Source organism: Hoeflea algicola (genome assembly GCF_026619415.1).
GTDB classification, from domain to species: Bacteria; Pseudomonadota; Alphaproteobacteria; order Rhizobiales; family Rhizobiaceae; genus Hoeflea; species Hoeflea algicola.
Genome location: NZ_JAOVZR010000003.1, coordinates 1 through 227,328, shown reverse-complemented (window position 1 = coordinate 227,328; position 227,328 = coordinate 1). Strand labels below are relative to the sequence as shown.

Here is a 227,328-nt window from a genome sequence, read left to right as displayed (position 1 = left end):
CGGCGTCGTTCTCTGGCAAGGACGGCAAGCTGGTGTCAGTCACGGACACGCTGGATGGTTGCGAAACGATATTGAATCAGACCGAGTTCAACCTCCCCGAAAGCGCCTATTACATGATTGGCGGACTTCAGGATCTGGAGGCCGTATCATGAGCATGGCCGCGGATATGCAGGTTACCTTGCGATTGCCGACGCGGACCTTGTTCGACGGGCGTGCAATAGAACTGGCCGCGGTGGCACAAGACGGGGCCTTCGGGATGTTGCCGAACCACACGGATTTCGTGACGGCGCTGGTGCCCTCTGTGCTGACGTTGACGGTACCGGGCGGAGAGGAACTGTTTTTTGGGATCGATGAGGGGCTATTGGTCAAGAAAGGGCATTCGGTTGATGTCGCGATTCGGCGCGGTGTTCAGGGTGAAAGCCTCGAGACGCTACGCGAAACCGTTGAAAACACGTTCGTCCAGATCGATGAGGATGAGCGTGTGGCGCGCACTGCACTGTCACAGCTTGAGGCCAATATCGTACGCCGTTTTGCCGATCTACGGAGGCCGCAACCATGATTGAAAAACCCGACAAGACAGCAGAAGACATCGCGCGGCGGGCTAAGAGGATGAAAAACACGCGCGATCATCCGGCGCCCAGCCCGCTGCGTGGGCTCGGTGCGTTCGGCATGATCGGCTGGTCGGTCGCCGTTCCGACGGTCGGAGGCGCGTTTCTGGGCATTTGGCTGGACCGTGTGGCACCACAGGATTTCTCGTGGACCATCGCACTGATCCTTTGCGGAGTCGTTGTGGGCGGTCTGATCGCATGGACATGGATCGAAAAGGAGGGAGACGGCGAATGACGGGTATGGACTGGGGAGCGTTGACGACCGGGCTGGCCATCGGGGCGGCGATGGGTGCGTTCTACTTTGCCGGGCTGGCCTTTGGCATGCGGGTAGCCCTTGCTTCGGCAGGGCCAACGACGACCCTGATGCTCAGCGCGGCGATGCGGATCGCACTTTTGTTAGCCGCTGGCTGGGCGGTCGGACAGACCGGTACATGGACCCTTGTCGGCTATGCGCTGGCATTCCTCATTGTGCGCCTTGTCGTCGTGACCTTGGCCCGCCGCCTGCCTATGGAGCCTAAAGGATGGAATTGACACCCGATAGCACGATTGTCTTTGAAGCATGGGGAATTCCCGTCAATGCCACGATCGTCAACACCTAGATTATCATGGCGGTGCTAACCGGCATATCCATGTTGATCACCCGCAAGCTGTGCCCGGATGTGCCGCCGAACCGATGGCGCACCATGCTGGAAGTCATCGTGCAGGGTATCCAGAGCCAGATCGAGGAAATTTCCAGACGGCCGTCGCGCAACCTGCTTTACTTCGTAGGCACGCTTTTCCTGTTCATCGCCACATCGAACCTGATGCTCGTGATGCCAGGCTTTGATCCGCCGACCGCTTCGCTTTCGACAACGGCAGCACTTGCGTTCTCAGTCCTGATTGCGGTTCCGCTTTTTGGTATGACAAGCCGGGGCGTCGGCGGGTATCTGAAGACCTACATGCAACCTTCGGTCATCATGCTGCCCTTCAACATCATCAGCGAGTTTTCCCGCGGCATATCGCTCGCCATCCGGCTTTATGGAAATATCATGAGCGGTGCAGTCATCGCGGCAATCCTGCTCAGCGTGGCGCCGTTTTTCTTCCCCGTGGTGATGGACGTGCTGGGCCTGCTGACCGGGCTGATCCAGGCCTACATCTTTGCCATCCTCGCGACGGTCTACATTTCTTCGGCGACAGCGGACCCGAGCACATCCAAGACAGAAAAGAAAACCCAATGACCGATCTTGCCATTATTGCCGCCATTTCGATTTTCACTGCCGGACTTACTGTTGCATTCGGCGCGATCGGCCCCGCGCTGGGTGAGGGCCGTGCGGCGGCTCAGGCGCTGAGCGCAATTGCGCAGCAGCCAGACGCCGGGCCAACGCTTTCGCGGACGTTGTTTGTCAGTCTCGCGATGATCGAATCGACCGCTATCTATTGCTTTGTGGTGGCCATGATCCTGATCTTCGCCAACCCGTTCTGGAACGCGGCGCTCGAACTTGCAAAGACCGCAGGTCAATAGGCCATGTCTATTGACTGGATCACCATTGCCGCCCAGCTCATCAATTTTCTGGTGCTGGTGTGGCTGTTGAAGCGGTTTCTGTACCGCCCAATCCTGAGTGGCATCGATGCCCGTGAGACCGAGATCGCCGAACGGATGTTGGAAGCGTCCAGAGCAAGGGAAAAGGCCGAAGCCGCAGAAACCCGCTACAACGACTTGGCGGCCGATTTTCGCACCAACGAGGCCACACTGATCGACAACCAGCGCCAAAAAGCCGAGGCGGAACGGGATACCCTTATAGCGGAGGCGCGCGCGAGGCTGGAACAAGAGAGAAAAGACTGGGAAGCGCATCTGGCCCAGGAAAAGCGCAAATATATCGCGCATCTGCATCGGTCAGGGGCAGCGTTGCTGATGTCGCTGACCGGAAAGGCGCTGCATGATCTGGCCGATGAGACGCTGGAGGAACGCGTTGTCACCCATGTTGCGCGTCAGTTGAAGCCAATGGCGGCAGATTTGCGCAAGGCGGCTAATGCCGGCACTCCGGCTGTTGTGACGACACACTACGTCCTGCCCGATGCTGCCCGCGCGAAGCTGGTGGCGAATATGAAGGGCTTGATTCCGGGTCAGAAGTTGCAGTTTGAAACCGACCCCGCGCAGTCAGCCGGCCTGGTCTTGCGCATGGGTGCCGTGCATGTCGCATGGACCGTGGACAGCTACATCGAGGAGTTGGACACCATGCTGGAAGAACGACTGGTCCAAGATCCCATCGTGAAGGTGGATAGCGATGGGCATTGAAAGTACCTATACCAACACAGATCACGACATTCTGCTGAAGGCGCTGCTGGACGGGCCCTCTCCGACTCCTGTGCTGACCGAAATCGGCCGGGTCAGCGAGGTGGGCGACGGGATTGCCATCGTGACCGGCCTTGCCCGTGCGCTGTCCGATGAATTGCTGGAATTCGCGTCCGGTGTGCGCGGGGTCGTCTTTGATCTCGAACCCGACCGTCTGGGGGTTGTCTTGCTTGGCGCTTCCGACCGAATAACAGTCGGCGAAGGTGTACGGCGTACACGGCACGTTGTCAGCGTGCCGGTGGGACCGGCTCTGTTGGGCCGTGTCGTCGATGCGCTTGGCCGGGCCCGTGACGGAGACGGCCTGATCACCGCCGTTGCAAGGCGCCCGATCGAGGCGGAAGCTACCGAAATCCTCAACCGTTCCGCCATCACACGCCCGCTGGCAACAGGGATAAAGGCGATTGACGCGGCGGTGCCTGTGGGCTTGGGCCAACGCGAACTGATCGTTGGTGACCGGCAAACCGGCAAGACGTCGATCGCCGTGGACGCGATCCTCAATCAGCAGAAAACCGGTGTCATCTGCATCTATTGCGCCATCGGTCAACGCGGCGATGCGGTGGCCAAGGTCATCGGGGCCATCAAGGCTGGCGACATGACGCAGAACACCATCGTTATTTCTGCTGGGGACGAGGATCCGCCGGGCCTATCGTTCATCGCGCCTTTCGCCGCCATGACCATGGCTGAGTATTTCGCCGATCAGGGCCGCGATGTTCTTGTGGTGATGGACGACCTGACCCATCACGCGCGTTCTTATCGTGAACTGTCGCTGCTGCTGCGGCGTCCGCCAGGGCGCGAAGCCTTTCCCGGCGACATTTTCTATTTGCATGCCCGGCTCCTGGAGCGTGCCGGAAATTTCACGGAACAGGCGGGCGGCGGCTCGATCACGGCGCTACCGGTGGTCGAAACCCAAGCCGAGAATCTGTCCGCTTACATCCCCACTAACCTAATCTCTATTACCGACGGCCAAATCTATCTGTCGCCGCGACTGGTGCGGAAGAACCAGTTTCCCGCGGTCGATCTGGGGGTGTCGGTGTCGCGTGTCGGCGGCAAGGCGCAATTGCGCGCGTTTCGGGACGTGGCTGGCAACCTGCGGGTCACGCTTTCACAATTTGAAGAGCTGGAGGACTTTGCCCGGTTCGGTACGCGGCTCGACGATGCGACAACGGCGCGCCTGGCACGCGGTGCCGCAGTCCGCGCAGCCCTCAGGCAGCCCGAGCGCGATCCGATTGCGGCTGCCGAACAATTGGCGGTTCTGATCGCGGCTATGGAGGGGCTGTTTGATGGTCTGCCAGAGGCCGAAGCAATTGCCGCGATGGGACGTGTGAGAGCGGCTGCAGCAGGCGCGCTTGGCGATATTGCAACGCGGATCGCTGCCAATGAACCCCTGCGTGACGAAGACCGCGAGCGGATCATCGAACTTGCGCGCGGGGCGGGCGAGGCGATCGGAGGCGGAGATGGCCCAGACGCTTGAGATCCTTTCACACCGCACGGACACGCTGACCAGCATTCGCGGGATCGTTCACACGATGAAGACCCTGTCCGCCATCAACGCTTTGCCTTACGAACATGCCGCCCAGGCCATCGAAGTGTATCATCGGACCATTCTGGAAGGCTTCCGGGCGTTTGTTCACCACAACAGCGCGCTATTGCTTTCCACGAAAATACCAGCGAAGCGCGCGGTTGTTGTGTTCGGTTCCGATCACGGCCTGTGCGGAGGCTACAATGAACGGCTGGCTGACGAATTGTTCAAGCAGCTCGAAAGGCATGGCCCTGATGCGATCCCTGCTCGTGTTTTGTGTGTCGGCACACGGATGAAATATGCGCTGGTCGCGCGGGGCATTTTGACAGAGCAAACATCGTTGCCACCCGCGTCGGCCGATGGCATTGGCCGGCTTGCCGGCATTCTTGCCACCCAAATTGAGGACATCACGCGCCAATCAGGGCCGGATCCAATCGCAGTCGATCTTGCCTTTACAGAGCGGACCGCGGGTTCTGCGCAAGAACCTGTATTACGAAGGCTGCTGCCCCTCGATTCAAAAATGATTGCGGACCTTGTGGATCAACCATGGGTTTCGAGGTCCCTGCCTTGCTTCACGATGCCTGCCTCGGATCTGCTTGCCGAACTGGTTATTGGGCATCTTTTCTCAAGCCTCTTCCGCGCCTCGGCCGAGGCAATGGTGACCGAGAACGCCGCCCGGCTTGCCTTGATGCAACAGGCCGAACAATCGATCGATGACAGGCTTGAGGAACTGAAAGCAGAGACCAGATCAGTTCGGCAATCCGAAATCACAACTGAACTTCTCGACATCATCGCTGGGTTCGAAGCCCTGAGCAAGCGGCGCCCAAGGCCGGCGATGGCGTCAAATTATCCAACGCAACGTTGAATACCTCTGCTTCGAAAGAAAGGGCGAGCATTGTCGCGACCGCGATTTTCGGGCATCGGCGAAATCAACGACAAGTTCTTTATGCTATCTGTGTCATTCGAATTCACAATCCACTCAACTACCATCACGACAGGATGGACACGATTCTTCATGTCACTTAGAACTTAATTGTAAGAATACGCTGATTCGGCTTGGCCTGCCTCCGAGGTGTGATCCGGATTCAATGTTATTGCATGCTCGGCCCATTACGAGCCAACGAACGGTCGGAGCCTGGCATTCGTCAGTGACGACTTCACCAATGGACGCACGTTCTGCCAATCAGCCGATAAATGTCGCGGCAAAAAGCCCCCCGCCGGGTGCTTATGACCTGCCCGAATTTGGTAATGAGTGTCACGTGTTCTCGCGCGAACGGCTCCGAAGCGCGATGATCATCGACTAGGTCTTGTGGACTCTTGGGATTCTCAAGGGTGAGCAAATCCGATTCAAGACTGTCTTTTGGAGGCAGTCATGGGTGTATTGGATCGTCTGATCCTTCGGGATGAGCAGTGGGAGCGGATTTCGCCCTATATTATTGGTGACGATCGCACACGCGGCTCGTCTGGCCGGGACAACCGCATGTTTGTGGAAGCTGTGCTCTGGATTGTCCGCACTGGCTCGCCCTGGCGTGATCTGCCCGACGTGTTCGGCGATTGGAACAGTGTCTTCCGGCGGTTCAGCCGCTGGAGCCAGAAGGGCATCTGGTGGCGCATATTCGCGGTGATGTCGGACGATCCGGATTTTGAATACCTGATAGTCGATTCCATCATCATTCGCGCCCACCAGCACGCCGCTGGTGCAAAAAGGGGCTGGAGATCAAGCCCTTGGCCGTTCTCGCGGCGGCCTGAGCACCAAGATTCACATGGCTGTCCGTGGTCTGGGCTGTCCGGTCCACTTCACGTTGACTGCAGGCCAGTGGGGCGACGCGCCACAAGCCGAACTGCTGATCAAGGGGCTGCCAGCCGATGTCGTTATGGCCGATACCGCCTATGACAGCGACCGGCTGCGCAATCTCATTGCTGAAAAAGGAGCCATTGCGGTTATCCCGAACAACCCGTCACGTGCGAAAAAGTATCCGCTGGATAAACAGCTCTACGCCCAGCGCCACCTGGTCGAATGCTGCTTCTCAAGACTCAAGCAGTTCCGCAGGGTCGCGACACGCTTCGAGAAAACCGCAAGAAACTACCTCGCAGTCGTTACAATCGCCGCAATTGCCCTATGGATCAGATAACTGTCCACACTACCTAAAGGGTCATAGCGCCAAAGAGCGCGTATTTCCCGGATCAAAGATGCTAGGATTTCTACGAGTCGAGCGGTGCCTGAGTAAATGGTCATCTCAATTGCCACTTTTGTAGACCTGGCTATGATTGCGACACGAGTTATCTGAGGAAGATATGAGTCCCGCAAGATGAATACGCCTACACATATGATCATCGGCGGTGCACTTTGGGCAAAACAAGATAGGCCAGGATCGCTGATCGCTGCATTTGCGGGAGGCCTTGCCCCCGACCTGCCCATGATCGCCATGGTACTCTTTGCGACCAAAGTGACGGGAGTGCCGGCACAGGACGTGTACGGTATCCTTTATTTCTCTGATGGGTGGCAACGAGTCTTCGCCATCGATCACAGCTTCTTGGTTTGGGGACTTGTCTTGGCTGCCGGGTATCTGCTTCGCGTGTTTACACTGACCGCCTTTGCCGGGTCGGGACTTGCGCATGCGGCTGTGGATTTTCTGACCCACCACGACGATGCGCGACAGCAATTGTGGCCCTTCACCGACTGGAAATTTGCGAGCCCATTTTCATATTGGGATCCTGCATATTTTGGAAGTATTGTTGCGCCGCTCGAGGCGCTGCTCGTTTTCGTCTTGACAATAATGCTGGTATTTCAATTGCCACGCCTGTGGGAAAAGGCGTTGACCCTGGCAATTTCGGCTATATTCCTCGTACCGATCGTTGTGACTGGCGGATTTCATGGCCTGCACGGAATGTGATGAACTGTTCCATACAATAGCCCGTGCCGGATTTCTCCAAAGACCCAACAAAAAATCGGGGACAAGATTAGTCACGATGCTTTGGTCTCAATGCCGGAAATGTCCATACGGGTTTCCGGTAATATTTCTTTAAGAGCGGCAATAGAGTCCGCCAGCGTCAGATAGTCTATAATCGTTGCTAGACCGACTCGCGATACGTTGCCACTCATGATTGTGTTGAGGGTAGCCAGAATCATTGTCGCCGTTGCGTCAGCCTGATCGCCAGTCGTCACGCGCGCATACGCAGTTGGCATTCCATCGTCACACAAACCTTCCACAATCATACGCGTGCGGATTTGCCCAATTCCTGGAAACCGTGACAATTGCCGGGATAGCCATTGAGCATTGCGGGCAATCCAAGGCCCAAGCCCGAGGCTAAGTGCCCAACTCAGCGAACGGGTAACAAGAGGTGGGTCAATAGCCACAAAATACCTCCTACCTGATAAAGCGCCCGCTGGTTTTCCCGTCAATATCTCCCGTCCGGCGAAACCGAAACCAAGGGCAAGGCGCCCACTTTCAGAAGCATCAAAGACGAAGAGCCGTTGCAAGGCTCCCGCAGGCGTCTGCACCAGGCTTCCATTGTGGAAAAGCGAATAATTCGTGCCCGCGGTTGCTAGAAACCACTCTGTCGCCGCCGCTCCATAATGCCGGCCCAATCCCATCTCGATTCCGATATCAACGGCGTTAACATGTTCGTTCCGCGCAATAAACTCAGCCATCAAGTCGATCAGGCCCGGCGCCATGCCAACGCAGGTAATCAAAACGCCGCCGACATCGCGGCCTCGAATACCGTCGCGGAGGGCGTTTACATAAGCAGGAGAGGCCGAAGTCTCGAGAAATGTACAGCCATTTGCGACCATTTCGGCCACAAGTTCCGGCGGTGTTGCCTCCGTAAGGTTAACCACCAGCGCTTTGGGAGGGATCATCCTTGCCGCACCTTTGGTTCGGATATCGACAGTACGAAAGCAAAGGCGATCCGGATTCTGACCACCGGAATTTCTATCCGAGCGAGAGATGATAGTAATTGCAGCCTTCGTACGGTCCAAAAGGAGCGAGGTCAGACGGCTGCCAACATCACCCGCTCCCCCAATTAGCCAGATTTCAGGGCCAGCCCTTCTTTGCCCCTTTGGTGCAATTTGTGGCTCATTTGGAATGGGCATCACCTTCTGCTCCCATATGTTCCATCATCTCGGCGATCTGTTTGGGAACATCGTCCTTTGAGAACAGGCGCTGCTCCTCGGAATCGTGAACGAAAGCGATGATGTTGGCCAGTTCCTCGCCGGTAAACACGATCTGCTCACCGAGCTCATTTTGCTGCGCTTCAATCATCGCTGGGGCGCCGAGCCACATTCTGGCAACAAAATCAAAGGGGTTCATCGGCAATTCCATGAATTCAGCATCCAGTGCTGCGGCGTCTTCGCCGCCCACGCCGTTGACCGAGTGGCAGACAACGCAGCCTTTGGAAGCAAACAGTTTGCGCCCGGCAATTGCGTCCATCCGGGGCAAGAGCAGTCCGCCGGACATCATCGACATGTCCCGTTCAGTTTGCTGTGCATTGGCCGGCGACATGCCTGCCAATACAGTAGCCGTGATCATCAGTAGAGTTGCAGGTTTCATTGGGTTGCCTCCATTTTGGTTCAGTTTGAGTCTGAATAAACGGGATGCATCTAACGTCTCATGTCTCATGGGCTGCCGGAAAGCGGGCACTCGATGGGCGCGACAGTCCCCAGTATCTCCGAAGCGATTACGGGTATCACGGCCGTCTAATGTCCTCAGATACATTTCATTTTGTGAATCGCTCCTTCAGATTTTTGCACTACGTAGTCTGAGCGCATTAAGCACTACCGAAATTGATGAAGCGCTCATTGCAAAGGCCGCAAACATCGGGCTGATCAAAATGCCGAAAAATGGAAACAACAGACCGGCTGCTACAGGGACCCCGGAAGCGTTGTAGACGAGCGCGAAGAAGAGGTTCTGGCGGATATTTCCCATAGTGGCGCGTGCGAGGCGGCGGGCACGCACGATACCATCGAGATTACCCTTGACCAAGGTGATGCCGGCACTCTCTATAGCGACATCAGCGCCTGTGCCCATCGCTATCCCGACATCCGCCTGTGCGAGTGCCGGCGCATCGTTCACGCCGTCGCCAGCCATGGCGACTTTACGACCCTGAGCCTGCAACTCTTTTATGATTCGCGCCTTGTCCTCGGGAAGTACATCGGCGCGTATTTCGTCAATTCCGAGCTGCGCTCCGATTGCTTTCGCGGTCCGCTCGTTGTCGCCGGTCGCCATGATGATGCGAAATCCGAGCATACACAACGCTTTGAGCGCCTCTCGGGTCGTCTCCTTGACTGGATCGGCGACGCTGACAAGTCCGGCGACTGCATCGTCCAGCACCACAAACATAACTGTTTCACCTGCGTCTCTACGGGCATTGGCCTTTACTGCAAGGTCACCGCCGTCCAACCCCATGTCGGAAATCAGGGCGAGGTTGCCCAGGGCAACAGACCTGCCGTCAACCTTTCCCTTTACACCCTTGCCCGTCACCGCCTCAAAGTCGGTCGCATCGGTCATGTTAACATTTCGTTCCACGGCACCGCGAACGATAGCCTCGGCAAGCGGATGTTCTGAACCCCGTTCGAGCGATGCCGCAAGTCTGAGCACTTCCGCTTCATCGTGGCCGACTTCCGGCAGGACTGCGACCAGCTTCGGCTTACCCTCTGTTAGCGTCCCCGTCTTGTCGACGATGAGCGTGTCCACCTTTTCAAACAGCTCCAGCGCCTCAGCATTCTTGATTAGGACACCCGCCTGAGCGCCGCGCCCCGTCGCAGTCATAATGGACATGGGCGTGGCGAGGCCTAGCGCACAGGGGCATGCAATGATCAGTACTGCCACAGCCGCGATCAGCGCGTAGGACAATGCCGGCGCGGGTCCCCAGATCGCCCAGGCGATAAATGACAGAACAGCGATGCCAATGACCACCGGGACGAAGAAGCCCGCTACTTGGTCTGCATATTTTTGTATTGGCGCGCGCGAACGTTGTGCATTTGAGACCATTTGGACGATCTGGCTGAGCATAGTATCTGAACCGACACGTTTGGCCTCCATGATCATGCTGCCAGTGCCATTAATCGTGGCTCCGGTCAGCATATCGCCGAGTGTTTTTTCCACCGGTACCGGTTCCCCGGAAATCATGCTTTCATCAACCGACGAGCGCCCATCCACAACGACACCGTCCACAGGTACTTTGTCGCCGGGCCTAACGCGCAAGCGGTCTCCAACTTGCACATCTTCAAGTGGTATCTCCTCTTCAGATCCGTCCTTGCGGATCACCCTGGCAGTCTTCGCTGCCATATCCAGAAGAGCACGGATTGCTTTGCCGGTGCCCTCACGCGCACGGAGCTCCATTATCTGACCTAGCAATACGAGTGTGACGATTACTGCCGCCGCCTCGAAATAGACTCCAACATGGCCTTCGCTGTCTCGGAACCCTTCGGGGAAAATGGAAGGGAACAGCACTGCCACGATGCTGAAAAGCCAGGCCGCGAGCACTCCCATGCTGATTAGCGAGAACATATTGAGGTTCATGTGGCGGAAGGAATTCCAACCGCGCACCAGGAAGGGCCAGCCGCACCACAGGACAACTGGCGTCCCGAGCACTAGCTCGATCCACAGTGTCATGCGCTCGCCAAAGATGTCGCGCACGCTGCCGAACCCCAGATAGGGTCCCATCGTAAAAACCAGCAACGGGATCGTCAAAACGGTACCAACCCAGAACCGACGAGTGAAATCCACCAGCTCAGGGTTAGGCCCGTCCTCGGCCATCGCCGCAGTTTCCAATTCCAGTCCCATACCGCAAATCGGGCACGAGCCGGGACGGGTTTGACGTACCTGTGCGTGCATGGGACATGTATAGACCGCGCCAGAATGGTTCGCAGGCACTGTGTCATACTTCCCGTTCATGGCGGCAGGGCGGTGTGTATGCGCGTGCTGGGAATGTTGATCACTGTGCTTATGATGATGGCCGGACGACCCCGCAACCTCCCCCTCTGGCACAAGGTGCATGCCGCATTTCGGGCAGTCGCCGGGGCCTGCCTGCCTGACTTCAGGATGCATCGGGCAGACGAACCACTTCGGAGAGCCTGCAGGTGAAGAATGGGCGGCGGCAGCAGCGGTGGGATGATGATCTGGCATGGAAGCACCTACATTTTGTGTTGACGGTAAGCGATACCGTTAGCGGACTGCAGTTCCCGGACATATGTTACGATTTTCGCGACATCATCCCGACTGACTTGCGCCTGGGCGGGCATATCGCCATAGGGCCAATGATGCTGACGCACCCCGTTTTGGACCGCAAAGAAAAAAGCGTCGTCGGAATGGTGGCCTGGATTATATATGTCATGAATAAAGGGTGGCCCTTTTTCGGTACCAAGGGCGTTTTGCCCATGACAGGCGGCGCAGGTTTTGTTGAACAGGGCCTCCCCTTCCTGCGCGGCCGCTGACAACGTTGGCTCGACAAATTGACTGGCAATCGATCCAGACATAGGGGCACTTGACGGCGCGAATGTCTTGTATAACCCGACCACTGCGGCGATACCGAAAAACCCGAGAACCAGGTTTCTCGCCATATTGCTTGATTTTTTCAAGAGTTCTGCTCCGTTATAGATGTGCTAAGTATCGATTGCATCTCGTGCGCCACTAATGTTGCGACCGATACACCGTTTGACGGGTGCGGTATGGTGTCGGTAGTAACCACTTGGGCGGCACCCGCAGCAAGAATGTCTTCATATGCGCTGCCTGCAAATACCGCGTGAATGATGATGCAAACCGGTGGGCGGGTGCCTGTAGCAGCAAGCCGTTCGATGGCGCGCACCATGGTCCGGCCCGAAGAGGCAATATCGTCCAGGATAACCGGTGTACCCTGATGCAGCGTGATACTCCTCGGCACACTGACTTCAACACTCTTGTCGCCCGTTCGAGTCTTGCGCAAGACTTCGTAGGGCCGATCGGCCAGCCTCGCCACCTCAGCCACCCATTGCTGGCTTTCACTATCGGGGCCTAAAAGAACGGCGTCAGGCAGGTTCGCCCTGATCCAGTCTGCGAGCAGTGGAGCTGAGGCCACACGGATCGTTGGCATCGGAAACACTTCGTCGAGCCGAGCGATACGATGTAGATGCGGATCGACTGTCATCAGCCAATCGAAACTTTCGCCGAGAAACTTTGCGAAGAGTTGCGCACTGACTGCTTGACCAACTTGAAATCGGCGATCCTGACGCATGTAACCGAGATAGGGCGCGATTAGCCCGACACGACGTGCGCCCATTTCCCGCGCTGTTGTCGCGGCAAAGCGCAGCGGTAATGCAAACCGGTCAGGGTCGCGGAGGGTGGCGAGCAGCGCAATATCGCTTCCATCCAGATCACCTGGCAGGGTCAAGAGGCTCTCGCCATCGGGGAAACGGTGCCAGTCGAGATGACGTAACTCGCCGCCAAGTTCTGGTGCAAGCGCTTGCGCGAGCGACAACATCTCAGGGAAGGGGATCAGGATCATTTTGCCGCCTCCGAAAGCGTCAGGACATTGGAGTGGCTTTCCGCATAGCCGGCCGAATAAGCAAGTTCGCCGGGTGTCTCGGCATGGATTTCATAGAGCGGTTGCCCCTTGATGACCTGGTCGCCAGTTCGTGCAAGCAACCGAACACCAGCGCTCTTTTGGCGGGGTGCGCCGGCCAGTTTTGCGATCCGGGCAATCAGGCGGTTGTCGATAGCGATAAGTTGCCCCGATACCCCTGCGGTTATTTCGATGCGATGCGCTGCAGCGTCAGGTTCGCGGAATCCACCTTGCGCGGTACAGATAGCCAAGAACTTAGCTTCTGCGGCCCCGCTATCAAGAAGCGCTTCTGCCTCTCTGCGGCCCCGCCCGGCGCGGGCACCGGGTGCTAGATCGAGGAGTTTGCCTGCCAAATCTAGCGCGCGTCCGCGCAAATCCAGCGGCGCTTCCTGCGCGCGCCTGAGTACAGCCAACACGTCCCGTGCCTCGAGCGAAGGGCCGATGCCACGTCCAACCGGGGAGGAGCCGTCACTTTGATGCAGCGTAACATTGAGGCCGATTGCCGCTCCCACCAATTTCAGTCTTACGCCCAGCGCCGCGGCGGCCTCGGTTGAGCGGACCTTGGCTGTTGGACCCACCGGCATGTCGATAAGCACGTGCGTTGCGCCGACTGCCGCCTTTTTGGACAACACACTCGCAACCATTTGTCCGGTGCTATCGAAATCGAGTGGCCGTTCGATGCGAATGAAATGATCATCGGCAGGACTGAGGTTCAACCCGCCCCCCCATACGATGCATCCACCTTCGAGCTCTACTACCTTTCGCAAAGCGTCGGCGTCGAGCGCCACGGGCGCCATTACCTCCATCGTATCTGCGGTTCCGGCAGGTGACGTAATCGCACGGCTCGAGGTTTTTGGAATAAGCTGCCCTGCTGCGGCTATTATGGCAACGACAATGGGCGTCGTCCGATTTCCTGGCAGGCCGCCCACGCAATGCTTATCAAGAACCACTGCTCCGCCCCAGTCAAGCGTTTCGCCTGCAGTCTGCATGGCACGGGTCAAAGCTACTGTCTCGCTCTCACTCAGGCGGTCACCTGCACAAGAGGTGATGAAAGCGGCAAGGTGAAGATCCGAAAGCCGATTGTCGAGTGTGTCTTGGATGATGGCAGAAAAGCTGTTCTGATCAAGACGGCGGCCGTAAGCCTTGGCGCGTATGGACGAGGCAGAAAAAGGCACGTCGGCATGGGAAAAATGCCCGCGGGCACCCAGCTGCGCGCCCAGCGCCTCCCAGCCCGAAGTTGAGAGCGCAGCCTCGTCGACCGCCAACCACCCGCCTCGCGCCACCACATTCAACGTCGCGATTATCCAGCGGTCACTCAGATCAATACGAATACGTGCTTGGGCTGAGAAGCCCTCCGCACGGCAAATATGGCAATCCTCGTTCATGTAAACGACTGCCTGACGATACGTATCAATACCCGATGGGATGAGTGACAGGGTGTTGGTCATCGGGGTCGATCCAGATTGACGGTTTCTAGGTGTTCCGGGGCACGCACTTTCCAGCTCAGTTCGTCTTGAACGCGCGATCGCAAGGTATCCGACGCGGATGGTTCCCCGTGCGTCAGATAGGTCATTTGAGGCGGACGGTCAGCGTGGCGCATCCAGTCAAGTATTTCACCTACATCAGCGTGGCCTGAGAACGCAGTCAACTGAACCACTTCAGCTTCAATTGCGAATTCACGCCCAAACATTTTAAGCGTCTTGGCACCCTCGGCTAGCGCAGCGCCACGCGTACCGCCCGCTTGAAAGCCTGAGAGCAAGATTGCGTTGCGCCGGTCGCCGCCGAAGCTTGCGATATGATGCAAAATGCGCCCTCCAGTCAGCATTCCGCTGGCAGAAACGATGATCATTGGTCCCTGGCGGGTGTTCAGTTCCTTTGATTGCTCGACCGAGTTAACTCGCTCGGCGATATCGAACATCGCCTTGCAATCTTCCCATGTGACATGATGCTCTTCGTGGTGACGGTGGTAGATGGCAGTGGCGTTAACCGACATCGGACTATTCAGGAAGACCGGAACGTGGGGGATTTCACCGCGTTTCATCAGCCGGGCTACATGATAGAGAATTCCCTGAGCGCGTCCGACAGCGAAAGCGGGAATCAGCACCGTACCCCCGCGGGCAAAAGTGCGCTTTAGAAATGGGGCGAGTTCGGCTTCCGCGTCGATTTTCGCGTGAGCCCGGTTGCCATAAGTTGACTCGCAAACCAGTACATCTGCACCGTGAAAAGGCTCGGGGGGGCCATCATCGGATCGGCTTGGCGACCAAGGTCGCCACTGAAGTGCACAATTCTGTCGCCAAGTTCCAACCGGATCTGTGCGGCACCAAGCAGATGGCCAGCAGGGATAAAAGTGGCAGTGATGCCGTCACCAAGATCGATCCGCCGTCCGAAAGGGTGCGGGGTCAGTCTTTTGAGTGCGGCTTTAGCATCGTTCAGCGTATAAAGAGGGGTCGGGTTTTTATGTTTGGCGTATCCTTTGCGTTTCGCGTAGCGCGCCTCTTCTTCCTGGATATGTCCGCTGTCAGGCAGGATCAGACCGCACAGGTCTTCGGTAGCCTGAGTACAATGAACCTTTCCGGAAAAGCCAGCACGAACAAGTGCTGGAAGATAGCCGGAATGATCCAGATGAGCATGAGTGAGAAGAACGGTGTCGATCGACGCGGGACGTACCGGAAACGGTTTGCGATTGCGATCTCGAAGAGACTTGAAGCCTTGAAACAATCCGCAATCGACAAGAATGCGGCGCTTCCCCGCTTCGACCAGATACCGCGAGCCAGTGACGGTCCCTGCAGCACCGAGGAAACGAAGCGATTTCTTATAGTTTGCTGACATCATCTTGGTCCTCTTCGATGCAACGCTACCCAATGATAACCGTGCCGGATGACGCCAATCGATAGGGCGGGACAACCAGGTTTTTTGGCGCTGGACCCTTTCGAATGCGTCCGGATGTATCATAATGAGACCCGTGACAGGGACAAAACCAACCACCCCACTGACCTTGCGGATCACCCTTCCGTTGCCCTAAAGGCACACACCCCAAATGCGTGCAAATACCAACAACGATTAACCATTCAGCGTCTTGGACCCTTTCGCTGTCCGTTTGCGGGTCGCGCAATTCGGCTGAATCATCTGCAACGGCGGAAGCAATCTGGGAAGGTGTACGTCGGTCGATAAAAATTGGTTGGCCGCGCCATTTGACAGTTACGCGCTGTCCCACCTCGATAGACCCTAGCGATACTTCAATGCTAGCTTGCCCCAGGACGTCGGCCGATGGGTTTAGGCTATCGATAAATGGCCACATCGCCGCAACTACACCAACTACACCCGCAGTTCCGGTCGCCACATAGAGAAAATCACGTCTGCTCGATTTTGCTTTGTCGTCCCAAATTGTGGACATACCCGTTTTCCTTTTTCTTTAACTATACTCACTGTTAAAAGTGCGAATGATCAAGCAATTTTGCAAATTCTGTTAGAGTTATTATGTAGTCTTTGACTATAATTATCTCAATATTAAATTGGTGAAATATTTAGATAGCTATTGCATGTCGTATTTGTAATATGGAATCTTCATGATTCATCGCGAAGAATCGTCGAAAAGGCAATAATATTCTAATTACTGTAAAATCTAATCGACAAGGCCATAATGATTGTCTGTCCATTTTGGATAGGTGCTGGCCAAAGGTCGAGTTTAGCCGCTCATAATTTGGTTCCCGTCATCACCCATTGTTTCGTTTGAATCATCGCTCCTCAAACCTAATTGGCCTTCTGCTGACGATCCGTTGATGTCTGCTACTGCGCACCTTGGCTGTGATCGGCCTGTGCTGTTGCAATGTCCGTCCAATTTTTCCTTGGAACCGTGTTCGGTTTAGTTCGCAGGTTTCAGATCCATGATGACCTCCTTTGCTGTGGGTTTCACGCTTTAGACGTTGCTGGTGGCAAACCATTACAGATTGACCGCAATCGTTCGTTGGCCCGCTCTCAGAGCGGTAACAAGGGGAATGCTGCCGACCTCTGAAAGCGGCTAGGCCTGCGACAGGCGGTTTGCGCGGGGACGGAGCAAACCAGACGTTCGTGATGACGCAAACCAGTCAGGGGCTATTTCAAACGGTTCATTCAATGATGCAAACCCAAAGAACCGTTTCCCATACCGGCAAAAGCGCAGTATGGCGGCCAGGAATTGACTGGCAATGATTGACCCAGTCTTGGTCGGAACTGACCGCCGCAATACCGACCTCACCAGTCTGCACAATCCCAAGAGCTTGTGCGTACGGGACGCCATCTTTCAAACGAAAGTCGAATTCCGCCGAAAGCACAAACATCGGCACTGCGGTGCCAGAGCGAACATGCCCGTGACAAAAAGGCAATATTGTTCAGACAAGCTTTCGACAGGAGACGCCTTTTCTGTCTCTTCATGCAAACAATTCAGGCAGGATCGTTCTTGTGATCCAGGTCAATTGGGCACTCCTTAGAAAAACACCGCCGACGTCTTCAGGACCGGGTTGTAGCTCCCACCCATCTTCGATTGTAGTTGGCGCCGGCACACGGCCCGTTCTCAGATCCCATAATAAGCCCAGGTAGGTGCAAGCCCCAACTGCAGGTGCACATTTTGCACTCCCTGCACATTCTCGATGGCAACACGGATCGCGTTTTCTTCTGCCCGACTGTCTACCAAGCCACTCACGGATACTTTTCCGTTTTCAACCGAATAGTTAATGAGATTGGACCACGCGACTGGCACTTCCTTCAGCGCAGCGTCAATTCTGATACGCAATTCACGATCATCGTCTGACGGCTCAGGAAGTCCGCGTTGGTCAGCCCTGGACAGGGCGTGGAGCAGGTTTGCGCGGCTCACTATTCCGACCAGCAGGCCTCCACGCAACACCGGGACGCGCTTGATTCGATGTGTCTCAAGGAGTTTCGCAATTTCACTGACTGGCGTTTCTTCATCTACCGATAAGACTTTTCGCGTCATGACGTCCGCGACGTGTTGACTACGCAGTTTGACGAATTCCTCGACGTTTTCAGACGCTCGAGCGAAAATCTCGAGCCACCACGATCGGCGTACGTCGCCCGTATTGCGGACCCTTCGCATCAGATCCCCCTCGCTAATGAGGCCGATCACCTCTCCCTCAGCATCCAGCACAGGTAAGGCGCTGACGTGATGAGCGAGCATCAGACGCACTGCCTCCTCAACAGTTTCATTGGATGAGAGCGAGATCACCGTCGTTGTCATGATGTCTTTTGCGAGCATGTGGAATTTCCTTTTCAAGTTCGCGGCGGCGGTATTCCCCACCGTTATCAGCGCGGGCGGGGACAGGGCACACTGCATCCGAGCCGGACTTCGTTACTTTTTGGGGCGCTCCGCGACGATTGCGGTCCAAAATGCCTCTTGTAGCTTTAAGGACAAGCCGTCATGCGCCCGAAGCATCCTTGAAGGCGCCTTCTAGCGGGAGAGTTTCGAGCGCACATCAGACAGGCTCCTCCTGCCGGTTCAGAAGGTCCGGTTTTCGACCAGTCAGTAGTGTCAACGCGAAATCGACCGCAACGTCTTGGCGCAAACCAGCCAGCAAATAGGCACCGTCCCCCACATCGATCCCAAGCGATCCGGCAGCGGCGTCCAAGGTCTGGCCGCGTTCCTCGACGCTTTGAAACATTGCCCGTGCCAGGGGTGCATCGTCATAATTCGTGCATTTCGCACATCGGCACGCCATCTGGCTTACAAGCGCAGATAGTTCCGCATCGGTCGCACGCAAACTGCCTCGTTGCCGAATCCGAGCCTCTGTCTTCTGTCCCATCGAATACTCCCGCGTTGTCACCCAAAGGGCAGGTTCACATAGGGAGACGTCGCAGAGCGACTATTCTTACACGGTTGGGCGGATATGGTCGGACGGCTTGATTTCTGTAACGCAACTCGAGCCGTGTTCTTCGTTCTCGCAGCCTTCTGGCGCGCAATAACAGTCGTTGCGGGAAGTTTCGCAACACGTGCCGCAATGTACGACGAGTGCTTCGCGTAGCGCCATACGGGCCCGGTGCAAGCGCACGCCCAGCGCGTTACGGCTAATCTTCAAATCTGCAGCGACAGCAATGCGATCATCCTCACCAAAGTCGACCCGCTGGATCAATTGGGCATCGGTGGGGCGGAGATCCGAGATCAATCCACCCGGGCAAGTGCAAAGTTTGCCCAATTGTTCGGGGGCCTCTTGTATCCACGCCGCGGGCTCGCGGGCGACAGCGTCGGTCAAGCGGTTCAGCCGTTTCGACCTCCGGTAGTGATCGTTCAGGGTCGAGCGCAAAATGGCATAGAGCCAAGCATCCATACGGTCTGCTTCGCGCAGTTGATCTTTGCGAGCGAGCACCCGAATGGAAAACTCTTGCAACACGTCCTCCGCATCGGCCCGATTGCCGAGACGTTTCATCAAAAAACCGAAGAATGCACTACGCCCTTCCAGCAAAGAATGCTCAGGTCCTGCATCCAGGTTCAATGTCTTAGCTTTTTCCTTTTTGACCATTACAATACCGTCTTTCGCATTTTGAGGCTTGTTACGACTCCGATTTACACCGCGAAATATGATTGCACATGACGGTTGAACGGTAGGATAGGCGGACTGGCACAGCCCACTATTATCGACCCGTGTTCGACCGATGCTGTTTCTACGTCAGGAAGACGAAGGGGCGACAACTTCATAACCCGCATCGCGGATCGCCACCGAGATCGCACGGTCGGTTAGAAAGCTTTCTACCGAAACAGTGTGCGAAGCCACCTCGCACAAAACGCTTGCTGTTGGGTCAATTGCCTTGATCGCATTTTCGATTGCTGCAGTGCAGTGTCCACAACTCATGCTTGGGATATAATAGCTCGTCATGTCTTTCTCCTTCATTCAACCGTTCACATGAGTGCTTCCAGTACGGGAAGGTCAAGGGCCAAACAAAAACAATCTGACAGGCTTGACCTTCCAGCGAGTGGAAGCTCTAGCTATGTTGCGAGCTATAAGGAGATCTTCATGCCCGCCACACAAAATCTGCGGCTTTCTGTCCAGAACATGTCATGCGCATCCTGCGTCGGGCGAGTCGAACGCACGCTATTGGCTATCCCCGGTGTTGAAGAGGTTAATGTGAACCTGGCGGCCGAGACTGCACTGATCCGGCTTGGTTCTTCCGCGGTCATCCCAGATGTTGTCGAGGCGCTGGAACGAGCTGGTTATCCCGCCCGGACCCGGAGCATCCGCCTGAATGTGTCGTCCATGTCCTGCGCGTCGTGCGTGGGACGTGTGGGCCAAGCACTTGCGGCAGTGTCTGGTGTGCTCAACGTAAACGTCAATCTCGCGACGGAGACCGCGAAAGTGACCGTTGCAGAGGGTGTGGTCGAATTGTCAGACTTGCTGAAGGCGGCCGCAGATGCAGGCTACCCTGCCCAGAGCGCAGACGACTCGGTGATCGAGGACCGCAGCACCCGCAAGGAAAGCGAGGCGCGGGAGTTTGCCAAAAGGACAGCGTTCGCTGCGGCAATCGCGCTTCCCGTCTTCTTGCTGGAAATGGGTGCGCATATTGTGCCGGGCATGCACGAACTTATCGGGCGAGCGATCGGGCATCAAACCAGCTGGATGATCCAATTCGTTCTGACTACTATCGTACTTGCATGGCCTGGCCGCCATTTCTACACAGCAGGTTTTCCAGCCCTCCTGAAGGGCGCACCAGACATGAACAGCCTCGTCGCAATGGGAACTGGGGCAGCCTATCTCTATTCCATCGTCGCACTCTTTGCCCCCTCTTTGCTGCCCGATGGCACGCGGGCCGTCTATTTTGAGGCGGCAGCGGTGATAGTGGTGCTGATCCTACTGGGACGATGGATGGAGGCGCGCGCCAAGGGCCGAACCGGTGCTGCCATCCAGAAGCTAATGGGGTTGCAGGCACGGACAGCGCGGGCTCTTGTGGACGGCGAACCGCAGGACGTGCCCATCGAGAGGATTCGAACCGGTGACATTCTTGTGGTGCGCCCCGGTGAACGCATCGCAGTGGACGGCGAGGTGACCCAAGGCAGTGCCCATGTGGATGAAAGCATGATCACCGGGGAGCCGGTTCCTGCAAGCAAAGTACCCGGCGATCCCGTCACTGGTGGAACAGTCAACGGTGCCGGCAGCTTTCAGTTCCGCGCCACACGCGTTGGTGCCGAGACGACGCTGGCGCAGATCATTCGAATGGTCGAGGAGGCCCAGGGGGCCAAACTGCCGATTCAGGGTATGGTGGATCGGATCACACTTTGGTTCGTACCTGCGGTGATGGCGCTCGCAGCGTTCACGGTGCTGGTCTGGATGGTCGTCGGGCCGTCGCCCGCACTTTCCTACGCACTGGTGGCAGGCGTATCTGTGCTGATCATCGCCTGTCCCTGCGCGATGGGCCTGGCCACGCCCACCTCGATCATGGTTGGAACCGGCCGCGCGGCGGAAATGGGAGTGCTGTTCCGCAAGGGCGATGCATTGCAACAATTGACCGGCGTGGACGTGGTCGCGCTCGACAAGACCGGCACGGTGACCGAGGGCCGCCCGGAATTGACCGACCTCGTGTTGGCCGATGGCTTCGAACACGGAGAGGTGTTGGCGTTGGTCGCGGCGGTCGAGGCACGCTCGGAACATCCTATCGCTGAAGCGATCGTACGCGCTGGGCGTGCCGAAGGGTCTGTTTCGCAGGACGTCCAAGGCTTCGAGTCCATCACGGGCTATGGTGTGCGGGCACGTGTTGCCGGTCGGGAGATTCTGGTCGGTGCGGATCGGCTGATGACCCGGGAGGGGCTTTCCGTTGGCGCACTCGCGGATGCCGAAACGCGCCTTGCCGTTAGTGGGCGAACGGCACTGTACGTCGCGGTGGACGGGCTGGTCGCCGCCGTAATCGGAGTTGCGGACCCTGTTAAACCGGCCAGCCGTGCAGCAGTCGCCGCCCTCCACAATCTGGGCCTGAAAGTCGCCATGATAACCGGTGACAAGCGCGAGACAGCAGAAGTCATTGCCCGCGAGACTGGCATCGATCACGTAATCGCCGGGGTGTTGCCCGACGGCAAGGTGGAAGCGTTGGACGAGCTACGCGGCGCCAAGATGCGGATTGCCTTTGTCGGGGACGGTATCAACGATGCGCCGGCATTGGCCCATGCGGACGTGGGCATCGCCATCGGTACAGGTACAGACGTTGCGATCGAGTCAGCCGACGTCGTCCTGATGTCAGGTGACCTGCGTGGCGTGGTCAATGCCTTTGAGATTTCCGACCGCACCATGCGCAACATCCGTCAGAATCTGTTTTGGGCTTTTGGATACAATGTTGCCCTCATTCCCTTAGCAGCAGGAGCGCTATTTCCCGTCTTTGGCTTGATGCTGTCGCCGGTGCTGGCTGCCGGGGCGATGGCTCTCAGCTCGATCTTCGTGCTGACGAACGCTCTGCGCTTGCGTTGGGTCAGGCCGGCAATGGATGAATCCAATTTAATAGATTCAGGTGTTGAGAGGGCTGTCCCCGCTACCCTCGTTGTCGCTGAATACGGAGGAAAGGTGCAATGAATATCGGAGATGTCGCTATCCTGTCGGGGCTGCCTGCCAAGACGATCCGCTATTACGAGGATATAGGTCTCGTGAAGCCCTTGCGCAGTTCGAACGGCTATCGCACCTTCTGCGAAAGAGATGCACACAGGTTGGCCTTCCTGGGCCGCGCGCGTGCGCTTGGATTCAGTATAGAAGATTGCCGTAGTTTGCTCGCACTTTATGGAGATGAGAAACGCGCCAGTGCCGAGGTCAAGGAGATCGCCGAGCAGCATCTCCAACGGATCGACAAAAAGATCGCAGAACTGACGGAAATGCGGGTGACGCTTTCGTTTCTTGTTGACGCCTGCACGGGTGATCATCGTCCGGATTGTCCAATACTAGCCGACCTGGCTATGAAACAAAGCGACGAGGAACAACCAAACCAATAAGCTTAGAGTCGGTCCGGAAAGTTGTTCATTTTGAACAGAGCCTTCGCAGCATGAGGCGGATAGACGCGAGTTTGAGAAAGGCGAGCGCGTTGCGCGACAGGTTCTCGAAGTCCTTGGCTAGCCTGCGGCATCGCCCAAGCCACGCGAAAGTCCGTTCGACCACCCAGCGTCTCGGCAGAACCTCAAAACCCTTGACGATGTCGGATCGCTTGATGATCTTGATCGCCAGCCCGGGCATGGCCTTCTTCTGACCCTTGGCGAAGACAGGTCCCTGATAGCCACCGTCCGCAAAGAGTTTCTTCAAAAACGGATAGCGCCCGAACAACGTCTTGATGACCAGCAGACCGCCGTCGCGGTCCTGGATGTCGGCTGGATGAACCAGCGCATGCAGCAGCAGACCTACCGTGTCGACAAGGATATGCCGCTTCTTACCCTTGACCTTCTTCCCCGCATCATACCCGCTCGGGTCGATACAAGCCCCCTTTTTCCGCGCCTTTGACGCTCTGGCTGTCGATGACCGCCGCCGTCGGGCTAGCCTCGCGTCCCATCGCCTCGCGGCATTTCACATAAAGCTCCTGATGAATACGGCCGAGTGTGCCGTCCCAGTTCCAAAGGTCGAAATAGCTGAACAGGGTGCTCTTCGGCGGCAAGTCCTTCGGAACAGCCCGCCATTGGCAGCCGGTGCTGAGAACATAAAGCAGGCCGTTAAGAACCTCGCGCACATTGACCTCACGCCTGCGGCCACCCCGCTTGGCAGGAGGTATCAAAGGCTCGACCAGCGCCCATTCCGCATCCGTCAGATCGCTGGGATAGCGCAGACCATCCCGATTGTATTTCCCACGGTTCGCTTTCGTCCACATAGCCTCCATCCCATCGTCGAATCAAATCAACGGCATCGAATCACAAACGATTCATATCATTCAACTTCTTTGCGGACCGACACTTAAAAGGGGTCAGCAAAGTTGGCTTGGATAGTCGTGTTTGCAGTACTGCTATTCGGATTGAGCGGGCTCGTCCATGTTCGCGCTATGAGCCTCGTGATGGCGGTCACCAAACAGATCTCTCTTTCGCGGTCTGGCAATCTTCTATTTGCCCTATATTCTCTGGCGACTGCCCACATCCTTGAAGCAGGACTCTACGCTGTTGGGTTCAACTTGGGCGAGATCATGGGCATCGGTGGTTTTGCTCAAGGGAATGTCAGTTCTTTTATGGATGTCTTCTATTTCTCCGTTGTCAATTACTCGTCATTGGGGCTTGGAGATATTTATCCCACGGGTCATTTGCGTTTTCTTGCAGGCATTGAAGCACTGAACGGCTTCCTGCTGATTAGGGGCTGTTGACGTTTACCGTGTGTGAATGAGCGTTGCGGCAATTGAGATGAAGGCTTTGAAACTCTGGTCGGTTTTGCAAGAGCGCATTGCTATCCCTCTGTTTTCCTTCAGTTTGCCAAAGTAGTTTTCGATCAAATGCCGCCATTTGTAGGTTTCCTTGTCGAACTCTGCCGGGAACCTCCGGTTGGATTTTGGCGGTATGACCGGGGTTATGCCGCGATCCAGCAGGCCATTGCGCAGCCAATCCGCGTCAAAGGCCCTGTCCGCCAGCAAATATCCGGCGGACAAGCCGCTGATCAACGCATCGGTCTCGCGCAGATCATGAGCTTGGCCTGGCATCAGACAGAAATCGACGAGATTACCGAGCGCATCCGTCAGAGCCAGTATCTTCGACGTTATGCCCCCCGAGAGCGTCCAATGGCCTGGCAAAGAGTCCCCCTTTTGCGCCTTGTCCTGAACGATGGACCTTGACGATCGTACCGTCGATCATCGCGTATTCCAGGTCGGTGTCTGAGGCTAATACCTTGAACATACGATAGAAAGCATCCGCTTTGACCCATCTGCGGAACCGCTTGAATACAGAATTCCATTTGCCAAACTCACCCGGCAATTCGCGCCATTGCGCGCCCGTGCGGACGATCCAGAGGACTGCCTCCACGAAAAGCCGTGGGTCACGTCCGGTTTGTCCGGGATCGGTGGTTTTACCCAGGCAGTAAGGTTCGATGATCGCCCATTGCGAATTGGATAGGACTCTTCGGGTCAAGGTTGCTCTCCTCCGTTTGCAACCTTGAATCAGAAGTCAGGTGATTTGGGAATCCCGAACGTCAACAGCCCCTAGTTGCTCGGCTTCCACCATCTTTCACGTCGTCACGAGAGATGCAGATTAAGAAGGCAACGCTTGTTGGCTTGTTTTTTTGGAACCTTCCAGCGCTGGAAGGTCGTTTATTCACTACCTTTTTGACAACCTAGTTGAAGGAGTGAGCTATGTCATATTGGAGATTCGCCGCGATGATCGCGACCTCGACGGTCGTGATGTTCGGATTAATGTACCTCAACACCTACCTTGTTTCCCACATTTTCTGGTCAGAGACCCGCGCCTACATGGCGCTTTTGATGGGCGCGGCAATGGCGATCATCATGCTGGGTTTCATGCTGTCGATGTACTCCAGAAAAGTGATCAATGCCGCAATCTTCGGTGCTGCGGTCATCGGTAAGCGGTGTTCTGCCCCCACGTTGCCCTGTCATCGCTGATCTGTGATCGGCTTCCATGGATTAGCGAGGGGAGTTTCTCCATGGACACTACACTGGAGATACTGACGACTGGGAAGACCGGGCGTGAGCGACATCGCCGTTGGCCTGATGAGATGAAGGCCAGGATCGTTTCCGAGAGCCTGAGGCCAGGCGTGACAGTGAACGAGGTTGCGGGCCGCTATGGGCTGCAGCCGAACCGCCTGTCGTCGTGGCGCACGATGGCACGGCAGGGCAAGTTGGTGTTGCCTGCGCCCGAAGATGCGATGGAATTCGCAGCGATGGTCGTTGAGACCCCTGCCGCCGAACCGCCGGCCAAAGAAGTCAGCCGTCCCGAGATCATTGTCGGCCCTGTCACGATCCGCCTGGAGGAAGGTGCATCGACCGCTCGGGTCGTGGCTGTTGCACGTGCGCTTGCGACCTCGGCATGATCTTTCCATCAAACCGCGTACGGATCATGGTGGCGACGAAGCCTGTGGACTTCCGCAAGGGCCATGACGGCTTGGCTGCGCTGGTGAAGAACGAGTTGCGCAAAGACCCGTTCACTGGAACGGTGTTCGTGTTCCGGTCACGCAGGGCGGATCGGTTGAAGCTGATCTACTGGGATGGCAGCGGTCTTGTGATGGCCTACAAGCGACTGGAAGATCACACCTTCACTTGGCCGGGTATCAGAGATGGCCTGATGACATTGGGCCATGCTCAGTTCGAAGCGCTGTTTGCGGGTCTCGACTGGCGACGCGTTCGTTCCGTGGAAACGAGAGCACCGGAGGCCATCGAATAGCTGCGGCACGATGACTCAGGGCTGCAAATACCAAAGGCAATTCGAAGCGGGATTTGGTAGATTCCGGCCATGCTGAACGCCGCCGATCTTCCCGATGATGTTGCCGCCCTGAAGGCGATGCTGATTGCGGCGCAGGCACGCGAGGCAGGCAAGGACGCGCAGATTGTCCGCAAAGATGAGCGGATCGAACGGCTGGAGAAACTGGTTGCCGCCTTCAAGCAAACGGCCTTCGGGCGCAAGTCCGAGAAGACCGATCCCGACCAATTCGATCTGGCACTTGAAGACCTGGAAACGGCAATGGCCGCGATCCATGCCGAGGATGAGGCGGACGCCCCCTCGGGCAAGCGGTTCACCAAGCCACGAGCGACCAATCGCGGCTCTCTTCCAAAGCATCTTCCTCGCGTCGAAGAGGTGATCAAGCCGGAAAGCCTGGTCTGCGCCTGCGGCGGTTGCCTGCATTGCATTGGTGAGGATGTCTCCGAGCGGTTGGACGTGATTCCGGCCCAGTTCCGCGTCATCGTCATCCGTCGCCCAAAATATGCCTGCCGCGCCTGCACCGACGGCGTCATTCAGGCCCCAGCTCCTGCACGTCTGATCCAGGCTGGGTTGCCGACGGAAGCAACGGTAGCTCATGTGCTGGTGTCCAAATATGCTGATCATCTTCCCTTGTATCGGCAGGCTCAGATCATGAGCCGCCAGGGCATTGATCTCGACAGGTCCACACTTGCCGATTGGGTCGGCCGGGCCGCCTTCGAATTGCGTCCCGTCTTTGATGCGCTGATCTCCGACCTGAAACGCTCGACCAAGCTCTTCATGGACGAGACCCGTGCCCCTGTCCTCGATCCCGGTTCCCGTAAAACCAAGACTGGATACTTTTGGGCACTGGCCCGTGATGACCGTCCATGGGGCGGTGGTGCGCCACCAGGCGTTGCCTTCACCTATGCTCCCGGCCGCGGGGGCATCCATGCCGAGCGAATATTGCATGGGTTCTCGGGTATCCTGCAGGTGGATGGCTATGCGGGTTACAACAGGCTGATCGCGCCCGATCGCGTGGGCCCAGACATCCGGCTTGCCTATTGCTGGGCCCACGCTCGCCGCAAGCTGGTGGAAATCACCCGCAACGGAACAGCACCGATAGCCGAGGACGGTGTCAAACGGATCGGTGAACTTTATCGGGTTGAGGCGGAACTTCGTGGCCTTGATCCGGAGGATCGCCTTGCCAAGCGACAGGAACGATCTGCACCGCTGGTCGCCGACATACAGACCTGGCTCGTCCATCACCGTGCCCGTGTCGCTGCTAAATCGCCGCTTGGCGAGGCCTTGGCCTACATTGCCAAATACTGGGAGGGGCTACGGCTCTTCCTGACCGACGGACGCATCGAGATCGACAACAACAGCGTGGAGCGAACCATCCGGCCGATAGCCCTCAATCGGAAGAATGCACTCTTCGCCGGCCATGACGCCGGAGCCGAAAACTGGGCCACCATCGCCTCGCTCGTTGAGACCTGCAAACTCAACGCCGTTGATCCGCAGGGCTATCTGACCAGGACACTTACCGCCATCGTCAACGGTCATAAACAGAGCCGGATCGATGAGCTGCTTCCTTGGAATTATCCTGCCAAGGTGTGAGCGGAACACCGCTTACTTGAGATTTCCGACCGCAGCATGCGCAACATCCGTCAAAATCTGTTTTGGACTTCAGCAATATCAACGTGAAAGAAGCCGATGGGGTAGCGCTTAAACTTCTGGCGCTTCGGCTTGTCCCCCTCGATTTCAGGCAAACGAGAGATGCCATGCCGCAGGCAGCCCCTCTCGGCGGCGCTACGCTTGCCTGCCGGGCCATGGATGCAGCGCTGATCGCGTCAGATGCGGGATCGACGACTACAGGGCGTAAAAACAATCGTCCAGCGGAAACAGCGTTTGGCGACGGAACGCCACGATTGCCGCTTCTTCGGCTTCGGTCAGGATCGTTGAGCGAGGGTCTTTCGGGCCAGTCTTCATATCCTCAATCGTCGTCCGCTTCTGCCATTTTGCTACGGTCTTGGGGTTAATCCCCAACTCCCGGCTCAGGTGAGCGCGCGAAGTTTGCGATCGCTGTATTGCAGCTCTGACGGCGTGCGTGGTCGTAGCGCTCCCGTAACGAACTTGTCACATAACGCTTCCACCCATTCCTTCGAAAGGATCGCACATCAAACCATGGGATCAAACGCCTAGTCATTTTACGACGCGCTCGACAACAGCGCGTAGGCTCAAGCCTTGAATGACGACGGTAAAGAGAACGAGTGCATATGTGGCGGCGAGAATGACGGATTTTTCGGCGACCTCCGGAATTGAAAGCGCGAGTGCAATGGAAATGCCACCCCGCAACCCTCCCCATGTCAGAACAGGAATTGTACCCCGTATGAAAGTATAATTCGTACTCAATGCAATCACCGGAATGGCTACGGCTAGCAGGCGAGCGCACAGGACGAGTGGTACCGCCAACGCGACCAACCAACTGAAAGACGGGTCGAGGCGGAGAACGAGTACTTCAAGGCCGATAAGAAGAAAAAGCACCGAATTGAGTATCTCATCGATGAGCGTCCAGAACCCGAAGAGATACTGCTCTGTCTGGTCGCTCATCGCATCTTGTGGGCCGCGATTGCCAATAAGCACACCCGCCACGACGACTGCAATGGGACCGCTCATTTGCAGTTTGGCCGCAAGTGTATAAGTGCCGGCTACCAGCGCAAGCGAGATCAGGACTTCGATCGGATAATCGTCGATCGCACGCATTGCCCTGTAGGCAATGTAGCCGGTGGCAAGCCCGAGCACAGCGCCTCCCAATGCCTCGATGAAGAAAAGTTCGCTGATCTCAATGACATCGACACCGCCGCCGCCGGCTCCGATTGCGGTCGCCATGAGGACGGTAAATATTACGACTCCGACTCCAACGTTGAACAGCGATTCGCCGATCATTTCTGCCTTGAGTATCTCGGGAACACGAACTGTCTTAAGAGTTGACAGGACCGCCACCGGATCGGTTGGACTGATAAGTGCGCCAAACACCAAGGCCCACGAAAGGGCAATGGGAACGCCAAGCGCCCCTGCTGCAAACCAGAAGCCGACACCGATAATCCCTGTGGAGACCAAGACCCCCACCGTTGCCATCGAGCCAACAACCCAGGCACGGTCACGCAGCTGACCGAGATCGACATGCAAAGCGCCCGCAAACAACAGAAATGCTAGCATGCCGTCCAGCACCGTTTTCTGAAAGTCGATTTGCCGGATGATCCCTGCGAGATTTTCGTATGGAAGCACTCCGGGAAAAATGAGTTCGACACAAATTAGACCGAGCGACGCTACCAGTCCCATGACGAGCAGGCCGATCGTGTGCGGCAGACGAATGAGGCGGTGATTGATCCAAGCGAACGTTGCCGTCAGCACAAGGAACACTGCAATCAAATCGTAAATCGTCATCATGATGAAAAATATCCAAGAAGGTGAGTTCTGCGATGAAGCAATACAATTTCCTTTTGAGGTAGTCGTGTTTGGGTTTGTGTACGACGCACAAAACCCATGGTGTAGGCCAATTCTGGGCTGGTGATGGTAATTTGTTCACTCAGTTATGCACATCGCATCCTGCTCGACGCTTGGATACGGCGCCCTTTCCGAGCGTCGAAAACAAACGAACGTATAGGCAATGACGTCGTTGAAGAATTGATCGGTGTCGCGCCTTTTAATCTGGCCCCTGTCATAGATTTCAGTATGACATTGTCCGTGTTTGCGATAACTGGCTTTGTGTGGGGTAGGCAGGTGACGTTGTCAGCATCCTCACGCTCCGATCCGCAATGTCTTTCGCCATCCAGCCTTCTGGCTCGTTGCTAGTTCGGGTCGTCACTTAGTCAGGAATTCACCGCCCGTACTGAAGATCGGGCGGCCCTCCAATTCGGATGTTATCCTGAGCACGGCCTTATGAGGGATTAAGGCAGCACAACCATCTGATGGCCCTCGCCGGAAACTGCGATTTCGCCGATAACCGCGAGATCGATCTGGTTGATGATCCAAATCTTGGGTTCGTCGCGGCTCGATACGTAAATCTTGCCAGTGCCGTCGATCGTTGTCAGATGATACGGAGCGGGCGACAATGAAGCGGTCCGCATCGCACCGGATTGCAGATCGATCGCGACAAGCTTGTCTTCGCTCTTTCCGCTGACGAAGAGCGTGCTCCCGTCGTCCGACAAGTCGAGCCCGTGCAACTCTCCTCCAATCTCGAATGAGCGTAGAATGGCACCATCGGACACAGCAATCTCATGGATTTTGCCGATATCTGCGTCGGCCACATATAGCGTTGCCCCGTCGTCGGAGATGACCACATGCTCGGGAGCTGTACCAACAAGCAAATTGCGTCTGACAAATCCCTTCTCGACATCGACTTCACTGATTGTGCCGTTGCCTGAATTCGTTACGAAAACCGAAGCGCTGTCTTCGGAAAATACGGCATAATTCGGTGCCGATCCAGTTGGAACAAAGGCCTTGAAAACCAAGGTTTCGAGATCGATTATGCTTATCCCGTCACCTGATGGATGAGTAGCTGCAGCGTAACGACCGTCGGGCGAAACAGCAGTATGATGGACCGCGCCGGGCACTTCGATCCGACGCAGTATCTCACCAGACTTTGAGTCGAGGATAGTAAGAATACTGATCGCGGCATCCTTGGGCATCGCCCCCGCTGCGGGTTTGGCGTGATGGGCTGCATGTTCGTCCTCCGACACGCCTTCTGGCTTAGCGAGTGCCGGGGCCTCGGTGCCTTCGACCTCAGAATAGCTACCGGCGACGAGATACCGAACACCAGGTGCACCAGAAAGGCCGTGAATGGCATCCAGGCCGGTGATCCTGCGTTCGACCGTGCCAGTGTCTGTATCGACGACGATGATTTGATCCGCGCTGCCATCAGCAATGTAGACCGTCGCGGCCGTCGCTGATGCCGAAGTCAGGAGAACGGCGAGGATTGCCGAAAGAGAGAGCTTCAAGGGTGACGTCATAGTTGAGTTCCTTTTGTTGTGCTTTGCATCAACGTGCCCAACGGGCAGAGAAATAATTGAATAGCGGCGCGAATATCAGCGCGACGAACCAGCCATAGGCAAAGGCCTCCACTCCGCCGAGCAGAAAGCTTGACCAAGTCAACCAAGAGAAACCGGGAAGCAGTTTCAGCCACGTCTGGTACATGGCCTGTCCGGGGAAGATGAGATCGAAGCCGACACACAGCGCAAACGTCACCACGAGAAAAATGCCCAAGCTCATGCCGAGTACTGCGACTGGGATATGTGGTGGACGGTTCACGGACAGAGGCACGCCTGCCCGGTGAGGTTGATCAGATCTGGTCAGATTAGCGATCAGCTTGCTCCCTCATGTCTAGGCTGGCTGGAACAGCTGCAGCGAGGTAGGAATCTGGCGCGGCCTCGAAGCGCTCGCGGCATTCCCGAGAGCAGAAGTAGTAGACGTGGCCGTCATGGACGGCCGATTTTGCGGTTCGGGTCTGAACGGTAATTCCGCACACGGGGTCAGTGTCAGTCTCCGGGGCAGTCCAGCGAGCATCGCTCGCCGAGCCGCTGGGCTCGCCGCGGCTTGCTCCTGACTTGCCGTGACCCATGACGTGAGAGCCACAGCCAAACCTCATCATGATGAATATGAGGCCGGCCCAAAAGAGAAAATAGATTATGGATTCCATTGCATGCTCCATGCGCAATATTGAATGCGCCTTCGCCGTTTTCGGTTATGTCCGAATCGGGCCTGGTCCAAAGCAGGTGACTGGGGATGGCGAACAGGGGTTGGTGAGCGTTTAGACTCTACCCCAAATATCTAATGCCATTCCGTTCGCCGCCATGCTCGCGTGGGAAAAGTTGAACTGCCAAAAGTGGCAGACACCTCAACTCACGCCGCTGGAACAAGCTCAGCCGGAAGAACGAATTCGTCGCGTCAGGAAATTTTGGGAGGGGGGCAGGAAACGGGGAAAACTGTTGCTTTGTGAATGCCTGGGTGGAAAAGATTTGGCCGACCGCGCCACCTTTATGGCTCCCCACTTCGCACGGCAAGATCGCCGCGGAATGGCAATGCATTTGATCAGTGCACTGTGATGCTTGCGACGACATATCACGTGTGGTGTTTCCAGAGTCAGGCACGTGCGTCGTAACTACAACCGTCTGCATGCCGGAGAACTCACTGGCATGAGTTTGGTGCAGGGAAATGGCGGAGAAATACAGAGCCACGACGACCGCAAGCGTCAGGGCTTGCCAGCTGAGCTGGCTTCCTTGCAGACTGCGATTTCGATGTATTTGCACGTTATCAAATCCCTACTGAGCGTCATTATTATCACATCGAATCCCATGCCTTCATTGACATGGGTCAAGTTGGTATCAAGGCTATGATGTTTACCGGCCTGCAATTTGCGACACGTTGTGGTGTATGCCCGCAAGCCAGCCGCGGCCGAGCCCTGCAGAACGTTCAAGCCGCATTCCTGGTTTTCGCTGGTAAGAAAGACAAACATAAAGCGTATGTGAGCCAGGTCACACGGCAACCAGAGTTCGGTGTTGTAAAATTTTGTGCTCATTGGATTTCGTTTGGGAGCATCCCAGAGTTGTCCACCTGTACAGGCATCATGGCATTGCCCAATTAGGAAGGCGTCGAACCACACGTGGTTCTCCCTCACTGCGTGATCTGCAGCAAACTACCAATAACGTTCATGGATGGCCCTGGGTCGACGGCACTGAAACGCGTCTCACGTTAAAGCGGTATCCCGCGCTGAGAATGTCATTCTCCGGGCGTGTGGGGATCCGCCAGTGCAGCATCCGGTCGACTGACCGGCACGTTTTTCAATGATGCTGTCTGGGCAAGCACCTCTGCGCCGCGGCTTTTGAGAAGCTTTCGGAAGCTTGGATGCATGCCGCCATCCGAATATGCATGGGCCGATATAACCGTCCCGGAGGCAAGTATTGCTTCCATCTTGCGTTCATCTGAAACGCGCCGAGCAGCTACGACATCGTTCTCCGCGCTCAGCAGCGGTGGACATGAAGCAAGCGGGTTGCGAGGATTTCCACCCTCAAAGGTCGCGTCGAAGACATACCGTCTGCCGCAATAGGACAACTGGGGTTGCCGGCCTGTGACCTCCAAAATGTCATAGCCCTGTTTCAGGTTTGTCCAAAAATCGAAATTAGGATCATTTCGATTTCGCGCCATGTTCTCGGGCGTCATCCGGAATGGAAAAGCCTGCACCTGAAAGGAAGACTGTCCGCTCCTGATGGCTTCACGCACGATCGCATAGATTTGCGCGACGCCAGCGTCCGTGAGCGCGTAGCATCCTGCCGATGTACAGGCGCCATGAACCATCAAGGCGTCGCCGGTGTAGCCGAGTGCGCTTTCCAGCTTGTTTGGGTAGCCGAGATTGAAAGAGAGATAATATTGTGAGTTGGGATTCAGCATACCGGCGGAGACATGGTAAAACCCTTCTGGAGCTTGCCGATCTCCTTCCTTGGTCTTTGGGCCGAGCTTGCCGGACCAGCGACACATGGGAAAGGTCTTCAAAAGCGCGTAACGCCCAGTACGGTCACGTTTCCAGATCTCGAGCTCGCTCTCATCCTTGAAGATCCGGACCAGTATGGGATCAGCCGGGGTCATCTTGCGTTTTTTCATATCGCTGACGAGGTTGGCGGCAATCGGTTGATTTGCCTTGTTGTCGACATCAAGAACCGTCGATACGCAAGCTGTCATAGACACGGCCAATGCGAGCAAGATCGAAGTGTTGAGCAGCTTTTGAAACAAATTCATCTCTGTCCCTTGTGGATCGGAGAGCTGGCGCAGCCGTCGCCGTTGAGAGCGCGATGTTGCTTTTCATGTAAACAGCGTAGCAGATTTGTTCATCTGCGTGGGTAACGAAAATTTGAAACGCGTGGATGGGTACGCGACTGACGTAGCAGGAGTGCAAGTCGAGGCCGACCTGAATGTGTGCAAGCGTGACCAAACCTTTTAGTCCCGCTTGCATGTGAATGTGTACGGTTTCGTTTCGCGGACTTCGGCATGAAAGATCAAATCGCTGAAACAACCTCCTGAAGCATCTTCCGGACCTGGCCGGCGACTTCGCCGAGCTCCTGATTGTTGATCCCGGTCATCGAGATCACCGGATCGACCGCCGACACTTCCACACCTTCGGCTGTCTCCCGCACAATCACGTTGCACGGAAGCATGGCCCCGACTTTCGGCTCCATGCCGATGGCCTGCCAGGCCATGTTCGGATTGCAGGCACCAAGGATGCGATACCCCGGCAGGTTCTTGTCAATTTTCTTCTTCATTGTCGCCTTGACGTCGATTTCGGTCAGGACCCCAAAGCCGGCTGCAGCCAAGGCAGCACGCGTGCGGGCGTCGATATCTTCGATATCAGCCCCGGGAAATATTTTGTCTATAGTGTAGTTCATCTGATTGCTATCCTTTCGCACAGGCTTCATTTTCTCAGATACTTGATCAGCGCGGCGATCGCGAGGCCGACAAGGACCAGGATCAGAATCATCCAAAGCCCGCCGAATCCCATGCCATATCCGTTCATCATTCATTCAATCCCTTGTTATGAAGTGGCGAAGGCGTTGCCTCCGCCACTTGTTCGTTCAATCGACACAACGCTCAATTGTCCTGTTTTGTTTCGCTCTGCGCGTCGTTCTGCATCATGCTCCCCGGTTGCTCGCCGTCCATCATGCCGCCGTCCTGACCTGGCATATTGCCCGAACGCATCATCATCATCCGCTTCATCCTGTCTGCGGGCGCTGCAAATTCCTCGGAAGTGACTTGCCCGTCTCCATCCGCGTCAAAGGCTTGAAAGCGGTCGACCGTATGTTCCCTGATATGGGCGGCGTGAAGCGTTTCGAATTCGGCGAGCGACAGCATTCCATTGCCGTCTGCGTCGTAGGTTTTCAGCTCGTCAAGCAGACCAGTGCGAAGTTCCTCGGGCGAGACTGTTCCGTCGTCATTGGCGTCGAACAAGCGTTGCATATGGTCGGTGTCACCCATCATCGATCCGCCCATGCCCATCATTCCCGCGCCCATGCCGCCGGTTTCGCCATCCATGCCCATCATGCCCGATTGTCCACCGTGCATCATCTTCATCATGCGCATCATGGATCCCATTTCGCCGCCCATCATTCCTTGCATCATGTTGGCGTTGCCACCCGCCATGGCCGCTGCAGAACCGGAATTCGACGTTGCTTGTCGTTGGCCATGGCCATGATCGGAATCGGCGAGGGCGAATGTTGGCAAAGCGGCCGAAATGAGCAGCGCTGTTGCGATGGTCGTGAACTTGTACATCTTACAATCTCCTGGTTGGTTGCACATTCAGTATATGGGCATAAAGAACCCAATCTGAATGGATTGCATCCACCGGTTTGTACCGGCATGTCGCAGGATGCGGGTTCTGTTACATTCGGTGACAAAACAATCACTGACGCATTGTGTCGGTTTTCGATAGAAGAGCTCATGTCCGATGCTCCGCACATTCTCGTCGTCGACGATCACAAGGAAATCCGTGAAAGCGTAAAGCGCTTTCTTGAGAAGAACGGCATGCGCGCCGGCACCGCCAGGGATGCGCATGATGCCGAAGCAAAACTTGCCATCGGCAATTATGACTTGATGGTGCTGGATGTCATGATGCCCGGCGAAAGCGGCCTTTCCCTGTGCCAGCGGCTGTCCGCCGAGCGCGCGTTGCCAATCATCATGCTGACAGCGCTGGGCGATGACACGGACCGGATCGTCGGGCTCGAAATCGGAGCCGATGACTATCTTGCGAAACCGTTCAATCCGCGGGAGTTGCTGGCCCGGATCAAGGCGGTTCTTCGACGTTCGGAACGGAAGGAAAAGCTTGCGGGCGGCTTCGCGGGAAAGCGGCTTCGTTTTGCCCACCTCGTGCTTGATTCCGACAGCCGGGTGCTGGCGGACGAATCCGGAAACGAAACGCGCTTGACGAGCGCAGACTTCAAGCTGCTGATCGTACTGCTGGAGCGCGCGCGAGTGGTTCTGAGCCGCGAGCAGCTTCTGGACCTCACGGCTGGCCGTTCAGCCGGGCCGTTGGACCGCACCATCGACAACCAGATCAGCCGCCTCAGGCGCAAGATCGAACCCGATATTCTTCAGCCAAAGATCATTGCGACCGTCAGAAACGGCGGCTATTGCCTGTCGGCGGACGTGGAGGTGTTGGGTTGAGTTGGGGGCCGTTGACAAGCCTCAGGGCTCAACTCGTGCTTCTTGTTGTCGCCGCGCTTGTCGCCGCACAAGTCGTGAGCCTGTGGTTGTTTGTCGATGAGAGGAGCCTCGCGGTTCGGGCTGCGCTCGGCTTCGAAGCCGCAGGCCGCGCCGCAAACGTGGCGAGACTGATTGAAGAGGCGCCGGACAATCTCCAGGACTCGATCCTGCGCGCGGCCAATTCTCCGCTTGTCCGATTTGACCTGTCGGGTGAAGCGACAGCCGGAAATTCAGACGGCTCGGATGGTGGTCTGATCGAATCCCGAGTGCGTGCGCTTCTGGGTGGCAGTTACAGCGGTGACATCCGTGTCGAATTGCATGCAATCGAGGGCCAAATCCTGCCAATGCCGCACCTTTCAGCTGAAATGGCTGAGATGCATCGGAAAATGATGCATGGCGCGGTCTTTGCGCTTGAAATGAACCTGTCTATCGCGCTTTCTGACGGACGTTGGCTCAATGTCGGCACACGGTTCGAGCGCCCGCCCTTCCAGTGGCCGTTTTACTCCATGCTGACATTTATTCTGACCGCGACGATTATCCTGATCGCTGTTTTCTGGTTTCTCATGACACGCTTTACCGGTCCGTTGAGGCGGCTGGTCGGCGCGGTGGACAGGCTGGGACGGGGCGAAGAGATTTCTGAATTGCCCGCCGTGGGCCCGAGCGAAGTCCGGGAACTTACCTCGACCTTCAACAGAATGCAGGATCGCCTGACCCGGTTTGTGGCCGACCGAACACGTTTGCTGGCTTCGTTGGGACACGATCTCAGGTCTCCGCTTACGGCAATTCGTGTTCGTGCCGAGATGGTCGACGACGAGGAAACACGAAACAGTCTGGTGACCTCGGTCGAGGAAATGCAGACCATGGTCGAGGAGACGCTAACCTTCGCCCGCGGGATGTCCGCATCCGAGGCCTCTCAATCTGTCGACATTGGCGCCCTGCTCGAAGACCTGAGAACGGGCTCCCCAGTTCCCTTCCTCCTGGATAGCGGCCCGCCAATATGTGTTCGCATCCGCCCGACCGCAATGCGCCGAGCGCTTCGCAACGTGATCGAAAACGCCGTGCGTTACAGTGGAAACGCACACGTGGCATATTCAGTTCGTGACGGCCATCTCATGATTACGGTCGAAGATGACGGACCGGGCATCCCGGAAACCGAGCTTGAACGGGTTTTCGATCCGTTTTTCAGGCTCGAAGAATCGAGATCATTGGAAACCGGTGGGCACGGGCTTGGTCTGTCAATTGCACGTACAATCATCACGGCCCATGGCGGCGACATCTGGCTGGCCAATCGGGAGGAGGGTGGGTTGTGCGTCTCGATACTGGTTCCTTTGGAGGCAACTCCGCATGAAACCGCTGAGGACAACCGCATGCAGTGGATCAACTCTTCCGCTTGAGTCGTTGGCTCGCAGTTTACCTACTATCTCGCAGTCCGTCTGATGAAGGGGTCTCCGTTGATTGTCTCATTCTGCATGACGTGGCCAACACGAACGAAGCAGTTCAGAATTCGGGACGAATGTAGTTGGCCTTCTGATGGTTTTGCTGACCCCCTATCGACTTTATGGGTAGAGCGATCGGGAGTTTTCTGGCTTGACCTTCCTGTAGGTGGAACCGCTATCAGTGGCAAATGGACGACCGAAACAAAGATCGTTAGGTCGATTACCGGGATCTGTAATCACGGCAATCCGCGTTCTGTTCAGACGTCGGCCGGGAATACAGGTGAGAGAAGACCTTGGTGATATGTTTATTGGTATGGGCGCCCGATGCGAGAGTTCTCTCGCGAAGGCGCGTTGGAACTGCGCAAGTTTGGCTTCACACTAAGGTAACGCATCTTCTGGAACCTGAAGAATGATGATCAATAGACACCGTTCCATCATCAGGGCAGAGTTTTTTGTTTCTGAGGTTCAGTTTCCGTCGTCGGATGAGACCCGAGCAGACGACGGAAATAGCCTCTGTCGCCAACTATCCAGGGAAATGGTTCTGCCATTGCTACATGCTTGAACATGCTACTGCAGGCATGACGACCTGGTTCACGGTTGCGTGATGGTCACGTTCTTGTGGTTTTCTTTAACGTTTTCGGGTAATTGGGTAGATATGCGCAGTTTCATCATTTCGATTGTTTTCTTGCTGTTTACAAACGGTGCACTCGTGGCCTCGACGCAGGGTGCGCAAACTGCAGATGCAGTTGGCCAAATGATGACCATGCAAAGCCTACCCGAGGCCGTCATGATGAACTGCTGCGACAAGACCGACAGCATGATGGGCCATGGGCACATGAATTGTGGCATGGACTGCCATTACCTTGCGCCCCATGTGGTTTCAGATCTCCGGTGGACAGGCCCGGTGAAAGTAAGTACATATCCGGTTTTGCCCACGTCTTCGGTCGAAGTCCACCTCATGAGACCCCCCATCGTGTCCTGATCACGGATAGCCGCGCCAACGGGCGCTTCCGGAATTTGATCAGTCACGAGGTAGTCATGATCTCCAAACGAAAATTTATGTTGGGCTTTGCTGCTTTGGCATTGATGCCGGCATCCCAGACGCACGCGCATGTAAAACCGTTCAAGCTGGATCCGAAGTTCGAGCCACAATCAGTGGCGTTCTCGGGATATTCGCCCGGCACGGTTATTGTCGACCCCCGCAACCACTTTCTCTACTTGCAGTTGAGCAATGGAATCGCGCGCCGCTACGGCGTGGGCGTTGGCAAAGCGGGCCTTACTTTCAAAGGGACTGCCAGCATAGCTCGCAAGGCAAAATGGCCGAGCTGGACGCCGACGAAGAATATGATCCGACGCCAACCCGGCAAGTACGCCAAATATGCAAAAGGTGTCCCCGGCGGTCCAGGCAATCCGCTCGGATCGCGTGCGCTTTATCTCTACAAGAACGGGCGCGACACCTACTATCGAATCCACGGCACGACACAGCCGTCGTCCATAGGGCGCTCAGTCTCCAACGGCTGTATTCGCATGATCAATCTACATGTCGAAGACCTTTATGAAAGGGTGCCTGTCGGCGGACAGGTGGTGGTTTTGTGATGCATCGGCAAACACACAAACCTTCACCGTGCTCCGGCGCCTCCAGCATCCCTCGGATCCAAACATGCGGCGTCGGCAAAGCCGATTCGGGCACCCGGGTAAGTGGATAAAATCCACAAGCTGGTTGTCGATGGTCGCGGGTGCCGGACTGATCCTTTTGGCGGTGCCGTAGGAAACTCCATTTGTGGAAATGCTGTGACGCTTGCTGCTTTGGACCTATGCCCCGGTGCTCACCTGTTCATGCCCAAAACCGAGGGCCATGCTTGCCATGACCAATCTCTCACGAATACGAAAGACATCTTAAATGACCAAAATTCTCACATCATTAGCCGGCGTGTTTGCCATTGGGCTTTCCATAACGGCCACGTTTGCATTCGCCGAAACACCCGATACTGACAGCCAGATCATCGTGTTCAAGTCGCCATGGTGCGGGTGCTGTCAAGCCTGGGTTGAAGCCATGGAACAGGCTGACTACCACGTCAAGACGACAGACGTCGAGGACCTGACGGCGATCAAGACGCGGGCCGGCGTGCCCGGCAATCTTGAGGCCTGCCATACTGCGATGATCGGCGGCGAAACCAAATACGTGCTTGAAGGTCACGTGCCCATCCAGGCGGTCGAAAAGCTGATGACCGAACGACCCGATATCCGGGGAGTTTCGACCCCGGGCATGCCGATGGGGTCACTCGGCATGGGCGATGACCCAGAGGCAAACTACACGGTATATGCATTCACTGGTCGATCCGGTGAAGAACCTGCGGTTTACTTCGAGGTTGGCAAACAATGAACCGGCGCCAATTCATTACGGGGGTGGGAAGTCTGTCGGCTTTAACCTTACAAGGATGTTCGACAACTGAAACACTGCAGACGACGCCAGAGCCGCAAGGGCCACCGCCTGCCTATCTTGCCATGTACGGACCGATGCCGGGTGAAAGGTTTCCCATTCCAGCGGTAGACCTGACAAAAGTACCGGAAAAATTTTGGCGTAGACAGGTCGATTACGTCGGCCCGCACCCAGTCGGGACTGTCGTGGTCAACACAAACACGTTCTACCTTCATCTTGTCCAGGAAGGCGGCAAGGCTATGCGCTATGGGGTTGGCCTTGGCCGGCAAGGCTTTGAATGGTCGGGCGAGGGCCGCATACAATGGAAGCAGCAGTGGCCAAAATGGACGCCGCCCGCGGAGATGATCGCGCGGAAACCGGAGCTGGAGCAATGGAGCGCGGACAATGGTGGCATGCCACCTGGGCTCGATAACCCTTTGGGTGCACGCGCGCTCTACATCTTCCAGAATGGTGAAGACACGCTCTACCGTATCCATGGCTCCCCCGAATACTGGACGATTGGAAAGGCGGTATCGAGCGGCTGCGTCCGGCTGATAAACCAGGACATCATTGACCTATACAACCGCGTGCCTTCGGGCTCTCGGTTGATCGTGGTGTGAGACGGCCATGCGTAAGAAATCTTTGTATGTCGCGGCCTTTGCCACAATCGCGGGGTTAGTAGTCGTCGCGATTGTTGTGATGGTGCAACAGGATGAAGTAAGAGCGGGTCTTCTTAGACCAGAGGACCAGCGGGTCTTGGCATTAGGGAAAACCTTGTATGCCGCAAATTGCGCATCCTGCCATGGTGTGAAATTGGAGGGGCAAGTCGAGGATTGGCGTTCGCCGGGTCCCGACGGCCTGATGCCGGCGCCGCCCCATGACGAGACGGGCCATACTTGGCATCACACGGATCAAATTCTCTTCGAGATCACAAAGTACGGAATTGTAGCCGCAGCAAATCTGAAGAACTACACTTCGGCAATGCCGGTCTATGAAGGAGTGCTCACCGATGCAGAAATCATCGCAGTGCTTTCCTACATCAAGAGCACATGGCCGGACGAAATCCGCAGCGGACATGATGAGATGAATACGCGCTATGCCCTGGAACCAAAATGACCAGTTCGAAGCGTTTGGCTTGGGTGGATCTGGCAAAGGGCATGTCGATAATCTTGGTCGTGATGATGTATGCGGCCTACAACACCGGTACACATACCGGTAGCGTCGGTTTCCTTCATTACGTGATCGCGTTCGCGACGCCCTTTCGCATGCCGGAATTCTTCCTCATTTCCGGCCTGTTTCTTTCGACCGTGATTGCGCGTCCCTGGCAGCGATACGCTGATCGCCGTTTTGTACATTACATGTATTTCTATGTTTTGTGGGCATTCATCATGATCGCTTTGAAGGTGGGCATTTTCGCTCGCGATCCGATCGCCATGGTGGCGGATCTTGCCCGCGCCATTGTCCAGCCCTATGGCGTGCTGTGGTTTGTCTACATGCTCGGCTTGTTTGCCATAGCCGCAAAGCTGCTTTGGCAATTCCGGACTCCGCACTGGCTTGTGATTGCTGTTGCGACGGGTTTGCAGATCGCTTCGATCAACGTTTCAAGTTACATTGTGACGCAATTCACCGCCTATTTCGTATTTTTCTACATTGGTTATGCATTCGCTGCGCAGATTTTCAGGGTGGCGGGCTGGGTAGCCGAAAACCGGGGGAAAGGAATTGCGGCGCTTGTTGCCTGGTTATTTGTCAACGGACTTTTGGTGTTTCTGCCAAGTTTCGAACTGATGCCGGGCGAAACTCGCATGGGATTTGCTGCATTTCCACCGCTGCATTTCCTGCTTGGTGTTGCGGGCGCGGTGGCGCTTTGTGCCTTCAGTGTGGTCTTGATGGATCGGCCGTATACTGGCTGGTTGCGATGGATCGGCGCGCATTCGCTTGTCATCTATCTTGCTTTCACCATTCCCATGTCGGTTTTTCGCGAGATAGCTATGAATACCGGGCTGATCACGCAAACTGGGCCACTCAGCCTTGCGGTCTTCGTTGTAGCCCTGACGACTCCGATCATACTCTATTTCGCTATCGGCTTGACCGGTTTCGGGCGCTTCCTTTTCGATCGACCGGGATGGGCGCGCATCAGTCCTGAGTAGGTCCGGCGAAACGCATTTAGGGTGCTGAGAGATTCGAAACGGATGGTGAGGGTCAGCCTGTTTAGCCCACCCAGTGCAGCGGTGAGCCCTGCCAGCAGGGCCGATTCCGTGCGCTTATGGCAATCAAATTCGGGTTCACCATGCAGCCACGATACAGTGGATTATGGCCTCCAGAAGTCGCTTCAACGTGTTGCCGTAATTCTCGATTGATCCGCTTTGAACAAGCATCAGTGCTCGCGATGACCGCATCAAACACGCACCCTGTATCAAACAACCGATGCTGGAAATAGGCTCACAGGTGCTGTCCAAAACTGGCACCTCTCACCTCGTCTAGAAGGTGTCAGTTCGTTTTCACGCGAAATCTTGCGTGGCAGGAAGTGCAGGTTTGAAGCATCATATGAAAGGCGTGTTCGGCGGGCATTGACGAAATTTCTGTGGTGGGGTCAACTTTCTTGCCGAATGGTCCGAGGCCTATAACGTCTCCCGCTCTCATCCGCATGTCCGGGGTCAACGCATCAGGATGGCTCTCAGCAGCAGAAGCGAGGGAATTCGCATACACACCAAGGTCATTCGCCAATGCGGCGAACTCTGCGTGCTCGGTCATGATGGTCGAGCTGGCCCCTGAACCGGCAATGACGGGATTGCCTCCGAAGTGGGCTACCAAGGCACTGCCAGACATCTCATATATCGTTTCTGCGGCTGCTTTGAACAACCCGGAATTGTATGAACGGCTGCCTTTGAACATACCGTCGATCAGCTTCGCTGCCTCGGCCATCGATTTCATGTCCAATTGCCGCGCGACGACTGTGTTTTCAGTCTCTTGAACATGTTCCGTGGCCTGAGCGGCGAAATTTGCCAGAGTGATCATGGATATCAATACCGCACATAACTTCAAGCTCATGAAGTGCCCCTTTCGGGCCAGGTGTTTAACGTTAAACACGGCTCCAATTTCATTTCCAAAAGGAGATGATCCAAGGTCAGGCTCAAATCAGTGCTAACTTCGGCATTTTTCTCTTGGCTTTTAAGGGTGCCACAGAAAGGACAGTTTTCTGCAATCATGTCCGCTTCATACAACACGTTTTGATGGCATGGGAAGCTCCCAAATGTTAACAAAACGTTAATAAAATAAGTAAATTCAATGGCTTGATGCCGAGTCGGTTTAGAGCTATATGTTGGACATGAGTGTGATGTATCGAACCATATGCAGAAAACTGCTGGTTCTCATCAGGTTGGCGATCATCGTGTCGCTAGCCGGATACTCTTTGTCAAATCCTGCCATGGCTATGCACGTCGGTCCATTGGACAATCATCAAACGAGTTTATCCCAGACGATGGATCAGGTGGATGCCTCGATCATGTCGGACGAAAGTGCTCGCTACTTCACCACAGACAGCGAAGATTCGACGCTTACCTTGCAGGAATGCAACGATGACTTCTGTGCAGGTTTCGTACTTGTCACGTTTCAGGATGACTCCGGTGGTCCGGTCGTATCGGTCGTCCGCGAGTTCATAGACGAAAGCGGCGTTTACCGAGAACTTCACGGCCTTCACCGCCCTCCCAGTATCTGAATTGGGCCACCCGTTCTGCGGGTCTGATTGTGCGCATTCGAGCTTAACTTGCTCGTCGCGCCGCTCATAGCTCCTACTCCCATTACACCATACAAATACCATATCTGATGGCAGCAGCGCCGCTCTTTGCGAGCGGGTTCACAGCCGCATTGCGTCCTGGGATCATTGATTCGGGCAAAGCCGTGGACAGTTCCACGACTCCCGATGTGATGATGCAGGTCACTCCCCGGACGATGTGCCTTTCAACAACCATAGGACTGGATAAATGAAAACTGTAACTTTCGCACTCATGCTTGCAGCCCTGGCTTCTCCAGCGCTTGCTTCGGGTACACACTCAGACGGTCATTCCGATGCAATGGCCGTCGGTGAGCCTGGCAAAAAGGCCAAAGCCACCCAGACAATCCGGGTCACCATGAAAGAGACCGACGATGGCCAAATGATTTTCACCCCGAGCAACTTCAAGGTCCGCAAGGGTCAGACCGTTGTCTTCGCCATCAAGAATGCAGGTGAACTGGATCACGAATTCGTCCTCGATCAAGAGGACAAGGTCATGGAGCACAAGGCGATGATGGAGAAGTTCCCGGAGATGGAACACGACGATCCCAATGCAATTCGACTGGCACCAGGCAAATCCGGGGAAGTCGTCTGGAAGTTCACCAATGATGGCACATTTAAAGTCGCCTGCCTTGTCCCTGGCCACTACGCCTCAGGAATGCACGGCAGCGTCATTGTAGCCAGGAAATAGGACCCGGAACAAAAGTATCCCGGCAAAAGCAACCTCCCAAAGGAAACAGATATGAAAACAGTTCTCAAAATTGCATCCGCTGCCATCCTCACTCTCGGCCTCGCTTCGGGCGCACTGGCAGCCGAATATACAAAGGGCGTGGTCAAGAAGGTCGACACCAAGGCCAAGAAGGTCACGCTCATCCATGAGGAACTGAAAAATCTCGACATGCCGGCCATGACAATGGTGTTCCGAGATCAAGGACGACACCTTGCTGGCCAAACTGAAGCAAGGCGCAAACGTCGAATTCGTTGCCGACCGGGTCGAGGGCAAGCTGACGGTTGTCGAACTGAAATAGAGTGCATCTGTGCGGCCCAGCCTCGAACTTGGGCCGCTCGTGACATCGGTGCATTCCCTGCCGATCTAAGACTCAAACTGAAGCCAATCAGGACTGAAAGCGTGGAGCCACCCCAGCGGTCGACTTCCCGTCTTTCAGCTACTGGCGGAGCTGTGACCGCCCCGTCAGACATGATTAACCAACCAACGTCCCAGAAAGGACCATACCATGAAAAAATTTCTTATCACTCTAGGCCTGACACTCGCAGCCGCCACCGGCGCATTTGCCCAATCTTCTGCACTCGACACCTATCAGGCTCCTGCCAGCCATGGCTCCGGCAACTACGTCGTTGGTGTCAGCAATGACCTGGTCAGCTACGACCGCGCCGGAAATGACAGCTCACCCAGCTTCGCAGCATCGCGGGGCGGGATCGACTACACATCCACCAGCTCCATCGGCGGTGTGTCAAATGAACAGGTTATCTATGACCGCGCCGACAATGATGGCTCACCGACTTTCGTTCGCTGAGACCACACCTGAAGCGGGGCCAGCTTTCTCCCGGCCGGCCCCGTTCAGCTTCCCAACCTCATCACATTCAATCCGTTTCAAGGAACACGACCATGAACAAGATTTTTATCGCTCTCGGCCTGACACTCGCAACCACCACCGGCGCATTTGCCCAGTCCTCAGCGCTCGACGCCTATCAGGCTCCTGCCAGCCATGGCTCCGGCAACTACGTTGTTGGTGTCAGCAATGACCTGGTCAGCTACGACCGCGCCGGAAATGACGGCTCACCGAACTTCGCAGCACCACAGGGTGGTATCGACTACACATCCTCCAGCTCCATCGGCAGCGTGTCAAATGATCAGATTATCTATGGCCGCGCCGACAATGATGGCTCACCGACTTTCGTTCGCTGAGACCACACCTGAAGCGGGGCCAGCTTTCTCCCGGCCGGCCCCGTTCAGCTTCCCAACCTCATCACATTCAATCCGTTTCAAGGAACACGACCATGAACAAGATTTTTATCGCTCTCGGCCTGACTCTCGCAACCGCCACTGGTGCATTTGCCCAGTCCTCAGCGGTCGACGCCTACGCCCCGCGGGCCTTCGACGCGGCGGAAGTCACCGCAGCCGCTCCGGCAACCACGCCGGACCTGGTCGTCTACGATCGCCCCGGCAATGACGGCTCGCCGACCTTCTCGGCTCCGCAGGGCGGCATCGACTACACCGCCACGGCCTCGATCGGCAGCGTGTCGGAAGACCAGATCGTTTACGACCGCGGCTTCATGGATGGCTCGCCGAGCTTCGAGTAAGCCGGTACCGGGGGCGGGCGTACCGCAGCCCGCTCCCTAAAAAGGTTGGATCTGGACCGCAAAAAAAACAGACTTCGCACAAAACGAACAGGCTCACCGACCAGGCATCACAAAAATTGGTTTCACAAAACTGCAGGCTTACGCAATTCTGAATATTTCATGACATAGGTGTCTTGCAAATGGCTGCCCAAAGATCGCGCTTCCAGTCGACCCCTGCAGAATCTCTGTAATCGATATTATAATTGGTTCCACCAACTTTAACGATTGCAGGCGCACCGCACTTTATGCTTGCAAGATGTCTTGACCAGTCGATATACAAAATTTTCCCGTTAGCGTTTTTCTCCAAAATGGTAATCACTACATCAATATCAAAATCTCGATCTCGGGCAACATCATTGCTTAGAAGATTCAGACTGATCGTTCTGTGCCCGTCAATACGCGCAGTATGAAATATTTGATGCTCGGTCGCATTGGCAGGGAGCGTGAGATAAGAAAACACGATTGCTGGAATAACAAACATACGCATTGCAACCTCCCGTGGATTACACGAAAAGAGGATTTTAGCACAAAGGAACATGGGTAGCGAATCGGCGGGTAACCCCAGTTTTTATAGATGCTTTTCGGCATAGTTCACGCGGATCTTTTCTAGCCTCAAAAATGTGTGGGCCATTCTCGACACGCAATGATCAACGAAATAATACATTGCACGGGCCTATCGTCGGTTTCTCGTTAGAAGGGCCCGCCATTATCTGCATCAAGCCTTAGTGAATGAATTTGCTATTGTTTTGACCTCGACGTTGCGGTAAATCTCTTCGAGATGAAGATGCCGAATCGCCACAAATCCCGTCTCGGGCGCATGCTTCTGGTCTTGATGTTTGTTTTTACATCCATCGTACCGGGGTCTCTGCATGCGTTCGCTATGACTGAGGCTCAGACAGTCAACGGCGGTGGACATCATACGATGATGGGCCATCTGTCTGGTGGGCAACCAACGGCAACCCATCACCAATCCCAGGGCAATTCAGCAGATTTCGCGCAAGAATCGATCCCCACGGGTCAAGACACGGTCATAGATCGCTGCTGTCCTGCAAGCTGTTTCGTTGCCCTCTGTTATTTTGCCGCGGTGGCGTTGGAAAACTTCATTCCCGAGAGTTTCGAGATCGGGGCGACTCCTGAATTTGTGGTCGTGGTCATGGCGTTGGCGGAGCGGCCGCCGCGAGCCTGAAGTGTGATCTGAGCCCTTTTGTGGCGTCGGGGCCGAGTATCATCGGTCAAATCCACTTCTTATCGCAGTAGGACAATCATGTTTCGTTTTCTCTTGGCGGCTGCCATGCCGCTAACTCTTGCTGGCTGTGCGTCGGCGAGTGGCCCCGCCGACGTCATGTCGGTGAGTTCGCCCGCAGATACCAGTGCAGGTATTCGTAATATCCATCATCACACGGTTCTGGACGGTTACACCCATCGAATTCCCGTGGAACCGAAGCCTTGGCGTCAACAAAACGACAGCCAGGCCCCTGGCGCGGGGGTAGGCTCATGAGCATCTCCCGCACTACAATATCCTTCATTGTCGTGTCATCCGCAGGGTTGTTTCTAGCTGGTTGTGTTAGCGACCAGGAGCTCGCCGGATACTCGGCGAAAGAGGCCGGTTTTGGCGTCGTCGCAGCATCCGTTTCCATCGGCACCAGAGGCAAAGAGGCGGTTTGGCTTCAAAACAAGGATCAGGCAAAAGCGGTTTCCGAACGCGTACACGGCCTGGTGCACAAGAAATCCATCAATGCCGACACCGCTGTTCAGGTAGCACTTCTGAACAACAAGGGCCTGCAGGCAGCCTATGCCGATATCGGCATGAACGCTGCAGAAGCCTGGCAGCAAAGCTTACCTGAAAACCCAAGGGTTTCGGTCGGCCTCTTAGGAATTGGGGCGCCAGAGCTTGGGGCCTATCGCGCCATCGAAGGAATGATCGCGGCCAACATTCTGTCGCTTGCAACCCGGAAGGCTCGCGTTGATATCGCCGACACGCGGTTCAGGCAATCCCAGATGCGGGCGGTTGACGCAACCTTGAAGGTTGCCAATGACACGCGCCGGGCCTGGGTAAATGCAGTTTCAGCATTTGAAACAGTTGCCTATCTCAATCAAGCCAAGGTCGCAGCCGACGCAGCTTCTGAACTTGCTCAGAAACTGGGTGAAAGCGGAGCGCTTGCAAAGGGCGGTCAGGCGCGAGAACACGCGTTCTACGCCGAACTTACCGGGCAAATGGCCGAAGCCCGGTTGGCGTCACGGCTGGCCAAGGAAGAGCTGACACGGATTATGGGGCTGTGGGGAAGCGAGGTTGATTACTATGTTCCCGACAAATTGCCGCGGCTACCGCGTGGAGTCATCAAGAAAAACGAGATTGAGCGGGAGGCGCTTGAGAACCGGATTGATCTTCGCGTCGCAAAAATCGAGCTGGAGGCTGTTGCCAAAAGTTATGGCCTGACTGAAGCCACGCGCTTTGTCACCGATCTGGAGATCATTTCAGGTGTTGAAGCCGAGCGAGAAATCGAGACCGAGTATGAGATTGTAGGTGGCAATCTGGAAGAGACCAAAACCCGAAAAACGGTTGTCACGCCGCAACTTGAGCTGGAGTTCGTTATCCCGATCTTCGACAGTGGCAAGGCCCGCCTCCGCAAGGCCGAACTCGCCTACATGCAGGCAGCCAATCAACTTGCAGAAAAGGCGGTCAACATCCGCTCCGAAGCCCGTTCGGCCCACACTGCCTACAGCTCAACCCACGAGATCGCCCGGCACTACCTCAATGCCGTGGTGCCGTTGCGCACGGCGATCGAGTCGGAAGGCCTACTGACCTACAACGGCATGATTTCAAACACCTTCGAACTTCTCGCCGACACCCGCGCCAAGATTGGAACCCTGATGTTGGCGATCAACGCCAAACGCGAGTTCTGGCTGGCCGATGTCAATCTTTCGGCGGCGATCTATGGCGGCGGAGCCGGAGCAGGCAGATCAGCTGCAGCACCATCAGTTGGCGATGCCGGCGGCGGCGGCCACTAACTTTCCGGAAAGGAAAAGACCATGATGAACAGACGTCAATTGCTCGGTGCGGGTGCTGCAGGCGCCACCCTAGTCTCCACGGCCGCCTGGTCGAAGACCACCAATATGGGCTTGCCTGATGCGGCGCTTATGGATAGTCCGCTGACTCAGTCACCGGTCATGCCTTCGACAGGCCGGGACTACAATCCGGTTGTGACGCTCAACGGCTGGACCTTGCCATTCCGGATGAACAACGGAGTGAAAGAATTCCACCTCGTGGCCGAGCCGGTGGAGCGTGAACTCGCAGACGGCATGACCGCCTATCTGTGGGGTTACAACGGCCAATCCATCGGCCCGACCATCGAAGCCGTGGAAGGTGACCGGGTCCGGATCTACGTCACCAACAAGCTTCCCGAGCACACAACGGTGCATTGGCACGGCTTGATTCTGCCGTCAGGCATGGACGGCGTGGGAGGCTTGTCGCATCCGGCGATTCCATCCGGCAAAACCTACATCTACGAGTTTGATCTGGTGAAATCGGGGACCTTCATGTACCACCCGCACGGCGACGAAATGGTCCAGATGGCCATGGGGATGATGGGCTTCTTCATTGTCCACCCGAAAGACCCGGCTTTCATGCCGGTCGATCGCGACTTCCTGATCATGCTCAACGCCTTCGATATCGATCCCGGCTCCTACGTACCGAAAATCATGACCATGACCGACTTCAACCTGTGGACATGGAACAGCCGCATATTCCCCGATATCGATCCGCTGGTTGTGTCGAAAAATGATCGCGTAAGGGTGCGCGTCGGCAACTTGACCATGACGAACCACCCGATCCATATGCATGGCTATGATTTCGAGGTGACCTGCACGGATGGTGGATGGGTGCGGCCTGAAGCGCGCTGGCCGGAAGTGTCGGTTGATATTCCGGTCGGGGCAATGCGGGCTTATGAATTTGACGCCAAGCATCTGGGTGACTGGGCAATACACTGCCACAAGTCTCACCATACGATGAACGCCATGGGGCACGATGTGCCGACCTTCATCGGTGTCGACAAGTCCAAGGTTACCAAGAAGATCCGGATGGTGCAGCCCGAATACATGCCGATGGGTACGAACGGCATGGCTGACATGGCGGAAATGGCGATGGAGCTTCCGGCCAACACCATTCCAATGATGGCCGGCTGGGGGCCCTACGGACCCTTGGAAATGGGCGGCATGTTCTCCGTCGTCAAGGTCCGCGAAGGCATTTCTGCCGGCGATTACAGTGATCCCGGCTGGTACGAAAACCCTCCCGGAACCCAGGCCTATGAATGGACCGGAGAGCTGCCGGAGTTCGCCAAGGCAACTGACGCTTCAACGACGATAACGCCAGCACCGGTGAAAACCGGCGACAACGGCTAAACCCTTCAACCCAAAGAGTTCACAACAACGAACGAGACACATGAAAAAGCTTTCAATCGCACTCGCAGGTTTTCTGGCCATGACCGGGCTGGCGGCCGCCAGTGGCACCCATTCCGGAGGACATGACGACAGCATGATGGCCATCGGCAATCCGGGCAAGGCATCCGAGGTTGGACGCACAATCGAAGTGATCATGAAGGAAACCGACGACGGCGAAATGATTTTCGAGCCCAAGGAAATCAACGTCAAGAAGGGCGAGACCATCCGCTTTATGGTGATGAACAAGGGCGAACTGGAGCATGAGTTCGTGCTCGACAATCATGAGGGCGTGATGGAGCACAAGGAAATGATGGAGCGGATGCCAGAAATGGAGCATGACGATCCCAATTCCGTGCGTCTCGATCCGGGCATGGACGGCGAAGTGATCTGGAGCTTTGCGAACGCCGGACCCTTCGAGTTCGCCTGCCTGATCCCCGGCCACTACGATTCCGGCATGAAGGGTATGCTCACCGTTACCGGCCATTGATCTAACGAACGGAACACGACAAAATAGAGGTACAAAAATGCGAAAACTTACAACACTCATGATTGCTGCCATGATTGCCGTTACCGGCAGCGCTGCAGCTTTTGCAACCGAATACACCAAAGGCACCGTCAAGAAAATCGACATGAAGGCCGGCAAGGTCACCATCATTCATGAGGAACTGACCAATCTCGATATGCCTGCCATGACCATGGTGTTTCGCACCGCCGACCCGGCCATGCTGGAGAAAATCAAGGAAGGCGACGCAATCGAATTCGTCGCCGACCGGGTGAAGGGCAAACTGACCGTCGTTGAGCTGAAATAACGGCCAAAAAGCTAGTTGCGGGGAGTTGGCGCTTCCCGCAACTCCTTATCTGCGGTCGTGCTGTTAACAACCATGTTCGGTCAATTGGGATAAAAGATCTCACATGAAAATCTCCCGTCGTCGCTTGCTCGCCGGTTTCTCTTGCGGTGTTTTGACCTCTCAACTGCCGAGCCTGTCACTCGCGGAGTCTGAGGATGGTATGTTTGATCTCGTTGCCGGACCATCCAGGCAGCGGCTTTACCTGCCCGATGCGCCTTCATCGGAGCTGTGGACCTACAACGGTTACGCACCCGGGCCGGAAATCCGGGTGAAAAAGGGCGAGCGTGTCCAGGTTCGCTTTACCAACAAGCTTGAGGAACCGACATCTGTCCACTGGCACGGCATTCGAATTGAGAATTCCATGGACGGCGTTTCGGGGCTCACCCAGGAACCGGTCGAGCCCGGCGATACATTTGTGTATGACTTTGTTGCTCCCGATGCAGGCACCTTCTGGTACCACGCCCATAACAAAAGCTGGAACCAGGTCGCGCGCGGCCTTTATGGACCACTTATTGTTGATGAGGTTGAGCCCGTTTTCGAGCGTTCAAACGACATTACGCTTGTTCTTGATGATTGGCGGCTGGCGGGCGAAGGTGTGCTGGACGTTGCGAGCCTTGGATCGATGATGGAATGGGCGCATGGTGGGCGGCTGGGCAACTGGCTGACCGTGAACGGCCAGAGCCGTCCGGTGACTGACCTTGTCCGCGGCCAGACCTATCGCCTCCGGCTCATCAATGCGGCCAATGCACGTGTCTTCGAAATTGATCCAAACCGTTTCGGCGCAACCCTCATCGGCTTTGATGGCCAATCATTCACCGAGCCTGCCAAGCTTGATTATGCGCCTCTCATGCTGGGGCCAGCCCAGCGCGTGGATTTGATGGTCGTGGCCAAAAGTGATTTCACCATTGAGGAAGTCTCGGGGGACACGCCTTACCCTATCGCGGGGTTCTCGGTCAGTGATTCTGAGACCACGGAAGCGTCGAGATCCGACAAAAAGCTGCAGCCCAATGTTCTGCCCTCAGCTGACCTCGCCAAGGCCCGACGCATCCGCCTGCAAATGACAGGCGGTGCGATGGGAGGCATGATTGACATCATCTACAAGGGAAAAAAGCTTCAGGGAGATGATTTCCGCACCGCAAGACAGGCCTGGGCCTTTAACGGAGTGGCCAATCTCGCCGAGGAACCGTTTTTCGAGGCCCGGCAGGGCGAAACCATTCTTGTTGAAACCGTAAACCGGACCGCCTGGGTTCATGCCATGCATGTCCATGGTCATCATTTCCAGATTCTCAACAGATCCGGATCTGATGTCGATGAGGGCAAACCATGGCGGGATACGTTTCTGATCGGGCCAGATCAGACGACCGAGATAGCATTCGTGGCAGACAATCCCGGCAAATGGCTGTTCCATTGTCATATGCTCGAACATGCGGCGGCCGGCATGAACACTTGGTTTCAGGTAACCTGATCCGAACTCTGCCGTTTCGGAGAAGGCAGTGCCGTTGGTCTTTGTCTTCTTCGCTTACCGCTGGTTCAATCACACGTTGGCGAGATGGACGAAGATCCGCTTCAACAACGAACTAGGTCCTGTCGTTCTTGGTTGTAATGGGGCAACAACGCGAGCGTCTGTAGTTTTGACCGCTATCCAAATGTGCGGATAGCCGCGTATTTAGACCACAACTAGAACCCAACGGAGAAACATCATGGCCACATCAACCAAAACACGTGTCGCCGTCAATGGATATGGGGTCATCGGCAAACGTGTTGCCGAAGCCGTGACGCGTCAGGATGACATGATATTGGCGGGTGTGTGCGATGTCACCACCGACTGGCGCCTGCATATAGCCGCAGAACGGGGCTATCGCCTGTTCGGTGCCACTCCCGACAGCGCGGCGGCCATGCGCACGGCTGGACTGGCCATCCGGGGCGGACTTGACGACCTCCTGGCGGTATCGGATATCATAGTTGATTGTACACCCAAGAAAATCGCGGCGCAAAATATCACGACCTATCGGCGGCAAGGCGTCAAGTTCATCCTTCAGGGTGGCGAAAAGCACGAGGTAACGGGGCATTCTTTCGTGGCGGAAGCCAATTTTGCCAGCGCGGTAGGGCGCGATGCCACACGCGTGGTCTCGTGCAATACAACCTCGATGGTGCGCACGCTCACCGCCCTCAAGCAGGCAGGGTTGCTCCGCAAGGCGCGCGGCACACTCCTGCGCCGCGCGACCGATCCCTGGGAAAGCCATTTGGGCGGCATCATGAACACTCTGGTGCCCGAGCCAAACATACCAAGTCACCAAGGGCCGGACGCGCAAAGCGTCGATCCGGAGCTTGACGTTGTGACCATGGCGGTCAAGGTGCCTGAGACCTTGGGCCATCTACACTACTGGTCGGTCGAACTCACCAGGCCGGTCGGCAAGGACGACATCCTAGACGCCTTCAGGACCTCCTCGCGCATCGCGCTTATCCGAATGGATTCCGGCCTTTCTGCACTCAACGCCGTCAAGGAGTGGATTGCCGACCTTGGACGGCCGCATGGTGACCTCTATGAAGTGGCGTTGTGGGAGGACATGCTCACGGTGCAGGGCAATGAGCTGTTCTATGCGTATATGGTTGACAATCAGGCGATTGTCATTCCCGAAACGATTGACGCCATCCGTGCGCTTACGGGAATGGAGAAAAACGCGTCGGCATCGATTGAAAAAACCAACAAAGCCTTGGGAATCGGCATATCTCCGACAGGGCGCGGTGCGGGAGGAAATGCACACCTATAGCGATGGCAGTGGCCTCGGTATTTTCGCCGGGAACACCGCGTTGTTTGGATTGCTACAGCGCTTTGGAGGCCCTCTACCCAATGCTTGAGGCAGTGGGGTGACATTTTCAAGCCATGCTTTGACTTGCGATGCAGGAACTGACGGTTTTTTGTCGAAGACTTGCCAATTTTGAATATGCATTGGTCGAAGAAAGTCGCCAGAAACTTGTAGCGGCGACGTCCATGTTCAAACTCTTCCAAAGAGCTCCGGACATTCGCGCGCGCATTTGTTGGTTAGGATAATGTAGACAAGATGCAGTGTAGCCAATCCTGCCAGCAGGCAGAAGAACGAGATGTAAGCGAATTGCAGGAACGCAAAATCGACAACAACAACCGCTATCAGTGTCAGCGCAAAGTGGCGCACATGCTTGTAGTGCGACAGAGCCGGTGGCAAAATGATCAGGGTCACGTATATCGTGTTGGTTAGCCAGCGCGGCATCATGAAGTCGAGCCACATCGACTTTTCATAGGCTAGGGACTGGTTGTTGATTTCGACCACGACCATGCTGCTGTTCAGCCCGTGGGGGATATAGAGCAAGAGGCCAAAGCCCAGCCCGATCAGAGACATGATTAGAAACATGCGCTTGCGGGGGCTATAGTTCGGTTCCAGAGCATAGACTGAAAAGGGAATCCAGACCGGCCACATGAACCATGTGAAAAAGATGAACCCCATCGCGCCCCATAGGACTGTGAACGGATCGTCTCCAGTCATGCCCAACCAAACACTTCCCTCCATAAACTGCTGCAATCCGGCAAAAAGCGGCATCAAGGCGATCGGAAAATATCGTTTATTGCGGCGCCAGGCGACGACGGAAATTGCTGTGCCTCCCCCGACAAGAAAGACGCTGGCGGCAAAGCTTACCGGAGCGGACAGACACATCAAATGGCCTTTCTGAGTGAAATTGTTACCCGACTAAAGCCCGTGCAAGCCGGCGATCTCAAATCAGCGTACTTAAATGCCCCAAGCATAATTGGGAAGCCGCCCAATATTGACGGAAACTTCTCCTAAACCCTCGATGTTGGCCAAAGCAACTCTGACTGCGGCCTCTTCGGCGTCTGATGCGGCAATACCCCAAACATCTACACGTCCACCTTCGACCACCACATTCAGTTGGGCAATGCTCAGCCTCGGCGCTTCGGCTAGCGCGCCCAATATTATATCGCGTTTTTCCTGATCATCAGAACTGGACTCAAATCTGATCACCGGTACTGCCGCCATTGCGTGCAACAGGTTTGCCCGACTTACGATACCGACCAGTTCACCATCATCCAAGACTGGAACCCGCTTAAAATGCTTTTTCTCCAGTAGTCTCGCGATCTCTCCAACCGGCATATCGGAAGGTATGGTCACTACATTTGTGGTCATAATATCTTTGGCACGGCGACCATGAAGGGCAACATATTCAGATGCCTCCAAGTCCGGGTTGGCAAAAACGGATAGCCACCAGGATCTGTGCTTTTCGACGGCACCTTCGACCTTTAGCATCAGATCGCCCTCACTGACCAGCCCTACGACCCTACCTTTTTCAACGATGGGAACTGCACTGATGTGATGCTTCATCATCAGGGCAGCGATCTGTTCCACGGACGTATCTCGCTCGGCGGTAATTACTTTGTTTGTCATAATATCATGCGCTTGCATATCGTCTTCCTTTTCATGCTGCGGTCACTATCGCCTACATCCCGCCTGTATGGGCGGCGTTTCCGTGTTGTAATATTGGTGTCATCTCGCATGAAGTCTCCCTGTTCGCAGCTGGATTGCATCATGCGGAGGGCCATAGCGTCATAGGGCAATTCGTGTTCCCGCACCTCCGTTGAGCAATTGGACTGCGTCTTGCAATCGTCCAATGGCGGCGATTTTTTTGCCTGTAACAAAACCGGCCGCGGCCGAGAGTTTGGGCGCCATGGACCCAGCCGGTGCATCGAGAAGTCGCGCTTCATCCGGTGTAACAACCGGAATAGCGCGTGCGGTATCCGTGCCGAAGTCGCGGTATACCGCATCGACATCGGTCAAGAGCAGTAGGGCATCTGCACCAAGCGATGTTGCAAGAAGAGCACTGGACGCATCTTTGTCTACCACTGCCTCGACGCCCATCAGGCTTCCGTCGGCCCGACGCAGCACCGGGATGCCGCCGCCGCCGGTGCAGATGACAATGACGCCTGCCTCCAATAGAAGCTGGATGACTCGCGTATCCGGGATTTCGAGTGGCTTGGGTGACGCGACGACGCGCCGCCACCGATCACCGTCTGGCGCAATTGCCCAGCCGCCGGCCTTTGCCAACGCCTCAGCCTGCATTTGTTCGTATACCGGCCCCACAAACTTGGTTGGTTTGCCAAAAGCCGGGTCATCGCCATCCACAATCACCTGCGTCAACAAAGTTGCCACTGGCCTGTCATGATTCAGAGCGTTTTCCAGTTCCTGTTCGATCAGATAGCCGATCATCCCAGCAGTTTCTGCCCCCAGAACGTCCAGTGGATAGGCTTCGTCGGGCTTGTAGGCCGCACCCTGCAAAGCCAGCAATCCAACCTGCGGGCCGTTGCCATGGGTGATGACCAACCGGTGTCCGGCGCGCACGATACCGGCCAGCGCCAGAGCGGCGGTTGCCACATTGGTACGCTGCATGTCCGCAGTCAACGGCTCGCCCCGGCGTAAAAGGGCATTGCCCCCCAAAGCTGCGACAACCAGCATCTCTAGCTCCCCAATGTGGCGACGAGAACGGCCTTAATCGTGTGCATCCGGTTCTCAGCTTGGTCAAAGACAATCGATGCGGAGCTCTCAAACACTTCGTCCGTCACCTCCATCGCAGAGATGCCGAATTTTGCCTCGATGTCCTTGCCGACAGCGGTTTCGGTGTTGTGGAACGCAGGCAGGCAATGCATGAATTTGGCGCGCGGATTGCCGGTCTTCTGCATCACGTCGGCGTTGACCTGATAGGGCATCAGCAACTCAATCCGCTCGGCCCATTTTTCCTTGGCCTCGCCCATGGACAGCCAGACATCGGTATAGACAAAATCGACGCCCAGGACGGCCTTGTCCACATCATCGGTGAGTGTGATCCGAGCGCCGGTCTCAGAGGCAATAGCCTGCGCTTCCGCTTGGATCTCTTTTGTGGGCCAGCAGGCCTTGGGCGCACAAAGCCGCACATCCATACCCATCTTGGCCCCACCAATAAGCAGACTGTCGCCCATGTTGTTCTTTGCGTCACCCAGAAACGCGTAGGATATTTCGCGCATCGGCTTGTCACTGTGTTCCGACATGGTCAGAAAATCAGCCAGGATCTGCGTTGGGTGAAATTCGTCCGTAAGGCCATTGTAAACCGGTACACCTGAAAACTCGGCCAGCTGCTCGACGATCTGCTGACCGAAACCTCGATATTCGATGGCATCATAGACCCGGCCCAGCACGCGGGCGGTGTCCTTGACGCTTTCCTTGTGGCCGATATGGCTGCCTGATGGTCCGAGATAGGTGACCGTCGCGCCCTGATCATGCGCCGCGACTTCGAACCCGACACGAGTTCGGGTGCTGTCTTTCTCAAAAATCAAAGCAATTTCCTTGCCTTTCAAGCCCGGCTGCTCGGTGCCTGTATATTTAGCGGCCTTCAGGTCGGCGGCGAGTTTCAAGAGAAACCCGATCTCGGCGGGTTTGAAGTCACGCAAAGTCAGGAAACTGCGGTTCTTGAGATTAAAGCTCATTGTGTAATCCTTTCACGTGGTCATTCGGCATCACGGATGGTAGGGCAGCTCATGCAATGGCTGCCGCCCCGGCCCCGACCAAGTTCGGCGCCGGGGATCGCCAGAACCTCGATCCCGGCGGCCTTCAACGCTGCATTGGTATCGTCGTTGCGGTCATAGCCGACGACGACGCCTGGCCGCAGCGCCAGCACATTGTTGCCGTCGTTCCATTGTTCGCGCGAACGCTCGGCCTGGTCATGGCCGCCGGTGGGAACGACCGTCAGTTTCGGCAGGTGCAAGACCTCCGCAACCACCTCGAACAGAGGCCGGTCGTCACGCCGGAATTGAAGCGGCGCTTTGCTCTCGGTTGGACGCAGATCAAAACAGGTTATTTCGTCGGCAACCTCTTTGAAGCTTGTCACCACATCGCCCCCACACAGCGTGAACACCGTGTCCAGATGCATGGCGGAACGGCTCTTTGGCAACTGACAGGCAATCACACGCTCTGCTACGCCTTTGGCAAACAGCGCCGTGGCCAAAAGGCCGATGCCCTGTGGCGAGGATCGCTCACCCATGCCGATCAGCACAGTTCCATTGCCCACCGGCATCACGTCGCCGCCTTCGACGGTGGCAAGCCCGTGATCCACCGTCGGATCGCCCCAATGCACCGTGGTCTTGTCTGCAAATTTAGGGTGGAACCGGTAAACTGCAGCGGTCAGCAATGTTTCGGGCTTGCGTGCGGGCCAAAACATTGGGTTCAAAGACACGCCGCCATAGATCCAGGCGCTGTTGTCGCGGGTAAACAGAAAGTTGGGTAGCGGCGGCAGGATGAATCCATTCGGCCCCAGATAGCTGCCGAACAGACCGGACGGTTCGAACGGCAGGTCGCCAACTTCGAGCCCGCCGATCAGATGCTCGGCCAGCTTTGCGCCCGGCAACTCGTTCATCCAGGCCCGAAGTTCGTCCAGCATCCCGGTGCCAACATCATTAGTGCTGATCCGGTGGTCCAGCACCCAGGCCCGAGCTTCCGGAATATCCAGAACCTCGGCAAGCAAGACGTTCACATCCAGAACCTCGATGCCTTCGTTGCGCATTGTTGTTGAGAAGACATCGTGGTCCTTCTGCGCCTGCTTGACCCAGAAGACATCGTCAAACAGCAGCGATTGTGCATTCGAAGGCGTCAATCGGCGATGCGCAAGGCCGGGGCGGCAGACAATAACCTGCCGCAACCTGCCGGTTTCGGAATGGACGCCAAGAGCGTGGGTTGTCATGTTGGAAACTCCGATTATATCATAGGATTGCGGCGATGCTGAGCACGGCCGAGATAAAGATCGTCAGGATCAGCAGAAGCGGCCACACAAAAACAATCCAGCGGTCATAAGGAACGCGCCCGATAGCCAGCCCGCCGATGACCACGGCCGAGGTCGGCGTGATCAGGTTCACCAGGCCGCTGGCCGATTGATAGGCGGTGACCACCAGATCGCGGGAAACTCCGGCGAAGTCTGCAAGCGGCGCCATGATCGGCATCGACAGAACCGCGAGGCCCGACGAGGATGGGACCAGAAAGCTCATCGCGACCTCGATCCAGAACATCAGGTTGATGAAGGCCAGTTCCGGCAACCCACCTACGGTTTGCGCCGCACTGTTCAAAATCGTGTCGGCAATCAGGCCCTGTTCCATTATAACGACGATGCCGCGGGCTAGACCGATGATTAGTGCCACACCCAGAAGGTCGCGTGCGCCATCGACAAAGTTCGCGGTCAGGCGCTTCTCGCCCATCCGCGCAATCAGCCCAATTAGAATGGCCATGCCCAGGAATAGCGCACCCATCTGCGCCATCCACCAGCCTTGCGAGGAAACACCCCAGATCAACGCGACAAAAGTCGCCGCGAACAGGATCAGGATCACCGATTGCGTGCCGCTGAGCCGGTCCGCCTCGGTCTCATTACCGCCGGACAGAAAGGCCTGTTTGTTACCATCGGCCTGGGCTGCAACGACAGAACGGGCCGGATCAGCCTTCACCCGCATCGCGTAGCGCATGACATAGGCCACACAGATCGCAAGCCCGCCGAGCAGCAATACCAAGCGCACGACCAGACCATCTGTAAATGCCACACCCGCCGCGTTCGACGCTATCACGGTGGCGAAGGGATTGATCGTGGACCCCAGCGTGCCGATCCCTGCGCCAATCAGGATGATCGAAACCCCGGTCAGCGCGTCGAACCCTGCAACCATCATTACCGGGATCAACAGCGCATAGAAGGCCAGCGTTTCCTCGGCCATGCCATAAGTGGTGCCGCCAAGTGCAAAGAGCGACATCAGGATCGGAATCATCCAGACCTCGCGCCCTGTCATTTTGCGCATTGCAGCCCTGATCCCGACATCAATTGATCCGGTGGCGTTTACGACTCCCAGAAAGCCACCCAGAAACAAAACGAATAGCGCCACATCGATGGCGTTGGCGGCATAGCTGCCCGGGTTGTAGAACCCTGCCGTCGGGGCGAGCAGGACATCAAAGAAGCCTTGAGGATTGGCCTCGACAGTTTTGTAGGTTCCTGCCACGGCGACTTCACGCCCCACGGCATCGTTCATCACTCTATCGTATTTGCCCGCGGGAATGATCCAAGTCAGCGCTGCTACCAATACGATGAGCAGGAACAAAATGGTGTAGGCTGTCGGGAAACGGGACGCGAGATTTCCGGACTGTTGTTCTGTCTTGGCTGGTTCGGTTACCATTGCTTTGTCCTCGTTTGTCAATGTGATTGTCTGGGCGTTGACCCCAGAGCCGGAAAAAGGCCGGGACGCGCCGGGCATAGTCCTCGAAGACCGTGCCAAACCGCTCGCGGGTTTCCTGCTCCTCCGTGCGGGCCAGGCGGGCGTACATCCAGATCAAGAAGGGATACATCGCCAGTGTCAGGAGCGTCGGCCACTGCACCAAGAATCCGGTCAAGACCAAGGCAAAGCCCGCATATTGTGGATGGCGCATGCGGGCATAAAGCCCAGTCGTGGCGAGTTCGCCTTTGCGCTGTGCCGCATACAGCACTGGCCATGCGGCGGAAATCAGCCAGAAGCCGCCGCCGATCAACACAAAACTGAGAAAATGGAACGGCCCGAAATGCGGATTTGCCTGCCAGCCGAACATCATCTCCGGCAGATGTCCTGCATCGTGTGAGAACCAGTCGACGCCAGGATAGCTGGTCTGCAACCAGCCCGACAGCAAATAAATGGTCAGAGGGAAGCCATACATTTCGGAGAACAACGCCACCAGGAAGGCGCTGAACGCACCAAAGCTGCGCCAGTCGCGGGTGGTCTGCGGCTTGAAGAAGCTGAAGGCAAAAATGATGAATATGGCAGCGTTGAGGAAGGCAAAGAACCATAGACCGTATGAGGAGGAGACATCGCTCATGACTTATCGCCACCGTGCTTGCCGCCATGCCCGCCTCCCCCGTGGCCGCCATGCATGAAGAAGTGCATCACGATAGAGCCAAGCAAAAAAGTGACAATCAGGCCATTACCCGTAAAGATATGGAGGCGGTGTTCAAAACCGAGCAGTACTGCCGCGATCGCCAGAAATACGATCAATGTAGCGCCTACGCGTGATTTCCAGAAGCTTGGCGCCGGCGCTGGTTTGTGCTTTGAATGGTCAGGGTCGGTCATCCCAAATTACCTCCCCATACAGACGATGCGCTCTGTTCATGCTCGAAATTCGTACTTCCGTGCGGGCAAGATGACCAACTATAGGCACTCGATTTCATCCTCAATTTCTCCATTTGCGTGGCACAACAAATCCGGTTCAACGGTTCCTGTATTAGATAGACGCCGACAGCAGCCGAACCTTACAGATAGTCCGACAGGCAAAGCCACGCGGTGACGGTGACCTGTTCTCTGAGATGTTCTCATCCTTTGGGTAGCCGGTACCTAAAGAAAGGAGTCAGGCAATGAAGCGATCACGGTTCACCGAAGAACAGTTCCTCGGCATGACGCGAAATGGAGGAGGAGGGCTGCCAACCTCCATGCCGCTTGCGTACGTCGGCCGGCAAGGGAAGCTGGCGCCGCGCCTGGCTGTATCTGACGATCCCGGCACAAATGCCGGCTTGCCAGCCGCGCCCTTGTCCTGCCTTGCTCTTCGCGGCCTCCGGGTCCCGCCCCCAAAACTGAGGGCACGGAAACCTGAACAGAGGACCGCACGAAACGCGGAGAGCGAATGGAAAAAGCTGAACTTGAAGAGCTGAGGGACAAGGTGGCATGCGCGGCTGTGCTGGAAACCGCCGGCTTTGCCGTCGATCTGAAGGAGAGCACTCGAAAAGCGGTCAAGTACCGCCGCAGCGGCGACATCATCATCGTCATTCATGACGGCAAGGGCTGGTTCGATCCTCTGTCGGACGCCAAGGGTGACGTGTTCGGCCTTGTTGAACATCTCGACGGACTCCCGTTTGCCGCCGCCCTCTATGTCGTCGCCGATCTCATCGGCTTCACGCCGTCCGTGCCCGCCTGGACCCGTCATGCGAAGGAGCGGGCGCCGGACCAGACGGTCGCGGAACTCTGGCAGAACCGCCGCAAGCCGTGGCGTGGGTCGGCAACATGGCGCTATCTGCGCGACCAGCGCGGCATACCCGAACCGGTTCTAAGGCAAGCCATCGCCCTGGATATCCTTCGCGAAGGCCCGAGAGGCAGCATGTGGGCTGGTCATATCGACGAGGCCGGTCGCATCACCGGCTGGGAAGAACGGGGGCCCGATTGGCGTGGTTTTGCGACCGGCGGGGCCAAGGTCCTCTTTCGGCTTGGCCCCCCCGATGCGCAGCGGCTTTGCGTAACCGAGGCGGCGATCGACGCCATGAGCCTTGCGGCGATCGAACGTTCGTCGCCCGGAACGCTTTATCTCAGCACCGGCGGTGGCTGGTCGCCATCGACCGAAGCCGCCCTTCGCGGGCTTGCCGCCCGCCCGGACGTTCTCTTGGTCGCCGCCACCGACGCCAACAGCCAGGGCGAGACGTTTGCCGAACGTCTGCGGGGCCTCGCCGATGAGAAAGGCTGCAACTGGCAGCGCCTCAGACCGCCGACAGATGACTGGAACGCCAGTCTGAAAAAGAGGGGATGAGAAGAAGAGAGAGGAAGAAGGCGGCGTGCCGCATGCCCGCCGTCCGCCTCAAGGGTGAAGCTCCGCCCGGCTGAAGCCGGCCCTTGACCCGGCCGGACGGAGAGACGGCCGCGGAAAGGGGTCCGGAAGGGCTGAAGAAGATGGTGATGCCGACAGGGTGCACCGCGCTCCAGCCCGGGACAGGCCCCGAAGGAGCCCGCCATGACCTCTCCCATCCGCAAGATCTATTTCGGAATCGCCGACCGCCAGCAGATGTTCAGACTCTTCGACCGCCATGCCCAACGGCCCAATCGCCGGCAGAACGACGACAGCGCGCTTTACGCTGGCGAATGGTTCGAAATCGCCCGTGCCGAGCATGACTATATGCTCGAAATCATCCCGCCGCTCTGGATGCGCGGCGAGATGTTCGCCATGCGCGAATTCCTGACCGGCAGCATCACCAGCGTCTTCTATACGCTCGGTATCAATGGCGTGACCCGGTTCTTCCACGCCTATTGCGACCTGTCCGATCCGCGCTCGCCCTACGAAATGCGTGATGCCATCGTTGAGCGCGAGCGCCGGCCGGTCACGGCGATGACCCGCGACGAGCGCATCGAGCATATCTGGAGCGACACTCATGACGATTACCGCGGCTATGCCGGCGCGGACTTCCGTCCCGAACATCGCGGCAAACGCAAGGTCGTCGTTTATGGTCGCCCGGGGACCAGCTTTCAGCTGCTCGACCACCTGACCGACGCGCAGATCGCGGAAAAGCTGCCCGTTCATTTGCGGCACCTTCCGCTGCCAGTCGCCGCGTGAGGTTCGCTATGTTCACATTTCCAATAATTGCGGTGCGCAAGGTCATCGCGCGCGGCGAAGAAGATGCGGCCGCCAATGGCGGCTTCCGCAATCCGTATTACGGCACCAGGCTAGGCGAGGGCGAAAAGTCCGGTTTCTGGCTCGTTGGCGACGAGGGCGTCTACATCATCTCCAACGGCAAGCTCGCCGAGGGTGAGACACCGCTCGTCATCTATTCGACCGAGTGCCATCCCAAGGGCGATGCGGACTGGTGGGATTACAAGAGCCGGCATTTCGGCGGAGATGACGGCATCGAGTTCATCGATGCCGACCTCGTAGTTCCGTGCTTCGCCCGGAACTTCGCCGCGTCCTATCTCGGGATCGAGCTCACCGAGAACGAGATCTCGTTCTCGCTGATCACCCGCTAACTCCGCTTTCAAATCCGCACGCTGGCAACGCCGCTGGGTCCCCTGGCGGCGCGGCTTCGTTCGCCCTCAATCCAGGAGAAACCATCAATGTCGGACCACGACCGCTTCGCCCTCGACATGTTCGGCAGTTCGCAGAACGCCTTGTCCTCCGGGCTTGGCTTCGGCGTCACCGCTTTTGCCGATAGTCCAGAAATCGAACCCGACAGGGGCGTACCGCCGCCGGCGGCAGCGGCCAACCGGTCCAAGAGCCAGCAGCCTGCGGAACGACATGCCGCCGAAGCGCCCGAGCGCGGCAGCAATTTTCATCTTTCCGGTCGCCGGAACCTCGCCAAGGGCTGGAGAGCCCGGGCGCGCGACAATCTCGCCGCCATCTCGCTCGCTGCGACAATCGCGGCCGAGGACAGGCCCGCGACGCCGGAGGAACAGGCTCGTCTTGTTCGCTTCACAGGCTTTGGCGCCTCCGATCTTGCCAACGCGATCTTCTCCCGGCCCTGCGAGGACGGTTTCCGCAAGGGGTGGGAAGACCTTGGTGAAGAGCTGCAGGAGGCCGTGAACGAGGCCGATTACGCCTCGCTTGCCCGCTGCACGCAATATGCCCATTTCACGCCGGAGTTCATCGTCCGGACGATCTGGAAGGGCCTTGAACGACTCGGATGGCGTGGTGGCCGCGTCCTCGAACCGGGCATCGGCACGGGCCTCTTCCCGGCCCTGATGCCTGAGCCGTTTCGCGCATCCTCATTCGTCACCGGCGTCGAGCTCGATCCAGTGACAGCCCGGATTGCCGGGTTCCTGCAGCCGGTCGCCCGCATCATCGAAGGCGATTTCGCGCGTACCGATCTGCCGGCGCATTTCGATCTCGCCATCGGCAATCCGCCCTTCTCGGACAGGACCGTGCGGTCAGACCGTGCCTATCGGTCGTTGGGACTGCGGCTGCACGACTATTTCATCGCGCGGTCGATCGATCTTTTGAAACCCGGTGCGCTCGCCGCCTTCGTCACATCGTCGGGCGCGATGGACAAGGCAGACGCCACAGCGCGTGGACATATCGTCAAATCCGCCGATCTGATCGCGGCGATCCGCCTGCCCGAGGGCAGCTTCCGGCAGGATGCGGGAACGGACGTCGTCGTCGACATCCTGTTCTTCCGCAAGCGCAAGCCCGGCGAGCTGCAGGGCAACGCGAGCTGGCTGGACCTGGCAGAGATTGCACCCGCCAGCGAGGACGGCGAGGCCATCAGGGTCAACCGCTGGTTCGCCGATCACCCCGATCATGTGCTCGGCCACCACGCAACCACATCCGGTCCTTTCGGCGAAACCTATACCTGCCTGGCAGGTGAGGGCGATCTCAAAGCTGCGTTGGACGCCGCAATCTATCTTCTTCCGGAAGCGCTCTATGACGGCGAACCCGGAGAGATCGATTTCGATCTCGAAGTCGGTGCGACGCCGACCGATGTCGCCAGACCTGGGGACGCCCATGTCCGCGAGGGGAGTTTCTTCTTCGACACACCGAAAGGGCTGATGCAGATACTCGACGGCATGCCCGCGCCGGTTCCCGTCCGCAAGGGCCGTTCCGGAGATGGCTTCTCGGAAAAGCAGGTCAACATCGTCAGGAAGCTGATCCCGGTCCGCGATGCGGTGCGCGCGGTTCTCAAGGCTCAAGAGATCGATCAGCCGTGGCGCGGTCTTCAGGTGAAGCTGCGTATCGCCTGGTCGAGCTTCGTGCGCGATTTCGGGCCGATCAACCACACCAGGGTGTCGATCTCGGAGAATGAGGAGACCGGCGAAACCCGGGAAACACATCGCCGGCCGAACTTGCATCCCTTCCTCGACGATCCGGACTGCTGGCTGGTCGCCTCCATAGAAAATTACGATCTCGATACCGACACCGCCAAGCCCGGCCCGATCTTTTCTGAACGGGTGATTGCGCCGCCATCACCGCCAGTGATCACCAGCGCCGCCGACGCTCTGGCCGTCGTCCTCAACGAACGCGGCCATGTCGATATTGACCATATCGCCGAGCTTTTGCATGAGAATCGCGACACGGTCATCGAGGGACTTGGCAGCGCGATCTATCGCGATCCGGCGGATGAGTCCTGGCAGACCGCAGACGCCTATCTGTCCGGCCAGGTGCGCGACAAACTGGCGATCGCGGAAGCGGCCGCTGAGCTGGACCCGGCCTACAGGCGCAATGTCGAGGCGCTGGAGGCGGTGCAGCCGGCCGATCTCAGCCCGTCCGAGATCACCGCCCGACTCGGTGCGCCCTGGATTCCCGCCAGTGATGTCGCCGACTTCGTCAAGGAAACGATGGGGCCCGAAATCCGGATTCGCCACATGCCGGAACTCGCTTCATGGACGGTCGATGCACGCATGCTGGCCTACCGCGCCGAAGGCACCTCCGAATGGGGCACGAAGCGCCGGCATGCCGGCGAACTCATCGCAGACGCCCTCAATAGCCGTATCCCGCAGATCTTCGACACGGTGAAGGACGGCGACAGCGAGCGCCGGGTCCTCAATGTCGTCGACACCGAGGCGGCCAAGGAGAAGCTCACCAAGATCAAGACCGCCTTTCAGACCTGGGTCTGGTCCGATCCGGACCGTACCGACCGGCTGGCGCGGGTCTATAACGACCGCTTCAACAATATCGCGCCCCGATCCTTCAACGGGGATCATCTCCAGCTACCGGGCGCCTCAGGCGCCTTTTCGCTTTATGGGCACCAGAAACGCGGCATCTGGCGGATCATCTCGTCCGGCGCGACCTATCTTGCCCACGCCGTCGGCGCCGGCAAGACCATGACGATGGCGGCCGCCATCATGGAACAGCGCCGCCTCGGCCTGATCTCGAAAGCCATGTTGGTCGTACCCGGACACTGCCTGGCCCAGGCCGCCCGCGAATTCCTGGCGCTTTATCCGACTGCGCGGATACTCGTCGCCGACGAGACGAATTTTTCCAAAGACAAACGTCACCGCTTCCTGTCGCGCGCCGCGACGGCCACCTGGGACGCGATCATCATCACGCATTCCGCCTTCAAGTTCATCGCCGTACCGGCAGTCTTCGAAAAGCAGATGATCGAGGATGAGCTCGCGCTTTATGAAGACATGCTCACCAGGGTCGAAAGCGACGATCGGGTGTCGCGCAAACGCCTTGAACGGCTGAAAGAGGGCCTGAAGGATCGGCTGGAATCGCTGGCGACCGTCAAGGACGATCTCTTGACCATTTCCGAGATCGGCGTCGATCAGATCATCGTCGACGAGGCGCAGGAGTTCCGGAAACTCTCCTTCGCCACCAACATGTCGACCTTAAAAGGCGTCGATCCGAACGGCTCGCAGCGGGCCTGGGACCTCTACGTGAAATCCCGATTCATCGAGACAAAGAACCCGGGTCGGGCACTGGTGCTGGCCTCGGGTACGCCGATCACCAATACGCTTGGTGAAATGTTCTCGGTTCAGCGCTTCCTCGGCTTCGACGCGCTCAAGGAACGCGGTCTGCACGAATTCGACGCCTGGGCCTCGACTTTCGGCGATGTGACGACCGAACTCGAATTGCAGCCCTCGGGCAAATACAAGCCCGTCTCGCGCTTTGCGACCTTCGTCAATGTGCCGGAACTGATCGCCATGTTCCGCTGCTTCGCCGATGTCGTGTTGCCGGAGGATCTGAAGCAATATGTGAAAATCCCCGCTGTCTCGACGGGCAAACGACAGATCGTCACCGCCAAGCCGACCGACGACTTCAAGCTCTATCAGCACGTGCTGGAGGCGCGCATCAAGGCCATTGAGAAACGCGAAGGTCCGGCCAAGCCCGGTGACGACATCCTGCTTTCGGTCATCACCGATGGCCGCCACGCGGCAATCGATCTCCGTCTGGTCGATCCCGACAATGACAATGAGCCGGACAACAAGCTCAACAAGCTGATCGAGAACAGCTTCCGCATCTGGCGCAAGACCGGCTCCAACACCTATCTGACCCGTGAGGGCAAGCCCTTCGATCTGCCGGGCGCGGCGCAGATGATCTTTTCCGATCTCGGCACGATCAGCGTCGAGAAAAGCAGAGGCTTTTCCGCCTATCGCTGGATCCGCGACGAGCTCGTTCGTCTCGGCGTTCCGGCGTCCGAAATCGCCTTCATGCAAGATTACAAGAAGACCGAGGCCAAGCATCGCCTCTTCGCCGATGTCAATGCGGGCAAGGTCCGCTTCCTGATTGGTTCCTCGGAAACCATGGGCACAGGCGTCAACGCCCAGCTTCGCTTGAAGGCCCTTCATCATCTCGACGTGCCCTGGCTTCCCTCTCAGATCGAGCAGCGCGAGGGCCGCATTGAGCGGCAGGGCAATCAGCATGACGAGATCGACATTTTCGCTTACGCCACCGAAGGCTCGATGGATGCGCAGATGTGGCAGAACAACGAGCGCAAGGCCCGGTTCATCGCTGCGGCCCTCTCCGGCGACACATCCGTTCGCCGGCTCGAAGATCTGGGCGAGGGGCAGGCCAACCAGTTCGCCATGGCCAAAGCGATCGCTTCCGGCGACCAGCGCCTGATGCAGAAGGCAGGCCTCGAAGCCGACATTGCCCGGCTCGAACGCTTGCGCGCCGCGCATCGAGACGATCTCTTCGCCGTTCGCCGCCAGATCCGCAATGCCGAGCGCGATATCGAGCACGACACGCGGCGGATCGTCGAGATAGGTAAGGACATCGAGCGTCGGATTCCGACCGCCGGCGATGCCTTTGCCATGACCGTTGCCGGGCAATCCTTCACCGAGCGCAAGCCTGCCGGCCGTGCCCTGATGAAGGAAATCATGACGCTCGTGCATCTTCGCGAGGAGGATGAAAAGACGATCGCCACGATTGGCGGCTTCGATCTCGTTTTCTCGGGCCAGCGTGTCGGTCAGGACGATTTCCAGTACGACGTAACGATTGCGCGGACTGGCGCGGAAACGGAGATCGACCTGGCGCTGACCGTCACTCCGCTCGGCGCCGTGTCGCGCATCGAGCATGTGCTTTCCGGTTTCGAGGACGAGCGGTCGCAATATCGCTTCCGACTCGATGATGCCAAGCGCCGGTGGGCCTCCTATCAATCCCGCCAGGGCGGGGAATTCGGCTTCGAAGACGAGCTTGCAGAGAAGCGCCAACAACTCGCCAAAATCGAAGCCGATCTGGCGGATGAGGTATTGAAGGAGCGGGAGAATGCCGGGGAGGCGGCCTGAAGAAGAAGGAGGAAGGGGACCGGTCGCAGATCGGTTGGGCCCGGCGACGCTGTCGCTCAACCGCCGCCTGCGCCATCCCGGCCCGTCGTCCTTCGCAGGTCTTGTCAGCCCCGCTTGTCCGGCCGGGCAGGGACGCTCGACCGCAGTTGCACCGGCCCGCCCGCTCCGCAGTCCCGGGGATGTCTTCGAGAAGAAGACGAAAAAGGGAACCGGTGGCGTGCCGGGTCCTCAATCCCCAACCAGGAGCTTCCAATGCATATCATCAAGATCGACCCGCGCGCTCTGAAGGACAATCCCGACGATGCCCGCAAATCCAAATCCACACCGCAGGGCGATGCGCTGCTGGCCGCGACCATCAAGGCCGTCGGCATCATCCAGCCGCCAGTCGTTTCCCCCGAAGCCGATGGTGGCAACGGCTTCATCATCCAGGCCGGCCATCGCCGTACCAGAGGCGCGATCGCCGCGGAGCTCGAGGAGATCGAGGTCATCGTGACCGATCCGGCCGAGGACGGCGGCGCCATGCGCTCCATGGTCGAAAACATCGCCCGTGAGCCGCTCAACCCCGTGGACCAGTGGCGCGCCATTGAGCGCCTGGTCGCGCTTGGCTGGACCGAGGAAGGCATCGCCGCGGCGCTGTCGCTTTCGGTGCGCCAGATCAAGAAGCTCCGGCTTCTCGCCAATGTGCTTCCCGCCATGCTGGACCAGATGGCCAAGGGCGACATGCCGGACGAACGGCAGCTCAGGACAATCGCCGCGGCCTCGATTGCGGAGCAGAAGGAGGTCTGGAAGGCCCACAAGCCCAAGAAGAATGAAACGACGTCCTGGTGGTCGGTTGCCAATGGCCTGTCCAAGACCCGCATGTATGCCCGCGACGCCAGCTTCGACGATGAGCTCGCGCAGGCTTACGGCATCGCTTGGGTCGAGGACCTCTTTGCGCCCGCCGACGAAGACAGCCGTTACACGACGGATGTCGAGGCCTTTCTCGGCGCCCAGCAGGAATGGATGACCAACAATCTGCCCAATAATGGCATGATCACCGAGTCCAACAATTGGGGGCAGCCGGAATTGCCCAAGAAGGCCGAGCGGATCTACGGCAAGCCGAAGAAGTCCGATTGCACGGCCATGTATCTCGACCGTGAGGGAAAGGTGCAGTCCGTCGTCTACCGGATGCCGGAGCCGAAAGCCGCCAAGGGCAAGGCAGCGGACGGCGGCGCTGTCGCGTCGGCGCAGCGCCCCGATGTCACCCAGAAAGGCCAGGACATGATCGGCGACTTCCGCACCGACGCGCTGCACGAGGCGCTTCAACGCGCACCGATCGAGGACGATACGCTGATGGCGCTGCTCGTCATCGCCTTTGCCGGTCAGAACGTCCGCGTCGATACCGGGTCGGGCAATACGGGTTCGTTCCGCAGCCAGATCGCGCCCCATGCCGCGACCCTGGTCGATAAAGCCGGCAATCTTGCCTTCGACAAGGACACGCTCCGCATTGCCGTGCGCTCGGTGCTGATCGAGGTGCTGTCGTGCCGCCGCAACATGTCGAACAGCGGCATTGTCTCGCGGATCGCCGGCGCCGTTGTCGGAGCTGACGGCTTCCTGCCCAATATGGGGACGGAAGACTTCCTTCTATGCCTCTCCCGGCAGGCGCTCGAGGCCGCATGCGCGGACACCTCGGTGTTGCCGCGCAACAAGGTTCGCGACACCCGCGCTGCGCTCGTCGAGCATTTCAAGGAGGAACGCTTCGTCCACGCTTCGGCGCTCTTCGCGCCGGAGGCAAACGAACTCGCTGGCTGGAAGGCCCGCAACGAGCTCACCGAGGACGAGGAAGCCGGGGATGCCGACGGCTCCATCGACGAGCCGGATGAGGGCGACATCGACCCGGACGCGGTGTCCGAAGGCTTCCGCGAGGCCGCCGAATAGCGGTCTTCTTTCTTCCGAACGCAAATCACGCCGCCGGCATCGTCCGGCGGCGTTTCCATTTCCAATCCGTCCAACAGGAGGACATCACCATGTCCGCACAACTGATCTACGACCAGGCGCCGCTCGGCGCGATCATTCGCTATTCCGACGGCACGCCGCGCCCACCGGAACGGCACCGCCGCAAGCTCCAGGCCTGGGAGAACCGCAACAATAGGGGCCGACTGGTCAAGAAGACGGCCGGTCGCCACACTGGCGAGATCACCTTTCCCGGCAGTTTCAGCCTTCACGAGGGCGATTTCGCCAGCTTGGCCGTCATCGTGCTGCGGGTTTTCAGGACGTTCTCGGTCGACAGCGCTCTCGAGTTCTCGGTCGTTGAGCAGCCCGCCCCAGGCTCGATCCTGGTGCTGGATCGTCCCGGTGAAGCCAGCGAGCTGGTCCATGTCGCCCAGAACCGGCAGGCGGCCGATGAATGGCTGTCGCGCCACGGCTACCCCGATGCAGTGCTGCAAGAGGTGACCGCTGACCAGGCGGCGGCCGATCATGTTGAGGGAGGGCAGCATGACTCCTTCCACCCAGACCCTCCCTTCCGCTTCACAGATCCCGGACATTTCCGGGGTTGAGTTCGGGACCAGCGCCGAGGGATTTCCCGTGGCGCGCGTCGATGACGCCGCCTACGCCATGCTGCCGGCGCGGGACGGGACACACCACCTCGCCATGGCGTGGTTCGTGCGCCGCCCATTGCCGGAGCTCGTCCGCGCCGACTTCTTCGGTCATAGCGGCCAGCTTGCCGACGAGGCCGCGTTCCGTGCCAAGGTGTTCGAACAGGCCGAGCACGCACGCGAAAAGCATGACCTCGGCCGCCGCGAGATCAGCTTCCATGCACATACGCCTTGGGGGTTGTCGCAGGGCGCGACAGTGTTTGCCGAAGGCGTCGTTTGCCACTCTACTGCGGGCCATGGCGGGTTCCACCTGTCGACCGAGCGCAACGCGAAGGTCGACCGAAGGCTTCGGACGACCAACGGCTGGTATGAAGAGGATGTCGAGTGGGCGATTGTCGCCCTGACCTTCCCGGATCTGTTCACCACATTCGAGCGGCGCAGTGCCGAGCAGGCGATCAAGGACAGCTGGCCGGACGCCTGGGAGGCGATCTCAGGAGCTGTGCTCGAAGCCGGCCAATCCCGGGAAAAGGATCGCCGGGCCTTCCAGTCTCGCCATGTCGGCGACTGGATCGTGATCTCCGCCATCAGGTCGAATCATCACGGCGGCATTGTCGAGGTCATCGCAACGCCCGGCGGCAATCGCGACCAAGGAGCCGACGAACGCCGATTTCTGGTCCCGTCCGCGGAATACACGGTCGGCCCACTTGGTTTCGTCGTCGATCCAGTCCGCCATGCAATCTACGAGGGTCCGTCGAGCTTTGACGGATGGGAGCGGTGATTGCCGTCCCCTGGAAACTCATCGCCACGGCGTTCGGCTGGCGCGCCAGCTTCCGGATGGAAGGCGCCCATCCGAAGCTCATCATCCATCACAGGAGGTACAGCACTCGGTTTGCGGGGGTCGACGCGTGGAAGCGCGCGGTTCTGACCTCGATCCACGCACCCCGCTTCATCACCCCGAAAAGGAAACCCAGACCATGACCACATGGATCGTTGCAGTCCATATTCTAGTGACGCCGATACCACCAATCCCCGTGCGGACATCGCCGAAACGCTCGAAGTCCTCCTTGATGGAACCGCATCATTTACGGGTCCGGCCAATGTCGCCATCATCGACTGGGCCGTCGCCGGCGAGGACCTTGCGGCGTCCATGGCCCCTGCCGCCATCCCGCCAGACTATGAACCCGGAAGCATGCCCTTCCCGCAATGGCTGGTAGGCAAGGTTTAGCGCAGCGATCTCCCGAACCGCATCGGCAGACGCAGCGGTGGTTTGGTCGGGTGAGCGGTCCGGTTGGCGATCGTCATTTCCTTCACACATCGCCGCCAGTGGAGCGCCATGTCTGCCGGCCTTCCCTTCGGGACAGGCTGCGGTCGTAAACCGGCGGCCGGAGCCTTCAAGGCCGCTGACGCGCCGCGGTGCGGCCGCGCGGACCATCCTCGCCAAGCCGGTCCCGCGGTATGGCGCAAGGGCTGAAAGCCCTGCTGACCCGCAGGACAGGTTCGCTCGGCCCGGTCCGCGCGGACCCTGAAGCCTCCGTCTTTCCACCGGTTTTTCCTGACCGCGCCCGAAGGGAAGGCCGGCAGTCCGGCTTGAGCCTTCGGCCATACCGTGAAGGAAAGGAAACTCACATGACCAGTACCGCTCGTTCTTCCCGTCAATCCGCCAAGGTTACCCAGCTTCGCAAGGGCGCTTCGCTCGAAATGGTCCGACTTGCCTGCCCCGATAGCGCTCAGGCCTCCCTCATCTCCGAAAGCTTCGGTCTTCCCGTGATCGACAGCGACGGCATTCGCGACCTCCACCACAAGATCATCGTCGATACGGCCGATTCCCTGAACGAGGGTCTCGGCGAACGGGCGATGCAGATCCACCTGCAGCGCATCGTCGGTTCGTTTGTCGGCTCCGCCCACGGGGCCGGACAATTCTACAGCCGCGCCGTGACCGAGGCCCGCGATGCCACGGCCAAGGGATCCAATGACACTCGGGACGAGGACATCGATGGCCCGGTCGGCTTCGATGGGGCAGCCCAACGCAAGCGCGAATTCGCAGCCGATATGGGCCTGCAAGCCCACGCGCTCCGCTGCGCCGCCGAAGGCGTCGTGACCGCTTACGAAGAGGTGGTCGGCGAGGCCTGGAAGCCCTTCCAGCGCCCGATCGACAACCCCGGCCAGACGGTCGATCGCAAGGCGGCCGAACTGCAGATGGCCGCACTCAGCTAGGCCATACGGGCGGATCTTCGGCTCCGCCCCTTTTTTGTCGACACGAAGACTCGAATTGACAAAACAACGTAAAATACCTATTTTAGGTGAAACGCTGGAGCCGCAGGATGAAGCATTACACGTTCTCCGACATGAATCGCGCCTCGGGCGAAATCCTCGAGGCGGCGATGATCGAACCGGTCGTGCTCACCAAGCACGGCAAGGAGAAGCTCTTTGTTCTCTCCGCGCGCGACTATCACCGCATGCGTGGCGAGCCGAGCCCGACGAAGTCCTATTCCCTGCACGATGTGCCAGACGATGTCCATGAGGAGCTGATGTCCGGCATAGACGCCATCCTTGAGCCTGCAAAAGAAGATGTTTGAACAGGGCGACGTCGCCGAGTTCCATTATCTGTGGCATCGTGAGGCGGAAAAGGGCGAGGAATCCGGCCGGAAGCCTCGCCCTGTCTGCGTCGTCATCAAGACACCCGGCAATCCGGATGTCGTGTTTCTCTTTCCATTTACATCCAGGCAGCCCCCTGCCGATCAGACCGCTTTGAGCGTGCCGGAGATCGAATGCCGCCGCATTGGCCTTGCCGCGCCCTGCTGGATCATTCTCGACGAGTTCAATCGCGTCGAGATGGACAAGGACTACGATTTCGTTTCCACCGAGCCCATCGGTTCGGTTAGCGCCGCGTTTTTGCGCGAGATCGCCGCGACCATTCGGCAAGCAGCACGCCGCGCCGGAGTAAGAGCCGTCAAAAGGACCTGACACTCCGCTTCGGCGGCTGGCGTGCTTTCCCTCTCATCGCGACATTCCAGGATTGATCTGGACGGGGCGGAGCGCTCCGGAGCTGTCCCTTCCTGGGCGGTCAATGCCGTGCGCCACAGGGCTCTCAATCCGGGGAGGTCCAATCTCGCTCTTTTTGGGATGGCATTCCTGGTGCGGCGCGGACTTCCACGATCAACCCGCATGGGGTCCGCTCGCAAGCGGCGGCCGCTTGGCTTTGGCCTGCGCGGTGATCGCGTCCGCTGGGCCGCACACTGACGGAGCCATCAGAGCGGGATTGGCCCGCTCCAACGATGGAGCCCTCAAATGTCGCACGATCTTTCCCTCGCCCAGAAACACGCCTGGAACCTCGCACGCATCCTCATGACCCCAGTCGTCCTCTTCCAGTCCGACGACGAATACGGGGTTCTGCCCGCTGATGAATTCGAGGACGCGGACGTCATCGGCCTTTACCTCTACGATCCTTATTCCGGCGGCGAGGCTCTTCACTGAGCCAACCAACTCCTGCCACTCGACGGGCGGCGCTCAGGCGCCGCCTTATTCGCTTCGACAGGGCGCCGATTCCTGTCCGTCCCGGGCAAGGTCCGGGCGGAGCCGGCAGGTCCGGCAACGGCTTCGCCGTCCTCCACTTCGTTCCGGCCCTGACCACCCCTCTATCGCGGGGCCCCGGTCGGGTGCCGATCCAGCCTCCATGCTCCGCCTTTTGCGGACCCGTGACGGACCGCGATCGGCGCGGTCCTGAATTCAGGAGGTCTGAAAATGAAAAGGAAAGAGAAAAGCCCGCGCGTCGATATCTATGCGCGGATCACCGAGACGATCGTCACTGAACTGGAAAAAGGTGTCCGGCCCTGGATGAAACCCTGGAGCGCGGGACGGCTCGAAGGCCGGATTACGCGACCGCTCCGGCACACCGGCGAGCCGTACACTGGCATCAATGTCCTCCTGCTCTGGTCGGAAAGCCTCGCCCGAGGCTTCGAAGCGCCACTCTGGATGACCTACCGGCAAGCCGGTCAGATCGGGGCACAAGTCCGCAAGGGCGAGACCGGCGCAACCGTTGTCTATGCCAGCCGCTTCACCAAGACCGAAACGGATTCCCGTGGCGACGAGGTCGAGCGGGATATCCCGTTCCTCAAGACCTACACCGTCTTCAATTGCGATCAGATCGATGGATTGCCTGAGCACTTTTATCACCGGCCGGACAAGATCACCGATCCGATATCGCGGATCGAGCACGCGGACCGCTTCTTCGAGAATACCGGCGCTGTGATCCGCCATGGCGGCCCGAGAGCCTTCTTCGCTCCCGCAAGCGATCACATACAGATGCCGCCCTTCGAGAGCTTCCGGGATGCGGAATCCTACGTGGCTGTCCTCTGCCATGAAGCAACCCATTGGACTGCGCCAGCGCACCGCGTGGGTCGCGATCTCTCACGCTATCATAGGGATCGCTCCGAACGTGCGAGGGAAGAGCTTATTGCCGAACTCGGAAGCTGCTTCTTATGTGCCGATCTCGGTGTTGTGCCTGAGCTGGAGCCCCGGCCGGATCACGCCAGCTACCTTCAGTCGTGGTTGCGGATCCTGAAGGACGACAGACGGGCGATCTTTCAGGCGGCGGCGCATGCACAACGCGCCGTGACCTATCTTCATGGTCTTCAACCGGCTCAGCTTACTGAAGAGCAAGAGGCGGCGTAATGCATTCCTTCCGAATGACCCTGGCGGAGTGCGATCAGCTCTCCGCCGGCTGTATCCCGGCTTTGCAGTGCTCGTGTCTACCACAGCAATGATACCGCTTCCTCATCGGCTATATCGAGGTTGTGAATAAGGGATCAAAAGGCTTTGGTCATCACGGCCCTTGCGTCGATGTACCTGCTCATTCCCTTTCGATCGCCACAACATCCAAACTTAGTTCAACGCACTGTGGGGGATGAGAGCGGTGTCGCATTCTGTGAGAAAGGCTCGACAGCGCCACGTGGTAACCTCGTCGTTGGCAAGGGCTTCATGTTATGCTGTCCGATCATATTTCGGATCGGGGGTTGCGATACGACGGTTGCCGGTCTTCACTCCCGTTCAAATGTCACCAACGCGCCGCCCAATGCGGTCTCGATTGAGGCATGTCTGACCGGAAAACGGCTTCGCCTCGCTCGGCCTGACGCAACGGCGCTTCGAAACTTTCTTCCCCTTCGAACTTCATTCGAATTCCTCGCGAGCCAAGAAAGTGTCTCCCCGCCGTCCTCCATTTCATTTCGTCCCCTTTGGGGTGCGCGCCGATCGCTCCCGGTCTCCTGACAGCCATCGAGGCCGCGATAGGCGCGGCCCGAAACATCGAAAGGATGAAGACAATGGCAAACATCGGCACTTTCACCACCGCGAAGAACGGTTTCACCGGTCAGATCAAGACCCTCGCCCTAAACGTCAAGGCCCGCCTCGAACGCGTCGAAACCCCTTCCGAGAACGGCCCGCAGTTCCGCATCTTCTCCGGTGCCGCCGAACTGGGTGCCGGGTGGCAGAAGCAGGCAAAGGGAACCGAGCGGGATTACATCTCGGTCAAGCTGGATGACCCGAGCTTCCCTGCTCCGATCTACGCAACCCTGATCGAGGTGGACGGCCAGGAAGGGTTGCAGCTGATCTGGTCCCGCCCGAACGGCAATCGCGACTAACCGTCGGAGGAGGGCCTCGTCGCAAGACGGGGCCTTCCGCGCGATGGGGTGTATTGAACTTCGGCTGCAAATGAACTAAGTTGAATGGACTAAGCAGGAGCACCGCTATGCACACCGTCAATATCCACGAGGCCAAGACACACCTGTCGCGTCTGATAGAGAAGGCCGCGAAGGGCGAACCCTTTATCATCGCCAAAGCGGGCAAACCGCTTGTGAAAGTCATGGCGCTGGATGCACCGATGCCCGGCGCAACAAAGCGCACCGGCTTCATGGCCGGTCAGTTCACCGTGCCTGATGACTTTGATTGCATGGGTGACGAAGACATCGAAGCAATGTTTGGAGGCGATGCGTGAGGTTCCTTCTCGATACCCATCTTCTTTTGTGGGCCGCAAGCAATCCAGAGCAGTTGCCCGCACAAGCGCGTGCCGAAATCGAGAACTCCGACAACGATTTGATCTTTAGCGCGGCGAGTCTTTGGGAAGTCGCTATCAAGACAGGCCTGGGACGCCCGGATTTCGCGGTCGATCCACGGTTACTGAGGCGTGGGTTGGTGGACAATGGCTATCATGAACTGGCGATCACCGGTGAACATGCGATCGGCCTTTTGGTGCTTCCTCCCATACACAAGGATCCTTTCGATCGTATTCTGATTTCGCAGGCCGTTGCCGAGGAAATTGTCCTGATGACCGTGGACGAGAAGATCGCGCGATATCCGGCGCCGGTCCGGTGCTTTTGATTGTTCGCAACATCGGTGGGCGTCAAAGCTATCAGCGCCGCTGTACTGCCGCATCGCGATATCCGCGGCGCCTTTTGCTACGCTCAAGACGGTGCAGCGCGGACCCTGCATCGGCGTTCGTATCGAATGTTTCCATCATCGTCTGACCGCGTCTTCCAATCCTTCCCCAGTCGCGAATGAGCGACGCGCCGCCGAACAGCGTGGGCTGAAGGCTCAGGCTGTAGAAGCGGCGCATATTCTGGGCCGGGTCGATGCGACGAAGATGAACCTGGTCGGGAGTGAATGTCTGCATGCGAAGAGTCTCTTCGACACCGCAACCCAAGTCCAATGAGTTGTGTGAATCAAAGCAGGACAATTGATTCACAACGTTGATACACATTCCTCGCGATCAGCGATGGAACCGGTTCTTGCCAACGACGCTTTTCATGTCATTGCGCCGAAACCAGATGGCGCGTCCGCATCTGAGCGGCGGATTACCCGAGGTGAAAACGATCTGCTCGTCGCCGCGCATGCGCAGCACTTCTTCCGGTAATATCAGAGGCCGTGCCGCCAACTGCTTGGAGCGCGTTCGCGACGACCCCGACATCTGCAATGTGCGGCTCAACTGGTCGACCTCCACCGTGGTATTGCCGCAGCGTCGCGAGATGTAGTCCGCGGTCTCGGGATCGTTGATTGCGGCGAAGGATACCCATGAGGCGCTCTCGAACCATTTCGATGCGGCGTCACGACCGCCATAGGTTTCGCGCATCTGGCCGATCGACTGGAAAAGCAGAAGCAGGCTGATGCCGTATTTACGACCGGCATCGCGCGCGGTTTCCAGAATGCGCAGGTAACCGAGCCGAGCCACCTCATCGAGCAGGAACAGGGTGCGGCCGCCGATCTCGCCGCTCCGGTTGTAGATGGCGTTGAGAAGCGCGCCGATGATGGTGCGGGCCAACCCCGGATGGGCCTCCAGTGTTTTAAGGTCGAGGTTGACGAAGATGTCGGTCTTGCCGCCGGCGATGTCATCGGTCGAGAAACTCGAACCTGAAACGAGTGCAGCATAGTTCGGGTAGCTCAGCCAGTGTGTTTCCTTGATCGCGTTGGCGTAAACACCGGAGAAGGTTTCCGGCGTCATGTTGACGAAGGCGGCGACGTTCTCTCGAACGAATGCGGTTTCTGAATTGTCGTGGATCCTCTGCAATCGCTCGCGCAATTTGGGCTCAGGTTCGGACAGGTTCATGCGCATCTGGCGCAGCGTCTGGTTTTCCGTTTCCGTATGCCCTGACAGGCAGACGTCGGCGATCAGAGCGGTGATAAGTTGCAGGGCGGAGGCGCGGAAGAAGTCGTCGCGCATCGAAGTCTGACGTCCGGTATCGGTCACCACCCAACTTGCGACCGCAACGACATCCTCCTCCTTGGTACCGCCGAACCTGCCGATCCAGTCGAGCACATTGAACCCGACCGAGGCGTCCTTGGGGCTGAGCACGAAAACCTCATGTCCAGCACGCCGCCGCTGATCGATCACCATGGGTGCGGCCTCGTTTGATGGATCGAGCGCAACGAGCCCTCCACCCCATTTGAGCGCAGTAGGGATCGTCACCGAAGTGGTCTTGAACCCGCCCGATCCGGCAAAGACCAGTCCGTGCGTCGATCCGAACGAGGCGTCGAAGCAGAGCAGCGATGACCTCCCTCCATTGCCCCACGTATCATTGACATCAGTACGGAATGGTCGGTTCGCCACACTGTCCTGGTCGACGCGATATGCCTCGCCAAGGACAATGCCGCCACCCTCACCGAACATATTCTTGGCGGCGGCGACGGACATCCAGTCGGCTGATCCGTGGATTGCGCGCTTTCCCGTCACCCGCCGCGGCTTCATTGTCGCGAACGCCGCATCACCATTGAGAGCGACGCGGAGCGCAAACATGCCAGCCACAAAACAAAGTATTGCGCCGATGCCGGTCGAAGGATCGGCATATTCGAGCAGGCTGTGTCCCGCCGGAACCGCGTCTGCAAAACCGCTGAGGCGTGTAGTTTCCCGCGTCGCGGCAATGGCGATCACGGCAATTGCACCGGTAAGAACACCGTATCCGGCGAACCTGATCGCCATTGCTCCGCGCGCTGCAAACAGGAAAACGATGCCGAGACCCGCGGCTAGGCCATAGGGTATGGCGATGCCGATCCGCCCAAACGTCTGTTGCGTCTCAACCGAATTTCCAAATTGCGCCAACCAGGCTTCGGAACCTTTTAACCCGATGCAGACGGCGATCATCATGCCGACGGGCGCAAGCAGAAGAATGAGCTTACTCGGTGTCATCGGAAAACGCCTCCGCTCCGATCGCCGTCAGCCGTTCTCGCTCATTCTCGTCGCCTTTGATCCGCCGCGTGCCGTCGATCAGAAGGCCAAGCAGGAGCGCGCGCTTCTCGTAGCGCAAGCCTGCCTTGGCAATCAGGCCGCCGAGCTGAATTTTCTCGCGCGTGTCTTTCCTGCGCTTTTCCGATTGGCTTGCTTGTCGCATGCGCTCAAGCCTCGCTATTTGCGCGCGAAGCCGCGCCAGACGGGTTTTGCGCGGGAGGGACTTTCCGGGTCTCGCCGCCGCGCTCACGAAACCGTTTGGCCAGGTCCTCAAACGCCGTCAGCAGCTTACCCTCGTCGGCTTCGACTTCGCCAATCCCGGCCTTGAGCGCGATCCGGCCGATCCGTTCGGCCTCACGCGTCTCTGCGGCCTTCAGCTGCTCCTGGAGTTTGGCGATCTCTTCTTTGATTCTGGATGATGGCTTCTTCATTCCGTTTGCTCCCGATTGTCACGAATGCCCCGAAGGCATGAGGAGAATCGCCCGGGAGCGCGTGAAGCGCATCCCGGCAGAAATGCCGGGTCGGCAGATCCGACGCTTTGAGAGATCATCCCTGCGTTCCGAAGGAATGCGTCCAAGGGCGCAGTAATACGTCGCTGGGGCGACGTGGCTCGCTGCGGTCCCAGTCGGGCCGGGGCGGCAGCCTGCGGAACAAGGATGAACTTGTCTCGCAGGAGCCTGATGAACCGTGGCGATCACGCATTTTACACCCCAGCTTATTTCCCGTGGAAATGGCCGCAGCGCCGTTCTGTCCGCAGCCTATCGCCATTGCGCGAAGATGAGCCACGAGGCGGAAGCGCGCACAGTCGACTATTCCAACAAGAAGAACCTCGCCCACGAAGAATTCCTGCTGCCCCCCGATGCGCCGAAATGGGTGCGGGAGATGATCGCCGATCGTTCGGTTGCCGGGGCAGCGGAAGCCTTCTGGAACAAGGTAGAGGCATTCGAAAAACGCAACGACGCCCAGCTCGCCAAGGAATTCATTGTCGCTTTGCCCGTCGAGCTTACTCGCGACCAGAACATCGCGCTCGTCCAGCAGTTCGTCTCAGAGCAGGTGCTCGCTCGCGGGCAAGTGGCCGATTGGGTCTTCCATAACGATCGCGGCAATCCGCATATCCATCTGATGACGACATTGCGTTCGCTCACCCAGGACGGGTTCGGTTCCAAGAAGGTCGCGGTGATTGGCCCGGATGGAAACCCGGTTCGAACCAAAACCGGGAAAATCCAATACAAACTTTGGTCCGGCGAGAAGGCGGAATTCCTCGAACAGCGGCAGAGATGGCTCGATCTCCAAAACCATCACCTCGCAATGGCCGGTCTCGAAATCCGTGTCGATGGCCGGTCCTACGCCGAACGCAGCATCGACATCGAGCCGACAACCCATATCGGCGTTGCGGCAAAGGCGCTGCAGCGCAAGGCAAGCGATGCGGGAACCAGGATCGATCTCGAACGGCTGGCATTGCATGAGGCCCAACGGAAAAGGAACGCTGCCCGGATCGAGCACAGGCCTGAACTCGTTTTCGATATACTGACGTCAGAACGAAGCGTCTTCGATCAGCGCGACATCGCCAAGGTCTTGCATCGCTATGTCGACGATCCCGAGCGCTTCCGGCGGCTTCTCACTCGGATTACGGAAAGCCCGGAGTGCCTGAAACTCACTGACGAGACAATCGACTTTGCGACCGGGGCACGGGTTCCGGCGCGCCTCACGACCCGTGCGATGATCAGGCTCGAAGCCGAAATGATTTCCCGCGCAAACTGGCTTTCGGGAAGGGACGGGTTCGCGGTTGCGGCGAAAGTCCTGGAAACCGTCTTTTCCCGGCATGACCGGCTGTCGGAAGAGCAGCGGACGGCCATCGAACATGTGGCGGGAGCCGAGCGCATAGCAACCGTGGTGGGCCGCGCAGGGGCCGGCAAGACCACGATGATGAAGGCTGCCCGCGAAGCCTGGGAATTGGCCGGATACAACGTTGTTGGTGGCGCGCTTGCAGGCAAGGCGGCGGAGGGTTTGGAGAAAGAGGCGGGCATTCCCTCCCGTACGCTGGCGTCGTGGGAACTCAATTGGAAACAGGGACGCCGGCGTCTCGATGGCAAGACGATATTCGTGCTCGATGAAGCGGGCATGGTGTCGTCCCGGCAGATGGCGACCTTCGTCGAAGCCATCACCAAAGCCGGCGCCAAACTCGTCCTGGTCGGAGATGCCGAGCAGCTCCAGCCCATCGAGGCGGGTGCCGCCTTCCGTGCCATCGTGGAACGCACCGGATATGCCGAGCTCGAAACCATCTATCGCCAGAAAGAAGACTGGATGCGCGCCGCCTCGCTCGACCTGGCGCGCGGGCGCGTTGCCGAAGCGCTCGCTGCTTACGGCGGGAAGGGCCGGTTGATCGCAAAAACGCTGAAGGCTGAGGCACTGGAAACCCTCATTGCCGACTGGAACCGCGATTACGATCCGGAGAAGTCGACACTGATCCTCGCGCATGTGCGCCGCGATGTGCGTCAACTCAATTCGATGGCGCGCGAAAAGCTGGTTGAGCGGGGTCTGATCGAAGAAGGCCACGCCTTCAAGACCGAGGATGGACCCCGGCGATTCGCCGTTGGCGACCAGATCGTGTTCCTTAAGAATGAAGGCTCGCTTGGCGTCAAGAACGGCATGATCGGCAAGGTCGTCGAGGCAGCGCCCGGCAGGATCGCCGTGGCCGTCGGCGAGGGGGAGGGCGTGCACCGCGTGGACGTCGATCAGCGATTCTATCGCAATCTCGATCATGGCTATGCGACGACGATCCACAAATCGCAAGGTGCAACCGTCGACCGCGTAAAGGTGCTCGCCTCGCTCTCGCTCGACCGGCATCTTACCTATGTCGCGATGACCCGGCACCGGGAGGGCTTGGCCCTCTACTACGGCAGCCGACCCTTCCACCTTGCAGGTGGACTTGAGAAGATCCTCTCCCGCAAGAACGCCAAGGAAGTGACCCTCGATTATGCAAGCGGCCGGTTCTATGCCCAGGCGCTCCGCTTCGCCAACAATCGCGGCCTGCATCTCGTTCGCGTTGCCCGGACGCTATTGCGTGACCGGGTGCAATGGACCATCCGGCAGAAACAGAGACTCGTCGATCTTAGCGTCCGGCTTCGCACCGCCGGCGCGCAGCTCGGCCTTGTCGATCATCCACTTCACCAATCCAGTCAAACAGCCAGAAAGGCCGGGCCAATGGTCAAAGGCGTCTCAAGTTTTACAATGTCGATCACCAACGCGGTCGCCGAAAAGCTGCAGTCCGATCCGGCCCTGCAAAAGCAGTGGGACAATCTCTCTGACCGTATTCGTCTTGTCTATGCGGATCCAGGAACCGCCTTCAAGGCGATGCGTATGGAGACCGTTCTGGAAGACGCGAGCGTTGCCCGCCAGCGTCTTGGCGAAATCGAACAAAACGCCGCGGGCTTCGGCGCGCTGCGCGGTCGGGAAGGACTGTTGGCGAGCCGAGCGGACCGGGAGGACCGTCGTGTGGCGGAGGTCAACGTGCCGGCGCTCCGTCGTGACCTTGAGCGCTACCTCGACATGCGCCAGAAGGCGGTCGCGAATTACAGGTTGGAAGAAGAGGGACACCGCAAGCGAACCTCGATCGAGATTCCGTCCCTGTCGCCGGCCGCGGCCCGGGCAATTGAAAAGATCCGCAACGCCATAGATCGCAACGATCTGCCGGCAGCAGTTGGGTTTGCACTGGCCGACCGCATGGTGAAGGCCGAGCTTGATAGCTTCAACCGGGCCGTTTCCGAACGGTTCGGGGAACGGACGCTGCTCAGCAATGGAGCCAAGGACCTATCGGGTTCGATCTTTGAGAAGGCAGCCCAAGGCATGTCGCCGGGCGAAAGGGAAAAGCTTGCAGTCGCCTGGCCGCTGATGCGGGCCGGCCAGCAGTTGGCCGCTCAGGAGCGGACCCAGCAGGCACTGAAGGAATCGGAAGCGTTGCGGCAAACGCAGAGTAAGAGCCTGGGGCTCAAGCAATGACACGGAGGCGACGTATTGCCATAGTGACGGCACTTCTTTTCCTTCCGGTAGCCCTTTTTGTCGCAGCCTATGGGATGGGGCTGCGGATTAATCTGACACCGAGCTATCCGCTCGGGATCTGGCGCATAGAGATGCTGAGCCGCGCCATTAGCATTGGGGATCGCATCTTCATCTGTCCGCCGTTAACGCACGAGTTTCGACGGGCCCGTGAGCGCGGATATCTGCGCCGCGGCATTTGCCCAGGCTGGCTTAGTCCGTTGATCAAGACCGTTGTTGCACTCCCCGGACAGTCGATTGAAATCGGCGCGTCTGTCGTGATCGACGGAGTGGATTTGCCGCGATCCGCGGTCCAGCCACACGATGGTTCGGGCAGGCCGATAACGCCCTACGCCGGTGGTGCAGTGCCGCCGGGTTTTCTGTTTCTCCACTCACCATTCAAAGGTTCCTATGACTCACGATATTTCGGGCCGATCCCGGCCGCCGGTGTTCTCGGGCTGGCGACACCCGTCCTCACCTTCGTTCCGTGAAGGCTTGATCAGCATCGGTCTTGTTGCAGGCAGCGCCACTGTCGGTGCAATTGCCTGGAGTGGCGCGGTGCTGGCCTTGCCCGCCGCTGTCCTGTTTCCAACGTTCTGGGCGTTAGCACCCAACCGGTTGGTCGCGGGGCTGGTGGCGCTGGCCTATTTCCTTGCAGCATCGCACGGGCTGCCTGTTGGCGTCTCAATCTTCTACGCGAGTGATATGTGGCTCGGGCTTGCCCTGTGGCTCGCGGCCTCGTTTCTGTTCGTACTCGTGCACAGCATGCTTTGGACTTCAAAATCTGGATGGCACCGATCGTTGCGCTACGCGCTTGCATGGATCCTGATGAGCGTTCCGCCCTTTGGCATCATCGGGTGGGCAAACCCAATCACGGCCGCAGGCGTCTTGTTTCCAGATCTGGGCTGGTTTGGATTGATTGCCATGGCTCACGCTTTATCTGCGATGACAACGCGGGCATGGCCGATCGTTGCTCTTGTCATAGGAGCTGTTTTCGCCTTGTCGTCCTTAGACTGGAGCGAACCGCATCCACCGGAAGGCTGGATCGGCATCGACACGCACTTTAACTATGCCTCTCCCGGTGAACACGCAGATTATGCGCAGCATCTCGCCACGTTGGCATTGGTTCAGGATGCGGCGAAAGCCAGCGCGAAGAACATCGTCCTTCCCGAAAGCGCCTTCGGGATCTGGACGCCGACTACCGAACACCTCTGGGTCCGCGCACTTCAGGACCTTGATGTGACGGTGAACGGAGGTGCGATCATTATTGGAGCTGTGGGCTATGACAATGCGATGATCGAGGTGTCTGGGAAAGGCGCGCACATCGTCTACCGCGAGCGCATGCCGGTGCCGGTTTCGATGTGGCAACCTTGGACATCGGGTGGCGCAACGGCCCATGTCTTTGGAAAGCCTGCCGGCAGTTTTGCCGGGACGCTCATCGCTCCTCTGATCTGCTACGAGCAGCTCCTGGTTTGGCCGATCCTGCAATCGATGATCTACAAACCGAGCGTCATCGTGGCAACCGGCAATGGCTGGTGGACCGGCGACACCAACATCGTTGCAATCCAGAAGGCGGCCGCCCTGGCCTGGGCGTCGCTGTTCGGCGTGCCGCTCGTCATCGCCTTTAATACCTGACAGGATTCCCCATCAAACAACGCCCGGAAGCTGACGATCTAGAATTTGTCCAGTTCGACAACTATGCATTGCATATGCGACTCATAATGGAAATATTGCGTCCGAATCTCAGGTTCCGGGAAAGGTAGGACGTTGGAGAATATCGCAGATTCCGATCTGATGGACGCACTCTCAAAAATTTCAGATGTTGCTGACCGGAATTCAACTATCCGGTTTTTGAAAGACGTGGCATCCCAATACGCATTGAATACCATTGCTTATTTTGGTGTCAGCGTTACCGGTCAAAATGAGACCGATCCCTACCTCGCCGTAACCTATCCTCCCGAGTGGGTCGCGCACTACAAGAACCGGCAGTATGTCGATGTCGATCCTGTTGTTCGTCTTGGATTTCACCGTATGCTTCCCCTTGATTGGGACGAGTTCGGAAAGCCTACGGGGCGGTTGAAGACCTTTTTTGGTGAAGCCGGCGAATTCGGTATCGGGAGCCGCGGACTGACAGTTCCGGTGCACGGCCGCCGCGGCGATCGTGCCTTGTTCTCCGTGACGTCAGATCTTTCCGCCCGGGACTGGGCGAGCGCGAAATTACTCTATATGCGCGACTTTCAGGTCCTTGCGATGCACATCCATGATCGTGTGCTCAGCATTAAGGGGCATGCGAACGAACCGGTCAGTCTTTCTCCGCGTGAATTGGAATGCTTGCAATGGATCGCCGAGGGCAAGACGGCCTGGGAATGTGCTGTCATTCTGGGCCTTTCGCAGCACACCGTGCGCTGTTATCTGGAGAGCGCCCGCCACAAGCTCCATGCCACGAGCAATACTCATGCGGTTTCGATAGCTCATAGAGCCGGGCTGCTTTTCGATCCCTTGTAAACTCCGCTGTTGGACCGGATGTTCGTCTCAGAACCCAGCCGGTAACTGGTGTCTCCGTCATCAATCAATGAACGGAGACCACCATCATGATATTCGCAATCGAAAGTGCCGATCAGGACAAGTATCCCGACCTATTTGACGCAATGTTTCGTATGCGGGCCGAAGTCTTTTCTGGTCGCCTCGGCTGGGACGTCACAGTCGAAAACGGCCGGGAGATCGACCGGTTCGATTCCGAAACCCCTCTCTACCTTCTGTCGCTCGATGAGAGATCAGGACAACTCCGTGGCGCTGTACGTCTGCTCCCCACGACTGGCCCCAACATGCTCAGGGACGTATTTTCCGTGCTGATGCCTGGTGGTACGGTCGAAAGCCCGTTGATCTGGGAAAGCTCACGATTCGCGGTCAATCCGCGGATCTTCGAGGCGAGGGATCGTGCAGAAGCGAACCACCTGGTCAACCGAATCACCGTCGAGCTTTTGTGCGGGATGGTTGAAGCCGCCCAGCGGGCCGGTATCGAACACATCGTATCGGTCTTCGACGCCCGAATGGCTCGCATTTTCAGGTCGATCGATTGCCGCTTCGAACAAGTGGGCACGCCAGTGCGGATCGGGAAGACCATGACCTATGCTGGTCTGTTCGATATGAGTGATGCCATGCGGTCACGGCTTGGAGCGGTGGGCAGTTTTCGTTCATCAGTTCTCGCTGATGGTGCAATCCCTCCAGCGTCGGCAACCGCACTTTTTGCGAGTGTCGAATAAATTCAATGCAAACATGCGGGTTGGCGTCTGGCGTTCGCTAGCCTGATGAAATATGCTTTTCCCCGAGGCGGGACGCGCTGCCTCGGGGCGTAGAAACCCCACCACAGCGGTTTGGTGTCGGCCGACCCGACACCGAGGATCCTCTGGCCATTGGCCGGGGGCCTGCGACGTATGTCCAGGTGCCTCGGTGCTAAAGGTCGCAGGGACCGTCTGTGGCGGTTTTCTAACCCCCGGCTTGGGGTCAAGATCTTGTTTGTTCGCGGGGGCGCACCGCGGACCAAGCCGAAGGGGTGGTGCAATATTGCCGGATATCCGCAGCCTTGAACTCAAACCCGATTGCTCAAAGAATGCCATCGAAACGATTCTCGCGGAACTCGAGCAAGACGAGCTTGAGCGACTTGCGATCGACATCATTCGCGAACAACGGTGTCGGTTGGCAAAAGCGCAAGAGCTCTATGAACTGCTCGATACCCTTGAACAAAGGAGTGGTGAGGATTCCCTGGTTGACCAACGCCGACATGAATATCGCCTGGCGCTCGTCATGATGAAGGCCCACCATCCGATCGCTGCGACCGTCATCAACAAGCTGGGTTATATGCCGCCACTCCCGGAAGACATGACCCGCCAGTAGCCGCCCCGCTCAAGTCTGAACGTTAGTGGATTGACCCAAACGGAAGAGTCCGAATTGGGATTCCCATCTGGTTTCGTCCGTCCGGATCTTTGTCATGCGCACGGGGTTGCCATGATTGTTTCGGTTTCGAACCACCATAGGTTTGAAGCACTCGATCTCTGATCGGGACGCAGCCCGGAAGCATGTCTGGCGGGCGCGGATCATCCTCCTGACCTACGAGGGGCTCGGCACCCACGCCATCACGACCCCTTCGGGCAAGTTGAAGACAACCGCTTGGGGCTGGCAGGAGTGATTTGCGGAGGCAGGGATCGAGGGCCTGCAGTCCCACAAGACCCGGCTGCGGGACAAGGCGCGGATCTCTACCGGCAGGATTGCCGAGATAATCCGGATGACACAAGTGGCGCCGAAGTTCTCTTTAAGCCGGACGAGATCATGCGCCTTTCGCACGACCGTGTGATCCTGATAAGACTGGACAGCCAGCGGCATTCGCCCGAAGGCTGCGATTCTATGACGAATTGGATTTGAAGGACTTTTCGATGAACATCGACAGGCTGACACACCTGCCAGAGCGCAAGCAGCGCGAACTGCAGCGCGTCGCCGCAATATTGTTCGATGAATTCGAAGAAGTCCAGAAAACCAAGCTGTCCGAGAAGAGCAAGCGCGGACGGATTCTCAAGCTCATCCTATTCGGCTCCTATGCCCGCGGGGACTGGGTAGAGGACCGCAAAAGTGGCTATCTGTCGGATTACGATCTACTGGTGATCGTTAATTACAGTCATTTTGCCGATCAGTATGAAGCCTGGGAGAAAGCGGGCGAACGCTTTGTGCAGGAACTGGCGATCACCCATCATGTGACTGCGCCCGTAAACTTCATCGTTCACACCTATGAGGAGGTGAACTCGCAACTCGCGCAGGGGCGCCCCTTCTTCATCGATATCGCCCGCGACGGAATCGTCCTTTGTGAACTGCAAGGTTATCCCCTTGCGTCGCCAAAATCGCTTGAGCCAGACGAGGCGCGCGCGGAGGCAAGACGGTATTACGAGCACTGGTTTCCGAGCGCTGGTGCTTTTCAGGCCGCCTCCGCATTCCTTGCCGAGCGCGGAAACCTGCCTGAAGCAGCCTTTCAGCTCCATCAGGCCGCAGAACGGTTGTATCACTGCGTTCTTCTGGTTACGGCCCTCTACAGCCCCAAATCTCACAAACTGAAGTTCCTGCGCTCGCAGGCCGAGCGGATAGCACCGCAGTTGATAGGCGTATGGCCGAATGACACCAAGTTCGCAAAGCGCGCATTTGCTCGCCTCGATCGCGCCTATGTCGATGCACGCTATTCGCCTGCATACGAAATCACAGTTGAGGAACTCACGTGGCTGCTGGACCATGTTAGAGCGCTGCAGGAAGCTGTCGCCGCAATCTGTGCCGAGCGCATTGCATCCTAACCTGCCATCACGCGGTCATGTGATCGGCTTCGAGACCTTGGACTTTTCGGACCAACCGCCACTCACGGCCCGATGTCGACGTCAAAGACCGATTCATTTAACGATTGTTTTGCGCCCTCACGCACCTTCACGCGTAGCGGGCTCGCGTATGGGGTGGCTACGCAACGAGAGCTGCCCTCCACCTGTCCGACGAGCTTTGGCAGCAGCCCGCGTCCGTGCCGATCGTAGAGACGAAGTCTGCCTTCATCTGGAAGCAGAGACTGTGGGAGCCTGTTAAAGGCCGAAACTGTATCCCAAGATGCTAGTGGGGAATACGGCGGTATTTGCCGGCGACTTGTTGGCTGTGTCAGCGAAGCATCGTCGGAATAGCGGGTAACTTCGCATCGTTCTTCCACCATCCTTCGGCCAGCAATCCAGCATCTGGCCCGAGCTTGGCCTTGACGCGCACTATTTGGCCAGATCTACCCCAGTCATATCGCAATCTCAGGCACGCCCGCATCAGTCAGAAGCTGATAGAGTTCAGCCACATTGTTTCGCTGTCCGCGTTGTTGGCAGAAGGCGAAGATGGCGCGTTGTTTCGCCCGCGAGAGGGCGACGAAAAACGCTGCGACGCCTTCGGGGTCGCCTGGGGTGTGGGCCCACCAAGCACGGTCGTCGAGGCCAACGAAGATGATGGTGTCGTATTCGAGCCCCTTGCTCTTATGGACGGTCATCATCGGAATCTGATTGACCCCCTCGAATGCATCTAGGCAGGCCATCCAGTTCGGGGCGCCATCGGCGGAAGCGAAGAAGTGGATGCAAAAAGCTTCAAGGATGATCTGAAGCATGTCGCCAACGCCATATTCGGCATAGGTTCGTGCGATCGCCCCGAGATCCAGATACTCGAAAACCCGTCTGACGAAATCGAGAGCACTTTGCCGCGACGGGGCGGTGGCCGCCATGTCGGTGCGTAAGGAAGTGAGAAATGCGCTGAGTTCCACCTCGACCTTGGCCGCGCGCGCATCATCGTCTTGCCCAGTAGCGCGCAACGCCAGGACAGAAGACGAGACCAGCTGCCATGCGGCCGGCGCGCGGCGTGTCGCGCCCAGGCGGAAGACCGCAATCGCGAGCCGGCTCAGGTCATCAGATAGCAAATCCTGAAGCGAGGTTTTGCCGAGAGTATGGCTCTCATTGCGAATCCGCAGGCCATGAACGGCGAAGGCTCCAGCGAGTTCATGCTCATAATCATCGGACTTCTGTTTCACTAGGAGCGCGTAGTCGCGCGGTGCCCGGCCGCGGGTGGCAATGTCATTGGCGATCCATTGCGCCAGGTGGGCGGCTTCCGCCGCAATGGTCTGGCTGGACCAAACCTGAGCCACGTCGCCATCGACCTGACGGGCGGTCTGAGCGACCGTGGGGACGGTGTTCGGATCGAGAGCGCGCGCGACGATGTGCTGGATCGCGACCAGGTCCGGCGAGGAACGGAAGTTGAAAAGGAGGGGGAACCTTGCTCCGCCGAAATCGGCCTGCAGCCGCTGAAAGGCGTCCTGACGCGCACCGGCGAAGACCATGATCCGCTGCTTGTCGTCACCTACGCCGGTGATGATGGTTTGCCCGCCAGAGAACGCCGAATGCAGGAAGTCGTACTGCGCGTAGGTCGTGTCCTGGAATTCGTCGACGAACACGAAGGGATAGGTGGCGACGAGCGCCCGGCGGATGTGGGGATTGGCCCGGAGCAGCAGCTCCGCGAGCCGGTTGATGCCGACGAAGGTAAGTGCAGAGGGCTGGTCTGGCCGTAGTTGCGTTGCCCACCAGCGGGCGATGGCGAACTCGGCGGCGTTCTGGGGCGCGATAGGTCCCATGGGCAGCCGATAGCTACCGACGATCTTGGGTTCAAAGTCGCTCGCGCTGTAGCCGGCGATTTCCGCCTGCCATTCCGGCGGCGCACTGAGCCGGGCGAGGGTGAGGAAGCCCTCTATCGCCTTGCGCTTTGGGAAGGAGATTTCGTAGGGCCGGGTCGGGCGCCAGTCGGCGGGGATGGCGTTGAGAAAGCGGTCGACGAGGCTCTTGGTGAAGGCGTCGAAGGTGACCGACACGAACCGGTTGGCGAACTCTGGCGGGCACCGCTGGCGGACGCGCGACCCGAGATTGTTGGCTGCATCTGTTTTGAACGAAATCGCCAGCACGCGGTGCGGCGCTCGGCAGAGGCCCGTCTCAAGCAAATAGACGGCGCGCTGGGCCAGAAACTCGGTCTTGCCGGCGCCGGGGCCTGCGACCACACACGCCGAGCCGGCGTGGCGCAGGGCATTCCACGCCACCGGTTCGAGATCGTTAATGCCGCTCGGGCGCCAGTCCTCTGGCCGAATAAGGCGCATGATCAGGCACCCGCAGGAGGCGGCGGGGTGAGACGAGCGACAATTGAGGTCAGGAGTGCGCGCAGTTCTTCGGGAGCGGTGGCTGCGAGGGCAGCCGGATCTTGTGCACTCAACACCCGAACGTGGGTGCTGGGCTTGCCGCGCCCCAGGAATAGATACCGATACCAGCGCATCAAACCGTCATGGTCGGCAGCGTACAGGTGAGGCAGACCGTCGTCGCCGAGAACCGCCGTGCGCGGCTCTCCTGCAGGCGAGGGCCCCTGGCGGCCGGGTTCGACGATCTGATAGGCGAGCGGGAGAGCCTTCAGCATCGAGTAGTCGAGGTCGAGGGGCGTGCAGAAAAAGACATTGAACTGGCGCAGCCAATTCATCCAGTTTGTGATATTCGCAGTGTCCTCGATCGGCAGAGTGTTGATTTCCACCCAGAAGTGACCCGGGTAGCGGCCTAATTTCCATTGAGAATTGACCCATGTGACCCTTCCCCCTGCGCCATGCGCAACGGGGGACATTGGAGTGATACACATGGGACTTTTGAACATCATCCGACGTATGGCTTTGCGAGAGAAGTTGCCTCTGCGCGAGATTGCGCGGCGGACCGGAATGTCGCGCAACACCATCAAGAAGTATTTGAACTCGGGCATGATCGAGCCTCTGTTCGCGACGCCAGAGCGGCAAAGCAAGCTCGATCCGTTCGCCGAGAAGCTGGCCGGCTGGCTGAAGACGGAGGCGGGGAAGTCTCGCAAACAGCGGCTGACGCTGAAGCAAATGCATGCCGATCTGGTGGTTCTCGGCTTTGACGGGTCCTACAATCGGGTTGCGGCTTTTGCACGTGACTGGCGGGCCGATCGGCAGCGAGATCAGCAGACGACAGGCCGCGGCACCTTCGTCCCCCTGTTGTTTCGTCCGGGCGAGGCGTTCCAGTTTGACTGGAGCGAGGATTTTGCAGTTCTCGGCGGCGAACGCACCAAGCTGCAAGTTGCCCACATCAAGCTGTCGCACAGCCGGGCCTTTCTGGTCCGGGCGTATCTGCTGCAAACCCATGAGATGCTGTTTGATGCCCACTGGCACGGGTTCAGGGTCTTCGGCGGTGTCCCGGAGCGCGGCATCTACGACAACATGCGCACCGCGGTTGACCGCGTCGGTCGCGGGAAGGACCGACAGGTCAACATGCGGTTCCTTGCGATGGCAAACCACTACTTATTCGAGGCCGCGTTCTGCAATCCCGCTGCCGGCTGGGAGAAGGGACAGGTCGAGAAGAACGTGCAGGACGCCCGACATCGTCTATGGCAACTCATGCCGAGCTTTCCTGATCTCGCAGCACTGAATGACTGGCTGGAACAGCGCTGTGTCGCGCTGTGGACTGAGATTCCGCATGCAGCGCTGCCGGGCAGCGTTGCCGACGTCTGGGTCGCAGAACAAGCCGCGCTGATGCCATTGCCCCCTGCCTTCGATGGCTTCGTCGAACTGAGCAAGCGGGTGTCCCCGACCTGCCTGATCAGCTTTGAGCGCAATCGCTACAGCGTCCCGGCGTCATTTGCGAACCGCCCTGTCAGTCTGCGCGTCTATCCGGACAGGCTGGTAGTTGCCGCCGAAGGACAGATCCTGTGTGAGCATACGCGCGTGATCCAGCGCAGTCATCAACTCCCACCACGCACGATTTACGACTGGCACCACTACTTGGCCGTCCTTCAGCGCAAGCCCGGCGCATTGAGGAACGGTGCCCCCTTTGCCGAATTCCCTCCGGCATTCAAACAGCTGCAAGATCTCATGCTGCGCAAACCTGGCGGTGACAGGGAGATGGTCGACATCTTGGCGCTGGTTCTGCATCACGATGAACAGGCCGTGCTGGTCGCCGTGGAAATGGCGCTGGCTGAGGGGGTCGCAACCAAAACTCACGTGCTGAACCTTCTGCATCGTCTGATCGACGGAAAGACGATCGGCGCGCCCGACATCGACACCCCACAGGCCCTTGCTCTGCGCCGTGAGCCAAAGGCCAATGTCGAACGCTATGATGGCCTGCGGGCCCGGACCGCCGGAGGCCGCCATGCGTCATGATCCCGCCAGCGGTGCCATTATCATCATGCTGCGAAGTCTGAAGATGCATGGGATGGCCCAGGCCGTCACCGACCTCATGGAACAAGGCGCACCGGCATTTGATGCCGCGGTGCCAATGCTCACCCAGTTGCTGAAGGCCGAAGTGGCTGAGCGGGAGGTCCGGTCCATTGCCTACCACATGAAGGCTGCCCGCTTCCCGGCTTATAAAGATCTGTCCGGCTTCAACTTCGCGGCCAGTGAGATCAACGAGGCCACGGTGCGCCAACTTCATCGCGTCGAGTTCACGGACGGCGCACAGAACGTCGTGCTGATCGGCGGCCCCGGGACTGGCAAAACGCATGTCGCGACAGCCCTTGGCGTGCAGGCCGTCGAACATCACCGCCGCAAGGTCCGCTTCTTCTCGACTATTGAGCTCGTCAACGCGCTCGAACAGGAGAAGGCAAAAGGCAAAGCCGGACAGCTTGCCGAAAGCCTCACCCGCCTCGATCTCGTGATCCTGGACGAGCTTGGCTATCTGCCATTCAGCGCGTCAGGCGGCGCATTACTCTTCCATTTGCTGAGCAAGCTTTACGAACGCACCAGCGTCGTCATCACCACGAACCTGAGCTTCAGCGAATGGGCCACGGTCTTCGGTGATGCAAAGATGACAACCGCGCTGCTCGATCGGCTCACTCACCGCTGCCACATCCTGGAGACCGGAAACGACAGCTTCCGCTTCAAGGCCAGTTCGGCCGCAGCTGCGGGGAAAACCAAGGAGTAAACTAATGCCTTGACCAAAGCCTGACCCACGAAACATAACCTAAAGGTGGGTCAGTTCTCGATGGAAAATCCGGGTCACTTCTGGGTGGAAATCAACAGGCAGAGCATCGAAAGCCGCCAGATTGGCGGCTGGCCCTTGGGGGTTGAGATGCTGTCCGAAGATGGCCTGTGGCGTGACGTTGTTTGCGAGCAGTTGCGTGCAGGCCGTTTTGATACGTCCCCACCCACCCCCAGAACGTCCCCAGTCGAGATCCAGCAAGGTGGCGTAGGGGATGTCGAGATCGGTCAGCAGTCGCCAGAGGTGGTTCACATGCCGACCGCCCAGCGGAACGACCGCGACAAAGGATCGATCGATGTCGAGCCCCATCGCCTCGGCGAGACGGGGAAGAACGACCTCCTCGGACGCACCTTCTCCCAGCACGACGAAGCGCGCGAAATAGAGTTCGGGATAGGTCCGCACGGCCTCGCGAATGAATTTCGATGCCTCTTCCTCGCCGACGGGGAGGTTGATCGGGCGGATTCGGGCCGTTCGATCGTGCGGATCGAGCCGGAAGTGCCGGACCTGCGTCGGATCAACCCGGGCGAGGATGCTCGGGGAATGGCTGGAGACTACGGCCTGCGCCTGCGGCGACTTCGTCAGGTCCTGTATCTGCCGAACGATGCGGGAGAGATAGAAGGGAGCGAGATTGTTCTCGGGCTCTTCGATCGCGATGAGCGTGAGCGCCGGTAACGGTACGCCGCCAGCCTGGAAACCGGCTCCAGCAGGATCGGCGACGATCCCGGCTTCAACGTCCAGTGTCGCTGCGGTCATCGCCAAATGGAAGAGCGACCTCTGGCCGTCGCTCAGATCATCAAGGGCTCGCTCCCGGCCGACCTCGTCGGGGCGGAAGACCACCTCTACCTTCCGGATGAAATGCTCAAAACGCAGATCGAGCGGGCGGAAGAGCGGCGTCGTGTCGGTCCCGGCTGTGTACACTTCCTGCCACCGCCGCGTCACCGCTGCGGAAATCACATCGACGGCCGGCTCCCCGGCGAAAGCGCCGTTCAAGGCGGCGCCGGCGTTTGTGAACGTGTCGCGGACTCCTGCGACCAGTTGATGGCGCGCCACAGCCTGCCGCGCAGAAAGGCCGTCACCTGGGAGGCGCCGTCCCGCGTCGCTGGAACGTAGATCATTTGGATCCGCGCCCGGTCGGGGGCTTTCAACTCGGTGCAATCAGGGTCGGTGAACGCCCCGAAAGTCCGGATCGCCCAGTATTTCTGTTCAATCGCACCATCGAGCGAACCGTCATCGGTCCAGGTCGCTTCGAGACGCAGGCGACATTTCAGCTTGCCCGCCTCTTCAGCGGCCATCTGATGGAAGAATTCCGGAATTGCCGCGCCACCGGCGCCGTCGGCGTCTAGTTCTGGAAAGGCGATCATTGCCTCTAAGACGAAGTGTCTCTGGGGTGGCGCAACAAGCTCGGTGGAAGGGACGTGAAAATCCTGACGCCGCAGTCGTCGCTGATCGCCCGTCACGCCGAAGAGGCGCTGCAGGGCCTGCATCAGGGCGGTCTTGCCCGCGCCGTTGACGCCGACAAAGGTGGTGAGGCCGGAGGTTAGATCGACGCTTGTCGCAACTGGTCCGAAGCAACGGAAATTCGTCAGACTGAGCCGCTCAATAAACATTTTAGCCGACCTCCCGTTATTGGTGGCCGATCGCGTCAAGTTTCCCTTGATTGGCAGTCGCGGCCTTCCATGATTTCGTCTCTTATACTTCATCGATCAGTACAAGGCGCGCTGAAGCTTCAAGAATCGAGAGGCCCCTAAGCACGCCTTCCTCAAGCGTTTGTCGCGACCGCTGACGGCTTCGAAAATAGCGCGTGGCGAAGTTCGATCTGTGATCCGGTTTGGCGGGTGTGCCTTGTGTGGAAGCGCTCGATCGCTTCGATCGCGGCAAGGGGTGTAGGCCCCTCAGCGAGGGCGAGAGGGACATGGCTGCCGATGACGTCGGCAATCCGTGAATTGGCAAAGGGCACGTCGCCGTCGAGCACGTAACCGAGCATGCACCCCACAGGCAGCTGCTCGGCATACTGCTCGGTGAGAAAACGCATCATGCCTTGTGTGACGTACACGGTGGCCAGGGAACTGCGGCTTCCGCCGTTGATCACGTTGAGCCGCTTGCACTCATAAGCCAGGTATCTCTCCCGATCCCAGTCGAAGAGTACGGCGATGTCGATGATGCCCTTGCTGTATTTCGACCCGTCAGCCGCTAGGCCGAACGGCTCGAACTGATACTCGACCCAATGGCATAACCGACGCACCACAACGTCCTTGGCGAGGCGATCGACGAGGTTGATGGTGATGTCATCTTCCCCTGGCTGTTCGGGAAGAACCGCCATGCACTCTGGCCACGCTGCCGCGATCCTCTCGAGGAAGCGGTCGTCAAACGAAACGAAGTTGTCGACCCATCCCTGCACATCACCGATCAGCATCACTCCGCGCCCCGCTGTTGCGGCGCGGCGGCAGCTTGCTGGAGGTCGAGCGCTATTCCATCCGCATCGGCGAGCGCCGTGGAGCGCAGCCAGAAGCGCATCTGCATAGGCTTGATGAGGTAGAGGCAGTCACCGACGAAAACGCGCAGATCCGGCATGAGCTGGAAGTTGCCGTCGAGGGGCCTGTGGATGTGGGCTGCAAGTTGCTCGAGTACGTCGCTGAGCTCGCCGGCCGCATCTTCGGCATAGTCTTCATGGCCGCCCAGCTGAAGGCGAAGGATCGCCAGGTCAGCGCCGCGCGCGACAAGGCGCGCATCGATCTTTTTGCCTTTGAACCAGACCGAGAGGCTGGCCGACAATGTGTGCGCGTATTGAGCGCGTTGCGGTTCGTCAGGCGCGCGCCAGAGTTTCGGGAAATGGCCCTCATGGGGCTGAAGGGCAGGAAGGATCGCCTCAACGGTATCGTCGATCAGCGCGATTTCATCGGGCGACAGGCAGAAGTATTGGTACGAGAGTCGGTCGATTGTCCGCAGGATCTCGCCGTCGCCGACCTGCATCGAGAAAGGCTCGTTGGAGCGTTCGCGTGCGTCGTCCACAATTGCGATCAGCTTCAGCGCGGCTTGGGCGGCTGCGGCGTGATCGGGGACATCGTCGGGTGATGGAAATGGCAATCGTAGCAGGTCGGCTTGCTGGACTTCGGGTCGATCCGACCCGAACGAAGCGGTGCCGTGAAAAGCATACCAAACCGCTATGCGACTATTGAGTATCGCGGTCAGGAGCTTGGCACGGTCGCTCTCGCCCTCCGGCACCACGATCGCCTGGAAGATATGCTGGAAGGTCAGAGGTCGATCGCAATAGGCGGCGCGAAGACGGTTCTGCGACGTCTCGACCCCACGCGGAATAAGGATCCGCGAGCCATCGAACCCGGCCTCGAACCCGCGACGACGAACCGTCGACGATGCGGCCGGTATTAAGCCTTCCACAGTTTGGGCTAGGCGTGAGTAGGCCGCAATGGGTAGGTCCGGCAGCCGGCCGACATACGCGCTTTCGAGTGGAGGCGCATCGCTATCGCTGTCTTCATTGAAGGGCTGATAGCCTTGCCCGATCACCCAGCGATTGCCCGGCTCTTCGCGGCGACGGCTTAGGCCGCCAAAATCATTGACGAAGGCCTGTAGCTTGGGAAGCCGTGCGAGGTAGCCGAACAGTTTGGCGTCCGGTTCGCGCATCCAAAGGCGCTGCTTGAAGATGAGCGGGTTATCGAGAACCGCGCCTACCCCGAGCGAGGCCTTGTCCGCGCTGCTCAGCGTGATGACACGCTTGATGCGCAGGTTGAGGTCGGCCTTCGGCGCCCAGTAGTCGAAGCGATACGGGAAATTACCCGCATTCGCGCTGCCGTAGATGATCAGAGCTGTCGGGCGATGGGCTTTCTCGAAAAGCTGAAAGCGAAGGTCGGCGAAGTTGATGACGCGGCGGACTTGGGATTTCCGGAAGAACGCATCACGCGCTTCGACCGTCTTTTGGGCGTGGTTATGCAAAAATCCCATCGCCGGCAGCAGGAACGCGATCAGTCCGCCGTCGGCGAGATGCGACAGCGCTTTCCAGCTGAATGCCCAGGCGTCCTCGCCACCGGGCATGGGATGGCCGTTTTTTTTGCTCCACTGCACAGACGAACGGGCCGGACCGCGGCGGCTGGTCCATGGCGGATTGCCGATGATAACCTCGTATCGGGCGCCGTCAGGTGACACTTCGAAGAAGTCGCAGCAGACGAGGTTCTTGCCCCAAAGTTCCGGGAGGAATTTCCCGCGAGTGATGAGCTTGCGGATGTCGCGTGGCGACACCTCTTCGAGCAAGGCGATGTAGAGCGAAAACACGGCAACCCGAACGGCGCCGCCATTCAAGTCCCAGCCATGGATTTGGCTGAGCAAGGACAGCAGCGTTTTCCAGGAAATCGACTGCGTCTTGTGCTTGGCGCGCCAGTGTTCGCATAGCCGCTGGAACGAGCGGACGAGGAAAACGCCTGAACCGCAGGCAGGGTCGAGGAAGTTCCCTGTCGTCTTTGTCGCATCCGGCAACATCTCCCACGCTTGGGAAACGACGGTGTCGGCGAGGAACATGGGCGTGTAGTAAGCACCGTTGGCGCGGCGTTCGGTCTCGCGTTCACCCAGGAACCGATCGTAGACGGCGCTGACGAGCTCGATCGGGATATAGCGGAAGTCATAGCCCCAGAACCGCTGCTGTCCGGAACACGCCATTTCTTCACGGCCTGACCGGAACCGCGCCAAGATCGCCAGATGCGCAGGCGTGACTTCTGGCGCCTCGCCCGTGGCCTCGAAGGAGCACGGCGCGACGAACAGATCGCCGTTGAAATCCGCGTGGAGGGTCCGGAAGAGGGACCGGAAGAGATTAACGTCGCCGGTTTCCAGCAGCGCCGAAAAACTCTCCGCGCTCTTCTCGGAAACGGCGGCAAAGTAGGTGGGCGTTACGATCTCCCGGTCCTCAAGGTAGGCGATAAACATCGCCTGTATGAGCAGGGCCTGGGCCGCATCGGGAGCGAGCGCGGTCTTTTGCAGGAGGTCATGGGACGCATTCAGATTGTCGAGGAGAACCTGATCGATGCGTTCTTTCGGGGGAAAATACTCACCGTAATCCTTCCAGAGACGCCCGGATTCTGCGCCGTAGATAAGGTTCTGAAACCGCAGCGCTTCGGTCGTCAGGCTGAGGCTATCGATGAGGCAGCGGGTCTCGAAGGCGTCGCCTGGATCGCTCAACGGAGTACGGGCGAGCGAAAACGCTCTGAGCGTATCGTCGGCGATAACCAGCAACAGGCTGGCCAGGCCCTGATTCCAGAGTGCGCCGTGAAGATCAGTAATAGCGGCGCGGTCGTAGTGATCGGCTTCCAGGATCGCGACCGTCGGGACGCCCTGGACGCAGAAGATCGCCGATAGACCCATTTCATTGAGGGCGGCTCGGATAGCCGCTGCGTGCGGCACGTCGCTGACGGCCTCGGCCGACTCGTAGAGTTCAGGCGAGCGCCGATGTGTGAGCCCCAAGCGGTCTTTCCACTCTGGCGCCAATGCGGATGCCAGAGTGGGGGTCATGCTCGCTTCTCGCGCCGTTCCGGCTGCACAGCCACTGAGGTGGGGGGAAACTGCAGATGGCCCTGCTCTTGGTCGACTTCAGTCGCAGTGAGGGCCGAGCGTAGTCGTGCTATTATTGGCGCGCACGGCACGCAGAGGCTTGAGGCGTCCGGCGAACAGCGGTGGGCTACACTTGCGTCGACAAGGCGGAAATTGTCGATTTCGATCAAAGCGACGCAGCTTTCAAGCGAGCGCCAAGACTTTCCCCGGCACTCCTTGAACAGCAGATCGAAACGATCCCCGACCGTTCCGACGCGTACGCCGAAATGTCTGACAAGTTCGGCGACTATCGCTATCGCGACAACGTCCCCCGGCGTGAAGCTAGGGGCATGCCCTTTGTGTAGGCTCAGTGCCGGAATAGCATTCCGCCATGTGCGAAAAGCATCCACTGAAATGGAAATCAATTCGCGAATCTGGCTCTGAGTATACTGCATTAGTGCACCTTAGTGCGGAGTCGGCGCCAGATCAATGCGGGGCGCACCCCAATTGCGTTCGCTCTATGTTTGCGTACGGCGGATACTTGCATTCGGTTTCGGAACTCTCGGATGGCAGGGGGAGCAATGATTATGCGACCATTGCCGATCAAGTCCTGACTGACGTCAGCAAACTCAGGACACCGGGGTATACCGCATAGTCGGTTCCCGACCCCAATCTCGCCGTTCATGCATTCCGCAGCGAAGTCTGCTCTCCGCCCAGCTTTCCGATTTGAGACACGATGAAACAGGCCAGCTTGTCTCCATTGTGGCCATCCCAACATTGCTCGCGTGGGGGTTCGAAGCGTCGGAGCCAGACCGCTAGATCAGCCCCAGCCGGATCGCGATCGAGGCGGCTTGCCGGCTGTTGGCCGCTCCAAGCTTTCGCGTTGCCTCGTCGAGATAGGAACGCACGGACCGATATCCTATCCCGATCGTTTCTGCGATGTCCGGCATCGACATGCCGTCTGCGAACCAGCGCAGGCATTCGGCCTCGCGCGGTGAAAGTCGGATGTCTGAAGCCAGGGCAGCATCCTGGGTCGCCGAGGCGAGATGGGAATGGATAAATGCGAGCGCCATCGCTGCAGTGACTGGATCGGGGTCCTCGTCGATGCACACAATGGACTTACCGGAGGCCAGTGTGAACACCATCCTGTTCTTGAAGCCGACAGGAACCGAGACCGACAGGCCTGAGCGGATTCCGAACCGATCCGCATCCTTGTAGAATTGCCTTACATCGAGCCTTCCAATTCGTCTGGCTTCGTCCGCCGACCACTGAAATATCGGCGGCCCATGTTTGGCCTTGGTGACGACTGGATCAACTCGAATGTAGTTCTTCTGGACGTAGTGCTCCTGCCATTCCCTGGGATAGTTCGACACAGCAAAGCTCTCTTGCCCACGCAGATGCAGGTAAGCGAAATAGTCGAAACCGGCGCTCTCGGCGAAATCCCGCAAGGCGCGCCGTGCTGCCCGCTCCTCAAGCGGCAATGAAAGCATATCGATCAATTGCAGGAGGAGCTCGTTCAAGATGATAAAATTCCGGCATGGTGGTGAGCTGCGGAAACAAGCTCCGCCACGTTGAGGTGTCGGGATTTCCGACCTCAGATTCATTGATAGGCTTTTGGGAAAACGATGTCCTGATCGACCAGAACGTTGAAGCGATAACCCGGCCTGATTTCGAGCGTGGGCTGGACATTGAGGCTTTTCGACACGGTTTGCTGCGAGATCTGCCCGAAGGTCTGGGCAAAGGACCGCCTGGCCGCATCCGCCGCGCTGTCTGTCGTTGTCGCGGTGCTGGTGTCTTTCGGGAGCAGCATGTCCGTCCCTGCGCCAATCAGGGCGACGAGGATCGCCGAGCCAAATGTCTCGAGATAGTGATTGTTGACCTTGTCGTTGAACCCGCCATAGCCGGCGGCATCGGTGCCAGCCATACCGCCGATCTGCAGAGCTGATCCGTTCGGAAAGATGATATCGGTCCAGACGACAAGCACCCGGTTTTGCCCGAAGGAGACGTTGGAATCGTAGCGACCAAACAGTTTTGTTCCTTGCGGGATGAGCAGTCGCCGGCCGGTCGCGCTGTCATAGACGTTTTGCGATACCTGGGCAGTGATGCGACCGGGAAGATCGGAGTTGATACCGGTAACGAGCGTCGCCGGAATGACCGATCCCCGTTTAAGTTCAAAGGGCGACATTTGCGGAACAACCGAATTCGGCAGGTATCCGAGATCGGCGATATCCTGGTTGAAGAACTGTGCCTTCCCAACCTGCCCGTTCGGATCGGCAACCTGTCCACCAATGCCGGCCTGCAACGCAGTGCCATATAGATCCATTGCACTGCCTGACCTTCCCGCAGGTGAAACGGACTGTTGTGATGCTGCGACCGGCATAGCATTCTCGTTATTGAGGCCCTTGAGATTGACGGCTGTCGGCGAGTTGGCAGCGGCTTCCCCAGCCTGAATGCTTGCCATCTGCTGGCGATGATATTCGCGGAGCATCTGTTCTTCCTGCTCGCGCTGCAACCGGGCGCGCCACACAGCCTCGGGCTCGATAGCTGGGGTTTGCGGCGGTGTTGTCTTCTGAAAATTCTGGTCGGGTGGAGTGAACGGGTTACGAGTGGGTTCTTCACTTTCGACCGCTGGCGTCGGTTGCATCGAAATGACCTTCGGCTCGCCGATGATCCCGTCGGGTACGCCCTGTTTGAGCCTTTCGGCATCATTGGAGGCTGGTTGCGACGAAGACGTGTCGATCTGCCGGTCCCCGAAATGCAATCCCCTCGAGGAGAGGCCAAAGAAAATCGCCGCCAGAAAGACCACGATGAGGATGATCGCAACGATGATCGGCACACGATTCAGTCTTCGGATTCTTGGCCCACTCTCGGCACCGGCGCCACCAAGCTTTAGCGATTGTGTCATGAGCCGCCCGCCAATCTCCGCTGCATGACGGACAAGGGACTTGCGGGCACCGCTCCGGTCGTGCCGAGCGTGTACATCCGTGTGAGCTCGACCTTCAAGGTCGAGATCCGCACAAGCATACCGTCCTCGAACGGATCGACGCTATAGGCCAGCGGTTCCACAGCCGTTTGATTTGTCGCCTGGTCGGTCACAACGGCATAGCCTTTTTCCCGCAGGCTCGTCTCGAGCACTGGGCCGAACACCGCGTCGTTGCCACGTAGCGCAATTGTCGTATTTCCGGGTCCGACATGCTCCGCGAGCCGCGCCACCATGTCTGCGGCAATCGAAATTGCGGCTTCGGTTGAGAGTTCGGCGGTGACTTCGCTTTGAATCAATCCGGCTCCGCCCATCGTCTGGCAAGCCGCAAGCAGAAAGAGGCAAAGGAAGGCGGCGGGAATACGCACATAAGAGAATAGGCCCAACATCCCCTACCCTCCCCGCCGGATTGTGATTTTCTGCTGTTGGCGCCCGACGCCCGAGACGAGGATCGCTCGATCGATATTGTAGTCGACCACCATCATTGTTCCCTTCATCCGGTAGTTGACGATCCGGTTTTCGCCACCGGAGACGACGAACAGCACCGGTGCATCCTGACCGGAGAGCGAAGACGGAAACTGGATGAAGGTCTTCATGCCGTCGCTATAGATCCGGGTCGGCCGCCAGCGGGCCGAGCCGCTGACATGGAAGGAGAAGTCGAGCTGGTCGGCGGGAACGCCGGCGCCGGGCACGACGCTCGCCTCAATCCGTGCGTTGATCTCGGCGAAGCGTGCATTGATGTCCTCGGGGTAGTCGAAGCCGACACGGGCCATGTACTGGGTCGGATGAGACTTGAGCTGAATGTGATAGGTCCGCCGCGAGGTGGTCACGACCATCGACGTCATGAGCCCTGCCTCGGCAGGTTTGACGATCAGATGCACTGCCTGACCGTTCGGCGCGCCGGATGTCGCCGGATCGACCTTCCACCGCACCGTGTCGCCGACAAGGACGTCCCGAACGATCTCGCCGGCCTGAAGTTCGATGTCGCAGACCTGTAACGGCGAGCAGACGACCGAGGGCTGGACCTCGCCATAGAGGAAGATCACCTTCCCGTCCGGCCCGCGCGTCACAACGCCCCGGCTGTGCTGCCACTGTCCGGAAAGCTGTGTCCCGCGGGTTTCATTGCTGCTCAACTGCTGTGCGGAGACCGGCAGGCTTGTCACCGAGACCATGACGCCGGCGCAAAGTGCGATGGCGGGGGGCATGCTTTTCTTCATGTTTCTATCCTTGCGCGCGCTCACAACTGCGCTGTCCAGTCAAAATCCTTGAGGTAGAGGCCGATGGGGTTGAGCCGTATCACCGCCTCGTCCTGTGGCGGGGTCAACGCCACCGTGGCGACGCCACGGAACCGCCTCGTTGAAATCTCTTTGCCTTGCCGGTCGCGCTCATATTCCGTCCAGTCGATCTGATAGCTCTGGTTGGAAAGCGGCACGATGTTGGTGACCTCGATGGCGACCGTCTTCGATCTTGCCCTGTCAAAGGGCGAGTTGTTCCGAAACCAGGCATTTACCTTTTCGGTCGCCGGGTCCGACGATCTGAGTAGCGCATAGGTGCGGTCGATATATTGTTTTTGCACCACGGCATCGGGTGTGACGGAGCGGAAGTTCGATAAGAAACTTCCAAGCGCCGCACGCACCACTCTGGCGTCGGCATATTCAATCTGTTGCGGAAACCCGATGGTCGCGGCGGTCCCGAGCTTGTCGACTTCCACGATGTAGGGAACGAGCTTGACCTGAGTGCTCTGGTAAAGCGCGTAGGAGAAGCCGATCACCGCCATAAGCATGCCGGTGACACCAACGATCCGCCAGGCAGCCGCCGCCTTGACATAGGAGCCGTAACGCTCGTTCCATTCCTGACGTGCGGCGAGATAGGGGTTTTCGGGGGGATGTGTTTTGGCCATGGTCTCTGTCACGCTTTCTCGTCACGGTTCGGGCTTGGACCTGGACGACCCTGACCCTGATCAAGCTTGGCGTTGGCAAGACCAAGCGTCGACGCGCCCCAGGTGCCGGGCACCCCGATCGCCTTGTCACGCGAAGCGGATGCAACGGCACCACCGGCCGCGCCGACACCGCTTGCCATGCCCTTGAGTGCGGCCGCACCGAACGAGCTGCCGCCGGCGCGGGCATTGGAATAGGCCGCGGCCCCTGCCCTCGCCCCGCCCGTGGCGAGCGCAGCACCTCCGGCGGCAAAGCTCGCGGCTTGCCCGCCATGGCGTATGGCTTCCATGCCGCCCGTTACGGAAACGCCCTGCACCATCCCTTGCACAATGTTCGGCACATACATGGCGATGACAAACACCACGACGGAGATGCCGGCGATCGCCAGTGTGGATAGGAACTCGTCGCTGTTTGACGGCGTATTGGCGAGGCCGATCAGAACTTCCGAGCCGATCCTCGCGATCATCACGAGCGCCATCAGTTTCATGCCAACGGAGAAAGCGTAGACGAGATAGCGGACCGAAAAATCCTTGGTGTAGCTCGACCCGCCGAGCCCGAGCATGATCATGCCGGCGAGCAGGCCGACATACATTTCCGCCATGACGGCAACGAAGATTGCCGCGACGAGGCTGAATGCGATCACCACGACCACCATCGCGAAAACCGCGGCGATCGCCAGAGCGTTATCCTCGAACAGGCCGAACTGGGCCTTGGCTGACATGGCGCTTGCCACCTGCAGACCGGCATTGAAGACATTGGCGGGCGATGCCGAGCCGCCGCCGGCGCCGATCTGGTAGAGGCTGTCAACCACGGCCTTTGCAAAGTCGGGCCCTTGCTCAAGCATGAAAACGAAGAGCCCGATGAACATGATGCGGCGGACAAGCTCTGCGAACCATGTATCGAGCGAGGCGGCGGCGATCGCCAACCAGACGGCTGCAATCCCGACCTCGATTCCAGCGAGGATCCAGAACAGCGACCGCGCCGCATTCAAGATCGTGGATTGCCAGCCTTGGGCAGCGTTAGCAATCTCGTTTTCCAGCGTCGTCAGCAGCGTGCCTTCCTGGGCAAACGCGGGCCCCGCGAACAGACCGAGTGCGAGCGCAGCTGCAAAGAAGACCTTAGTTTTCCGCCTCATCGCCCTCACCTTCACCTGTCTTCCAGCGCGGACGCATCTCCTGCCCACCCGTCGTGTCAAATTTCTGTGGCGCCGGCGCTGATGTGCTGACATGCGAAGTGGGATCAGAGGACATCACGATCTGCCAAACGACGATGCCGCCGATTCCGATGACTGCGAGGACGATCGCAATGAAAATAGTGGACCTGTTCACCAGCGCGGCTCCATTTCCTGCCCACCCGAGGTGGAGGGCGTGGTCGACTTGAAGAATTCCTCGCGACGGTTCTGGGCGAGGTCTTTGGCCGCTTGTTCGGACTGATACCAGGTGCCCATCATTGTCACTTGCTGGGAGACGAGTCCCCGCAGCTTCTGGGCCTGGGCGACCTGCTGGGCTGCAATCTGGTGGCCGAGCTGAAGCGCCTGCATCTGACCGACCGCGCTTTGCGACATCGACCGCAACTGGCTCATCGTCGATTCCTCGGAGCTGAACTGGTCCGCAGTCAGTCCGGCCGCCTTAAGCGTTGCGGCAATCGTGTCGCGATTGGTGTCCGACCAGGTCTGATAATTTGCGGAAAACGTCTCGCCGCTGGTGAGCCCCGACTTGAAATCGGCAAAACTTTGGAACCGCTGCCGAAGCACATCGTCAGCATTGCCCATCGAGAAAGCAATTGACTGACCCTGATTGACGAGGCCGCGTAGCCTGTTGAGATCGCTTTCCACCTGACCCCAGACCTGGTTCGGAAGCGTCAGCGTGTTCTGGAGCATGTTTTCGTAGATCTTCAGCTGGTTCTGGATCTGCTCCGCCAACTGCGTGATCTGCGTCACCTGATTGCCGATCTGCTCGGTCGACTGCCCGACGAGACTGACAAGCTCGGTATTGTTCAGGATCTGCGTCCATTCGGTCGCCCCGCCCGTCACGGTGCCGGCATCGGCATGAACGATCGGCAACCACGCGGCCACCGTCAGAGCTGCGACGGCAATTTTAGTTGATCGAGAGAATGCGTTTCGCATTGTCCACTCCCCTTGTCCGCAACCAGTGCATGGGCCATTCAGGTCCATGCTGTTGGCTGAGTTCATTGATGTGCTTGAGATCTTGCCTGCCCGACACGCCGACAAAGGCGAGTGCGACGGGTCCAAGTGTCATATCGAACAGACGCCGCCCTTCTGGAGACGCGACGTAGTATTCCCGCTTCGGAATGGCGGTTGTGACGATCTCGATCTGCCGCTCGTTGAAGCCGATCCGTTCGTAGAATTCGCGGGTTCCGGATTCACGCGCGGCGCCATTCGGCAGGCATATCTTGGTCGGGCAGCTTTCCTTGAGCACGTCGATAATCCCGGACTTCTCGGCATCCGAGATCGACTGTGTGGCGAGAACGACGGCGCAATTGGCCTTTCGCAGGACCTTGAGCCATTCCCTGATCTTGTCACGGAACGTTGCGTGGCCAAGCATCAGCCAGGCCTCGTCGAGGATTATCAGGCTTGGCTTTCCGGTCAGGCGCTTCTCGATCCTGCGGAAGAGATAGAGAAGGACGGGGACGAGATTGCGCTCGCCCATATTCATGAGTTCCTCGACCTCGAAGGTCTGGAACATCCCAAGCGTCAACCCGTCTTGCTCGGCATCGAGGAGCTGTCCCATCGGACCGTCGACCGTGTAATGGTGAAGCGCGGTCTTGATCTCGCGCATTTGAACGCCACTCACGAAGTCCGAGAGCGATCGGCCGCGCGCCTCGGCCATCAGGGCGATCTGACGGGCGATCGCGTTGCGGTGGTCGGGTGTGATGGTCACTCCCTGCATGGAAACAAGCGTTTCGACCCATTCGGCCGCCCATGCCCGGTCCCCGTCGGTCGAAAGCTCGGCCAGCGGGCAGAACGCGAGCGCACCCTCCCCTGCCCCGATCTCGTAGTGATCGCCGCCGGCGGCCTTGGTCAGCGGGTAGAGCGACTTGCCTTTATCAAAGGAGAAGATTTGCGCCGCTTCGTACCGGCGGAACTGAGCCGCGATCAGCGCCAGCAAGGTCGACTTTCCCGACCCCGTCGGCCCGAAGATCAGCGTATGGCCGACATCGTCGACATGCAGGTTCAACCGGAAGGGAGACGAGCCGCTGGCGACCTGCATCAGCGGCGGGGCATTGGGCGGGTAGAAGGGGCAAGGTGCCACGGCGCTGCCCGCCCATACGGAATTGACCGGAATGAGATCAGCGAGATTGCTTGTGTTTATGAGAGGTTCGCGGATATTGGCGTAGGTATTGCCGGGCAGGCTGCCGAGATAGGCCTCAGTCGCATTGAGCGTCTCGATCCGGGCGCCGAAGCCTTCGGCCTGGATGAGCCGTCGGACCGCCTCTGCCTGATCGCGCAGACGAGCTTCGTCGGTGTCGAACATGATTATGACCGGCGTGTAATAGCCATAGGCGACCAGCTGCGACGAGGCGGCGGCAATCGCGTCCTCGGTTTCGGCCACCATCGTCATGGCGTCCTGATCGACCGAGCTGGTTTGGGTCTGGAAGAGCTGATCGAAGAACGGCCGGACTTTCTGCTGCCACTTTTTGCGGGTGCGCTCGAGCTTCTGGCGTGCCTCCTGATCGTCGAGAAAGAGAAAGCGGCTCGACCATCGATAGGTGAGCGGCATCAGGTCGAGCGAATTGAGGATTCCAGGAAAACTCTCGGCTGGAAAGCCGTCGATGCCGACCACGGCCAGATATCTGCCGTCGACCATGGGGGAGAGCCCATGATGGAATTCTGCCGTGACCAGCCAGTCGAGATACATCGGGATCGCCGGCAGGCGGACTGGATAATTCTCACCGAGGATACAGAAGCGGATGAACTGGAAGAGCTCGTCATAGCGCGCCCCGCTTCCTGTCTCCGGATCGATAACCGTGCGTGTTACCATGCGCCGGATCGACAGCACGTTGCCGAGATACTGTTCGACCTCACGGATCGAGGTCTGGAACGAATTGAGGACGCGGTTCGCATAGGTCTCCGATCGGCTTGCCTCGTCGGAATAGACATATCGCGCCATGGCCGACCGGCGAGGTTCCGGTGGCCGATAGGTGAGGATAAGGGCGTGCAGGCTCTCGTAGTGGCCGCGCTCCGCCTCGAAATGTGCGCGACGCTCTTCGTCGATCGCCCGTGTGACCGGATCGGGGAAATGGCAGGCGTCACGAGCCGGATAGGCCGTCGTCGGCACGCGCACGGCCTCGACCTGGATCATCCAGCCGGTCCCGAGCCGCGAAAGGACGGCGTTGATCTGGCGCGACACCTCGTTTCGCTCGACATTGGTCGAGCTCTCCGAATCCGGTCCCGCAAAATACCAGCCAGCCATCAGCGAGCCGTCCTTCAACAGAATGATCCCGTCAGCGACCAGGCCCGCATAGGGCAAGAGGTCGGAGAAGGACGGTTTTGAGTTTCGGAATTGCTTGAGCGCCACCATGAGAGCTCAGTACCTCCGCCATGGCGACGATGTCGGCCGATAAGTCGGTCGATAGCCGATGTGGCGCAGATAAACCTGCCGCATCATCGGATCGGCCTTGGCCATAATCCGGAGGATCCCGACAACGGCGATCCAGATAGCAATGCCCAGCAACACCGAGAACCAGGTCAGCACCACGAAGATGAGAATGACCGTGGCAAGCCCGGTCAGAAGCACGAGTTCACGATCGGCGCCCATCAGATGGTTTGACCGCGACAATGCGCGATGGATGGGCGAGCGGGAAAGGGGTGCGCCGGCTTCAGCCATCAGTCCCCTCCCCTCGCCCGCCTGGTGCAACCTGATCTGGGAGGCCGATCGAGGCGCCCGATGCGCCGAACAGTCCGACGATCTGGGTCGCACCAAGCAGAATGCCTGCGACAAGGACGACATACATCAGCCGCCGCGCGAAGTCGTTGAGTTCGCCGCCGAAGATCAGCATGCCGCCGGCGACAGCGACGGCGGCGAGCGCGATAAAGCCGGCAACCGGGCCGGTGATCGATTCCTGGATCTGCTGGAGCGGCCCCTCCCATGGGAGGCCGCCACCGGAACTTGCGAGAGCTGGAGACGCGACTGCCACGCAAAGCAAGGCAACTATGGCTCCCATCGAGGCGTTTCGGCGGAAATTATGCGGCATGGCTGTCCTCGTCGGTCTGGGAATTGTGGTCTGTTTCGTAGGTCGCGCCGTCGAAACCGGTAACGCGCATCACGTCGCGCACACGCCGGCCGGTCGCCGTTCGTTCGATGGAGACGACGAGATCAACAGCTTCGCCGATCACTTCTCTCATCGGCTGCTGGCTCACCTCGGCGGTCAGCTGCTCGAGGCGCCGCAGCGCGGAATGCGCGGTGTTGGCGTGTATGGTGGTGATCCCGCCCGGGTGGCCTGTGTTCCACGCCTTGAGAAGGGTCAACGCGGCGCCGTCCCGAACTTCGCCGACTATGATGCGATCGGGGCGCAAACGCATCGTACTTTTTAGAAGCCGCGCCATGTCGGTACTGTCGGTTGTGTGCAGGCAAACTGCGTTCTCGGCCGCGCATTGGATCTCGGCCGTGTCTTCCAGAATGAGCAACCGATGCGATGGAGCGGACTGGGCGATTTCGGCGATGACTGCGTTGGCCAATGTCGTCTTGCCCGATCCCGTTCCGCCGGAGACGACTATATTCAGCCGTTCCTGAATGGCGCGTCGAATGAGGCTTGCCTGAAGCCTGGTCATCACGCCGCCGCTCACATAGTCCGCAAGCGGGATCAGACGGGATACGCGCCGGCGAATGGTGAAGCTGGGTGCCCTCACCACCGGGGGAAGCAGACCCTCGAACCGATGCCCGCCTATCGGCAGTTCACCGGAAATAATAGGCTGTTCGTCGTCTGCCTCGGTCTGCAGGGCGTGTGCAACGCTGCCAATGATGATCTCGGCCGCGCCCACCTGCAGCGCGCCAATCCTTGCCATCCCTTCGCCCAGCCGCTCGACAAACAGCCGTCCGTCCGGGTTGAGCATGATTTCAACGACATCGTCGTCTTCGAGTGCCGCGCAGATCACATCTCCGAGCGCTTCACGTAGTTTGCGGACCAACCGGGAATGGGAGGAACTCGTGCTCATGGATCCTCTCCAATTGGCGAATTTAGGTGCCGCTGGTCGTGGTCAAATCTTGTATGCATCGCATCCACCGTTGCTACTTGCGGGTGAGTTGCGGTTTTGATCGAATGAGAGAAGCCGGTCACCCCGGCAGATCTGCCGGGGTGGTTAGATGAGTGTTCGCGCGGTATCCGCTGAGCGGGGCTTGAGTTCGACTCAGATCACTGAGTCGGGGTGATAATCGGTGGGATTGGGCTGGAACTTGCGCTCTACATAGTTTTCGAACGACGGCGTGCGAAGTCGCCCCGGCAGATGTGCCGGGACAGCAAATATCCATAAAGGCATTCGTGGCGTCAAATAAGTATTGGAAAACACTGGATAAATTCTGCTTTTCCAGAGAATCTGGAGGCCGATGGTTTGGCCCGTGTTAAGAAACCGTTAACCAAAAACCGCTTGCGCCGGAACCGGAATCGCCCATAGTAATAACGCTTTCCCGCATGTTGCTTGGGAAAAAGCGTTATTTCGATGGAAGTGAGATGTTGGTGTCAACAGTCGATGAGCAAAATGCGATGGATTTCGACGAGGAGATCATCCAGCAGGGTGAATTGATCTCCGATCGTCTGAATATGCTCCGTCTCGAGCAGTACCCGCCTGACGCGCAAAAGGGTCTGCGTTTGTTCTCGTTGGCCGAGGTTGCAGACTTCATTGGCGTTACCCAGAACCACGTGAAAAAATTGCACTTGGATGGGAAAGGTCCTGTTCCAACGGTCTCATCGTCGGGGAGGCGCTCCTACACCGCAGAACAAATGCTGGAGTTGCGCGAGTATCTCGATAAGCACGGACGTAGCGGCGTGAAGGACTATGTCCCACGTCGACGTGAGGGTGACCATTTGCAGGTCATCTCTGTGGTCAATTTCAAGGGTGGATCTGGTAAGACGACCACCACAGCCCATCTGGCACAGTACCTGGCTCTTACGGGGCACCGTGTTCTTGCTATTGATCTCGATCCGCAAGCATCGCTCACTGCTCTTCATGGCGTTCAACCCGAGCTCGATAAGAATCCTTCCCTTTTCGACGCTTTGCGATACGACAACGAACGCTGTTCGATTAAAGAAGTCATTCGTACTACCAATTTTCCCGGATTGGATATCGTCCCGGCGAACTTGGAGCTCCAAGAGTACGAATACGAAACGCCACTTGCCGCATCTGATCGGAGCTCACCTGAGGGTCGGCTTTTTTCACGCGCATCTCCAATGCGCTAAAAGAGGTTGATGACCGCTATGATATCGTCGTTATCGATTGTCCGCCTCAATTGGGATATCTCACACTGACGGCACTTACGGCTTCGACGGGCGTTCTCATCACTGTGCATCCGCAAATGCTCGACATCATGAGCATGAGCCAATTCCTGCTTATGCTCGGGGGCATTCTGCAATCGATTAAAGGAGTTGGTGCCAAGGTTCGACTTGATTGGTTTAGATACCTCGTGACTCGCTACGAAGCGACAGACGGGCCCCAAGCGCAGATGGTGGGCTTCATGCAGGCAATGTTTGGTAAGAGAATGCTGAACAACCAGATGGTCAAGTCAACCGCAATCTCCGATGCGGGCATAACCAAGCAGACGGTCTATGAGGTCGAGCGAGCGTTGTTCGTTCGCTCGACCTATGACCGGGCCATTGAGTCCCTCAATGCAGTGAACGGAGAAATAACTTCTCTCATCCACTCGGCATGGAGGCGCAAATGAAGGCCATTTTGACAGCCGTGCAGATTGCGGAAAAAAGGTTAGAGAACAATACGATATCTCCCATTTTAGGTGAATATCATGGCTAGAAAGCACCTGCTTGCTAATATTGGAGATCGTCCGGCAAAACCCGTCGAGCAGGACGGAGTGGCGGAATCGCGTGTGGAATATGCGCGCCGCGGCGCTTCACGATCTATGATGCAGTCCCTCGACGACCTTGCTGAGAGCTCGATGCGCGTTCTGGAAGGCGACATTGTGGTATCGCTGGATCCAGATAAACTCGACCCCTCCCCTTATGCGGATAGAATTGGCGAGGACGAAGAAAAGGACGGCGAACTCCTACAGGCCATCAAAAATGCCGGACAGCATTCTCCTGTTCTGGTTCGGCCGCATCCCCAGACAAGCGGCCGCTACATTGTAGTATTCGGCCACCGGCGAGTTAGGGTGGCCCGAAAGCTTGGGCAGGAAGTTCGAGCAGTCATCAAGCCGCTTGAAGATATTGCCCACGTCATCGCTCAGGGTCAGGAGAACTCAGCCAGGGACGATCTGAGCTTCATTGAGAAGGCGCTTTATGCACGGCGCTTGCTCGAGTCCGGAATCGACAAGGCTACCATCAAGACAGCTTTGACGATTGACGACACTTTGCTTTCTCGAATGCTCTCCGTCGCTGATGTCGTGCCAGAAGCCGTCCTCGAGGCGCTCGGCGCCGCGAAGGGTGTTGGCCGGGACCGTTGGGAAGAACTGAAGAAACTCGTTCAAATGCCGGCAAATGCTGAAACTGCGCTGGAGCTGGTTCAGAGTGAGGCATTCGTTGAGGCAGAGGGGAGCCAACAATTCACTGTCCTTATCGATGGCCTCAAGTCTTCTCGAACAAAGAAGGCCAAACCGAAGCAGGCGGCGGAAAAGGTGTGGAGTCTGTCCGAAGCTGCCGTCAAAGTGACGACAAAGGATAGCGGCCGGACCTTCACTCTTGCCTTGAAATCCAAGGATGCATCTCAGTTTGGCGCGTTCCTCTCGGGACAATTGAAGCGCCTTTACGAAGAATTTCAGCAAAACAAAGAGGAGGGCGGTGAGTGAATCAACGGCCGTAAACGGGCGGCCATGGCAGAAATTGGCAAAGAAAAAGGCCACCGAAATCGCTTCCGGAAGCCCTCTCTTAGTGTGGTAGCTAGAGAATCGCACTTCCCGGAATCACAGTCAAGGCTCTTTTGAGTCATGAGCGCCGTTTCGGCGAGCAGTTTTCTATTGCCTAGCAATAGGTGAAAGAAAATGCAGACGCATATCTCCACGACGCCCTTTGGGCGGCGGCCGATGACGCTTGGCCAAATGGCAAGCCAAGTCACCGCGAAATCCATACCCGAGGGAACAACGGTCGAGAAGTGGAAGGTCTTCCGCTCGATTCGTGAAGCTCGGGACCTTCTGGGCGCCACAGACCGGTCCCTGGCCATTCTCAACGCGCTCCTGTCATTCCATCGGGACAGCGAGCTTTCGGGCGACGGGACGCTGGTCGTTTGGCCGTCGAATGAACAACTCATGGCACGCGCGAATGGCATGCCGCCCACGACGCTGCGCCGGCATCTAGCCGTCCTGGTCGATTGCGGACTGATCATTCGTAGAGACAGTCCGAATGGAAAGCGCTTCGCGCGCAAGGGCCGGGGAGGAGAGGTCGAACAGGCCTATGGCTTCGACCTCTCACCGATCGTGGCCCGCGCCGAGGAGTTCGAGCAACTCGCGGAAGCGGTTCAGGCCGAGAAGAAATCCTTCAAGGTCTCCAAGGAACGCCTGACACTGCTTCGTCGGGATGTTGTGAAGATGATTGATGCCGGCGTCGAGGAGGGCGTTCCAGGTAACTGGGGTCGTATTAGCCAGATCTACCAGGAGATTATCGGGCGCCTTCCGCGCACGGCACCGCGCCAGGTCGTCGAAAGCCTTTGTGACGAGCTCCAGGAGTTGTGGACCGAGGTGCATGACATGCTGGAACTATTCACGAAAACACAGAATATGGATGCCAATGAGTCCCAATATGGACGCCACATACAGAATTCAAATCCAGACTCCATATTTGAATCTGAAAACGGCTCTCGAAAAAGAAGGAAGCGGGCGGCAGCGCCGATGAAAACGACAACCTGCGGAGTTTGCCGAAGCGGGAGCTGCCCTTGGGGATCGTGCTTGACGCTTGCCCGGACCTGATGGACTTGGCTCAGGGTGGTCGAATACGCCACTGGAGCGATTTTTTGGCGGCCGTGGAGGTGGCCCGGCCGATGCTGGGGGTCAGTCCGAGTGCGTGGCGAGAAGCTTGCGACGCCATGGGCGAGGTTCAGGCGGCGATCACGCTGGCCGCAATCCTGCAGCGGTCCGATCAGATCAACAGCGCTGGGGGATATCTGCGCAGCCTCACCGACAAGGCGAGAGAGGGCCGTTTCTCGACCTGGCCGATGGTGATGGCCTTACTGCGGTCCAAGCTGGATGCAGACAAGGCGGCAGCCACGACCGATAGGGAGCCGCCAAACGGCGACAAGGGCGGGGAAGGACAGTATGAGGTCTCGGAAGCGCTTCTGAAATCCCTAAACAAGCCCAGATCGTGATGGTGAGCGCTTTGGCTATTGCTGGATTGGCTGTGGTTTCAGCATCGATCAGGCGGGAACGGCGCGCTCGGTCGATAAGGTTCTTGACAAAAGAGGGCGACTATTCCGAATTACCCGCTGTGTCCACTCACGAAACCACCCAAGCTGACCGGCGATTTCGCGATAGGTGAGAACCGGATTGGACGCATGAAATTCCCCGCGTCCAGCGTCATCTCAGGTGCTGCCTGGCGTTCGGGCGTTTCATTGGTTGTGCCGAGCCGGGCGTTGCTCGCTCAGGAGCGCAAGTAGCGCCGGATTGATGTAAAGATTTTCCCGGCCCGCCTTCATTTCCTGCAGCAGGCCCACTTCGGTGAGGGCCTTGAGATAGACCGACGCTGCCTGTCGCTTTGCGATGCCGGCCGTCACAAGGTCGCCGATTCGGCAATAAGGGTTCACGAAGATTACCTCTGCCAACTCGCGCGAATAGATTTTGGGCAGATCGCGTCGGATATGCTCCGCGGTTTGATCCAGCAGGTCGCGGATGGCGCGAATTTGCGCTGTCGACCAGTTTGCCGTTTCGCGCACAGCCTCCAGCATGTAGAGGATCCAGTCCTCCCACGCCTCCTGAGTTGTGACGGCCAGGAGCCGATCATAGTAGGCGCGTTTGTTCCCGATGATGTAGCGGCTCAGATAGAGTATCGGGATGTCCAGCAGGCCTTTGTCGACGAGGAACAGCAGATTCAGCACTCGGCCTGTCCGGCCATTGCCGTCGGTAAACGGGTGGATCGCCTCAAACTGGTAGTGCATCACAGAGAGTCGGATCAGCGGGTCGATGTCCTCGGATTCGTGAATATAGCGCTCCCAATTAGCGAGCTTGTCGCGCAAAAGTGCCTGGCCCTCGGGTGGCGTGTAAATTACTGAGCCCGTTGCCTCGTTCATTAATGCCGTTCCCGGTGTCGCCCGGATATCCAGTTCAAAGCCCTTGATGGTTTGACAGACAGTGATCGCCGTCGACGTCGACACAGGTCGCTGCTTGAGCGTCTGAAAGCCCTCGCTGAGGGCTGTGCGATAGCGTAATGCTTCCTTCGTCGCAGGATCAGCGTGATTGCCGGCTTCGTTGGCGAAGCGGAACAGCCTGTCGGTGGTAGTGACGATGTTTTCGATCTCCGAGCTCGCCTGCGCCTCAAGCAGTGGAATCGAGTTGATCAGAACTGCTTGGTTCGGAATGAGCTGGCCAGATATACGAAGCTCGGCCAGTGCTGCACGAGCCTCGATACAGGCTTTCAGGACTGCCTTTGTCTCAACATCTTTGTGCGGGGGAAGGGGAGGGAGGTCATTGTAGGGGCGATCCGGGCGAAACGACATGTCGATCAATCCTTCTTCGAACGACATGTCGGGCGGACATGTCGTCGTTATCGACATATGGCTAATTTGTGTCGATGGAATTGCATTCTATCGACATATAATAAGTGCTACAAGCCGGTTGTTCAGAAGCATAGGCTAGTCGTAATCGACCGTCTGCTGCCGTTTGACGGGTAGTCGACGATCCAGGGCTTGAAATTCGACCGACTCAGTAATACTCTGTTGAAATCAGGTATTACCGTGGAGCGAACATGACCACCACCGTTACGGCAAAGGGACAAGTGACCATACCGAAAGCTGTCCGTGATCTGCTGGGGATAGTTCCAGGCAGCAAGGTTGATTTCCGCCGCGCCGCCGATGGCAGCGTGGTGCTTGCGCGCACTGATAAAGATCAGCCGGCGACCCGTTTCGCAAAGTTGCGCGGCCATGCCGGCAAGGGCCTAGACACTGACGCGATCATGGCGCTGACGCGTGGCGAAGCGTGACACTCATAGATACCAACGTTCTGCTCGACCTCGTCACCGACGATCCGAACTGGGCCGACTGGTCGATTGCCCAGCTTGAGGTAGCAAGCCTCACCGGGACGCTATTGATCAACGATGTTGTCTACGCCGAGCTGGCGGTTCGTTACGACCGCATCGAGCTTCTTGAAGCGTTTGTCGATGAGGCAGGCCTCGTACTCGCTCCGATGCCACGAGCGGCACTCTTCCTGGCCGGTAAAGTGTTCACGCAATATCGCAGGTCGGGTGGATCCCGGACCGGAGTCCTGCCCGACTTCTTCATCGGCGCCCATGCGGCTGTCAACGTACTTCCGCTGCTCACCCGCGACGTTGGCCGGTACCGCACATATTTTCCCTCGCTAAAGCTGATTTCGCCGGACGCCTAAGCGAACACCCCGTCAGACTGGCTGGATTCCCGGTTCAAGTGGGACCGAGGAGGGGACTTTTCCCCTCAACAGCCCGATGGCCCTGGTGAGATTGACATGGAACGGGCCGCGGCGGCGCTGGTAACGGATAACCGATCGTTTGTCCGTATATCTGGAGGAATTCCCCCATTGCCTCGAGTGGAGTGGTCGACTATATATCCCGAAGCATCTATATCTTACAGGATATGAAATGACGGAATGGAAGGTCGAGTTTCATGACCGCTTCAAAGGCGAGATTACAGACCTTCCAGCCGATGTTCGGGTCGAATTGCTCGCGCATCTGGTGCTGCTTCGCGAGAAGGGCTTTCGATTGGGACGACCTGAAGTCGACACACTCGAAGGCTCCAAACATGCGAACATGAAGGAACTGCGCGTCAAGGTGTTGAAGGTGCAATGGCGGTTCGCCTTTGCCTTCGATCCGGAACGAAAGGCTGTGGTTCTCTGCGGTGGTGCGAAGAGTGGCGTCAGCCAGAAACTCTTCTACAAGCGGCTGATCGATCTGGCGGACAAACGGTATGACGAGCATTTGAGCGAGTTGGAGAAGAAACATGGATGATCTCGATAAGCTGATGCAGACGCTTCCTGAGGATGAACGGCGCGCTGTTGCAAAGCGTGCCGACGAGCTTGTTGCGGCGCATAATCTGCGGGAATTGCGGGCACTCGCTGGACGGACGCAGGAAGACGTGTCCGCCGGGACTGGTTTCAAGCAAACCAATGTCTCAAGACTGGAGAAGCGCGCCGACATGAAACTATCGACGCTTCGCGATTATGTCGAATCCCTCGGCGGCACGTTGAAGATCGTCGCGGATATCGCAGGCAAGAAAGTCGATATTTCCGGTATAGCGGAGCGCTCTCGGCACAGTCCCAAACTCTGAGCGAGCCACCGGCAGGGGAGGGGCTACAGCCCCGCCGCTTTCGTCAGGTTCACCCGGAACCGATCGCGCCGTCTCTGATACCGACGGGTCATTTCGGCAGATGTGTGGCCGAGTTGTTTTTGGACGTAACGCTCATCGACTTCGGCCGATGAGGCAAGTCCCGCGCGCAACGAGTGTCCGGCGAATTTTTGCCCGCGTTCAACTTCCGAAAGATCGCCGCGAACGCCTGCGGCAAGCGCTGCGCGCTTAACCAGGCGCGCCACTTCCTGGTCGTTCAGGCGCTCCGGCCCGACATCCTTGCCCTTACCCCTCACGCGGCGGAAGAGGGAGCCTTTGGCGAGTTTTGCGAATTTGATCCAGGTCTCGGTGGCAACGACCGGGCAGGTGGAATCAGATGAACCGCGGCCGATCTCCACCTCGCGCCAGCCGGTCTTGCCGCGTAGGGTGATCAGCAGGCCTTTGTCGAGTATCTCGATCCAGCCACGCCCGTCCTCCGTTTCGTCGCGGCCAAGGTCAAGGCCAGTGATTTCTGAACGGCGGAGGCCACCAGCAAATCCTATCAACAGCATCGCCCGGTCGCGCAAGCCACGCAGTGAACCACGATCAAGCGTTTCCAGCATTGCGATCAGATCTTCGGGCAAAAGCGCTTCTTTCTGACGTGGCGGTGCGGCGTGGGTGTTGCGGATGCCAGCCATCACGGTGGCAATGGCGCGATCCTTGCGGTCGAGCGTCATGCCGCGCTGGGTACAGTTCCAGCCGATGGCAGCCAGGCGCCGCTCGATCGTCGAAACGGAGTTTGGCTTGCCGCCGCGCGTCGCCGTGCCAATGGCACTGCCAGAGGCGCAGGCGGTGATGTAAAGGCCAACGACCTGCGGATCCGGGGGGAGGGGAGACAGATTCTGACGGCGGCACCAGGCGGAAAAATGCTTCCAGTCGGAAGCATAGGCTTTGCGGGTGTTGGCGGAGCTGGCTGCCTCGACATAGACGCGGGCACGATCGGTAAGGTCTTTCAGGTGCGCCGGCAGGCCAGTGGTGGTCTCCGCAAGAGGGGAGGGGAGCCCGGCCGACATCCCGGCTGCGGAAACATCACCGGAAACCGCCGTGCTGTGAGGCGGCGCTGAGTGCTCCTGAGGGGCATTTTCCGGGTTCTGGTCGATGATTTGGGCCATTCCCTCTATAAAGAGCATAATGAACGATAATGCAATCTTATCAATCATACTAACTTGAGGACAGGCAGTGCGGTTTGTGCTGAATTTAATGGCCTAAACCGCACGGGCGTTGTAGTGTCGCCGGCATGGAATCGCCACCGTCTGTTCCGCCATCAACTCCGATCCGGTTGTCCGGCCTGCCTGGGTGGGCGCGGACGCGTGGTCGTGATCTGGCCGAAGCCGATGTGGCGTTCATGGCGGGTATTGCCTTGAAATCGCTTGATGATCTGGTTCAGTCCGACCCCGCATGGGCGGGATGCTGGCGGTCCCGGCAGGCGCTGAAATGTGCCGGTGTCGCGGTCCGTATGACAGGCCGGAACGAGGACGAACACGCGTTGCGTGACGCGGTTTTGCTGACCTCATCAGGAGACGATTCCGGGCCGGCGGGAAAGCTGCTTCTGGCCATGCAAAAGGTGGCGGGGAGATCCGCAACAGTCAGCACGGCTTTCATCAGGGAGCTTGCGGAGTTGATGGCTCTGCGCTGGGATGACGACCTCACGACCGCTGCCGATATGGCCGATGCTGCTTGCCAGTCTGCACGGGCGGTCCCGTTTGCGGTGACGGATCTTGTCGCCTCGATCACTGCGTTGCGCCCGGATGCGGAAGCTCTGGCATTTGTGCTGGCCGACTGTGTTCTGGCGCAAAAGCTCAAGTGGCCGTCGCCCGTGCCGCTCTTGGTGTCGGAACGTTACGGCCCGGCCTTCCGCACGATCGGGGGCCGGGGGCGGGTGCGCCCCGGCGAGGCGGGTTTTGCCCGGGCCATCTGCCTTGCAATGGTTGACGCGACCGAGGCTGCCTTGCGGTCGGCGGGGGAGATTGCCCGGCGCGCCGACCAGCTTCTGGCTGTTGCTCCAAAAGTTCGGACCAAGGGGGCCGATGCTGTCATCGCCAAGCTGCTCGATGAAGATGCTATCCCGGCATCCGCGCCGGGAAGCCACCTGTCGCGCTGGGCCAGCGCGCGGCTGTTTGAACGGCTTGAGAATTTTGGCGCCGTGCGCGAACTCTCCGGCCGCTCCTCGTTCCGGATTTACGGGTTGTGACGATGAGAGAAGCAAGTTCTGCAAAATCATCCGGCGGAAAAGCCCGAAAACCGCAATCGAATGGGGCAAGCGAAGGCTTGCTTGATCGGGAGTTGGTGGATCTGCCTGCCGAGTTGCGCTGGCGGGAATGGATGATGCGGGTCGAGGCGGTGATCTTTGCCTCCGCCGTGCCGGTCGGCCGCGAGGTTCTGGCGCGTGTCGTGGGCAAGGATTGCAGCATTGATCTGCTGATCGACGACCTGGTTGAGGAATTGCGCGACAGGCCTTACGAGCTGGTGAGCGTTGCGGGCGGCTGGCAGCACCGAAGCCGTGTCCGTTACGCGGACGCGATCCGGGCATCGCAGGCACCGACGCGGGGCGGGGCGGCGGCGCTGTCTGAATTTGAAGCCACGGTGCTGATGTCGATTGCCTATTTCCAGCCGCTGACGCGAAGCGAGCTGTCGAAGATTTTCGGCAAGGAAGTCAGCCGTGACGTGATCGGGTCGCTGCGCGGCACGGGATTTATTGCGTCGGGGCCGCGCAGCCCGACGCCGGGCGCGCCCTATAGCTATGTGACGACAAAACATTTCCTCTCGGCCTTCGGCATGGAGACGTTGCGCGATCTGCCCGATATTGAGGCGCTGGAAGATGCGGGATTGCTCAGCCGCGATGCGGAGCATTCCGAACCGTTCCCGGTGGGTCAGGAGGATAACAGCGAGGGTGTGTTGTAACTGAAGCATTCACTGTTGAAGGGCTGGATCTGGCATCGTAAAGTTAAAGAACCCCGGTCAACAAAAGCCTCGCCTGCCGCTCTCGCTTATGCTGCCTGCAGGCGTGCGATCTTATTCCACACCTGCATGGCTGCGGCTCTCAGTTCGCGGTGATGATCGGATGGAATATTGTCGCGTGGAATGTGAAAGAGATTTGCGACAGGTGTCGATTTACACTTCAAACTGGGACTCGGACAATTTCTGGAAAAACGTTACACTTCAATTGAGACTTTTGCGGCCTGAGTCTCAATTGAGGTGTAACGTTTCGTTGGCTATGCGAATGCTGCCTCTTTTTCCAAAGCGGGCTTCCAGGATTCGATGTTTTCATCGGTGATCCGCTCTGTGCCGTCTTGGATCGCCTCGATTGCAAGTTCGTTCAGTATCCCGAATACGCGAGCGGTTATGCCGTCGCCGAGGCGGGAAAGGTGTCGCAAACTCTGGCTGGACAATGCGGACGGAAGTTTGAGCGGTAGACTTCGGAGGATCGCCGTCACCAGTTCCTGGAATTCCTCATCCGCCTTCCATCTTGGCAGTACAAACTGATCCAGGCGTCGTGCCAGTTGAGTGTCGCCGGCAATCGCGTCGCGGGCTTCGGAAACGCCAAGACAGACGAGCGAAGCTTTGATCTCATTGCTAAGATATCGCAGCAGCTGCAGGATCACGCGCTGCTCTCTCGGGGTTCCAGCAAGAAGATTGTGGACCTCGTCAAATACCAGAACACGAACATTGTTGCTTTTCAGGAGGAGGACGGTCCTGATCTCAAGTTCCATGAGTGTCAGGCGTTCATTGATGCTGGCTCCCATGGCCATCAGCAATTGACCGTATATCCTGCGTTCTGTCGGGCGTGATGTCAGCGTAATTGCCAGGACCGGCATGCTTTCCACACCGGTACTGTGATCGATAATTGGCGGATGATTACGCTTGAACTTTTCCACGAGCATCGTCTTGCCCATGCCGCTGTGGCCATAAATCGCGAGGCCCGGCGGACGCGTTGATGGCGGATGGTCGCAAAGCCCATCGAGATGCCGAAGAACCCGACGAGCGCGATCAAAGCCGACCCAACGATCGGATCGAATGGCACGAATCCGTGTTTCGTTTGGCGAGTTGGCAAGTGCCGCGGCGCCAGACGCCAAATGCGGGAGTTCAATCATCAATCCCAAAATTCCGTGTCGTCATCTGAATGAACCGATTTCGCCAAATCTATAGCCGTAACGTGGCCGCTTTCCTTTTGGTCCTGTTTAGTAGGCCTTCGAGCAGCACTCCGGCGCGCTTTTGCGCTTGAGGATGCGGCAATGTCTTCAATCTGCCTTTGTTTTGCGATCGCTGCAAAGATAACATCTTCTTGCAACTCACGCCGTCCTTGGTCTCGAAGCCTTTTCTTGGCATGTTTCCATTCCCACCATGAGACGGGCGGATATGCGAGATTTCGGTACCGCGCTTCTACAAACCGGCCGTCGGACTGGCGAACGAATATTCGAGAAAGGTCTCGTGGATCATATTTGATCTCAAGCTCAGCACCCCGGCCGACATCACGTGATAGGGCGTCCGACCAGTAGCGAATCTTTTCCAGATGAATGCCGTCCTTCAGCAAGCGGCGCCGGTCACCAGGCAAAAAGCTGGTCCAGAACGCCATCCGGTCTGGCGGTAGGTCGAAATCGACTTCACCTTGCCGTTCGCGCCACACGGCCAGGGGAGGGCGCAATAGTGAGGCGTGGATACGCTGATGGTATTTGCCGACGATTTCCAGTGCGATCCACTTTTCTAGTTCGCGTAATGTAAAGGTCGCACGGCCCTCGGAATCGTAGTCACCCCTGATCTTCACATTGCTGAACGTTGTGCCAGGCAGCAGATGAACAGCTCCCATCATGGTTCCGATCAGCCGCTCGACGTGTCCGCCGAAGCGGGGCGTTGCTGGCGGTCTGAACAGGAGCTTGATGCCATATTCCTTGCAAGCGCCGGCGAGCGCTCGCGATCTGAATTCGGCGCCATTGTCGCAATGAAGAACAGCTGGCAGTCCGGCGACAGGCCAAGGAATATCAATCCCCCGTTCGTCTAGCCATGCTGTTTTGTCGTAAACCGCGTGCAGGAGGCAAAGGCCAACCGACGTTCTCGATGGGGCTGCCAATGACAAATGGAAACCCGCGACCATTCTGGTGCAAACATCGATGGCAATCGTCAGCACTGGCCGTCCGATGGGTTGGCGATATTGTTCATCGACAACGACGACATCGACAATAGTATGATCGATCTGCCAAAGGGCATTCGGCTTCGCGACAGAAAGCTGGCCAGGGCTCGGTGTCGAGGCAGCTTCGATCTCGCGCTCCCCGCGCTTGCGGGCCGCGGCAATCGGGATCAATTCTGACACTCTACGCTGCACAGTGCTGCGATGTGGAAGTGATAGCCCCTCTGTGAGGCAGACTTCACCAATGCGCCGCATCAGTGCGGCAAAGCTCGGCTTTTCCTTTTTGAGCCAGAAGCCCTCCACTTGTTCGGCGATAATGCGCTCGGTTCTGGGATCCAGCCTAACCATTCCTTCTTGCGTGCCGCGTTTTCTAGGTTTGAGGCTTGAAGTGCGTTGTGTCTTTCTAAACCTCGCAACGAGTCGAAATAGCGTCGAACGCGGGATCCCATATTCCTCACGCGCAGCTGCGACTACCTCAGCTGTCACTTTCCCATCACTGCCGCGGAGCAGATATCGAAGAAACTCTTCCGGACCTACATCATCGGGGGCTTCTGGGGATGAAATCATACGGCGACATTATGGTCGATCGACCGGTCGATCAATCCCATTTGGAGTGTAATAAGATCCCATTGATGTCTCATTTGAAGTGTAATGCGTTACACTTTAGTCTCACGCAAATCATTGAAAACACTCAATGCGCGAGTCTCGGTTTCAAACATAAATCGACACCGTCACCGCCGGACAGCCGGTTCTCGTAATCGATGCAATGAAACTTTTGCAAACCCTGACCGCGCCCTGTGCGGGCGTCATCGTCCAGATCAATTATGCAGCCGGAGAAAGCGTCGATATGGACGCCGTTCTGATCACCATCGATCCCGAGGAATGACCATGATCAACCCATACTTTTCCGACGAACTGACCATGCTGCGTGACCAGATCCGCCGCTTTGTCGAGGCCGAGATCGTGCCGCACGGCGACGCCTGGGAAGAAGCAGGCAAAGTTCCGCGCGAGGTCTTCGCCAAAATGGGCGAACTGGGCTTTCTTGGTATGCGCTACCCCGAGCAATATGGCGGAGCCGATCTGGATACGATGGCCAGCGTCGTGCTGGCTGAAGAGCTGGGCCGCTGCACATTCGGTGGCTTCTCGGCTGACCTGCTGGTGCACACGGATATGGCCAGTCCGCATCTGGCCAATGTAGGCACACCCGAACAGATGGCACGCTGGATGCCGGGCATCACGTCAGGCAAAAGCATTTGTGCCGTTGCCGTAACCGAACCCGGCGCCGGGTCTGACGTGGCGGGAATGCGTACACGCGCGATCCGTGACGGCAATGGCTGGCTGATTAACGGCACCAAGATGTTCATCACCAATGGGGTGCATGGCGATCTGTTTTTCGTCGCCGCCAAGACCAATACCGAGGCAAAAGGTTCGCGCGGAGTGACGATCTTTGCTGTTGAACAAGGCACATCGGGCTTTTCGGTCGGCAAGAAGCTGAACAAGACCGGGTGGCTGTGCTCGGACACCGCAGAGTTGGTCTTTGACAACGTCCGTGTCACCGGCGACCAGATCCTGGGAGAGGTTGACCAGGGGTTCTACGCCATCATGAAGAACTTCCAGAACGAAAGAACGGTTCTGGGGGCGATGGCCATGGGCGAGGCGCAGAAAGCCATAGAACTGACGTTGGATTATGTGAGAGATCGCCCCGCCTTTGGCGGTGTTCTGTGGGATAAACAGGTGATCCGCCAACGTCTTGCCGAACGCGCCGCCCAGGTCGAGGCCGGACGCCAACTGGTCTACAGCGCGGCCTGGAAGGATGCGCGGGGGATGGAGTGCGTCAAAGAGGTTTCGATGGTTAAGGCCTATTGCGGCGATCTGGTCAACAAAGTGCTGTATGATTGCGTTCAGTTCCATGGCGGCATGGGATACATGCGCGAAACTCCGGTTGAACGCATGTCTCGCGACGCACGGATCCACGCCATCGGCGGTGGCGCGACCGAGGTGATGCTGGAAGAAATTGCCAAGCGGTTGTGACCCCCGTCTCAGGCCGATTTATGGGCGGCAAACTTGTTGTAGCGATGGGCGAAGAATTCCTTTCTGCCGCCACGTCCTACGATGTGACATTTTTCCTCCAGCCGACCGAGACTTGGCTCCAAGCTCGTAAATAGAATGTTAGATAACAACGAAGGTCCAGAAGAAAGGAATGATATGGTACTCATCGACCACCTCATCGAACTGGCTGCCTTGCCTGCAGAAAAACTCTCCGTCCGCGCACTTATCCTAGCTCGCTTCTCGCTCCTTGACTGGATGACCTGCGGTATAGCGGGCGTCAACGAGCCGGTAGCCGAAAAACTGCGCATGTTGGCCGAACAAGAAGTCGGCCGGGGCGCTGCTTCCGTCTTCGGAGGCGACGCCGCGCCTGCCCGCATGGCGGCCCTTGTCAACGGCGCAACCAGCCATGCGCTCGATTATGACGACACACATTTCGGCCACGTCGGCCATCTGTCCGTGGGAATCTATTCAGCCGCCCTGGCCGCTGGCGAAGAGGTCGATGCGTCTGCCACAGAGGTAGTGAACGCGTTCCTCGTCGGGGCAGAGGCCGCCATACGGATCGGCCTCGTTCTCGGACGAGCGCATTACGACATCGGCTTTCACCAGACGGCGACGGCAGGCGCGTTTGGCGCGACCTTGGCTGCCGGCCGCCTTTACGGATTGAACGCTCAGGAGATGCGGTATGCCATTGGCCTGTGCGCCACGCGGGCCTCGGGACTGAAATCGCAGTTCGGAACGATGGGCAAGCCGTACAATGCGGGCAGTGCAGCCTCGAACGGGATCGAATGCGCCAAACTCGCCAAACTTGGAATGACCTCGGCCGACGATGGCCTGCTGGGGCAGCAAAGTTTTGTCGAAACACATACATCGCTTGCGGATCCAGGGGCAGGCCTTGCAAAGCCGCAAACGTTTCTTTTCGAGGACAACAAATACAAGCTGCATGCGTGCTGCCACGGCACTCATGCGATGATCGGAGCGCTCCTCGGCGCAAAAGAGCTGGAAGGGCGCGATTTGAACGATGTCGCCAGTTTTACGCTTCGGACAAATCCGCGCTGGCTGCGGGTCTGCGACATCAAACGGCCCCGCACTGGCCTAGAAGTGAAGTTCAGCTACAACTGGCTTGCCGGAATGGCCATGCGTGGCGACAGGACCGTGGACGACCGTACCTATACCGACGCCCTCGCCAATGACGCCGAGCTCGCGGTTTTCGCCGACAGGATTAGAGTCACCGGCGACGATGTCGTCACCGATTTGCAAGCTATCGGGATCGTTACACTGAAAGGCGGGACGGAGATCGTGGTCTCGCACGATCTTACCGAGCCGCTGCCCGACGACATTTTGGCAGAAAAGCTCCGGGAGAAGTCCGTGGCGGCAATCGGTGAGACCGGCCAGACGATCTGGAATACGCTGTCGCGGCTCGCCACTATGAGTGCCCGGGACCTCGGCGAACTCCTCCACCGCGCCGGATAAGAAAGCGGCGGCAGGGAGTAGGATGTCGTCGCGCCTCGTAGAGTTCGGTCGGATCGTGTCCCACGGCGATTAGAGAACTCCTTGTGACACGATCCATTCAGTGTGTGCAGCAATAGTGATCAGCCATTTTCACAACCGGATCGACGTGGGGTTTGCAAGTTTTCCACGCGCGAAATCATAAGACGTGGCAAGAATTTTCAAGGCTGTTTCGATCTCTGGCTCATCGCGCGGCGCAAACACCATGACGGCGGTCGCCGGTATCATGCCTGTGGCCGTCATCGGGTGCGGCTCGCCCCAGCCTTTGGCGAACAGTTCAAGCGTACATTCGATTGGCAGCATCAGGTGCATCGAACCATCGAAATGCGGATGTACATGGGCAAACTCATTGCCCAGCATAAAGGATTCCTGACACCCATGGGCGTGATCGTGTTGCAGCCAAAGAGCCTCGGCACCGGGGACCGAGATGATCGAAGCGCGACGTTCGACAAACGGAAAGTCAAAGGCGCGCCCTTTGAGCTTTTGGTAAGTTTCAACGTCGGGGTTTTGGCTGACCTGCTCGTGAGGCGCGCAGTCGGTGGTCTCAGGCCGGGGGCCCTTGCGGGGTGTCAGTTCAAACATATCCGGCCTTTCTGTTTTGTATGGTTAGGCCCCCAAAGCCTTGCGGACATCCGGAGCGACGCTGGTTCCCAAGATCTCGATCGCGTTCATCAGGGACTTGTGGTCGAGCAGCCCGATCGCCATCTGAATAGTTATTCTGGTAAAGCCGAAGATCTCGTGATGGGCGAGGATCTTGTCGGTCAGTTCTGCTGGCCCACCGACGAACAACGCCCCGCTTGGGCCGCACATGGTGTCAAACTGTGCACGGGTTGCCGTGGGCCATCCACGTTCTGCGCCAAGGCGTGTCATGACCTCGTTATGCGGGCCACTATAAATGTCACGGGCAGTCTGGCTGGTTTCGGCCACAAACCCATGCACATTCAGTGAGGTTTCCAGGCTGGCCGGGTCGTGCCCGGCCTTGCTGGCGGCGGCGCGATAGAGATCGAACAAAGGCGCAAAACGCGCAGGGTCTCCGCCGATAATGCCAAGGGCAAGGGGCAGGCCAAGTGTCCCGCCGCGCACCGCCGATTGTGGGGTTCCCCCGATGCCCAGCCAGATCGGCAGCTTGTCCTGATAGGGCCGTGGGTGGACGCCCTGATGATCAATGGCGGGTAAATGCCTTGTGCCGGGCCAACTTACGTGTTCGGTCTCATTCACAGCCATTAAGAGCTGAAGTTTCTCGGCAAAAAGCGTGTCGTAGTCATCCAGCGCATGGCCAAAAAGCGGAAAGGACTCAACAAAGGCACCGCGCCCGACCATAATTTCCGCGCGTCCCTGGGTCAGGTTGTCTAGTGTCGAGAATTGCTGAAAGACCCGGATTGGATCATCGGAACTTAGCACTGTGACGGCGCTGGAAAGGCGGATATTTTCGGTTTGTGTCGCTGCAGCCGCCAGCGCCACAGCAGGGTTTGAGACCGCATAGTCGGGGCGGTGATGTTCGCCGACGCCGAACCAATCCAGCCCGACCTGGTCGGCAAGCACGATTTCCTCGACCAGATTTCGCAACCTTTGGGACAGGCTGATGCTGCCGTCCCGGCCAGTGCCCGACTCTGCGAATGTGTATATTCCTATTTGCACGATATGGCCTTCTTTAGGGCGGGGGCGAATGGCTCGCCCCCGCAAATGTTTCCGTGAATAATCCTAATCGCCAAACAGGGCCAGAACGGGAGCAAACGCGGCCTTCCACGAGGCGCGCGCCTCAAGCCGTTCGATCCAGGCCGCGACATTCGGAAGATCGTCAAGTGAGATGTCAGACTGCGCGCGATACATGAATGTCGAGGCCAGCGCAAAATCTGCCACGCTGAGATTGCCTGCGATCCAGTCCTTGCCCGCAAGGCCGATTTCCAGTACGGCCAGAAACTGATCGACGTTCTTTACCTCGGCGTCGATAACGCTTTGATCTGCGTCTCCCATGCCGAATTTCGCCTTCAGGAACCGTTCGAACGAAAGTTTCTGCATCGCCGGTCCAAGGTGGATTGTTTGCCAGTAAAGCCACTGATCTACCGTTGCGCGGGCCTTTGGGTCGTCGGGATAAAGACCTCGCTCCGGTTTGTTGCTGGCCAGATAAGAATTGATGGCGCGCGATTCCCATATCACGAAATCCCCGTCCACCAGCACCGGCACCTTGGCGTTGGGGTTCATTGCCAAGAATTCATCGCTACGGTTGTCTCCGCCGCGTATGTCGACTTCGATGATCTCAAGGTCGATCCCCAGTTCCAAGGCAACCGCACGCACCCGAAGGGCGTTTGGCGAGAAATTGGCGTTGTAAAGTTTCATCGTGGTTTCCTTAATGCTGTGGCAGGGTCAGCAGAGTTGTCTTGTTGGCAATCAGGAAATCACGCACTGACTGTCCGGCCTGTCCCGTCAGTTTTTCCAGATCGCCCGTCGCAACGCTCAGATAGTCCTTGGCCATCGCCTCGTCGAACGATGCAAAGACCTTTGCCATGAACTCTGGCAAGCCAGCGTCGACCATGGCCTTAACCAGATCGTCGGTTGCGATCGAGATATAGGGGATATCCTTGCCCGAGATTTCCGACAGGATGGCCGCGATGTCACCTTGGGAAACCGCTGCGGGTCCGGTGATGTCCAGAACGCTTGAACCGGTTTCCTGCATCAGGGCCGTTGCGGCGGCGCGGGCGCAATCGGCGCGGGTGACATAGCCGGTTTTTCCCTCGGCAGCTGCAGCGAAATGCTGACCCAACCCAATGCTTTGCCCGCCACCCATCAGGACCAGATCGGTGTAAAGGTTGTTGCGCAGAATCGTATAGCTAGCACCGGTGTCCTTGATCAGCGCTTCCGTGTCGCTGTGATCTTTGGAGAACGTGATCGGACTTTCCTCGACCGGGTTCGTCAGCGAGGTATAGACGATATGTGTGATCCCTTCCTTCGTTGCGGCTGCGATGGCGTTTTTATGCGCTGCCAGTCGCTTGCCTGGTTCCAGATCGTCGATCGAGATAATCAGCAGTCGCTTGCCCCCGGCAAAAGCCGCGCTCAGCGATGCGGGGTCGTTGAAATCGCCCTTGCGGGCCTCGACGCCCTTGTCGGCCAGATCGGCCAGCTTTTCCGGCGAGCGGGAAACGGCGATGATCGGACCGGCACCGGCCGCAATCAGGTTGTCGATGACCTGTCGGCCAAGCTGGCCGGATGCACCGGTGACGATGAAAGGGCCGTTTTGAATGTTTGTCATTGGATTTTCCTAGATTTTCCGGGTTGGATTTGGATGTTCAAACGTCTGAATGGATTCAGCCGAAGGTAAACGCGCTTTCGACTGCTCCGAGCACGTGATCCTCCAGCGTTTTCACGCCTTTGTCGGCAAGGGCCGCCCCCGCGACCACATGCAGCGGAATCAGATGTTCCTCGCGCGGGTTTGCATCGCGGGCACCGGGGGCGGCGTCCCATTTTGCCAGCATTTGATCACGCTCTGCCGGATCGGGGCGGGTGGCCGCATCGCTTAGCCAGCGATCAAATTCCTGCCCGTTCACGGCATTGGTGGCGCCACCCCGCATCGCACGCATCATTTTTTGCATGTTGTGATAGGTGTTGCCCGAACCGATGATCAGAACACCTTCATCGCGCAACGGTACCAATGCCCGCCCGACCGCAATATGCGCAGCCGGGTCAAGATCACTTCGCAAGCTAAGCTGCACACAGGGAATGTCTGCCTGCGGAAAGGCCACCTTTAGCGGAATGAACACGCCGTGATCGTAACCGCGCGCCTCATCAACGGGGCAGGGGAACCCGGCCGCCTCGACCAGCGCCTGCACCCTGTCGGACAGTGCCGGATCTCCGGGCGATGGCCAGGTCAGCTCATAGGTGTGGGGCGGAAACCCGTTATAATCGAACAACAGCGGCGGGGCCGGATTTTTCTGCACCGTGAACTGCGGCTCTTCCCAATGGCCCGAGATCACCAGCAACGCCTTGGGGGTTCCGGCAATGATGCCGGGATATCCGCTAGGAATTGGCGCTGCCGGTTCCAGGTTTCAGGCGGGTCCCAGTCCATGAAGAAACAGGGGCCTCCGCCGTGTGGAACGAACATCGTCGGCATGCGGGTCATGTACGTCGTCCTTTCTCATGTTTACGGGCAGAGTGTGATGGCCCCCGCCCGATATATGGTTGTCCGGGAATCCGATTACGCTGCGCTATTCAGTAAATTACCGTAGGGTGATTTCTTTTCGCGCACCCTATTTGGCGTCAGAAATGATATGATCAGCGCAGCCTAGGCGACGATTGCCGGTGGCCAGCCCGGATCGTCCACAGCCATATGTGCCGAAGCGGCCAGCAAAAGGTCGCTCCGCCGAGATAGACCAGCGCAACCAATCCGGTTGCAGCCCAGTAGATAAGATTTACAGTTTTATTGCTCATTTTCTAATGTCCTCCTTTTGACCAAAATGTCCGGGCTTTTTCCAAGCGATTTCCTTACCCCTGTCAAAAGGGCTCGTGCATTTTCCGGGTCTCTTGCCCGGTTTCTTTTTTCACTATAGGTTTTATAAACCCGCTAAGTTTTGTAAGGGAAGTAGGCACTAAAAAGTAACCACAGTTTGTGAGCCACTAAATGAAACATAGAGCGCCCCCTGTTTGTCCCATGGACGCCATTCTGCGCTTGCTGATGGGACCGTGGACTACCTATATTCTCTGGGTTCTGAGTGAGCAGGGTCCGCAGCGGTTCGGTACGCTAAAGCGGACGGTACCGGGAATTTCAACCCGGGTACTGACCGAGCGCTTGCGGATGTTGCAGGCGGCCGGGGTGATCTGGCGTGAACAGACGCAAACGATTCCGCCTGCGGTCACCTACGGTTTGACAGAGCGCGGTGACGATCTGCGACAAGTGCTCGATTCCTTAGGCGAAATCGCGCAGCGTTGGCAGGCCGTAGGTGCGTTTGAAACGGGAGTTGTGGCGGCGGAATAATCAACTCAATGGTACACTGGTTCATCCAAGCCTGACCTGATGCCTCGAAACGGGTCGATCTGAGCTGGATTTTTCATAGTAATCTGGCGTGCCGGAGGGAATTGGTGCAGGGATCAAACTCAACGTTATGCATTGCATCTATGCGACTGCGATCGAAAATAACTTGATTGGCCCAGAATACCATTCGGACACAATGCCTCCCGTCGGCATCGTATCAGCAAGATGTAATTCAAAGTGACGAACTGGCAGGAGTACGAGGCGGGGCTTCGTCGCTGTGGCAGTTTGACCCTGTGGGTGAGGCCGCAGGCGGATTGCAGGCTGGGGCTGCACCACGGCGCAAGACAAGAGACGGCCAGCCGCGTAACTCTGATCTGGCTATCGAACACTCGGTGCGTCTCTTGATTTCGCCGTTGAGGCGCTCGATGGGATTGGTAACCGGTATGAGGATCTTGGTGCTGATGTTCGGCTCTGATTCTCGGATCAGGGTGTATGCTGCGAGCATCCGGGACAGAGGCACCGGGAGCACGAAAGTGCGGGCAGGCCGATGCACACGATGAGCTGCGAACTCGTGTTAGTAGCTGGCCGCCTCTGCGACTCGTAATCGGAATCGACATTCACCGGACCTTCGGGGAGGTGGTGATCTGGGAGAATGGCTTGACCAGGCACGAGGGACGGGTCGAGATGACCCGAACGGCGCTGGAGGGGTTCGGCAGGCAACTTCTAAGAACAGACGAGGTGGTGATCGAGGCGACCGGAAACTGCATGGCGGTTTCCCGAGTTCTATCGCCCCATGTGAAGCGGGTGGTAATCGCCAATCCGCTTCAGGTAAAGGCAATCGCCCATGCCCATGTGAAGACCGACAAGGTCGATGCGGCGACGTTGGCGAGCTTGTATGCCGCCGGCTACCTTCCGGAGATATGGACCCCGGATCCGGCGACGGAGCGGATGCGCAGATTGGTGGCGCGGCTATTTTCTGAGAGGGTTTCAGCCGGCCTTTCGGGCTCGGCTTTGGGCGAGACGATAGCTGTCGCCGTTCATTTCGAGGATGCTGACATGGTGGGTGATACGATCCAGCAGTGCGCCGGTCAGACGCTCAGATCCGAGCGTCTCCGTCCATTCGTCAAAGGGAAGGTTGCTCGTGATCAGGGTCGCGCCTCGCTCATATCGTTGCGAGATCAACTCGAACAGCAATTCCGCGCCGGTTTTGGAGAGCGGCACGAAGCCCAGCTCATCGATGATGAGAAGCTGGTAGGCGGCCATCTGTTTCTGGAGCCGAATGAGACGCCGCTCGTCGCGCGCCTCCATCATCTCGCTGACGAGTGCGGCGGCCGTGGTGAAGCCGACGGACAGGCCCTTCTGGCAGGCGGCCAGGCCGAGACCGAGCGCTACATGGGTCTTGCCCGTGCCGCTGGGGCCAAGCGCAATGACATTCTCGCGGCGCTCGATCCATTCGCAACGCGCGAGTTCCAGTACCTGCATCTTGTTGAGCTTGGGGATGGCGGCGAAGTCAAAGCTGTCGAGGCTTTTGACAACCGGGAACTTCGCGGCCTTGATGCGGCGCTCGACCTTGCGCCGATCACGTTCGATCATCTCCCGCTCGGCAAGCCGGGTGAGGTATCCGACATGATCGACGCCCTCGGTGGCGCATAGCCGAGCCAGCTTCTGGTACTCGCGGTGGAAACTCGGCAGCTTGAGGGCTTTGAGATAGTGGGAAAGCAGGATCTCGGGCGCTTCGGTGCTCATGCCGCCTCTCCTGCGTTCGTCGAGAGAAGGCGCATATACGCCTTCGCCGAGGTCGTCTCGACCGTCGCTCTCGGCAGGTAGGGATAGATGGACAGGTCCAATCGCGGCGGCCGGCGTTCCACACGGCACAGGATCAGATGCTTGACGGCGTCGAAGCTGATCGCGCCGAGCTGGAGAGCCTGCTTCACCGCAGCATGCAGGTCAGCAAGCTCGAAGCTTTCCATGAGACGCAACACCTGCACGTACTCACGCCGGCCATGCTTGTTCATCCGCGCCTCCATCAACCGGCGCAGCGTGGCGAACTCTTCCGGCAAATCCCAGCCCTGGAGAGGGGCCGCCTGATCCAGCGAATTGATCTTCTGCTCGATCAGCGGCAGGCAATGCACAGGATCGAAGACGACGTCTTCCCGCTCCCAACTCCGGAAATGGCGGGCGATGATCTCGCCACGGCAGCCGATCACGACCTCATCGACATAGCCACGCACCCAGACGTCCTGATGGCCATAGGCAACCGGGACCGAATAATCGTTGGTCTTGTAGCGCACCAGCGATTGGGCAGTCACCTTGGCGCTAGACTGGTCGCAGGCATCGAAGGGCGATGCCGGCAAGGGGCGCATGGCGGCCAGATCGCGCAGCAGCCGTTCCCCGATCGCCTCGCTCTCGCCGCGCAGCCTGTCTCGCTGGCGCTTGCGGCATCGCTCCTCCAGCCAGGTGTTGAACGCTTCCCACGTCACAAACTCTGGGATCGGCACCATGAAGTTGCGCCGGGCATAGCCGACAAGCCCCTCGACGCTTCCCTTGTCGTTCCCCTTGCCAGGACGGCCGTAGCGGTCCCGGATCAGGTAATGGGATAGAAAGCCGCTGAATAGCGTGGCGCGCTTGCGTGTGCCATCGGGCAGGATCTTCGCCACCAGGCAGCGATTATTGTCGTAGACGATCGATTGCGGCACGGCCCCGAAGAAAGCGAACGCATGGACGTGGCCATCGACCCAGGCCTCCGACACCGCCGCCGGATAGGCCCGCACATAGCAGCCGTCGCTGTGAGGGAGATCAAGCACGAAGAAGTGCGCCTTCCGCTCCACGCCGCCGATCACCACCATCGCCTCGCCGAAATCGGCCTGCCCATGCCCCGGAGCATGCGACAGAGGCACGAACACCTCTTGGCGACGTTGCTCACGCTCGCGCATGTAATCCTTGATGATCGTATAGCCGCCGGTGAAACCGCGCTCATCCAGAAGTCGGTCAAACACCCGCTTGGCCGTATGGCGCTGCTTGCGCGGCACCTTTGCGTCCTCATCGAGCCAGTGGTCGATCGCCGAAACAAACGCGTCCAGCTTGGGCCGCCGGATCGGTGACTGACGCTGGTAGCCCGGCGGCGTCGAATACGCCATCATCTTGGCCACGCTATCGCGCGATATGTTGAAATGCCTTGCAGCCTGACGCCGGCTCATCCCTTCAGAACAAGCCAGACGAACCTTCAGATATAATTCCACGGTGTAGATCCCCAACCCTCCTGCTATCGTTGCAGAAGGAAAATAGGTGGTCGGCTTTTACGCCGCCCGCGCCGGGACTATCCTGGCGCTACCGTGGCCGAGTTTTGCACTGCCGCTCTCATAATCGCATTCATCAAGCAAAGGTTCGCGCCGTTGACCTCGGTCTTGAATAGACAGATCGGCGCCCTGTAAACAACGCTACCGAACTGCCGCGGAGCAACGGCTGGTCGACGGCCAGATCACGCGTCTGAACGCCCCGGTACTGGCCACTTGCTCAATAGCCGTTTCGAGTTCGAATGCTGCTGCTCTGCCACAAATTGAGGCGGAACCAAGTATAAGGGCAACGCACCACAAAATCTTGGAGCTCGGCGCGACCACTCTGGCGCAACCCTCGACCTCTGGATGCCCCTGGAGAGGTCACAGACCCGGTCAGCTCACAAAGCGACCATGGGGGGTCTAGGTACCCGAGGAAGGAGCACGCCACATGAACCATGTCGGGACAAGTGCGATCAAGAATATACCGCATACGACAAGGAAAGCGTCCTGAAAGGCCGCGTTCGAGGATTGGATCATCACGGTTTGGCCCAGGAACGATGCCGCGGCAGGCATGAGTTGAGTTTCTGGCAGCCCCGAGGTTTGCAGGAGGCCGGCAACCTCTCGCAAGAGTTCCATCGTCGTAGTATTGTCGCTGGTCTGGGTCGCGGCAAAGGCATCTGCGTGCATGATCGTGCGCCTTTCGATGAATACGGCCAGAAGGTTCACCCCGAAAGCGCCACCAAGTTGCCGGATGAAGTTGGATGCGCCCGGGCTCTGTTGCAAATTTTTGATATGGCGGAGAAAGAGCCGTTTCGGATATGCGGTCAGAAGGCATCGGCCAGAGCTTGGAATTGCTCAGCAAGCGACGGGCTGGGGTTGTAGGAATATCTGCCTTGTCGCTTGCGCATCATTTGAACCATCTCGATACCGGCAAGCGTTATTGTCGCGCTCGAGAATGACTTGAAGCCGAGCATCGGCCTGATGCGCCGCTTGATCCGACGGTGGTCTTGCTCAATACGATTATTCAGGTACTGGCTTTGTCGGATCAGGATCGGCTTCGTTTGAAGATGTCGCCTTTCCCGCAGCCGGCTGATCATATCGCAGGAAATGATGGCTTCCCTGTTCGTCTGGCTACCGTCAATCACAATGCGCTGTGGACGCCCATGCCGTTCAATAGCCTTTGTGAAGAACCGCTTAGCTGCGGCCAGGTCCCGATGCTGGCTAAACCAGAAATCAACAGTGTCTCCGACGCTGTCGATGGCCCGATAAAGATACATCCATTGACCCCGCACCTTGATGTAGGTCTCGTCTGCATGCCATTTGTCGGTCACAGAACGTTTCCTGCGATTGAAGCGATCCAAAATCAACGGCGAGAAGTGTACGACCCATCTATGAATCGTCGAATGATCCACGCTGATGCCTCGTTCGGACATCATTTCCTTCAGGTCCCGAAGGCTCAAGCCGTAGGCCAGATACCAGCGAACGCAGAGCAAGATGATCGACTGGTCGAAATGGCGGCCTTTGAACATTGTCATCTCCCAAAACATCGGGAGCTGATTATCGGTCGCCGGTTAGCGAAGAGTTTGCAACAGAACCTCAGCAGACTGGGATAAAATGCCATTTCGCTGCGGTTAATCGACCGACTTGGCTTTACTCTCAACTCAAATAGCAAAGTGCCCGATGGGTTGCACCGGGCACTTCTTTGTTAACGCAGCTCGAGATTACTTGGCAGCAAGGATGTCGAAATTGCGGACGTTTGCCACCACACCATCGTCCCATCCGCCCGAGACCAATTCCGAAGCCCTTTCATTCAGTAGCCCGGCGACCTGTCCGGCAAAATGCGCTTCGCGGCCAGCATCGTCGGCAAAGATGTCGAAGATGGCAAAGTTGTTCTCGTCAATTTGCAGCGCCGCCCAGAACAATGTCATGGGTTCGGTATCTGCGACGATGGGGCCGGCGGCGGTCAGCAAGGCTGCCAATTCGCGGCCTTTCCCCGGCGCAGCTTCAAGCTTGATGTAAGTTGCGGTCGTTGCCGTGGTGAGATCAACCGGCGCCTTGACCGACAGGACATCGGAGTTGTTGATATTCGCGACAACACCTTCGTCCCATCCTCCGTCGACCAGTGTGTCGGCGTTTTGGTTCAAAGCCGCAGCAACCGCTCCTGAGAAGTGAGCGTTCCGTGCCTCTTCATCTGCAAAGATGTCAAAGATTGCGAGCGTATCGTTGGCTTGCAGAGCAAACCAAAGGACGGTGCCCGGCTCTGTGTCCCGCACGATAGGTGCGGCACCCGCCAGAAACTCCGCGAAAGCTTCGGACTGGCCTTCGGCGGCGGGCATGGCGATGTAGCTGGCGGTATGATTTTCCATTGGATTGTCCTGTGCAGTTGCAGAAGTTGCGATCAGAGCCAGTGCGGCGAGTGTCTGAAGAATTTGCGATTTCATGGTCGGCCCCTGCTTTGAAGTGCATCGTGTTTGGTTTCGATGCACTCTTGTCCCATGCCGGATGCGGTGGACTCCAATTCCGAAATGCTATTCTTTGATAGACATGGACTATCGAACTTGTTTTGATGGCGCGGCCGGAGATGTGACGGAGAATGCGGCGATGGAAATGAACCAGATCAGATACTTTCTCGCTGTCTGCGAGCACCGAAACTTCACCCACGCGGCCAGTGCCTCCAATGTCTCCCAACCTTCCTTGACGACTGCGGTCAAGAAACTTGAAGACGAACTTGGAGGTGACCTGTTTGTCAGAGACCGTGCAGGCTGCAGGCTGACCGCGCTGGGAAAACTCGTGCAGCCAAGATTGCAGAAAATATACGACGAGACGCGACAGGCGAAGGCCGAGGCAGTCCGTCATATGCGGTTGGAGCGAGTTCCTATCACTGTCGGTGTCGGCGAAACGATTGGCCACAGCAGAATTGCGGCAGCTATGGAGCGTATGCGCAAGCGCGTGCCGCAAGCCGAAATCGAATTGATCGTTGCGTCATCCCACGAGCTTCTTTCCGCGTTGCGAGATGGTGACTTTGACGTTGTCGTCACCGCGGACAAGGTCAGTGAAGACCTCTATCGTATAGACATTCTCTATGAAGAGGACTACAAGGTCGTGGTGTCAAAGTCGCATCCATTGTCTGAACTAAATACAATTTCTCTTTCGACGCTTGCTCAAACTGACATGCTTGACAGACTGAATTGCGAAATGCGGGATACTTTACATGGAACCTGCGCAGATCAAGGTTACGACCTCTACGCGGCCTATCGGTCAAATCGCGTGGATTGGTTAATCGAACTTGCCCGGCAGGGTTCGGGTGCGGTGATCCTACCAGCCACCGCTATTCCATCAGACATGGGCCTGGTGTCGAAACCCATCGATGGCCTTGAAATAACACGAACTGTTTTGGCCGTTCGATATCGGCACCAAACGACGAGATCAGAAACAAATGATCTGATCCGTGAGATTATGCGCACGCCAGCATAACGACGCCGGTTATCGACCCGGGCGCATCGTGTATCATTCTGCAATTAGGGCTCAAACGATGCTTTCGTGGCGCTGACGCTGAGACAATAATTGTCGCAATCATGTCTCAGACAGTATGCTTTCGCACTCGCAGTGAATGTCCGCTTCTCTAATTGGGTGTCTGGGTCAAGCTCGTTTTCCTTCTTCCATGTTGGTTGAGATCGCTTATCCGGGTCACGCTTCTCTTCGCAGTCTGATTTGGCGTTCGAAGGGCGCCGCTGCATGCATGTGTCGGATTGGATGTGGAGAGCCCCGCTTTCCGGCGCGCTTCAAGTTGCGCAGCAGACATTTTCGGCTTCATCCACAAACCTCGTCCGGATTGGACGATCCCGTCAGGTTTGGTGGTTGGCTGTCTAATTCATGCCGTGCCTCCCACTTGGTTCTGGCGGAATACGGTGCCGTCGATCCACATGCGATGCAAAAGAACGGCAAGTTTACGGGCGACGGCCACGACGGCGCGTCGACGACCTTTGGTGCGTATCAACCGCATGCCCCACGACTTGATCTGTGACCCCGCCATCGTTCGCATGAGGAGTGCGTTTGCGGCGGCATATAGAGTAGCCCGCACATCGCGATCTCCCGCCTTCGAGATGCGACCTGGGTTGTCATGTTCACCGGATTGGAACCTTCGTGGCGTCAGGCCAAAATGTGCTGCCACGGTGCGTGATCGTGTGAATCGGGCGGGATCATCAACCGCCGCCTTGAATGTAAGAGCAGCGATCGGCCCAACGCCCGGTACGGTCATCATACGCATGCACACCTCATCGTCCGAAGCCGCGCGTTTCACGCGTCGGTCCAGTTCCAAGTAGTGCTGGAAGAGGACCGTTCGGGCATCGAGCAGCGGGATGATCGCATGCGCAAGAACATCATCCATTTCAATCATAGGACGCACCAGGCCATCGAAGCTGCCATGCTTGAGGGTCTTGGGCAGCCGGACGCCGAAGATCTTCAACAGACCGCGTACCTCGTTGGCCAGATCCATCGTCTTCTTGAGCAATGCCTTTCGGGTGCTCAGGAGCGCCCGCAGACCATGTGCCTCTCGGCTCTTCATGTGAACTGGGCTGAACCAACCAGTCCTCAGGATCTGAGCTATGCCTTTCGCATCGGTCTTGTCGGTTTTATTCCGCATTGCGGACAAGGCGGCGCTCACCTGCCGCGCCTCCATGCAAACGATGTCAAAACCTTCGGACTGCAAGCCAAAGTACAGGTGCTGGCTCAAGGCACCAGCTTCGAAGCCAACACGCTCGATGGCGTGCGGGAAAGCCCTCAGACAAGCGGCAATGTCCTCAACTTCACAAGGCAATTCCCGTTCTAAATGAACTTTCCCTTTGCCATCGACGATGCAAAGGGCACACGAGCGCAGCGATACGTCTAATCCAACGAAGTATTCCATAGTCTGTCTCCCTTGTTCACAGCGATGCCGTGATCTTATCGGGAGCTCGACCTCAGAGTAGGGTCAGCCCAATTACGCATGCTTTCCGCCGATGCTGTTGAAAAAGTCTTTGTTGCAGCGCGGCAAGTCCTTTGATTCACTTGATTATGAGGGGATTGGAGGATTTCGTCATGATGGGCACCCAAACGGCACCGGCACAGTTGTTCTATGACTTCGATCTGGAGCGTCATGTTCCTTCCGGTCATATGCTTCGCGAGATCGACCGTTTCCTCGACGTGGATGGGATGCGGGAGGCCGTGCGCCCATTCTATAGCCACATGGGGCGTCCCTCGATTGATCCAGAGCTGATCATCCGGATGCTGGTCATCGGTTACGTCATGGGCATCCGGTCGGAACGTCGCCTCTGCGACGAGGTCCATCTGAACCTCGCCTATCGCTGGTTCTGTCGGCTGGGCCTGGAGGGAAAGGTCCCAGATCACTCGACCTTCTCACGCTATCGCCATGGCAAGTTTCGCGACAGCAATCTGCTGCGGCAGGTCTTCGAGGCCACAGTCGAGCGGTGCCTGAGGGAGGATCTTGTAGCGGGCGAAGGTTTCGCTGTCGATGCAAGCCTGATCTCCGCCGATGCCAACAAGGTTCGGTCAATCGCTGCCGAAGACTGGAGCCCGGAGGTCGCGCGTGAGGCCGGGACCCGGGCGGCGCGGGAATACCTGGAGACACTCGACGATGCCGCCTTCGGGGCCGCGTCGCCGGTCCAGCCGAAGTTCGTGGCGAAGTCCGATCCGGCTGCGCAATGGACCCGCGCCGAGGAAAGCCGCCCGTATTTTGCCTATGCCACCAACTACCTGATCGACACCAAGAGTTCGGTGATCATGGATGTCGAAGCCACGAGGGGAGTGGGAAAAAGCTGGGAGTCAAGCCGCAAGGGCAAACTTAGCTTGCTTGAGCCGACCATCGGCAACCGCTGCCCGGACCTGCAATACCCGATGGGCGCCGGCAGGAGACCAACGCATCTGCCGCTTCTTGTTCATCCGAGCGTTTACGAGATTGTTGGCGGCGCTTTCGGCCGGAGAACTCGATATCGGCTGACCCGACCAATATCGATGGCAGTAGTCGACAATCGATGTTGTGTTCTGGACCAGGTAGGACCGGAGATTGCTGATCAATACGGACAATCGCTTGAGCTTCTGGTTTGCTTCTCGAAGCGTGGTGTGCTGCTCCAACTGGTAGAGCATATTCTTCACGGCTCTCGTCGCCTCCCTGACGTAGCCGCTCCAAAGCAGATGGCGAAGCCGCGGCACATCAACCGCAACATCTCGAAGGTAGATGTTCAGATCGCCGATATGCCTGAGGCCTTGCCACGTCTGTTCGATGTGCCGGAGCCGCATCGACAGATGGAACCAGTCAAGAATATGCGTCACGGGCTCCCTTGTTGCACTGAGCACGATGCTTTGCAGCCCGACGTCTCCGTCGCTGAAAACAGTGACGTCGCGGCCAGGCAACCATCCTTGCGCCCGCATTGCGGCACGAACCGCATCGTGCTTGCCGGTAGCCACATGCGGTGCGGCCGCGAACTGACGCGGTAGCCGCCCCGGTGAAACAACGCGTCCCATGGCGATTTCGAAATGCCGGCTCTGATATCCGGGAACTGCACGGATATAGGCGCCATCAATGAAGACAGAAATGGAGGATCCGCCGGCCCGACTCATGCGATAGGGGCTCGCTGCGTCCCACTTTTCAATCTGATCGGCAACCTTGGCGAGCCGGTTGACGATGGTTCGATGATTGTGTGGCCGCGCGGCCGGTACAAAAAGATCGAGTACACGAGCTGCTTCACGAAACGACAGGCGCGAACCGAGCTCAGCCTGTACGCGCTCCAATTCCGGCGTCGCTCTGCCCTTCAACAAGGTCTCGATGTATCCGATTTTCGCCTTTGCCGGCTTTCCGCTGACACAACCGCGGAACCGAGGCACGCGCAGGCGACAAATACCGAAGAGCGAATGGACCGTACGAGATCGATAGTCATGAACCCCGCGAAGACAGCCACAGTCGTGACATTTCCGATCGTGCTGGCTGGCTTGATCCACTTGAAACTGCGTAAGCTCTTCTTGCAGGCGGCGTTGTATAACCTTGCCGTCCTCAAGGGACAGGCCGAAGTCATCGAATCGCGCTCCCTCGACCATGCGTTCGACAACTGCGATCTCTCGACGCTGTCGAACGCCATCGGTTCCGACTAACTCGACCACGACATTCATCTTCAATTGTGACATCCACGAGTACCCTTCTGAAAAGGGCTCCAGTTACGCCATATTTCTTACCCCCACCTTTTTCCCACTCCCAACATATGAGATCGTTGGGGTGATAGTCTCATCATTAAATGCTAAGCTACAACTGCGTTGCCATCAGCGAAACATGTGCTTCGAGTGGCGGCCGGAGTTCGAAAGCGCGAACCTCCCGGGAGAAGTCGAACAGTCGAACCAGGCTCCATTCATGTCGCCGGGCGTCTGAGACTTCCAGCTCGTTTCTCGAGATGTAGAAAGGCGTGCGCTCCCACCCGTTGGTCGTCTTCACTTCGATGAGACGTGGCGACCCGTTTGGCGCGAAACTGGCAATATCATAACCGGCGCCATCTCCGTCTTCCTGAGATACCCAACGGACCTTGTCTGCCAGATCCCTTCGATCTGAGGCTTGAAGATGTGCGCGTTCGTGATGGAAAACACGCTCTTCGCCGGCTTTTCCAAGGGAACGGTTTCTCTCATCCCTTCCTGCCACATCAAACCTGCGAGCGATTGCCTCAAGTTGTGACAGTTCGGCCGGAGGAGGAGCATTCTGCATGGTTGGCGGCACGCCAAAGAACAGGGGTGGCGCATCAGCAAAGCCCTGGGCGATCGCGGTTGCATTTGACGCCTCAAATGACGGGTTCTTCGCGAGCCACCGCGAAACGGCATCCGCCAATGACATCTGTAAATTGAATCGAGGTTGATAGCCGGTGATATGCGGTAGCCCAAAGCCGACCAAGGCGGCCGAAACATTGCAGTTCTTGAACTCGATCGAGCCCTTGGATCGGCCGAGGGACTGGTGAAGGCTCCTGTTGTTCATTGCCTTGTTGTAGGTCAGACCAGCCAGATCATCCTTCAGCATTTGGAAGTAGACGGCGACAATCGCGTCGTTTTCCTGATCGGACCAGCTTTCAGCGTTCATGCCGCCAGGTTATGTCGGCGAAGGTGCTTTGTCATCATGAATACCCGGTAATTCGAATGCGTAGGCACGTACACGTCTGTTCAAACCTGCTCAAGAGTTCGGTTTTTACGCATGGAGCTGAGATCCCGCTATGCAAGCATCTGCAGCCCGTGCTTCTGCACGAGCGACAGGAGCTTGAGCGCCGGTCCGCTCGGCCGTTTAGCCCCCGTTTCCCACTTCTGGACCGTCGACTGGCTAGTGTTCAGATAACGGGCAAAGACCGGCTGGCTGACATGGTTGTTCTCGCGCAGCGCTTTGATTTCGCCGGGCGTCAGTTCCTGCGGAAAAACAAGGCAATCTTCATCGAAGGTCCGCATCGTTTCCTTGTCGATGGTCCCAGCCGAAAACATTCCCTCGACCGCACTATGGATTGCCTCGAAGGCATCGCTCTTGAACTTGCGTTTAGTCGCCATGGTCTATCTCCAACAGTGCGCCGGTCTCGATTTCCGCTTCGAGGTCGGCTTTCGTCTTTCGGCGGTAGAGATCGGTGAGCTTCCGGAATGCCAGAAGCTCATCGTCATCGATGTTCGCCCGATCCTTCTTGGCAAAGAGATAGGCGAACACCCAGAACTCTCCGGCCTTTGCCAGAACGATTGAACGATGCATGTTGTCATTGAGCCGTTTTTTGAAGACGCCACCGCCGAGATCGTCGGCCTGACCGAGAGCAACCTGATGGATTGCCTTCAATAGGGCCTTGTCGGAGATTCGCGCCTTCTTCGCCGCCTTGGCGAACCAAGCTGTCTTGAACACTCGTTCTGTCATTGGCTTATATAGCACTTAGTGCTATATCCATCAAGGTTTGAAAGAGAAAGTCACGCTGCCTCCCATACCTGATTCAGAATTCGGGCCGCAAGGGCGGCCTTATCCTGAGGCAGGAACCGACCATAGTGCTGCCGCACCACGTCCGGCGTATCCTGGATAGCGTAGCTTGCCTGCTCGTAGGACCCTGTTTGCTTGAGAATGTGGGTTGCCAAGACATCCCGAAGATTGTGAGGACCGTGGGGGAGCAAGCCTTTGATGGCGCCTCGGCCCGTATAGGGATTGTAGATCCCATAGCGTTGGATCACGGTCCGCCAGGCTTCGTAGAACTTGGTCGAGTCGTACGCCGCATCCAGGCTGATCGTCTTCACCGTCTTGACGAAGAGCGTGCCAGGATCTTTTGCCCGACCGAGAAGCACACCGCGATGGCGGTCGATATAGGCCTCGAGGTATTTGTAGAGATCAAGCAGGTCCGGGAGGATGAGGCGGAATGGTTTCTGCCCGAAGAAAGACGAGGTTGAGTTCTTGAAGGCGACCGACGGGATCAGCACCTCCCATCCTCCTTCTCGGTCGCTCCAGTGCAACTCGCCGCATTTCATGTCCTCCAGCCGTCGCTCGGGGGTCGGGAAATGGCCACGGGGGCAGACGCGAAGTTGACGAAGGTTCTTCTGCCGAAGTCCAAGGTGCAGCCCCAGGCGAAGCAGCAGGAAGGACCGGGTCGCTTCCGCGGCTGCTCGGGGGTAGCGGTCTTCATCCGGCATGCGTTTCAAAATCTCGTCGGTGATCTTGCGATATTCCGCCAGTGGGCTGTCTGCTTCCAGCACGCACATGATCGGCTCGAAAGGGTCACGATGGACGCGCATCACCCGCTGGATCTCCCCTGAACGGTTGGCTGCGTGTCGATGAAACGCGTCGCAGGCACTATGCCAGTCGCGAGAGGCGAATTCGATTTCTTGCGGCGCGATCAGGCCTTCGATCGGTCTTACATGTTTCAGAAGTTCGGGATGCTGACGGATCCAGCCGACTTCGGAGCGCGTGAGGGCTTGTGCGATCATCAGCATATCCTCTTCCCACCTGGTGTAGAATCCGCGGCGCTGCTCTCGCCATTGCAGATACCAGTCCCAGACGCCGGGAAAGATCAGCAGTCCAAATGTCAGTTGGCTCAGGCGCACGCCGCGGCCCTTGACGATGCCGTTGGGTGAGGCGGCCAGCGCTCCGAACATCAGGCCGAGATGTTCGATTTTTTGCGATGTGGTTTCCTCGCCCCAAACGCCGTTGCGCTGAAACCCGATCGCAGTCAGCGTCGACGTCTTGAACCGGATCAGGTCAGCCATCTCCATCGCCAGCCGCGGTGGCGCATCGACGACGCCGGACAGGAGATCAGGGTCTTCAAAGGTCTCTGCAGCATTGTCGGCGCTCGATGGCAGCGTGGACGCGCGAGGAGACAACGATCCTCCGCCATAGGTGACGCCCGGAAACCGGATGGCGTAACGCTGCTTGCTCGCTGCGGCCTGGTAGCGCCGATAATCGGTTGAACCCGAGACGATGACCCGGCGGACCCAGTCGAGGATTTCCTCCCGCTTGGCAAATGGCAGGCTGCCGAAATCGTCGGGAAGGTGCCATGCCAGTCTTCGCCGTTCGGCCGCGCTGATGTCGCCAAGATTGTGACCGTGGAGAGATCGGGCTTGATGGGGCAGCTTCGCCTTGAAATATCCTTCCGGCAGTTGGTATCGCCGCTCGATGCGGGAGAGGATTTCGAAGCTCGCGACGGATCGCGGCACGCGTTCGCCCTGGATCCAGGACAGCAGGGTCGCATGGTGGAACGTCTCGTCCAGCCGAACGATGGCGCGGTAAAGGTGCCAGTAACTCTCGCCGAACCGTCGCATATGATAGACGAGCGCATCCTGAAATCCGTCAGGATCTTCACTCGCTTCAAATAATGGTTCCGGAAACGGATGGATCGGCTTGAGTTGTGGTCCTCGCGGCGACGATGCGGATTGAGCATGGTGATCGTTGTCGTCGATCCGTCTCGGGTTTCGAGTGGAGGGTGCAGTGGCTGCCGACCGAATTGGTTCGTCTGATCGATGGGTTTGCCTGGTTGAGGGGATGTGCTCCACTACAGGTGGCGCGCCGAGCCAACGGATGATCGCGTCCAGGGCGATGCGGATCTGCTTCTTGAGATCACCCGCCAATTCGCCGTCTGTCCGGCAAGCGTGGGTGATTTCCAACCAATCAATGCGACCGTTCAGCAGTGGAGGCAACTGACGATGGACGATGAGATTGTTGAGATAGGTCTGGATTTGCTCCAGCGCCCGCTTCGATGCGATCGGCGCTATGCGCAACTCGCAGAACTGTGAGATTTTTCGTTGAAAATGACGTGATGAAAGATCTTGTTTTGGCATGCTCATATTCCGTTGCAATCGGCACCAATGCCGACGGCGAGCGGGAATAGGATTTGTGATTTAACAAAGGATGTATCCGATCGGGTGGGTGGGCACACCGATGCGAAGCTCTTGATGCCATGCATTTCGCTTGAGGGTTTTTTGACCGATGAAGCGGAAATGCCATGCCCTGATGTTAGCCGAATGCTCGACAAGGTCAGCGGTGTTAGCAAGATCGAATAACAATAACCCCCGATAAGGGTTACTTATCGATGGTTATCGCTCAAACTTTCTATCATACCATGTGAGGAACCGTAATATTCCGATAGAGTTCGTGTAAGAACTCATTTACCATAATTTCAGTGGCTTATGATCTCACGAAAATCAGCATGACAGCCTTGATGCGGCCGGCTTTCGACGCCGGTATCGCGCTCACGCGCCTTGACGAGCGTGTGGCCTGCTCACCTGTCGGCGCAGGCTGGATCGAACGATCCCAATTCACCGATGCGTGCGCTTCGCTCTGGATCGACGGCGAACTCATCCATCTCGAAGACGTCGTCCTCCATGACGCCACGCGGGATATTCGCACCCCACCCATGAACTGAAAATCGCCCGCGACGTGCTGCGCACCCGCCGGCGCATTGCCGCCCAACCACATGGGTGGGCTCTGTCCGCGGATGGCGTCAGCAAATTGCGGCAGACGTCGGAGATCACTTCGGCCAACGCTGACGAGGCGGCGACCGCCGATGCCATCCGGTGGGCGCGCGCGATCGATCCGGAAGGGGAAGGGGAGGAAGGTGACGACGTCGAACATATCCCCGGCGTTGACTATGCCGCCATCGATGCGGTTCTGGCCCGATCGGAAGCGGCAATCGAGAGGGCCACCCGGCCAGGCCGTGCCGGCGCGGCAGAAAAAGTTCCTGTGATCTACGATCTCGACTGGGACGAGGATTCGAGGTTGGACGAATGGCGCAGCGTGTTGCGAAAGGTGCAAGACCTGCCGGCAGTGCTACAGGCGATTGTTGCCCTCGACGCCTGGAACGAGTTGTCGGTGCTGCAGCACGCGCCCTGGCTCGGCCGGCTGCTGGTTGCCTCCATCCTGCGCCAAGCCGGCATCGCCACCGGCGGTCATCTCGCGGCGATCAATCTCGGCCTCAAAACCATCCCCGTCGATCGGCGCCGGCATCGCGACCGTGAGACCCGGTTGCTGGCCATCGCCCACGGATTTTTGGCGGCAGCGGAGATCGGGATGAAAGAGCATGACCGGCTGTCACTGGCAAAAACGATGATGGAGCGCAAATTGGCGGGACGACGAACGTCTTCGAAATTGCCGGAGCTGGTCGAGCTGGTGATGGCGAAGCCAATGGTGTCGGCCGGAATGGTGGCCAAGACGCTCGAGGTGACGCCGCAGGCGGCCTACAGTTCCCGCTGCAAACTGGATGGCCAGCGATTTTGCCGATCGATGTCTCCAGGCGTTGCAAACGCAATTGGCCTCAGATACTCCAAATCCATTAGAGTTATGTTCAACTTTTGTTTGCAATGCTGATCTCATGCTGCCTCGCGATTACAGACTGCACGAGCTAAATGAAGATGAGTTTGAAAAGCTCGTCGTTCGCATTTGTGTGCGCTGGTTAGGCGAGGGTGTGACCCCATTCGCTCGCGGACGGGACGGTGGCCGCGATGGAAAGTTCCACGGCACTGCGAACGCGTTTCCGAGCGCAGCATCGCCGTTGTCCGGACATTTTGTCCTTCAGGCAAAGCACATCAGCGCGCCAAACAGATCGTGTTCCGACCCCGATTTCGCCGGTCTGCTCGGGAAAGAGCACGGCAAGATCAAGCGGCTGAACGGCGATGGGATTTGCGACCACTATCTCGTTTTCGCCAACCGGAAATATACGGGCGGTGCTGACGAAAAGTTCATGAAGGACCTCTTGGGACTCGGGATCAACTCCGCGCACATTATCGGCGTTGAACGTCTCCACATTGCGCTCGACGATTACGCGAACATCCGAGAAACCTTGCCCAATTGGCTCGACTCATCGCCTTTCCGCTTCAACCCGGACGAACTGGTGGAAGTGATCGGAGCGCTCCACGCCTATACCAAGGACGACCCTGCCAGCGCGTTTGACAGCGCGCTCGATTTCGAAAAGCTCAAGATGCCGCTGAAAAACAAGCTCAACGGCGTCTCTGACGAATACTACAAGCAGGTGATCGTCGCTCAATCTATGCCGCATTTTGATCGCGTCGCCCAGTTCCTCCAGAATCCGAGAAACGAAGAATTCGCGGCGCTCTATCATGATGCTGCCGATGAGCTTAAGCAAAAGATCATCGCCAAGCGCGCGCAGTTCGGAGCGTTCGATGACATCTTCGTGTTCATGTACGAACAGATCCAGGAGAAGCGTGAAGCCCTGCGGGGTAAGCGCCGCCTGATTTCCATCCTGCTGCACTATATGTATTTCAATTGCGATATTGGCATAAAACAGCTGGAGGAGAACGAAGATGTCGTCCACGCTGACGCCTAAGAAACATCTCAACCTGGACACTTCATTGCTGCGCGTATTTTCGCTCGTCCTCAAAGAGCTTCAGAAGCGAGGCGTCTGTGAATTTGAGAAGTTGCGCGGCGTCGTGATCCGACGGGTGGGCGCCGATGGCGAGCTTTCCTTCCTGCCCGCCCTCGACCTCCTGTTCCTCCTGGGCAAGGCCGAGTATCACCTCAAGAACGATACGCTCGAATATAAGGGGACTGACTGACCATGCAGCTCAGCCGCCTATACTCCAACCTTCCAGATATCCTTTCGCCGGTCGTTTTCAATCACGGAGCCGATGCCAATCGCCTGAATGTGGTGCTCGGTGAGGTCAAGCATCCTAAAGATCGCAGAAAAGACTCGCATAATCTCGGCAAGACGACACTCCTGCACGTCATCGACTTCATGATGCTTAAGGGATGGTCGCAGGAGAGCTTTCTCCATAGGCATCGTGACCGCTTTTCCGATTTCGTTTTCTTTCTTGAGATCGCCTTGAACAGTGGCGGCTACGCCACAATACGGCGTAGCGTCGTCGCTCCGACCCGGATCGCCCTGTCCCGTCACGAAGACCCCGATGCAGATTTCAGCGCGACAGCCGACGACGTATGGGATCACCCCGATCTGCCGATTGATGAGGCCATCAAGCTTCTTGACGCTTGGCTCGATCTCAGAGCGTTAAAACCATACGATTATAGGAAGGCAATCACGTATTTCTTGCGATCGCAAGGCGATTGGAGTGATGAACTGCAACTGCAAAAGTTTCAGGCCGGGCGCGACCTTCACTGGAAGCCGTTTGTCGCCCATCTGTTTGGCTTCAACCAAAAACCTATCGTCAGGAAGTACGAGCTCGACGAACTCATCCAGAAGCTTCAGGAGAAGCAGGGGGAACAACAGGCGGAGGTCCAGTTCAGGGAAGAGGATCTGCCCAAGTTGACGGCCGAACTCGGTGTGCTCCAACAACACGTCGAGGATCTTGAGGAACAACTCGATGCTTTCCGCTTCGATGACGAAGAGCGCCGCCTCATACGCGATTTGGTGGAGACCATTGAGACCGAGATCGCGAGCCTGAACCAGCAGATCTATGATGCTCGATACGACATTGGCCAGATCGACAGTTCTCTCAGCCACAAGGACAAGTTCGATCTGGAAGATGTGCAATCGATCTTCGACGATGCAAAGCTCCATTTCCCGACGCAGCTGAAAAAGCAATATAGCGAACTGGTCGAGTTCAAGAAGAAGGTCACGCAGGAGCGCAATGCGGCCCTGCGCAAGCGTCGCAAGGAACTGGAGGATGAGCTCTCGGCCGCTGAAGGTCGCAAGGCTTCACTTGACGCTCAACGCGCCCAACGTCTGAAAGTGCTCCGCTCGACCGATACTTTCGACAAGTTCAAAGCCTTGCAGAAGGATGTCACCGAGCAACGGGCGCAGCTTGTTTACCTCGGCGAACAGCGCAAGAAACTTGAGGCGGTCGTGGAAACCGCTCGGCAGGTTCGTGAAGCAGAACGTGACCGCGGGCGTGTGGTTGACGAAATAAAGACTATGCTTGCCAAGCCAACCATCATATATGAACGCTTCACGCGTATCTTCAACGACTATTGCCAAAAAGTCCTCAACCACGAGGGACTTTTCTTCTTTCAGGTTAATTCGAACAACAATCTAGACTACAAGATCAGCCTGGGTCTCGCCGGTCAGAAGGGTGTTGCATCGAGCCAGGGCGAGGGAACCAGCTACAAGAAGCTGATTTGCGCTCTGTTCGACTTGGCACTATTGCGCGTCTATGAGGACATTCCGTTCTTTCATTTCGTGTATCACGACGGAATGTTCGAAGCTCTCGACGATCGAAAGAAGCTTGCCTTCCTCGATGTTGTCCGCGAGCAGGTCAGCCACCGAAAGCTTCAGTATATCATGACAGTCATCGCGTCTGATCTACCGCGCGATTCCAAGGGTAAGCTCGTTGCCTTCGGAGATGACGAGACAATCCTCCGACTGGACGATAGCGGACAAGCTGGCCGGCTGTTCAAGATGGCCGAATTCTGACTTCGATATCACTGACGATCGCAGCGGAGCCGAAGTGGCGAGGAGTAATCTCCAATGGGAACTTACATCACCCTCGATATCGGAAAAATGGAGCTGATTGGTTCGAAGAACGATCCCGGCATCGATCACGGTCGCCTGTTTCACGAAAAGGATCGAAAGGCGATCCAACGCGACCAGGATTATGCATACGAGTGCCCGAACGGCTTTCAAACAACGCTATCGGACGTGCTGCCTCGGCTTGAGATGCTCGGCCATACGCTGAGCGTGGCTCGACAAGAGTACGAGAGTGCTGTCGACATCAACATGCGGCGCAAGGTAGAATATGCCAAAGATGCCAAAGATGCCAAAGATGCCGACGAGCCGGAGCCCAGCTTCAACTTCTTTTCTTTCGATGAGATACTCGAGATAGCGGCTAGACTCGATCCGAGCGCCTTGTCGACCTCGATAGAGGAGGACGACGAAAAGCCAATCAGGATACTGCCCCAAGAACTTATGGAGCGCCTGCCCTGGTACGATGCCTGGGACTATGCCAGGCGGTCATATGAGCCGGATACCGTTTTTTCGCAGAGCACCAGTGCCGAGTATGCTCTAGGCGGATTCCACCCCTATACTGTGATGCGCTTGCTCGCTGAAAATCCACGAAACCTGAGCTCTCTCGTGACTTGGGACTATGGCCCCCTCGTGTCCAACGGTTATGCAAGGGAGGAGGAGTTCACCTGCTCACGCCGCGATCAGGATTGCTTCTTGATTGTGACTGAAGGCGGGTCTGATGCGGCGATGCTTCGGCATGCAATCAGCCTGCTTCGTCCGCAGATCGCCGACTTTTTCCGCTACATAGACATGGAAGAAGGCTATCCGTTTTCCGGTACAGGCCAGCTCCTTAAGTTCATGCAGGGTTTAGCGGCCATGAGGGTACCGTTAAATGTGGTGGCCATCTACGATAATGATGCAGAAGGTTTCGCAGCTTACGGCAAAACAAATGCGCTCAAGCTGCCCGCAAGCTATCGCGTATGCATCCTCCCCGATCTCGATGAATTCTCAAGATTTCCTACCACGGGGCCGACCGGTCCAGCGATGGGCGATATTAATCGACGAGCAGCGTCACTCGAATGCTACCTGGATCTGTCCCGACGAGGACTTCCAGATGTGGTTGTCCAATGGGGCGGCTTTAACGACATAGTCGGGTCGTACCAGGGAAGTCTAAAAGGGAAAACACAGTTCATGAACGACTTCCTCAGACACCGAGGTACGCAAGATCGACGCGGCGCTTACGACTTTATAAAGTTGGAGAAGGTACTCGATGTCTTGGTTGGCGCATGCGTCGCAATAGCGTCGGAAGCGGCCGCATCAACGCAAGCAAGGCGCCTGCGCTGATTGCAACGATATTGCAGCTGTAGCTCGGGTGAATTTTGTCGCTCCTAGAGTTGGGTTGGAGCGCTGAACGCCTGAAGATGATTCGTAGCAGCGTTATCATCTTGCCCGTTCTTAACGCCGTCGCGCCAAAGGCGCGAGCCTGGCGACAGCCTTCGGAAAGCCAGAGGGGGATATGGCTTCGGGTGCGGCCGGTCACGATGCATGACTAATATCGGGAATCCGATAGATATTAACTTTCGTCGAAAATGAAGATGGGGCCGCTCACATCTAGCGGCCCTATTTTCGCGAACTCACGTTACTCAGCGTCGCCGATACCCATCAACCCGGTCCGACCGTCGGCCGCCCATTTGTCCCAGTAGCCCAAACGCGCTTTGACGAATTCCTTCCGGTCATCCACCATATAGGGCGTCCTATCCACGACGAGATCTTTGCCTTCAATCTTCGACCGATTTTGCGCCCAGAGCGGACCCATCTCCAGTGTTGCGGGCATGGCCACGGCTTCGTAGCGACCGGACCGAAACTTCGCGGTCATGTATTGATCATGGTCCTTTATCGGGTGCAGCCGATCGAACGTCATGTAGTGCTCGCCATCCCGGCTGAGCTTCGCTCGAAGCCGATTAAGTTGAGCGTTCCCTTCGATTTCAGACCGGCGTGTCAATCGGCATGCAATTCTGACCCCCTATCGGCCCCCAAAAATGACCCCCTTATTTTGCGCAGGGGTAGCTGGCCCGATGCGGCGTAGCCATCACACAGCGCAGCCGCGTCGGGCCAGCGGGGCCTGGGTTACTCCCTGGTCTTGAAGCGCCAGCTCTCGTTGCCGGTTTCGACGATGTCGCAGTGGTGGGTAAGGCGATCGAGTAGCGCTGCGGTCATTTTGGCGTCTCCGAAGACCGATGGCCATTCACCGAAGTCGAGGTTGGTCGTCACAATGATGGACGTACGCTCGTAGAGGCGACTGACGAGGTGGAACAGCAGCTGGCCGCCGGTCTGGGCGAAGGGGAGATAGCCGAGCTCGTCGAGGATCAGGAAGTCGAGGCGGCACAAGAGATCCGCAGTGCGCCCCTGGCGATCAGCGCGGGCTTCGGCGTCGAGTTTGTTCACGAGGTCGACGACGTTGAAGAAGCGGCCGCGCTTGCCACGGCGGATGCAGGCCCTGGCGATGCTCACGGCAAGATGGGATTTGCCGGTCCCGGTGCCGCCGATCAGCACGACGTTGCGTTGATGCTCAAGGAACTCCCCGGAGGCCAGATCGCGCACCAGCATCTCGTTGATCGGCGTGTTCTCGAAGCTGAACTCATCGACCTCTTTGGCCAGTGGCAGCTTGGCAATCGTCATCTGGTATTTGATCGAGCGCGCCTGCTTCTCGCTGATCTCGGCGTTCAGCAGGTCGCCGACGATCTGTTGCGGTTCGTGCTGGCGCTTCACCGCTGTGGTTATGATCTCATCGTAAGCGGCCTTCATCCCGTAGAGCTTCAGCTGGCTCATCGCGTCCAGCACCTGTGATCTTTCCATGGTTGGGTCTCCTTAGACTGTCATAGCGTTTGCAGTCGGCCACGGGCTCGCAGGTCAGCCGCAGCGCTTCGGGCGTATCTATGGTCAGCGGTGGCGGCGGCTCACGATGTCGGGCCAGGATATTGATGACGACCGAGGCGGCGGGAGCTCCTTCGTTCAGCGCTTCGGCACAGGCAGCCTCCACTGCATCCAGCCCATCGGTTGGGATCATGCTCAGGATCTGGACCATTTGCCGGTCGCCATTCGGCACCTTGCCGAGCTTGCGCTGCATCCGCCTGATCGCTGGCGGCAGTTCCCAATCCTTGAAGGGAGCGCCATTCCTGAGCGCCCCGGGCTTTCGGGCCAGCACCGGGATATAATGCAGCGGGTCGTAGATGGCCTTGTCGCGCCCGAAGGCTCGGGCGTGCTGCCCCACGATCTTGCCGTCCTGCCAGAACTCGACCCGCTCGGCATAGGCGCGGATCTCGACGGGCCGACCGACGGCGCGTCCATCCACGGAGTAGCGGTTCTTGTCGAAGCGGACGAGGCAGGTCTTCGAGACCGACGCAGGCACGGCGTGGAAGCCGTCGAATGGGCCGACGTAAGGCACCAGGCTCGAGCGCTCGTCTTGGAATACTTCCCAGATCGTTCGATCCCGGAGCTCCTGGTGCGGATGGGACTTGGCCCAGGCAACGCAGCGATCCTCGAGCCAGGCGTTGAGTTCGGCGTAGCTCTTGAACTTGGGTCTGGGCACGAAGAAGCGTCGCCGGACAACGCCGACCTGGTTCTCGACCTGCCCCTTCTCCCAGCCAGACGCCGGTGTGCAGGCAACGGGGTCGACAAGATAATGCCCGCACATCTGCTGGAACCGGCGATTGTAGGCCCGGTCGCGGCCCACGAAGATCGTATCTACCGCCGTCTTCATATTGTCATAGATCCCCCGCGTGCAGGCCCCGCCGAAGAAGACAAAGGCCTTGTCGTGGGCATCGAAGACCATCTCCTGTGTCTCGCGCGGGTAGGCTCGCACGAACAGCATCCGGCTGTGGCAAAGGCGGACGTGCGCCACCTTCACTGTCGTCGTCGCGCCATCGATCACCACGATCTCATGACTCCAGTCAAACTGATAGGCCTCACCGGGATCGAAGGTCAGCGGCACATAGGCAGTGGCCGATGCCTCCTGTTCCTCCTTGGACCATGAGGCCGCGTAGCGACGGACAGCATCGTAGCCGCCGTCATATCCGAGGGCTCTGAGTTCCTCGAAGATCCTGACCCGGGTCAGCCTCTCGCGATTGGGCTTGCGCGCGTTCACTGCCAGCATCTCGTCGAGCTTGTCTTTCCAGCGGCCGATCTTGGGCTGCGGTTGAACCGTCCGCTCGTAGGTGTGCTCGGTCGCACCTGACCGAATCACCTTGCGCACCGTGTTCCGCGAAACTCGGATCTCCCGGCAGATCTGCTTGATCGGCTTCTTGTCCTGAAAATACGCCCGCCGGATCTTCGCAATCGTCTCCACAACCAACATCCCGCACTGTGCTCCCCGATAGCCTCGGGGGCATTATCCACACCAGTGTAAAGGGGTCATTTTTGGACGCCGATCACCCCGCTACGGGGTCAAAATTGCATGCCTGTTCACAACCGGCGACCGTAGATGAGGACATATTGCGGGATGAATGTACGCCAGCGCGGCAACGCATCCATCAGATAGTGGTTGCAGAACAATGTCTGGTTTGCAGGTTCGCCGAGCCAGCTTTTCCAGCGGGCGATTTGAGTCTGTGCTTGCGTGAACTGCGCGGTAGGCTGGCCGCCTTTGGTAAACATCCTCTTCTTCGGGGCCTCGATTTCAATCAGAACCGCATAGATGTGCAGACTGTCGGTGGCGATCCATAGAAAGTCTGGGATGTGCTCGTTAAAGCCCGGCAAGGATGGTTGCGTGATCAGTGCCGCGGGAAACGCGCTGTGGCCTGATGGCCCTGACATACTTTGGCCACCGGGAACCATGCAAGGATGGGTTTCAAGAAACCTCTGAAAAACTGCCTCGTCGTGATCATCCGCCGCGTTGAGCAGCTCACGCCAATCGCGCTGCACCAGCTCGCTATAGCGGTCCCAAGTCAGAGCTTTGGGTCCGCTTTCCAGTCTATAGGTTCGCCCAGTGGTCAGCACGTCGTCATCCCTTTTATTTCTCCAGGCGTTCGCATTGAGAGCGGACCGCCGCATTGTTGAAATGGTTGCGTGACGATATTGACGTGAACTGATCAAGCGGCCTTAACGTCAAGCTCGTCCGGAAATGACTTCTGGTGCAACAAGCATTTTTTCTCGCAGATCGTCAGTAATGCCATCACCGTAGAGTGGTGACCCATTAGGGAAACCGGCCGCCAGCCATATGGCATCAAGCATCTGTCGCAAACTTTCGATCGATATTGAACATGCTGAAGGCATATCGACGGTTCCGAGATGGACGAAAGGAGCGCCCAGCCGCTTGCTAGATTTGTGCTGGGCACCCAACCGAACATCCTCCAATCCTTCGAGAGCCGCGTGGATAACCAAGGGTCCGCCGTCGCCGACTGCGGAGGCTATCTCTCCCATCCGTTTGGCCATCTCCACAACTCGGGCCTCCAGTGATTCGATGTCGACCAAGATGTCCTTGTCATCATCGATCCGCTCCCCAACCGTGATTGCCGCGTCTATTGCTCCCGAGCGTAGAACGCGAAGGTACCATCGCGATTCCGGATTTGGCTTCCCTTGAACGAAGCGAGGCGGATCGAACTCAGACCATTCCCTCGAATTGGTTTCAGCCGTGCTCTCGCTGTAGCGAGCGGGAATGAATTTCGCTCGTATTGAACTTATCGATCCGGGAGTAACCGAGGCCGTAGTCGCGGCTTCCGCTGTCACGAGTTTCACGACCAGGCGTGGGCCTGGGACGATGGCCGGCGTCTCTCCACGGTTACTCATTTGGATAAGGCTAGTGACGACGGCATGGGCGGGAGCAATAGTATCTGCGCTCGGCTTGCGGGACGCCCTTGTTGCCAGGACATCGTCCACGATTGCCTTGAGGTGGTGGGTTAGTATCTCCGCGAGCTTGGTGCGTTGTCCGCGACGGACGCCATCACTTGCACCCTCTTGAACAGAATATTGCGTCGGATGGCGCAAATGCGCCAGGTCGAAGGGAAGTTCCTGGGCTGGGCCGAAAGCTGTGTTCATCAAGAGCAGAATTTGCCTGTCTGTGAGGACGCCCCGTGCGTAGCCGAACTCGATCATTACATTCGGATTCGCCATTTTTTTCCCGTTCGGCGTGGAACCGACGAATGTGACGTCCCCGAGGAAGATATCGCATTCCCGAATTTTGCGCAGGATCGTGTCACTGACATGGGGAGTACCCGGCACACCGGACGTATCCGAGTCGAGATAAATCTCGATACCGTGGGCACCTTTCAGGTTCGCGATGGCTGCCTCAAGCGCGTGGCGAATGAAATTCCGACACACCTTGCTGCCGCGGTCGCTTTGCCAAGAGTAAAAAAGATGAATCGGTTGCATCTTTCGACACTATCACCAAGAATCGTAACCTGCGGAAGGTGTCAGATCCGTGATCCCCAATAAAAAGGTGGTGCGAGAGAAGCTTGACGCGGCGTTAAGTTCACTAGTGGCAAATCCCAAACAGCACTCTTGAACTTTCCACAGCGGTCGTTCAGTGTCAGGTTGTGGGTCGGGGAACTATAAATGGTTAAAATTGAAATCTTGGATGCAAAGCCCGTGCGCCGTGCGCCAGACGATCTGCCCTCAAGCCTGCGGAATTACATCGATTATCGAAAATCTGGCCTGAGTCTAAACCACATCGTCGGATGTCCGCTTGATTGTGGCTATTGCGTGCGCCACCTGTTCGATAATTTCGCGATGAAACGACCTCATCTCATTGTCAACGACGAGGTTGCGGTAGGTGAACTGATAAGTCATTGGGCATTTCGCGCGCACACCACTCCGATCCAGATCTTCAACCGGGCGACTGACCCATTCCTTCCCGGCGTTAAGAAGCATTTATTTAGAACCCTCGAGGCTCTTGATAGTCGCGGCTTCAGGAATCCCGTCTTAGTGATCACCCGATGGAAAATTGAGCCGGCAGACGTCGAACGACTTGAGGAATTCACGAACCTGAAGCTGACGATCTTGGTAACATGGTCGGGAATTGACGATGAGCGGATTGAGCCGGTTTCGTCTGGGATCGCCGCAAGGAGCTTGGAGGTGCTGGCCAGTTCGGCTTCGCGCGTGAAGAAGATCCTCTACTGGCGCCCAATTATCTCGGGCCTGAACGACACGACGGATCACTTCGCGGCGGCGCGCCGTCTTGCGGAATTCGCTGATGCCACGGTCTTCACCGGACTTTTCTATCGAGAGGAGATTCGGGCATATTTTCGAGAAGCCGGGGTGCCGGACCTTTATGCGGACATAGCGCGACGGAAGATTCTGCCCCGAGAGGCCGAAGGTCGGATTTTAGCGTGTTTCGAGGGGAGGCCGATTTTCCGCAAGACGTCTTGCGGGGTCGCCTTCGCGCACAGCATCGCAGATTTCAACGGCCATTTCGGGATAAACGAAATCTGCGACATCTGTCCTAAGACCCAGCGTGAGATCTGCGAAAAGCGCCACCGTAAACCTGATCTGGAAGCTGTTCGGAGCCTCGCTCGTGTCGTGTCATTGGTAGACCTAGATGGCATTGAGGTTTCTGATCGCCGGGTGGAAGTCAATGGCAGCACCGAGGCACAGCGCTATTTCATGCAGCACGCGTTGAACTTCCAAGTGCATGATCGGGCACAGCCTCATCGAAAGCATCGGCACGGGCGAGCGGAGATCGGATGGGAATGATGTGGGAAAAGGCTTGGGTGGTCGATGTAGAAGGCAACGGTGCGACACCTCCTGAAATTGTCGAGATCGCTTTAATGGAGGTTGTTGATTTGCAACCGAGTGGCCGCGCGTTCCATTGGCTCGTCAAGCCTGAGCGACCGATCAGCGCGGCGGTAACACGGATACACGGCATCACAGACGATGATGTCGATGATGCCCCCAGCATCGACGATATCGCCGAGGACATCGTGAGGTGGACCGATAGAAGTGTAATCATCGGGCACAACGTGCGCGTCGAACTCGACGCCATCGGCAGACAAATTCCAGAATGGAAACCGTCAGCAGCGATCGACACGCTCAAACTCGCTCGAGCGATGCGCCCCGGTCTCGACTCCTACAGTTTGGAGAATCTCGGTGCCACTCTCGGCCTGAGTGCCGAGGCGGAGCGCCAAACAGGGCTGAAGCACCACTCGGCGCTGTTCGATGTCGCATTGACCACCCTTCTGTTTACGACTTTGCTTGCTCCGCTGGATCGAGAAGGGCGCGATTTCCGCTCGCGCGAGGCAGATATTCTTTTCAAGGCGCAGGAGAGTTTTCTATGAGCATGAGGAAGGTCAAAGTCGGAATTGCCGGCACGCACTCAACCGGGAAATCGACCTTCCTTGAGCAATTAGACTCCGTTCTCTCCGCGGAAGGAGTTGCGATTGGTCGGGTGGGTGATCTTGCCAAAGCTGCTCGGGACCGCGGCTTCCCGATTTTAACTGACCATAATTTCGAAAGCACCCTTTGGATCATGGCTGAAGGCATGAGGCAGGAGGCCGAGGCCGCTTTGTCCAGCGAGGTCATTCTTGTCGACCGGCCGGTTCTTGACGCACTCGGTTATCTCTATGCCGCTGTTGAAATCTCAGGGCGATCGTTGCCGGACCGGCAGCTCGACGAACTTCGCTCGATCGCCGTCGCCCATGCCGGAGATTACGATGTGCTCGTGATGACGAAGCTTGACCCAGCAATCAGTCTTGGCGAAGGGCGCGACAAGAACCATGAGTTTCGGGTTGCAGCCGGCGAGAAGATTCGCGCCCTCGCCGAGGAAGCTGCCCTGCAGCCTGTAATCCTAACTTCTTCCAACGGTGACGAAGTGCTGGGTCAGGTTTTGGAGACGGTCCGGAGACACTTGGCGAAATAGACGGGGAAGCGCTCGCGCGATCTACGCGATTATTGAAGCATAGTGGGGGAAGACATGCAGGAAATATTGAATAAGGTTATTAAGGATCCGATCCACGGATTCATTGATTTCAACGGGGCTCGCGAAAACGAGCTCAAAAACCTTCTTTCCGACTCATTTTTTCAACGCCTGCGCCGTGTCAAGCAACTTGGTTTTTCCGACTACGTCTTCCCCTCCGCCGCCCATTCCCGCTTCGCCCATTCTCTCGGCGTCTACAAGATCGCTAAGCGAATGCTGACGATCATCGAGCCCGAGGGATCAAGCGGGAATTGGTCGCAAAAGGCGGAGGCATGCCTTGCCGCTGCGCTGCTGCACGACGTGGGTCATGGTATGTTCAGCCACGCCTTTGAGAGAGCGATGGGATTCTTTCTTGCACGCAATAAACTCGAGGAAGGGAAACGAGAAAGCCTCGAAGACGCCGTCGATCACGAAAAGGTCACCCAAAAAATCATTACTGACTCTACGATCGGCGAGGCACTGGTCAATTTTGGCGGCACGGAATTCCCCGCCATGGTCCGCGACATTATCAAAAAAGCGGACAAGAACTGCATCTACACGTCCGTTGTTTCAAGTCAGCTGGATGCAGACAGGCTTGACTATGCCAAACGCGACGCCTACTTCGCCGGCGTGTCTTCCGGCGGCATCGATCTGGATTGGCTGCTGCGAAATCTCAAGGTTGGAAAAAACGGCGATGCGCGTTTCCTATACGTCGATAGCAAGGCATACATCTCGCTCGAACAGTTCACAGTGACGCTCTTTCAGCTGTATCCCACAATATACCTGCACAAGAAGATCCGGGGGCTCGAGTTCATGTTCGCCCTGCTCCTAAGCAGGGTTTTCGAGCTGATTGCGGCAGGTGATGTGCCTGCCACCGGCCTTTCGGATACTCACCCATTCGTGCGATTTTTCCGCGACCCAAGCAATCTCGATCAAGCGCGCCTGCTGGACGACACACTGTTTTGGGGATCGCTCCATCAATTTCGAGAGGCAAGTGACGCCTCGGTCAGGGATATCGCGACGCGGCTCTCTGATCGCCGAATTCTACCGATGATCGATATCTGGAAAGTCGCCGATGAAATCCTCGCCTCGAGGTCCGAGGTCGTCGAGCTCACCGCGAAAACTCGCGTCGAGCGGATTGAAGCAGTATGCAAGGCTGTTGCGGCAAGACTCCAGAAGGAAACGTCAATTTGGAGCGACGGCTGCTACTACGACACTTACAATCGCCCCATTTATAAGCCGATGGGTGTCGTAGGTGGCGATCCTCAGCAGATAAATGTCAGTGTTGGCGGACAGATCTTGGACATCGCGTCCATTTCTCCCGTTGTGGCAAGCGCCGCATCCTTCAACATCCATCGGATCTATTATGACGATCGGAAAGTCCGAAATACAGATGATCTGAAGAGGTTTATCCGCGAGGCAGCCGAAACCGAAATGGCTCGCCTTTAACACCAGACTTCTGCCGCAGCAGCTCCTTAACCAGTAGGTTGTTAGTGCTATGCGGCTATCTGTTTGTCGTGCGACTTAGAAAAGCATCGGATCAAATCGTCCCCGGTGCTGCTCGCTTTTTTCACCGAATAGATGCCGGTATCCCGGTAGACAAGTGCATTGTCTGGCACGATCATCGCCAATAATCCCGACGACTTCGGACGCACTCTCAGGGGGAATACGCATACGCCCGTCACGCAGCGCCAAAAAGAGGGCGTCCACGGAAAAGTTAGCCCCCAAGCTGGCCGTCGTATTCGGGTGAGACAGCAAGTCGAGCGACCATGCCGGTTCGATCCCGATAATTTCCTTAGCTCGCCTGCGGCCTCGCCGCTCGTCGATTACCGGGAAAAGGCCTCGTCCCCTGGAAATAGCGATCGCCGCGGCTTCACCGTCATCAAGAGAGGACGCTGCGGAAGTGAGCTTGAAGAAGATTTCGAACTCCTCCTCCGAAAGATCGACTAGGGTGATGTTTCCAGCCGCCGCCAGTGCTTGTAGAAATGCCTCCTCGCCGTTTCGGCGGCTCGTCTCGTGATTGAGTTCTCGGGCGACGATGTACGGGACGAGAATTCGATTGGGGATCGCGACGAGAATCTCGACGCCACGCCGGCATGCGTGCAGATTGATCAACACGCTCGTATCAAGAGCCAATGCAGCGGTGTTCTCACTCAGAATGCTTGAGTAGGTCATCCGTCTCTTTTTCCTCAAGCTCAATCTGATCGACGATCTCTCGCAGCTGAATCCTGCTGATCTTCAGCAGCTCCGAAAGCTGGCCCTCTGACATCAGCTCGCGCTTCCATGCCGCGTGGGCCATCAGGCTCATCCGGTGTGAGATCGGCCGATCTGCATCCGCCTTGCCGGCATCGCGCCGATCGGCTGCGCTGCCAAGCACTTCTCGTGCGTGGTCATCCGAGATGCCGCCGTTGTTTTCGAACCACGACCAAGTTCCCTTTTTCACAAGCCCCAGCTCTTCCAAGCGAAGAACGCAGGCCTGGCGGGAGATGCCGTACTGGTCGGCGAGGAGGATGACGAGCCTACGCGTGGTTTTGCCAGTGATCTCCTTGAGCTGGCGGTAGCTCTCGCCAAAACTATCTGCCGGCGTTACGAGGGCGCGGCCGAAAGAATTTGCATAACGCTCGTCCCGCGAGAGAAACTTCTCGTCTTCCTCAAGGACCTCCGGCATGCGTCGCGTCCCGTAGAAGTGGCCGGTTTCGTGCGCGGCGGTCTGAACTCGTCGAGCGAGCGGATGGTTCGCGTTAAGCAGAATGCACGCCCCAACGTTGTCGTCATAGGTGAAGAGACCCGCGACCCGTGAACGCGAGGACAGCCGCCGCTGGTAGAGGCGAATTCCTAACCCGTGCTCAATGACGGAGAAAATATCGGCGATAGGACCCGACCCTAGCCCTAGCCAATCTCGAAGCTCCTTTGCATGAGCTTCGCCCAGCATTGCTGCGTCGCCCTCGTTAAGCCCTCGCTCAGGCGGATAGTTAAACCGGCGTTGGATCCCGAGAATATTCTCCAGTTCGACATCGGCCTTGATCAGGTCATTGAAGAGCCGGACGGCCTCGATCGTATGTTCGTCTTCCGTCTCCCTTAGCTTTCGAAATCGTGGCACCAGATCCGTATGAACAGCCTCGCGACGCAACAGAGCGTTGACCGATACGCCATATCGGTGGGCCAAAGTCTGGATCTCCTGAATCCTTACCCGTCGTGCACCCTTTTCGATCGAGACAAGGGTCGGGCGGGAGACGCTAATGAATTGTGCGGCGTCGTCTTGGCGAACGTCGGCATTCTCGCGAGCGATCCGGAGCCGTCGGCCGATTTCCTGCGCACTTAGCTCATTTAAAGCGGTCATGGCGACCTCCGTCCAGCCAACTACTTAGGAAGCTTCCATCACCTTGCGCGGACAAAAATCTCCGCCATTCTTTGGCATGCGTCATTAACATCAGTCTCAAGTTTCGAAGGGTCTGCTCATAAGCCTCTCCCGTCGCCGCCGCAATCTGAGAGGCAAACGGGCGCAATGCTATGTCGGGCAGTTCCGCCATCTCAGCAAGATGTTGTAGATGGCGAGCCCCAACACTCCCGTATTCGATCATGATATCGCGATCGGCTTCTGCAGAGATCTTCGAAAGGGCTGCCTCAATCTCTACGGCAGCGAGATCCGCGATAACATAGGTGTCATTGGGCTCAACGACTTCCGCTGCGTAAAGGCTCATCCGTCGCAGAAGGCACGCCGCGCAGAGCCCGCATTGCCGGCGGCGCTCAGCATTGACGATCCTGCGCGTTTGCCAGCAGGAGCGAGTTTGAACGAGGTACTCGTTTTTTTTACCGGGCAAGCCGAGGTACGCCGTCAGGGTCTCGCCTTTCGTGAACCACAGCCGTGGTTGCTCGAACCTGATGTTGGTCCCGAGAAGGGCGCGCGTGAACCGCTCCATTTTTCTGAAGAACGTTGGGAAATTTCGGTAGTCGGTATAGATATTGTAAAGAGGCACGAGCACCGGCCCGAGCGCGCCTTGGCCACTCTCGGGAACCACGATCCTCGCGATATTCGACAGGTGCGAGGCGATCGCCGCGATAGCCGCAAATTGAAATCCGCGTGATCGGAAGCTGCTCTCCTTGCCCTTGAAGCCCTTCACCCTGAAAGGGATCTGCGTGAAGTAGCTGTCACCAGCCATCCTGCGCTGTTTGGTGCCGGCAACGCGAATACATAACGCCTCGGCAGGCGCTCCGCTGAGCGCGGAGACCGCGCGTGAATCCAATCCGTTGCTGTAGGCAATTGCGAAGGTCTTGGCCTGATCAAAGACGAGCGGTATCTGCCGCGATCCGATCGGCGAGCGCTCAGTGGCTTTGACAAAGGTGAATTGCCAACTGTCGCCGGTAAGAAAGTTCATTGCGCTGCGGAGCGTCGATTGAACTTCGGGCCTTGACCAGGAATCGTAGTCAGTGACTGGGACGGTAATGTGCAGTTTACGCAACCAAGACGTTGGCCGCTTCCAACGACGATCGGCAAATTCGATGGCGGCCGCCACCACCATCAAGTCGTAGTGCTTTGCGGCAAAGCCCTTCACATCGAAGGTATCGAGAATATCAGGGACGAACCTGATATGTTTTCCAATCTCGGCGAACACCAGATTGTGCGACGTGGGACCTCCGGCCCGCTGACCGTTCTCAACGGCAATTAGGTGCTTTTCTTCATAGAAGTCCGAGCCCATTTCAGTCATCTGGTCCATCATTCACATCCTTGCGCACGGTCCGGCGGAACGCGTTTTTGTTGCCGTTCTCGAGCGCCGCACAAACGCTACCGACGTCTATGGCAGCAAAGGTTTCTCGGTTTCGCTGCAATCCTTTCGAAAAGTCCGACCGGCTCATGTCGCTAACATCACGTGCTCGGATACATTCTTCGTCTACGCGGTTCTTGGCATTCGCGAGGATTTCACCGACGGCTTGCTCGAGAGCCAAATCGAGTGACTTCCGTTCAGGCATCCCTTCCCTCAGGTTGCATAGAAGGTTTCGTTCCAACGTGTCGCTCATCGTCGATCGCTCATTGTTATCAAAGATCGTTTCGGTAGCCGCGACGGAATCGAGATCCATCTGTTCACGCGAGGTGCGAGCGTTGAGCTCGCCGTAAAGCCGATCGAAAAACTTAATATCGCCAAAAACGCTGTGGCAGGCCTGCTTGACACGTTCGTCCTGGGAGGCCGCGTCGCTGACGAGGTCCTGCCCGTACTGCTTCCATCTAGTGCTCAGTGCTGAATTTCGGAAAGGGCCATCAGTCATCGTCGCCTCCAATGTTCACAGCATCATCGTAAAAGCTGACAAAGTCAATATATATGAGAAAATATCTGACATTATGGCGTTGCAGCTTGAAGTCGCAGCGTTCGATACTCATTTCATGAGCGACACAGGGCTTTCTCAATCTTCGCTATCAACGCTTGCGCCGCTTACGTCCTGAACGAGATTATGTTTCTGGCTTGGAGGAATTTGAGAGTGTGGGCAGAAGTTAATTTTGGTAAGTGGAGAGACAAAGGCAAAACGCTGCCGCAGGTTTTGGTCGCGGACCCCGACTGGCTCTTTTGGGCACTGGATGAAGGTGCATTTAGAGGGGCGCTTGCGACACAGGCAGAGATGCTGGCGCGTCGAGCTAGGTCTATAAAATTGCCGTCAGCGTTGGCGGGCACGCATTGCGTCCAACACTGGATAACCCACGACGGCAAATATGCGCGTTTCGACCTGATTGAATCAGACCAAGGGCCGCATCATGGTTCAAGCACCGAAGTGCGCCGATCCACCCTCAATATGGAGTTTCCACGAGGGATCAAGCAGTACGACAAGCTAGGGTGTAAGCAACTGATGAAAAGCTTCAAGCACCACTGGTTTGAAGGAAAGCCTTTTAGCAAGGCAAAAGTTGAAGCGTTTTTTGATAATGTCGCGAACTTTGAAAATCCGTAGACCACAGGCTCAGCTTAGGGTATCAAGCGATTGAGAAGGCTGATAAATTCGAGGCGAAACACCTCTATTGATGCGGGGTCGTTGGTTCATATCCCTTCAAGACCTACAGACGGCAAAAAGGGGCGGGAAAGGCTGCTTACTGCGGTATCGACGAGTGACCGGAAAGAGGGGTGCCTTAGCGGCCAGACAGCTTGGATGCTGAGGGTGCCGCACGATCCGTTCTCTCTCGGCAGGCAACAGCGCTCCCCAAAACACAATCAGGATCATCGGAGATGATCCGACATTTGAAGAATGCGCGTGATACTACCGTCAAATCACGCTCGCAGGCAATGGTGACCCTGAAGACGTCGATCTGCGTGACACGCTGGATCAAATCCGAGGAAAAGTCGCGCTGATCCGGCATATCGCAGCCTACCGACCTGGCGACATCGACACGCCGTTGGCCTCCGCAAAATCAGCCATGCGCGCATTGGCGCGTCGTTGGCTATGGTTGCATGAGGAAATCATCGCACATGACAAGGAACGGGAACGCATTGTCACCAAACGCGCACCAGACTTGATGGCTTCGCATGGGATTGCAACGCTGACAGTGGCGAAGATGTTGATTTAGTTGGCGATGAACCGACGCGGATTCGCTCGGAAACTGCCTTTGCAAAACTTTGCGGTGTTTGCCCGATCCCAGCATCTAGCGGCAAAACAAATAGGTTCCGATTGAACCGTGCCGGCAATCGACAGGCTAATGCTGCACTCCATCGCGTGGCCATCGTCAGAATGCGAAGCCACGAACCTTGCCTATGTAAAAAACGCACGAAAGACGGAAAGAGCAAAAGCGAAATCATTCGCTGCTTGAAGCGCTACATAGTTCGCGAAATCTACAGCCAGATCTGTGTACCGAAATCTGCCCAAATCACCGCTTGACGAACATAGGAGCTTCAACGCGATGGTGGAAACAGTGTTCAAGACGATCAAGAACGAGCTGATCTGGCGATCCAGCTTCCAGACCCGAAGAGCTACGGAATTGGCCCTTGGCCGATATATCGACGGCTTCTACAATCCACGTCGGTGACATTCCGCATTGGGATACAAATTGCTGGCCTCATGCAAGGCCGAAATGGCCATCACAGAGTGAAAGCCTCTCCACAAAATCCGGGCAAGACCAATTACGCCGCCGTTCACTTATAGAGGAATGATCTCTCATATAGCAATGAATAGATGGGGTGGTTGCCGCCAGATTGCTGCTTTGCTGAGACATTGTGGCGCCGACGAGGGATTGGCTTTAAGAATCAGTTAAGGTTAATAAAGCATCCTCTTCGCGCAACGAACCAGGTTTGGAGAAGCAAGGATGCGAACAGCCGTGTGCCCTAAGCTCCCCGCTTTGGCTTTGTGTTTGGTGTCGTGGATAGCTTTCGGTTTTGCGTCTCCGCCACACCTCTACAAATCAAGGGGTACGCAAATGGAAGCGACCCTAGAACCCCGAACAACCCAGAACGCAGATCGTTTTGCATTCCTCGTCGGTAGGGAGGACTATGGTAAAAAAGGCGCCCGGATCAAGCTGCGGGGTGCCCACGAGATTGGTTCTGTAACATCGGCGGTTCTGACGAAAACCTCGAGGCTGCCGCGCAGGAATACGGCAGGGCTATCAGCCGGGATATCGATCGCCCAACCTGGCTTCGTGCCGCTGCTATCTGCGTCTGAGTTCGGGGAACTCAGGCAAAGCTTCGAGTATTTTACAAAGGGAGACGCTTCGGCACGTCATAAACCCGAAGATGACCGTTTGGCCGGTGTCCCGCCTGTTCTCGCTGCCCTCGTCACCAATGATTCGGCTGATGTTCTTGCCACGGCCTACGCACCGACGGACGCTTACCATGCTCCAGAGGGGGCTTTTGATGCAGTGCTGGGAGGCGAAACAGACATGGGTCGTTTTGTTCCCCCGGTGGAGGAAGGTGACCATGATTGGATGAGTCAGCCTCTCCCAGCATCGGTTTTCTCGGCCACTGAACAAAAATGCTTGGCGACCGGTATTTACTTTGAAGCGCGCGGTGAAAAGGTGAAGGGACAGGCTGCTGTCGCCCAAGTTATTCTAAATAGAGTGCGCAACCCCAAATATCCCGGTAGCATCTGCGAAGTAGTGTACCAAAACAAGAGCTGGTTCAACAGATGTCAGTTCTCTTTCGCCTGTGACGGTGTAGCCGATTTGATTGTCGACCGAAGAGCTTTTCGGCTCGCGAAGGACGTCGCGATGGCGGTATCTGCCGGCAAGATATTTCTTGCCGAGGTCGCTTCGTCCACTCATTATAATGCAACCTATGTGAACCCTTCCTGGGCCCGCTCCATGCAGCGCATGACTCAGATTGGTTCGCATATTTTCTATCGGACGATAGGCGGCGGCTGGAGCTGATAGGCACCACGCCACGCCTTCTATCCGTGCATCGGGGCTTTTCCGTTAGATGAAAGCTGAATGCTCAATATGGTGGATTCGTCTAAAATGGATACTCTGACTATAGAGTCGTATCTTGTCTCAGCCTCTAAACTATCGATTTTAATTTCGCGCACACAGCCGCTTACGGTGAATTTTCTCGAAATCGCCCATGGTTTCCGCAAGGGGAGGGAGTTTTGTCGGTGAGCAACGCTGTTGTCGCTTGGCAGTCAATCGTAAAAATGCGCCGAACTGGCCCAAGTTTGCCATTTAATTGTGCGAATTTCGACTGTCTTGGGATCAAAAATCTAGGCAACAGAACCCCTTCCGCAGGATCATTCCAGCAACCTTCGGATTTTGGGCACGGCGAGACGCCGATCCTCGTGGTAATCGACGATCCCGCCAAATCTGCCGTCGGCGCGAAACAGGAGCACGCCAGCGGTGTGGTTCATTGTGTAACGGTCCCCCTGTGGTATCTTTTCGAAAGTGGCGCGAAACCCGCTCGCGGCGCGTTCGATTTCGCCGAGAGGGCCGGTCAGGCCGGTGATTCTGGGATCAAAATTCGACAGGTAATCCGCCAACACCTCAGGCGTGTCACGCTCCGGATCAACGCTGATCAGGACCGTGTTAAGCCGGTCGGCGTCGGGGCCGAGTTCCTCCAGCCAGAGGGTAATGTCGCCCAGCGTTGTCGGACAGACATCCGGGCACCAGGTGAAGCCGAAAAAGATCATGGCCGGGCGGCCGATCCAGTCCGAAGGCTTCACCGTCGCTCCGCGGTGGTCCGTCAGGGTGAAAGACATCTCGCCTATCGGCAAAGGCACGAGGCTGGAGCCAGATTGAACGTCGTCACGGCTCCGCCACCAGCCGAGGCCGAGAGTCAAGATCAGTGCGCCAACGCCTGAGGCTCCGGCGAGAAGCAGCCTCCGGCGTCTCATTTTTTGCTGTCCGGGCAGCCAGCGTCCCTCGCGCCCATGCCCCGGATAGCCACGGGAACCGTCACATCGCCCGCCTCGCGAAAGGTCAGCGTGACCGGATATATCTCGCCTTCCTTCAGCACCTTTGTGAGGCCCATCAGCATGCCGTGATAGCCGCCCGGTTCCAGCGCCATGGTGGAGCCTGCCGGTACGGGGATCGCCATCGCGTGCGGCATCGAGGCCACGCCATCCTTCACCACGGTTTCGTGCAGCATCGGCTTGTCGGACACCGGAGTGGTGATGGCGGTCAGCGTATCGTCCGTCGCGCCGGTGTTGCGGATGGTGACGTAGAACGCACCGGGCCGCGTCATTCCGATCGAAGCCCGCGACCAGGCTTCCGAGATTTCGAGTGAGCCAAGTTCAACGGGTTCACATGCCAGCACTTGGCCGGCGGATAGGCTGAGGAGGAGCGCAGTCAGAAGATATTTCATGATACTCACAATCTTTGCTTCAGGTCGTTCAGGATTTCGCTTGCCGGTGTGCCATAGCTGAACTGGCGCAGCCAATCTCCGTCGGGTCCGATCAGGTAAAGAGATGGGCTGTGCGACATTGTGTAGCCATCGGGCGCGCTGGCATTGGCCTCGCGCTCGTAATAGATGCGGAAACTGTCGGCTACGGCGCTGGTCTGCCTCTCGTCGCCCGCGAGACCGAGGATCGACGGGTGGAAGGCTGCGGTAAAATCAGCAAGTCCCAGCCTGCGGTCGCGTATGGGGTCGATGGAGATAAAGAGCGGTTGCACAAGGGCAGCCTGATCGCCAAGATGGTCCATGACCTGCGCGACCTCGGCCAGCGTCGTGGGGCAGACGTCGGGGCAATTGGTGAAACCGAAGAACACCAGCTGGTGCTTTCCTGCAAATTCCTCCGTCCTCCGCAGGCGCCCCTCAGCATCGGGGAGTGCGAAGGTGGGCCGGAAGGGGGCAACATCCGAGGGCAACGGCGCTCGGTTCGCCAAAAGGACGAGCGTGCCATAAGCCAGCACAGCCAAACCGGCTGCGGCCCAAAGGATCTTCTGCACGCTTGTCAATCGCATCGGTTCGTTCGTCTCCGCTCCCCGACCTGTTTAAGACCTCAAGTCCCTTGAGCCTCAAGTGCGACATTCTGCCATCACGCACAGTAATGGTCATACCAATAGTATAGTCGCCAGTAGGTTTATGTTCAGGACAATGATCGTGACCGCGATCAACGCGCAGACTGCGGTCAGCCAGCGGGGCGCAACCAGCTCGCCCATCTTGGCGGAGCTGGCGGTGAACATTACCAGCGGCACGATTGCAAAGGGTAGCTGGAAGGACAGGACCACCTGGCTCAGGATCAGCAACTGTCCGGTGCCTTCGCTGCCAAAACACAGAATCACGAAAGTTGCGGGTAGGATCGCAATGCCACGGGTGATTAGACGCCGCACCCAAGGTCTCAGCCGAAGCTTGATGAACCCTTCCATCACGATCTGACCCGCCATGGTGGCGGTCACGGTCGAATTCAGGCCTGCGCAAAGCAGCGCCACACCAAACAGCACAGGTGCCAAAGCCGATCCAAGCAACGGTTCCAAGAGCAGATGCGCCTTGTCGATTTCGGCCACGTCATTTTCGCCGACGGTGTAGAAGGCCGCCGCCGCAAGGATCAGGATTGAGGCGTTGATCGTCAATGCGAACATCAGCGCAATAGTCGAATCCCATGTAGCATGTCGCAGCGCCTCCCGTTTAGAGGGCAGATCGAGTCCAAATGCACGGGTCTGCACGATGCCTGAATGGAGATAAAGATTGTGAGGCATCACGGTCGCTCCGATGATCCCCAGCGCGAGATAGAGCATCGTGGGATTGTTGACGATCTCGCGGTTCGGTGCAAAGCCCGCGATCACCGCGCCCCATTCGGGATCAGCCTGCGCGATCAGCACCGCGAAACAGACCGTGATCGTCGCCATCAGTGCAATGATGAAGGCTTCAATCCAGCGAAACCCCTTGTTCTGCATCCACAGGATCAGGAACACATCGGCCGCAGTGATGAATACACCAACTTCCAACGGGATGCCTAACAGCAGGTTCAGCCCGATGGCGGTGCCGATCACCTCTGCCAGATCGGTGGCGATGATGGCAAGTTCCGCAAAGATCCATAGCGATATAGACATCCATTTTGGATAGGCGTCGCGACAGGCCTGAGCCAGATCACGACCTGAGGCTACCGCCAGCCGCGCGCAAAGCGACTGCAGCAGGATCGCCATGATGTTGGACAAAAGCGCCACGAACAGCAGCGTGTAGCCGAATGCTGCGCCCCCCGCGAGCGATGTTGCCCAGTTACCCGGGTCCATGTAGCCCACAGCTACTAGATAACCTGGGCCGACAAAGGCCAGAAAGCGGCGGAATCGGCTGGTGCCTCCATTGCCCACGGCGATGGTTCGGAACACCTCCGACATGGAGGGTGCTTCGCGCTCCTGGCGCCAGGCTGATCGGGTCATGGTATTCGGATTTCTTTCAAAAACCTTATGATAGACTGGTGATACATAAATAGCTTCTGCTAACCTTTTTATGGCGCGGCCTTTCTTGGCAAGCCGCTCTGACCAACATGCGCCCGAACTCAGGTCATGCGAGTAGGTTCCCACGGAGGCAATTCGGTAGCACACACTATGGCCGGATGACCCGGCCGGGTCAGTTGAATTAAACCTTGATCAGCGCCGCAGTGGCATACATGAATGCGATCCCGCCAAGAAATCCTCCCAGAACAGCCGGCGAGAGCAATACGGCCTGGCGGTCAGGATTCTGGCGCATCAGGTAGGCGCCGACCTCAACCATGACCTGCATGATTGCGCCCGCGCCTACAGCCAGAACTAATGCCGACCATTGTGGCGCATAGGCGAGACTGCCCGCCCACATACCCAGTACGGCTGGACCGCCGGCCAGTAGTGTCAGCGCCACAAATGTCCAGAGTGGAGGACGGATCCGCAGCATGGGTGCGGCGATGCCGATTCCCTCAGTCACATTATGCAGCGCAAAGCCGAGAACGAGGAAGGTACCAAGCCCTGCCGATCCGGCTGCAAAAGCGCCGCCGATCGCCAGGCCCTCACCGAAATTGTGCAGCCCTATGCCAAGGGCGATGAAAAATGCGAGCGCCAGTCCCTCGGGTTGGCCGCGCCAGCGTCCGATCGCCATTAATAGCAGAAAACTCGCCAGGCCCGCCAGCCAGACCATTGCGGACCCCTGGAACAATGCGGCCGCTTCGGAGGCCAGCTCCAGTGCCTCGGCGGTCATGTCGATGAGCAGGAATGCCAGCAGACCAACAGTCAGCGCGAGCAGAAAGTTCATCCCGGCCCGCCCGACGCCGCGCATGGCCGGATAAAACATCAGTCCGAGCGCCACCGGCAGCAGACCGACGATCGCCCCGACCAGCGCCTGCGCCTGTAATTGGGACGTCGTGGCCTTTGGCGTCGACACGGCGACAGCGATTTCATGTTCGAACGCCGTGCCGGTGTTGGATAGGAGTTTGACAACATGTGCCTCGCCAAGCACCCAGGGATAGGGAATCTGCACCCAGACGGCCTCTCCCCGCGCGATTGGTCCGGGCGGATCTTGGGTGAAGGTCCAGAACGCGTCGTCCACCACCACCTGGGCGATCACCATGGGATCTGATCCGCCGGCTCGTACCCGCAACCCGATGCCTGTCTCGTCGAGAATGGTCCGCTCCACGGTCATGGCCTCGACCGGCGGAGCGCCATTGTTGAAACTGCGCAGGGGGTCGAGTGAAGCGATCCAGACGAAGGCGACAAGCATGGCGGCCAGCGGCAACAACACCAGCATGAGTTGGGTGATGGAGGATTTGGCCGGTTGAGGTTGGCTGTTCTCTCTCATGCTGAAGGCTCCTGCACGTCGAACAAGCCCATCCAGCCGAGCTCTGTGAACTCGGATTGATGCGGATGAAACATGTACATTCCGGACTCGTGTTCGGCAAAGCTGAACTCAAGAATCCCGCGCTGCGCCTGGCACTGCATGATCACATCGACAGTGCGGTGTGTCGGCGTCAGCGTGGTGCCGGTATCGTAGTAATCAAAGAAGTTCGCGTGCAGATGAAACGAGTTGATGAAGTCGAACTCGGTCACGTTCAACAGGTAGATGCGAACGGGGCGCGACTTGTCGATGCGGATAGGCACGTTCATATAAGCTAGGGCCACGGTGTTGCAGGCATAGACTTCGTTGCCGCCATCAAAATTGGTGTCGAAGGCGTTCATCACCATCGCCATCTCCTGCCATTCGGCATTCTCGGAGCTGCCGAGCAGACGTGAGGCGGCAACCGCAACGTGTTCGGGACGCAGGGCAGGATCGGGGTCAATGACGAACAGGCCATACATGCCCTTGTGCATGTGCCGCTTGAGCGGAAAAGCATGGCAATGATACAGGTGGCAGCCGAAGGGTTTGGCATCGAATTCGTAGATGAATTCCTCGCCGGGACCGATCAATCCCGCGCCGGGAACGCCGTCCATCCGCGCTGAGTGGATGCCATGGAAATGCATGGAATGGGGGTGCGAGCCGAAGTTGCGGAAAATGATCCGCAGCCTCTCGCCTTCCTTTGCCCTAAGAGCCGGGCCCGGAACGCGGCCATTGAAGGTCCATGCGGGGAAGAAGATGCCGGGGGCAATTTCGATTTCCTTGTCGATAGCATCGACTTCGAAGGTGCGCAGTGTCCGGCCATCGGACAACTGTTCGGTCCGTCCCGTCTCCCAGTCCGTCAGCATGGCTGTTGGGTCGAAGCCGTTCCTGGCATGATCAACCAGGCCAACCGTTGTCATGTTACCGTGAGCCATTCCAGGCATCGGCGCAGCATAGGGATCATCCATCATGGTGGACATGTCGTGACCCGCCGTGGGATCAGGTTTGGTCTGCGACCTTGCACCACTTGCCACCATGGCTGCGCCGCTCGCAGCGGCAAAACCTCCGACCAGCAAGGCTCGACGTTGCGGGTCGACAGACAATGCGGTGTCGTCAGGCGCTGAAGCCCGCCGGGAGACTTCAGAATCTGACCGCGCGTCGCGTTTGTGGCTGCGTACAATGGTAGACATCGAGCAAAGCTTTCCTTATGCGAATTTGCGAACAAAGTCTGTGGGCAAAAAGTTAGTATTGGCTAACTTTCTACACAACACCTTTACTTGTCAAGTCGCGCTGTGCAACATGCCCGGTATGATGAAAAATGATTTCACCGTCAGATTGCCTTCGGCAACAGACGAGCGCCTAGCAGATGCCAGAGCCGAGGCCTTCCAGGGAGTACGGGAGGCGCGGCGCAACGAGCTGGCTGAAGACTATGTTGAGCTGATCGCGGATCTGATTCACGAACAGGGTGAGGCCCGGCCGGTCGATATTGCTGCACGGCTGGGCGTGCGGGCACCGACCGTGACGAAGGCGCTGGACCGGCTCGCCCGGGAAGGGCTGATCACTCGCGCGAAGTATCGCTCGGTTTTTCTGACGGACGAAGGTCGTGCGCTTGCCAAGGAATGCCGCCATCGGCACGAGATCGTCCTGCGGTTCCTGATCCGTCTCGGGCTTGACGCCGAGACGGCGGAACTCGACGCCGAGGGAATTGAGCACCATGTCAGTGAGCGGACGCTTGCACTGTTCAAGTCCTATGCCGACCGGCCTTGAGAGGTCCTTTAGGAATTTTCGACGGCGCTGCGCACATCAGCGATGAGGCCGTCAATGCTGATTTCTGACATTTGACGCCCGTTCAGGAAAAAGGTCGGAGTTTGGCGGATTCCCAGGGCGTTGACATCCGCCATATCCTGATTGAGGACACCTGTAATTCCTGGAAACTGCTTGTCGCTTTTGGCCTTTTCAAGGTCGAGCCCGGCGGTCTCTGCGATCTGCCAGGCTATGTCCATCCGCGGCCCATCGTGCAACGCCCAACGAGGCTGCTGTTCAAGGATCGCATCGAGCACGGGCTCGAACTTGTCCTGCATCCTTGCGGTCTCAAGGATGCGCACCGCCTCGTCAGAGCCTTCGTGGAACACGGTATAGCGCATGACAATGCGCACTTGCGTGGGGAACTGTTTGCGTATTTTCTGGACTACCGGATGAAAGGCCCTGCAGGCTTCGCAGGACGGATCGAAGAATTCGACAAGCGTTACCGGAGCCTCATCGGGACCGAAGCTCGGTGAATAGCTGCGAACCAGCAGCGACGGATCAACCGCCGCAACGGTTTCAGTGTCCACCTGTTGGTTACGCCTAGTCAAGAAAAAGACGCCGCCGCCAAAAACTGCGAGGCCGAGAGTGGACGCTCCAATCAAGAGAGTTCGTCGGTTCATTTGCGTTTTCCTTTCGATAGAACAAGACATGCCAGGATCGCGGCAAAGGCGATCAGCGATAGGTAAGGAATGGGAAGGCCAAGGATGATCTGGGCTGGACCGGAGCAGGATGGGCCATCCTTGGTGCATGGAGCGATCACCTGCGGAATCCAACCGGCGTAGAGCCCCGAATGCCAGCCTGCCAGCGCCAGGCCTGCCAGCGCTAGCGGCGGGCTATAAAGACGGGCCATGCCGTCGCTACGCCAGATCGACAGGCCGATGATGGGCACCAAGGGAAACATTGCGATGCGTTGATACCAGCATAGAGTGCAGGGCATCTGTCCGAGAACTTCACCAATAAAGAGAGCGCCAAGAGTTGCTGCCAGGGCGATGATGAACGCCGTCAATAAGGGCAGCTCCTCGGCTGACAAAGCTTGAGGTTCAGGATTGATCGACACCAGACACCTCTCTCCGATGTGAGGCGGCCGACGCGAGCAGGATGCACAGCGCACCGAGAGTGATGGCTATATCCGCCCCATTGAACGTGGGAAAGCGCCAATCTCGCCATGCGAGATCAAGGAAATCGGTGACGGCGCCCTGCCGCAGCCGATCGACAACGTTGCCCAATGCGCCGCCCACGATCAGAGAAAAGCCGACCCGTTCGACAGGGTGACGCGCACGGAACGCCATGAAGGCAAGAACCACAGTCAACGTTCCGGTCAGCGCCGCCATGAGCAGCGGCTTGCCCGCCATGAGATCAGAGAACATACCGAAGCTCGCCCCTTCGTTAAAGCCGAGCGTCAGATTCAATCCTGGAAAGACCGCCACCGTCTTTCCCTGTGAGAGCAGCGTCAACGCCGCCGCCTTTGTGAGTTGATCGGTGACCAATGTGGCTCCGATCAATTTACATATTAGCCGAGCGTTCATGGCTTCATCCCGCGACGCAGGCTGATCCAGCGCGGCACGGTCGCGGCGTAGCGGTCATAGTCCGGCCCCAAAGCCTGGCGCAGCGTCGCCTCCTCGGACCGAGCTTGTATCGAGGCCGACCAGAAGAAGATCAGCGGTGCAAAAATCGTCGGAATTGCTGGAATCGCGAAGCCGACACCTGCCAGGAGCATAAACTGACCCACAAAGGTGGGATTGCGGCTGAGCCGATAGAGTCCGTCTGAGACGAGGTTGCCGGTCGCTCCCTCGGCTACACCGACGCGCCACGAGCTCCCCATCGACATTTGTGCAGCGAAAGCAAGCATCGCACCGATCCCTGCTACGAACACGCCGATCACGCCAAGCGCTGCTGTTGAGCCTCGATCCCAGAACGGATCTATCCCACGCAAGACAGGCGTCGCCAGCCACAGAAACGGCGCAAGAGAAGCCAGAACAAAGGCCGCACGGAACCCTATTGCAGCCCATCGGTCGCGTCCCTTGGCACGGCCAAACAGCCATACCGGCTTGCCTGCGGCTCGAGCTGCGATCGCGCTGCCCCCGAAAAAAAGCACAAGGTAGCCAAAAAGCAGGGCCAGGGCGGACCAGCCAAAACTGGAAATCATGATATCACGTTTCCCGTTCTGGATTGAAGCGCAGCAGTCGCAGTGCGTTCAGCGTGACGAGAACCGTCGCTCCCGTGTCGGCCATGATCGCGATCCAGAGACCGGTCAGACCCAAAACAGAAGTTACGAGGAACACCGCTTTCAAACCGAGCGCAATGGTGACGTTCTGGCGTATGTTGGCCATTGCCGCACGGGTGAGGCGGATGGTGGCCGGGATGTCGGTCACTCGATCACGGAGGATGGCTGTATCGGCCGTTTCGAGCGCGACATCAGTTCCCGAACCCATGGCAACGCCAACGCTTGCCTGCTTGAGCGCCGGTGCGTCGTTGATGCCGTCGCCGATCATCATCACGCCGCCATGATCGCTCATCTCGCGGATGGCCGCTAGCTTGTCTTCGGGCATCATGTTGGCCTGGTACTCCATGCCCAGGCTTGCCGCGATCGCCGCGGCCGTGCGCGGGTTGTCCCCGGTCAGGATGAGCGGCGTAATGCCCATTGCTTTCAACTGGCGCACCGCTTCGGGCGCATCCGCGCGTGGTTCGTCACGCATGGCGATGATGCCAAGCGAGGTTTTTTCGCGGAACACCACAACGGCGGTCTTGCCCTGTTCCTCGAAAGCCGTCGTCTGGGCTAGGCCCGCATCGTCAATCCCGGCATTGTCCTTGGCATATCCGGGTGAAGTCACCCAGGCAGAGGCATCACCCACCGTGGCAATCACACCCTTACCCATCAGTGCCTTTGCATCGCGTGAGGGCAGGATTGTTAGGCCTTCCTCCTCGGCCTTGTTCAGAATAGCGACAGCCAACGGATGGCTTGAGCCGCTTTCGACGCCCGCTGCGACAGCCAGAAGTTCGGCCTCGGTGGTTGTACCAAAAGTTACGATATCCGTTACCGCAGGTCGCCCATGGGTAAGTGTCCCGGTTTTGTCAAAGGCAACGCGAGATACCTTCGCCGCCGCCTCGATCACGGCACCGCCTTTCATTAGAATGCCGCGCCGCGCGCCCGTTGACAGCGCCGAAGCGATTGAGGCGGGAACCGAGATCACAAGCGCACAGGGACAGCCGATCAGCAGCAGCGCCAGCCCGCGGTAAACCCATGTGTCCCAAGGTTGGCCAAAGGCCAGGGGCGGCACCAGCACGACCAGAGCCGCAACAGTGACGATAGCGGGCATATACCAGCGACTAAAGCGATCTATGAACCGTTCGGTCGGCGCGCGTGCCTCTTCAGCCTCTTCAACGAGGCGAATGATGCGCGAAATGGTGTTGTCTTCGGCGGTTTTAGTCACCGTAATCCGCAGCGCGGCTTCGGTGTTGATGGAGCCCGCAAAGACAGAATCACCAGGCCCCTTGTTCACCGGAACACTCTCGCCCGTCACCGGGCTGTCATCAACACCCGAGGTGCCTTCCTTAATCTCGCCATCCGCCGGAATGCGATCACCGGGACGGACGAGCACGGTTTGCCCCACGGCAAGACTTGTCGCCGGCACTTCGCGCGTGGCGCCGTTCATCTCCAGAAGCGCTGTCTTCGGAACGAGATTGGCAAGAGCGCGAATACCGTCGCGCGCCTTGCCCGCGGCAACACCTTCCAGAACTTCACCCACAGCGAAGAGAAATACAACCAGAGCTGCTTCTTCTGCCGCATCAATGAACAATGCGCCGATAGCAGCTATCGTCATCAGGCTTTCAATGGTGAAGGGCTGTCCCATCCGCAAAGCTGCAAACGCTCTACGTGCGACGGGGGCAACTCCGATCAGGCAGGCTGCGACAAATGCCCAATTGCCGACCTCTGGTACGATCAATTCCACACCCCAGGCGGCAACCAGAAGCAGGGCGGTAAAGATCACCAGTTTACCCTTGGCAGTCTGATACCAGCGTTTGCCCCGATCCGCAGGATCGTCATGAACGTGGCCGGGGCTACCGTGGCCAGAATCGTCCGTTGCTTTGCTGACTGCCTGTGAGCGACCGGTACCGTTTTGATCTTGGTCATGCGCTTCGGCAGGTTCCTGCTTTGCTACGCGCGACACAATACCGTATCCAAGCGCACGAACGGTCTTCTCGATCTTGTCGCGGCCCGTCCTGCCTTCGTCCAACGTCAGGCGCAGGCGTTCGGACATGATGCCGACCTCAACCCCGGTCACCCCTGGCAGCCGCGCCACTGCATCCTTGATCTTCGTCGCGCAGGATCCGCAGTCCATGCCAGACACTGTCCAGTCGCAAGTTATTTCGTTATCTGAATCCATTTTCGTCATCGTCTTTCCTTCGCCCAATGGCGAGTAAGCGCCGGGCCCTTGTCTTCATCAGATGCCCACTCTAATGTCTCTAGCTACTGTAGCTTCAAGAGAAATTTTATGTTGACCATTGGAAAACTTGGACGGGCGGCGGGGGTAAAGATTCCGACCATCCGTTACTATGAACAGATCGGTTTGTTGCCGGAGGCCGAACGCAGCACAGGCAACCAGCGGCTCTATGGCCGCAAGGCGCTTGATCGACTGACTTTCATCCGACATGCGCGGGAACTTGGTTTCACGCTCGAAGCAATCCGCGATCTGCTCAGCCTCTCGGATACTCCGGACCAGCCATGCGCGGCAGCGGACGCTATTGCCAAGGCTCAATTGGCGGAAATTGAAAAACGGCTCACACGCCTTGCCTCGCTAAAGGTCGAACTAAAGCGAATGGTGGCGCAATGTGCGGGTGGCAGGATAGCCGATTGCCGGGTGATTGAAGTTCTGGGTGATCACTCGCTTTGTGCGACAGACCACGATCACCCGCAAGGCGGAGATGGCCAATGACATCGTTTGGAACGTTGTCCATCTATATGGGTGCTGCGTTGGCCGAAATAGCTGGCTGCTTCGCTTTCTGGGCCTGGATGCGGCAAGGGGCGAGCGCCCTGTGGCTTGTCCCCGGTCTTGCTAGCCTCGCGGTCTTTGCCTGGCTGTTAACGCTTGCCCCGTCCGATTTGGCCGGCCGCGCTTATGCGGCATATGGCGGTGTCTACATTGCAGCCTCGCTGCTCTGGCTTTTGACCGTGGAAGGGCGGCGGCCCGATAGCTGGGACTTGGCTGGCGCCGCGATATGTGTTCTCGGAGCGGGAGTCATCCTGTTCGCACCGCGGACGCTAGTGAGCTGAGAAATTGTTGCCGGTTGACGGCAAGTGGGATTGATACTGCAAGAGGAGCTGCGATCATTGGCATAGTTCCTTTGCTCATCATCTGGAATTTTCTATTCACCTGATTCAGGTCTGGCGGGACGCTGCTAGCACTTTCCGGCGCGCCTTTATATTTCGGTGTCCTACACGCAACAACGGTAGCAAGTTTTAGCGGAATTGTTTCCTCAGGTTGCATGCCTCCGCCGATCTGTTGACAGATTCATGGACGTTGGCTGTCCGGAGCAATGCGATAGGCGGCCAACCGGCATTCAACTGTGACTCCTTATAGATGTCCAATCTCAACTCACTTTAGATTAGCCGGGTAGGGGCCGCCTAATCGCAAAATCACGTAGCGGTGACGGGCCAGCGGTTTAATGTTAGCGCTCGGTTCTTGAAGCGCCAACTTTCGTTTCCGGTTTCGCCGATTTCGCAGTGATGGGTGAGCCGGCTGCATCCGCGAAAGCCCGAAAGCGAAGATTGCCGTCGATAAAATCAACCCAATAAAAATCATTCAAAATTTATCAAAAATAATATATATTCTTTAGGTATGTTTGTTTTCAAGATATTATATTTGAGATTGTAGTCTTCTCTTAGTACAAAGGGAAGGCGAAGTAAATGTATAATGAAGTAACAAATAAGCAATATCTGAGAAACACTTCTTTCCTAATCTCACTTCTGTGCGCATCCGCCGCGCAGGCCAATGACTACGATGTTCGGGAAACAAAACCCGAGATTATGGTCGCGGCCAATACAGTTTCCGCGCTCGTGCAAAACCAGAGTGTCGCCCGGAATCTGGCGTGGCTGACCATGGCACAATTCACGACGACTCTTAACGTGAGCCAAGGCGGCTTCGCTCCCCTTGGCTTTGATCCTGATCCTGCCTTTGACTTTGCAGCTCCGCAGGCGTTCGCGGCCCTTGCCGCCGCGCGCCCGGCAGATAACCAGGCACCCAGTGATCTGACTGCCAGTCAGGACCAGATCACCACCGCCTCCATTTCAGTGCCAACAGCATCGGCTGGCGCGTCGCTCAGCCAGGAAATTCGCGAAGACTTGCCACTGTTCGGTGCCTACAGGATCCGCTTTGGCAAGATCAAGAGCGGTGCCCGTATATCCGTCTTGATGCGGAAAGCAGCAGCTTCCGGCCCGTCAGCCATCTGCATCAATCAATGCGCAGACCTCGCCGATCGCCTGGCGCTGAACGGATCAAGTATCAGCGAACAACTCCGCCACGTCTCGGTTTCCGTCAACAGCATGGTCGCCTACAAGACCGATGATCAGAACCATGGCCGCACTGATTATTGGTCAACGCCAAATGAAATTCTGGGTCGCAGCAGCGGCGATTGCGAAGATTATGCCGTCTTGAAAATGGCCGTGCTGGCGCGCCTTGGCGTCCCGATGAACGTCATGGAAATCGTCGTGCTCAAGGACACCAGCCGTCGCTTGTTCCACGCTGTTCTGTCCGTCAGCCTTGAAGATCGCAATCTGATCCTCGACAACGTGACCGATGCCATTGAAGCAGACACAGAAAAGCTTAGCTACGCGCCGCTGTTTTCGATATCCGGTTCCGCAAACTATGTCTTCGGTTACAAGGGCGGCGGGTCCAACCTCATGGCATCCCTCAAGGGCCTCGCAGCAATAGCGCCAGGCGCTGGGTTCTGAGACATGGGAATGCTCAACAATGCTCCCTGCTTCCAGGAGGTAATCCTGCAATGATTTCGGTCCCGTGTTTTCCCTGGGCTGGCCTTACGCATCTTTGGCATCGGAATCACAAAATGGCGGGGCAATGGCGATGTTCGGGTAACCAGCGCGGGCGTCAGCAACTCTTTTCTGCCCTGGATAGGCTGGATTAGCCGTCGTTAGTCCAAAATTTGTCTGTTTGATCAGCTCGTGAGGCAGGTAAGCATAGTCCCCATGTTGAACCTATTTTGGGCCGGAACTAGTCGGCAACGAAGGGATCCGCGAGGGCTGCTTTCGGTCGGCTGACCGGGACCAATGTAGATGATGTTACTTCCGACAAATATTGAGGACCTTTCTTTGCCAAAAGCTTTCGGAAAACCGGGTTCATGCCGCCATCCGAATAGGCAAGACCAGGTCTCTGGACATCGTTGAGCAGGCTTTGCATCTTCATGATGTCTCCCGTCGATTTTTCGGCTACTTGCTGATCCTCAGGCTCGAAGGCTGGGCATTGCCCGAGCGGATCGACAGGTGTCACGCCGTTGACTGGTTCTCCGAACTTGTAACGACCCTCGCAAAACTGAAGCCGAGGCGGTTGGCGCAGTACTTCAAATTGATCATAGCCCGCCTTGAGATCCATCCAGAAGTCGAAATTTGGATTGTCGTTGTGTGCGGCAAGGTTCTCCGGCGTCATTCGAAAGGGATAGGATTGGACTTGAAAAGCCTGTTGACCGCCCTGCAATGCGTCTCTGACAACCGCATAGACCTCTGCGACATAATTGTCGGAAATCGCAAAACAACCCGACGATGAACATGCCCCATGAACCATCAGGGCGGAACCTGTATAGCCCTTAGCACGCTCCAGCCTGTTCGGATAACCGAGATCGAAGGAAAGATAGTACTGAGAATTTGGGTTCAACCTGCCAGAATTGACTGTGTAAAAACCTTCCGGCGCTTGGCGGTCACCTTCAAATTTTTTCGGACCCAATTCGCCGGACCATCGGCACATCGGGTAAGTCTTCATCAGTGCGTACTTGCCTGTCGAATCACGTTTCCATACTTCCAGTTCGCTCTCCTGCTTGAAGATGCGAACCAGTACAGGATCTGTGGACCTCATTCCCATTTCCCGCATTTTGGCGAGTGTCTTTTGCGGGATAGGAATGTCGCCTCGGCCATCAAGATCCAGCGTACTCGTCACACATCCCGTCAAGACAAGGCCCGCCATGAGAATGCCGATCACGTTGGTACGGAATTCTTGGCCCATGGGGCGCTCTTTTTCAATCGTCGGCAGCATCATCTTCCGTTTCCTGCGCATAGCGTCAGAGTACGATCAGTCTGGCTCCGCTGGTGACGCGACCATAAAGATCGACAATATCCTGGTTGATCATGCGGACACACCCGCTTGAGACAGATTTGCCGATTGTCCAGTATTCCGGTGATCCGTGGATGCGATACAGCGTATCCTTGCCATTCTGGAAGATGTAGAGCGCCCGCGCGCCAAGTGGATTGCTGAGCCCTGGCGGCATTCCGCCATTGTCGGCGCTCCATTTCTCCAGCTCTGGTTGCCGTGCGATCATTTCATCAGGCGGAGTCCATTTGGGCCAAGCCTGCTTCCATTGGATGACACCTTCACCCGACCATTCGAAACCCTGTCTACCGAGGCCGACGCCATATCGCATCGCTTGTCCGTTTTCCTGGACCAGATGCAGGTAGTATGTCTTTGTGTCGACGATAACGGTTCCAACTGGATATGGACTGGTGAAATTCACCTGACGCCTTCTGAACTTTGATGGCACCTTGCTTATTTCTATTGCTGGAAGAGGGAACCTCTCCTCAGGCATGGGTCCGTACATTGTCATAATGTTGGACGAATTCTGACTGGTCGGTAGTTTTTCAACCGGTTGCCCGACTTTGGTGGCGGTAGTGCACCTGGACAAGGCCAGCACTGAAGTGCTGGCTGCCCCATAGATGAATTGACGACGGTTCATATCATTTCAACTTTCGCGAATTTATTCACAGTGGGTCCGTTCAGAAAATTTGTGATGGAAAACGAGGTTCATATTTCGGAAACGATTTTCGACTCGCATTCGTTTGCATGCTGAGAATGGGAGTGAAGCTACTGTACCACTACCTGCGCGCCGACTGGTACCCGCTCAAAAAGGTCTTCAACGTGTTCATTGATCATGCGGATGCAGCCGTTGGACACTGAGCGCCCAATCGAAGACGGTTCCGTCGTGCCATGAATGCGGTAGAGCGTGTCGCGCCCGTCCTTGTACAAGTAGAGTGCCCGCGACCCCAATGGATTGTTAGGTCCACCCGGCACACCCTTGGCAAAGCGCGCGTATTTTCCCGGATTCCGTCTAATCATATTGGCCGTGGGGGTCCATGATGGCCACTCGGCTTTCCGTCCGACTTTCGCCTGCCCTTTGAAAGTCAGACCGGCACGCCCGACTCCGATCCCGTAGCGGCGAGCTTCGCCTGACGGAAGCTGGAAATACAAGAAATGGTTTTTCGGATCGATTATGATGGTACCGGGCTTGTAACCGCTATAGCGAACGGTCTGCGGCTCGAATTTTTCGTCTAGTTTGAATTTATCAGTATGGGCATTCGCGGGTAACCCAAAGGATACTACGATGCCGGCACCAATGCCGAACATAAGTCCTCTTTTCGAAATCATGCTTCACACTCACGTTGTTGAAAGTTGCCGATGGGCGCAATTTGCGCAATGGACATTCAACCGTGAGCGTTTGGCGGCCTTGGGACTACGTATCCCACATTAGAGAGGAACGCCGTTTTCCAAAATGCAGCATGTTCCCGGGTCTCAGATGTGATCGGGGGAGCAACCAATTCAGCGAAAATGGCATAGTGCATCTGACAGTGCACGGATTTCTTGCTTTCGGTATCTTCGCTCAGCGGAACCGTGTCAGAGCCGCGCATAGCAGCTGTGACATTGGAACTGCATTCCACCAAATCGATTGTGCTTTGGAGTTCGTCAAAAATGTAGCCACCGCCAAAGGAGTGCGCCAACGCTGAAATCGCGAGGAACAAAGCTAAAGTGAGGGACACAATTCGGTTCATGGCATTCTTTTTGCCTACACTGGTATCAATTGTCTATATGGTTTGTGATTAACTTTTCGTGAAAAGAAAGGCAGCGGGTCGTTCAGTTGACTACAACTAAGCCGTCAAACGAACCGACATAGCCAAGACTATTTAAAGTTCCGCCGAGACGCTGGGTGGTCGAGCGGATTATCGAATGATTTGAGTGTGCTGCAGACTGGCCAAGGAGCTCGAAAAAGCGTCGCCTAACGCGCTATTCTTCAGCCGCGCATGACGAACCCAGCTCTGACGGTCGGTTGTGCCGGCCTTTAGTGGCCGTTGGCATTGCGAGCCAGTTCACGTTGAATCGTGCAACGATCCAGGCTGACGAACTCTACCAAATTTTGGAGGATGCTCAGGGGCTCAGGTCAACAAGCTTGATCGGAATTCAGAAAGACATATTCTCGGTTACCTTACCGACGCGTGACGCAATCCCACGAAGTTATCCGTCGCGCTCTCCGTGATGATGTTCTGTCGGAATTGCGGCAGCTGGCAGGACTTTGGCAAGCACCTGAATAGCATCCGTGTTTGTGAAGTAAACAGTGACAGGAATTGTGTCGCCAGCGATCAGATTCTCCACGTAATTCATGGATAGTTGCACGCCTCCTTTTGACATAACCAGTTCGGTTTTTGGAGGAAGGGCTTTTGGAATAGGCTCTGGTTTCGAAACGTATTTACCGTTCACACCTGTCGGCTCGTCAAGGGTGATGGTAGCAAACTGAATGCTCTCAAAACCTTTGATCCATAAATATTCGTCGGTACCGTTCCAGATCGAGAAGTAACCAGACATTTTATCTCGACCGAGTGCCGGGATCACTATCTCCGCATGTTCGACGACAATCTGCTCTTCATACAATTTCCCTTCTTCTGCATAACCCTTTGTATACATAAATATACATGAGACACCAATGATCCAACGACCAAGATAGATGGATTTGTAGATGGAAGTGCATTTTTCATTTTGGCGGCTCAAGAAAGCGCGTATGGGTATCTGTGTCGGATTTCTTTTGTTTTCCATCAAAATTGGCCAGCCTTTGGGAGAAGAATGGATTTCTCGTGCAGCGGGCACCCAGGTATAGTCCCGTCGGATAGGATGTGGCTTTCGCCATATCGGATTTTCTGGGAGAAGTCTGGCAACTTGTGCAGCTGAAGCAGAGTATAAGGCATTTCTAACCCGTGATTGGCGAGAGGACAATATCCCGCTACATGATGATATGCAGTGGCCAGCCGTAGTGTGCCTTGATCGCAAATGCGAGTTCGACCAGCCGGTAATCGGCGCTGTTGGTGTTCTCTCTGCTTGCTATCGCGGTTCGTCGTGATCAGATCGGTCTCATTGTTGCTGAGCGACGGTTCCGTACCAAATCCGAGAAGGGTAGAGAGCGCAATATCCTTGACTAGCTTCCAGTCATGGTCGTCGGTCCCCGGCAGATTTTGTTAGTCATTGCGCCTACTGATCCGGCAGGGTTGCCTTCATTTACAACCAGTAGACCACGGCTGGCGGTTTTCCGCCAAGTACTGAATGGGCGCGCTGTAATTTGTAGAATATGAAACACGTGCCGATTGCTGCACCTGCTTGAGAACCAGTTTCCCAGACGCGCAGGTGGTCGCATTTACAAATTAGGGACCGCGAGAGCGGTTCAGCAAAGGTGCTTTCCAGCTACCGCAATCTCCCATGTCAACTGCGGAGTAAAATCCGGGTGCTGCGCCAACGCCAATCAGGCCGATCATTATGAAACGTCGGGTGATCATCTGTTGTCTCCTATTTGCCCGCGTGGCCGTGGCCGTCATCAGCAGCCGGGGGTGACACATCAGGAACCAGTTTCTCGACAGATGCGGCCACCCTGAGTTCCTCCATAATCGACTGCGTTGCAGCTGATTCGAGCGCAGCCCTTATCTGCGTCGCTAATGCTTCATACGGCGGTGCTGGGCGGGTACGCCGTTCCTCAAGCTTCAGCAGGTGAAATCCGAACGCGCTGACCACGGGCTCACGTGTGAACTGGCCGGGCTCGAGTTCGGCAGCTGCCGTATCGATCTCCGACAAGGTCTGACCGGTGACAAGGTAGCCCAAATCTCCGCCATTCACCTTCGAAGCCTCGTCCTTAGATCGTTCAGAGGCGACCACTGCGAAGTCCTCTCCCCCTTCAAGCGCGATAATCGCTTCCCGCGCTTCAGCTTCCGTTTCCAGAAGGATATGGCGCAAGCGGAATTCTTCCGCAGGCGGAATTTTCGTGACCTGGAGATTATACGCCTTGCGAACCGCTGCATCGTCAACACGCTTGGCCACCTCCCCGTCCAAAAAGACAGATCGCAGGGTCTGTGCTTCAAAGAACGCAATTTGCCGCTTGTATGAGTCCTCGTCAGTAACCCTGGCGGCTCTGGCTGCGTCAGAAACAAGCTGAAGCCGAATTAACTCGTCAACAATGACGGAGAGGCGAGCATCGTCAGGCATGCTGCCCATCTGGTTGGCATACATTTCGGAGGCAAATGCGACATCGGCCGTGGTTATCTCCGTGCCGTTTACACGCGCAACAACATTCTTGTTCTGCGCGAGCGCTGGAGCCCCCGCAGCCATCGCAAGGGTAAGCATAAGCAAGGCGGCGGATGGAAATTTGCTCCAGTGTCGCAGCGTGACGGATTGAGTGTTTGATTCTATTGTCATGGCCATCCCTTACTGCGCTGCCGAGATCATTGGGTCGATGATCTCGCTGAACTGATCAATAGTGAGTGCGCCCTTGTGCTCCTCGCCGTTGATGAAGAAGGTTGGAGTCGAATCCACGCCATAAGATTTGCCAGTTTCCATCACTTCAGAAACTTTATCCAAAATGGACTGGTCTGTCAGGCAAGCCTCCACTTTTTCCCCGCTCATGCCAGTCAGGCCCATAATGGATTTGAAAGCAGAGGCCGGGTCCGCCACCCGCGCCCATCTGTCCTGGCTACGGTAGAGAAGATCGACGGTTGCATACCAATTACCCTCTCCGGCGCAGCGGGCGAGCATGAATCCAGCTTGCGCGCGCGGGTCGAAGGGAAATTCGCGCATAATGAACCGCACCTTGCCGGTATCGACATATATCTGTTTCACAGCGGGCCATGTGTTTACGTGGAAAGTCCTGCAGTGTGGGCATGTCAATGAGGCGTATTCAATCACTGTTACGGGTGCCTCCGGCGATCCGAAAACTTGCTCAGGAAGAGGTCCGGGCTTGAGCATGTCCTCCATTGTGGCCGCTCGTATGACCGAAGCAGACAAGGGAATAGCTACTAGCGCACTAACGCCGGTGAGGAAGAAACGTCTTTTCATGTTAGCTCCTGATAGATGCGTAACGATTGTAAAAGCTATGGCAGGTAGAGGTTCAAGCAGTTTTTTGTGTTGAACATCCCGTCCTTGAAAACGTAGAGCGCGTGCCGAGCGGATTGTCGATGGCAGATGGCATGCCTCCGTTCTCTGCGCTGTATTTGGCCAGTTCAGTTTGCCTGACGATTATTTCGGTAGGCGGTGTTCACTTCGGCCATCCCTGCTTCCAGGCTGTCTCGGCATGGGCCGATGGGACTTACGGAAATAGTCGCGTGCAAGCTGCAGAGATATTTGCTTGCTTTGCACAAGCCAGAAATCCAAAATGTGTTTCACGCGCTCTTGCGATGAGCCTATTATTGAGGAGGTGGTACGGAAACATGGTGGATAGCAGCAACAATTGCGCGAGTCGGCAATTGTTAGCCTGCCGACATGCAAGCTCCTCTGTTCCGGTAGCTTCGTTAGTCCATCACCTGCGTTCTGACGATGGGATCGCATCCAGACTTTCGATCCGATCAGAGCCGCAGAAAATAGAGCTCGGCGCCGCAAACGACACTGTTGCCGCATCGACGACAAGATAAACTGTATCTGCAGACGCTTGAGTAATACATCAGCGCACCAATTGAAAAATTGTCGTCAGGCCCTCGCATCAAAATGGGAAGCCTATGTAGGGCTTGAACCTCTACCAGCATGAGGTTTTAGAACCTCGGGATGGATACGACACAACCTACATCGCGTCGAACTGTGAACCGGGTGGCACATATGCGCCTCCAGTCGATTGACGTGCTACGCGGAATTGCAATACTCGGAGTTGTCGTGTTTCATTTCGTCTGGGACCTCGATTATGCAGGCATCTACGTTGGGCTTGCAGGCCATCCCGCTTGGCTCATGTTCGGCCGGACGCTCGCAGGAACTTTCATGTTTCTCGTTGGAGTCGGCCTCGTACTCGCCCACACGCAGCACATGCGGTGGCGTTCGTTCGTGCGAAGGCTTTTGGTCATCGTCGTTTCGGCGGCGTTAATAACGGCGCTCACCTACGCTTTCTTCCCAGGCAATTTCGTCTATTTCGGCATCCTCCACGCGATCGCTGCTGCAACGTTGATCGGGGTTCCGTTTCTCCGATTTCACCCGATCATACCCACTGCAGTTGGCCTGGTTGTTATCCTTCTGCCATGGCTGGTCAACGCGGCGGCGTTCGATACGAGGTGGCTGGCATGGATAGGTTTTGCGGCTACTCCCCCTCCAAGCAACGACTATGTGCCCATTTTTCCTTGGGTTGGGCTTACGATAGTTGCAATTGGGGCGACCAAGGCCGCCCTATCGTCCGGCCTTTATGGCCGTACCATCCAATTGGAAACACATGAGAACAGAAGGTTTTCGCCCTTTGCCTGGATGGGACGCCACAGCCTGGTGATCTATTTGATCCATCAACCCGTGCTGCTCGCGGTAATACTGCCATTCGCCCGATAGGCGGTCCGGAACGTGCGGCCTATTGCTCTTTCGGCTGATGCGGCATCGACACGGCAGTTTGGCACCGACGCAAGCGACGCGAGCGCTTGGTAAGCTTCTTCGCGACATCCCGCATCAGCTGTCGCCTGAAAGCCGGATGTATTCTGCCGTCGCGACATGCATGCACTGAGAAAACAGTTGCTGTGGCAAGAAGGTCTACGGAGGCGGGAAGACCGCTTTCAACTGGGTAAAATGCTTGAAGTTGATTTCCTGCGTCTACACGTGACCCAGATCACATGCCGTGATGTATTGCCGCCGTTGCGACATGGTCATCACACAAAGTGCTGCAATCATGGGTCTTGAGGAATATGACCTTGAAATTGGCAAGCACGCTGATCTGGTCGTGCTTGATGTCGGTAAGCCGATCGTGGTGATCCGCCTTCTCAAAATGGCAAGAGGCAAGGTATTCGGGCAGCAAGAGCGTCCGCGATCCAGCTCAATATCCTGACAGGGAAGCCGATATTGATCGCCGTCTCATTGTGCCTAAGCCAGGATAAGCCGCTTTTTGCCGCGCCGATACAAACAGGATTAACAATTGAGAAAGAACGGTTGCTTATAGTGCGCGGTGTAGTTGTGCATAAAGGAAGTATTTTGTATGGTCGCTGCAAAGCGTCGATTGTTTCACGCCTTTCGAATCTCGAGAAAGCTTGCGTTTCTTTCAGGCAGTTTTCTGCTTTTGCTTGGTGCTTCCGGCACAGCGGCGCTAATCTTCGCACCAGCCGGCATGATTCCTGGCTTCAAGGACGATACCGGGGGCCATTGCAAGACAGTCTACCAATCCGAATTCAGGCGTGGCAAAGAACGGCGGGTGATCGCAGTTATCTCGACAAACGATCTTGAGACTTTGGACCGGGTCCGGACCGGAATGCGGATAGCCCGCCATCTGGCTGAAACGCTGAATCCGGATCTGGTCATCGTTCAGGTTGCAGATCACCGCGGCCCAACGACGCGCACGCAGCTGCGCGGTAATGCGATTGGTGCTGAAGTTGCTTATGCACCGAACCCAAGCAGGACGCTGGCAGTATCGAAGCCTTGGGAGGCGCGCTATGTTGACGCCTTGCCAACCTCATCAGGATTCTACTTCGGAAACCGTAACGAATTGCGGCTCACCGAACTTGAAACCATCAACTATGACATTGAGCTGGTTGAAGGCTGTGATGGAGATGTGATTGATGAAGAGTAAGAATCAACACTGCTTGTGATCAAGCACTGATCTTTGCTTTGCCGTCAGCATTTCGCTCCCCAACGATGGTATGTTACTTCCACGGCAGAAGTTCGCTTTTTTTGCTTGAAGATACGAACGCGAATCGGCTCGCGCGGCATTATAGCCTTGGCACGCATTCGCTGACTAGACCCGCTTAAATTGGTCCGACGGCTTTCGAGGCGAAATCAAGTGTGCTGTATACCCATCCGATGGTCAACGATGTCTCGAACTATAAGAGGAGCCTTTGAAACCGACGTCAGCAGCACCGGTTTCTTGTGAACAGGCGGCGGCATATGCCAATCAACCAACACACGCCTCAAAGACCAATTTCTGAAGAGCTATTCATCGAGATTGCGACATCGTTTCGCGATGCTGCATTTTTTCGGCAATCAACCGCAGCCCTTTCTGGTCGGGTTGCCTTCCGCGAACGCAGAGTTTCGTGTATCGGTCAATTCAAGATTGCAGGAATGGGCAAAGGATGAAAATTATGACTGATGCGAGTGCGCAACTTTCGATCATGGAATCGCGCATAGTGGCGCAGCGGCGCAAGCGCGGTAATATCCTTCTGATGTTGGTGCTATTTGGATTTACTGCAACGATGTTTTTCGTGAGCTATTCTCATCTGCAGTTAGAAACCCAAACAGGTTCTCCCGTTTCACGGGCGGTCACCGACAAGTGATTGGCGTTACTCCAGCGGTACATCCATAATTTCTCGATCGAAACCATCGGGATTTCTCACGTGCTGGCACGCATCGGTCTTTTCATTGTAGCCGCCTCTGCGGCCTATTTGGCCCTTGCAATCTTGTTTGGCGTTTATTGCCTTGTCGGAGGTCACAACATGATGGAAGCGTTGTACGGAGAGTTTGCCACATACCTTCTAGCTCTAGTCGCAGGTGCCGTGTGGTTGTTGGCCAATGGCCAACAACTCAACCCGAAACGAGACTGACCCATGTGTTGGGATCATGTTGTGATTGGCGCTTTAGAAAATAGAGTTCGGCGTCTTTCCAAAGCAAAACCCGCTGTTCGACATTGTCCAGAACGAAATCCCCCCGATCGGTGATAACGGTGAGGACCGCATGTCCGCCTCCATTTGCATCCCGTCCAACCGTCATTGATAGTGCACCCAGCGGTATGCCCCGTTGATTTAGGCGCTTGCGCTTTTCAAGCGCGTAATCTTCGCAATCGCCAACATTCTTGGGATATTCCCACCGCTCTTCAACTCCGAATATTTCGTTGTCGGTCAGAGGTGCAACGGACGTATTCACATCATCATTGGTTTGAATGATGTCATTCCAAAGTTCGCGGGTCAGCTCGACGATCTGACCACTTGCCGGGCGGTCACAGCGATCCGCATAGCGTTGGCAATAATCATAATAGCCGATCGGAATCGTTGTTCTACCGAACGTCACCATATTCGCAACGCTAGTTGGCTGCGTCGGATTGAGATGGAGTGCATTGGCGCCTGCGGCGTCGCAGGATAAGGCGAGCGCAAGTGCCGCAAAAATTGACTTTCTCATGTTGTACCTTCCCCAAAGTTGATGGAGAGACACTACGAGAAACAGATAAAAACTGCGAAAAATCAAAGACTTGTATTTATTTCAAATGCGATTCAAATACGGCTATCGCGACACACGATTTTGAAACGATCGGAGGCCCCAAATTTAGATCAACTAAAGTGAGCGTGCCGTCCCTCTTGCGGTTGTCTGTCCATGCGAAGGATGTGTGACCTGTGAAATCCGGACAGGGGTGGACAGATCTTCGACAGTTTGCGGGACGGATTAGGAACACCCAAGTTCAATGAGAAAGTAGGTGATACTTCCAATTTGGCCCGGTCACATTCGAATATTGATGCATTTTTGAATCCCGTACGGGCTGTGCGACAAAACGTGCATCGACAGGGCGCGAGGTTTCAGCTATTCAATTTGGCATGAAAAGGTATGCCCGCATTCTAACGATCCTCATGCTCGCCGTGTTCGCGGCGGGTTCGGTCGTGCATACCGCGAATGCCGCCAGCATGAACACAACGATGGCACTTACTGCGATCGATAGTGGCGACATGGGCAACTGCCAGGATTGTCCTGACGGCAGTAACGAATTGCAGCCGTGCGATTATGTCTGCGTATCACCGGTGCTGGCCATCCTGCCATCTGGCGAATCCGGTCTGCCTGCGGCCGTGACGATTACCGAAAAACCGGTTGATCTGAGCATGTCCGGACGCACCGGACTGCCGAACCCTTACCCTCCAAGATCCACCATCCTGAGCTGACGCTGCCCGGACTCCGTCCGGCTAGCTGCGGCTGACTTCATGCGCGATCAATCTGATCGTTCATGGTCCTACTCAGCATCGCGGGTTCGCGCACTGCTGGATCGAGCACCCCCTCAGGATAGTTGAATCATCATGACATTGCTTCTACCGACGCCGACGCGTCGAGCTTTTATCACGTCCGCTGTGGCTTTCGGGGCCAGTGCAGTGCTCTCGGTTTCGGTAAACCGGACAGCTCGTGCCGCGCCCGGCGAAACACCCTCCGCAATAGCCTTCGATGGCAATGCGCTCATCGTTGGAGGTGCCGGGTTCATCCGCCGCGACGACGGCGGAGTGTCCACACCGCTGCCCGGTCCGAAAAGCGGCAGCATTCTTTCGTTTGCGACGCACAACGACCGTGCCGGTCGGATTGCAGCGGGGCTGTCCAATGGGGGCGTTGCGCTATCCGAAGACGGCGGGCAGAGCTGGGAGGCGAGAAGCCAGGGTTTACCCGAGGCTCCAGTAGTTGCTGTCGCAGCGGCTGCTTCAAACCCCGAAACCCTGTATGTTTCCGTTCATGGTGACGGTCTATGGAAAAGCGAGGATGCTGGCCGGTCTTGGGTCTTCGCGATGGACCGGCCTTGGCTGGCTGATGCTGAACGCGACTTGACTGCATTGGCCTCGGTCGATCTGGCCTCGGGCATGGGCGGCATCTGGTTATACGCTGGAACCGGATTGGGTCTCACCCGCGTGCCCGACTGTTTCTGCCGTTGGAAGGACGTGCAGCCAGGCGATGCGATGGACGCTTTGGTATCCGGGGCTGCGCCTGCGCCGGAGGCACCGTTGCCCACCGGAGAACCTATCCACGCTTTGGTGAGCGCAGCGTCGGTTCCGATGAGGCTCTATGCCGCCCTACCTTCCGGTGTGTGGGCTTCTGCGGATGCGGGGGTCGTCTGGGCGCAACGCTCATCTTTCCGCACTGATGCGGTCGCCGTCCATCCCAACAATGCCGATCAAGTCGTTGCCCTCACCGCGGACGGTCTCATCCAAACTCGCGACGGCGGTCTGTCCTGGACCCCGCTCGCTAACAATTAATGGAGAACAACATGAAAAAGATCTTTGTTGCCGCAACCGTTACCGCCTTGGCTGTCATTGGTAGTGTGGCGTTTACGGCGTTGGCCTCGGCTCAAGCTCCCCAAGATGCGGGTACCAATGTAGCTGGTGCAAAGGCAATCACGATCTGGCGCGATCCCGGTTGTGGATGTTGCGATACCTATGCCGACTATCTGGAGACCAACGGCTTTTCCGTGACGCGTGTCGGCGATCGCGAATTCGACAAGCGCTCTGTCGAGATGGGCGTTCCCGAGCGGGGAATAGGATGCCACCTGGCCGAGATTGACGGCTATATTGTAAGCGGGCTCGTGCCTGTCGAGATCATCGAGCGGCTGATCAGCGAGCGTCCAGACGTCACCGGCATCACGTTGCCCGGAATGCCGGGGAATGCTCCCGGCATGGCACCGGCAAAGACAGGCACGCTGAAGACCTACGCCTTCGGCAAGGACGGCGTCGCCGTTTACTCCGATGAGTGATGGCATGAACGGTATGATGGATGGCTCCATGATGGGCTTTATGATGTTCGGAGGTGGTCTGTTCAGCCTTCTGATCCTGGCTGTTCTGGTCCTCGGCATTTTCGCGTTGGTGAAATTTCTGCGGGGGCGGCAATGAGGCGGATGATGATCCTCATTTGCGCTGTCGTTTTTTCGGGCCTGGCAGCTATCGCCGCTCATGGGCAATCGCAAAGCACCATTACGCGAGCCGAAGACCTGACCGTGCTGGGTCAATCCGTGACGGACGAGCAAATCACCCTCGGAAGGCAAGTCTATGCGCAAAATTGCGCCTCCTGCCATGGCGCCAACCTCCAGGGTCAGCCGGACTGGAGGCGCAGGCTGAGTAACGGCCGCATGCCGGCGCCGCCCCATGACGAGAGCGGCCATACCTGGCACCACTCGGACCAAGACCTGTTCGACATCACCAAGCTCGGCGTCGACGGTGTCGTTGCAGGCTATGAGAGCGATATGCCCGCCTTCAAGGACATCCTGAGCGACGAGGAGATCGCTGCCGTACTCGCATTCATCAAGAGTACCTGGCCCGAGCGCCAGCGGGAATCACAGGCTCGAGTGACGGGCAAAGACGGTGGCGGGTCATGAGCATGGAAAGGGAACGGACGTCCGCCGAAACGGGACGAAGGGTCCTGGCCTTCCTGCCGCTTACCGTCGCGGCGGCGCTTGCCATCGTTCTGGCCTGGGGCCTGACCCAAGACCCTGGCAATCTCCCGTCCACGCTCATCGGCAAGGTGGTGCCAGACTTTGATCTGCCGCCGGTTCAGGGACGATTGCTCGGGCTGTCGAGTGGTGATCTCAAGGGAGAGGTGTCGCTGGTCAATGTCTTTGCTTCCTGGTGTGTTGCCTGCCGGGAGGAGCATTCCTTGTTCATGAAGCTGGCGGCGCAAGGCACCGTGCCGCTGCACGGCCTGAACTATAAGGATCAGCCGGACGATGCGGCGCAATGGCTGGACAGCCTCGGCGACCCCTACACGCGCACCGGTGCCGACATCAGTGGGCACGTGGCAATCGATTGGGGCGTCTATGGCGTGCCCGAGACCTTTGTGGTCGATGCGGACGGGCTCATCGCCTACAAGCATATCGGGCCGGTGAACGAAGAGGTGCTCGCCAAGACCATCCTGCCGCTGGTGGAATCCTTGCGCCAGCGGGCTGCGGACCGGGATAAGCGGGAGGCTGGCCAATGACGGGCCTATTGCACGCAAAGCGCACGATTTTGACCACTTTGGCAGCAGGGGTCCTCGTGGTGGCCGCGCTCGCGGTCACAGCCGTGATGATTTACATCGACGGCGATAAGCCTTCGGGTGCCCACCCGATCAGCGATAAACGAGCCGCGACGACCTTGCCCCGCTCCTTCGTCATGCACGAAACGCCCCGGCCGCTTCCCGTGATCACGTTCGAGGACGGGGCCGGTCAGGCTCTCACGCTGGCCTCATTCAAAGGCAGAACGGTCCTGCTCAACATCTGGGCGACCTGGTGCGTGCCGTGCCGCGAGGAAATGCCGACGCTCGACGCGCTTCAGGCAAAACTCGGCGGCCCCGGTTTCGAGGTTGTGCCTCTTTCTGTCGACCGGGCTGGACCAGAGGTGGTCCGCAAGTTCTATGCCGAGATCGGTATCCCGAATCTCGGTCTCTACATTGATGCCTCGATGCAGGCTTCGTTCGACCTTGCGGCCGTCGGCCTGCCGACGACGCTCCTCATCGACGCCGAGGGGCGAGAACTAGGGCGGCTCGTCGGCCCGGCCGAATGGGACGCGCCCGAGATGATCGCGTTTCTCAAAACCCATCTGATCTCGAATTGAAAGGAAGCCTTCATGGACAAGACACGACAATCCAATGCAGAAGACGGTTCGCTTGGCCGCGACATTCTCTACGCGCTTCGCTACTACCTCGGTGGCCGCCGTGGATACCTCATACTTGCGGCGGTCGCGATCGCTGGCGGTCTCGCGTTCAATTGGAGTTGGCTAGCCGCGGCAGGCATAGCGCCGCTGCTCCTCGCGGCACTGCCGTGTGTCGCCATGTGCGCACTCGGACTCTGTATGAACAAGGTCACCGGCGGTTCCTGCAAGTCAAACCAGGCCGGAAATCTTGGTGCCGCAGACGGTGAATCTTCATTACCCGGAGGAGCCCGGAATATACTCTTGCCGAACCAAACCGTGCCAGACGCTCAAACCGTCAGTGTTGCGGTTTCATCCCGGCATTCCCTATCCCAAATCAACCAGACAAGGAAAACGACAGATGATTAAACCGATCAAGTCACTCACAGCAGCCGCCGTTCTGATTACCAGCTTTGCCGCAGTTCCGACCCTTCAAGCTGCGGAGCACAAAACTCCAAGCGACCAAGGCTCCGATGGTGCATGTCATTGACCGTAACGGGCGCCACGCCGCGATTTTTCATGGTGCTGAATTCCAAAAAACGAACCTGACCCTTTACGTCAACGCGCTCACGCGCCGAAACCGCAGGTCAAGAAGAGCTGGTGGGAACGGCTCACGGGCTGGTTCTAACGGAGGAAAAGAAAAGTCATTCAACAGTTGAATTTCATAAGGCGCCACCTCGGTTTTGTTCTCCTGCCCCTGCTGTTGATCGTTGCTGCGGGTGCCTGGTATCTGCTTGATCCGGGGTTCAAGGCAGACCAGCCGCCACCGGGCTCGCCAAGTACGCTGCCACAAGATGCCTTTGAGCGGCGCGTCCGCGATTATCTTGTTGCCAACCCGGAAGTCATTGTCGAGGCTATGCAGAACCTCGAACGGAAGCAACGGGAGGTGGAACAGACAGAAGCGCAGGCGGCCCTTGCCACCCATCGTGATGAACTGCTCAACAGCCCGGAAAGTCCAGTCGGTGGCAATCCGCAAGGCGATGTGACGTTGGTCGAATTCTTCGATTACAATTGTTCCTACTGCCGCCAGGTTGCGCCAGCAATGATGGCGGCGGAAGCAGACGATCCGCAACTTCGAATCGTCTACAAAGAGTTTCCCATCCTCGGGCCTAACTCCGTGTTCGCGGCCAAGGCAGCGCTTGCGGCCCGCGAGCAGAACCTCTACCCCGAATTCCATAAGGCAATGATGCAGGTGTCAGGAGCTGCCGACGAGGGGCGAGTGATGGAGGTTGCCGGGCAAATCGGCCTGGATGTGGAGCGGCTGCGAACTGATATGGCCGATCCCGCGGTCGATGCTGAAATCGTGCGAAACCTTGCGCTCGCCCAAGTTCTGCGGATCAACGGCACGCCGGGTTTTGTTATCGGTGAGGAAATATTGCGCGGCGCCACCGACCTGCAAACCATGCAAACGCTGATCGCGCGTGCCCGGAAAAGCGGTGACCGGTGAGCTCGGAAGAAGACTTGAAAGGCCGTCGGAATGCCTGAACTCTCCAATATTGGTATCCTGAGCGCCTTCGTTGCGGGCATCGTTTCGTTCCTGTCGCCTTGCGTACTGCCGTTGGTGCCGGGGTATGTTTCCTATGTCGCCGGCCGGTCGACGATTACATCACCCTCAGGTGAGGTTTCTATGGCGCGAAGCGCAGCGCTCGGTTTCAGCCTCTGCTTCGTGCTCGGCTTCACAACCGTCTTTGTCATCCTTGGTGCCAGCGCTACAGCGTTAGGGCAATTGCTGCTTCGCTACCGCTTCGAGATGAACATCGTCGGAGGCGGGATTGTTACGCTGTTCGGGTTGTTCATGCTCGGGACCATTCGACCCATGTGGATGATGCGCGAGGCAAGGTTTCACCTGGATCTGCCCGGCGGCAAGGCCGTATCGTCCTATGTGCTCGGCCTGGCATTCGCTTTCGGCTGGACCCCCTGCATCGGTCCGATCCTCGGTGCCATTTTGACCGTCGGCGCGGCATCAGCCTCGGTCGCAGACGGCGTCGCACTATTAGCGATCTACTCGCTGGGCCTCGGTGTGCCGTTCCTGCTTGCCGCCGTTTTCACCGGCGCCTTGGCAGCAAGATTGAAGACCTTCGGACATCTCGGGCGTATCCTGAGGACACTCGCCGGAGCGGTTATGATCTTGATGGGAGTCGCCATGATGACTGGCTATTTGTCCTCCTTCGCATTCTGGCTTTTGGAGACGTTTCCGTTGCTGTCTACAATCGGCTAGGCCAACCGCCCGTTGAGGAAATTGTGATTTGACATTCCCGTCGCTGAAAGGCGCAGGCTTGACTTTTATCGGGAGGTAGCTGTGATCTCGAAAACCGAAATCTTGGAGCGGGATATCCTGCGCTTGTTCAGATATGCCTGCCGGCTAGATCGGCCGGACATCGCCGAATTCATGCTCGCAGCACTGGAGAAATTGGATGGTGAGTACGCGAGGTCTACTGTGAGAAACCGTCCACTGATCGATTCCTATCACGATCTGATCGAGCCCCGCGACTCCTGAAAGCTGTAAATTCTACGGACAGGCGTAATGGCCCACCACGGCACGCTTGTCAGTTGTTGTTTCGGTGGCGACGGTCGTGTTTGATATATCCGTTGCCAGCGTCGAAGCTATCGCCACCGCTTCAGCCGATGCTGGGTAACGGCGATAGCAAGAGGCGATGTCGGTAAAGAGAGCGTAGGTTCGCGAGACCGGCATTGTCGGCCGGATCGAGGGGGGAAGATACACACTATCCCGCAGGTATCGTGTCCGACATCTACTGCAAAAAAATCCTTCTGATTGTGCCGAGGTCGGAACATATTCCGGGATTCTCAGTTGTACTCGCCTAAGAAGAGGAGTGTTGACATGCAAGTTCAGGAAATTATGACGCGCGACCCTGCCTGTTGCGGCCCGAATAGCACCATCCAGGATGCAGCACGGATTATGGCTGACAAATCGGTAGGGTCGGTTCCTGTGCTCAACGACGCCGGGGAACCGGTGGGTATCGTGACCGATCGCGACATCTGCTGCGGCGCAGTTGCCAAAGGCAGGACGAATGAGACTCCAGTATCCGAAGTGATGTCCACCGACCTGCTGACGACGACACCGGATGAGGACGTTTCGTCATGCTGCGACAAGATGGAAGAACGGCAAGTCCGGCGGGCCGTCGTTACAGACAATACAGGCAAGTGTTGTGGGATGATTGCCCAGGCGGACATAGCGCGTGACGCCGACGGTGAAGAGACCGCCGAACTTGTACAGGAGATGTCGCTTGGCACTTAATTGGGTTCTTCCTCAAAGTCTGTGGTTAACAGAGTGTTAGCGTCGCGGTTGCTATCTGCGGTGATGCAAACGAAATCGAAATGGTCGCCCGGCCCAGGGGTCAGAGTTCTGGGTATCACCCTTCAAGATGAAGAAAATTGGGTTGTTTCCGCCGCTGCGAAACCGATCGGCATCTGCCCGGGTTGCGGTATGCGAAGTCGGCACCGGCATGGTTGGCACAACCGCTGCCTCCGGGACTTGCCTGTTCAGGGTCAAGTGGTGAAAATCAAGCTCTCGCTGATCCGGTGGCAATGTAGACACCGGAAATGCCAGCGGCGAACGTTCACAGATCGTTTGCCCAAGATTGCTTTGCCCTATGCGCATCGAACAATGCGGATGGCCGAGATCGTAGGTTTGGTTGGGCACAGGATGGGCGGTCGCCCGGCCGAAAACTTGATGCATCGGCTGGGCATGCCGATCAGTGACGACACGATCTTGCGACAATTGAAGCGCAACGTTGGTGCCTCACTCCTCGGATCAGATGAGCGGTGCCGCCCGCCGTGGGTTGGAGGCTGCGGCCCATGTCGTTCTGACCGACGATCCCCTCATGCTGACCGAGCGGCTGGACCGCGTGCTGGAGACGAGGCGTCCGCCGCCCCGTTTTGAACCGGCATTCCCCGTCGCTTTCGAGCAGGCGCAAGACCTACCGCGCCCCGAGGGACTGGTCTTTGACAACGGCTATGGCGGTTTCGATCCGGCGACCGGCGAATATGTCATCCACCTGAATCCCGGCATGCGCACGCCTGCGCCATGGTGCAATGTGCTTGCAAATGACGGCTTCGGGACAATCGTCAGCGAGGCCGGGCTGGGCTTCAGCTGGGCGGTCAACAGCGGCGAACATCGGCTGACGCCCTGGTCCAACGATCCGGTCGCCGATGAAGCGAACGAGGTGCTTTATCTGCGCGACGAAGCCTCGGCCGATATTTGGACGACGACACCCGCGCCCTTGGGACACGATACCGCCTGCCAGGTCCGGCACGGGTTCGGCTATACGCGATGGACCCGTAACAGCTTGGAGCTGGAGCAGGAGTGCACGGTTCTTGTTCCGCTGAACGCGCCGGTGAAACTTGTGCGAATCCGGCTTAGAAACGTCTCGGATCAGGTCCGGCGCATTACCGTGACCTACTACGCCGAATGGCTGTTGGGCGCGCTCGCGAGCGTCGCCAAAGCGCATATCGTCTGCAGCTACGATCCACAGCGCAAGGCAATCCTCGCGCGCAACCCGTGGAACCCCGAATTCGCGGGACGGATGGCGTTTCTGACCGCTTCTTCGGAGCCGCATAGCGTCACCGGACTGCGCCGGGATTTCCTCGGACCGGAAGGCGATCTGTCGGCGCCCGACGCGTTGAGACGCTGGGATCTGGGTGGCCGGTTCGAGCCGTGTGGCGACGCCTGCGCTGCCTATCAGGTGCATCTCGACATCGCCCCGCAGGGCGGTTCGGACGTGGTTTTCGTGCTGGGAGAGGCCGACGATGACGCCGCCGCCGGCACCCTGATTCGGGCCTGGCGGGAGGCCGGGGCATTCGACGCTGCGCTCAGCGATGTGCAGGCGGCGTGGCGGACGCGGTCGGCGGCGGTCCGAGTCAGGACGCCGGACGCGGCGCTGGACCTGATGGTCAATCACTGGCTGCCCTACCAGAACCTGTCGTGCCGGGTACTGGCCCGCGCCGGGTTCTACCAGGCGGGCGGCGCCTTTGGCTTTCGCGATCAACTCCAGGACATGCTGGCGCTGCCGCACAGCGACCCGGAGCTGGTGCGGGCACATATTCTTCGCGCCGCCCGCCACCAGTTCGAGGCGGGCGACGCTTTGCACTGGTGGCACCCGCCCGAGGGCCGTGGCGTGAAGACGCGGTGCTCGGACGACTATCTATGGCTGGCTTATGTCACGGCGCGTTACGTCCGGGCCACCGGTGACCGTGCGATCCTAGCTGAGGAGATCCCGTTCCTCGCCGCGCCCGACCTGCGCGATGACGAACATGACCGCTATGCCGGGTTCGATACTGGCGAAACCGCGTCGCTGATCGAGCATTGCGCGCGGGCGCTGGACCGGATGATGTCGACTGGGCCGCACGGCCTGCCGCTGATCGGTGCCGGCGACTGGAATGACGGGATGGACCGCATCGGCGCCGGCGGCAAGGGCGAAAGCGTCTGGCTCGCCTGGTTCCAGATAGCAACGGTCCGGCTTTTCGCGCCGCTTGCGGCGGGACCCGACCTTGCCGGACGCGCCGAGCGCTGGCAGGCGCATGCCGAGGCGGTCGCCGAAGCGGTAGAGAAACATGGCTGGGACGGTGAGTGGTATCTTCGCGCCTTCGATGACGCAGGGCTTCCGTGGGGATCGCACACGAACGATGAATGCCGGATCGACCTGATCGCCCAGGCCTGGAGCGTCCTCTCGGGCGAGCCGGTCGGTGACCATGCAACCCGGGCGCTGGAGGCCGCCCACGCACAACTTCTCGATCCCAGCGACAGGCTGATCCGGCTGCTTGATCCGCCGTTCCACGCAACCGAGCGTGATCCGGGATACATTCGCGCCTATCCGCCGGGCATCCGCGAAAACGGTAGCCAGTATACCCACGCCGCCGCCTGGCTGGGCCACGCATTCGCGGCGACCGGCGACGGCGACCGGGCCTGGGAGGTCTTCGACATCATCAATCCGATCAGGCGCAGCGCCAGCGCCGCTGAGGCCGACCTTTACAAACGAGAACCCTATGTGTTGGCCGGAGACGTCTCGGCCACTGGCCTGCATCACCGGCAGGGCGGCTGGTCGTGGTATACAGGTGCTGCGGGCTGGACCTGGCAACTAGCGGTCACCGGAATTCTGGGCGTCGATCTGCAAGGCACGGCCGTACTGCTGAACCCCAGCCTTCCCAAGGCATGGGGTGGTGCCGAGGTCCGCCTGGAAAGCCCGCGTGGCGCGCTCTCGATCACGATCCGTGATCCCGGTCATCTCGGCAGTGGCGCGGTTTCGGTCAATGTCAACGGGGTACAATCGGCAGATGGTCTGGTTCGGTTCCCAGGCGCAGGTAAAACCTTGGATGTCGTGGTGGACTTGGGCGAATAGCTGTTGCTTGGCAGTTAGACGGGTTCTTCCTCACATGTGGAACGGCCCTGTTGGCAAGGTATTCTTTGCGTAAATCTTCCTGGGACCGCGCGGTAATTTGTCCGGCCTGTTGGCGCGGCCATTGGCCAGTGGCCACGATGATATCAGCGGTCCCGATTGCCTAATCACTTTGACGCGCTCGACGGCGCGTTGAGGAAGCCGGACATATCGGTATCGAGGTTATCGTCCCTCGGGTTCATCACGCTTTTGGCACCTTGCCTCTTCATCCCAGAACCGAGGCGCCGGGATTCCTTGTGTTCTATGCTCTCCCCATGATCGCCGGTGCTTTGTAGGTGCCGCCTTTGATAGGAAGCGCCCAGATCGTGTGCGCGATCTTGTTGGTCAGTGCTGCGGCGACGACCTTGCAGGGCCGACGTCTCATCAGTGAGATGCTTCACGAAGACAAGTGCACGCCGCGCCTGTTTCAGGATGGACGTCGCGCCAGCAATCAGCAGTGTTCGCAACTGCTTATTTCCGTGTTTCGTTATCCTCCCGATCCGCTCCTTGCCGCCGTTCGAGTAGTCGACAATCGACGTTGTGTTCTTGACCAGGTAGGACTGGAGATTGTTGATCAATACGGGCAATCGCTTGAGCTTTTGGTTGGCGCCTCGAAGAGTGGCGTGCTGCTCCAACTGGTAGAGCATATTCTTCACGGCTCTCGTCGCCTCCCTGACGTAGCCGCTCCAAAGCAGATAGCGAAGCCTCGGCACATCAACCGCAACATCTCGAAGGTAGATGTTCAGATCGCCGATATGCCTGAGGCATTGCCACGTCTGTTCGATGTGCCGAAGCCGCATCGACAGATGGAACCAGTCAAGAATATGCGTCACGGGCTCCCTTGTTACACTGAGCACGATGCTTTGCAGCCCGACGTCTCCGTCGCTGAAAACAGTGACGTCGCGGCCAGGCTCCTGGAAACTCCCGAGCCGGATGGTCCGAAATCGGGTCCCACGTCAGGCTGAGCATGCACTAACATTGAAACCGGATCACCCTTTGGGGGCGGTCACACCATTCCCCGCTCGCGATGACCGACGCTGCTTCGGTGTCAGGCCGACCCACGACGAAAAGTCCCTGCCTTTCTCGAAGCTCTCTTTCGGTGGCGCAAGTACCGTCGGCGCCATCGCGCAGATCGGGCCGATGCGGGAACGGCCATCAGCCGCTTCGCAGTCTCGTCACGCTGCGCCGCCGCCGTGAGCCTTGCCGTCAGACTATCGATCTGCGCGGTCACCGAACGAAGGCGATCGAAGAGTCCGCGGCACAGCTCGATCACGAGTTCAGGCAAAGCCAGGCCGGGTGCGGAAACCTTCCCGGCCTTGCTCAGGCGCGCGCTCTGGCGGTGGCGACGACCCAGAGGCCGACAGCCAGCATTGGCAGCGACAGCACCATACCCATGGTCAGCCAGCCGCCTGCGAGATACCCGATCTGGATGTCAGGTTCCCTGAAGAACTCGACGAATATCCGCGACAGTGCATAGCCGGTCACAAAACTGCCGGCGACGAGGCCGCGATGTTTGAGAGCCTGGCGGCGGTAGATCAGCCATGCCAGCACCGAGAGCAGCAGCAGGCCTTCGAGTGCGGCTTCATACAGCTGGGTCGGGTGACGCGGGAAAGGGCCACCGGTGGGGAACACGAATGCCCAGGGTACATCCGTCAGCTTGCCCCAGAGTTCGGAGTTGATGAAATTGGCCAGCCGGCCGAAAAACAGGCCCACAGGCACGACCGCGCAAACTACATCAAACAGGTTAAAGACCGGGATGCTTCGTTTGTGGGCAAACAGGAGCATGGCAACGAGCGTGCCGAGCAAGCCTCCGTGGAACGACATTCCGCCATTCCAGATCTCCAGAGCGCGGACAGGATTGGCCGACACGGCTGCAAAGTCATAAAACAGGATGTAGCCGATGCGCCCGCCTGCAACGATGCCGACAGTGGCCCAAAGCAGGAAGTCATCGATGTCGAGCGCTGTCATGCGCGGACCGCTGGCTGGCCAGAGCTTTTCGTTCTCGACGAGCTTGCGGGCGTACCGCCAGCCCAGCAGGATGCCGATGACATAGGCAAGACCATACCAGCGCACCTGAACCGGGCCGATGGCGAAGATGACCGGATCAATGTCCGGGAAGGCCATGAGCGACAACAGCGTTGCGGTATACTCCAATGCGCATTCCTTCCTGTCGGTCTAGCTCTGCCACGGCTCCGACTATTACAGATATGGTTTCAACCGGCATCCACAGATGGGTCTATTCGTAACGGGAAACCGATGACACTTATGGCGGGGCGTCGCAACGTCGGTTGGTGTGTTTGGCCCCATGCCGCCAAATGCTGCAGCAACTATTAAGGCCACGCTAACATCAGGACGCAAAGAAGGTCTATCCCGGTTCTGTAAACGCCGCCCGGCGGGACCTCGGCGCTTGATCCAAGTCAAGGCGAGCAGTGCGACGAAGCTCTAGACAAGATGGGTAGAGTCTGGAAAAATTATGCGCACGCTCAGATTGAAGATTGCAAAACGCATGATTAGGTTGCGTGTGGTGACTATCATCGCGGTAGTCGCGGCTTTGCTTTATTCTGCTCTGGCTGTTGCCCCTGAGTTTGACCATCACAATCCGTCGACGCAGTCCACCAACGAATTGGTCACCCATGTTGCGGGTGTCAGCGATGATGCGGAGAAAGCTGTTCCCGGCGTAAATTGCCACCTCGGGCCTAGCTGCCTAGCGGGAATTCTTCCGAAGAGCAGCTTGGTGCCGGTGGGCTGGGTGGGTTCATCAGAGCGCCAGTTTGATCCGCACTTCACGCTGCGTGAAGTGAGGTACCTGATCTTTCAACCACCACGACTCCTTTCACAGGTCTAACTGCCAGCATCGCATGTCGGTGCTGCACAAAGTCATGTGAAAGGAACAGGAATGTTTGCTGAACAAAACAACAGTGCAACAACGATCTCGCGCCGAGTCGTTGAGGCAAAACTCGTCGAATCCCGCAACCGGTTCCTCGGCTTTCTTCGCCGGCGATTGAGCAGGCCACAGGATGCCGAGGATATCTTTCAAGATTTCTGCGTAAAGGTACTGCGCCACCATGCCCAGATTGAGGACGATGAGAGGCTGGATGCCTGGCTCGGCGTCACCCTGAAACACACCTTGACGGATCACTACCGGCGGCAAGCGGCGCGAAATCGCGGCGCAGAGGCCTATGTGATCGAGACCAAGGTGACCCAGCAGGAGGACATCGATGTTGCGGAGCCCGCGTGTACCTGCATCGCGGCGGCGATGAAGATGCTTCAGCCCTCTCAGGCAGAATTGTTGGCTCGGATTGATCTACGAGACGAGCCGCGCACGGCTGTCGCAACTGAACTGGGGCTGAACTCGAACTCTTTGGGAGTTCGGGTCCATCGCGCGAGAACAGCGTTGAGGAAAAAAATAGCCGAGGTCTGCAAAGTTTGTGGGGAAGGCGGCTTCATGATTTGTGACTGCGATCACTCCCGGGGCGTTCGGCCGTCGTCGACACCTCGCCAGTTCGATGCCCCAACGATAGTGTAATGCCCAACGCCATTGCGCGTCTTCTGATCTAGAGGGTCGGCAAACTTGGGGGGTAGAATGACAGGCCTAAGTCGCAGATCACTGGAAACTCCGCCTGGTAATCGGCGGAGCTCAATCAGGGGTGTCGATATGTACAACTCTGAAAATCGTATCAAGGAATGAGCATGTGAAACGTCAGCCTAGTTCTGATCCGACAAGTGACACTGAACTCGACGAACTGATATGTGACTGCATCGACATTCTCCTGTCCACGCTTCCGCATGAACAGGCCAATGTTGTTCGGCGCGTCGATGTCGATGGAGAGCGGAGGGAGGGCGTCGCGCACAGCTTGGGGCTCAGCCAGAGTACGATGGACGATCGACTTGGATGTGGAAGACAGGCTCTGAAGGAGAGGTTCGCAGAGATGACCCGGATCTGCCCAAAGCATGGCCTGTCAGGCTGCGATTGCGCTCGATCGAGCTGGGCAGACCTCTGAGGGTGTCTGGGACTGCGTAATGCCGGCGCGGCGCAGGCGTCTATCCTTGCAGGAGACAATTTTTCATGGAGAAAACCAAAATGCAAACAAAGATCATCCCGACCGGCGTAACGCCCGATCAATCACCGAAAGGCTGCTGCTGCGGGTCTACGTCCAAAACTCAAGAGGCCAATGTTGCTGTGCCAAGTATGGACCCGCCTGCAGTCGTAAAGGTTGACCATGGCACAGGCACCAAAACCGGCGGATGCTGCGGCGCGAGCTGATCCGCCACATCCCGGTGTATGTTGCAGAATTTCGTCTTATGAGGAGAAACAAAATGACACTCATTCTGGTAGGGCTTGCATCCGGCATGCTGCTGATATTCGCGGCCTCAGTGATCCGGCAGCGCTCCGAATTAGTCGCGTTGGACGCCGATGAAAGCGCAGTCTATGATTTACGGAGAACATCGGAGGGAATTTCCTCTTGATAGTATTGAATGTCGCCATATTGGCGGCGTTGATGCTTTCGACTGCAATCACGACAGCTCAGCCTGTCGTGATTGCACCGGAAAATAGCACCTTTTCGGTGCTCATGGTCAATGCCGGAGGCGGCGAAGCAGGAAAGCGGATCATCGGACTTGAGGCGATTCAGGAACCGACCAAAACCGAGAGTGTGTCCGAGTTAGAGCATGCTGCTCACAATTCACTGGCCGAGGATAAACCGATCGGACCCTCAGATGCGGGCATCAGCATTCTCAGCGTTCCGGATGCGACATCTGGCGGGATTGTGTGGCGGATTGAAGTCCCCGGAGCAGTGCATCAAACCGCCATTTCCTCCGACGAGCGCTGTGCTGTCGCGATCCATCGCTCGGGCAATGGAATATCCGTAATCAACCTGATGAGTTTCACGCCGACGGTGTATGCGGAGCTTTGCCGTTGCGGTCGAGTTGCACGCGATAGATCTGTCGGGTGACCGAAAATGTTATCGCGGGTAGCGGTGACGGCAAGATCGCGGCGATCAACCTTGCCGATGTTGAGATCTAGGTCTCTGAACTGTCCTTGGAACAGTACCAGTTGACCAAAATTCGTGGCACCGGCACGCTCTTCGTTTCTACCGGTGCCGAGCCAAAGATACGGATCATTGATGAGGCAGTGATAATGGCCAAAGGAGAATTCGTGATAGAAGGTCAGGGGGCACAAGATGGTGGCGCTGCCTTGACCCGTTCCTCGGAGGCCGCAAGAGAACGTTTCTGCCCCCGTTTGGCACGCTGTCTTTGTGGTCCACTGCTGCTGATCCGTTGAGCATCGTTCAAGCTATTGAGAAAGAGACAAAGTTTTGAAACATTCACATGGTGATGACACCTTGAACAAGGGCTCAATCAGTTTGGCCGGTGCCGTTGGGATGGGAACCGGCGTGATGATCGGTGCGGGTATTTTTGCGCTGACGGGGCAAATTGCGCAATTGGCCGGACCCTATTTTGCTCTGTCTTTCGTATTTGGTGCCATCGTGACGTCCTTCAGCGCGTACAGTTACATCAAGATGTCGAATGCTTGGCCGTCCTCTGGCGGGATAGCGATGATCTTGCAGAAAGCCTACGGGCCAGGCGCCATCGCCGCAGCGGCGGCATTGTTGATGGCGCTGTCCATGGTCATTTCGGAAAGCCTCGTGGCGCGGACATTTGCAACCTATGTATTGCGACCCTTTGATATCGCAGGGGGCCCGCTGGTGCCGGTATTGGCGGTCGGAGTCATCCTGTTTGCCTTTATCGTGAATGCTTCGGGCAACCGGTCTGTCGGTCTTTTGTCGATCATCATGGCGGTCATCAAGATCGGAGGAATTGCGCTCTTTGGCATCGTCGCGCTTTGGTCGGGCGGCTTCACGTTCGCAGCTGCAAGCAGTACCAACAGCGGCTTCAATTTGACCGGGTTCATTGCGTCTGTAGCCCTGTCGATCCTGGCCTTCAAAGGCTTCACAACTATCACCAACAGTGGTGCAGAAATCACCGACCCGCATCGCAATGTAGGCCGCACCATCATGATATCGATTGCCATTTGCACGGTAGTGTATCTGCTTGTCGCTTTTGCGGTCGGGTCCAATCTGTCGATTGATCAAATTGTTGCCGCCAAGGATTACTCGCTTGCCGAAGCGGCATCGCCGGCATTGGGCCAGTCTGGCTTTTACTTGACAGTCGTTTTGGCAGCTGTCGCCACCGCGTCAGGCGTGCTGGCGAGTGTATTTGCGGTGTCGCGCATGCTCGCAATGCTGACGGATATGAAAATGATACCTCACAGCCATTTTGGTATGTCGGGCCCGATCCGCAGCCACACTCTGGTCTACACGGTCGTTCTTGCTTCGGCGCTTGCGGTGTTTTTTGATCTGAGCCGGATCGCATCGCTAGGGGCATTCTTTTACTTGATAATGGACATGCTGGTGCATTGGGGCGTGTTTCGGCATTTGCGCCACGAGATTGGCGCGCATGGGGCCGTACTGCTTTGTGCGATTGCCTTCGACGGATTTGTTCTGGCAGCATTCACGACAATGAAATTGGGATCCGATCCTATGATCGTTCTATATGCAGGTGCCGCGATTTCAGCGGTGTTCATCTCCGAACGGATATACCTGAAGCGCTGGACGGCGCTGGAGGCAGTAGCGAAAAACTGACCGCGCACGTGAACGGCGGAGACATGTGTGAGAAAAATCGACGATTTGCAGACATAGCGACTTTGAAGATGCGCACCACCTGTCGTGTCGGACTGAACAAGAGAAATTGGGGGTTTGGGTGATTCGAGTTCATCGGCGAATGACTACAGCCCCGCTGGGTTTTTCCGATATGCAGGCCGCTGATATACGCTCACGAGCGCTGGCAATATGAGTGAATTGCCATGGTGACCAATGCAGGAGATCGGGCAAACTATATCTGACGGTGGAGGCGCAGTTGCGAAGCGCAATCATATGTGTCGCTTTGTGATTTTGATACTGAGGCCGTTGGAGAATTTGGATCAGCACCACTCAATGATGCGTCGCCATGGTTCTTTATTGATCAAAAATTAGATGGCCGCTCACCAGGAGCCAAAAGGACAATGAATTGAAGAACTCGTGAAAATACTGACCGCCGCAAAGATCATTTTCGCGATGTTTCTCTGGGCGAGTTGTTATCCGTTGATAACGATTGGCATCGCCTATGCCCCGCACCTGTCGTTTGCAACCTTGCGGGCAGTGATCGCAGGCGTTACCCTGTTGGCGATCGCGCTGGCTTTGCGCTGCCCTTTTCCGCGCAGTTGGAAGACGTGGATCACCCTTGCAGCAATCGGGTTTGGGGCCACCAGCCTGGGGTATTTTGGCATGTTTCATGCGGCCGAATTCGTGTCGCCTGGGATTGCGACAGTTATCACAAACACCCAGCCCTTAATGGCTGCCGCCCTAGCGGGTGTCGTCTTGGGAGAGCGGCTGACGGCCTGGGGTAAATCGGGTCTTGTTCTGGGGTTTCTGGGAATCGTCGTCATCGCTGCACCACGATTGTTCGGAGGTGGTCAGGAGAGCTACCTAATCGGCATCACGTATATCATTCTGGCGGCTCTTGGCATCACTATCAGCAATGTGATGCTGAAACGGATTGCGGATACGGTCGATCCACTGATGGCCATCAGTGTCCAATTGTTGATCGGCAGTATCCCGCTGGCGATGATTGCCGTCTTGACTGAAGACTTCACGGTGATCGAGTGGTCTCCCGGATTTCTGTTTGCGCTGGTTGGCCTAGCGGTCTTTGGCTCCGCGCTGGTATATGTCATCTGGATGTCGGTTCTTGCAGAAGTGCCGCTGAGCAAGGCCAATGCGTTCAGCTTTCTTGTGCCGATATTCGGGCTTACAATGGGTTTGCTCTACTATGGCGAGTCCCTGGGCTGGCCGGAATTGATCGGCACGTCTCTTTCCCTTGTCGGCGTCATGATGGTCATTCGAAAGGGCATTGCACCGCCGACACTTTTTGGCGCTTCAGCGTAATGCTTGGCGTAATGCTCACCGAGGTGTTGACCGAAGGTCCTGATGTTCGGCGATGGGACTCTGGCAGAGTTCAGTTTTCTGGACGTTGCTGTATGCACCACGATTGTTGTAACCGATAGGCGCACTGAAGGGCGGCGTATGATGGGCGCGAATACTCTGATGACCAGCCAACACAAGTCCTTCGCCCTTGTCCTTAGTGGTGGTGGCGCAAGAGGTCTTTCGCATGTGGGAGTTTTGAGAGCCCTGATCAGTTTGGGTTATTTCCCCAGTGCAATTGTCGGTGTGTCAATGGGCGCGGTGGTTGGCGCAACTTATTCGCTGAACCCAAACTGGTATCGAGATCTTATTGAAATGGACACCAGCGGGTTCCCGTCAACGCCGAACTTTCGAGGCCGAAGCATTGCCGAAAGAGCGAGGGGCCTGGCGATTGCGCTGCTTGCGGCACGTGACATGTATTTTGGCTGGGGCGCCGGAGCGCGCACCGAGAGCTGGGGCCGGGGTGTCCTTGCCGCCTTGACCGAGGGCAAAAACTTGGAGGATGGATCCATCCCTGTCTTTGTCTGCACGACGGATGTGCTGTCGGGGGAACGTGTTGTCCACAACCGAGGGTCAGCTGCTAACTACGTTTATGCCAGTGCTGCGCTCGCAGGTATCCTACCACCGCTGATTGACGGATCTCACGTCCTGATGGATGGTGCCTATGCGGACATCGCGCCTATAGATGTGGCGCGAAGCACCGGTGTCGATGTAGTGATCGCTGTTGATCCAAGCCAACCCGAAGCTGGGATAGCTCCCCGCAACGGAGTACAAGCGATGCTAAGATCAATCGAGATCTGTCAGAACGAGCATGCCCGGCTGCGTTTCGGTCAGGCCGATATGGTCATCAGGCCAAAGTTTAGAAATACCATAGGAACACTGGAGTTCCGCTACAAGCGGCAATGCATTGCGTCGGGCACCATGGCAGTGCGCCGGTCCGGTGATCAGATCAGAACGTTGCTCAATCGAGGCACATAGGAAAGCACGATCCGTCCCAAGGTCAGGGCGCTTACAGAAACCGTGTCTTGGATATGCTGCTTTCCTGGTCTTGACAGGATTCTCCTCCAAAATCTGGTCTTATGCCTTACGCCATGTCTCCTCTGTGGTCTGTCGGGCCCATTGTTGATGGGCTTATCGTTTGACCCGTTTCAATAGTTGCGCGTTGATCGCGACCGCGACCGTGCTTGCCGACATCAGAATAGCGCCCACAGCTTGTCGTTCCAGCTCATCAAAGGCGCATACAGCTGTCCGTTCGCCCTACCGGCGATCGATATGGCCTTCATGATTTGCACGCCTCCGTGGCCGTCACAGCCAACCGCCGGTGAATCCCGCCCGCCGCAGCCCTGTGACCACGTAGGGGCATGCGCGCATAAGGCGCCAAAGCAGATCCGTTCGGAAATTCTCGCACATCAGCACCACGGGACCGAGGTTGATCCCGAAGTGATAGGGCGAACGGACAGCTGTATGCGCCTGTGACTTGCGGATATACGTCCTGAAAATGCGCAATCGTCGGCATCACGATTTCCGGTGCGAACGGCAACGATGCCACCACGGCCCACGGCGCGACCGTCCCGTCGTCAGGGCCGTACGGAACGCCGCGGGCGGCATAGTCGAAGAACGCGCGCTCGATGCCGTTGACGCGCCGCGTCGTCCAGCCTGGCCCGTCGCTCGCGGTCAGGCCCCAGAAGTTCTCTCCGTAGCCCGCAAATTTGAGCGGATTGCGGATCGCGTACTCTTGCTGGACGTAGGTGGCGCGCCGGCTGTTCTCGAAATAGTCGATGCCTTTGCCTCGCGTGAATGCATCCTGGATTCCGCGGAAGTCTATCCAGATGTGCGAGTACTGGTGGATGAAGAGCGGGCCCCCATAGATGAATTCGTAACCGTAGATTTCCTTCCATTGGTAGGTCGAGGTCCATGCCAGGTAGCTCTCCGCAGCCAGAGGATGGGTTGGTGAGCCCAATGCGAGTACATACAGAAGAGAGGCCTCATCATAGCCTTCCCAGCGGTAAGGCAGAAATCCGTCCTCAGGCGTCCACCCGTGGGTGATCGTCGCGCCGCCGTTGCAGGCCCATTGCCAGTCCGCCCGGCGGTAAAGCGCGTCGGCGAGTGTCCGTATCTCCTGCTCGTCTTCACTGTCCCGATCGAAATATGCTGCGGCGGCGAGCATGCCGGCCAGCAGGAAGCCGGTATCGACGGTGGACAGCTCGCAAAGGCCGGCGCGCCGCCCGGTCGTCATGTCGAGGAAATGATAGAAGAAGCCCTTGTGCCCTGTCATGTCAGGGCCCGTGGCCTGCGGAGCGTTGTTGAAGAACCGCAATGCCGCCAGCGTTCGATCGATTGCGCTGATGCGTGAGATCCATGCGCGCTCGACACCGACGGGGTAGGCCGCCAGGGCGAAACCCACGGCTGCGATGCTCGCGGGCGCGCCCGGCTGCGATTTGTCGGCTACGAGGCCATTGGCGAGATTGGTTTCGTTCAGGAAGTAATCGAAGGCATGCCGCTGTAACGCATCCAGCCTCGTTTCTCCGGGGTGGGGCCGTTTCACATGCGATTGCCGCTGCATCATAAGGCCCGCCTGTTCTTCTTGGGATCGCTGGTCGGCGCATCGATCGTCGCGTTTCTCATACTTTCATCTCCGCAGAGCGATTTCTGGATCTTTCACGCTCCGGCCTCATTTGCCCTCTTCATTGTTGTTTTCGCTGGTCTCGCGGGGTGCCCGCGCCGCCCAGCACATGTCGCAGACCGGATCCCCGGCCGAGAGTGTTTGCCGCCGGATATAGTGTCCCCGATGTCCGTCGGCGGCGATCAGATCGGCGCCAGGCCAGTCATATTTGCACCAGCTGTTTGCGAAGCCGGCCAGCGCTTCAGGATCGCCCGTCTCGTCGGCAATGCGCCGGGCAAAGCTTTGCGGGGGACAGTGCGTGAAGTGCGTGTGGATGTCCTCGCCTTTTCGAAAGACTTCGGCGGCGTAGCCGGGGGCACCCACGGGCCGGAAGGGGAAAACGAGCAGCCCGCGGATGCTCCAGCGCAATCGCTTTCCCGGGTCGCGGGTGACGAGGCGAGCGGGCAGGGACGAGAGGGCAAGCTGCCTGCGATAGACGGACCAACCGATGTCCGCCAAGGCGTCCCGCGCGCTTTGGGGATCAAGATCTCGGTCACGCAGCGTCCGGTCGGCCGCAACGGTATAGATCGCAAGCTCGACCATGAGGCGACTGCCGAAATTTGGCAATGCGTCAAGCTGCGCCACCGGGCGCAGGAGCGCCGTCCTCGTTGAGACTTGGCTCAGGAACAAATCGATGTCGTTCTGCAACCAGCGAATTTCACCGCCCGTCTTGTTCCTCAGGCTTCTGTCGATGAGAACGCGCTCAGCTGCGTTGCAGATAAAGCGCCACAGGATCCAGCGCATGATGCGCCAGTGAAAGCCGCTTTTCTCGATTGCATCGTCGTGCTCGCTCATGGCTTGCTCATTTCCCCGGTAGGGCGGTTTGCTCATGCTTATCTGGAAGTATTGGAATGCCCTCCATTTGCGGCCCATTGCCAGTTTCGGATTTCTGGCATGTCCTCGCCGTGCAGCCGGATGTAGGATCCGTGAGCGGAGAGTTTGTCGTCGATGAATCGAGCGAAGGCTGCCGCTTCCGAACCCAATCCCGGCACCCGGTCGATAGCGGCTTTGGCCAGATGGAACCGATCAAGCTCGTTGAGCACGACCATGTCGAATGGTGTCGTCGTCGTTCCCTCTTCCTTGAACCCGTGAACGTGCAGATTGTGATGGTTGGCTCGACGATAGGTCAGCTTGTGAATCAGCAAGGGGTACCCGTGATAGGCAAAGATGATGGGTTTGTCCCTGGTGAACAGGGCATCGAAATCCTCGTCGCTTAGGCCGTGCGGATGCTGGTTCTGTGACTGCAAAGTCATCAGATCGACCACGTTGACGACCCGGATCTTCAGTGCCGGGAAATGCTGCCGAAGCAACTCCGCCGCGGCCAGCGTTTCCATGGTCGGGACGTCGCCGGCGCAGGCCATCACCAAGTCAGGCTCGCTGCCGTCGTCATTGCTGGCCCATTCCCAGATACCCAGCCCGGCGGTGCAGTGCCTGATGGCTGCGTCCATATCGAGCCACTGCGGTGACGGTTGTTTGCCTGCGACAATGACGTTGACGTAGTTTCGGCTGCGCAGGCAATGATCGGTAACGGAGAGCAGGGTATTGGCGTCGGGTGGCAGGTAGACGCGGATGACCTCCGCCTTCTTGCTCATGACATGATCGATGAAGCCGGGATCCTGATGGCTGAAACCGTTGTGGTCCTGGCGCCACACGTGTGATGAAAGCAGGTAGTTCAGGGAAGCAACCGGCCGCCGCCATGGAATGTGGTTTGCAACGTCGAGCCACTTGGCATGTTGGTTGAACATCGAATCGATGATGTGGATGAAGGCTTCGTAGCAGGAGAAAAAGCCATGTCTGCCCGTGAGCAGATATCCTTCGAGCCATCCTTCGCACTGGTGCTCGCTCAAGACCTCCATCACCCGGCCGTCCGGCGCGACATGGTCGTCGCCGGGAACTATTTCCGCGGTCGAACAACGGTTGGTCACCTCGAATACCGCACCCCAGCGGTTCGACGCCGTTTCGTCCGGACTGAAAACGCGGAAGGTTTCGGGGTTCAGTTTGATCACGTCGCGGATCAGTTCGCCTTGGACGCGCGTAGCTTCCGCACTCACGCTACCGGGTTTCGGAATCTTCACTGCGTAGTCTCGGAAATCCGGAAGGTGCAAGTCGCGCAATAGCAGGCCGCCATTGGCATGCGGATTGGCGCCCATCCGCCGCGGGCCGCACGGGGCCAGTTCAGCGAGTTCGGGCCGTAGCCTGCCGGTCTCGTCGAACAGTTCTCGCGGGCGATAGCTCTCCAGCCACTCTTCCAGAACCTTTACGTGCCCGGGATGGCTCATGTCGCCCATGGGCACCTGGTGCGAGCGATAGGTTCCCTCCGTCGGTTTGCCGTCGACCTCCTTCGGGCCAGTCCAACCTTTCGGTGACCGCAAAATGATCATCGGCCAGAGCGGACGCTTCTTGAATCCGTTGGCGCGGGCATCTTGCTGGATGTGGCGGATGCTTTCGACCACGGTATCCAGCGTCTCAGCCATGAGCTGATGCATCTCCATCGGATCGTCGCCCTCGACGAAGTGAGGCGTGTAGCCGTAGCCGCGAAACAGCGATTCGAGCTCGTCACGGGGAATGCGGGCAAGCACGGTGGGGCCTGCTATCTTGTAGCCGTTCAGATGCAGGATCGGCAGGACCGCGCCGTCGTGCACCGGATTGAGAAATTTGTTGGAATGCCAGCTGGTGGCGAGTGGACCGGTTTCCGCCTCGCCGTCGCCCACGACGCAGGCGACCAGGAGGTCGGGATTGTCGAAGGCGGCACCGTAGGCGTGCGACAGGCAATAGCCGAGTTCACCGCCTTCATTGATGGAGCCCGGGGTCTCCGCCGCCACGTGACTGGGAATGCCGCCGGGAAATGAAAACTGCGTAAACAGCTTTTTCATGCCCAGTTCGTCCTGCGAGATGTCCGGATAGAGCTCGCTATAGCTGCCTTCGAGATAGGTGTTGGCCACGAGACCCGGGCCGCCGTGCCCGGGGCCGGTGACATACATCATGTTCAGGTCATGCTCGTTGATAATGCGGTTCAAATGGACATAGATGAAGTTCAACCCCGGCGTGGTACCCCAGTGGCCGAGCAGTCGTGGCTTCACGTGCTCAAGACTCAAGGGAATTTTGAGCAACGGGTTATCATACAGATAGATCTGGCCAACCGAGAGATAGTTGGCTGCACGCCAATAGGCGTCCATCTTCTGGATGAGGTCGAGCGAAAGCGGGCTGTTCACAGGCCTATTCATCGAAGTGTCCTGCAGGGGGTGTAAACGCTGCTTCAAGCTTGGAACTCATGGTGCGATCCTGCCGCTTTGGATATGCTCCTCTGCAAAGTCGAACACGATATCCGGATCCGGTTGGGCCAGGTGTGCATCCTTGTCGGGGCAGTCGACGCGGGCCATGAGGTGGCGGATGACATTGAGCCGGGCCTGCTTCTTGTCATCGGCCCGCACGACGTGCCAGGGCAGGTCTTCGCTATGGGTCCGAGTGAGCATTTCGTTGCGCGCGTCGCTGTAATCGTCCCAGCGCCGCAGCGCGCTCTTGTCAATGGGGCTGCTCTTCCATTGCTTGAGCGGATCAATCCGCCGATCTGCCAGTCTTTTCTTCTGTTCGGATTTCGATATGTCGAGATAATACTTGAAAAGCTGCGTTCCGGAGCCAGTGAGCATGCGCTCGAATGGCAAAACGGAGCGCATGAACTCCTCGTGTTCTGCATCCGTGCAGAACCCCATCACCTTTTCGACGCCGGCCCGGTTGTACCAGCTGCGGTTCATGACGACCATTTCTTGGCTGGCAGGCAGGCTGGCGACATAGCGCTTGAAGTACCAGCTGTTGTGGTCGCGGTCGGAGGGTTTGCCGAGCGCAACGACCCGGGTGTCGCGCGGGCTGAGATGCGCGGTAAGGCGCTTGATCACGCCGTCCTTTCCTGAAGCATCACGACCTTCGAGCAGGATCAGGATGCGGAGATCGTTTTTGATCAGGTGTCGCTGCAGTTTCACCAGCTCAACCTGAAGGCTGTGGAGGGTTTGCTTGTAGCCTTCGGGCTCCGGTGCGGCCTTCCTTTTCGTTTTCTTGCTCATTGCAGGCACCCAAACCCTTTCAATTCATGAGGCGCAGGTCGCGCATCTAGACCCCGAAAGACACCGCGGAGGATCGGGCTGTTCCTGACAAGACAGACGATTGCGCCGCAGGAGGCGATGCGACTGGCCGCTGACACATTCAAAGTTTTACTCGCTTCAAGAGTTGCGCGTTGATCGCCACCACGACCGTGCTCGCCGACATGAGTATTGCGCCCACGGCGGGCGTGAGGAGGATACCCCAAGGCGCAAGCACTCCTGCGGCAAGCGGAATGGCAAAGATGTTGTAGCCTGCCGCCAGCCAGAGGTTCTGTTTCATCTTGCGATATGTGACCCGGCTCAGCGTGATGATGCGGGGGATGTCGCGGGGGTCCGATCGCACCAACACGATATGCCCTGCCTCGACGGCCACGTCGGCTCCGGCGCCAATCGCAATCCCGATGTCTGCGGTGGCAAGGGCGGGTGCGTCATTCACCCCATCTCCAATCATAGCCACCTTCTTGCCTTGGGCCTGCAACTCGCGGACCTTGGACGCTTTGTCATCGGGCAGCACTTCAGCGAAAACTGTATCGATGCCAAGCTCTTTCGCAACCGCATCGGCCACCGCCTGTGCGTCGCCCGTCAACATGGCAACCTCAATGCCCCGTTCATGCAGCGCCGCGATGGCTTCACGGCTTTCCTCGCGTATCGCATCCGCCACGGCATAGACAGCCAGCGCCTTGCCCGCCTGGACGAGATAGATCGCTGCTTGGCCATTGCCGGCTGCGGCTTCGGAGGCAGCCTGAAGCGCTGGTGGAACATCGACGTTTTCCGCCTTGAGCAGCGCCGGCCCTCCCATATGGTACTCGACCCCGTCAATTGTGGCTGCAACGCCCTTGCCGGTGATCGCGCGGAATCCGTCGGCTGATGGGACCGCGATGCCTTTGTCTTCCGCAGTCTTCACGATCCCCCGGGCGATCGGATGCTGGGATTCGGCTTCAATACCAGACGCGATGCGAAGGGCCTCGTCCTCGCCCAGACCCTTTGCAACGGAACTGGCGACGATCCGGAACTCGCCCAGCGTCAAAGTTCCAGTCTTGTCGAAAATTACGGTGTCAAGATTGCGGGCCTCCTCAAGCCCGCGGCGGTCCCGGACCAGAAGGCCGTTGCGGGCGCCCAGTGTTGTCGAGATGGCCACTACCAATGGCACCGCCAGCCCAAGAGCATGAGGGCAGGCGATCACCAGAACCGTCACCATTCGCACCACGGCAAAATCCAGCTCAGCGCCAAGCAATTGCCACGCCACAAATGTTAGCACCGCCGCGCCAATCGCTGCGACGGTAAGCATCCGGGCTGCGCGATCCGCCAGGTGCTGAGATCTCGATTTGGAGGTCTGCGCATCGGCCACCAGCCGCATGATGCCGGACAGCTTGGTCTTGTCGCCCGTTCCGGTGACCTCAATGCGCAGGGATCCTTCTCCGTTGATCGTGGCGGCAATCACTTCATCGCCTTCGCCCTTTTTCACGGGTCGCGATTCACCGGTGATCATCGCCTCGTCAATGGCGCTCATGCCCTTGCGCACAACGCCGTCCGCAGGAACGCTTTCACCAGGGCGCACCAGCAACAGGTCGCCATTGCGCAAGGCGCTGATGTCGACCGTTTCCTCACCCGTATCGGTGATCCGCGTTGCCGTGTCTGGCAAAAGCTTCGCCAGTTCCTTCAAAGCACCCTGAGCCTGATTGATGGACCGCATTTCTATCCAGTGGCCGAGCAGCATGATCGCGACCAGCGTTGCCAGCTCCCACCACAGTGGCATCGAGTCGATCAACCCAAGCTGAACCACCCAGGAGAAGATGAATGCGACCGTGATGGCGAGTGAGATGAGGGTCATCATCCCCGGCAGCCGGTCTCTGAGCTCGCGCCACGCGCCTTGTAGGAAAACCAGGCCGCCGTAGAGGAAGACGACAGTAGAGAGCACAGGCGCCATCCAATCCGATCCGGGGAACGCCGGAGCCTGGTAGCCGAGCAAATCCTGGATGGGGGCCGACCAGATGACAACCGGAACGGTGACAGCGAGCGACAGCCAGAACCGGTCCCGGAACTTCTCGGGAGAATGGCCCTGATGTTTGTCATGGCTATTGTGGCCCGCATGGTCGGATGAGGGTTCCGGCGTGTCGGTCTGACTCCCAGATGAGGACTTCGACGCATCCGGCACCGTGCCGTCGTGTTTTTCATGTCCTGCATGCGCGTCATGCGTGGCGGCAGGTGTTTCCACCCCTGATTTCTGTGTGGCAGATAAGAGGGCGGCTGCCGGTTCGCTGTCGTCTAGGTGGTCTTCATGATCCTTGGTGGCTGCTACCTCAGGAGGTGCATCCTCAGCGGGTCTGTTGGATTGCAATCCAAGCTCGTGCACGGTTGATTTGATATCGGAAACCGCAACCCGGGTTTCGTCATAGCGGACGGTGGCGTTCTTCGCGGCGAAATTCACCGTAACGCTTTCAACGCCGGGTACTTCGCCGATCCGACGCTCCACTTCATCAAGGCTCCATACCGACAACATGTCATCAACTTTGATCACGCTTGTTTTCATCATCTGTTCCTTTGGCGGTCTTCGACCTTGGGCGTTAGGCTATCTCGTCAATGGTGTTTCGGCCTCTACAGCCGACATCTAGAGCTTTGATTTTCAGTAATCGCGGACTGCAGGAGCCAAGGAATTCAACGCTGGCACCTGATGCTTGCCATTCCCTTGGTGACGTGTTGCAGGAATCTAGACGCAGGTCCGCTTCGGATATTACAGATATTGGCTCGCAGTTCCGAATACTGACCTCCCGGTGTCGTCGGATTGCTCCCGAGTGCCGTCTGTCGGTCTGCTCCGAACGCAACATTGTATTCAAGCGCAGCTTTGTGATTAAGATGTCACTTCTGCAGTTAATAGAGTTCCTTGTTGGGATGCCTAATGAAACACCATGCTGGCAACGTGGAATCCTGCGTCAACATGCATAACTTCGCCTGTCGTGCCCGTCGTGTAGTCGCTGGCCAGTAGCAGGGCTGCGCGGCCAACCTCGTCCGGTGTCACTGTTCGCCGCAAGGGAGCTTTTTTGATGGTTTCGTCGATCAGTTCGTCGAAATGTTCGATTCCAGATGACGCCCGCGTCCGTATGGCGCCAGCAGAAATAGCGTTGACCCGGATCGCTTTTGGGCCAAGTTCGTGCGCAAGATAACGCACTGATGATTCAAGGGCTGCTTTGACGGGTCCCATGACGTTGTAGTGGTCCACAACCTTTTCGGCACCTAGAAAGCTGAGCGTTATCAGACTGCCGCCTTTGGTCATAAGCGGCTCGGCCAATTTGGCCATCCGGATGAATGAATGGCACGAGACCAGCATTGATTGGGCGAACCCTGCGCTTGAACTGTCCGTCAATCGACCGTGCAGATCCTCTGCCGGTGCCCAAGCGATCGAGTGCAGGAGGAAATCAAGACGGCCCCATGTTTTCTCTATGGTTGCGAAAACCGCTTCCAATGAACCCTCCTGCGTTACATCACAGGGCATGAAAATCGGCGCGGCGACACGCTTTGCCAGTGGTTCGACATAGGCCAGGGCCTTGTTGTTGAAATAGGTCAGGGCCAGGTCAGCGCCGGCAGCGTGGAAATGCTGTGTGGCAGCCCAGGCTAGGCTATGTTCATTGGCGATGCCCACGACAAGACCCTTCTTTGCTGAAAGGTCGAGCGCTTCAGCCGGATTGATCGGTCTGACGGAAATGGTCATTGCGCGGCTACCTCGAATTGTGGCTGGGTGCCGACCGAAACTGGTTGCAGGTTTGACACGACGGGCAGGGGACAGCAGGCATCTTCCAGTTGCGGTGCGGTGGCAATGCTGCTTTCAGCGGGACCCGGTCGCGGTTCAACCTGCGGTCTGCGGTGGTACATCAGGGCAGCAATCGCCAGGGCCGCCAGTCTCGCCAATGCCGGGTCAGCGCGCGAGGTCAGTACCACCGGCGCTGCCAACCCGATCGCAATCCCCGCCGCAACGCCCCCGGCAAAATATTCCAGCGTCTTGGCCAGAATATTGCCCGAGACAAGATCTGGCACCAGCAAGATATCGGCGGAGCCTGCGACGTCAGACAAAACACCTTTCTCGGTTGCAGCGCGCGCCGAGATGGCATTGTCGAGCGCCAGCGGCCCATCCACCTCGGCCCCAGTGATCTGGCCGCGTCGGGACATCAGAGTGAGAGAGGCGGCATCCAGCGTCGAGGCGATGTCGACCGTCACGGTCTCTACTGCCGACAGCACTGCAACCTTTGGCCTCACCACACCCAACATACGGAACAGATCGACCGCATTCTGGCAAATCTGCGCCTTGGCGGTGAGTTCGGGCGCAATGTTGATTGCTGCGTCGGTGATACCGAGCAGTCGGTCATGACTGGGCAGCGCCACTACAAAGACATGGCTGACGCGTCGTCCCGGAAGTCGCAGTCCGAGGGTCTTGTCGAGAAGCGCGCGCATGAAGATATCGGTATGCAGGTTGCCCTTCATCACCACGTCTGCTCGGCCCTCATGCACCAGAGCGACCACACGGGCCGCCGCCTCAGCATCGTCGGCCACAGCGATAATCGCGTCCTCCGCAACCGTCCAGCCCAGATCTGCGGCGATTGTGCGGATGGCATTCGGGTCGCCGACCAAGAGCGGTGTAACCAGACCGGCACGTTCGGCATCGCGCAGCGTTTCCAGCACCACTGTCTGAGCGGCATCGGCAACCGCAACGCGGACCGGGCCTGCCTTGCACGCCGCCGTGGCCAGGGCTTCAAACGGTTCGAAGTTATCTTTCATTGCTCATGCCTCCCGCGCCATCGGTTGGCTGGCCATGAATTGGTGGACATGGCCAGCGATCATTGCTTCCTCATCAGTCTGACGAACCTCGACCGTAACACCCACTGACCCGGTCGAAATCACCGGATCGCCGCGAAGATTTGCGGATTTGTTCAGCTCAATGCCGAGATAGCCGAGGCGGTCGCAAATCCCGGCCCGAACCTGCGGCGCATTGGCACCTATGCCGCCGGTAAACACCAAACGGTCGACCCCACCCAAGGTCGCTGTCAGGCCCGCCAGATGCCGCCGGGCATGGTAGCAGAAATACGCCACAGCCTCTGCTGCAGCGTCATCAGGGCGTTGCAGCAATTCCTGCATGTTGCGGCTGATGCCGGATAGGCCAAGAAGACCGCTTTCGGCGTAGAGCATCTGAGAAACCGCCTCAGGCGTCATCTCCTTGTCGATCAGGAGGTGTAACAGCAGTCCGGGGTCTACATCGCCCGACCTCGTACCCATCGGCAACCCAGCGATCGTCGAGAACCCCATCGTCGTCTCGAGGCTCTTTCCATCGCGGATCGCACACATCGACGCACCGTTGCCAAGATGCGCCACGACGATCCGTTCGGCATCTACAGCTACACCAGCGTCGCGCAGCGCTTTGACGATGTATTCGTAGGACAACCCGTGGAAACCAAAGCGTCGAAGCCCTTCATCTTGAAGCGCACGCGGCAAGCCCGACAGGCGGGCAATGGGCGGCAAATCACGATGGAAAGACGTGTCAAAGCAGGCGATCTGAGTGAGATCGGGTCGCGCGATCCGCACCGCATCGATCCCGGCAATATTGGCGGGAAGATGCAGGGGGCAAGCGCCGTCAGCTGTTGCAATCGCGCCCGTAGTGTGGGCGTCACTTGTTCGGGGCAGTCGCAGTCAGGTCCGCCATGCGCAATCCGGTGACCGACGGCAACCAGTTTGACTCCGCTTGCCTCATGTTCAATGGCGAGGAGCAGCCGTTTCAGAGCGGTATCATGGTCGGCGATGGTTCCGGTCTCTTCCCGAAAAACCGCGCCTCGGGCATCCGAAAGTCGAAACCGGGCGCCCGGCAGTCCGATGCGCTCAATCGCGCCCGACCAGAGCCGGCGAGGCCGTTCGACATTGGTAAAGATCGCGAACTTCAGACTGGATGAGCCGGCGTTGAGAGTCAGGACGGCGCTATCTGACATCCGGGCAAACTTTCTGATTGATCACGGGCGTCCCGAAAGCCAGAACGGTTGGGTATTTGCGCAGACGCGAGAACAGCGACATGGCCGGCAAGCGACTGCCGATGAAGACGCTCAACACAACCTCACTTCCCGACAGCATGGCGTTTTTCTTTGCCAGGTTTGGAGTTATTCGGGCTGGCCTTTGATTTGACTGCACCAGACACAGTCGGCGGCGTTTGGGCAGGTTTGGAGCCGCCACCATAGAGCAGCCGGAAGACTTGTTCGTAGGTTGCGTCACGGCGTTCGCGCGCGCCTTTAATCATCTGCCCCACATTGGACATCACCTTGCGTTCCGCGACGATCCCTGGATGATCGGCGGGCAATGGCTGGCGGGTGTCGCGCAGGGAATCCGCCATCATCCGCACACCGCGCATCCATGGATTATACGCCTCGGAAAACATGTACCGGCTTGTCCGCATTGGATGCAGTGATTTCAGCAAGTCGGCACTGGCCGGCGTGGTCATCGCCAGCACCCAGGGGCTGACGAAGGCGCTGTAGAAGCTGTCAAGCGTCGTCGAGACTTCGGCTACCTTTTCGAACGCTTCGTGCGGATAAGCCGCCTTCAGACCAGACACTTCGCGCGGCTCATAGGTCACGATCAGATCGGACTTGTGGCAGTCGGGATCGCCTGTGGGGTTTTCGATCTTCATTTCGTAAAGGCCCGGCGCCAGCGCCTCGATCTCGTCCAGACTTTCCAGGATGGCCCGATGCTCCAGCTTTGCCACGCTGGCCGAGACGAATATGCCCAGATGCCCGACATGGGGGTTGGTCAGATAGACGATCTCGCTGTCCCGCCGCGATCAGGTCGGCGGTATCGACATAAACTTCGGCAACCCATCCCAGCGCTTGCGCCGGTGGAGTAATATTGTCGCCGTAAGACGCAAAGACGATGATAGGGCTGGTGATCTGCCGCAAATCCACGGTGCAGCCGTCGCAGATTTCCATCGTACCCCGCTCCAGCTTGTTGCCGATGAACAGGTTTTTGACAATCGACATCATTTCCGGGCTGCTCAGCGTGTAATAGCCACCCCACCAGCGTTCGAAATCCAGAAAGCGTTCGGCTTCGGTGTCGATATTGGTCAAAAGATTGGCGTGTTTTTCCCAGATCGCTTTTTCCGGCTTCAGGCTTTCGAAATTCTGCGCCAGCCAGGCGCCATCGAACCTTCCATCGCCCAGATCGCCCATCAGGTGCGTCAGCCAGGCACCGCCCAGCAGGCCACCGGATATGCGCATCGGGTTCACGCCATCTTCGCCCGCCCAATAGGACAGCGGCGCGCCGTTCAGAACCACCGGTCCCGCCAAGCCCTCGCAATCCGCGGCCAGCAGTGTTACCGCCCAGCCCGCCTGGCAGTTGCCGTAGAGAACTGGCGGTTTGCCTTGGTGAAGCCCGGCTACTTCCTCGACAAAGCGGCGCAGCGCGTGCAGTACGTCTGCCAGTGTCTGCCCGGGCATCGGTTCGGGGAAGAACACTACGAAATAGACCGGGTGGCCTTCGTGCATCGCCATGCCTACTTCGCTGTCGCGTTTGAAGCCGCCAATGCCGGGACCATGCCCGGCGCGCGGATCGATGATGATTACCGGTGGTTTTTCGGGGTCGAGACAGTCGACAAGACAGTCGTCATCGATCTCGGTGATCTTCAGCAGGGCATAGTTCGCCGGAGTGTCAAACCGGCGCGCATCCAGCACAGTCTCATACTTGAAATCCAGCAACGGTGGCATTCCGGCCCGTTCATGGTCGCGCATGTTGTCGGCGCGCTGCCGCAGAGTGTCAAAGAACAGGATCGAACGCTCCCAGAGATCCTGGTGGTAGGAAACTGGCGATCCTACGGGCGCTGTCGGTGAGACGACCGGTGGATTGTCCATGGTCGACGCCTTCGGTCTCGCAGCGTGCATGTGGTGAACATCAT

231 protein-coding genes and 17 pseudogenes (1 of these 248 only partly in view) are annotated in these 227,328 nt (G+C 57.7%); 129 read left to right on the top strand and 119 right to left on the bottom strand.

What is annotated here, in order from left to right:
- The 11 genes and pseudogenes from atpD to OEG84_RS24895 all read left to right on the top strand — a co-directional run.
- A pseudogene (atpD, locus tag OEG84_RS24945) lies at positions 1-152 on the top strand (F0F1 ATP synthase subunit beta) (it extends 1,249 nt beyond the left edge of the window).
- The gene (locus tag OEG84_RS24940) at positions 149-559 is read left to right on the top strand and encodes an ATPase (RefSeq protein WP_267656588.1); all 411 of its coding nucleotides are present in this window, start codon (positions 149-151) and stop codon (positions 557-559) included. Before atpD ends, OEG84_RS24940 begins: the two are co-directional and overlap by 4 nt.
- The gene (locus OEG84_RS24935) at positions 556-843 is read left to right on the top strand and encodes an AtpZ/AtpI family protein (RefSeq protein ID WP_035521326.1); all 288 of its coding nucleotides are present in this window, start codon (positions 556-558) and stop codon (positions 841-843) included. Before OEG84_RS24940 ends, OEG84_RS24935 begins: the two co-directional genes overlap by 4 nt.
- The gene (locus OEG84_RS24930) at positions 840-1,139 is read left to right on the top strand and encodes an ATP synthase subunit I (protein ID WP_267656587.1); all 300 of its coding nucleotides are present in this window, start codon (positions 840-842) and stop codon (positions 1,137-1,139) included. The genes OEG84_RS24935 and OEG84_RS24930 overlap by 4 nt, the downstream gene beginning before the upstream one ends.
- A gap of 74 nt (positions 1,140-1,213) precedes the next feature.
- Positions 1,214-1,825, top strand: coding sequence for a F0F1 ATP synthase subunit A (locus tag OEG84_RS24925; RefSeq protein ID WP_267656585.1), 612 nt, complete (start codon positions 1,214-1,216; stop codon positions 1,823-1,825).
- On the top strand, positions 1,822-2,109 hold the full coding sequence (locus OEG84_RS24920; RefSeq protein WP_035521332.1) for a F0F1 ATP synthase subunit C: 288 nt from the start codon (positions 1,822-1,824) through the stop codon (positions 2,107-2,109). Before OEG84_RS24925 ends, OEG84_RS24920 begins: the two co-directional genes overlap by 4 nt.
- 3 nt (positions 2,110-2,112) lie before the next feature.
- A complete protein-coding gene (gene atpF / locus OEG84_RS24915) occupies positions 2,113-2,883 on the top strand; it encodes a F0F1 ATP synthase subunit B (protein ID WP_267656584.1) in 771 nt (256 codons plus the stop codon).
- The gene (locus OEG84_RS24910) at positions 2,873-4,411 is read left to right on the top strand and encodes a F0F1 ATP synthase subunit alpha (protein ID WP_267656582.1); all 1,539 of its coding nucleotides are present in this window, start codon (positions 2,873-2,875) and stop codon (positions 4,409-4,411) included. The genes atpF and OEG84_RS24910 overlap by 11 nt, the downstream gene beginning before the upstream one ends.
- Before the next feature lie 55 nt (positions 4,412-4,466).
- On the top strand, positions 4,467-5,324 hold the full coding sequence (locus tag OEG84_RS24905; protein ID WP_267656580.1) for a F0F1 ATP synthase subunit gamma: 858 nt from the start codon (positions 4,467-4,469) through the stop codon (positions 5,322-5,324).
- A 507-nt stretch (positions 5,325-5,831) separates the two neighbouring features.
- A protein-coding gene (locus tag OEG84_RS24900) for an IS5 family transposase (RefSeq protein ID WP_267656607.1) occupies positions 5,832-6,591 on the top strand; the annotation gives its coding sequence in 2 pieces (ribosomal slippage) (positions 5,832-6,163 and positions 6,162-6,591; 762 coding nt in all).
- A 195-nt stretch (positions 6,592-6,786) separates the two neighbouring features.
- The gene (locus OEG84_RS24895; RefSeq protein ID WP_052161102.1) at positions 6,787-7,353 is read left to right on the top strand and encodes a hypothetical protein; all 567 of its coding nucleotides are present in this window, start codon (positions 6,787-6,789) and stop codon (positions 7,351-7,353) included.
- 71 nt (positions 7,354-7,424) lie between these two features.
- Here the strand turns inward: OEG84_RS24895 and OEG84_RS24890 are convergent, their stop codons facing one another.
- From OEG84_RS24890 to OEG84_RS24825, 14 genes are all read right to left on the bottom strand, one after another.
- The gene (locus OEG84_RS24890; protein WP_152599453.1) at positions 7,425-8,552 is read right to left on the bottom strand and encodes a hypothetical protein; all 1,128 of its coding nucleotides are present in this window, start codon (positions 8,550-8,552) and stop codon (positions 7,425-7,427) included.
- The gene (locus tag OEG84_RS24885) at positions 8,536-9,078 is read right to left on the bottom strand and encodes a c-type cytochrome (protein ID WP_267656579.1); all 543 of its coding nucleotides are present in this window, start codon (positions 9,076-9,078) and stop codon (positions 8,536-8,538) included. Before OEG84_RS24885 ends, OEG84_RS24890 begins: the two co-directional genes overlap by 17 nt.
- Positions 9,079-9,195: 117 nt before the next feature.
- Entirely contained in the window at positions 9,196-11,508 is a 2,313-nt protein-coding gene (locus OEG84_RS24880) for a copper-transporting P-type ATPase (protein ID WP_425602940.1), read from the bottom strand.
- A gap of 86 nt (positions 11,509-11,594) precedes the next feature.
- Positions 11,595-12,038 carry a c-type cytochrome gene (locus OEG84_RS24875; RefSeq protein ID WP_244447006.1) on the bottom strand — a complete coding sequence of 148 codons (444 nt, stop codon included), beginning with the start codon at positions 12,036-12,038 and terminating at the stop codon, positions 11,595-11,597.
- Positions 12,035-12,940 (bottom strand): ribose-phosphate diphosphokinase, encoded by a 906-nt coding sequence (locus OEG84_RS24870; protein WP_035521348.1) that lies wholly within the window; start codon positions 12,938-12,940, stop codon positions 12,035-12,037. Before OEG84_RS24870 ends, OEG84_RS24875 begins: the two co-directional genes overlap by 4 nt.
- Positions 12,937-14,445, bottom strand: a complete 1,509-nt coding sequence (locus OEG84_RS24865) for a thymidine phosphorylase family protein (RefSeq protein WP_035521351.1) — start codon at positions 14,443-14,445, stop codon at positions 12,937-12,939. The genes OEG84_RS24870 and OEG84_RS24865 overlap by 4 nt, the downstream gene beginning before the upstream one ends.
- Positions 14,442-15,101: an MBL fold metallo-hydrolase RNA specificity domain-containing protein gene (locus tag OEG84_RS24860; RefSeq protein WP_267656573.1), complete on the bottom strand. Its 660-nt coding sequence runs from the start codon at positions 15,099-15,101 to the stop codon at positions 14,442-14,444. The genes OEG84_RS24865 and OEG84_RS24860 overlap by 4 nt, the downstream gene beginning before the upstream one ends.
- A 26-nt stretch (positions 15,102-15,127) precedes the next feature.
- On the bottom strand, positions 15,128-15,829 hold the full coding sequence (locus tag OEG84_RS24855; RefSeq protein ID WP_267656572.1) for an MBL fold metallo-hydrolase: 702 nt from the start codon (positions 15,827-15,829) through the stop codon (positions 15,128-15,130).
- Positions 15,830-15,851: 22 nt separating this feature from the next.
- Positions 15,852-16,391 (bottom strand): ubiquinol-cytochrome c reductase iron-sulfur subunit, encoded by a 540-nt coding sequence (gene petA, locus OEG84_RS24850; RefSeq protein ID WP_152007367.1) that lies wholly within the window; start codon positions 16,389-16,391, stop codon positions 15,852-15,854.
- A gap of 712 nt (positions 16,392-17,103) precedes the next feature.
- Positions 17,104-17,319 carry a hypothetical protein gene (locus tag OEG84_RS24845; protein ID WP_267656570.1) on the bottom strand — a complete coding sequence of 72 codons (216 nt, stop codon included), beginning with the start codon at positions 17,317-17,319 and terminating at the stop codon, positions 17,104-17,106.
- Positions 17,320-17,546: 227 nt separating this feature from the next.
- Positions 17,547-18,245: a CBS domain-containing protein gene (locus tag OEG84_RS24840; RefSeq protein WP_035521355.1), complete on the bottom strand. Its 699-nt coding sequence runs from the start codon at positions 18,243-18,245 to the stop codon at positions 17,547-17,549.
- A 217-nt stretch (positions 18,246-18,462) separates the two neighbouring features.
- The gene (locus OEG84_RS24835; RefSeq protein WP_035521358.1) at positions 18,463-18,789 is read right to left on the bottom strand and encodes a hypothetical protein; all 327 of its coding nucleotides are present in this window, start codon (positions 18,787-18,789) and stop codon (positions 18,463-18,465) included.
- A gap of 66 nt (positions 18,790-18,855) precedes the next feature.
- A complete protein-coding gene (locus tag OEG84_RS24830) occupies positions 18,856-19,503 on the bottom strand; it encodes an RNA polymerase sigma factor (RefSeq protein WP_267656569.1) in 648 nt (215 codons plus the stop codon).
- Between the two features lie 147 nt (positions 19,504-19,650).
- On the bottom strand, positions 19,651-19,857 hold the full coding sequence (locus OEG84_RS24825; RefSeq protein WP_267656568.1) for a heavy-metal-associated domain-containing protein: 207 nt from the start codon (positions 19,855-19,857) through the stop codon (positions 19,651-19,653).
- A gap of 138 nt (positions 19,858-19,995) precedes the next feature.
- Here OEG84_RS24825 and OEG84_RS24820 point away from each other — a divergent pair, with 138 nt between their 5' ends.
- Both OEG84_RS24820 and cueR read left to right on the top strand, forming a co-directional pair.
- Positions 19,996-22,533 (top strand): heavy metal translocating P-type ATPase, encoded by a 2,538-nt coding sequence (locus OEG84_RS24820; RefSeq protein WP_267656566.1) that lies wholly within the window; start codon positions 19,996-19,998, stop codon positions 22,531-22,533.
- A complete protein-coding gene (gene cueR, locus OEG84_RS24815) occupies positions 22,530-22,943 on the top strand; it encodes a Cu(I)-responsive transcriptional regulator (RefSeq protein WP_035521362.1) in 414 nt (137 codons plus the stop codon). The genes OEG84_RS24820 and cueR overlap by 4 nt, the downstream gene beginning before the upstream one ends.
- A 25-nt stretch (positions 22,944-22,968) precedes the next feature.
- On the opposite strand, the gene OEG84_RS24810 is transcribed toward cueR, so the two are convergent.
- A protein-coding gene (locus OEG84_RS24810) for an IS5 family transposase (protein WP_267655090.1) occupies positions 22,969-23,803 on the bottom strand; the annotation gives its coding sequence in 2 pieces (ribosomal slippage) (positions 22,969-23,419 and positions 23,418-23,803; 837 coding nt in all).
- A gap of 180 nt (positions 23,804-23,983) precedes the next feature.
- Here OEG84_RS24810 and OEG84_RS24805 point away from each other — a divergent pair.
- Positions 23,984-24,283, top strand: a complete 300-nt coding sequence (locus OEG84_RS24805; protein WP_267656565.1) for an ion channel — start codon at positions 23,984-23,986, stop codon at positions 24,281-24,283.
- A gap of 3 nt (positions 24,284-24,286) precedes the next feature.
- Here the strand turns inward: OEG84_RS24805 and OEG84_RS24800 are convergent.
- Positions 24,287-25,037: pseudogene (locus OEG84_RS24800) on the bottom strand (IS5 family transposase).
- A 221-nt stretch (positions 25,038-25,258) separates the two neighbouring features.
- On the opposite strand from OEG84_RS24800, the gene OEG84_RS24795 reads away from it, so the two are divergent.
- From OEG84_RS24795 to tnpC, 4 genes are all read left to right on the top strand, one after another.
- Complete coding sequence (locus OEG84_RS24795; RefSeq protein WP_324288275.1) at positions 25,259-25,525, top strand: hypothetical protein; 267 nt, start codon at positions 25,259-25,261, stop codon at positions 25,523-25,525.
- A 41-nt stretch (positions 25,526-25,566) separates the two neighbouring features.
- Positions 25,567-25,953 (top strand): IS66-like element accessory protein TnpA, encoded by a 387-nt coding sequence (gene tnpA / locus OEG84_RS24790; protein ID WP_267656563.1) that lies wholly within the window; start codon positions 25,567-25,569, stop codon positions 25,951-25,953.
- Entirely contained in the window at positions 25,950-26,303 is a 354-nt protein-coding gene (tnpB, locus tag OEG84_RS24785) for an IS66 family insertion sequence element accessory protein TnpB (RefSeq protein ID WP_267656562.1), read from the top strand. The genes tnpA and tnpB overlap by 4 nt, the downstream gene beginning before the upstream one ends.
- 69 nt (positions 26,304-26,372) lie before the next feature.
- Positions 26,373-27,932 (top strand): IS66 family transposase, encoded by a 1,560-nt coding sequence (gene tnpC / locus OEG84_RS24780; RefSeq protein ID WP_267656561.1) that lies wholly within the window; start codon positions 26,373-26,375, stop codon positions 27,930-27,932.
- 62 nt (positions 27,933-27,994) lie between these two features.
- Here tnpC and OEG84_RS24775 read toward each other — a convergent pair.
- The 8 genes and pseudogenes from OEG84_RS24775 to OEG84_RS24740 form a co-directional block, all read right to left on the bottom strand.
- Positions 27,995-28,403, bottom strand: a pseudogene (locus OEG84_RS24775) (IS481 family transposase); the annotation flags it as partial.
- 114 nt (positions 28,404-28,517) lie between these two features.
- Positions 28,518-29,762, bottom strand: a complete 1,245-nt coding sequence (locus OEG84_RS24770; RefSeq protein WP_267656605.1) for a cation:proton antiporter — start codon at positions 29,760-29,762, stop codon at positions 28,518-28,520.
- Between the two features lie 503 nt (positions 29,763-30,265).
- The gene (locus OEG84_RS24765; protein WP_267656560.1) at positions 30,266-31,327 is read right to left on the bottom strand and encodes a YncE family protein; all 1,062 of its coding nucleotides are present in this window, start codon (positions 31,325-31,327) and stop codon (positions 30,266-30,268) included.
- A 28-nt stretch (positions 31,328-31,355) separates the two neighbouring features.
- Positions 31,356-31,586, bottom strand: a complete 231-nt coding sequence (locus tag OEG84_RS24760) for a DUF5676 family membrane protein (RefSeq protein ID WP_035521376.1) — start codon at positions 31,584-31,586, stop codon at positions 31,356-31,358.
- A gap of 85 nt (positions 31,587-31,671) precedes the next feature.
- Positions 31,672-32,013, bottom strand: a complete 342-nt coding sequence (locus tag OEG84_RS24755) for a YHS domain-containing protein (protein ID WP_267656559.1) — start codon at positions 32,011-32,013, stop codon at positions 31,672-31,674.
- Positions 32,014-33,092: 1,079 nt separating this feature from the next.
- Positions 33,093-34,106 (bottom strand): L,D-transpeptidase family protein, encoded by a 1,014-nt coding sequence (locus OEG84_RS24750; protein ID WP_267656558.1) that lies wholly within the window; start codon positions 34,104-34,106, stop codon positions 33,093-33,095.
- Positions 34,107-34,363: 257 nt separating this feature from the next.
- Entirely contained in the window at positions 34,364-34,750 is a 387-nt protein-coding gene (locus OEG84_RS24745; protein WP_035521382.1) for a DUF302 domain-containing protein, read from the bottom strand.
- Between the two features lie 202 nt (positions 34,751-34,952).
- Positions 34,953-35,501 (bottom strand): EF-hand domain-containing protein, encoded by a 549-nt coding sequence (locus OEG84_RS24740; RefSeq protein ID WP_267656553.1) that lies wholly within the window; start codon positions 35,499-35,501, stop codon positions 34,953-34,955.
- A 42-nt stretch (positions 35,502-35,543) separates the two neighbouring features.
- On the opposite strand from OEG84_RS24740, the gene OEG84_RS24735 reads away from it, so the two are divergent.
- The 3 genes from OEG84_RS24735 to OEG84_RS25570 all read left to right on the top strand — a co-directional run bounded on the left by OEG84_RS24735 (position 35,544) and on the right by OEG84_RS25570 (position 38,601).
- The gene (locus OEG84_RS24735; RefSeq protein ID WP_324288273.1) at positions 35,544-36,521 is read left to right on the top strand and encodes a response regulator; all 978 of its coding nucleotides are present in this window, start codon (positions 35,544-35,546) and stop codon (positions 36,519-36,521) included.
- A 35-nt stretch (positions 36,522-36,556) separates the two neighbouring features.
- Positions 36,557-37,954, top strand: a complete 1,398-nt coding sequence (locus OEG84_RS24730) for an ATP-binding protein (RefSeq protein ID WP_267656552.1) — start codon at positions 36,557-36,559, stop codon at positions 37,952-37,954.
- A 524-nt stretch (positions 37,955-38,478) separates the two neighbouring features.
- The gene (locus tag OEG84_RS25570) at positions 38,479-38,601 is read left to right on the top strand and encodes a multicopper oxidase domain-containing protein (protein ID WP_425602937.1); all 123 of its coding nucleotides are present in this window, start codon (positions 38,479-38,481) and stop codon (positions 38,599-38,601) included.
- Here the strand turns inward: OEG84_RS25570 and OEG84_RS24725 are convergent.
- On the bottom strand, positions 38,588-38,845 hold the full coding sequence (locus OEG84_RS24725; RefSeq protein WP_267656551.1) for a hypothetical protein: 258 nt from the start codon (positions 38,843-38,845) through the stop codon (positions 38,588-38,590). The two genes, OEG84_RS25570 and OEG84_RS24725, sit on opposite strands and share 14 nt — an antisense overlap.
- Before the next feature lie 237 nt (positions 38,846-39,082).
- Between OEG84_RS24725 and OEG84_RS24720 the strand changes: the two genes are divergently transcribed.
- From OEG84_RS24720 to OEG84_RS24700, 5 genes are all read left to right on the top strand, one after another.
- Positions 39,083-39,592 carry a L,D-transpeptidase gene (locus OEG84_RS24720; RefSeq protein WP_267656604.1) on the top strand — a complete coding sequence of 170 codons (510 nt, stop codon included), beginning with the start codon at positions 39,083-39,085 and terminating at the stop codon, positions 39,590-39,592.
- A 304-nt stretch (positions 39,593-39,896) separates the two neighbouring features.
- Positions 39,897-40,379 carry a DUF411 domain-containing protein gene (locus OEG84_RS24715; protein WP_267656550.1) on the top strand — a complete coding sequence of 161 codons (483 nt, stop codon included), beginning with the start codon at positions 39,897-39,899 and terminating at the stop codon, positions 40,377-40,379.
- Positions 40,376-41,035, top strand: coding sequence for a L,D-transpeptidase (locus OEG84_RS24710; protein ID WP_473413825.1), 660 nt, complete (start codon positions 40,376-40,378; stop codon positions 41,033-41,035). The genes OEG84_RS24715 and OEG84_RS24710 overlap by 4 nt, the downstream gene beginning before the upstream one ends.
- A 7-nt stretch (positions 41,036-41,042) precedes the next feature.
- Positions 41,043-41,531 (top strand): c-type cytochrome, encoded by a 489-nt coding sequence (locus tag OEG84_RS24705; RefSeq protein ID WP_267656548.1) that lies wholly within the window; start codon positions 41,043-41,045, stop codon positions 41,529-41,531.
- Entirely contained in the window at positions 41,528-42,562 is a 1,035-nt protein-coding gene (locus OEG84_RS24700) for an acyltransferase family protein (protein ID WP_267656547.1), read from the top strand. The genes OEG84_RS24705 and OEG84_RS24700 overlap by 4 nt, the downstream gene beginning before the upstream one ends.
- Before the next feature lie 340 nt (positions 42,563-42,902).
- Here the strand turns inward: OEG84_RS24700 and OEG84_RS24695 are convergent, their stop codons facing one another.
- Entirely contained in the window at positions 42,903-43,463 is a 561-nt protein-coding gene (locus OEG84_RS24695; protein ID WP_267656546.1) for a cytochrome c, read from the bottom strand.
- Between the two features lie 328 nt (positions 43,464-43,791).
- Here OEG84_RS24695 and OEG84_RS24690 point away from each other — a divergent pair, with 328 nt between their 5' ends.
- From OEG84_RS24690 to OEG84_RS24665, 6 genes and pseudogenes are all read left to right on the top strand, one after another.
- Positions 43,792-44,130, top strand: a complete 339-nt coding sequence (locus tag OEG84_RS24690) for a hypothetical protein (RefSeq protein WP_267656544.1) — start codon at positions 43,792-43,794, stop codon at positions 44,128-44,130.
- A 265-nt stretch (positions 44,131-44,395) separates the two neighbouring features.
- Positions 44,396-44,875, top strand: a complete 480-nt coding sequence (locus OEG84_RS24685; RefSeq protein ID WP_267656543.1) for a cupredoxin domain-containing protein — start codon at positions 44,396-44,398, stop codon at positions 44,873-44,875.
- 51 nt (positions 44,876-44,926) lie between these two features.
- A pseudogene (locus OEG84_RS24680) lies at positions 44,927-45,212 on the top strand (copper-binding protein).
- Between the two features lie 207 nt (positions 45,213-45,419).
- Positions 45,420-45,719, top strand: coding sequence for a hypothetical protein (locus OEG84_RS24675; protein ID WP_267656541.1), 300 nt, complete (start codon positions 45,420-45,422; stop codon positions 45,717-45,719).
- A gap of 92 nt (positions 45,720-45,811) precedes the next feature.
- Positions 45,812-46,111 carry a hypothetical protein gene (locus tag OEG84_RS24670; RefSeq protein WP_267656540.1) on the top strand — a complete coding sequence of 100 codons (300 nt, stop codon included), beginning with the start codon at positions 45,812-45,814 and terminating at the stop codon, positions 46,109-46,111.
- Between the two features lie 92 nt (positions 46,112-46,203).
- The gene (locus OEG84_RS24665; RefSeq protein WP_267656539.1) at positions 46,204-46,506 is read left to right on the top strand and encodes a hypothetical protein; all 303 of its coding nucleotides are present in this window, start codon (positions 46,204-46,206) and stop codon (positions 46,504-46,506) included.
- 157 nt (positions 46,507-46,663) lie between these two features.
- Here OEG84_RS24665 and OEG84_RS24660 read toward each other — a convergent pair whose 3' ends face one another.
- Positions 46,664-47,032 carry a hypothetical protein gene (locus OEG84_RS24660; protein ID WP_267656538.1) on the bottom strand — a complete coding sequence of 123 codons (369 nt, stop codon included), beginning with the start codon at positions 47,030-47,032 and terminating at the stop codon, positions 46,664-46,666.
- A gap of 291 nt (positions 47,033-47,323) precedes the next feature.
- On the opposite strand from OEG84_RS24660, the gene OEG84_RS24655 reads away from it, so the two are divergent.
- From OEG84_RS24655 to OEG84_RS24625, 7 genes are all read left to right on the top strand, one after another.
- A complete protein-coding gene (locus OEG84_RS24655) occupies positions 47,324-47,731 on the top strand; it encodes a hypothetical protein (RefSeq protein ID WP_267656537.1) in 408 nt (135 codons plus the stop codon).
- A gap of 308 nt (positions 47,732-48,039) precedes the next feature.
- Positions 48,040-49,554 (top strand): TolC family protein, encoded by a 1,515-nt coding sequence (locus OEG84_RS24650; RefSeq protein WP_267656535.1) that lies wholly within the window; start codon positions 48,040-48,042, stop codon positions 49,552-49,554.
- A 21-nt stretch (positions 49,555-49,575) separates the two neighbouring features.
- Positions 49,576-50,943: a multicopper oxidase family protein gene (locus tag OEG84_RS24645; RefSeq protein WP_267656534.1), complete on the top strand. Its 1,368-nt coding sequence runs from the start codon at positions 49,576-49,578 to the stop codon at positions 50,941-50,943.
- A 40-nt stretch (positions 50,944-50,983) separates the two neighbouring features.
- Entirely contained in the window at positions 50,984-51,469 is a 486-nt protein-coding gene (locus OEG84_RS24640) for a cupredoxin domain-containing protein (RefSeq protein WP_267656533.1), read from the top strand.
- 37 nt (positions 51,470-51,506) lie between these two features.
- On the top strand, positions 51,507-51,791 hold the full coding sequence (locus OEG84_RS24635; RefSeq protein WP_267656532.1) for a copper-binding protein: 285 nt from the start codon (positions 51,507-51,509) through the stop codon (positions 51,789-51,791).
- Between the two features lie 199 nt (positions 51,792-51,990).
- Positions 51,991-53,295 carry a multicopper oxidase family protein gene (locus OEG84_RS24630; protein WP_267656530.1) on the top strand — a complete coding sequence of 435 codons (1,305 nt, stop codon included), beginning with the start codon at positions 51,991-51,993 and terminating at the stop codon, positions 53,293-53,295.
- A 235-nt stretch (positions 53,296-53,530) separates the two neighbouring features.
- The gene (locus OEG84_RS24625) at positions 53,531-54,601 is read left to right on the top strand and encodes a type II glyceraldehyde-3-phosphate dehydrogenase (protein WP_267656528.1); all 1,071 of its coding nucleotides are present in this window, start codon (positions 53,531-53,533) and stop codon (positions 54,599-54,601) included.
- 225 nt (positions 54,602-54,826) lie between these two features.
- Here OEG84_RS24625 and OEG84_RS24620 read toward each other — a convergent pair whose 3' ends face one another.
- From OEG84_RS24620 to OEG84_RS24585, 8 genes and pseudogenes are all read right to left on the bottom strand, one after another.
- Positions 54,827-55,519: a DUF6629 family protein gene (locus tag OEG84_RS24620; protein WP_267656527.1), complete on the bottom strand. Its 693-nt coding sequence runs from the start codon at positions 55,517-55,519 to the stop codon at positions 54,827-54,829.
- Positions 55,520-55,591: 72 nt separating this feature from the next.
- On the bottom strand, positions 55,592-56,281 hold the full coding sequence (locus OEG84_RS24615; protein WP_267656526.1) for a CBS domain-containing protein: 690 nt from the start codon (positions 56,279-56,281) through the stop codon (positions 55,592-55,594).
- 141 nt (positions 56,282-56,422) lie between these two features.
- A complete protein-coding gene (arcC, locus tag OEG84_RS24610) occupies positions 56,423-57,328 on the bottom strand; it encodes a carbamate kinase (protein ID WP_267656525.1) in 906 nt (301 codons plus the stop codon).
- 2 nt (positions 57,329-57,330) lie between these two features.
- Positions 57,331-58,332, bottom strand: a complete 1,002-nt coding sequence (gene argF / locus OEG84_RS24605) for an ornithine carbamoyltransferase (RefSeq protein ID WP_267656523.1) — start codon at positions 58,330-58,332, stop codon at positions 57,331-57,333.
- 20 nt (positions 58,333-58,352) lie between these two features.
- On the bottom strand, positions 58,353-59,582 hold the full coding sequence (locus OEG84_RS24600; RefSeq protein ID WP_267656522.1) for an arginine deiminase: 1,230 nt from the start codon (positions 59,580-59,582) through the stop codon (positions 58,353-58,355).
- 19 nt (positions 59,583-59,601) lie between these two features.
- Complete coding sequence (locus OEG84_RS24595) at positions 59,602-61,047, bottom strand: YfcC family protein (RefSeq protein WP_267656520.1); 1,446 nt, start codon at positions 61,045-61,047, stop codon at positions 59,602-59,604.
- Between the two features lie 34 nt (positions 61,048-61,081).
- Positions 61,082-61,717 (bottom strand): annotated as a pseudogene (locus tag OEG84_RS24590) (methyltransferase family protein); the annotation flags it as partial.
- The gene (locus tag OEG84_RS24585; RefSeq protein ID WP_035532526.1) at positions 61,714-61,968 is read right to left on the bottom strand and encodes a DUF2933 domain-containing protein; all 255 of its coding nucleotides are present in this window, start codon (positions 61,966-61,968) and stop codon (positions 61,714-61,716) included. The gene OEG84_RS24585 and the pseudogene OEG84_RS24590, both read right to left, overlap by 4 nt.
- A 547-nt stretch (positions 61,969-62,515) precedes the next feature.
- Between OEG84_RS24585 and OEG84_RS24580 the strand changes: the two genes are divergently transcribed.
- The 16 genes from OEG84_RS24580 to OEG84_RS24505 all read left to right on the top strand — a co-directional run bounded on the left by OEG84_RS24580 (position 62,516) and on the right by OEG84_RS24505 (position 78,755).
- A complete protein-coding gene (locus OEG84_RS24580; protein ID WP_267656518.1) occupies positions 62,516-63,409 on the top strand; it encodes a DUF3991 and toprim domain-containing protein in 894 nt (297 codons plus the stop codon).
- A gap of 201 nt (positions 63,410-63,610) precedes the next feature.
- Positions 63,611-64,207, top strand: coding sequence for a DUF1419 domain-containing protein (locus tag OEG84_RS24575; RefSeq protein ID WP_267656517.1), 597 nt, complete (start codon positions 63,611-63,613; stop codon positions 64,205-64,207).
- An 8-nt stretch (positions 64,208-64,215) separates the two neighbouring features.
- Positions 64,216-64,614, top strand: a complete 399-nt coding sequence (locus OEG84_RS24570; protein WP_267656516.1) for a DUF3085 domain-containing protein — start codon at positions 64,216-64,218, stop codon at positions 64,612-64,614.
- Positions 64,615-64,701: 87 nt separating this feature from the next.
- Positions 64,702-69,807 carry a DEAD/DEAH box helicase family protein gene (locus OEG84_RS24565; protein WP_267656515.1) on the top strand — a complete coding sequence of 1,702 codons (5,106 nt, stop codon included), beginning with the start codon at positions 64,702-64,704 and terminating at the stop codon, positions 69,805-69,807.
- 252 nt (positions 69,808-70,059) lie between these two features.
- Entirely contained in the window at positions 70,060-71,724 is a 1,665-nt protein-coding gene (locus OEG84_RS24560) for a ParB/RepB/Spo0J family partition protein (protein ID WP_267656514.1), read from the top strand.
- An 89-nt stretch (positions 71,725-71,813) separates the two neighbouring features.
- Entirely contained in the window at positions 71,814-72,344 is a 531-nt protein-coding gene (locus OEG84_RS24555; protein WP_267656513.1) for a hypothetical protein, read from the top strand.
- Positions 72,283-73,161 carry a DUF7007 domain-containing protein gene (locus OEG84_RS24550; RefSeq protein WP_267656512.1) on the top strand — a complete coding sequence of 293 codons (879 nt, stop codon included), beginning with the start codon at positions 72,283-72,285 and terminating at the stop codon, positions 73,159-73,161. The genes OEG84_RS24555 and OEG84_RS24550 overlap by 62 nt, the downstream gene beginning before the upstream one ends.
- 204 nt (positions 73,162-73,365) lie before the next feature.
- Positions 73,366-73,608: a hypothetical protein gene (locus tag OEG84_RS24545; RefSeq protein WP_267656510.1), complete on the top strand. Its 243-nt coding sequence runs from the start codon at positions 73,366-73,368 to the stop codon at positions 73,606-73,608.
- Between the two features lie 401 nt (positions 73,609-74,009).
- Positions 74,010-74,597 (top strand): hypothetical protein, encoded by a 588-nt coding sequence (locus tag OEG84_RS24540; protein WP_267656509.1) that lies wholly within the window; start codon positions 74,010-74,012, stop codon positions 74,595-74,597.
- 107 nt (positions 74,598-74,704) lie between these two features.
- A complete protein-coding gene (locus OEG84_RS24535) occupies positions 74,705-74,959 on the top strand; it encodes a type II toxin-antitoxin system prevent-host-death family antitoxin (protein WP_267656508.1) in 255 nt (84 codons plus the stop codon).
- Positions 74,934-75,347 carry a type II toxin-antitoxin system PemK/MazF family toxin gene (locus OEG84_RS24530; protein WP_267656507.1) on the top strand — a complete coding sequence of 138 codons (414 nt, stop codon included), beginning with the start codon at positions 74,934-74,936 and terminating at the stop codon, positions 75,345-75,347. The genes OEG84_RS24535 and OEG84_RS24530 overlap by 26 nt, the downstream gene beginning before the upstream one ends.
- 324 nt (positions 75,348-75,671) lie before the next feature.
- Positions 75,672-75,857 carry a hypothetical protein gene (locus OEG84_RS24525; protein ID WP_267656506.1) on the top strand — a complete coding sequence of 62 codons (186 nt, stop codon included), beginning with the start codon at positions 75,672-75,674 and terminating at the stop codon, positions 75,855-75,857.
- Positions 75,858-76,124: 267 nt separating this feature from the next.
- Positions 76,125-77,054: an ArdC family protein gene (locus tag OEG84_RS24520; RefSeq protein ID WP_267656505.1), complete on the top strand. Its 930-nt coding sequence runs from the start codon at positions 76,125-76,127 to the stop codon at positions 77,052-77,054.
- 647 nt (positions 77,055-77,701) lie between these two features.
- Positions 77,702-78,019, top strand: coding sequence for a DUF736 domain-containing protein (locus OEG84_RS24515; protein ID WP_267656504.1), 318 nt, complete (start codon positions 77,702-77,704; stop codon positions 78,017-78,019).
- A gap of 107 nt (positions 78,020-78,126) precedes the next feature.
- Positions 78,127-78,372, top strand: a complete 246-nt coding sequence (locus tag OEG84_RS24510; RefSeq protein WP_252917522.1) for a type II toxin-antitoxin system Phd/YefM family antitoxin — start codon at positions 78,127-78,129, stop codon at positions 78,370-78,372.
- Positions 78,369-78,755 (top strand): type II toxin-antitoxin system VapC family toxin, encoded by a 387-nt coding sequence (locus OEG84_RS24505; protein ID WP_267656502.1) that lies wholly within the window; start codon positions 78,369-78,371, stop codon positions 78,753-78,755. Before OEG84_RS24510 ends, OEG84_RS24505 begins: the two co-directional genes overlap by 4 nt.
- A 31-nt stretch (positions 78,756-78,786) precedes the next feature.
- On the opposite strand, the gene OEG84_RS24500 is transcribed toward OEG84_RS24505, so the two are convergent.
- The 4 genes from OEG84_RS24500 to traC form a co-directional block, all read right to left on the bottom strand.
- Positions 78,787-79,047, bottom strand: coding sequence for a WGR domain-containing protein (locus OEG84_RS24500; RefSeq protein WP_267656501.1), 261 nt, complete (start codon positions 79,045-79,047; stop codon positions 78,787-78,789).
- Between the two features lie 96 nt (positions 79,048-79,143).
- Positions 79,144-81,054 (bottom strand): Ti-type conjugative transfer system protein TraG, encoded by a 1,911-nt coding sequence (gene traG, locus OEG84_RS24495; protein WP_267656500.1) that lies wholly within the window; start codon positions 81,052-81,054, stop codon positions 79,144-79,146.
- Complete coding sequence (gene traD, locus OEG84_RS24490) at positions 81,041-81,256, bottom strand: type IV conjugative transfer system coupling protein TraD (protein ID WP_267656499.1); 216 nt, start codon at positions 81,254-81,256, stop codon at positions 81,041-81,043. Before traD ends, traG begins: the two co-directional genes overlap by 14 nt.
- A gap of 4 nt (positions 81,257-81,260) precedes the next feature.
- Entirely contained in the window at positions 81,261-81,524 is a 264-nt protein-coding gene (traC, locus tag OEG84_RS24485) for a conjugal transfer protein TraC (RefSeq protein WP_267656498.1), read from the bottom strand.
- A gap of 256 nt (positions 81,525-81,780) precedes the next feature.
- Here traC and traA point away from each other — a divergent pair, with 256 nt between their 5' ends.
- The 8 genes from traA to OEG84_RS24445 all read left to right on the top strand — a co-directional run bounded on the left by traA (position 81,781) and on the right by OEG84_RS24445 (position 90,458).
- Entirely contained in the window at positions 81,781-85,092 is a 3,312-nt protein-coding gene (gene traA, locus OEG84_RS24480) for a Ti-type conjugative transfer relaxase TraA (RefSeq protein WP_267656496.1), read from the top strand.
- A 23-nt stretch (positions 85,093-85,115) separates the two neighbouring features.
- Positions 85,116-85,619 (top strand): conjugative transfer signal peptidase TraF, encoded by a 504-nt coding sequence (gene traF / locus OEG84_RS24475; RefSeq protein WP_425602936.1) that lies wholly within the window; start codon positions 85,116-85,118, stop codon positions 85,617-85,619.
- A 4-nt stretch (positions 85,620-85,623) separates the two neighbouring features.
- The gene (locus tag OEG84_RS24470; RefSeq protein WP_267656493.1) at positions 85,624-86,763 is read left to right on the top strand and encodes a conjugal transfer protein TraB; all 1,140 of its coding nucleotides are present in this window, start codon (positions 85,624-85,626) and stop codon (positions 86,761-86,763) included.
- 132 nt (positions 86,764-86,895) lie between these two features.
- Positions 86,896-87,633: a LuxR family transcriptional regulator gene (locus OEG84_RS24465; RefSeq protein WP_267656492.1), complete on the top strand. Its 738-nt coding sequence runs from the start codon at positions 86,896-86,898 to the stop codon at positions 87,631-87,633.
- Between the two features lie 86 nt (positions 87,634-87,719).
- A complete protein-coding gene (locus OEG84_RS24460; RefSeq protein ID WP_267656491.1) occupies positions 87,720-88,391 on the top strand; it encodes an acyl-homoserine-lactone synthase in 672 nt (223 codons plus the stop codon).
- A 301-nt stretch (positions 88,392-88,692) separates the two neighbouring features.
- Entirely contained in the window at positions 88,693-89,022 is a 330-nt protein-coding gene (locus tag OEG84_RS24455; RefSeq protein WP_267656490.1) for a transcriptional repressor TraM, read from the top strand.
- 142 nt (positions 89,023-89,164) lie between these two features.
- A complete protein-coding gene (locus OEG84_RS24450; RefSeq protein WP_267656489.1) occupies positions 89,165-89,314 on the top strand; it encodes a hypothetical protein in 150 nt (49 codons plus the stop codon).
- A 244-nt stretch (positions 89,315-89,558) separates the two neighbouring features.
- Entirely contained in the window at positions 89,559-90,458 is a 900-nt protein-coding gene (locus tag OEG84_RS24445) for a HEPN domain-containing protein (RefSeq protein WP_267656486.1), read from the top strand.
- A 470-nt stretch (positions 90,459-90,928) separates the two neighbouring features.
- Here the strand turns inward: OEG84_RS24445 and OEG84_RS24440 are convergent, their stop codons facing one another.
- Together OEG84_RS24440 and OEG84_RS24435 are read right to left on the bottom strand one after the other, a co-directional pair.
- The gene (locus OEG84_RS24440) at positions 90,929-92,812 is read right to left on the bottom strand and encodes a UvrD-helicase domain-containing protein (protein WP_267656484.1); all 1,884 of its coding nucleotides are present in this window, start codon (positions 92,810-92,812) and stop codon (positions 90,929-90,931) included.
- 2 nt (positions 92,813-92,814) lie between these two features.
- Entirely contained in the window at positions 92,815-93,234 is a 420-nt protein-coding gene (locus tag OEG84_RS24435; RefSeq protein WP_267656483.1) for a hypothetical protein, read from the bottom strand.
- Positions 93,235-93,334: 100 nt separating this feature from the next.
- Here OEG84_RS24435 and istA (OEG84_RS24430) point away from each other — a divergent pair, with 100 nt between their 5' ends.
- Both istA (OEG84_RS24430) and istB (OEG84_RS24425) read left to right on the top strand, forming a co-directional pair.
- The gene (gene istA, locus OEG84_RS24430) at positions 93,335-94,867 is read left to right on the top strand and encodes an IS21 family transposase (protein ID WP_267655633.1); all 1,533 of its coding nucleotides are present in this window, start codon (positions 93,335-93,337) and stop codon (positions 94,865-94,867) included.
- A complete protein-coding gene (gene istB / locus OEG84_RS24425) occupies positions 94,857-95,627 on the top strand; it encodes an IS21-like element helper ATPase IstB (protein WP_267654092.1) in 771 nt (256 codons plus the stop codon). The genes istA (OEG84_RS24430) and istB (OEG84_RS24425) overlap by 11 nt, the downstream gene beginning before the upstream one ends.
- A 39-nt stretch (positions 95,628-95,666) precedes the next feature.
- Here the strand turns inward: istB (OEG84_RS24425) and OEG84_RS24420 are convergent, their stop codons facing one another.
- The 4 genes from OEG84_RS24420 to OEG84_RS24405 all read right to left on the bottom strand — a co-directional run bounded on the left by OEG84_RS24420 (position 95,667) and on the right by OEG84_RS24405 (position 101,195).
- A complete protein-coding gene (locus OEG84_RS24420; RefSeq protein WP_267656482.1) occupies positions 95,667-96,674 on the bottom strand; it encodes an ATP-dependent nuclease in 1,008 nt (335 codons plus the stop codon).
- Positions 96,671-97,291, bottom strand: coding sequence for an AAA family ATPase (locus tag OEG84_RS24415; protein WP_267656481.1), 621 nt, complete (start codon positions 97,289-97,291; stop codon positions 96,671-96,673). The genes OEG84_RS24420 and OEG84_RS24415 overlap by 4 nt, the downstream gene beginning before the upstream one ends.
- A 152-nt stretch (positions 97,292-97,443) precedes the next feature.
- Positions 97,444-98,097 (bottom strand): hypothetical protein, encoded by a 654-nt coding sequence (locus tag OEG84_RS24410; protein ID WP_267656480.1) that lies wholly within the window; start codon positions 98,095-98,097, stop codon positions 97,444-97,446.
- On the bottom strand, positions 98,097-101,195 hold the full coding sequence (locus OEG84_RS24405) for an HsdM family class I SAM-dependent methyltransferase (RefSeq protein ID WP_267656479.1): 3,099 nt from the start codon (positions 101,193-101,195) through the stop codon (positions 98,097-98,099). The genes OEG84_RS24410 and OEG84_RS24405 overlap by 1 nt, the downstream gene beginning before the upstream one ends.
- A gap of 161 nt (positions 101,196-101,356) precedes the next feature.
- Here OEG84_RS24405 and OEG84_RS24400 point away from each other — a divergent pair, with 161 nt between their 5' ends.
- Entirely contained in the window at positions 101,357-101,578 is a 222-nt protein-coding gene (locus OEG84_RS24400) for a hypothetical protein (protein WP_267656477.1), read from the top strand.
- A 450-nt stretch (positions 101,579-102,028) separates the two neighbouring features.
- Here OEG84_RS24400 and OEG84_RS24395 read toward each other — a convergent pair whose 3' ends face one another.
- The 12 genes from OEG84_RS24395 to trbB all read right to left on the bottom strand — a co-directional run bounded on the left by OEG84_RS24395 (position 102,029) and on the right by trbB (position 112,305).
- On the bottom strand, positions 102,029-102,733 hold the full coding sequence (locus OEG84_RS24395) for an autoinducer binding domain-containing protein (RefSeq protein ID WP_267656476.1): 705 nt from the start codon (positions 102,731-102,733) through the stop codon (positions 102,029-102,031).
- A gap of 80 nt (positions 102,734-102,813) precedes the next feature.
- Positions 102,814-104,118 carry an IncP-type conjugal transfer protein TrbI gene (gene trbI / locus OEG84_RS24390; RefSeq protein ID WP_267656475.1) on the bottom strand — a complete coding sequence of 435 codons (1,305 nt, stop codon included), beginning with the start codon at positions 104,116-104,118 and terminating at the stop codon, positions 102,814-102,816.
- The gene (locus tag OEG84_RS24385; protein ID WP_267656474.1) at positions 104,115-104,582 is read right to left on the bottom strand and encodes a conjugal transfer protein TrbH; all 468 of its coding nucleotides are present in this window, start codon (positions 104,580-104,582) and stop codon (positions 104,115-104,117) included. The genes trbI and OEG84_RS24385 overlap by 4 nt, the downstream gene beginning before the upstream one ends.
- A 3-nt stretch (positions 104,583-104,585) precedes the next feature.
- Positions 104,586-105,410, bottom strand: coding sequence for a P-type conjugative transfer protein TrbG (gene trbG / locus OEG84_RS24380; protein ID WP_267656473.1), 825 nt, complete (start codon positions 105,408-105,410; stop codon positions 104,586-104,588).
- Positions 105,411-105,430: 20 nt separating this feature from the next.
- Positions 105,431-106,093 carry a conjugal transfer protein TrbF gene (locus tag OEG84_RS24375; protein WP_267656472.1) on the bottom strand — a complete coding sequence of 221 codons (663 nt, stop codon included), beginning with the start codon at positions 106,091-106,093 and terminating at the stop codon, positions 105,431-105,433.
- Positions 106,094-106,101: 8 nt separating this feature from the next.
- The gene (gene trbL / locus OEG84_RS24370; RefSeq protein ID WP_267656471.1) at positions 106,102-107,265 is read right to left on the bottom strand and encodes a P-type conjugative transfer protein TrbL; all 1,164 of its coding nucleotides are present in this window, start codon (positions 107,263-107,265) and stop codon (positions 106,102-106,104) included.
- The gene (locus OEG84_RS24365; RefSeq protein ID WP_267656470.1) at positions 107,249-107,458 is read right to left on the bottom strand and encodes a TrbJ/VirB5 family protein; all 210 of its coding nucleotides are present in this window, start codon (positions 107,456-107,458) and stop codon (positions 107,249-107,251) included. Before OEG84_RS24365 ends, trbL begins: the two co-directional genes overlap by 17 nt.
- On the bottom strand, positions 107,455-108,255 hold the full coding sequence (gene trbJ / locus OEG84_RS24360; RefSeq protein WP_267656468.1) for a P-type conjugative transfer protein TrbJ: 801 nt from the start codon (positions 108,253-108,255) through the stop codon (positions 107,455-107,457). Before trbJ ends, OEG84_RS24365 begins: the two co-directional genes overlap by 4 nt.
- The gene (locus OEG84_RS24355; protein ID WP_267656466.1) at positions 108,227-110,671 is read right to left on the bottom strand and encodes a conjugal transfer protein TrbE; all 2,445 of its coding nucleotides are present in this window, start codon (positions 110,669-110,671) and stop codon (positions 108,227-108,229) included. The genes trbJ and OEG84_RS24355 overlap by 29 nt, the downstream gene beginning before the upstream one ends.
- 6 nt (positions 110,672-110,677) lie before the next feature.
- Positions 110,678-110,977 (bottom strand): conjugal transfer protein TrbD, encoded by a 300-nt coding sequence (locus OEG84_RS24350; RefSeq protein ID WP_267656464.1) that lies wholly within the window; start codon positions 110,975-110,977, stop codon positions 110,678-110,680.
- On the bottom strand, positions 110,970-111,344 hold the full coding sequence (locus OEG84_RS24345; RefSeq protein ID WP_267656463.1) for a TrbC/VirB2 family protein: 375 nt from the start codon (positions 111,342-111,344) through the stop codon (positions 110,970-110,972). Before OEG84_RS24345 ends, OEG84_RS24350 begins: the two co-directional genes overlap by 8 nt.
- Positions 111,334-112,305 (bottom strand): P-type conjugative transfer ATPase TrbB, encoded by a 972-nt coding sequence (gene trbB / locus OEG84_RS24340; RefSeq protein ID WP_267656462.1) that lies wholly within the window; start codon positions 112,303-112,305, stop codon positions 111,334-111,336. The genes OEG84_RS24345 and trbB overlap by 11 nt, the downstream gene beginning before the upstream one ends.
- Positions 112,306-112,817: 512 nt before the next feature.
- Between trbB and repA the strand changes: the two are divergent.
- The 3 genes and pseudogenes from repA (at position 112,818) to repC (ending at position 116,607) form a co-directional block, all read left to right on the top strand.
- Positions 112,818-114,025 (top strand): annotated as a pseudogene (repA, locus tag OEG84_RS24335) (plasmid partitioning protein RepA).
- A gap of 78 nt (positions 114,026-114,103) precedes the next feature.
- Positions 114,104-115,099, top strand: coding sequence for a plasmid partitioning protein RepB (repB, locus tag OEG84_RS24330; RefSeq protein WP_267656461.1), 996 nt, complete (start codon positions 114,104-114,106; stop codon positions 115,097-115,099).
- Between the two features lie 192 nt (positions 115,100-115,291).
- Positions 115,292-116,607: pseudogene (gene repC / locus OEG84_RS24325) on the top strand (plasmid replication protein RepC).
- 240 nt (positions 116,608-116,847) lie between these two features.
- On the opposite strand, the gene fic reads toward repC, so the two are convergent.
- A complete protein-coding gene (gene fic / locus OEG84_RS24320; protein WP_267656601.1) occupies positions 116,848-117,951 on the bottom strand; it encodes a protein adenylyltransferase Fic in 1,104 nt (367 codons plus the stop codon).
- Between the two features lie 248 nt (positions 117,952-118,199).
- On the opposite strand from fic, the gene OEG84_RS24315 reads away from it, so the two are divergent.
- From OEG84_RS24315 to OEG84_RS24300, 4 genes are all read left to right on the top strand, one after another.
- The gene (locus OEG84_RS24315; protein ID WP_267656459.1) at positions 118,200-118,433 is read left to right on the top strand and encodes an AbrB/MazE/SpoVT family DNA-binding domain-containing protein; all 234 of its coding nucleotides are present in this window, start codon (positions 118,200-118,202) and stop codon (positions 118,431-118,433) included.
- A complete protein-coding gene (locus OEG84_RS24310; RefSeq protein ID WP_267656457.1) occupies positions 118,430-118,834 on the top strand; it encodes a type II toxin-antitoxin system VapC family toxin in 405 nt (134 codons plus the stop codon). The genes OEG84_RS24315 and OEG84_RS24310 overlap by 4 nt, the downstream gene beginning before the upstream one ends.
- Positions 118,835-119,063: 229 nt before the next feature.
- Positions 119,064-119,429 (top strand): type II toxin-antitoxin system RelE/ParE family toxin, encoded by a 366-nt coding sequence (locus tag OEG84_RS24305; RefSeq protein WP_267656455.1) that lies wholly within the window; start codon positions 119,064-119,066, stop codon positions 119,427-119,429.
- Positions 119,422-119,748, top strand: a complete 327-nt coding sequence (locus OEG84_RS24300; RefSeq protein ID WP_267656453.1) for a helix-turn-helix domain-containing protein — start codon at positions 119,422-119,424, stop codon at positions 119,746-119,748. The genes OEG84_RS24305 and OEG84_RS24300 overlap by 8 nt, the downstream gene beginning before the upstream one ends.
- Positions 119,749-119,771: 23 nt before the next feature.
- Here OEG84_RS24300 and OEG84_RS24295 read toward each other — a convergent pair whose 3' ends face one another.
- Positions 119,772-120,917 (bottom strand): site-specific integrase, encoded by a 1,146-nt coding sequence (locus OEG84_RS24295; protein WP_267656451.1) that lies wholly within the window; start codon positions 120,915-120,917, stop codon positions 119,772-119,774.
- Positions 120,918-121,042: 125 nt separating this feature from the next.
- Between OEG84_RS24295 and OEG84_RS24290 the strand changes: the two genes are divergently transcribed.
- On the top strand, positions 121,043-121,996 hold the full coding sequence (locus tag OEG84_RS24290; protein ID WP_267656449.1) for a DUF1403 family protein: 954 nt from the start codon (positions 121,043-121,045) through the stop codon (positions 121,994-121,996).
- Positions 121,997-121,998: 2 nt separating this feature from the next.
- Positions 121,999-122,706 carry an SMC-Scp complex subunit ScpB gene (scpB, locus tag OEG84_RS24285; RefSeq protein ID WP_267656448.1) on the top strand — a complete coding sequence of 236 codons (708 nt, stop codon included), beginning with the start codon at positions 121,999-122,001 and terminating at the stop codon, positions 122,704-122,706.
- Positions 122,707-122,792: 86 nt separating this feature from the next.
- Here the strand turns inward: scpB and OEG84_RS24280 are convergent.
- From OEG84_RS24280 to OEG84_RS24270, 3 genes and pseudogenes are all read right to left on the bottom strand, one after another.
- Positions 122,793-122,909: pseudogene (locus OEG84_RS24280) on the bottom strand (IS6 family transposase); the annotation flags it as partial.
- A 108-nt stretch (positions 122,910-123,017) separates the two neighbouring features.
- Entirely contained in the window at positions 123,018-123,896 is an 879-nt protein-coding gene (locus OEG84_RS24275) for a TniB family NTP-binding protein (RefSeq protein WP_238720040.1), read from the bottom strand.
- Positions 123,896-125,494: a Mu transposase C-terminal domain-containing protein gene (locus OEG84_RS24270; protein WP_267656447.1), complete on the bottom strand. Its 1,599-nt coding sequence runs from the start codon at positions 125,492-125,494 to the stop codon at positions 123,896-123,898. Before OEG84_RS24270 ends, OEG84_RS24275 begins: the two co-directional genes overlap by 1 nt.
- 154 nt (positions 125,495-125,648) lie before the next feature.
- Here OEG84_RS24270 and OEG84_RS24265 point away from each other — a divergent pair, with 154 nt between their 5' ends.
- The 3 genes from OEG84_RS24265 to OEG84_RS24255 all read left to right on the top strand — a co-directional run bounded on the left by OEG84_RS24265 (position 125,649) and on the right by OEG84_RS24255 (position 128,446).
- The gene (locus tag OEG84_RS24265) at positions 125,649-125,813 is read left to right on the top strand and encodes an acyl-CoA carboxylase biotin carboxyl carrier protein subunit (protein ID WP_267656599.1); all 165 of its coding nucleotides are present in this window, start codon (positions 125,649-125,651) and stop codon (positions 125,811-125,813) included.
- Positions 125,814-125,815: 2 nt separating this feature from the next.
- The gene (locus OEG84_RS24260; protein ID WP_267656446.1) at positions 125,816-126,958 is read left to right on the top strand and encodes an acyl-CoA dehydrogenase family protein; all 1,143 of its coding nucleotides are present in this window, start codon (positions 125,816-125,818) and stop codon (positions 126,956-126,958) included.
- A 174-nt stretch (positions 126,959-127,132) separates the two neighbouring features.
- Positions 127,133-128,446: an MmgE/PrpD family protein gene (locus tag OEG84_RS24255; protein ID WP_267656445.1), complete on the top strand. Its 1,314-nt coding sequence runs from the start codon at positions 127,133-127,135 to the stop codon at positions 128,444-128,446.
- A 129-nt stretch (positions 128,447-128,575) separates the two neighbouring features.
- On the opposite strand, the gene OEG84_RS24250 is transcribed toward OEG84_RS24255, so the two are convergent.
- A complete protein-coding gene (locus tag OEG84_RS24250) occupies positions 128,576-129,064 on the bottom strand; it encodes a luciferase domain-containing protein (protein WP_267656444.1) in 489 nt (162 codons plus the stop codon).
- Between the two features lie 24 nt (positions 129,065-129,088).
- Positions 129,089-130,066, bottom strand: a complete 978-nt coding sequence (locus OEG84_RS24245) for an LLM class flavin-dependent oxidoreductase (protein ID WP_267656598.1) — start codon at positions 130,064-130,066, stop codon at positions 129,089-129,091.
- Here OEG84_RS24245 and OEG84_RS24240 point away from each other — a divergent pair.
- Positions 129,974-130,177 (top strand): hypothetical protein, encoded by a 204-nt coding sequence (locus tag OEG84_RS24240; protein ID WP_267656608.1) that lies wholly within the window; start codon positions 129,974-129,976, stop codon positions 130,175-130,177. The two genes, OEG84_RS24245 and OEG84_RS24240, sit on opposite strands and share 93 nt — an antisense overlap.
- A gap of 6 nt (positions 130,178-130,183) precedes the next feature.
- On the opposite strand, the gene OEG84_RS24235 is transcribed toward OEG84_RS24240, so the two are convergent.
- From OEG84_RS24235 to OEG84_RS24225, 3 genes are read right to left on the bottom strand one after another with little or no spacing between them, the layout of a single operon-like run.
- Positions 130,184-130,819 (bottom strand): glutathione S-transferase family protein, encoded by a 636-nt coding sequence (locus tag OEG84_RS24235; RefSeq protein WP_267656443.1) that lies wholly within the window; start codon positions 130,817-130,819, stop codon positions 130,184-130,186.
- A gap of 10 nt (positions 130,820-130,829) precedes the next feature.
- Positions 130,830-131,729, bottom strand: a complete 900-nt coding sequence (locus OEG84_RS24230) for an NAD(P)H-binding protein (RefSeq protein WP_267656442.1) — start codon at positions 131,727-131,729, stop codon at positions 130,830-130,832.
- 55 nt (positions 131,730-131,784) lie between these two features.
- Complete coding sequence (locus tag OEG84_RS24225; RefSeq protein ID WP_267656441.1) at positions 131,785-132,450, bottom strand: DODA-type extradiol aromatic ring-opening family dioxygenase; 666 nt, start codon at positions 132,448-132,450, stop codon at positions 131,785-131,787.
- A 674-nt stretch (positions 132,451-133,124) separates the two neighbouring features.
- Between OEG84_RS24225 and OEG84_RS24220 the strand changes: the two genes are divergently transcribed.
- The 3 genes and pseudogenes from OEG84_RS24220 to OEG84_RS24210 all read left to right on the top strand — a co-directional run.
- On the top strand, positions 133,125-133,448 hold the full coding sequence (locus OEG84_RS24220; protein ID WP_267656440.1) for a winged helix-turn-helix transcriptional regulator: 324 nt from the start codon (positions 133,125-133,127) through the stop codon (positions 133,446-133,448).
- Between the two features lie 234 nt (positions 133,449-133,682).
- Positions 133,683-133,897 (top strand): annotated as a pseudogene (locus OEG84_RS24215) (IS5/IS1182 family transposase); the annotation flags it as partial.
- A gap of 139 nt (positions 133,898-134,036) precedes the next feature.
- Positions 134,037-134,420, top strand: a pseudogene (locus OEG84_RS24210) (IS110 family transposase); the annotation flags it as partial.
- A 12-nt stretch (positions 134,421-134,432) separates the two neighbouring features.
- Here OEG84_RS24210 and istB (OEG84_RS24205) read toward each other — a convergent pair.
- The 5 genes from istB (OEG84_RS24205) to OEG84_RS24185 all read right to left on the bottom strand — a co-directional run bounded on the left by istB (OEG84_RS24205) (position 134,433) and on the right by OEG84_RS24185 (position 139,161).
- Positions 134,433-135,191, bottom strand: coding sequence for an IS21-like element helper ATPase IstB (gene istB, locus OEG84_RS24205; protein WP_267656438.1), 759 nt, complete (start codon positions 135,189-135,191; stop codon positions 134,433-134,435).
- Positions 135,188-136,684: an IS21 family transposase gene (istA, locus tag OEG84_RS24200; protein WP_267656436.1), complete on the bottom strand. Its 1,497-nt coding sequence runs from the start codon at positions 136,682-136,684 to the stop codon at positions 135,188-135,190. Before istA (OEG84_RS24200) ends, istB (OEG84_RS24205) begins: the two co-directional genes overlap by 4 nt.
- A gap of 456 nt (positions 136,685-137,140) precedes the next feature.
- Positions 137,141-137,407: a hypothetical protein gene (locus OEG84_RS24195; protein ID WP_267656435.1), complete on the bottom strand. Its 267-nt coding sequence runs from the start codon at positions 137,405-137,407 to the stop codon at positions 137,141-137,143.
- 137 nt (positions 137,408-137,544) lie between these two features.
- Positions 137,545-138,249, bottom strand: a complete 705-nt coding sequence (locus tag OEG84_RS24190; RefSeq protein ID WP_267656434.1) for an IS6 family transposase — start codon at positions 138,247-138,249, stop codon at positions 137,545-137,547.
- A 192-nt stretch (positions 138,250-138,441) separates the two neighbouring features.
- Positions 138,442-139,161: a putative quinol monooxygenase gene (locus OEG84_RS24185; protein ID WP_045320533.1), complete on the bottom strand. Its 720-nt coding sequence runs from the start codon at positions 139,159-139,161 to the stop codon at positions 138,442-138,444.
- Positions 139,162-139,264: 103 nt separating this feature from the next.
- Between OEG84_RS24185 and OEG84_RS24180 the strand changes: the two genes are divergently transcribed.
- A complete protein-coding gene (locus tag OEG84_RS24180) occupies positions 139,265-140,194 on the top strand; it encodes a LysR family transcriptional regulator (RefSeq protein ID WP_267656429.1) in 930 nt (309 codons plus the stop codon).
- 397 nt (positions 140,195-140,591) lie between these two features.
- Here OEG84_RS24180 and OEG84_RS24175 read toward each other — a convergent pair whose 3' ends face one another.
- Complete coding sequence (locus OEG84_RS24175) at positions 140,592-141,626, bottom strand: IS110 family RNA-guided transposase (protein WP_267656428.1); 1,035 nt, start codon at positions 141,624-141,626, stop codon at positions 140,592-140,594.
- Positions 141,627-141,796: 170 nt separating this feature from the next.
- Between OEG84_RS24175 and OEG84_RS24170 the strand changes: the two are divergent.
- Positions 141,797-142,552, top strand: a pseudogene (locus tag OEG84_RS24170) (transposase); the annotation flags it as partial.
- On the opposite strand, the gene OEG84_RS24165 reads toward OEG84_RS24170, so the two are convergent.
- The 5 genes from OEG84_RS24165 to OEG84_RS24145 form a co-directional block, all read right to left on the bottom strand.
- The gene (locus OEG84_RS24165; RefSeq protein ID WP_267656596.1) at positions 142,541-143,896 is read right to left on the bottom strand and encodes an ISKra4 family transposase; all 1,356 of its coding nucleotides are present in this window, start codon (positions 143,894-143,896) and stop codon (positions 142,541-142,543) included. The pseudogene OEG84_RS24170 and the gene OEG84_RS24165 sit on opposite strands and share 12 nt — an antisense overlap.
- Positions 143,897-144,011: 115 nt before the next feature.
- Positions 144,012-144,827, bottom strand: a complete 816-nt coding sequence (locus OEG84_RS24160; RefSeq protein ID WP_267656427.1) for a protein NO VEIN domain-containing protein — start codon at positions 144,825-144,827, stop codon at positions 144,012-144,014.
- 128 nt (positions 144,828-144,955) lie between these two features.
- Positions 144,956-145,279 carry a helix-turn-helix domain-containing protein gene (locus OEG84_RS24155; RefSeq protein WP_267656426.1) on the bottom strand — a complete coding sequence of 108 codons (324 nt, stop codon included), beginning with the start codon at positions 145,277-145,279 and terminating at the stop codon, positions 144,956-144,958.
- Positions 145,269-145,628, bottom strand: a complete 360-nt coding sequence (locus OEG84_RS24150) for a type II toxin-antitoxin system RelE/ParE family toxin (RefSeq protein WP_267656425.1) — start codon at positions 145,626-145,628, stop codon at positions 145,269-145,271. The genes OEG84_RS24155 and OEG84_RS24150 overlap by 11 nt, the downstream gene beginning before the upstream one ends.
- A 50-nt stretch (positions 145,629-145,678) precedes the next feature.
- A complete protein-coding gene (locus tag OEG84_RS24145; RefSeq protein ID WP_425602935.1) occupies positions 145,679-148,033 on the bottom strand; it encodes a hypothetical protein in 2,355 nt (784 codons plus the stop codon).
- Positions 148,034-148,359: 326 nt separating this feature from the next.
- Between OEG84_RS24145 and OEG84_RS24140 the strand changes: the two are divergent.
- From OEG84_RS24140 to OEG84_RS24120, 5 genes and pseudogenes are all read left to right on the top strand, one after another.
- Positions 148,360-149,423, top strand: a pseudogene (locus OEG84_RS24140) (RHE_PE00001 family protein); the annotation flags it as partial.
- 133 nt (positions 149,424-149,556) lie between these two features.
- Positions 149,557-150,528, top strand: a complete 972-nt coding sequence (locus OEG84_RS24135; protein WP_267656423.1) for an ABC-three component system protein — start codon at positions 149,557-149,559, stop codon at positions 150,526-150,528.
- Positions 150,506-150,757: an ABC-three component system middle component 8 gene (locus tag OEG84_RS24130; RefSeq protein WP_267656422.1), complete on the top strand. Its 252-nt coding sequence runs from the start codon at positions 150,506-150,508 to the stop codon at positions 150,755-150,757. Before OEG84_RS24135 ends, OEG84_RS24130 begins: the two co-directional genes overlap by 23 nt.
- A 2-nt stretch (positions 150,758-150,759) precedes the next feature.
- On the top strand, positions 150,760-152,568 hold the full coding sequence (locus OEG84_RS24125) for a DUF2326 domain-containing protein (RefSeq protein ID WP_267656421.1): 1,809 nt from the start codon (positions 150,760-150,762) through the stop codon (positions 152,566-152,568).
- Positions 152,569-152,622: 54 nt separating this feature from the next.
- On the top strand, positions 152,623-153,942 hold the full coding sequence (locus OEG84_RS24120) for a HEPN/Toprim-associated domain-containing protein (RefSeq protein WP_267656420.1): 1,320 nt from the start codon (positions 152,623-152,625) through the stop codon (positions 153,940-153,942).
- A gap of 295 nt (positions 153,943-154,237) precedes the next feature.
- Here the strand turns inward: OEG84_RS24120 and OEG84_RS24115 are convergent, their stop codons facing one another.
- The 5 genes from OEG84_RS24115 to OEG84_RS24095 form a co-directional block, all read right to left on the bottom strand.
- Complete coding sequence (locus OEG84_RS24115; RefSeq protein ID WP_267656419.1) at positions 154,238-154,519, bottom strand: hypothetical protein; 282 nt, start codon at positions 154,517-154,519, stop codon at positions 154,238-154,240.
- 206 nt (positions 154,520-154,725) lie between these two features.
- Entirely contained in the window at positions 154,726-155,454 is a 729-nt protein-coding gene (gene istB / locus OEG84_RS24110; RefSeq protein ID WP_267656418.1) for an IS21-like element ISPkr1 family helper ATPase IstB, read from the bottom strand.
- Positions 155,384-156,952, bottom strand: a complete 1,569-nt coding sequence (istA, locus tag OEG84_RS24105) for an IS21 family transposase (protein WP_267656417.1) — start codon at positions 156,950-156,952, stop codon at positions 155,384-155,386. Before istA (OEG84_RS24105) ends, istB (OEG84_RS24110) begins: the two co-directional genes overlap by 71 nt.
- A gap of 107 nt (positions 156,953-157,059) precedes the next feature.
- Positions 157,060-157,590, bottom strand: a complete 531-nt coding sequence (locus OEG84_RS24100; protein ID WP_267656416.1) for a Shedu anti-phage system protein SduA domain-containing protein — start codon at positions 157,588-157,590, stop codon at positions 157,060-157,062.
- A gap of 108 nt (positions 157,591-157,698) precedes the next feature.
- Positions 157,699-158,961 carry a hypothetical protein gene (locus tag OEG84_RS24095; RefSeq protein ID WP_267656415.1) on the bottom strand — a complete coding sequence of 421 codons (1,263 nt, stop codon included), beginning with the start codon at positions 158,959-158,961 and terminating at the stop codon, positions 157,699-157,701.
- A 183-nt stretch (positions 158,962-159,144) separates the two neighbouring features.
- Between OEG84_RS24095 and OEG84_RS24090 the strand changes: the two genes are divergently transcribed.
- The 4 genes from OEG84_RS24090 to OEG84_RS24075 are packed head-to-tail and all read left to right on the top strand — an operon-like array spanning position 159,145 to position 162,928.
- Positions 159,145-160,281 carry a radical SAM protein gene (locus tag OEG84_RS24090; protein ID WP_267656414.1) on the top strand — a complete coding sequence of 379 codons (1,137 nt, stop codon included), beginning with the start codon at positions 159,145-159,147 and terminating at the stop codon, positions 160,279-160,281.
- Positions 160,278-160,862 carry a 3'-5' exonuclease gene (locus OEG84_RS24085; protein WP_267656413.1) on the top strand — a complete coding sequence of 195 codons (585 nt, stop codon included), beginning with the start codon at positions 160,278-160,280 and terminating at the stop codon, positions 160,860-160,862. The genes OEG84_RS24090 and OEG84_RS24085 overlap by 4 nt, the downstream gene beginning before the upstream one ends.
- On the top strand, positions 160,859-161,443 hold the full coding sequence (locus tag OEG84_RS24080) for an AAA family ATPase (protein ID WP_267656412.1): 585 nt from the start codon (positions 160,859-160,861) through the stop codon (positions 161,441-161,443). The genes OEG84_RS24085 and OEG84_RS24080 overlap by 4 nt, the downstream gene beginning before the upstream one ends.
- A gap of 54 nt (positions 161,444-161,497) precedes the next feature.
- Positions 161,498-162,928: an HD domain-containing protein gene (locus OEG84_RS24075; RefSeq protein WP_267656411.1), complete on the top strand. Its 1,431-nt coding sequence runs from the start codon at positions 161,498-161,500 to the stop codon at positions 162,926-162,928.
- Positions 162,929-163,003: 75 nt separating this feature from the next.
- On the opposite strand, the gene OEG84_RS24070 is transcribed toward OEG84_RS24075, so the two are convergent.
- The 4 genes from OEG84_RS24070 to OEG84_RS24055 are packed head-to-tail and all read right to left on the bottom strand — an operon-like array spanning position 163,004 to position 166,741.
- Complete coding sequence (locus OEG84_RS24070; protein WP_267656410.1) at positions 163,004-163,654, bottom strand: PIN domain-containing protein; 651 nt, start codon at positions 163,652-163,654, stop codon at positions 163,004-163,006.
- Positions 163,629-164,819, bottom strand: a complete 1,191-nt coding sequence (locus OEG84_RS24065; RefSeq protein WP_267656409.1) for a helix-turn-helix domain-containing protein — start codon at positions 164,817-164,819, stop codon at positions 163,629-163,631. Before OEG84_RS24065 ends, OEG84_RS24070 begins: the two co-directional genes overlap by 26 nt.
- On the bottom strand, positions 164,803-166,197 hold the full coding sequence (locus OEG84_RS24060) for a 7-cyano-7-deazaguanine synthase (RefSeq protein WP_267656408.1): 1,395 nt from the start codon (positions 166,195-166,197) through the stop codon (positions 164,803-164,805). The genes OEG84_RS24065 and OEG84_RS24060 overlap by 17 nt, the downstream gene beginning before the upstream one ends.
- Positions 166,178-166,741 (bottom strand): hypothetical protein, encoded by a 564-nt coding sequence (locus tag OEG84_RS24055; RefSeq protein ID WP_267656407.1) that lies wholly within the window; start codon positions 166,739-166,741, stop codon positions 166,178-166,180. Before OEG84_RS24055 ends, OEG84_RS24060 begins: the two co-directional genes overlap by 20 nt.
- A 210-nt stretch (positions 166,742-166,951) precedes the next feature.
- Here OEG84_RS24055 and OEG84_RS24050 point away from each other — a divergent pair, with 210 nt between their 5' ends.
- The 6 genes and pseudogenes from OEG84_RS24050 to OEG84_RS24030 all read left to right on the top strand — a co-directional run bounded on the left by OEG84_RS24050 (position 166,952) and on the right by OEG84_RS24030 (position 169,811).
- The gene (locus tag OEG84_RS24050) at positions 166,952-167,413 is read left to right on the top strand and encodes a hypothetical protein (protein WP_267656406.1); all 462 of its coding nucleotides are present in this window, start codon (positions 166,952-166,954) and stop codon (positions 167,411-167,413) included.
- Between the two features lie 272 nt (positions 167,414-167,685).
- On the top strand, positions 167,686-167,808 hold the full coding sequence (locus OEG84_RS24045; protein WP_267656405.1) for a hypothetical protein: 123 nt from the start codon (positions 167,686-167,688) through the stop codon (positions 167,806-167,808).
- 65 nt (positions 167,809-167,873) lie between these two features.
- Positions 167,874-168,023: a hypothetical protein gene (locus OEG84_RS24040; RefSeq protein WP_267656404.1), complete on the top strand. Its 150-nt coding sequence runs from the start codon at positions 167,874-167,876 to the stop codon at positions 168,021-168,023.
- Positions 168,024-168,043: 20 nt separating this feature from the next.
- Entirely contained in the window at positions 168,044-168,331 is a 288-nt protein-coding gene (locus OEG84_RS25565; RefSeq protein ID WP_366927427.1) for a transposase, read from the top strand.
- Positions 168,332-168,347: 16 nt separating this feature from the next.
- Positions 168,348-168,542, top strand: a pseudogene (locus tag OEG84_RS24035) (integrase core domain-containing protein); the annotation flags it as partial.
- Positions 168,543-168,866: 324 nt separating this feature from the next.
- Complete coding sequence (locus OEG84_RS24030; RefSeq protein WP_267656403.1) at positions 168,867-169,811, top strand: cell wall hydrolase; 945 nt, start codon at positions 168,867-168,869, stop codon at positions 169,809-169,811.
- A gap of 353 nt (positions 169,812-170,164) precedes the next feature.
- Here OEG84_RS24030 and OEG84_RS24025 read toward each other — a convergent pair whose 3' ends face one another.
- The 6 genes from OEG84_RS24025 to OEG84_RS24000 form a co-directional block, all read right to left on the bottom strand.
- Positions 170,165-170,629, bottom strand: a complete 465-nt coding sequence (locus tag OEG84_RS24025; protein WP_267656402.1) for an SCO family protein — start codon at positions 170,627-170,629, stop codon at positions 170,165-170,167.
- 131 nt (positions 170,630-170,760) lie between these two features.
- On the bottom strand, positions 170,761-171,234 hold the full coding sequence (locus OEG84_RS24020) for a copper chaperone PCu(A)C (RefSeq protein ID WP_267656400.1): 474 nt from the start codon (positions 171,232-171,234) through the stop codon (positions 170,761-170,763).
- A gap of 5 nt (positions 171,235-171,239) precedes the next feature.
- Positions 171,240-171,818 carry an SCO family protein gene (locus OEG84_RS24015; RefSeq protein WP_267656399.1) on the bottom strand — a complete coding sequence of 193 codons (579 nt, stop codon included), beginning with the start codon at positions 171,816-171,818 and terminating at the stop codon, positions 171,240-171,242.
- A 105-nt stretch (positions 171,819-171,923) separates the two neighbouring features.
- Positions 171,924-173,249: an Nramp family divalent metal transporter gene (locus OEG84_RS24010; RefSeq protein ID WP_267656398.1), complete on the bottom strand. Its 1,326-nt coding sequence runs from the start codon at positions 173,247-173,249 to the stop codon at positions 171,924-171,926.
- 199 nt (positions 173,250-173,448) lie between these two features.
- Entirely contained in the window at positions 173,449-174,636 is a 1,188-nt protein-coding gene (locus OEG84_RS24005) for a ZIP family metal transporter (protein WP_267656396.1), read from the bottom strand.
- Positions 174,633-175,688: a multicopper oxidase domain-containing protein gene (locus tag OEG84_RS24000; RefSeq protein WP_267656594.1), complete on the bottom strand. Its 1,056-nt coding sequence runs from the start codon at positions 175,686-175,688 to the stop codon at positions 174,633-174,635. The genes OEG84_RS24005 and OEG84_RS24000 overlap by 4 nt, the downstream gene beginning before the upstream one ends.
- Positions 175,689-175,950: 262 nt before the next feature.
- On the opposite strand from OEG84_RS24000, the gene mntR reads away from it, so the two are divergent.
- Positions 175,951-176,418 (top strand): manganese-binding transcriptional regulator MntR, encoded by a 468-nt coding sequence (mntR, locus tag OEG84_RS23995; RefSeq protein ID WP_267656592.1) that lies wholly within the window; start codon positions 175,951-175,953, stop codon positions 176,416-176,418.
- A gap of 8 nt (positions 176,419-176,426) precedes the next feature.
- Here mntR and OEG84_RS23990 read toward each other — a convergent pair whose 3' ends face one another.
- The 5 genes from OEG84_RS23990 to OEG84_RS23970 are packed head-to-tail and all read right to left on the bottom strand — an operon-like array spanning position 176,427 to position 180,797.
- Entirely contained in the window at positions 176,427-177,107 is a 681-nt protein-coding gene (locus tag OEG84_RS23990) for a DsbA family protein (RefSeq protein WP_267656395.1), read from the bottom strand.
- Entirely contained in the window at positions 177,074-177,514 is a 441-nt protein-coding gene (locus tag OEG84_RS23985; RefSeq protein WP_267656393.1) for a disulfide bond formation protein B, read from the bottom strand. Before OEG84_RS23985 ends, OEG84_RS23990 begins: the two co-directional genes overlap by 34 nt.
- A complete protein-coding gene (gene lspA, locus OEG84_RS23980; protein WP_267656392.1) occupies positions 177,498-177,944 on the bottom strand; it encodes a signal peptidase II in 447 nt (148 codons plus the stop codon). Before lspA ends, OEG84_RS23985 begins: the two co-directional genes overlap by 17 nt.
- A gap of 35 nt (positions 177,945-177,979) precedes the next feature.
- A complete protein-coding gene (locus OEG84_RS23975; RefSeq protein WP_267656391.1) occupies positions 177,980-178,603 on the bottom strand; it encodes a methyltransferase family protein in 624 nt (207 codons plus the stop codon).
- Between the two features lie 4 nt (positions 178,604-178,607).
- Positions 178,608-180,797: a heavy metal translocating P-type ATPase gene (locus tag OEG84_RS23970; protein WP_267656390.1), complete on the bottom strand. Its 2,190-nt coding sequence runs from the start codon at positions 180,795-180,797 to the stop codon at positions 178,608-178,610.
- A gap of 153 nt (positions 180,798-180,950) precedes the next feature.
- Here OEG84_RS23970 and OEG84_RS23965 point away from each other — a divergent pair, with 153 nt between their 5' ends.
- From OEG84_RS23965 to OEG84_RS23955, 3 genes are all read left to right on the top strand, one after another.
- Positions 180,951-181,391: a MerR family transcriptional regulator gene (locus tag OEG84_RS23965; RefSeq protein ID WP_267656389.1), complete on the top strand. Its 441-nt coding sequence runs from the start codon at positions 180,951-180,953 to the stop codon at positions 181,389-181,391.
- Entirely contained in the window at positions 181,388-181,729 is a 342-nt protein-coding gene (locus OEG84_RS23960) for a YnfA family protein (protein ID WP_267656388.1), read from the top strand. The genes OEG84_RS23965 and OEG84_RS23960 overlap by 4 nt, the downstream gene beginning before the upstream one ends.
- 633 nt (positions 181,730-182,362) lie before the next feature.
- The gene (locus OEG84_RS23955) at positions 182,363-183,406 is read left to right on the top strand and encodes a transglutaminase-like cysteine peptidase (protein WP_267656386.1); all 1,044 of its coding nucleotides are present in this window, start codon (positions 182,363-182,365) and stop codon (positions 183,404-183,406) included.
- A 277-nt stretch (positions 183,407-183,683) separates the two neighbouring features.
- Here the strand turns inward: OEG84_RS23955 and OEG84_RS23950 are convergent, their stop codons facing one another.
- From OEG84_RS23950 to OEG84_RS23920, 7 genes are all read right to left on the bottom strand, one after another.
- Complete coding sequence (locus OEG84_RS23950; RefSeq protein WP_425602934.1) at positions 183,684-184,718, bottom strand: L,D-transpeptidase family protein; 1,035 nt, start codon at positions 184,716-184,718, stop codon at positions 183,684-183,686.
- Between the two features lie 22 nt (positions 184,719-184,740).
- Complete coding sequence (locus OEG84_RS23945) at positions 184,741-185,409, bottom strand: L,D-transpeptidase (RefSeq protein ID WP_267656385.1); 669 nt, start codon at positions 185,407-185,409, stop codon at positions 184,741-184,743.
- A gap of 128 nt (positions 185,410-185,537) precedes the next feature.
- Positions 185,538-186,098, bottom strand: coding sequence for a L,D-transpeptidase (locus OEG84_RS23940; RefSeq protein WP_267656384.1), 561 nt, complete (start codon positions 186,096-186,098; stop codon positions 185,538-185,540).
- 56 nt (positions 186,099-186,154) lie between these two features.
- Positions 186,155-186,499 carry a hypothetical protein gene (locus tag OEG84_RS23935; protein ID WP_267656382.1) on the bottom strand — a complete coding sequence of 115 codons (345 nt, stop codon included), beginning with the start codon at positions 186,497-186,499 and terminating at the stop codon, positions 186,155-186,157.
- Positions 186,500-186,959: 460 nt separating this feature from the next.
- Complete coding sequence (locus OEG84_RS23930) at positions 186,960-187,535, bottom strand: copper chaperone PCu(A)C (RefSeq protein ID WP_267656381.1); 576 nt, start codon at positions 187,533-187,535, stop codon at positions 186,960-186,962.
- 741 nt (positions 187,536-188,276) lie between these two features.
- The gene (locus OEG84_RS23925) at positions 188,277-189,176 is read right to left on the bottom strand and encodes a peptidylprolyl isomerase (RefSeq protein ID WP_267656380.1); all 900 of its coding nucleotides are present in this window, start codon (positions 189,174-189,176) and stop codon (positions 188,277-188,279) included.
- 9 nt (positions 189,177-189,185) lie between these two features.
- Entirely contained in the window at positions 189,186-189,812 is a 627-nt protein-coding gene (locus tag OEG84_RS23920) for a DsbA family protein (protein WP_267656379.1), read from the bottom strand.
- Between the two features lie 807 nt (positions 189,813-190,619).
- On the opposite strand from OEG84_RS23920, the gene OEG84_RS23910 reads away from it, so the two are divergent.
- The 5 genes from OEG84_RS23910 (at position 190,620) to OEG84_RS23890 (ending at position 193,195) form a co-directional block, all read left to right on the top strand.
- The gene (locus OEG84_RS23910) at positions 190,620-191,273 is read left to right on the top strand and encodes a heparan-alpha-glucosaminide N-acetyltransferase (protein WP_425602933.1); all 654 of its coding nucleotides are present in this window, start codon (positions 190,620-190,622) and stop codon (positions 191,271-191,273) included.
- Positions 191,274-191,577: 304 nt separating this feature from the next.
- Positions 191,578-191,760, top strand: a complete 183-nt coding sequence (locus tag OEG84_RS23905; RefSeq protein ID WP_267656377.1) for a hypothetical protein — start codon at positions 191,578-191,580, stop codon at positions 191,758-191,760.
- 147 nt (positions 191,761-191,907) lie between these two features.
- Complete coding sequence (locus OEG84_RS23900; RefSeq protein WP_267656376.1) at positions 191,908-192,495, top strand: hypothetical protein; 588 nt, start codon at positions 191,908-191,910, stop codon at positions 192,493-192,495.
- Positions 192,496-192,809: 314 nt separating this feature from the next.
- On the top strand, positions 192,810-192,998 hold the full coding sequence (locus tag OEG84_RS23895) for a hypothetical protein (protein WP_267656375.1): 189 nt from the start codon (positions 192,810-192,812) through the stop codon (positions 192,996-192,998).
- A complete protein-coding gene (locus OEG84_RS23890) occupies positions 192,995-193,195 on the top strand; it encodes a hypothetical protein (protein ID WP_267656374.1) in 201 nt (66 codons plus the stop codon). Before OEG84_RS23895 ends, OEG84_RS23890 begins: the two co-directional genes overlap by 4 nt.
- A gap of 247 nt (positions 193,196-193,442) precedes the next feature.
- Here the strand turns inward: OEG84_RS23890 and OEG84_RS23885 are convergent, their stop codons facing one another.
- Positions 193,443-194,033, bottom strand: a complete 591-nt coding sequence (locus OEG84_RS23885; protein ID WP_267656373.1) for a transglutaminase-like cysteine peptidase — start codon at positions 194,031-194,033, stop codon at positions 193,443-193,445.
- 410 nt (positions 194,034-194,443) lie between these two features.
- On the opposite strand from OEG84_RS23885, the gene OEG84_RS23880 reads away from it, so the two are divergent.
- The 13 genes and pseudogenes from OEG84_RS23880 to OEG84_RS23820 all read left to right on the top strand — a co-directional run bounded on the left by OEG84_RS23880 (position 194,444) and on the right by OEG84_RS23820 (position 204,609).
- On the top strand, positions 194,444-194,782 hold the full coding sequence (locus OEG84_RS23880) for a hypothetical protein (protein ID WP_267656372.1): 339 nt from the start codon (positions 194,444-194,446) through the stop codon (positions 194,780-194,782).
- A 132-nt stretch (positions 194,783-194,914) separates the two neighbouring features.
- Positions 194,915-195,853, top strand: a complete 939-nt coding sequence (locus OEG84_RS23875; RefSeq protein ID WP_267656370.1) for a WD40/YVTN/BNR-like repeat-containing protein — start codon at positions 194,915-194,917, stop codon at positions 195,851-195,853.
- Positions 195,854-195,864: 11 nt separating this feature from the next.
- Positions 195,865-196,347, top strand: coding sequence for a DUF411 domain-containing protein (locus OEG84_RS23870; RefSeq protein ID WP_267656369.1), 483 nt, complete (start codon positions 195,865-195,867; stop codon positions 196,345-196,347).
- Positions 196,340-196,483: a hypothetical protein gene (locus OEG84_RS23865; protein WP_267656368.1), complete on the top strand. Its 144-nt coding sequence runs from the start codon at positions 196,340-196,342 to the stop codon at positions 196,481-196,483. Before OEG84_RS23870 ends, OEG84_RS23865 begins: the two co-directional genes overlap by 8 nt.
- 5 nt (positions 196,484-196,488) lie before the next feature.
- A complete protein-coding gene (locus OEG84_RS23860) occupies positions 196,489-196,965 on the top strand; it encodes a c-type cytochrome (protein ID WP_267656362.1) in 477 nt (158 codons plus the stop codon).
- Positions 196,962-197,564 carry a DsbE family thiol:disulfide interchange protein gene (locus tag OEG84_RS23855; RefSeq protein WP_267656361.1) on the top strand — a complete coding sequence of 201 codons (603 nt, stop codon included), beginning with the start codon at positions 196,962-196,964 and terminating at the stop codon, positions 197,562-197,564. Before OEG84_RS23860 ends, OEG84_RS23855 begins: the two co-directional genes overlap by 4 nt.
- Complete coding sequence (locus tag OEG84_RS23850) at positions 197,561-198,178, top strand: TlpA family protein disulfide reductase (RefSeq protein ID WP_267656360.1); 618 nt, start codon at positions 197,561-197,563, stop codon at positions 198,176-198,178. The genes OEG84_RS23855 and OEG84_RS23850 overlap by 4 nt, the downstream gene beginning before the upstream one ends.
- A gap of 12 nt (positions 198,179-198,190) precedes the next feature.
- Positions 198,191-198,622, top strand: coding sequence for a hypothetical protein (locus OEG84_RS23845; protein ID WP_267656359.1), 432 nt, complete (start codon positions 198,191-198,193; stop codon positions 198,620-198,622).
- A 286-nt stretch (positions 198,623-198,908) separates the two neighbouring features.
- Positions 198,909-199,700, top strand: a complete 792-nt coding sequence (locus OEG84_RS23840; RefSeq protein ID WP_324288269.1) for a DsbA family protein — start codon at positions 198,909-198,911, stop codon at positions 199,698-199,700.
- 30 nt (positions 199,701-199,730) lie between these two features.
- Complete coding sequence (locus tag OEG84_RS23835; RefSeq protein ID WP_267656358.1) at positions 199,731-200,471, top strand: cytochrome c biogenesis CcdA family protein; 741 nt, start codon at positions 199,731-199,733, stop codon at positions 200,469-200,471.
- Between the two features lie 621 nt (positions 200,472-201,092).
- Entirely contained in the window at positions 201,093-201,509 is a 417-nt protein-coding gene (locus OEG84_RS23830) for a CBS domain-containing protein (RefSeq protein ID WP_267656357.1), read from the top strand.
- A 63-nt stretch (positions 201,510-201,572) separates the two neighbouring features.
- Positions 201,573-202,037 (top strand): annotated as a pseudogene (locus tag OEG84_RS23825) (transposase family protein); the annotation flags it as partial.
- On the top strand, positions 202,030-204,609 hold the full coding sequence (locus OEG84_RS23820) for a glycoside hydrolase family 94 protein (protein WP_425602939.1): 2,580 nt from the start codon (positions 202,030-202,032) through the stop codon (positions 204,607-204,609). The pseudogene OEG84_RS23825 and the gene OEG84_RS23820, both read left to right, overlap by 8 nt.
- 298 nt (positions 204,610-204,907) lie before the next feature.
- Here OEG84_RS23820 and OEG84_RS25560 read toward each other — a convergent pair.
- From OEG84_RS25560 to lgt, 3 genes and pseudogenes are all read right to left on the bottom strand, one after another.
- Positions 204,908-205,169, bottom strand: a pseudogene (locus OEG84_RS25560) (transposase); the annotation flags it as partial.
- 465 nt (positions 205,170-205,634) lie between these two features.
- Positions 205,635-205,778, bottom strand: coding sequence for a hypothetical protein (locus OEG84_RS25555; RefSeq protein ID WP_425602938.1), 144 nt, complete (start codon positions 205,776-205,778; stop codon positions 205,635-205,637).
- A gap of 187 nt (positions 205,779-205,965) precedes the next feature.
- Positions 205,966-206,799 carry a prolipoprotein diacylglyceryl transferase gene (gene lgt / locus OEG84_RS23805; RefSeq protein ID WP_267656355.1) on the bottom strand — a complete coding sequence of 278 codons (834 nt, stop codon included), beginning with the start codon at positions 206,797-206,799 and terminating at the stop codon, positions 205,966-205,968.
- Positions 206,800-207,118: 319 nt separating this feature from the next.
- Here lgt and OEG84_RS23800 point away from each other — a divergent pair, with 319 nt between their 5' ends.
- The 8 genes from OEG84_RS23800 (at position 207,119) to OEG84_RS23765 (ending at position 213,638) form a co-directional block, all read left to right on the top strand.
- The gene (locus OEG84_RS23800; RefSeq protein ID WP_267656354.1) at positions 207,119-207,490 is read left to right on the top strand and encodes a hypothetical protein; all 372 of its coding nucleotides are present in this window, start codon (positions 207,119-207,121) and stop codon (positions 207,488-207,490) included.
- A gap of 51 nt (positions 207,491-207,541) precedes the next feature.
- Positions 207,542-208,171: an RNA polymerase sigma factor gene (locus tag OEG84_RS23795; protein ID WP_267656353.1), complete on the top strand. Its 630-nt coding sequence runs from the start codon at positions 207,542-207,544 to the stop codon at positions 208,169-208,171.
- Positions 208,172-208,962: 791 nt separating this feature from the next.
- Positions 208,963-209,112 (top strand): hypothetical protein, encoded by a 150-nt coding sequence (locus tag OEG84_RS23790; protein ID WP_267656352.1) that lies wholly within the window; start codon positions 208,963-208,965, stop codon positions 209,110-209,112.
- Positions 209,109-209,597, top strand: coding sequence for a hypothetical protein (locus OEG84_RS23785; RefSeq protein ID WP_267656351.1), 489 nt, complete (start codon positions 209,109-209,111; stop codon positions 209,595-209,597). Before OEG84_RS23790 ends, OEG84_RS23785 begins: the two co-directional genes overlap by 4 nt.
- Positions 209,598-209,683: 86 nt before the next feature.
- Complete coding sequence (locus tag OEG84_RS23780; RefSeq protein ID WP_267656350.1) at positions 209,684-209,926, top strand: hypothetical protein; 243 nt, start codon at positions 209,684-209,686, stop codon at positions 209,924-209,926.
- A 61-nt stretch (positions 209,927-209,987) separates the two neighbouring features.
- Complete coding sequence (locus OEG84_RS23775) at positions 209,988-211,286, top strand: APC family permease (RefSeq protein WP_267656349.1); 1,299 nt, start codon at positions 209,988-209,990, stop codon at positions 211,284-211,286.
- Between the two features lie 435 nt (positions 211,287-211,721).
- Entirely contained in the window at positions 211,722-212,624 is a 903-nt protein-coding gene (locus tag OEG84_RS23770; protein ID WP_267656348.1) for a DMT family transporter, read from the top strand.
- Positions 212,625-212,783: 159 nt separating this feature from the next.
- Positions 212,784-213,638 (top strand): patatin-like phospholipase family protein, encoded by an 855-nt coding sequence (locus tag OEG84_RS23765; protein WP_267656347.1) that lies wholly within the window; start codon positions 212,784-212,786, stop codon positions 213,636-213,638.
- Between the two features lie 301 nt (positions 213,639-213,939).
- On the opposite strand, the gene OEG84_RS23760 is transcribed toward OEG84_RS23765, so the two are convergent.
- The 10 genes and pseudogenes from OEG84_RS23760 to OEG84_RS25430 all read right to left on the bottom strand — a co-directional run.
- On the bottom strand, positions 213,940-215,226 hold the full coding sequence (locus tag OEG84_RS23760) for a glucoamylase family protein (RefSeq protein ID WP_425602932.1): 1,287 nt from the start codon (positions 215,224-215,226) through the stop codon (positions 213,940-213,942).
- A gap of 105 nt (positions 215,227-215,331) precedes the next feature.
- Positions 215,332-216,117 carry a hypothetical protein gene (locus OEG84_RS23755; RefSeq protein WP_267656346.1) on the bottom strand — a complete coding sequence of 262 codons (786 nt, stop codon included), beginning with the start codon at positions 216,115-216,117 and terminating at the stop codon, positions 215,332-215,334.
- 38 nt (positions 216,118-216,155) lie between these two features.
- Complete coding sequence (locus tag OEG84_RS23750; protein ID WP_267656344.1) at positions 216,156-218,546, bottom strand: phosphoketolase family protein; 2,391 nt, start codon at positions 218,544-218,546, stop codon at positions 216,156-216,158.
- A gap of 45 nt (positions 218,547-218,591) precedes the next feature.
- Positions 218,592-219,380, bottom strand: coding sequence for a polyphosphate kinase 2 (gene ppk2, locus OEG84_RS23745; protein ID WP_267656342.1), 789 nt, complete (start codon positions 219,378-219,380; stop codon positions 218,592-218,594).
- A gap of 139 nt (positions 219,381-219,519) precedes the next feature.
- A complete protein-coding gene (locus OEG84_RS23740; protein ID WP_267656341.1) occupies positions 219,520-221,934 on the bottom strand; it encodes a heavy metal translocating P-type ATPase in 2,415 nt (804 codons plus the stop codon).
- A gap of 375 nt (positions 221,935-222,309) precedes the next feature.
- Positions 222,310-223,122 carry an enoyl-ACP reductase FabI gene (fabI, locus tag OEG84_RS23735; protein ID WP_052161098.1) on the bottom strand — a complete coding sequence of 271 codons (813 nt, stop codon included), beginning with the start codon at positions 223,120-223,122 and terminating at the stop codon, positions 222,310-222,312.
- Positions 223,119-224,183 carry a bifunctional enoyl-CoA hydratase/phosphate acetyltransferase gene (locus OEG84_RS23730; protein ID WP_267656340.1) on the bottom strand — a complete coding sequence of 355 codons (1,065 nt, stop codon included), beginning with the start codon at positions 224,181-224,183 and terminating at the stop codon, positions 223,119-223,121. Before OEG84_RS23730 ends, fabI begins: the two co-directional genes overlap by 4 nt.
- A 3-nt stretch (positions 224,184-224,186) precedes the next feature.
- A pseudogene (locus OEG84_RS23725) lies at positions 224,187-225,382 on the bottom strand (acetate/propionate family kinase).
- 122 nt (positions 225,383-225,504) lie between these two features.
- A complete protein-coding gene (locus OEG84_RS25435; protein WP_324288276.1) occupies positions 225,505-226,164 on the bottom strand; it encodes a DUF3141 domain-containing protein in 660 nt (219 codons plus the stop codon).
- 112 nt (positions 226,165-226,276) lie between these two features.
- A pseudogene (locus OEG84_RS25430) lies at positions 226,277-227,164 on the bottom strand (DUF3141 domain-containing protein); the annotation flags it as partial.
- Positions 227,165-227,328: the final 164 nt, after the last annotated feature.

Bases quoted from the DNA above. Each gene is read 5' to 3' on its own strand.
- OEG84_RS24940 (WP_267656588.1), top strand. From the start codon at position 149: ATGAGCATGGCCGCGGATATGCAGGTTACCTTGCGATTGCCGACGCGG.
- OEG84_RS24935 (WP_035521326.1), top strand. From the start codon at position 556: ATGATTGAAAAACCCGACAAGACAGCAGAAGACATCGCGCGGCGGGCT.
- OEG84_RS24930 (WP_267656587.1), top strand. From the start codon at position 840: ATGACGGGTATGGACTGGGGAGCGTTGACGACCGGGCTGGCCATCGGG.
- OEG84_RS24925 (WP_267656585.1), top strand. From the start codon at position 1,214: ATGGCGGTGCTAACCGGCATATCCATGTTGATCACCCGCAAGCTGTGC.
- OEG84_RS24920 (WP_035521332.1), top strand. From the start codon at position 1,822: ATGACCGATCTTGCCATTATTGCCGCCATTTCGATTTTCACTGCCGGA.
- atpF (WP_267656584.1), top strand. From the start codon at position 2,113: ATGTCTATTGACTGGATCACCATTGCCGCCCAGCTCATCAATTTTCTG.
- OEG84_RS24910 (WP_267656582.1), top strand. From the start codon at position 2,873: ATGGGCATTGAAAGTACCTATACCAACACAGATCACGACATTCTGCTG.
- OEG84_RS24905 (WP_267656580.1), top strand. From the start codon at position 4,467: ATGAAGACCCTGTCCGCCATCAACGCTTTGCCTTACGAACATGCCGCC.
- OEG84_RS24895 (WP_052161102.1), top strand. From the start codon at position 6,787: ATGATCATCGGCGGTGCACTTTGGGCAAAACAAGATAGGCCAGGATCG.
- OEG84_RS24890 (WP_152599453.1), bottom strand. From the start codon at position 8,552: ATGCCCATTCCAAATGAGCCACAAATTGCACCAAAGGGGCAAAGAAGG.
- OEG84_RS24885 (WP_267656579.1), bottom strand. From the start codon at position 9,078: ATGAGACATGAGACGTTAGATGCATCCCGTTTATTCAGACTCAAACTG.
- OEG84_RS24880 (WP_425602940.1), bottom strand. From the start codon at position 11,508: ATGCATCCTGAAGTCAGGCAGGCAGGCCCCGGCGACTGCCCGAAATGC.
- OEG84_RS24870 (WP_035521348.1), bottom strand. From the start codon at position 12,940: ATGATCCTGATCCCCTTCCCTGAGATGTTGTCGCTCGCGCAAGCGCTT.
- OEG84_RS24865 (WP_035521351.1), bottom strand. From the start codon at position 14,445: ATGACCAACACCCTGTCACTCATCCCATCGGGTATTGATACGTATCGT.
- OEG84_RS24855 (WP_267656572.1), bottom strand. From the start codon at position 15,829: ATGATGTCAGCAAACTATAAGAAATCGCTTCGTTTCCTCGGTGCTGCA.
- petA (WP_152007367.1), bottom strand. From the start codon at position 16,391: ATGTCCACAATTTGGGACGACAAAGCAAAATCGAGCAGACGTGATTTT.
- OEG84_RS24840 (WP_035521355.1), bottom strand. From the start codon at position 18,245: ATGCTCGCAAAAGACATCATGACAACGACGGTGATCTCGCTCTCATCC.
- OEG84_RS24835 (WP_035521358.1), bottom strand. From the start codon at position 18,789: ATGGGACAGAAGACAGAGGCTCGGATTCGGCAACGAGGCAGTTTGCGT.
- OEG84_RS24830 (WP_267656569.1), bottom strand. From the start codon at position 19,503: ATGGTCAAAAAGGAAAAAGCTAAGACATTGAACCTGGATGCAGGACCT.
- OEG84_RS24825 (WP_267656568.1), bottom strand. From the start codon at position 19,857: ATGACGAGCTATTATATCCCAAGCATGAGTTGTGGACACTGCACTGCA.
- OEG84_RS24820 (WP_267656566.1), top strand. From the start codon at position 19,996: ATGCCCGCCACACAAAATCTGCGGCTTTCTGTCCAGAACATGTCATGC.
- cueR (WP_035521362.1), top strand. From the start codon at position 22,530: ATGAATATCGGAGATGTCGCTATCCTGTCGGGGCTGCCTGCCAAGACG.
- OEG84_RS24805 (WP_267656565.1), top strand. From the start codon at position 23,984: ATGGCGGTCACCAAACAGATCTCTCTTTCGCGGTCTGGCAATCTTCTA.
- OEG84_RS24795 (WP_324288275.1), top strand. From the start codon at position 25,259: ATGTCATATTGGAGATTCGCCGCGATGATCGCGACCTCGACGGTCGTG.
- tnpA (WP_267656563.1), top strand. From the start codon at position 25,567: ATGGACACTACACTGGAGATACTGACGACTGGGAAGACCGGGCGTGAG.
- tnpB (WP_267656562.1), top strand. From the start codon at position 25,950: ATGATCTTTCCATCAAACCGCGTACGGATCATGGTGGCGACGAAGCCT.
- tnpC (WP_267656561.1), top strand. From the start codon at position 26,373: ATGCTGAACGCCGCCGATCTTCCCGATGATGTTGCCGCCCTGAAGGCG.
- OEG84_RS24770 (WP_267656605.1), bottom strand. From the start codon at position 29,762: ATGACGATTTACGATTTGATTGCAGTGTTCCTTGTGCTGACGGCAACG.
- OEG84_RS24765 (WP_267656560.1), bottom strand. From the start codon at position 31,327: ATGACGTCACCCTTGAAGCTCTCTCTTTCGGCAATCCTCGCCGTTCTC.
- OEG84_RS24760 (WP_035521376.1), bottom strand. From the start codon at position 31,586: ATGAGCTTGGGCATTTTTCTCGTGGTGACGTTTGCGCTGTGTGTCGGC.
- OEG84_RS24755 (WP_267656559.1), bottom strand. From the start codon at position 32,013: ATGGAATCCATAATCTATTTTCTCTTTTGGGCCGGCCTCATATTCATC.
- OEG84_RS24750 (WP_267656558.1), bottom strand. From the start codon at position 34,106: ATGAATTTGTTTCAAAAGCTGCTCAACACTTCGATCTTGCTCGCATTG.
- OEG84_RS24745 (WP_035521382.1), bottom strand. From the start codon at position 34,750: ATGAACTACACTATAGACAAAATATTTCCCGGGGCTGATATCGAAGAT.
- OEG84_RS24740 (WP_267656553.1), bottom strand. From the start codon at position 35,501: ATGGCGGGTGGCAACGCCAACATGATGCAAGGAATGATGGGCGGCGAA.
- OEG84_RS24735 (WP_324288273.1), top strand. From the start codon at position 35,544: ATGGCCATGATCGGAATCGGCGAGGGCGAATGTTGGCAAAGCGGCCGA.
- OEG84_RS25570 (WP_425602937.1), top strand. From the start codon at position 38,479: ATGAGACCCGAGCAGACGACGGAAATAGCCTCTGTCGCCAACTATCCA.
- OEG84_RS24725 (WP_267656551.1), bottom strand. From the start codon at position 38,845: ATGCCACAATTCATGTGCCCATGGCCCATCATGCTGTCGGTCTTGTCG.
- OEG84_RS24720 (WP_267656604.1), top strand. From the start codon at position 39,083: ATGCCGGCATCCCAGACGCACGCGCATGTAAAACCGTTCAAGCTGGAT.
- OEG84_RS24715 (WP_267656550.1), top strand. From the start codon at position 39,897: ATGACCAAAATTCTCACATCATTAGCCGGCGTGTTTGCCATTGGGCTT.
- OEG84_RS24710 (WP_473413825.1), top strand. From the start codon at position 40,376: ATGAACCGGCGCCAATTCATTACGGGGGTGGGAAGTCTGTCGGCTTTA.
- OEG84_RS24705 (WP_267656548.1), top strand. From the start codon at position 41,043: ATGCGTAAGAAATCTTTGTATGTCGCGGCCTTTGCCACAATCGCGGGG.
- OEG84_RS24700 (WP_267656547.1), top strand. From the start codon at position 41,528: ATGACCAGTTCGAAGCGTTTGGCTTGGGTGGATCTGGCAAAGGGCATG.
- OEG84_RS24695 (WP_267656546.1), bottom strand. From the start codon at position 43,463: ATGAGCTTGAAGTTATGTGCGGTATTGATATCCATGATCACTCTGGCA.
- OEG84_RS24685 (WP_267656543.1), top strand. From the start codon at position 44,396: ATGAAAACTGTAACTTTCGCACTCATGCTTGCAGCCCTGGCTTCTCCA.
- OEG84_RS24675 (WP_267656541.1), top strand. From the start codon at position 45,420: ATGAAAAAATTTCTTATCACTCTAGGCCTGACACTCGCAGCCGCCACC.
- OEG84_RS24670 (WP_267656540.1), top strand. From the start codon at position 45,812: ATGAACAAGATTTTTATCGCTCTCGGCCTGACACTCGCAACCACCACC.
- OEG84_RS24665 (WP_267656539.1), top strand. From the start codon at position 46,204: ATGAACAAGATTTTTATCGCTCTCGGCCTGACTCTCGCAACCGCCACT.
- OEG84_RS24660 (WP_267656538.1), bottom strand. From the start codon at position 47,032: ATGCGTATGTTTGTTATTCCAGCAATCGTGTTTTCTTATCTCACGCTC.
- OEG84_RS24655 (WP_267656537.1), top strand. From the start codon at position 47,324: ATGAAGATGCCGAATCGCCACAAATCCCGTCTCGGGCGCATGCTTCTG.
- OEG84_RS24650 (WP_267656535.1), top strand. From the start codon at position 48,040: ATGAGCATCTCCCGCACTACAATATCCTTCATTGTCGTGTCATCCGCA.
- OEG84_RS24645 (WP_267656534.1), top strand. From the start codon at position 49,576: ATGATGAACAGACGTCAATTGCTCGGTGCGGGTGCTGCAGGCGCCACC.
- OEG84_RS24640 (WP_267656533.1), top strand. From the start codon at position 50,984: ATGAAAAAGCTTTCAATCGCACTCGCAGGTTTTCTGGCCATGACCGGG.
- OEG84_RS24635 (WP_267656532.1), top strand. From the start codon at position 51,507: ATGCGAAAACTTACAACACTCATGATTGCTGCCATGATTGCCGTTACC.
- OEG84_RS24630 (WP_267656530.1), top strand. From the start codon at position 51,991: ATGTTTGATCTCGTTGCCGGACCATCCAGGCAGCGGCTTTACCTGCCC.
- OEG84_RS24625 (WP_267656528.1), top strand. From the start codon at position 53,531: ATGGCCACATCAACCAAAACACGTGTCGCCGTCAATGGATATGGGGTC.
- OEG84_RS24620 (WP_267656527.1), bottom strand. From the start codon at position 55,519: ATGTGTCTGTCCGCTCCGGTAAGCTTTGCCGCCAGCGTCTTTCTTGTC.
- OEG84_RS24615 (WP_267656526.1), bottom strand. From the start codon at position 56,281: ATGCAAGCGCATGATATTATGACAAACAAAGTAATTACCGCCGAGCGA.
- arcC (WP_267656525.1), bottom strand. From the start codon at position 57,328: ATGCTGGTTGTCGCAGCTTTGGGGGGCAATGCCCTTTTACGCCGGGGC.
- argF (WP_267656523.1), bottom strand. From the start codon at position 58,332: ATGAGCTTTAATCTCAAGAACCGCAGTTTCCTGACTTTGCGTGACTTC.
- OEG84_RS24600 (WP_267656522.1), bottom strand. From the start codon at position 59,582: ATGACAACCCACGCTCTTGGCGTCCATTCCGAAACCGGCAGGTTGCGG.
- OEG84_RS24595 (WP_267656520.1), bottom strand. From the start codon at position 61,047: ATGGTAACCGAACCAGCCAAGACAGAACAACAGTCCGGAAATCTCGCG.
- OEG84_RS24585 (WP_035532526.1), bottom strand. From the start codon at position 61,968: ATGACCGACCCTGACCATTCAAAGCACAAACCAGCGCCGGCGCCAAGC.
- OEG84_RS24580 (WP_267656518.1), top strand. From the start codon at position 62,516: ATGGAAAAAGCTGAACTTGAAGAGCTGAGGGACAAGGTGGCATGCGCG.
- OEG84_RS24575 (WP_267656517.1), top strand. From the start codon at position 63,611: ATGACCTCTCCCATCCGCAAGATCTATTTCGGAATCGCCGACCGCCAG.
- OEG84_RS24570 (WP_267656516.1), top strand. From the start codon at position 64,216: ATGTTCACATTTCCAATAATTGCGGTGCGCAAGGTCATCGCGCGCGGC.
- OEG84_RS24565 (WP_267656515.1), top strand. From the start codon at position 64,702: ATGTCGGACCACGACCGCTTCGCCCTCGACATGTTCGGCAGTTCGCAG.
- OEG84_RS24560 (WP_267656514.1), top strand. From the start codon at position 70,060: ATGCATATCATCAAGATCGACCCGCGCGCTCTGAAGGACAATCCCGAC.
- OEG84_RS24555 (WP_267656513.1), top strand. From the start codon at position 71,814: ATGTCCGCACAACTGATCTACGACCAGGCGCCGCTCGGCGCGATCATT.
- OEG84_RS24550 (WP_267656512.1), top strand. From the start codon at position 72,283: ATGACTCCTTCCACCCAGACCCTCCCTTCCGCTTCACAGATCCCGGAC.
- OEG84_RS24545 (WP_267656510.1), top strand. From the start codon at position 73,366: ATGGATCGTTGCAGTCCATATTCTAGTGACGCCGATACCACCAATCCC.
- OEG84_RS24540 (WP_267656509.1), top strand. From the start codon at position 74,010: ATGACCAGTACCGCTCGTTCTTCCCGTCAATCCGCCAAGGTTACCCAG.
- OEG84_RS24535 (WP_267656508.1), top strand. From the start codon at position 74,705: ATGAAGCATTACACGTTCTCCGACATGAATCGCGCCTCGGGCGAAATC.
- OEG84_RS24525 (WP_267656506.1), top strand. From the start codon at position 75,672: ATGTCGCACGATCTTTCCCTCGCCCAGAAACACGCCTGGAACCTCGCA.
- OEG84_RS24520 (WP_267656505.1), top strand. From the start codon at position 76,125: ATGAAAAGGAAAGAGAAAAGCCCGCGCGTCGATATCTATGCGCGGATC.
- OEG84_RS24515 (WP_267656504.1), top strand. From the start codon at position 77,702: ATGGCAAACATCGGCACTTTCACCACCGCGAAGAACGGTTTCACCGGT.
- OEG84_RS24510 (WP_252917522.1), top strand. From the start codon at position 78,127: ATGCACACCGTCAATATCCACGAGGCCAAGACACACCTGTCGCGTCTG.
- OEG84_RS24500 (WP_267656501.1), bottom strand. From the start codon at position 79,047: ATGCAGACATTCACTCCCGACCAGGTTCATCTTCGTCGCATCGACCCG.
- traG (WP_267656500.1), bottom strand. From the start codon at position 81,054: ATGACACCGAGTAAGCTCATTCTTCTGCTTGCGCCCGTCGGCATGATG.
- traD (WP_267656499.1), bottom strand. From the start codon at position 81,256: ATGCGACAAGCAAGCCAATCGGAAAAGCGCAGGAAAGACACGCGCGAG.
- traC (WP_267656498.1), bottom strand. From the start codon at position 81,524: ATGAAGAAGCCATCATCCAGAATCAAAGAAGAGATCGCCAAACTCCAG.
- OEG84_RS24460 (WP_267656491.1), top strand. From the start codon at position 87,720: ATGATATTCGCAATCGAAAGTGCCGATCAGGACAAGTATCCCGACCTA.
- OEG84_RS24445 (WP_267656486.1), top strand. From the start codon at position 89,559: ATGAACATCGACAGGCTGACACACCTGCCAGAGCGCAAGCAGCGCGAA.
- OEG84_RS24440 (WP_267656484.1), bottom strand. From the start codon at position 92,812: ATGCGCCTTATTCGGCCAGAGGACTGGCGCCCGAGCGGCATTAACGAT.
- istA (WP_267655633.1), top strand. From the start codon at position 93,335: ATGGGACTTTTGAACATCATCCGACGTATGGCTTTGCGAGAGAAGTTG.
- istB (WP_267654092.1), top strand. From the start codon at position 94,857: ATGCGTCATGATCCCGCCAGCGGTGCCATTATCATCATGCTGCGAAGT.
- OEG84_RS24415 (WP_267656481.1), bottom strand. From the start codon at position 97,291: ATGTTTATTGAGCGGCTCAGTCTGACGAATTTCCGTTGCTTCGGACCA.
- OEG84_RS24410 (WP_267656480.1), bottom strand. From the start codon at position 98,097: ATGCTGATCGGTGATGTGCAGGGATGGGTCGACAACTTCGTTTCGTTT.
- OEG84_RS24405 (WP_267656479.1), bottom strand. From the start codon at position 101,195: ATGACCCCCACTCTGGCATCCGCATTGGCGCCAGAGTGGAAAGACCGC.
- trbI (WP_267656475.1), bottom strand. From the start codon at position 104,118: ATGACACAATCGCTAAAGCTTGGTGGCGCCGGTGCCGAGAGTGGGCCA.
- OEG84_RS24385 (WP_267656474.1), bottom strand. From the start codon at position 104,582: ATGTTGGGCCTATTCTCTTATGTGCGTATTCCCGCCGCCTTCCTTTGC.
- trbG (WP_267656473.1), bottom strand. From the start codon at position 105,410: ATGAAGAAAAGCATGCCCCCCGCCATCGCACTTTGCGCCGGCGTCATG.
- OEG84_RS24375 (WP_267656472.1), bottom strand. From the start codon at position 106,093: ATGGCCAAAACACATCCCCCCGAAAACCCCTATCTCGCCGCACGTCAG.
- trbL (WP_267656471.1), bottom strand. From the start codon at position 107,265: ATGAGGCGGAAAACTAAGGTCTTCTTTGCAGCTGCGCTCGCACTCGGT.
- trbJ (WP_267656468.1), bottom strand. From the start codon at position 108,255: ATGCGAAACGCATTCTCTCGATCAACTAAAATTGCCGTCGCAGCTCTG.
- OEG84_RS24355 (WP_267656466.1), bottom strand. From the start codon at position 110,671: ATGGTGGCGCTCAAGCAATTCCGAAACTCAAAACCGTCCTTCTCCGAC.
- OEG84_RS24350 (WP_267656464.1), bottom strand. From the start codon at position 110,977: ATGGCTGAAGCCGGCGCACCCCTTTCCCGCTCGCCCATCCATCGCGCA.
- OEG84_RS24345 (WP_267656463.1), bottom strand. From the start codon at position 111,344: ATGCCGCATAATTTCCGCCGAAACGCCTCGATGGGAGCCATAGTTGCC.
- trbB (WP_267656462.1), bottom strand. From the start codon at position 112,305: ATGAGCACGAGTTCCTCCCATTCCCGGTTGGTCCGCAAACTACGTGAA.
- repB (WP_267656461.1), top strand. From the start codon at position 114,104: ATGGCTAGAAAGCACCTGCTTGCTAATATTGGAGATCGTCCGGCAAAA.
- fic (WP_267656601.1), bottom strand. From the start codon at position 117,951: ATGTCGTTTCGCCCGGATCGCCCCTACAATGACCTCCCTCCCCTTCCC.
- OEG84_RS24315 (WP_267656459.1), top strand. From the start codon at position 118,200: ATGACCACCACCGTTACGGCAAAGGGACAAGTGACCATACCGAAAGCT.
- OEG84_RS24305 (WP_267656455.1), top strand. From the start codon at position 119,064: ATGACGGAATGGAAGGTCGAGTTTCATGACCGCTTCAAAGGCGAGATT.
- OEG84_RS24300 (WP_267656453.1), top strand. From the start codon at position 119,422: ATGGATGATCTCGATAAGCTGATGCAGACGCTTCCTGAGGATGAACGG.
- OEG84_RS24295 (WP_267656451.1), bottom strand. From the start codon at position 120,917: ATGGCCCAAATCATCGACCAGAACCCGGAAAATGCCCCTCAGGAGCAC.
- OEG84_RS24290 (WP_267656449.1), top strand. From the start codon at position 121,043: ATGGAATCGCCACCGTCTGTTCCGCCATCAACTCCGATCCGGTTGTCC.
- scpB (WP_267656448.1), top strand. From the start codon at position 121,999: ATGAGAGAAGCAAGTTCTGCAAAATCATCCGGCGGAAAAGCCCGAAAA.
- OEG84_RS24275 (WP_238720040.1), bottom strand. From the start codon at position 123,896: ATGATTGAACTCCCGCATTTGGCGTCTGGCGCCGCGGCACTTGCCAAC.
- OEG84_RS24270 (WP_267656447.1), bottom strand. From the start codon at position 125,494: ATGATTTCATCCCCAGAAGCCCCCGATGATGTAGGTCCGGAAGAGTTT.
- OEG84_RS24260 (WP_267656446.1), top strand. From the start codon at position 125,816: ATGATCAACCCATACTTTTCCGACGAACTGACCATGCTGCGTGACCAG.
- OEG84_RS24255 (WP_267656445.1), top strand. From the start codon at position 127,133: ATGGTACTCATCGACCACCTCATCGAACTGGCTGCCTTGCCTGCAGAA.
- OEG84_RS24250 (WP_267656444.1), bottom strand. From the start codon at position 129,064: ATGTTTGAACTGACACCCCGCAAGGGCCCCCGGCCTGAGACCACCGAC.
- OEG84_RS24235 (WP_267656443.1), bottom strand. From the start codon at position 130,819: ATGAAACTTTACAACGCCAATTTCTCGCCAAACGCCCTTCGGGTGCGT.
- OEG84_RS24230 (WP_267656442.1), bottom strand. From the start codon at position 131,729: ATGACAAACATTCAAAACGGCCCTTTCATCGTCACCGGTGCATCCGGC.
- OEG84_RS24220 (WP_267656440.1), top strand. From the start codon at position 133,125: ATGGACGCCATTCTGCGCTTGCTGATGGGACCGTGGACTACCTATATT.
- istB (WP_267656438.1), bottom strand. From the start codon at position 135,191: ATGAGCACCGAAGCGCCCGAGATCCTGCTTTCCCACTATCTCAAAGCC.
- OEG84_RS24195 (WP_267656435.1), bottom strand. From the start codon at position 137,407: ATGCACGCAGATGCCTTTGCCGCGACCCAGACCAGCGACAATACTACG.
- OEG84_RS24190 (WP_267656434.1), bottom strand. From the start codon at position 138,249: ATGTTCAAAGGCCGCCATTTCGACCAGTCGATCATCTTGCTCTGCGTT.
- OEG84_RS24185 (WP_045320533.1), bottom strand. From the start codon at position 139,161: ATGAAATCGCAAATTCTTCAGACACTCGCCGCACTGGCTCTGATCGCA.
- OEG84_RS24180 (WP_267656429.1), top strand. From the start codon at position 139,265: ATGGACTATCGAACTTGTTTTGATGGCGCGGCCGGAGATGTGACGGAG.
- OEG84_RS24175 (WP_267656428.1), bottom strand. From the start codon at position 141,626: ATGGAATACTTCGTTGGATTAGACGTATCGCTGCGCTCGTGTGCCCTT.
- OEG84_RS24165 (WP_267656596.1), bottom strand. From the start codon at position 143,896: ATGTCACAATTGAAGATGAATGTCGTGGTCGAGTTAGTCGGAACCGAT.
- OEG84_RS24160 (WP_267656427.1), bottom strand. From the start codon at position 144,827: ATGAACGCTGAAAGCTGGTCCGATCAGGAAAACGACGCGATTGTCGCC.
- OEG84_RS24155 (WP_267656426.1), bottom strand. From the start codon at position 145,279: ATGGCGACTAAACGCAAGTTCAAGAGCGATGCCTTCGAGGCAATCCAT.
- OEG84_RS24150 (WP_267656425.1), bottom strand. From the start codon at position 145,628: ATGACAGAACGAGTGTTCAAGACAGCTTGGTTCGCCAAGGCGGCGAAG.
- OEG84_RS24145 (WP_425602935.1), bottom strand. From the start codon at position 148,033: ATGAGCATGCCAAAACAAGATCTTTCATCACGTCATTTTCAACGAAAA.
- OEG84_RS24135 (WP_267656423.1), top strand. From the start codon at position 149,557: ATGCTGCCTCGCGATTACAGACTGCACGAGCTAAATGAAGATGAGTTT.
- OEG84_RS24130 (WP_267656422.1), top strand. From the start codon at position 150,506: ATGTCGTCCACGCTGACGCCTAAGAAACATCTCAACCTGGACACTTCA.
- OEG84_RS24125 (WP_267656421.1), top strand. From the start codon at position 150,760: ATGCAGCTCAGCCGCCTATACTCCAACCTTCCAGATATCCTTTCGCCG.
- OEG84_RS24120 (WP_267656420.1), top strand. From the start codon at position 152,623: ATGGGAACTTACATCACCCTCGATATCGGAAAAATGGAGCTGATTGGT.
- OEG84_RS24115 (WP_267656419.1), bottom strand. From the start codon at position 154,519: ATGACGTTCGATCGGCTGCACCCGATAAAGGACCATGATCAATACATG.
- istB (WP_267656418.1), bottom strand. From the start codon at position 155,454: ATGGAAAGATCACAGGTGCTGGACGCGATGAGCCAGCTGAAGCTCTAC.
- istA (WP_267656417.1), bottom strand. From the start codon at position 156,952: ATGTTGGTTGTGGAGACGATTGCGAAGATCCGGCGGGCGTATTTTCAG.
- OEG84_RS24095 (WP_267656415.1), bottom strand. From the start codon at position 158,961: ATGCAACCGATTCATCTTTTTTACTCTTGGCAAAGCGACCGCGGCAGC.
- OEG84_RS24090 (WP_267656414.1), top strand. From the start codon at position 159,145: ATGGTTAAAATTGAAATCTTGGATGCAAAGCCCGTGCGCCGTGCGCCA.
- OEG84_RS24085 (WP_267656413.1), top strand. From the start codon at position 160,278: ATGATGTGGGAAAAGGCTTGGGTGGTCGATGTAGAAGGCAACGGTGCG.
- OEG84_RS24080 (WP_267656412.1), top strand. From the start codon at position 160,859: ATGAGCATGAGGAAGGTCAAAGTCGGAATTGCCGGCACGCACTCAACC.
- OEG84_RS24075 (WP_267656411.1), top strand. From the start codon at position 161,498: ATGCAGGAAATATTGAATAAGGTTATTAAGGATCCGATCCACGGATTC.
- OEG84_RS24070 (WP_267656410.1), bottom strand. From the start codon at position 163,654: ATGACCTACTCAAGCATTCTGAGTGAGAACACCGCTGCATTGGCTCTT.
- OEG84_RS24065 (WP_267656409.1), bottom strand. From the start codon at position 164,819: ATGACCGCTTTAAATGAGCTAAGTGCGCAGGAAATCGGCCGACGGCTC.
- OEG84_RS24060 (WP_267656408.1), bottom strand. From the start codon at position 166,197: ATGATGGACCAGATGACTGAAATGGGCTCGGACTTCTATGAAGAAAAG.
- OEG84_RS24055 (WP_267656407.1), bottom strand. From the start codon at position 166,741: ATGACTGATGGCCCTTTCCGAAATTCAGCACTGAGCACTAGATGGAAG.
- OEG84_RS24045 (WP_267656405.1), top strand. From the start codon at position 167,686: ATGATCCGACATTTGAAGAATGCGCGTGATACTACCGTCAAATCACGC.
- OEG84_RS24040 (WP_267656404.1), top strand. From the start codon at position 167,874: ATGCGCGCATTGGCGCGTCGTTGGCTATGGTTGCATGAGGAAATCATC.
- OEG84_RS24030 (WP_267656403.1), top strand. From the start codon at position 168,867: ATGGAAGCGACCCTAGAACCCCGAACAACCCAGAACGCAGATCGTTTT.
- OEG84_RS24025 (WP_267656402.1), bottom strand. From the start codon at position 170,629: ATGTCTTTCACCCTGACGGACCACCGCGGAGCGACGGTGAAGCCTTCG.
- OEG84_RS24020 (WP_267656400.1), bottom strand. From the start codon at position 171,234: ATGAAATATCTTCTGACTGCGCTCCTCCTCAGCCTATCCGCCGGCCAA.
- OEG84_RS24010 (WP_267656398.1), bottom strand. From the start codon at position 173,249: ATGACCCGATCAGCCTGGCGCCAGGAGCGCGAAGCACCCTCCATGTCG.
- OEG84_RS24005 (WP_267656396.1), bottom strand. From the start codon at position 174,636: ATGAGAGAGAACAGCCAACCTCAACCGGCCAAATCCTCCATCACCCAA.
- OEG84_RS24000 (WP_267656594.1), bottom strand. From the start codon at position 175,688: ATGGTGGCAAGTGGTGCAAGGTCGCAGACCAAACCTGATCCCACGGCG.
- mntR (WP_267656592.1), top strand. From the start codon at position 175,951: ATGCCCGGTATGATGAAAAATGATTTCACCGTCAGATTGCCTTCGGCA.
- OEG84_RS23990 (WP_267656395.1), bottom strand. From the start codon at position 177,107: ATGTCTTGTTCTATCGAAAGGAAAACGCAAATGAACCGACGAACTCTC.
- OEG84_RS23975 (WP_267656391.1), bottom strand. From the start codon at position 178,603: ATGATTTCCAGTTTTGGCTGGTCCGCCCTGGCCCTGCTTTTTGGCTAC.
- OEG84_RS23970 (WP_267656390.1), bottom strand. From the start codon at position 180,797: ATGGACTGCGGATCCTGCGCGACGAAGATCAAGGATGCAGTGGCGCGG.
- OEG84_RS23965 (WP_267656389.1), top strand. From the start codon at position 180,951: ATGTTGACCATTGGAAAACTTGGACGGGCGGCGGGGGTAAAGATTCCG.
- OEG84_RS23960 (WP_267656388.1), top strand. From the start codon at position 181,388: ATGACATCGTTTGGAACGTTGTCCATCTATATGGGTGCTGCGTTGGCC.
- OEG84_RS23955 (WP_267656386.1), top strand. From the start codon at position 182,363: ATGTATAATGAAGTAACAAATAAGCAATATCTGAGAAACACTTCTTTC.
- OEG84_RS23950 (WP_425602934.1), bottom strand. From the start codon at position 184,718: ATGATGCTGCCGACGATTGAAAAAGAGCGCCCCATGGGCCAAGAATTC.
- OEG84_RS23945 (WP_267656385.1), bottom strand. From the start codon at position 185,409: ATGAACCGTCGTCAATTCATCTATGGGGCAGCCAGCACTTCAGTGCTG.
- OEG84_RS23940 (WP_267656384.1), bottom strand. From the start codon at position 186,098: ATGATTTCGAAAAGAGGACTTATGTTCGGCATTGGTGCCGGCATCGTA.
- OEG84_RS23935 (WP_267656382.1), bottom strand. From the start codon at position 186,499: ATGAACCGAATTGTGTCCCTCACTTTAGCTTTGTTCCTCGCGATTTCA.
- OEG84_RS23930 (WP_267656381.1), bottom strand. From the start codon at position 187,535: ATGGAAAACAAAAGAAATCCGACACAGATACCCATACGCGCTTTCTTG.
- OEG84_RS23925 (WP_267656380.1), bottom strand. From the start codon at position 189,176: ATGACAATAGAATCAAACACTCAATCCGTCACGCTGCGACACTGGAGC.
- OEG84_RS23920 (WP_267656379.1), bottom strand. From the start codon at position 189,812: ATGAAAAGACGTTTCTTCCTCACCGGCGTTAGTGCGCTAGTAGCTATT.
- OEG84_RS23905 (WP_267656377.1), top strand. From the start codon at position 191,578: ATGGTCATCACACAAAGTGCTGCAATCATGGGTCTTGAGGAATATGAC.
- OEG84_RS23900 (WP_267656376.1), top strand. From the start codon at position 191,908: ATGGTCGCTGCAAAGCGTCGATTGTTTCACGCCTTTCGAATCTCGAGA.
- OEG84_RS23895 (WP_267656375.1), top strand. From the start codon at position 192,810: ATGCCAATCAACCAACACACGCCTCAAAGACCAATTTCTGAAGAGCTA.
- OEG84_RS23890 (WP_267656374.1), top strand. From the start codon at position 192,995: ATGAAAATTATGACTGATGCGAGTGCGCAACTTTCGATCATGGAATCG.
- OEG84_RS23885 (WP_267656373.1), bottom strand. From the start codon at position 194,033: ATGAGAAAGTCAATTTTTGCGGCACTTGCGCTCGCCTTATCCTGCGAC.
- OEG84_RS23880 (WP_267656372.1), top strand. From the start codon at position 194,444: ATGAAAAGGTATGCCCGCATTCTAACGATCCTCATGCTCGCCGTGTTC.
- OEG84_RS23875 (WP_267656370.1), top strand. From the start codon at position 194,915: ATGACATTGCTTCTACCGACGCCGACGCGTCGAGCTTTTATCACGTCC.
- OEG84_RS23870 (WP_267656369.1), top strand. From the start codon at position 195,865: ATGAAAAAGATCTTTGTTGCCGCAACCGTTACCGCCTTGGCTGTCATT.
- OEG84_RS23865 (WP_267656368.1), top strand. From the start codon at position 196,340: ATGAGTGATGGCATGAACGGTATGATGGATGGCTCCATGATGGGCTTT.
- OEG84_RS23860 (WP_267656362.1), top strand. From the start codon at position 196,489: ATGATGATCCTCATTTGCGCTGTCGTTTTTTCGGGCCTGGCAGCTATC.
- OEG84_RS23855 (WP_267656361.1), top strand. From the start codon at position 196,962: ATGAGCATGGAAAGGGAACGGACGTCCGCCGAAACGGGACGAAGGGTC.
- OEG84_RS23850 (WP_267656360.1), top strand. From the start codon at position 197,561: ATGACGGGCCTATTGCACGCAAAGCGCACGATTTTGACCACTTTGGCA.
- OEG84_RS23845 (WP_267656359.1), top strand. From the start codon at position 198,191: ATGGACAAGACACGACAATCCAATGCAGAAGACGGTTCGCTTGGCCGC.
- OEG84_RS23835 (WP_267656358.1), top strand. From the start codon at position 199,731: ATGCCTGAACTCTCCAATATTGGTATCCTGAGCGCCTTCGTTGCGGGC.
- OEG84_RS23830 (WP_267656357.1), top strand. From the start codon at position 201,093: ATGCAAGTTCAGGAAATTATGACGCGCGACCCTGCCTGTTGCGGCCCG.
- OEG84_RS23820 (WP_425602939.1), top strand. From the start codon at position 202,030: ATGAGCGGTGCCGCCCGCCGTGGGTTGGAGGCTGCGGCCCATGTCGTT.
- OEG84_RS23800 (WP_267656354.1), top strand. From the start codon at position 207,119: ATGCGCACGCTCAGATTGAAGATTGCAAAACGCATGATTAGGTTGCGT.
- OEG84_RS23795 (WP_267656353.1), top strand. From the start codon at position 207,542: ATGTTTGCTGAACAAAACAACAGTGCAACAACGATCTCGCGCCGAGTC.
- OEG84_RS23790 (WP_267656352.1), top strand. From the start codon at position 208,963: ATGACACTCATTCTGGTAGGGCTTGCATCCGGCATGCTGCTGATATTC.
- OEG84_RS23765 (WP_267656347.1), top strand. From the start codon at position 212,784: ATGACCAGCCAACACAAGTCCTTCGCCCTTGTCCTTAGTGGTGGTGGC.
- OEG84_RS23760 (WP_425602932.1), bottom strand. From the start codon at position 215,226: ATGATGCAGCGGCAATCGCATGTGAAACGGCCCCACCCCGGAGAAACG.
- OEG84_RS23755 (WP_267656346.1), bottom strand. From the start codon at position 216,117: ATGAGCGAGCACGACGATGCAATCGAGAAAAGCGGCTTTCACTGGCGC.
- OEG84_RS23750 (WP_267656344.1), bottom strand. From the start codon at position 218,546: ATGAATAGGCCTGTGAACAGCCCGCTTTCGCTCGACCTCATCCAGAAG.
- ppk2 (WP_267656342.1), bottom strand. From the start codon at position 219,380: ATGAGCAAGAAAACGAAAAGGAAGGCCGCACCGGAGCCCGAAGGCTAC.
- fabI (WP_052161098.1), bottom strand. From the start codon at position 223,122: ATGACCATTTCCGTCAGACCGATCAATCCGGCTGAAGCGCTCGACCTT.
- OEG84_RS23730 (WP_267656340.1), bottom strand. From the start codon at position 224,183: ATGAAAGATAACTTCGAACCGTTTGAAGCCCTGGCCACGGCGGCGTGC.